At 63.7% G+C, this 226,535-nt stretch carries 210 protein-coding genes and 2 tRNA genes (1 of these 212 running past the window's edge); 106 read left to right on the top strand and 106 right to left on the bottom strand.

Annotated features, from left to right (window positions below):
* Positions 1-2,155 carry the 3' portion of a type VI secretion system ATPase TssH gene (gene tssH / locus GYK42_RS13290; protein ID WP_166447888.1) on the top strand. The gene continues 506 nt to the left of window position 1, outside the view, so 2,155 of the gene's 2,661 nt are visible here — the last part of the coding sequence; its start codon lies off the left edge, out of view; the stop codon is at positions 2,153-2,155.
* A 13-nt stretch (positions 2,156-2,168) separates the two neighbouring features.
* Here tssH and tssA read toward each other — a convergent pair whose 3' ends face one another.
* From tssA to GYK42_RS13255, 7 genes are read right to left on the bottom strand one after another with little or no spacing between them, the layout of a single operon-like run.
* Entirely contained in the window at positions 2,169-3,206 is a 1,038-nt protein-coding gene (gene tssA / locus GYK42_RS13285) for a type VI secretion system protein TssA (RefSeq protein ID WP_166447887.1), read from the bottom strand.
* Between the two features lie 48 nt (positions 3,207-3,254).
* Positions 3,255-4,064, bottom strand: coding sequence for an OmpA family protein (locus GYK42_RS13280; RefSeq protein ID WP_166447886.1), 810 nt, complete (start codon positions 4,062-4,064; stop codon positions 3,255-3,257).
* A gap of 2 nt (positions 4,065-4,066) precedes the next feature.
* Positions 4,067-5,050 carry a type VI secretion system-associated protein TagF gene (tagF, locus tag GYK42_RS13275; protein WP_166447885.1) on the bottom strand — a complete coding sequence of 328 codons (984 nt, stop codon included), beginning with the start codon at positions 5,048-5,050 and terminating at the stop codon, positions 4,067-4,069.
* Entirely contained in the window at positions 5,047-8,781 is a 3,735-nt protein-coding gene (gene tssM / locus GYK42_RS13270; protein WP_166447884.1) for a type VI secretion system membrane subunit TssM, read from the bottom strand. The genes tagF and tssM overlap by 4 nt, the downstream gene beginning before the upstream one ends.
* Before the next feature lie 53 nt (positions 8,782-8,834).
* A complete protein-coding gene (locus GYK42_RS13265) occupies positions 8,835-10,271 on the bottom strand; it encodes a hypothetical protein (protein ID WP_166447883.1) in 1,437 nt (478 codons plus the stop codon).
* Positions 10,272-10,302: 31 nt separating this feature from the next.
* Positions 10,303-10,572 (bottom strand): PAAR domain-containing protein, encoded by a 270-nt coding sequence (locus tag GYK42_RS13260; protein WP_058047875.1) that lies wholly within the window; start codon positions 10,570-10,572, stop codon positions 10,303-10,305.
* An 11-nt stretch (positions 10,573-10,583) separates the two neighbouring features.
* On the bottom strand, positions 10,584-11,426 hold the full coding sequence (locus GYK42_RS13255; protein WP_346768092.1) for a M15 family metallopeptidase: 843 nt from the start codon (positions 11,424-11,426) through the stop codon (positions 10,584-10,586).
* Between the two features lie 217 nt (positions 11,427-11,643).
* Between GYK42_RS13255 and GYK42_RS13250 the strand changes: the two genes are divergently transcribed.
* Genes GYK42_RS13250 through GYK42_RS13230 form a run of 5 tightly spaced genes read left to right on the top strand, consistent with a single transcriptional unit; the run spans position 11,644 to position 19,050 of the window.
* Positions 11,644-12,432 carry a hypothetical protein gene (locus GYK42_RS13250; RefSeq protein WP_166447882.1) on the top strand — a complete coding sequence of 263 codons (789 nt, stop codon included), beginning with the start codon at positions 11,644-11,646 and terminating at the stop codon, positions 12,430-12,432.
* Complete coding sequence (locus tag GYK42_RS13245) at positions 12,429-15,335, top strand: type VI secretion system Vgr family protein (protein ID WP_166447881.1); 2,907 nt, start codon at positions 12,429-12,431, stop codon at positions 15,333-15,335. Before GYK42_RS13250 ends, GYK42_RS13245 begins: the two co-directional genes overlap by 4 nt.
* Before the next feature lie 3 nt (positions 15,336-15,338).
* Complete coding sequence (locus GYK42_RS13240; protein WP_166447880.1) at positions 15,339-16,154, top strand: DUF4123 domain-containing protein; 816 nt, start codon at positions 15,339-15,341, stop codon at positions 16,152-16,154.
* A complete protein-coding gene (locus GYK42_RS13235) occupies positions 16,148-16,909 on the top strand; it encodes a DUF3304 domain-containing protein (protein WP_166447879.1) in 762 nt (253 codons plus the stop codon). The genes GYK42_RS13240 and GYK42_RS13235 overlap by 7 nt, the downstream gene beginning before the upstream one ends.
* Entirely contained in the window at positions 16,906-19,050 is a 2,145-nt protein-coding gene (locus GYK42_RS13230) for a T6SS phospholipase effector Tle1-like catalytic domain-containing protein (protein WP_166447878.1), read from the top strand. Before GYK42_RS13235 ends, GYK42_RS13230 begins: the two co-directional genes overlap by 4 nt.
* Here GYK42_RS13230 and GYK42_RS13225 read toward each other — a convergent pair.
* The 14 genes from GYK42_RS13225 to GYK42_RS13160 form a co-directional block, all read right to left on the bottom strand.
* Entirely contained in the window at positions 18,993-20,174 is a 1,182-nt protein-coding gene (locus tag GYK42_RS13225) for a hypothetical protein (protein WP_166447877.1), read from the bottom strand. The two genes, GYK42_RS13230 and GYK42_RS13225, sit on opposite strands and share 58 nt — an antisense overlap.
* A gap of 11 nt (positions 20,175-20,185) precedes the next feature.
* Positions 20,186-21,007, bottom strand: a complete 822-nt coding sequence (locus GYK42_RS13220) for a PoNe immunity protein domain-containing protein (RefSeq protein WP_166447876.1) — start codon at positions 21,005-21,007, stop codon at positions 20,186-20,188.
* A 2-nt stretch (positions 21,008-21,009) separates the two neighbouring features.
* On the bottom strand, positions 21,010-21,927 hold the full coding sequence (locus tag GYK42_RS29080) for a PoNe immunity protein domain-containing protein (RefSeq protein WP_205711388.1): 918 nt from the start codon (positions 21,925-21,927) through the stop codon (positions 21,010-21,012).
* A 2-nt stretch (positions 21,928-21,929) separates the two neighbouring features.
* The gene (locus GYK42_RS29075) at positions 21,930-23,054 is read right to left on the bottom strand and encodes a type VI immunity family protein (RefSeq protein WP_205711387.1); all 1,125 of its coding nucleotides are present in this window, start codon (positions 23,052-23,054) and stop codon (positions 21,930-21,932) included.
* Positions 23,051-23,410 (bottom strand): VRR-NUC domain-containing protein, encoded by a 360-nt coding sequence (locus tag GYK42_RS13205; protein ID WP_346768091.1) that lies wholly within the window; start codon positions 23,408-23,410, stop codon positions 23,051-23,053. Before GYK42_RS13205 ends, GYK42_RS29075 begins: the two co-directional genes overlap by 4 nt.
* A gap of 306 nt (positions 23,411-23,716) precedes the next feature.
* Positions 23,717-24,742, bottom strand: a complete 1,026-nt coding sequence (locus GYK42_RS13200) for a PoNe immunity protein domain-containing protein (protein ID WP_166447875.1) — start codon at positions 24,740-24,742, stop codon at positions 23,717-23,719.
* Between the two features lie 36 nt (positions 24,743-24,778).
* Positions 24,779-25,162 carry a hypothetical protein gene (locus tag GYK42_RS13195; RefSeq protein ID WP_166447874.1) on the bottom strand — a complete coding sequence of 128 codons (384 nt, stop codon included), beginning with the start codon at positions 25,160-25,162 and terminating at the stop codon, positions 24,779-24,781.
* A gap of 274 nt (positions 25,163-25,436) precedes the next feature.
* Positions 25,437-26,462, bottom strand: coding sequence for a PoNe immunity protein domain-containing protein (locus tag GYK42_RS13190; RefSeq protein ID WP_166447873.1), 1,026 nt, complete (start codon positions 26,460-26,462; stop codon positions 25,437-25,439).
* On the bottom strand, positions 26,459-27,535 hold the full coding sequence (locus GYK42_RS29070; protein ID WP_205711386.1) for a type VI immunity family protein: 1,077 nt from the start codon (positions 27,533-27,535) through the stop codon (positions 26,459-26,461). Before GYK42_RS29070 ends, GYK42_RS13190 begins: the two co-directional genes overlap by 4 nt.
* 233 nt (positions 27,536-27,768) lie before the next feature.
* Entirely contained in the window at positions 27,769-28,794 is a 1,026-nt protein-coding gene (locus GYK42_RS13180; protein ID WP_166447872.1) for a PoNe immunity protein domain-containing protein, read from the bottom strand.
* Between the two features lie 108 nt (positions 28,795-28,902).
* Positions 28,903-29,928 carry a PoNe immunity protein domain-containing protein gene (locus GYK42_RS13175; protein ID WP_166447871.1) on the bottom strand — a complete coding sequence of 342 codons (1,026 nt, stop codon included), beginning with the start codon at positions 29,926-29,928 and terminating at the stop codon, positions 28,903-28,905.
* A gap of 107 nt (positions 29,929-30,035) precedes the next feature.
* Complete coding sequence (locus tag GYK42_RS13170) at positions 30,036-31,061, bottom strand: PoNe immunity protein domain-containing protein (protein ID WP_166447870.1); 1,026 nt, start codon at positions 31,059-31,061, stop codon at positions 30,036-30,038.
* Positions 31,062-32,813 carry a hypothetical protein gene (locus GYK42_RS13165; RefSeq protein ID WP_166447869.1) on the bottom strand — a complete coding sequence of 584 codons (1,752 nt, stop codon included), beginning with the start codon at positions 32,811-32,813 and terminating at the stop codon, positions 31,062-31,064.
* Complete coding sequence (locus GYK42_RS13160) at positions 32,810-35,986, bottom strand: type VI secretion system Vgr family protein (RefSeq protein ID WP_166447868.1); 3,177 nt, start codon at positions 35,984-35,986, stop codon at positions 32,810-32,812. The genes GYK42_RS13165 and GYK42_RS13160 overlap by 4 nt, the downstream gene beginning before the upstream one ends.
* 222 nt (positions 35,987-36,208) lie before the next feature.
* On the opposite strand from GYK42_RS13160, the gene GYK42_RS13155 reads away from it, so the two are divergent.
* The gene (locus tag GYK42_RS13155) at positions 36,209-36,814 is read left to right on the top strand and encodes a hypothetical protein (RefSeq protein WP_166447867.1); all 606 of its coding nucleotides are present in this window, start codon (positions 36,209-36,211) and stop codon (positions 36,812-36,814) included.
* Positions 36,815-36,945: 131 nt separating this feature from the next.
* Complete coding sequence (locus GYK42_RS13150) at positions 36,946-37,623, top strand: DUF2325 domain-containing protein (protein ID WP_240943581.1); 678 nt, start codon at positions 36,946-36,948, stop codon at positions 37,621-37,623.
* A 7-nt stretch (positions 37,624-37,630) separates the two neighbouring features.
* Here the strand turns inward: GYK42_RS13150 and GYK42_RS13145 are convergent, their stop codons facing one another.
* The 3 genes from GYK42_RS13145 to GYK42_RS13135 form a co-directional block, all read right to left on the bottom strand.
* On the bottom strand, positions 37,631-39,391 hold the full coding sequence (locus GYK42_RS13145; RefSeq protein WP_166447866.1) for a chloride channel protein: 1,761 nt from the start codon (positions 39,389-39,391) through the stop codon (positions 37,631-37,633).
* Positions 39,384-39,812, bottom strand: a complete 429-nt coding sequence (locus GYK42_RS13140; protein ID WP_046683605.1) for a MarR family winged helix-turn-helix transcriptional regulator — start codon at positions 39,810-39,812, stop codon at positions 39,384-39,386. The genes GYK42_RS13145 and GYK42_RS13140 overlap by 8 nt, the downstream gene beginning before the upstream one ends.
* Before the next feature lie 85 nt (positions 39,813-39,897).
* A complete protein-coding gene (locus GYK42_RS13135; RefSeq protein WP_166447865.1) occupies positions 39,898-40,884 on the bottom strand; it encodes an alpha/beta fold hydrolase in 987 nt (328 codons plus the stop codon).
* 184 nt (positions 40,885-41,068) lie between these two features.
* Between GYK42_RS13135 and GYK42_RS13130 the strand changes: the two genes are divergently transcribed.
* The 5 genes from GYK42_RS13130 to GYK42_RS13110 all read left to right on the top strand — a co-directional run bounded on the left by GYK42_RS13130 (position 41,069) and on the right by GYK42_RS13110 (position 44,732).
* Positions 41,069-41,893, top strand: a complete 825-nt coding sequence (locus GYK42_RS13130) for a TlpA disulfide reductase family protein (protein WP_166447864.1) — start codon at positions 41,069-41,071, stop codon at positions 41,891-41,893.
* Between the two features lie 58 nt (positions 41,894-41,951).
* Entirely contained in the window at positions 41,952-42,227 is a 276-nt protein-coding gene (locus GYK42_RS13125; protein WP_166447863.1) for a metal/formaldehyde-sensitive transcriptional repressor, read from the top strand.
* Between the two features lie 10 nt (positions 42,228-42,237).
* On the top strand, positions 42,238-43,209 hold the full coding sequence (gene dmeF / locus GYK42_RS13120; RefSeq protein ID WP_166447862.1) for a CDF family Co(II)/Ni(II) efflux transporter DmeF: 972 nt from the start codon (positions 42,238-42,240) through the stop codon (positions 43,207-43,209).
* Between the two features lie 91 nt (positions 43,210-43,300).
* Entirely contained in the window at positions 43,301-43,642 is a 342-nt protein-coding gene (locus tag GYK42_RS13115) for a zinc ribbon domain-containing protein YjdM (protein ID WP_034756972.1), read from the top strand.
* Positions 43,643-43,706: 64 nt separating this feature from the next.
* Complete coding sequence (locus tag GYK42_RS13110; protein ID WP_166447861.1) at positions 43,707-44,732, top strand: RNA methyltransferase; 1,026 nt, start codon at positions 43,707-43,709, stop codon at positions 44,730-44,732.
* 67 nt (positions 44,733-44,799) lie between these two features.
* Here the strand turns inward: GYK42_RS13110 and GYK42_RS13105 are convergent, their stop codons facing one another.
* Positions 44,800-45,204: a hypothetical protein gene (locus GYK42_RS13105; protein ID WP_166447860.1), complete on the bottom strand. Its 405-nt coding sequence runs from the start codon at positions 45,202-45,204 to the stop codon at positions 44,800-44,802.
* A 220-nt stretch (positions 45,205-45,424) separates the two neighbouring features.
* On the opposite strand from GYK42_RS13105, the gene GYK42_RS13100 reads away from it, so the two are divergent.
* Entirely contained in the window at positions 45,425-46,102 is a 678-nt protein-coding gene (locus GYK42_RS13100; protein WP_166447859.1) for a phosphoribosylanthranilate isomerase, read from the top strand.
* On the opposite strand, the gene GYK42_RS13095 is transcribed toward GYK42_RS13100, so the two are convergent.
* The 7 genes from GYK42_RS13095 to GYK42_RS13065 form a co-directional block, all read right to left on the bottom strand.
* Positions 46,099-47,004 carry a LysR family transcriptional regulator gene (locus GYK42_RS13095; RefSeq protein ID WP_166447858.1) on the bottom strand — a complete coding sequence of 302 codons (906 nt, stop codon included), beginning with the start codon at positions 47,002-47,004 and terminating at the stop codon, positions 46,099-46,101. The genes GYK42_RS13100 and GYK42_RS13095 overlap by 4 nt on opposite strands.
* Positions 47,005-47,202: 198 nt before the next feature.
* Positions 47,203-47,718: a 4'-phosphopantetheinyl transferase family protein gene (locus tag GYK42_RS13090; protein ID WP_346768089.1), complete on the bottom strand. Its 516-nt coding sequence runs from the start codon at positions 47,716-47,718 to the stop codon at positions 47,203-47,205.
* 21 nt (positions 47,719-47,739) lie between these two features.
* A complete protein-coding gene (locus GYK42_RS13085) occupies positions 47,740-51,795 on the bottom strand; it encodes a Pls/PosA family non-ribosomal peptide synthetase (RefSeq protein WP_166447856.1) in 4,056 nt (1,351 codons plus the stop codon).
* A gap of 148 nt (positions 51,796-51,943) precedes the next feature.
* Positions 51,944-52,651: an anaerobic ribonucleoside-triphosphate reductase activating protein gene (locus GYK42_RS13080; RefSeq protein ID WP_166447855.1), complete on the bottom strand. Its 708-nt coding sequence runs from the start codon at positions 52,649-52,651 to the stop codon at positions 51,944-51,946.
* Positions 52,641-52,841: an anaerobic ribonucleoside-triphosphate reductase gene (gene nrdD, locus GYK42_RS29570; RefSeq protein WP_092712624.1), complete on the bottom strand. Its 201-nt coding sequence runs from the start codon at positions 52,839-52,841 to the stop codon at positions 52,641-52,643. Before nrdD ends, GYK42_RS13080 begins: the two co-directional genes overlap by 11 nt.
* A complete protein-coding gene (locus GYK42_RS13070) occupies positions 52,838-54,586 on the bottom strand; it encodes a ribonucleoside triphosphate reductase (RefSeq protein WP_166447854.1) in 1,749 nt (582 codons plus the stop codon). The genes nrdD and GYK42_RS13070 overlap by 4 nt, the downstream gene beginning before the upstream one ends.
* 123 nt (positions 54,587-54,709) lie before the next feature.
* Positions 54,710-55,120, bottom strand: coding sequence for a hypothetical protein (locus GYK42_RS13065; protein WP_166447853.1), 411 nt, complete (start codon positions 55,118-55,120; stop codon positions 54,710-54,712).
* Between the two features lie 162 nt (positions 55,121-55,282).
* Between GYK42_RS13065 and ubiU the strand changes: the two genes are divergently transcribed.
* The 3 genes from ubiU to ubiT are packed head-to-tail and all read left to right on the top strand — an operon-like array spanning position 55,283 to position 57,773.
* On the top strand, positions 55,283-56,320 hold the full coding sequence (gene ubiU, locus GYK42_RS13060) for a ubiquinone anaerobic biosynthesis protein UbiU (RefSeq protein ID WP_431190171.1): 1,038 nt from the start codon (positions 55,283-55,285) through the stop codon (positions 56,318-56,320).
* 9 nt (positions 56,321-56,329) lie between these two features.
* On the top strand, positions 56,330-57,226 hold the full coding sequence (gene ubiV, locus GYK42_RS13055; protein WP_166447852.1) for a ubiquinone anaerobic biosynthesis protein UbiV: 897 nt from the start codon (positions 56,330-56,332) through the stop codon (positions 57,224-57,226).
* Positions 57,227-57,245: 19 nt separating this feature from the next.
* Positions 57,246-57,773, top strand: coding sequence for a ubiquinone anaerobic biosynthesis accessory factor UbiT (gene ubiT / locus GYK42_RS13050; protein ID WP_240943580.1), 528 nt, complete (start codon positions 57,246-57,248; stop codon positions 57,771-57,773).
* Between the two features lie 38 nt (positions 57,774-57,811).
* Here ubiT and GYK42_RS13045 read toward each other — a convergent pair whose 3' ends face one another.
* Positions 57,812-58,075, bottom strand: coding sequence for a heavy-metal-associated domain-containing protein (locus GYK42_RS13045; protein ID WP_046683619.1), 264 nt, complete (start codon positions 58,073-58,075; stop codon positions 57,812-57,814).
* A 248-nt stretch (positions 58,076-58,323) separates the two neighbouring features.
* On the opposite strand from GYK42_RS13045, the gene GYK42_RS13040 reads away from it, so the two are divergent.
* The 9 genes from GYK42_RS13040 (at position 58,324) to GYK42_RS13000 (ending at position 69,956) form a co-directional block, all read left to right on the top strand.
* Entirely contained in the window at positions 58,324-59,193 is an 870-nt protein-coding gene (locus GYK42_RS13040) for a substrate-binding periplasmic protein (protein ID WP_166447851.1), read from the top strand.
* Between the two features lie 261 nt (positions 59,194-59,454).
* On the top strand, positions 59,455-61,137 hold the full coding sequence (aspT, locus tag GYK42_RS13035; RefSeq protein ID WP_166447850.1) for an aspartate-alanine antiporter: 1,683 nt from the start codon (positions 59,455-59,457) through the stop codon (positions 61,135-61,137).
* Between the two features lie 56 nt (positions 61,138-61,193).
* A complete protein-coding gene (gene aspT, locus GYK42_RS13030; RefSeq protein ID WP_166447849.1) occupies positions 61,194-62,882 on the top strand; it encodes an aspartate-alanine antiporter in 1,689 nt (562 codons plus the stop codon).
* A gap of 45 nt (positions 62,883-62,927) precedes the next feature.
* On the top strand, positions 62,928-64,538 hold the full coding sequence (locus GYK42_RS13025) for a bifunctional aspartate transaminase/aspartate 4-decarboxylase (protein ID WP_166447848.1): 1,611 nt from the start codon (positions 62,928-62,930) through the stop codon (positions 64,536-64,538).
* Between the two features lie 177 nt (positions 64,539-64,715).
* A complete protein-coding gene (locus tag GYK42_RS13020) occupies positions 64,716-66,125 on the top strand; it encodes a TolC family protein (RefSeq protein WP_240943579.1) in 1,410 nt (469 codons plus the stop codon).
* Between the two features lie 2 nt (positions 66,126-66,127).
* Positions 66,128-67,102 (top strand): HlyD family secretion protein, encoded by a 975-nt coding sequence (locus GYK42_RS13015; protein WP_166447847.1) that lies wholly within the window; start codon positions 66,128-66,130, stop codon positions 67,100-67,102.
* 6 nt (positions 67,103-67,108) lie between these two features.
* The gene (locus GYK42_RS13010) at positions 67,109-68,290 is read left to right on the top strand and encodes an ABC transporter permease (protein ID WP_166447846.1); all 1,182 of its coding nucleotides are present in this window, start codon (positions 67,109-67,111) and stop codon (positions 68,288-68,290) included.
* On the top strand, positions 68,287-69,435 hold the full coding sequence (locus GYK42_RS13005; protein WP_166447845.1) for an ABC transporter permease: 1,149 nt from the start codon (positions 68,287-68,289) through the stop codon (positions 69,433-69,435). The genes GYK42_RS13010 and GYK42_RS13005 overlap by 4 nt, the downstream gene beginning before the upstream one ends.
* Before the next feature lie 2 nt (positions 69,436-69,437).
* Positions 69,438-69,956 carry a hypothetical protein gene (locus GYK42_RS13000; RefSeq protein ID WP_166447844.1) on the top strand — a complete coding sequence of 173 codons (519 nt, stop codon included), beginning with the start codon at positions 69,438-69,440 and terminating at the stop codon, positions 69,954-69,956.
* A 12-nt stretch (positions 69,957-69,968) separates the two neighbouring features.
* On the opposite strand, the gene GYK42_RS12995 is transcribed toward GYK42_RS13000, so the two are convergent.
* Positions 69,969-70,832 (bottom strand): LysR family transcriptional regulator, encoded by an 864-nt coding sequence (locus GYK42_RS12995; protein ID WP_166447843.1) that lies wholly within the window; start codon positions 70,830-70,832, stop codon positions 69,969-69,971.
* 99 nt (positions 70,833-70,931) lie between these two features.
* On the opposite strand from GYK42_RS12995, the gene GYK42_RS12990 reads away from it, so the two are divergent.
* The 9 genes from GYK42_RS12990 to GYK42_RS12950 all read left to right on the top strand — a co-directional run bounded on the left by GYK42_RS12990 (position 70,932) and on the right by GYK42_RS12950 (position 80,268).
* A complete protein-coding gene (locus tag GYK42_RS12990; RefSeq protein WP_166447842.1) occupies positions 70,932-71,789 on the top strand; it encodes an alpha/beta fold hydrolase in 858 nt (285 codons plus the stop codon).
* Entirely contained in the window at positions 71,786-72,391 is a 606-nt protein-coding gene (locus GYK42_RS12985; protein ID WP_166447841.1) for a glutathione S-transferase, read from the top strand. The genes GYK42_RS12990 and GYK42_RS12985 overlap by 4 nt, the downstream gene beginning before the upstream one ends.
* Positions 72,392-72,465: 74 nt before the next feature.
* Positions 72,466-74,046: an AAA family ATPase gene (locus GYK42_RS12980; protein WP_166447840.1), complete on the top strand. Its 1,581-nt coding sequence runs from the start codon at positions 72,466-72,468 to the stop codon at positions 74,044-74,046.
* Positions 74,043-74,516 (top strand): hypothetical protein, encoded by a 474-nt coding sequence (locus GYK42_RS12975; RefSeq protein WP_166447839.1) that lies wholly within the window; start codon positions 74,043-74,045, stop codon positions 74,514-74,516. Before GYK42_RS12980 ends, GYK42_RS12975 begins: the two co-directional genes overlap by 4 nt.
* A 9-nt stretch (positions 74,517-74,525) precedes the next feature.
* Positions 74,526-75,497, top strand: a complete 972-nt coding sequence (locus tag GYK42_RS12970) for a hypothetical protein (RefSeq protein ID WP_166447838.1) — start codon at positions 74,526-74,528, stop codon at positions 75,495-75,497.
* On the top strand, positions 75,494-77,260 hold the full coding sequence (locus GYK42_RS12965; protein WP_166447837.1) for a vWA domain-containing protein: 1,767 nt from the start codon (positions 75,494-75,496) through the stop codon (positions 77,258-77,260). The genes GYK42_RS12970 and GYK42_RS12965 overlap by 4 nt, the downstream gene beginning before the upstream one ends.
* 1 nt (position 77,261) lies before the next feature.
* The gene (locus GYK42_RS12960) at positions 77,262-77,855 is read left to right on the top strand and encodes a hypothetical protein (RefSeq protein ID WP_166447836.1); all 594 of its coding nucleotides are present in this window, start codon (positions 77,262-77,264) and stop codon (positions 77,853-77,855) included.
* On the top strand, positions 77,852-79,231 hold the full coding sequence (locus tag GYK42_RS12955) for an AMP-binding protein (protein ID WP_166447835.1): 1,380 nt from the start codon (positions 77,852-77,854) through the stop codon (positions 79,229-79,231). Before GYK42_RS12960 ends, GYK42_RS12955 begins: the two co-directional genes overlap by 4 nt.
* Positions 79,228-80,268, top strand: coding sequence for an AAA family ATPase (locus GYK42_RS12950; RefSeq protein WP_166447834.1), 1,041 nt, complete (start codon positions 79,228-79,230; stop codon positions 80,266-80,268). Before GYK42_RS12955 ends, GYK42_RS12950 begins: the two co-directional genes overlap by 4 nt.
* Before the next feature lie 72 nt (positions 80,269-80,340).
* On the opposite strand, the gene GYK42_RS12945 is transcribed toward GYK42_RS12950, so the two are convergent.
* Positions 80,341-80,898: a TetR/AcrR family transcriptional regulator gene (locus tag GYK42_RS12945; protein ID WP_166447833.1), complete on the bottom strand. Its 558-nt coding sequence runs from the start codon at positions 80,896-80,898 to the stop codon at positions 80,341-80,343.
* Between the two features lie 164 nt (positions 80,899-81,062).
* Here GYK42_RS12945 and GYK42_RS12940 point away from each other — a divergent pair, with 164 nt between their 5' ends.
* A complete protein-coding gene (locus tag GYK42_RS12940) occupies positions 81,063-81,872 on the top strand; it encodes an SDR family NAD(P)-dependent oxidoreductase (protein WP_166447832.1) in 810 nt (269 codons plus the stop codon).
* Here GYK42_RS12940 and GYK42_RS12935 read toward each other — a convergent pair.
* The 11 genes from GYK42_RS12935 to GYK42_RS12885 all read right to left on the bottom strand — a co-directional run bounded on the left by GYK42_RS12935 (position 81,869) and on the right by GYK42_RS12885 (position 97,031).
* Positions 81,869-83,155 carry an O-acetylhomoserine aminocarboxypropyltransferase/cysteine synthase family protein gene (locus GYK42_RS12935; RefSeq protein ID WP_166447831.1) on the bottom strand — a complete coding sequence of 429 codons (1,287 nt, stop codon included), beginning with the start codon at positions 83,153-83,155 and terminating at the stop codon, positions 81,869-81,871. The genes GYK42_RS12940 and GYK42_RS12935 overlap by 4 nt on opposite strands.
* Positions 83,156-83,249: 94 nt before the next feature.
* On the bottom strand, positions 83,250-84,161 hold the full coding sequence (locus tag GYK42_RS12930) for a carbohydrate kinase family protein (RefSeq protein WP_166447830.1): 912 nt from the start codon (positions 84,159-84,161) through the stop codon (positions 83,250-83,252).
* Entirely contained in the window at positions 84,158-85,792 is a 1,635-nt protein-coding gene (locus tag GYK42_RS12925; RefSeq protein WP_166447829.1) for an alpha-amylase family glycosyl hydrolase, read from the bottom strand. Before GYK42_RS12925 ends, GYK42_RS12930 begins: the two co-directional genes overlap by 4 nt.
* A gap of 1 nt (position 85,793) precedes the next feature.
* The gene (gene malG, locus GYK42_RS12920; protein ID WP_070218276.1) at positions 85,794-86,684 is read right to left on the bottom strand and encodes a maltose ABC transporter permease MalG; all 891 of its coding nucleotides are present in this window, start codon (positions 86,682-86,684) and stop codon (positions 85,794-85,796) included.
* 9 nt (positions 86,685-86,693) lie between these two features.
* Positions 86,694-88,205 carry a maltose ABC transporter permease MalF gene (gene malF / locus GYK42_RS12915; RefSeq protein WP_166447828.1) on the bottom strand — a complete coding sequence of 504 codons (1,512 nt, stop codon included), beginning with the start codon at positions 88,203-88,205 and terminating at the stop codon, positions 86,694-86,696.
* A gap of 128 nt (positions 88,206-88,333) precedes the next feature.
* On the bottom strand, positions 88,334-89,554 hold the full coding sequence (gene malE, locus GYK42_RS12910) for a maltose/maltodextrin ABC transporter substrate-binding protein MalE (RefSeq protein ID WP_205711385.1): 1,221 nt from the start codon (positions 89,552-89,554) through the stop codon (positions 88,334-88,336).
* Positions 89,555-89,664: 110 nt separating this feature from the next.
* On the bottom strand, positions 89,665-90,750 hold the full coding sequence (locus tag GYK42_RS12905) for an ABC transporter ATP-binding protein (protein WP_166447827.1): 1,086 nt from the start codon (positions 90,748-90,750) through the stop codon (positions 89,665-89,667).
* Positions 90,751-90,834: 84 nt separating this feature from the next.
* Entirely contained in the window at positions 90,835-92,472 is a 1,638-nt protein-coding gene (locus GYK42_RS12900; RefSeq protein ID WP_166447826.1) for an alpha-amylase family glycosyl hydrolase, read from the bottom strand.
* A gap of 239 nt (positions 92,473-92,711) precedes the next feature.
* Positions 92,712-93,722, bottom strand: coding sequence for a substrate-binding domain-containing protein (locus GYK42_RS12895; RefSeq protein WP_058047929.1), 1,011 nt, complete (start codon positions 93,720-93,722; stop codon positions 92,712-92,714).
* Between the two features lie 294 nt (positions 93,723-94,016).
* On the bottom strand, positions 94,017-95,237 hold the full coding sequence (locus GYK42_RS12890; RefSeq protein ID WP_166447825.1) for a maltoporin: 1,221 nt from the start codon (positions 95,235-95,237) through the stop codon (positions 94,017-94,019).
* Between the two features lie 234 nt (positions 95,238-95,471).
* The gene (locus GYK42_RS12885) at positions 95,472-97,031 is read right to left on the bottom strand and encodes an MFS transporter (protein WP_166447824.1); all 1,560 of its coding nucleotides are present in this window, start codon (positions 97,029-97,031) and stop codon (positions 95,472-95,474) included.
* Between the two features lie 106 nt (positions 97,032-97,137).
* Here GYK42_RS12885 and GYK42_RS12880 point away from each other — a divergent pair, with 106 nt between their 5' ends.
* From GYK42_RS12880 to GYK42_RS12870, 3 genes are all read left to right on the top strand, one after another.
* Entirely contained in the window at positions 97,138-98,064 is a 927-nt protein-coding gene (locus GYK42_RS12880) for a LysR family transcriptional regulator (protein ID WP_166447823.1), read from the top strand.
* A 312-nt stretch (positions 98,065-98,376) separates the two neighbouring features.
* Positions 98,377-99,498, top strand: a complete 1,122-nt coding sequence (locus GYK42_RS12875) for a patatin-like phospholipase family protein (protein WP_240943578.1) — start codon at positions 98,377-98,379, stop codon at positions 99,496-99,498.
* 85 nt (positions 99,499-99,583) lie between these two features.
* Complete coding sequence (locus GYK42_RS12870) at positions 99,584-101,230, top strand: methyl-accepting chemotaxis protein (protein ID WP_166447822.1); 1,647 nt, start codon at positions 99,584-99,586, stop codon at positions 101,228-101,230.
* Between the two features lie 23 nt (positions 101,231-101,253).
* Here GYK42_RS12870 and GYK42_RS12865 read toward each other — a convergent pair whose 3' ends face one another.
* Both GYK42_RS12865 and GYK42_RS12860 read right to left on the bottom strand, forming a co-directional pair.
* Positions 101,254-101,691 (bottom strand): GFA family protein, encoded by a 438-nt coding sequence (locus tag GYK42_RS12865; RefSeq protein WP_166447821.1) that lies wholly within the window; start codon positions 101,689-101,691, stop codon positions 101,254-101,256.
* A 40-nt stretch (positions 101,692-101,731) separates the two neighbouring features.
* Positions 101,732-102,151, bottom strand: coding sequence for a hypothetical protein (locus GYK42_RS12860; RefSeq protein WP_166447820.1), 420 nt, complete (start codon positions 102,149-102,151; stop codon positions 101,732-101,734).
* Positions 102,152-102,361: 210 nt separating this feature from the next.
* On the opposite strand from GYK42_RS12860, the gene GYK42_RS12855 reads away from it, so the two are divergent.
* From GYK42_RS12855 to phaP, 7 genes are all read left to right on the top strand, one after another.
* Positions 102,362-102,820, top strand: coding sequence for an SRPBCC family protein (locus GYK42_RS12855; protein ID WP_346768093.1), 459 nt, complete (start codon positions 102,362-102,364; stop codon positions 102,818-102,820).
* A gap of 276 nt (positions 102,821-103,096) precedes the next feature.
* Complete coding sequence (locus GYK42_RS12850; protein ID WP_166447819.1) at positions 103,097-103,867, top strand: creatininase family protein; 771 nt, start codon at positions 103,097-103,099, stop codon at positions 103,865-103,867.
* A gap of 54 nt (positions 103,868-103,921) precedes the next feature.
* On the top strand, positions 103,922-105,193 hold the full coding sequence (locus tag GYK42_RS12845) for a YncE family protein (RefSeq protein ID WP_166447818.1): 1,272 nt from the start codon (positions 103,922-103,924) through the stop codon (positions 105,191-105,193).
* Between the two features lie 11 nt (positions 105,194-105,204).
* Positions 105,205-105,810, top strand: a complete 606-nt coding sequence (locus tag GYK42_RS12840) for a pyridoxamine 5'-phosphate oxidase family protein (RefSeq protein ID WP_166447817.1) — start codon at positions 105,205-105,207, stop codon at positions 105,808-105,810.
* 70 nt (positions 105,811-105,880) lie between these two features.
* On the top strand, positions 105,881-106,252 hold the full coding sequence (locus tag GYK42_RS12835; protein ID WP_205711384.1) for a VOC family protein: 372 nt from the start codon (positions 105,881-105,883) through the stop codon (positions 106,250-106,252).
* Between the two features lie 27 nt (positions 106,253-106,279).
* Positions 106,280-106,615, top strand: a complete 336-nt coding sequence (locus tag GYK42_RS12830; RefSeq protein ID WP_166447816.1) for a hypothetical protein — start codon at positions 106,280-106,282, stop codon at positions 106,613-106,615.
* Positions 106,616-106,892: 277 nt separating this feature from the next.
* Complete coding sequence (phaP, locus tag GYK42_RS12825) at positions 106,893-107,531, top strand: phasin family protein (protein WP_166447815.1); 639 nt, start codon at positions 106,893-106,895, stop codon at positions 107,529-107,531.
* 118 nt (positions 107,532-107,649) lie between these two features.
* Here phaP and GYK42_RS12820 read toward each other — a convergent pair whose 3' ends face one another.
* Both GYK42_RS12820 and GYK42_RS12815 read right to left on the bottom strand, forming a co-directional pair.
* The gene (locus GYK42_RS12820) at positions 107,650-108,642 is read right to left on the bottom strand and encodes an alpha/beta hydrolase (protein WP_166447814.1); all 993 of its coding nucleotides are present in this window, start codon (positions 108,640-108,642) and stop codon (positions 107,650-107,652) included.
* Positions 108,643-108,747: 105 nt separating this feature from the next.
* Positions 108,748-109,638, bottom strand: a complete 891-nt coding sequence (locus tag GYK42_RS12815; protein WP_166447813.1) for a LysR family transcriptional regulator ArgP — start codon at positions 109,636-109,638, stop codon at positions 108,748-108,750.
* A 202-nt stretch (positions 109,639-109,840) separates the two neighbouring features.
* Between GYK42_RS12815 and GYK42_RS12810 the strand changes: the two genes are divergently transcribed.
* The 6 genes from GYK42_RS12810 (at position 109,841) to GYK42_RS12785 (ending at position 113,314) form a co-directional block, all read left to right on the top strand.
* Complete coding sequence (locus GYK42_RS12810) at positions 109,841-110,446, top strand: LysE/ArgO family amino acid transporter (RefSeq protein ID WP_034785705.1); 606 nt, start codon at positions 109,841-109,843, stop codon at positions 110,444-110,446.
* A gap of 88 nt (positions 110,447-110,534) precedes the next feature.
* On the top strand, positions 110,535-110,984 hold the full coding sequence (trxC, locus tag GYK42_RS12805; protein ID WP_166447812.1) for a thioredoxin TrxC: 450 nt from the start codon (positions 110,535-110,537) through the stop codon (positions 110,982-110,984).
* 71 nt (positions 110,985-111,055) lie between these two features.
* Positions 111,056-111,565 carry a MarR family winged helix-turn-helix transcriptional regulator gene (locus GYK42_RS12800; RefSeq protein WP_205711394.1) on the top strand — a complete coding sequence of 170 codons (510 nt, stop codon included), beginning with the start codon at positions 111,056-111,058 and terminating at the stop codon, positions 111,563-111,565.
* A complete protein-coding gene (locus GYK42_RS12795; protein ID WP_166447810.1) occupies positions 111,562-112,308 on the top strand; it encodes a HEAT repeat domain-containing protein in 747 nt (248 codons plus the stop codon). Before GYK42_RS12800 ends, GYK42_RS12795 begins: the two co-directional genes overlap by 4 nt.
* A 17-nt stretch (positions 112,309-112,325) precedes the next feature.
* Entirely contained in the window at positions 112,326-112,661 is a 336-nt protein-coding gene (locus tag GYK42_RS12790) for a DUF6616 family protein (protein WP_166447809.1), read from the top strand.
* 62 nt (positions 112,662-112,723) lie between these two features.
* Entirely contained in the window at positions 112,724-113,314 is a 591-nt protein-coding gene (locus GYK42_RS12785) for a DUF1287 domain-containing protein (protein WP_205711383.1), read from the top strand.
* On the opposite strand, the gene GYK42_RS12780 is transcribed toward GYK42_RS12785, so the two are convergent.
* Positions 113,283-114,755, bottom strand: a complete 1,473-nt coding sequence (locus tag GYK42_RS12780; protein ID WP_166447807.1) for a PLP-dependent aminotransferase family protein — start codon at positions 114,753-114,755, stop codon at positions 113,283-113,285. The two genes, GYK42_RS12785 and GYK42_RS12780, sit on opposite strands and share 32 nt — an antisense overlap.
* 105 nt (positions 114,756-114,860) lie before the next feature.
* Between GYK42_RS12780 and GYK42_RS12775 the strand changes: the two genes are divergently transcribed.
* Both GYK42_RS12775 and GYK42_RS12770 read left to right on the top strand, forming a co-directional pair.
* Positions 114,861-115,301, top strand: coding sequence for a carboxymuconolactone decarboxylase family protein (locus GYK42_RS12775; RefSeq protein WP_166447806.1), 441 nt, complete (start codon positions 114,861-114,863; stop codon positions 115,299-115,301).
* Positions 115,302-115,381: 80 nt separating this feature from the next.
* Positions 115,382-115,678 carry a hypothetical protein gene (locus GYK42_RS12770; protein ID WP_166447805.1) on the top strand — a complete coding sequence of 99 codons (297 nt, stop codon included), beginning with the start codon at positions 115,382-115,384 and terminating at the stop codon, positions 115,676-115,678.
* 31 nt (positions 115,679-115,709) lie between these two features.
* Here GYK42_RS12770 and GYK42_RS12765 read toward each other — a convergent pair whose 3' ends face one another.
* Positions 115,710-116,885 (bottom strand): multidrug effflux MFS transporter, encoded by a 1,176-nt coding sequence (locus tag GYK42_RS12765; protein WP_166447804.1) that lies wholly within the window; start codon positions 116,883-116,885, stop codon positions 115,710-115,712.
* 188 nt (positions 116,886-117,073) lie between these two features.
* Here GYK42_RS12765 and epsC point away from each other — a divergent pair, with 188 nt between their 5' ends.
* Positions 117,074-118,012, top strand: a complete 939-nt coding sequence (gene epsC / locus GYK42_RS12760) for a serine O-acetyltransferase EpsC (RefSeq protein ID WP_092610475.1) — start codon at positions 117,074-117,076, stop codon at positions 118,010-118,012.
* A 106-nt stretch (positions 118,013-118,118) separates the two neighbouring features.
* Here epsC and GYK42_RS12755 read toward each other — a convergent pair whose 3' ends face one another.
* From GYK42_RS12755 to GYK42_RS12715, 9 genes are all read right to left on the bottom strand, one after another.
* On the bottom strand, positions 118,119-118,595 hold the full coding sequence (locus tag GYK42_RS12755) for an META domain-containing protein (RefSeq protein WP_166447803.1): 477 nt from the start codon (positions 118,593-118,595) through the stop codon (positions 118,119-118,121).
* Positions 118,596-118,687: 92 nt separating this feature from the next.
* On the bottom strand, positions 118,688-119,578 hold the full coding sequence (gene bla / locus GYK42_RS12750) for a subclass B3 metallo-beta-lactamase (RefSeq protein ID WP_240943577.1): 891 nt from the start codon (positions 119,576-119,578) through the stop codon (positions 118,688-118,690).
* A gap of 64 nt (positions 119,579-119,642) precedes the next feature.
* A complete protein-coding gene (locus GYK42_RS12745; RefSeq protein WP_166447801.1) occupies positions 119,643-120,401 on the bottom strand; it encodes a hypothetical protein in 759 nt (252 codons plus the stop codon).
* A gap of 73 nt (positions 120,402-120,474) precedes the next feature.
* Positions 120,475-121,209: an ABC transporter ATP-binding protein gene (locus GYK42_RS12740; protein WP_166447800.1), complete on the bottom strand. Its 735-nt coding sequence runs from the start codon at positions 121,207-121,209 to the stop codon at positions 120,475-120,477.
* A 15-nt stretch (positions 121,210-121,224) separates the two neighbouring features.
* Positions 121,225-122,049 (bottom strand): ABC transporter permease, encoded by an 825-nt coding sequence (locus tag GYK42_RS12735; RefSeq protein ID WP_166447799.1) that lies wholly within the window; start codon positions 122,047-122,049, stop codon positions 121,225-121,227.
* Between the two features lie 6 nt (positions 122,050-122,055).
* Positions 122,056-123,045, bottom strand: coding sequence for an aliphatic sulfonate ABC transporter substrate-binding protein (locus tag GYK42_RS12730; protein ID WP_166447798.1), 990 nt, complete (start codon positions 123,043-123,045; stop codon positions 122,056-122,058).
* 28 nt (positions 123,046-123,073) lie between these two features.
* Positions 123,074-124,468: an LLM class flavin-dependent oxidoreductase gene (locus GYK42_RS12725; protein ID WP_166447797.1), complete on the bottom strand. Its 1,395-nt coding sequence runs from the start codon at positions 124,466-124,468 to the stop codon at positions 123,074-123,076.
* A gap of 3 nt (positions 124,469-124,471) precedes the next feature.
* Positions 124,472-125,311: a MetQ/NlpA family ABC transporter substrate-binding protein gene (locus tag GYK42_RS12720; protein ID WP_166447796.1), complete on the bottom strand. Its 840-nt coding sequence runs from the start codon at positions 125,309-125,311 to the stop codon at positions 124,472-124,474.
* A 21-nt stretch (positions 125,312-125,332) separates the two neighbouring features.
* A complete protein-coding gene (locus GYK42_RS12715; RefSeq protein ID WP_166447795.1) occupies positions 125,333-126,547 on the bottom strand; it encodes an acyl-CoA dehydrogenase family protein in 1,215 nt (404 codons plus the stop codon).
* 254 nt (positions 126,548-126,801) lie between these two features.
* Here GYK42_RS12715 and ssuE point away from each other — a divergent pair, with 254 nt between their 5' ends.
* The 5 genes from ssuE to GYK42_RS12690 are packed head-to-tail and all read left to right on the top strand — an operon-like array spanning position 126,802 to position 131,263.
* Positions 126,802-127,422: an NADPH-dependent FMN reductase gene (ssuE, locus tag GYK42_RS12710; RefSeq protein ID WP_166447794.1), complete on the top strand. Its 621-nt coding sequence runs from the start codon at positions 126,802-126,804 to the stop codon at positions 127,420-127,422.
* Between the two features lie 24 nt (positions 127,423-127,446).
* Positions 127,447-128,439: a sulfonate ABC transporter substrate-binding protein gene (locus GYK42_RS12705; RefSeq protein WP_166447793.1), complete on the top strand. Its 993-nt coding sequence runs from the start codon at positions 127,447-127,449 to the stop codon at positions 128,437-128,439.
* 22 nt (positions 128,440-128,461) lie between these two features.
* Positions 128,462-129,622 carry an FMNH2-dependent alkanesulfonate monooxygenase gene (gene ssuD / locus GYK42_RS12700; RefSeq protein WP_166447792.1) on the top strand — a complete coding sequence of 387 codons (1,161 nt, stop codon included), beginning with the start codon at positions 128,462-128,464 and terminating at the stop codon, positions 129,620-129,622.
* 1 nt (position 129,623) lies between these two features.
* Positions 129,624-130,415, top strand: a complete 792-nt coding sequence (ssuC, locus tag GYK42_RS12695; RefSeq protein WP_166447791.1) for an aliphatic sulfonate ABC transporter permease SsuC — start codon at positions 129,624-129,626, stop codon at positions 130,413-130,415.
* 17 nt (positions 130,416-130,432) lie between these two features.
* Entirely contained in the window at positions 130,433-131,263 is an 831-nt protein-coding gene (locus GYK42_RS12690) for an ATP-binding cassette domain-containing protein (protein ID WP_166447790.1), read from the top strand.
* Here the strand turns inward: GYK42_RS12690 and GYK42_RS12685 are convergent.
* On the bottom strand, positions 131,220-131,930 hold the full coding sequence (locus GYK42_RS12685) for an HAD-IA family hydrolase (protein WP_166447789.1): 711 nt from the start codon (positions 131,928-131,930) through the stop codon (positions 131,220-131,222). The genes GYK42_RS12690 and GYK42_RS12685 overlap by 44 nt on opposite strands.
* Positions 131,931-131,985: 55 nt before the next feature.
* Positions 131,986-132,441 (bottom strand): META domain-containing protein, encoded by a 456-nt coding sequence (locus GYK42_RS12680; protein ID WP_166447788.1) that lies wholly within the window; start codon positions 132,439-132,441, stop codon positions 131,986-131,988.
* A 146-nt stretch (positions 132,442-132,587) separates the two neighbouring features.
* Between GYK42_RS12680 and GYK42_RS12675 the strand changes: the two genes are divergently transcribed.
* From GYK42_RS12675 to GYK42_RS12655, 5 genes are all read left to right on the top strand, one after another.
* Positions 132,588-133,523: a hypothetical protein gene (locus GYK42_RS12675; protein WP_166447787.1), complete on the top strand. Its 936-nt coding sequence runs from the start codon at positions 132,588-132,590 to the stop codon at positions 133,521-133,523.
* The gene (locus GYK42_RS12670) at positions 133,520-134,989 is read left to right on the top strand and encodes a PLP-dependent aminotransferase family protein (RefSeq protein WP_166447786.1); all 1,470 of its coding nucleotides are present in this window, start codon (positions 133,520-133,522) and stop codon (positions 134,987-134,989) included. Before GYK42_RS12675 ends, GYK42_RS12670 begins: the two co-directional genes overlap by 4 nt.
* A gap of 124 nt (positions 134,990-135,113) precedes the next feature.
* Positions 135,114-136,292, top strand: a complete 1,179-nt coding sequence (locus GYK42_RS12665) for a benzoate/H(+) symporter BenE family transporter (protein WP_166447918.1) — start codon at positions 135,114-135,116, stop codon at positions 136,290-136,292.
* An 83-nt stretch (positions 136,293-136,375) separates the two neighbouring features.
* The gene (locus GYK42_RS12660) at positions 136,376-137,107 is read left to right on the top strand and encodes a CPBP family intramembrane glutamic endopeptidase (RefSeq protein ID WP_166447785.1); all 732 of its coding nucleotides are present in this window, start codon (positions 136,376-136,378) and stop codon (positions 137,105-137,107) included.
* Between the two features lie 37 nt (positions 137,108-137,144).
* Positions 137,145-137,687: a gamma carbonic anhydrase family protein gene (locus tag GYK42_RS12655; RefSeq protein ID WP_166447784.1), complete on the top strand. Its 543-nt coding sequence runs from the start codon at positions 137,145-137,147 to the stop codon at positions 137,685-137,687.
* Here GYK42_RS12655 and GYK42_RS12650 read toward each other — a convergent pair.
* From GYK42_RS12650 to GYK42_RS12620, 7 genes are all read right to left on the bottom strand, one after another.
* Positions 137,660-138,601: an acyl-CoA desaturase gene (locus tag GYK42_RS12650; RefSeq protein WP_166447783.1), complete on the bottom strand. Its 942-nt coding sequence runs from the start codon at positions 138,599-138,601 to the stop codon at positions 137,660-137,662. The genes GYK42_RS12655 and GYK42_RS12650 overlap by 28 nt on opposite strands.
* The gene (locus GYK42_RS12645) at positions 138,601-138,918 is read right to left on the bottom strand and encodes a DUF3144 domain-containing protein (protein ID WP_166447782.1); all 318 of its coding nucleotides are present in this window, start codon (positions 138,916-138,918) and stop codon (positions 138,601-138,603) included. The genes GYK42_RS12650 and GYK42_RS12645 overlap by 1 nt, the downstream gene beginning before the upstream one ends.
* A 71-nt stretch (positions 138,919-138,989) precedes the next feature.
* Positions 138,990-139,490 carry a gluconokinase gene (locus GYK42_RS12640; protein ID WP_240943576.1) on the bottom strand — a complete coding sequence of 167 codons (501 nt, stop codon included), beginning with the start codon at positions 139,488-139,490 and terminating at the stop codon, positions 138,990-138,992.
* Between the two features lie 2 nt (positions 139,491-139,492).
* A complete protein-coding gene (locus GYK42_RS12635; RefSeq protein WP_166447781.1) occupies positions 139,493-139,996 on the bottom strand; it encodes an OmpA family protein in 504 nt (167 codons plus the stop codon).
* A 16-nt stretch (positions 139,997-140,012) separates the two neighbouring features.
* The gene (locus GYK42_RS12630; RefSeq protein ID WP_166447780.1) at positions 140,013-141,272 is read right to left on the bottom strand and encodes a diguanylate cyclase domain-containing protein; all 1,260 of its coding nucleotides are present in this window, start codon (positions 141,270-141,272) and stop codon (positions 140,013-140,015) included.
* An 8-nt stretch (positions 141,273-141,280) separates the two neighbouring features.
* The gene (locus GYK42_RS12625) at positions 141,281-141,859 is read right to left on the bottom strand and encodes a YfiR family protein (RefSeq protein WP_346768088.1); all 579 of its coding nucleotides are present in this window, start codon (positions 141,857-141,859) and stop codon (positions 141,281-141,283) included.
* A gap of 194 nt (positions 141,860-142,053) precedes the next feature.
* Positions 142,054-143,706 (bottom strand): Na+/H+ antiporter, encoded by a 1,653-nt coding sequence (locus GYK42_RS12620; protein WP_166447779.1) that lies wholly within the window; start codon positions 143,704-143,706, stop codon positions 142,054-142,056.
* A gap of 190 nt (positions 143,707-143,896) precedes the next feature.
* Here GYK42_RS12620 and GYK42_RS12615 point away from each other — a divergent pair, with 190 nt between their 5' ends.
* The 4 genes from GYK42_RS12615 to GYK42_RS12600 all read left to right on the top strand — a co-directional run bounded on the left by GYK42_RS12615 (position 143,897) and on the right by GYK42_RS12600 (position 148,780).
* Positions 143,897-145,195: a cytochrome c gene (locus GYK42_RS12615; protein WP_166447778.1), complete on the top strand. Its 1,299-nt coding sequence runs from the start codon at positions 143,897-143,899 to the stop codon at positions 145,193-145,195.
* 16 nt (positions 145,196-145,211) lie between these two features.
* Positions 145,212-145,679, top strand: a complete 468-nt coding sequence (locus GYK42_RS12610) for a (2Fe-2S)-binding protein (RefSeq protein WP_166447777.1) — start codon at positions 145,212-145,214, stop codon at positions 145,677-145,679.
* On the top strand, positions 145,672-147,990 hold the full coding sequence (locus GYK42_RS12605; RefSeq protein ID WP_166447776.1) for a molybdopterin cofactor-binding domain-containing protein: 2,319 nt from the start codon (positions 145,672-145,674) through the stop codon (positions 147,988-147,990). The genes GYK42_RS12610 and GYK42_RS12605 overlap by 8 nt, the downstream gene beginning before the upstream one ends.
* Before the next feature lie 130 nt (positions 147,991-148,120).
* On the top strand, positions 148,121-148,780 hold the full coding sequence (locus GYK42_RS12600) for a dienelactone hydrolase family protein (protein ID WP_166447775.1): 660 nt from the start codon (positions 148,121-148,123) through the stop codon (positions 148,778-148,780).
* Between the two features lie 20 nt (positions 148,781-148,800).
* Here GYK42_RS12600 and fghA read toward each other — a convergent pair whose 3' ends face one another.
* From fghA to GYK42_RS12570, 6 genes are all read right to left on the bottom strand, one after another.
* Positions 148,801-149,670, bottom strand: coding sequence for an S-formylglutathione hydrolase (fghA, locus tag GYK42_RS12595; RefSeq protein WP_277346592.1), 870 nt, complete (start codon positions 149,668-149,670; stop codon positions 148,801-148,803).
* A 56-nt stretch (positions 149,671-149,726) separates the two neighbouring features.
* Positions 149,727-150,590 (bottom strand): NAD-dependent protein deacetylase, encoded by an 864-nt coding sequence (locus GYK42_RS12590; RefSeq protein ID WP_166447774.1) that lies wholly within the window; start codon positions 150,588-150,590, stop codon positions 149,727-149,729.
* Positions 150,591-150,636: 46 nt separating this feature from the next.
* Positions 150,637-151,308, bottom strand: coding sequence for a signal peptidase I (gene lepB / locus GYK42_RS12585; protein WP_166447773.1), 672 nt, complete (start codon positions 151,306-151,308; stop codon positions 150,637-150,639).
* 193 nt (positions 151,309-151,501) lie between these two features.
* A complete protein-coding gene (locus GYK42_RS12580; RefSeq protein WP_166447772.1) occupies positions 151,502-151,747 on the bottom strand; it encodes a hypothetical protein in 246 nt (81 codons plus the stop codon).
* Positions 151,744-151,995 carry a hypothetical protein gene (locus GYK42_RS12575; RefSeq protein ID WP_166447771.1) on the bottom strand — a complete coding sequence of 84 codons (252 nt, stop codon included), beginning with the start codon at positions 151,993-151,995 and terminating at the stop codon, positions 151,744-151,746. Before GYK42_RS12575 ends, GYK42_RS12580 begins: the two co-directional genes overlap by 4 nt.
* A 131-nt stretch (positions 151,996-152,126) precedes the next feature.
* Complete coding sequence (locus GYK42_RS12570) at positions 152,127-152,666, bottom strand: GNAT family N-acetyltransferase (RefSeq protein WP_166447770.1); 540 nt, start codon at positions 152,664-152,666, stop codon at positions 152,127-152,129.
* Positions 152,667-152,749: 83 nt separating this feature from the next.
* Between GYK42_RS12570 and GYK42_RS12565 the strand changes: the two genes are divergently transcribed.
* Positions 152,750-153,142 carry a VOC family protein gene (locus GYK42_RS12565; protein ID WP_166447769.1) on the top strand — a complete coding sequence of 131 codons (393 nt, stop codon included), beginning with the start codon at positions 152,750-152,752 and terminating at the stop codon, positions 153,140-153,142.
* A gap of 1 nt (position 153,143) precedes the next feature.
* Here the strand turns inward: GYK42_RS12565 and GYK42_RS12560 are convergent, their stop codons facing one another.
* A complete protein-coding gene (locus GYK42_RS12560; protein WP_166447768.1) occupies positions 153,144-153,728 on the bottom strand; it encodes a DinB family protein in 585 nt (194 codons plus the stop codon).
* Positions 153,729-153,972: 244 nt separating this feature from the next.
* Here GYK42_RS12560 and GYK42_RS12555 point away from each other — a divergent pair, with 244 nt between their 5' ends.
* The gene (locus GYK42_RS12555) at positions 153,973-154,890 is read left to right on the top strand and encodes an HDOD domain-containing protein (protein WP_166447767.1); all 918 of its coding nucleotides are present in this window, start codon (positions 153,973-153,975) and stop codon (positions 154,888-154,890) included.
* 36 nt (positions 154,891-154,926) lie between these two features.
* On the opposite strand, the gene GYK42_RS12550 is transcribed toward GYK42_RS12555, so the two are convergent.
* The 8 genes from GYK42_RS12550 to GYK42_RS12515 all read right to left on the bottom strand — a co-directional run bounded on the left by GYK42_RS12550 (position 154,927) and on the right by GYK42_RS12515 (position 163,084).
* Positions 154,927-155,628 (bottom strand): ABC transporter ATP-binding protein, encoded by a 702-nt coding sequence (locus GYK42_RS12550; RefSeq protein WP_166447766.1) that lies wholly within the window; start codon positions 155,626-155,628, stop codon positions 154,927-154,929.
* Entirely contained in the window at positions 155,621-156,334 is a 714-nt protein-coding gene (locus tag GYK42_RS12545) for an ABC transporter ATP-binding protein (RefSeq protein ID WP_166447765.1), read from the bottom strand. The genes GYK42_RS12550 and GYK42_RS12545 overlap by 8 nt, the downstream gene beginning before the upstream one ends.
* Complete coding sequence (locus tag GYK42_RS12540; RefSeq protein ID WP_166447764.1) at positions 156,327-157,301, bottom strand: branched-chain amino acid ABC transporter permease; 975 nt, start codon at positions 157,299-157,301, stop codon at positions 156,327-156,329. The genes GYK42_RS12545 and GYK42_RS12540 overlap by 8 nt, the downstream gene beginning before the upstream one ends.
* Positions 157,298-158,170, bottom strand: coding sequence for a branched-chain amino acid ABC transporter permease (locus GYK42_RS12535; protein WP_035817692.1), 873 nt, complete (start codon positions 158,168-158,170; stop codon positions 157,298-157,300). Before GYK42_RS12535 ends, GYK42_RS12540 begins: the two co-directional genes overlap by 4 nt.
* 106 nt (positions 158,171-158,276) lie before the next feature.
* Entirely contained in the window at positions 158,277-159,443 is a 1,167-nt protein-coding gene (locus GYK42_RS12530; protein ID WP_058047972.1) for an ABC transporter substrate-binding protein, read from the bottom strand.
* Positions 159,444-159,503: 60 nt separating this feature from the next.
* Positions 159,504-161,042 carry a class I adenylate-forming enzyme family protein gene (locus GYK42_RS12525; RefSeq protein WP_166447763.1) on the bottom strand — a complete coding sequence of 513 codons (1,539 nt, stop codon included), beginning with the start codon at positions 161,040-161,042 and terminating at the stop codon, positions 159,504-159,506.
* Positions 161,043-161,053: 11 nt separating this feature from the next.
* Positions 161,054-162,208 carry an acyl-CoA dehydrogenase family protein gene (locus GYK42_RS12520; RefSeq protein ID WP_166447762.1) on the bottom strand — a complete coding sequence of 385 codons (1,155 nt, stop codon included), beginning with the start codon at positions 162,206-162,208 and terminating at the stop codon, positions 161,054-161,056.
* Positions 162,209-162,259: 51 nt separating this feature from the next.
* Entirely contained in the window at positions 162,260-163,084 is an 825-nt protein-coding gene (locus GYK42_RS12515) for an IclR family transcriptional regulator (RefSeq protein ID WP_166447761.1), read from the bottom strand.
* Positions 163,085-163,353: 269 nt separating this feature from the next.
* Between GYK42_RS12515 and GYK42_RS29280 the strand changes: the two genes are divergently transcribed.
* From GYK42_RS29280 to GYK42_RS12505, 3 genes are read left to right on the top strand one after another with little or no spacing between them, the layout of a single operon-like run.
* Positions 163,354-164,271: a TonB-dependent receptor plug domain-containing protein gene (locus GYK42_RS29280; protein ID WP_240943574.1), complete on the top strand. Its 918-nt coding sequence runs from the start codon at positions 163,354-163,356 to the stop codon at positions 164,269-164,271.
* A gap of 33 nt (positions 164,272-164,304) precedes the next feature.
* A complete protein-coding gene (locus tag GYK42_RS29275) occupies positions 164,305-165,333 on the top strand; it encodes a TonB-dependent receptor domain-containing protein (RefSeq protein ID WP_240943573.1) in 1,029 nt (342 codons plus the stop codon).
* A 30-nt stretch (positions 165,334-165,363) separates the two neighbouring features.
* A complete protein-coding gene (locus GYK42_RS12505; RefSeq protein ID WP_166447760.1) occupies positions 165,364-165,897 on the top strand; it encodes a molybdopterin-dependent oxidoreductase in 534 nt (177 codons plus the stop codon).
* A 46-nt stretch (positions 165,898-165,943) separates the two neighbouring features.
* Here GYK42_RS12505 and GYK42_RS12500 read toward each other — a convergent pair whose 3' ends face one another.
* The 3 genes from GYK42_RS12500 to GYK42_RS12490 are packed head-to-tail and all read right to left on the bottom strand — an operon-like array spanning position 165,944 to position 168,811.
* Positions 165,944-166,873, bottom strand: a complete 930-nt coding sequence (locus GYK42_RS12500; protein WP_346768087.1) for an alpha/beta hydrolase — start codon at positions 166,871-166,873, stop codon at positions 165,944-165,946.
* Positions 166,870-167,736, bottom strand: coding sequence for an alpha/beta fold hydrolase (locus tag GYK42_RS12495; RefSeq protein WP_166447758.1), 867 nt, complete (start codon positions 167,734-167,736; stop codon positions 166,870-166,872). The genes GYK42_RS12500 and GYK42_RS12495 overlap by 4 nt, the downstream gene beginning before the upstream one ends.
* Positions 167,737-167,749: 13 nt before the next feature.
* Positions 167,750-168,811: a sugar phosphate isomerase/epimerase family protein gene (locus tag GYK42_RS12490; protein ID WP_166447757.1), complete on the bottom strand. Its 1,062-nt coding sequence runs from the start codon at positions 168,809-168,811 to the stop codon at positions 167,750-167,752.
* Positions 168,812-168,951: 140 nt separating this feature from the next.
* Between GYK42_RS12490 and GYK42_RS12485 the strand changes: the two genes are divergently transcribed.
* Positions 168,952-169,587, top strand: a complete 636-nt coding sequence (locus GYK42_RS12485) for a TetR/AcrR family transcriptional regulator (RefSeq protein WP_166447756.1) — start codon at positions 168,952-168,954, stop codon at positions 169,585-169,587.
* Here GYK42_RS12485 and GYK42_RS12480 read toward each other — a convergent pair.
* Complete coding sequence (locus GYK42_RS12480) at positions 169,577-169,948, bottom strand: flagellar basal body protein (protein WP_035817718.1); 372 nt, start codon at positions 169,946-169,948, stop codon at positions 169,577-169,579. The two genes, GYK42_RS12485 and GYK42_RS12480, sit on opposite strands and share 11 nt — an antisense overlap.
* A gap of 213 nt (positions 169,949-170,161) precedes the next feature.
* Between GYK42_RS12480 and GYK42_RS12475 the strand changes: the two genes are divergently transcribed.
* The 5 genes from GYK42_RS12475 to GYK42_RS12455 all read left to right on the top strand — a co-directional run bounded on the left by GYK42_RS12475 (position 170,162) and on the right by GYK42_RS12455 (position 175,740).
* Entirely contained in the window at positions 170,162-171,304 is a 1,143-nt protein-coding gene (locus GYK42_RS12475) for a dienelactone hydrolase family protein (RefSeq protein WP_240943572.1), read from the top strand.
* Positions 171,305-171,415: 111 nt separating this feature from the next.
* Positions 171,416-172,897, top strand: a complete 1,482-nt coding sequence (locus tag GYK42_RS12470) for an NYN domain-containing protein (protein WP_166447755.1) — start codon at positions 171,416-171,418, stop codon at positions 172,895-172,897.
* A gap of 101 nt (positions 172,898-172,998) precedes the next feature.
* A complete protein-coding gene (gene trhA, locus GYK42_RS12465; protein WP_152252413.1) occupies positions 172,999-173,616 on the top strand; it encodes a PAQR family membrane homeostasis protein TrhA in 618 nt (205 codons plus the stop codon).
* Positions 173,617-173,696: 80 nt separating this feature from the next.
* Positions 173,697-174,578, top strand: coding sequence for a LysR family transcriptional regulator (locus GYK42_RS12460; protein WP_166447754.1), 882 nt, complete (start codon positions 173,697-173,699; stop codon positions 174,576-174,578).
* Positions 174,579-174,687: 109 nt separating this feature from the next.
* Entirely contained in the window at positions 174,688-175,740 is a 1,053-nt protein-coding gene (locus GYK42_RS12455; RefSeq protein WP_166447753.1) for an MORN repeat-containing protein, read from the top strand.
* 12 nt (positions 175,741-175,752) lie between these two features.
* Here the strand turns inward: GYK42_RS12455 and GYK42_RS12450 are convergent, their stop codons facing one another.
* Both GYK42_RS12450 and GYK42_RS12445 read right to left on the bottom strand, forming a co-directional pair.
* Positions 175,753-178,629 (bottom strand): bifunctional diguanylate cyclase/phosphodiesterase, encoded by a 2,877-nt coding sequence (locus tag GYK42_RS12450; RefSeq protein ID WP_166447752.1) that lies wholly within the window; start codon positions 178,627-178,629, stop codon positions 175,753-175,755.
* A 154-nt stretch (positions 178,630-178,783) separates the two neighbouring features.
* The gene (locus GYK42_RS12445) at positions 178,784-179,560 is read right to left on the bottom strand and encodes a transferase spermidine synthase (protein WP_166447751.1); all 777 of its coding nucleotides are present in this window, start codon (positions 179,558-179,560) and stop codon (positions 178,784-178,786) included.
* Between the two features lie 177 nt (positions 179,561-179,737).
* Between GYK42_RS12445 and GYK42_RS12440 the strand changes: the two genes are divergently transcribed.
* Complete coding sequence (locus GYK42_RS12440) at positions 179,738-180,013, top strand: hypothetical protein (protein WP_034757372.1); 276 nt, start codon at positions 179,738-179,740, stop codon at positions 180,011-180,013.
* 37 nt (positions 180,014-180,050) lie between these two features.
* Positions 180,051-181,202, top strand: a complete 1,152-nt coding sequence (locus GYK42_RS12435; protein WP_166447750.1) for a GGDEF domain-containing protein — start codon at positions 180,051-180,053, stop codon at positions 181,200-181,202.
* A gap of 6 nt (positions 181,203-181,208) precedes the next feature.
* On the opposite strand, the gene GYK42_RS12430 is transcribed toward GYK42_RS12435, so the two are convergent.
* Positions 181,209-181,553, bottom strand: a complete 345-nt coding sequence (locus GYK42_RS12430; RefSeq protein ID WP_166447749.1) for a hypothetical protein — start codon at positions 181,551-181,553, stop codon at positions 181,209-181,211.
* A 304-nt stretch (positions 181,554-181,857) separates the two neighbouring features.
* Between GYK42_RS12430 and GYK42_RS12425 the strand changes: the two genes are divergently transcribed.
* From GYK42_RS12425 to fdhD, 4 genes are all read left to right on the top strand, one after another.
* A complete protein-coding gene (locus GYK42_RS12425; RefSeq protein ID WP_034757382.1) occupies positions 181,858-182,940 on the top strand; it encodes a calcium:proton antiporter in 1,083 nt (360 codons plus the stop codon).
* A 163-nt stretch (positions 182,941-183,103) separates the two neighbouring features.
* Positions 183,104-184,561 carry a Ppx/GppA phosphatase family protein gene (locus tag GYK42_RS12420; RefSeq protein WP_046683711.1) on the top strand — a complete coding sequence of 486 codons (1,458 nt, stop codon included), beginning with the start codon at positions 183,104-183,106 and terminating at the stop codon, positions 184,559-184,561.
* Positions 184,562-184,662: 101 nt separating this feature from the next.
* On the top strand, positions 184,663-185,367 hold the full coding sequence (locus GYK42_RS12415; RefSeq protein ID WP_166447748.1) for a hypothetical protein: 705 nt from the start codon (positions 184,663-184,665) through the stop codon (positions 185,365-185,367).
* Between the two features lie 77 nt (positions 185,368-185,444).
* Positions 185,445-186,263 carry a formate dehydrogenase accessory sulfurtransferase FdhD gene (fdhD, locus tag GYK42_RS12410; protein WP_431190170.1) on the top strand — a complete coding sequence of 273 codons (819 nt, stop codon included), beginning with the start codon at positions 185,445-185,447 and terminating at the stop codon, positions 186,261-186,263.
* Here fdhD and GYK42_RS12405 read toward each other — a convergent pair.
* Entirely contained in the window at positions 186,253-188,562 is a 2,310-nt protein-coding gene (locus tag GYK42_RS12405; protein ID WP_166447746.1) for an FdhF/YdeP family oxidoreductase, read from the bottom strand. The genes fdhD and GYK42_RS12405 overlap by 11 nt on opposite strands.
* A gap of 144 nt (positions 188,563-188,706) precedes the next feature.
* On the opposite strand from GYK42_RS12405, the gene GYK42_RS12400 reads away from it, so the two are divergent.
* A complete protein-coding gene (locus tag GYK42_RS12400) occupies positions 188,707-189,468 on the top strand; it encodes a GNAT family N-acetyltransferase (RefSeq protein WP_046683713.1) in 762 nt (253 codons plus the stop codon).
* On the opposite strand, the gene GYK42_RS12395 is transcribed toward GYK42_RS12400, so the two are convergent.
* From GYK42_RS12395 to GYK42_RS12385, 3 genes are all read right to left on the bottom strand, one after another.
* Positions 189,401-194,863, bottom strand: coding sequence for a CHAT domain-containing protein (locus GYK42_RS12395; protein ID WP_166447745.1), 5,463 nt, complete (start codon positions 194,861-194,863; stop codon positions 189,401-189,403). The two genes, GYK42_RS12400 and GYK42_RS12395, sit on opposite strands and share 68 nt — an antisense overlap.
* Before the next feature lie 270 nt (positions 194,864-195,133).
* A complete protein-coding gene (locus GYK42_RS12390) occupies positions 195,134-195,421 on the bottom strand; it encodes a hypothetical protein (protein ID WP_034757399.1) in 288 nt (95 codons plus the stop codon).
* Between the two features lie 180 nt (positions 195,422-195,601).
* The gene (locus tag GYK42_RS12385; protein ID WP_166447744.1) at positions 195,602-196,294 is read right to left on the bottom strand and encodes an ABC transporter ATP-binding protein; all 693 of its coding nucleotides are present in this window, start codon (positions 196,292-196,294) and stop codon (positions 195,602-195,604) included.
* Positions 196,295-196,616: 322 nt separating this feature from the next.
* Here GYK42_RS12385 and egtD point away from each other — a divergent pair, with 322 nt between their 5' ends.
* Complete coding sequence (egtD, locus tag GYK42_RS12380) at positions 196,617-197,609, top strand: L-histidine N(alpha)-methyltransferase (RefSeq protein ID WP_240943571.1); 993 nt, start codon at positions 196,617-196,619, stop codon at positions 197,607-197,609.
* 7 nt (positions 197,610-197,616) lie between these two features.
* Positions 197,617-198,858: an ergothioneine biosynthesis protein EgtB gene (gene egtB, locus GYK42_RS12375; RefSeq protein ID WP_166447743.1), complete on the top strand. Its 1,242-nt coding sequence runs from the start codon at positions 197,617-197,619 to the stop codon at positions 198,856-198,858.
* Between the two features lie 5 nt (positions 198,859-198,863).
* On the opposite strand, the gene GYK42_RS12370 is transcribed toward egtB, so the two are convergent.
* The 5 genes from GYK42_RS12370 to GYK42_RS12350 all read right to left on the bottom strand — a co-directional run bounded on the left by GYK42_RS12370 (position 198,864) and on the right by GYK42_RS12350 (position 204,147).
* Positions 198,864-200,465: a methyl-accepting chemotaxis protein gene (locus GYK42_RS12370; RefSeq protein WP_166447742.1), complete on the bottom strand. Its 1,602-nt coding sequence runs from the start codon at positions 200,463-200,465 to the stop codon at positions 198,864-198,866.
* A 169-nt stretch (positions 200,466-200,634) separates the two neighbouring features.
* Positions 200,635-202,341 (bottom strand): 2-isopropylmalate synthase, encoded by a 1,707-nt coding sequence (leuA, locus tag GYK42_RS12365; RefSeq protein ID WP_166447741.1) that lies wholly within the window; start codon positions 202,339-202,341, stop codon positions 200,635-200,637.
* A 353-nt stretch (positions 202,342-202,694) separates the two neighbouring features.
* A complete protein-coding gene (locus GYK42_RS12360; RefSeq protein ID WP_205711379.1) occupies positions 202,695-202,964 on the bottom strand; it encodes a barstar family protein in 270 nt (89 codons plus the stop codon).
* A 14-nt stretch (positions 202,965-202,978) separates the two neighbouring features.
* Entirely contained in the window at positions 202,979-203,641 is a 663-nt protein-coding gene (locus GYK42_RS12355; protein WP_166447739.1) for a hypothetical protein, read from the bottom strand.
* An 83-nt stretch (positions 203,642-203,724) separates the two neighbouring features.
* Positions 203,725-204,147, bottom strand: a complete 423-nt coding sequence (locus GYK42_RS12350; protein WP_166447738.1) for a hypothetical protein — start codon at positions 204,145-204,147, stop codon at positions 203,725-203,727.
* A 181-nt stretch (positions 204,148-204,328) separates the two neighbouring features.
* Here GYK42_RS12350 and GYK42_RS12345 point away from each other — a divergent pair, with 181 nt between their 5' ends.
* From GYK42_RS12345 to GYK42_RS12320, 6 genes are all read left to right on the top strand, one after another.
* Positions 204,329-205,240: a patatin-like phospholipase family protein gene (locus GYK42_RS12345; protein ID WP_046683720.1), complete on the top strand. Its 912-nt coding sequence runs from the start codon at positions 204,329-204,331 to the stop codon at positions 205,238-205,240.
* Positions 205,241-205,299: 59 nt separating this feature from the next.
* The gene (locus GYK42_RS12340) at positions 205,300-205,707 is read left to right on the top strand and encodes a GlcG/HbpS family heme-binding protein (protein ID WP_046683721.1); all 408 of its coding nucleotides are present in this window, start codon (positions 205,300-205,302) and stop codon (positions 205,705-205,707) included.
* A gap of 295 nt (positions 205,708-206,002) precedes the next feature.
* Positions 206,003-207,181, top strand: coding sequence for a glutamine-hydrolyzing carbamoyl-phosphate synthase small subunit (carA, locus tag GYK42_RS12335; RefSeq protein ID WP_166447737.1), 1,179 nt, complete (start codon positions 206,003-206,005; stop codon positions 207,179-207,181).
* Positions 207,174-210,404: a carbamoyl-phosphate synthase large subunit gene (gene carB / locus GYK42_RS12330; RefSeq protein WP_034786033.1), complete on the top strand. Its 3,231-nt coding sequence runs from the start codon at positions 207,174-207,176 to the stop codon at positions 210,402-210,404. The genes carA and carB overlap by 8 nt, the downstream gene beginning before the upstream one ends.
* A gap of 163 nt (positions 210,405-210,567) precedes the next feature.
* Complete coding sequence (greA, locus tag GYK42_RS12325; protein ID WP_034757428.1) at positions 210,568-211,044, top strand: transcription elongation factor GreA; 477 nt, start codon at positions 210,568-210,570, stop codon at positions 211,042-211,044.
* Entirely contained in the window at positions 211,044-211,490 is a 447-nt protein-coding gene (locus GYK42_RS12320) for a DUF4149 domain-containing protein (RefSeq protein WP_205711378.1), read from the top strand. Before greA ends, GYK42_RS12320 begins: the two co-directional genes overlap by 1 nt.
* 180 nt (positions 211,491-211,670) lie before the next feature.
* Here GYK42_RS12320 and GYK42_RS12315 read toward each other — a convergent pair whose 3' ends face one another.
* Entirely contained in the window at positions 211,671-212,141 is a 471-nt protein-coding gene (locus GYK42_RS12315; protein WP_010397237.1) for a YhbY family RNA-binding protein, read from the bottom strand.
* A gap of 42 nt (positions 212,142-212,183) precedes the next feature.
* On the opposite strand from GYK42_RS12315, the gene GYK42_RS12310 reads away from it, so the two are divergent.
* From GYK42_RS12310 to GYK42_RS12285, 6 genes are all read left to right on the top strand, one after another.
* Positions 212,184-212,867 (top strand): RlmE family RNA methyltransferase, encoded by a 684-nt coding sequence (locus tag GYK42_RS12310; protein WP_058050784.1) that lies wholly within the window; start codon positions 212,184-212,186, stop codon positions 212,865-212,867.
* A gap of 202 nt (positions 212,868-213,069) precedes the next feature.
* Entirely contained in the window at positions 213,070-214,950 is a 1,881-nt protein-coding gene (ftsH, locus tag GYK42_RS12305) for an ATP-dependent zinc metalloprotease FtsH (RefSeq protein WP_035817778.1), read from the top strand.
* Positions 214,951-215,065: 115 nt separating this feature from the next.
* Positions 215,066-215,899, top strand: a complete 834-nt coding sequence (gene folP, locus GYK42_RS12300) for a dihydropteroate synthase (protein WP_166447736.1) — start codon at positions 215,066-215,068, stop codon at positions 215,897-215,899.
* 39 nt (positions 215,900-215,938) lie between these two features.
* Positions 215,939-217,276: a phosphoglucosamine mutase gene (gene glmM / locus GYK42_RS12295; RefSeq protein ID WP_046683725.1), complete on the top strand. Its 1,338-nt coding sequence runs from the start codon at positions 215,939-215,941 to the stop codon at positions 217,274-217,276.
* 92 nt (positions 217,277-217,368) lie between these two features.
* Positions 217,369-217,445: transfer RNA gene (locus tag GYK42_RS12290), tRNA-Pro, on the top strand.
* 94 nt (positions 217,446-217,539) lie between these two features.
* Positions 217,540-217,614, top strand: a tRNA-Arg gene (locus tag GYK42_RS12285).
* An 81-nt stretch (positions 217,615-217,695) separates the two neighbouring features.
* On the opposite strand, the gene GYK42_RS12280 is transcribed toward GYK42_RS12285, so the two are convergent.
* The 3 genes from GYK42_RS12280 to GYK42_RS12270 all read right to left on the bottom strand — a co-directional run bounded on the left by GYK42_RS12280 (position 217,696) and on the right by GYK42_RS12270 (position 219,452).
* On the bottom strand, positions 217,696-217,875 hold the full coding sequence (locus GYK42_RS12280) for a hypothetical protein (RefSeq protein ID WP_166447735.1): 180 nt from the start codon (positions 217,873-217,875) through the stop codon (positions 217,696-217,698).
* Between the two features lie 160 nt (positions 217,876-218,035).
* The gene (locus tag GYK42_RS29270) at positions 218,036-218,602 is read right to left on the bottom strand and encodes an FxDxF family PEP-CTERM protein (protein ID WP_240943570.1); all 567 of its coding nucleotides are present in this window, start codon (positions 218,600-218,602) and stop codon (positions 218,036-218,038) included.
* A 298-nt stretch (positions 218,603-218,900) separates the two neighbouring features.
* Positions 218,901-219,452, bottom strand: coding sequence for a GbsR/MarR family transcriptional regulator (locus GYK42_RS12270; RefSeq protein ID WP_170909696.1), 552 nt, complete (start codon positions 219,450-219,452; stop codon positions 218,901-218,903).
* A gap of 139 nt (positions 219,453-219,591) precedes the next feature.
* Here GYK42_RS12270 and cydD point away from each other — a divergent pair, with 139 nt between their 5' ends.
* The 5 genes from cydD (at position 219,592) to cydX (ending at position 225,958) form a co-directional block, all read left to right on the top strand.
* Entirely contained in the window at positions 219,592-221,280 is a 1,689-nt protein-coding gene (gene cydD, locus GYK42_RS12265; protein ID WP_166447734.1) for a thiol reductant ABC exporter subunit CydD, read from the top strand.
* Positions 221,277-222,959 carry an amino acid ABC transporter ATP-binding/permease protein gene (locus GYK42_RS12260; protein ID WP_166447733.1) on the top strand — a complete coding sequence of 561 codons (1,683 nt, stop codon included), beginning with the start codon at positions 221,277-221,279 and terminating at the stop codon, positions 222,957-222,959. Before cydD ends, GYK42_RS12260 begins: the two co-directional genes overlap by 4 nt.
* Positions 222,960-223,073: 114 nt before the next feature.
* Complete coding sequence (locus tag GYK42_RS12255; RefSeq protein ID WP_166447732.1) at positions 223,074-224,651, top strand: cytochrome ubiquinol oxidase subunit I; 1,578 nt, start codon at positions 223,074-223,076, stop codon at positions 224,649-224,651.
* A 13-nt stretch (positions 224,652-224,664) separates the two neighbouring features.
* Positions 224,665-225,819: a cytochrome d ubiquinol oxidase subunit II gene (gene cydB / locus GYK42_RS12250; RefSeq protein ID WP_166447731.1), complete on the top strand. Its 1,155-nt coding sequence runs from the start codon at positions 224,665-224,667 to the stop codon at positions 225,817-225,819.
* Positions 225,820-225,841: 22 nt separating this feature from the next.
* Positions 225,842-225,958, top strand: coding sequence for a cytochrome bd-I oxidase subunit CydX (gene cydX, locus GYK42_RS12245; RefSeq protein ID WP_034757467.1), 117 nt, complete (start codon positions 225,842-225,844; stop codon positions 225,956-225,958).
* A gap of 67 nt (positions 225,959-226,025) precedes the next feature.
* On the opposite strand, the gene GYK42_RS12240 is transcribed toward cydX, so the two are convergent.
* Positions 226,026-226,250, bottom strand: a complete 225-nt coding sequence (locus GYK42_RS12240) for a hypothetical protein (RefSeq protein ID WP_166447730.1) — start codon at positions 226,248-226,250, stop codon at positions 226,026-226,028.
* Between the last annotated feature and the right edge of the window lie 285 nt (positions 226,251-226,535).

Below are 226,535 nucleotides of genomic sequence, written 5' to 3'. Positions count from 1 at the left end.
GGAGAAAGCGAGCGATGCCGGCGGCGATCCCGTGGGGGAATTGGCCGGCGCGGCGGCAGCGTCGAAAACGCCGGCACTGGACCAGTTCACCGTCAACCTGACGGCGCGAGCGCGCGCCGGCAAGGTCGATCCCGTGATCGGGCGCGACATGGAAATCCGCCAGGCGATCGACATCCTGATGCGGCGGCGCCAGAACAATCCCATCCTGACGGGCGAGGCCGGCGTCGGCAAGACGGCCGTGGTCGAGGGCCTGGCGCTGCGCATCGTGCAGGGCGACGTGCCCGACATCCTGCAGGGCGTGGAGATCCACACCTTGGACATGGGGCTGCTGCAAGCCGGCGCCAGCGTCAAGGGCGAGTTCGAGAACCGCCTGAAAAACGTCATCGCTGAAGTGGGCAGGAGCGCGCACGCCATCATCCTCTTCATCGACGAGGCGCACACGATGATAGGCGCCGGCGGCAGCGCCGGCCAGAACGATGCGGCCAACCTGCTGAAACCGGCGCTGGCGCGCGGCGAGCTGCGCACCATCGCCGCCACCACCTGGGGCGAATACAAAAAATATTTTGAAAAGGATGCCGCGCTGGCGCGCCGCTTCCAGGTCGTCAAGATCGAGGAACCGAGCGAAGAGCTGGCGTGCGCCATGTTGCGCGGCATGGCGCCGCTGATGGAGCAGCATTTCAAGGTGCGCATCTTCGACGAGGCCATCACCGAGGCCGTGCGCCTGTCGCACCGCTACATCGCAGGCCGGCAGCTGCCGGACAAGGCCATCAGCGTGCTCGATACGGCCTGCGCCAGGGTGGCGCTGGGGCAGAGCGCCACGCCGGCCCTGCTCGACAGCGTGGCGCGCCGGCGCGAGCGCATCGATGCGGAAGCATCGGCCCTGGCGCGCGAGGAGAGCGGTGGCGCGCGCCATGGCGCGCGGCTGCAGCGGCTCGATGCCGAACGCGGCGCCGCCACGCAGGAACACGCTCAGCTGGCCGCGCGCTGGGACAGCGAAAAGGCGTTGTCGGAACAGATCCAGGCGATCCGCCGCCAGCTCGAGGATGGCACGCCGGCCGACGCGGGCCAGGGGCGCGAGCTGCTGGCGCTGCAGGCCGAATTGGCGTCGCTGCAGGGCGAGACGCCGCTGGTGCCGGTGCAGGTTGACGGCCACGTGGTGGCGGAAATCGTCGCCGGCTGGACCGGCATCCCGCTGGGCAAGATGGTCAAGGATGAACTCAAGACCGTGCTGCGGCTGAAGGATTTGCTGCAGGAGCGCGTGCTGGGCCAGCCCCACGCGATCGAGGCGGTGGCGCAGCGCGTGCGCACGGCGCGCGCCAACCTGGACGACCCCGACAAGCCGAAAGGCGTGTTCCTGTTCGTTGGCCCGTCCGGCATCGGCAAGACGGAAACGGCGCTGGCGCTGGCCGACGTCCTGTACGGCGGTGAACGCAAGCTCATTTCCATCAACATGAGCGAATACCAGGAAGCCCACAGCGTGTCGGGGCTGAAGGGTTCGCCGCCCGGTTATGTCGGCTATGGCGAAGGCGGCGTGCTGACCGAGGCGGTGCGCCGCAATCCGTACAGCGTGCTGCTGCTCGACGAGGTGGAAAAGGCGCATCCCGATGTCATGGAGCTGTTCTTCCAGGTCTTCGACAAGGGCGTGATGGACGATGCCGAGGGACGCGAGATCGATTTTAAAAATACCATCATCATCCTGACCTCGAACGTGGCGTCGGCAACCATGATGCAGGCATGCCTGAATATGCCGCCGGAGCAGCTGCCGACGCCGGAGCAGCTCGAGCTGGCCATCCGCCCGCAGCTGCTGAAGGTCTTCAAGCCCGCTTTCCTGGGGCGCCTGAAGGTGATTCCCTATTATCCGATCGGCGACGACGTGCTGGCCCGTATCATCGGCCTGAAGCTGGGCCGCATCGCCGCCCGCATCGCCGCCAATCACCAGGCCGAGTTTATCTACGACGAGGCGCTGGTCGAGGCGGTGCTGGCGCGCTGCACCGAAGTCGATTCGGGCGCGCGCAATGTCGACAATATCCTCAATGGCAGCCTGCTGCCGGAAATCGCCGAAGCCGTGCTGGCGCGCATGGCGGAAGGGCAGGGCATCAGCCGTATCAAGGCCAGCGCCGGCAAGCAGGGGCAGTTCCGGTATACGATCAAATAGGCGCCAAACCGGCTCAGTGGCCGCTGCCGGGCGCGATGCCCAGCAGCTCCTCGATGTGGGCCAGCGAGGCGCCATCCTTGACCACGCCGCGCAGCCATTCGTGCAGGTTCTGCTCGCCCGCGTTGGCGGCCTTGTCGGCGAAATACGAGACAGGGCTGTGCGGCTCCGTCTGGCGGAAGTACTGTGCCACCTGGCGCAGCTGCGCCAGCGCCTGGGCGCGGCTGTGCAGCTCGCCTGGCGCCGCCGGCGGCAGCGCCGGTGCGGCGGTCCCCGCCGCCTGGCTGCCTGCCGCCAGCGGCGCGGCCGCGACGCTGGCGGCAGGGCTGGCCGCGGCTGCGGCCGGCAAGGCCAGCTGCATCGTTTGCAGCGCTTCGCGCGCCATGGAAAAGCCCGGGCTGTCCTTGCCCAGGCGGGTCTCGGCGGCCTGTTCCAGCTCGGCCAGCGCGTCCAGGCAGAACTGGGCGTCGGCCGCAAAAGCGGCGCGGAACTGCGCCGACGTACCGCGCCGCGCCGCCTCCATGTCCACCAGCCTGGTGCCGTTGACGCCGTCCTGGTTGCTGGCGGCCCGCTTGCGCGCCGTCTCGAAGTCGATCGTCGACCAGCCGCCTGACTGCTTGTCCGTCAGCGCCATGGCGCGCACGAGCGATGGCGTGCGCGCCAGGATCCAGCTCAGGTTGCCGATGCGCTGTTCATGGTCGCCGCCATCGGGCTGCGGGTACAGGCCCAGGTCCCAGTACTGGCGGCACAGGCCGGCCAGCAGCCGATAGCCTTCGCCCAGTCCGCGCAAATGGTCTTGCCTGGCGCTGGCTTCGGCCAGCCAGGCGGCGAGCCGCAAGTCCTTGCTCTTTTCCCCCAGCAGGGCGGCGCAGCGCTGCAGCACGAAGGCCCAGTCGGCTTCCTTCAGGTCGGTGACCCACTCGCCCTGGTCGAGCGTGGGGTCGTCGAACTTGCGCGCCTGGCCGATGGCGTCGAAGTCGGTGGAGAAGGACAGGTCGACGCCGCATGGCTGTTCGGCGCTGATGGGAAGCAGGAGCTGGTCGGCTGAAATCATGTGTGTTCTCGGCAGTGGGACGGATGGTTTGCTTGGTACGGTGCGGTCTTACTGGACCATGCGAAATTCGATGCGGCGGTTGCGCGCGCGGCCGTCGGCGCTGTCATTGCTGGCGATGGGACGGTCCGGGCCCTGCCCGGAAGCGCTGAGCAGGTCGCCGTCGATGCCCTTGCCGGCCAGGTAGAGCTTGACCGCCTCGGCGCGCGCCTGGCTCAGGTTCTGGTTGCTGGCGCGCAGTCCCAGGTTGTCGGTGTGGCCGATGATGTCCACCTTGCGGCCCGCCAGCTTGTGCAGCGCCGCGCTCATTTCGTCGAGGATGGCGCGGCCCGACGGTGTCAGCGTCGTCTTGCCGCTCTCGAATTCGATGGTGCGGTTGGCCAGTGCGCCGTCGAGGATGTTCTGCTCGGAGGCGGACACGCGCAAGCCGTTGTTGACGGTGTACGTGGGATTGAGGCTGGTGGCGAAGTCGCTGGCGATCTTTTGCCGCTGCGCCTCGTTGGCCACTTCGCCGCGCACGCTGACCACGCTGCCTTCGATCTTCAGCTGGCCGCGGCGGATCTGCTTGAGGTCCGCCGTCAGCAGTTTTTGCACATAGACGTTCCAGTTTGCCGGCTGCGCGACCTGGCCGACGGCGATCTGGTCGACCACCTTGTCGGCGCCATACAGTTCGCGCAGGCGCACCAGCACCGCCGCCTTGGCCGCTTCGTCCGGTACCGTGCCGCTGGCCAGTACCTGGCCCGGCTGCGGCGTGGCGGCGGCCGGTACCGAGACAGCGGCTGCCGGCGCGGCGGCGTTTTGCGCATTGGCGCCGGCCAGCGCGCATGCGAGGCCGAGAAGGATGGCAAGGCGGATGTGCATGATCAGCTCCCGATGAAGGCCGCACGGAACGTGTCGTGCGCCGATTTGAGTGACAGGTTGGCCTGCGCGAGGTAGCTCGAGGCTTTCTTGATGGCGTAGTCGCTGTCGGCCTGTTCCTCGACCCAGGCCAGATCGTCGAAGGCGATATGATGCTCCAGCGCCGCCTGCGGTTCCATGATGGCGTGCAGGGTCTGCGCGGAGGCGCCGCAAAAACCCAGCACCAGCGCATGGCGGCCGCGGATGCGGGTGATGAACAGCGCCAGTTCGAAGTCGGCGCGCGCCAGGAACGGGGCAATCAGGTGCATCCAGAAGGCCGCCACCAGGTTGCGGTACAGCGGGTCGGCCGGCAGCGGCAGTTCCAGGCTTTTTTCCAGCCGGCTGGAGCTGCTGGCCATGACGGGCTGCAGCAGCATGCCCAGGGCCAGCAGCACCTGGCGCACGGAACCGCCAAAACCCGTGGGCGCCAGCAGGGCGTCGAGCGCGCCCACCGTCTGCAGGCCGAGGAAGTCGTCGAAGGCGGCCTCGTAGGCGCTGCCGCGCAAGTCCAGTTCGATGCTGGCGCCCGCGGCTGCCGCCGGCAGCGCGGCGCCGGCCGCCGCGCCGCACATCTCGGCGCTCATGGCATCGAGGCGGTTCCACAGGCGCGACAGCACCAGCGGACTGGTCGGCACGAAGCCGGACGGCTGCGCCACTTCCATGGCGCCCATCATCAGGAAGGGAAAGCGGCGCGACGAGGCATCGCTGCTGGCGGCGATATGCCCGGCGATGGCGCGGCCGCGGCGCGGGCCGATGAAGGCGAAATGCAGCGGCGGCAGCGCATCGTAGGTGAGCTTCCAGCGCGCATCGGCCGTCATCAGCTCCATGGCGTTGGCCAGCCAGTCGTCGAGCATCTTCAGCAGGGCCGGGTTGTCGCCGTGCTTGATGAAGTCGCCGCGGCTGGGAATCTTGCCGAAATAGCCGATCTGGGTAGCGGTAGGGCGGCTCATGGCGTGTTTCCGGCGATGGCGGCGGCCGTTTCCGGCGCGCCGATGGCGACCGATTCCGGCAGCTTCAGGCCACGGAAACCCTGGTTGCCGGCGGAGGCGGGCGCCGGTGCGGCAGCGGCCACGATCTTCAGGTTGGCCGTCACGGTGACGCCGCTGTTTTCCCAGCTCAGTTCAAATACGCCGCCCTCCTTGCGCGTGCGCCTGGCCGAGTCGATCATCTTCTTCAGGCCGAAATGCCCCGGTTCGTTCAGCAGCACCACGGTGCGCCCTTCCGGCGTGATGGCGCTGATGCGCGAGCCTGGCACACCCTGCGGGTTGGGCCAGACCATGTGCACCCAGGGCTGCGGCTGGCCGCGCCAGCGCAGCGCCTGGCCATCGATCTCGATCGTATATTCGGTGGCGCCGGGCGCGCTCAGCGCCTGCAGGTCGAAGCGCGTCTGCGCTTCGGCGGCGCCGGCCGCCGTGGCCACGCCGTTGGCGCTGAGCGGCGCGACCCAGCCGGGCAGGCTGGCCACCACCGGCGGCGCCAGGGTGATGCCCATCGCGGCCCAGGTCCTGGCGCTGATGGCGTCGCCGCGCCGCACGACCAGCGGGCCGATGGTGGTGTTGAAGAATTTGGCGATGGCGCCTTCCGGGCCGAATACCTGGCCGATGTCCGCATTGCTCGCCTCGATGCGCGAGTCGGGCGCGAACGGATATTTCGGCGCCAGGGTTTTCTGGAACGGTTCGAGTACCTGGGCCAGCCATACCTTGTTGATCTCCGTCTCGGTGGGCTTGACGATGACAGCGAAGGTCTGCATCAGCGGGCGCACCAGCAGAGGGCGGATGGCCTGCTTTTGCGGATCGCTCATGCCGGTCAGCATTTGCTCGTCCACGTATTTCAGCGCGTCGGCCAGTTCCGAACCGCTGCCATCGAGCGTCTGCTGCATCAGCTGCTTGGCGCCGGGGCCCGTGTCGCCCTGGTTCTTGATCAGGTTGAGGCGCACGCGCAGCTTCGACAGTGCCGCCAGGTAGCCGCGCATGGGCGACGCTTCCTTGTCGTGCGCCACCACCAGGCGCGCCACGCCGGAAAACTCGCGGCCGACAGGGCCCATCGGCATGGCGCCGCCGGTCTGGCCCGCCGCCGGGGCAGCGGGCTTCTGGCGCAGCACCGTTTCGCGGAACCAGTCCATCGCCCCGCGCTGGGCCCGCTGCAAGCCCTGGCCCAGCAGGGAAGGGTTGTCCCACGAGGTTTCCTGGTACACCGTCTCGATCAGCTTGTTGAGGGGTGAGGCTTGCGGATCGCCGAGGCGGTTCATCGCCTGCGCCGCGTTGTCGAAACCGTTCAATTCGCGGATGCTCACGCCCTGGATGAATTTCTGCCACTCTTTGGCGTAGTCGGTCTTGTACAGTTCCACCAGCGCCTTCTGGATCTGTTCCGGACTGCCTTCCAGGGTCAGGTCATCCTTCGACGCCGTCTTGAGCACCCAGTCGGCACTTTGCAGTTCGCGGTTGGCCGCTTCCTGGAACGCCTGCTGGATGTATTTTTCCCAGGCGTCGCGCGTGAAGGTGCCGGGGATGGCGTAGCTGCCCAGCACCAGTTCCTTGTCCTGCTCGCCAACGATGCGCGCCACCGTCATCGACGGGAAGCGCGTGGCGGCGCGCGCCTTCACATCCGCATACACGCGGTCGCGCGCCGGCATGCCGCGCACCACGCGGCGCAGGCTGTCGCGCGACTGGTCGGCCAGCGCCCGCTGGTTCTCGATCTGCGGCCAGGACGGGTCGTCGATCTGCGTCAGGTAGAACGAGATCAGGCGCTCGGCGCTGCGGATCATCTGTTCGCGCGGCATGTTGCCCCGGTTGGCGTCGAGCCAGCCGCGCCAGTAGCGGGTCAGTTGGTCGTTCAGGTGACCGGCCTCGGCGCGCGACTTGTCGCCCAGCATCAGGTAGGTTTTCAAGGCATTGTAGGCATCCTCCACGTTCGTCGGCGCGGCATCCTTGAACTGCTGTGGTGCCGTGCTGGCCGGGACGGCAGTGGCGCCAGGCACGGACGTCAGCGGCTGCAGGCGGTCGGCGCCCGCGTTCACTTCCGCGAGGAACGATTCCAGCGATTGCGCCACCGGTGCCAGCATGACCTCCTTGAGGCCGGAAAAATACTCTTCGCGCAGTTTGCGCTCCAGCAGGTCACCCTGGTACAGGCCCAGGCTGAGCGCCAGCGGCCGCTTGCTGCGGTACGATTCCAGCTGCTCGATGCGGTCCTGCAGGATTTCCAGGGCCTGGAAGCGCGACTGCAGGTCCAGGCGCTTGTCCTGCACCTTGATGGCCTGCTCCAGGTCGGCCTGGACATTGGCCGCCAGCTGGCGGTTGGCCAGGTAGGACCAGCTCCAGCCGCCCAGCGCCAGGCCGGCCAGCGCGATGGCGGTGAAAAACGTGGCATAGCGCAAGCGCGTCTTGCGTGGACTGGCGTATTGCGCCACCAGTTCCCTGTCGGCGAAGATCACCTTGCGAAACAGGTTCAGCAGGAAGTAGCCGTGCTGGTCCTGCACCTGGACAGTCTTGTGTTCCCGCTGCTGCGGCTTGAGGTCGAAGCGCTGCGCCACCCGTTCCGACGAGGCGGAGACGGAAGCGCCCTCCTGCAGTGCGCTGGTGAAATAGAAACCGCGGAAGACGGGCTTGAACTGGAACGGGTTTTCCTCGAACAGCGTGGCGATGAAGGCGCGCAGCGGCCCCTTCACGGAACTGAATTCCAGCGGGAAGGTGAAGACGCCGGGCGGCATGCGTTCGCGTCCCAGCAGCGACATGTTGGCCAGGCTGAGGTCCTTCAGGCCATCGTACAGTTCGTCGAAGCGCTGGTCGAACTGCTCCAGCACGTCCTGCTTGGAGCTGTTGACGCTGTAGGGCAGGGTGGCGCCCCAGACCTTGTCGCGTTCGCTGCGCTCGGCATCCTGGAAAAATTCGCTGAAGCCGGTGATCAGGTCGGCCTTGGTGAATACCACGTACACGGGCGCATGGACTTCCAGCTTCTCCGTCAGTTCCTGCACGCGCTGGCGCAGGTTCTTGGCCAGTTCGATGGCGAATTCGGGCTTGCTGCCGGTCAGCTCGGCAATGCTGACGGCGATGATGATGCCGTTGATCGGCGCGCGCTTGCGGTGTTTTTTCAGCAGGGCGAGGAAACCGAACCACTCGGCGCGGTCTTCATCGTTGATGGCGTAGCGCCCGGCCGTGTCGAGCAGGATGCCGTCGGTGGTGAAGAACCAGTCGCAGTTGCGGGTACCGCCCATGCCTTGCACGATCTTGCTGTCGACAAAAGGAAACTGCAGGCCCGAATTGGCGATCGCCGTGCTCTTGCCGGCGGCGGGATTGCCGATGATCATATACCAGGGCAGTTCGTACAGCGCCGCATCGCCCGACAGCTGGCCCAGCCGCGATGTCTTGATGGTATTGATCGCTTCCAGCATGCGCTTGCGGATGGCTTCCGTTTCCTCGCGCTGCACCAAGCCGGCCTTGGGCGCCGCGCCGGCCGCCTGCTGCTCGAGCATGCTGTTGAAGCTGGCGCCCTCGCGCCGGCGCCGGCGGCGGCGCAGCCACCACGCGATGGCGCCCAGCAGCGCCGCCGCGGCCAGCAAAGGCAACAGCCGGGTGGCCGGCCAGTCGAAAATGACGGCGCAGGCGAACAGCAGCAGGACGGCGGCTGCGATGCCGAGGATGAGCAGGCTGGTGCGTGAGGTCAAGGAGTGCCAGAATCGTTGCATCATAATTTTATAGTGTGCAAACCGTTAATGTGCGTGGAGGGGACGTCGCCGTATCAGGTGGAGCTGTGACTGCTTTCCGCAGGCGGACCAATGACGAGGGCGCCGCGCTGGAGTGGATCGAGGTTGCTGAGACATAAGACTTGCGCGACATCGTCGGCCGCAGCTTGCCGTGCCATTGCCAGTGCGGCCAGTGTCGTGACGGCGCCGCACTGGCCGCATGCGGCGCCGACGCCCAGCACCTGCTCGGCCAGGTCCAGCTGGGGCACGAGGGCGCCGGCGCATTGCATCAGTTCGAGCATGCGGGGCGCGCGCTGGTCGGTATCGGCGCTGACCAGCGCAATGCCGGCCGCCGCATCGTCGCCTGCCGCGGCCAGCGCCTGCCGGCCCAGGTCCGCCAGCAGGCTCTTGTCCGTTTCGCCGCGCTGGCTGGCGCCTTGCGGCAGTTCGCCCGTGGCGGCGCGGTGCAGCAGCACTGGCGCCGGCTCGTCCTGCGGCGCCGTTGCGCCAGGGGCGGCCAGCAGCAGGCCGGCCGCGCCTTCGCCGGGGATCTGCCCGTTCGCCTGAGCGGCGCTGAACAGCTGGCCCTGGCTTGCCAGTGCATGCACGCGCAGCTCGCCTATCCAGGAGTCGCAGGCCAGCACGATGGACAGGCAGGGCGGCTGCGGTGGCGCGTCTCCGGCAAGCGCATTCAACAGCGCAAATGGCGCCGGCTGCCCGGTGGCTGGCTCGGCGGCCGGCAGCAATTTCTGCACCGGCCAGCCTTGCTCGCGCGCCAGGTGGCGCAGCCAGGCGTCGCCGGCCTGGCGCTGGGCGGCACTCCACGAGGCCGGCATCAGCAGGTGCAGCCGCAGCATGGGCAGCGCGCCGGCCAGTGAGGCCGGTGCACCTGCCGACAGTGCATGCTGCAGGGCTTCGTCCAGCAGTTCGGCCAGCACCTGGGCGCCCAAGGCCAGCGCGCGCAGGTCTTCCGGATTGAAAGGGAACGGTTCGCTGGCCAGGCCGGCCTGCGGATGTTCGCGCAGCCAGGCGGTCAGCAATGGCTGCTGCGCCTCTTCGTCGATGCCGTCCACCCTGCCGCACAGCAGCGGATAGCCGTCTTCATCGAGGAGCTGCCCGTCGAGCGCGGGGCGGGCTTGCCGGGAGCGCATGGCGGCCAGCAACTGCGCCGGCGTGGCGCCGCCCGGCATGCGCACGGTTGCGGCCACTATATGCAGCGGCGCCGGCGTCGCGGGCGGGGCCGCCGCCTCGGCCTGGAGTGGGGCGGCAAGACCCGGCGCCGCGGCCAGCGCGGGTCCGGCCAGCAGTTTGGCCAGCAGCTTTTTACCCAGCCACAGCATCAACAGCAGGGCCAGCGGCAGCACCAGCATGGCGCCGGCCAGCTCGCCCGGCGCAGGCATGCGCGTGCTGTCGCGCCAATACGCGATGGCGCCCGTCCAGCATAGCGCAAAGACGGACACGGTCAGCAGGCAGCGCCGCAGCCAGGGGCGCATCAGCGGGCTACTCCGCATACGGGCAGGGCCGTCATGCCTGGTCGGTGGTGGCTTGCTGGCTGGCGATCAGCAGCGCGCCGCAGCTGGTCTTGTCGCCGTGGCGCGCCACGGGCTTGCCATCGACGATGAGGCTGGGGTCGCCGCTGACGATGGGGCAGACGCCATGGCCGGGCAGGGGACACGCTACCTTGTCGCCGACCCGGGCCATGCCGATGCCGCCGCTGTCGCTCACCGCCGATGCTTCCAGCACGGTGCCGCCATGCGATGTCTTGTCGCCTAATCTGATTACGGGACCGGCCATACGCGCTCCTCTCAGTGTTTTTTCATTACGCCGGGCAGGCGCAGCTCGGTATGCCCGAAATCCATCATTTTCCAGCGTCCGCCCCACGTCATGCCGACCGATTCGGCCACTTCGCCATACAACTGGTAGCCGCGCATGGCCCACGGGTCCTTCTCGGAAATGATCAGCTTGCCATTGCGCAGGAAGGCGCAGTCGGCCGCCAGGCCGTACTGGTGCCAGCTTTGAAAGGCGGCCGCGTTGCTGACGTTGGGCCCCATGCCCGCCAACATGGTTTGCCGCTCGGGGCTGCGGTAGCCTTCCAGCAGCGCCATCTCATAGCCATGTTTTTCCTTCATGATCTTGAACACCAGCAGCAGGCGCTGCGCGTATTCCACATTCAGCAAGGTCCAGTTGCGGCTGGCCGATACCAGCAGCGGGCGCTCCTGGCGCACTTCTTCCGTGGCAAACACCAGCGGCGGCAGGTCAACGGGGGGCACCAGCTGCTCGCCCTGCAGCAGGCTGGCCACCTGCGTATTCATTTCACGCGTCGATACATCGTAGGCGCCCAGCATGGATTTGCTGTCGGCCATCAGGGCCAGCAGGGTCGGCAGGCTGAGCGCGGCCACGCCCGCGAGACACAGCAGGTAATGACGGCGCAGCAGGTCGGCAGTGCGGGCCAGCAGCGTGGCGATGCGCTGTCCCAGGCTGGCCATGCCCGTCTGCCGGCGCCTGGTCACGCGCTGCAGGCAGGCGGCGAGGCGCTGCTCCGCGCCATCGACGGCGTGCAGCACGAAATCGCGCCCGGCCGGGAACAGGATCAGCCAGCTGATCAGGCATGCCAGGATGAAATACAGCGCTACCGCGAGTAGAAACACGCTAACCTCAATCAAAAATGTTTGGCTGCGGAACGGTGCTGTCCATCGGGCGGAAACAGGGAAGCGATGGATATTGCCTGGAAGTATATCTTACAAAACTGATAATTAAGGCGGGCGTTTTTCAATTGTGCGGGGGTGCGCACTGTTGATTTTATGGCACGCGTCATGATTTTGTTGAATAGCGTAAAGTCTTGCGAATATTACAGGAGCGCACATTTTGCGAACTCATGACGATAGCCCCCGGCTCCCGGCCCGGCCCAGCCTGCTGACGCAGGCGCAACAGGCTGAGGCCGACCGTAACCGCATCCTGACCACGCTCGAGGGTGGCAATACCGGCTCGTCCGCCAGGAGCCGGCGTGGCAGGCTGTCGCTGCGCGGGGGCATGGGTGCGGCGGCCGCGCTGCTGCTGTTGGTGGCCGCTGGCGTCTGGCTGGGGCAGCGCGGAGAACGGGCTGGAGACGACGATGGGCTGGCGGCGCCGGTTTCCCTGCCCATAGCCAGCGCCGTGGAAGCGCCGCCGGCCGCCGCCAGCATCCATGACGAGGCGCCGTCCGGCGCCGCCGTACCGCAGCAGAGCCTGAGCGACATGCTCGATGCCGGCGCGGCCGCCACTGTCGCCACTGCCGCTGCCAGTAGCGCGAGTGCCGCGCACCCCGGCGATGTGTTGAGCAAGGCGCTGGAAACGCCATCGCCACCGGCCGCTGCGGTGAAACAGACAGCCAGGGCGGCTCGCCCCGCAGCCAAAAAAACGCCGGCGAAAGTGCCTGCGGCAACGCCCGCCCGCCGCGCGGAAGACAGCGATATCGCTTTGCTGTCGGCCCTGCTGGCCCATGCGCAGGCCGCGCCGGCGCCGAAGAAAACCGCTGCGGGCTTGCGGGCCCAGTTGCGGCAATGCGCGGCGCTCAAGCGCGACGCCGCCGTGGCGTGCCAAGCGCGCGCCTGCCAGGGCCATGGCGACAACGCGCAATGCCAGGCCGGGCAAGCTGACGCGAAAGGCGGGAAATGAGTGCCGCAAGCGCTGATCAGGTCAACGCCTCCCTGGCTGGTTTCAGCAGCGTGACGCGGCTGTACGAGCTGTCGCTGGACGGCGGCGAGGGCGGGACGGCACAGTGGCTAGTGGAAGCGTTTGCCGCCGACGAGCAGTTGCAGGCTGTGGGCGTGCGCGACATCATCGTGTTGTCCACGGATGCCAACGTGGCGCTGGCGCCGCTGCTGGGCAAGCCGGCCGCGCTGCACGCCAGCCTGGCCGACGGCAGCCGTGCCGTCTTCAGCGGCTATATCAGCGAAGCGGCGATGCTGGGCAGCGATGGCGGACTGGCCCGTTTCCGGCTGCGCCTGACGCCGTGGCTATGGCTGTTGAGCCAGGTGCGCAACAGCCGCGTCTGGCAAGACAAGAGCGTGATCGAGATCGTTGACAGCGTGTTCCAGGCCTACGCGCCGCAAGCCGACTGGCGCTGGAGCGGCGACACGGGGCCGTTCATGGCCGAGGCGCAGCCGCGCAGCTATTGCTGCCAGTACCGCGAGTCGGACCTGGCCTTCGTCAGGCGCCTGCTGAGCGAAGAAGGCCTGGCCTGGCGTTTTGAGGAACACGATGGCGGACATTGCCTGGTACTGTTCGCCGACAGCAGCGCTTTGAGCGCGGTGCCGGAAGACGCCAGCAGCGCGCAAGGCGGCGGCATCCGATTTCATGGCGCGCGGGCCATGGAACAGGCCGACTCCATCCAGGCGCTCGGCCGGGCACGCGCCTTGTGCACGGCGGTAGCGACAGTGCTCAGCTACGACTACAAGGCCAAGAAAGCCGTCAGCGCCAGCGTGCCGACGCGGCTGGCGCCGGGCGGGAAAAACGCGCCCGCGCTGGAAGGCTATGATGCGCCTGGCCAGTATTTCTATGCCGATGCGGCCCAGGCCGAACGCTATGCCTTGCTGCAGATGCAGGCGATCGAAGCGCGCGGCGAACGCTGGCACGCCCGTTCGACCGTGCGCACCTTGCGTGCCGGCACCCGCTTTACCTTGACGCAGGGACCGTTGCAGCAGGACGGTGCCGAGGCGCCGGCGCTGGTCGTGCTGCGCGTGTGCAGCGTAGGCGTGAATAACTTGCCGGCACCCGCCAGGCAGGGCCTGGCTGAGCTGTTCGGCCCGATACCGGAACTGTTGCAGGAAACCTTGCAAGCGGCGTTCGCAGGCCTGGCCTCGCCGTCGATGGGCGTGGCGCCTCTCGCGCAGGTGATCGCGCAGGCCGTCGAGAGCGGCTATGCCAATCATCTTGACGCCATCGCGGCCGACACGCCATGGCGGCCGCTGCAAGATACGGACGATATACGCCACCACCCGAAGCCGACGGCCTGCGGCAGCCAGAGCGCCATCGTCGTCGGCGCCGACGGCGGCGCCAGCGCCAGCGGCGGCAGCGAAATCCATTGCGACAAGCTGGGCCGGGTGCGCATCCGTTTCCACTGGCAACTTGATGGCAGTGCCACCTGCTGGGTGCGCGTGGCGCAGCGTGCTGCCGGCGGCGGCATGGGCAGCCAGTTCCTGCCGCGCATCGGCCAGGAAGTGCTGGTGCAATTCCTGGAAAACGATATTGACCGGCCCATCATCGTCGGCGCCCTGTACAACGGGCAGGGCGAGGGCGGCGTTGCGCCCACGCCGGGCGGCGTCACGGACAAACCCGCGGACGCCGGTGTATTCGAACCGGCGCGCGACCATGCGCCATCGGCGCAGGGCAACGTGGCGGGCGGCAACAGCCCGCTCTGGCATGGCGCGGCCGGTGGCAGCGCCGGCCACCGCAACGGCGCCGCGCAATGGGGTATCCGCAGCAAGGAATTCGGTGCCGCCGGCTCCGGCTCTGGCTATAACCAGCTGCTGTTCGACGATACCGACCAGCAAGGGCGCATCGAACTCAAGAGCAGCCATGCGGCCAGCGCGCTCGGTCTTGGCCACCTGATCCATGCGGCCGACAATTACCGGGGCAGCCTGCGCGGGTTGGGCGCCGAACTGCGCACCGACGATTACGGCGCCGTGCGGGCCGGTGCCGGGCTCTTGATTTCCAGCTACCTCGTCAACCACGACGCGCAGGCGCGCGATCCGGCCGGCGACAATGCGCCGGGCATGGTCCTGCTCAAGCAGGCGGCCCAGCTGGGGGCAACCTTCAGCGCCGCCGCCGTCACGCACAAGACGGTCGCGTATGCCAGCCACCTGGGCCCGGCCAAGGCGAACACCAGCGTGCTGGACGAAAAGGCGGCGCCCCTGCAAGCGTTCCTCACCACCGCTTCCGGCATGCTGAGCCAGGACAGTACGGCTGCCGCGCGGCGCGACGCGGCGGGCAAGCCGACCAGTCCCGGCGACGACAAGCTGCCGCACAGCAGCGACGCCATCATTGCCATCGCCGCCCGCGCCGGCCTGGGCGTGCTGGCCAGCCAGGACATTCAGCTGGCGAATGGCGAAACGGCTGCCCTGATGAGCGGCCAAGACACCCAGTTCGTCGGCGGCGGCCAGCTGCGCGTGCACAGCGGCCAGGCCATTGGCGCGCTGGCCGGCGTCGTCAAGGCGGGCGAGAACAATACCGGCCTGCAGCTGATCGCCGCCAAACAGGCGATCGAGTTCGAGGCGCAGGCCGACGTGCTCAACGTGCAGGCGCGCGAGGAAGTCAATATCGTCAGCGCCGCCGCGCACATCGACTGGGCGGCGGCCAAAAGCATCCGCCTGTCGACGGCGGGCGGGGCGAACATCACGATCGAGGGCGGCAACATCACCGTGCAGTGCCCCGGCAAGATCACTATCCACGCCGGCAAGAAGAGTTTTATCGGTCCGGAAAGCATGGCGTATGCGATGCCCGGTTTGCCCAGCAGTATCTGCGTGGAGTGCCTGAAGAAGTCATTGATGGCCGGCTCCGCTTTTACCATGGCAGGATAGACGATGCTGATTGCACCTTATGCCGACGGCTGGCAGGCACATCTTGACACTCTGGCGCGCGAGGCCACGCAGGGGCAGGCGCGGCTGTATCTCTTGCTCGACGGCGCTTTCCTGCCGGAACTGCACCGCAAGCTGGCAGCACTGTCTCCTTCGCTGCTGTTCGAGGCGCTGCCCGGGTGCACGGACGCCACGCGCGATGTGTCGCCGCTGCTGCTGGCTTACTCCGCCCCTTTCTCTGCCCCCCCGGAGGCGCCGTGGCTGGCGCGCTGCAGCGGCTGGCCCATGCTGAGCGCCATCGCCACGCGCGAAAGCCAGGCGGAACTGGCTTCGCGGCTGGCCGCCTGGTGCATCATCGAAGCCGATGGACAACGCTTCAATTTCCGCTTTCCCGATACGCGCCGGCTGCCCGCCATCCATGCCGCGCTGACGCCGGAGCAGCAGGCCCAACTGGCGGGACCTGCCTTCAGCTGGTCGTACATCGCCCGCGACGGCCATTGGCGGCAATTGCCGGTGTTGCGGCAGGATAGCGCGCATGCCGAACGCCCGGTGGTGCTGAGCGAACAGCAGTTTGCCAGCCTGGTCACCGACAGCGAAGCAGATGAAATCCTCGCCATGCTGCATGAGCGTGGCCATGACCATCGGCAGGACCGCCATGGCGCCTATCTGCTGGTGGCGCAAGCGTTGGCCGCCATCGCGGGCGAGCCGCTCGACACCTATGACAAGGCCGACTGGTGCGAGCGCTGGCTGCGGCGTGGCGCATCGGCCGAAGCCGTGCCGCGCCCGCAAACCAGTATGCAAGAGCAGGGGGAAGCATGGTGACCGTTCGAACACCCGTCAGCATGGGCTTGCGCGCGTGGGCAGTGGGCGCGTTGTTGCTGCCCATGCTGAGCGCCTGTGCCGACAAGGACGTGCCGGTCAGCATACACGGCGTCAATTACAGCGGCGAGATCTTCAGTTACGTCGTCGTTGACCCAAAGAACGAGGCGAACAGGGGCGGCGGCGAGCTGATCGACCCGTACGCCGCGGGCGGCACCATGTGCTGCTATGACTTGCCCAGGCGCTGGCGTCCCGGCATCCAGGTGCGGGTCGACGCCACCCACTGGCTGCCCAGGAAGGCCGATGGCAGCTTGCCGGACGTGCAGCAGACGCAGTTAATCGAGGTTCCCGCGTATGCCGACGGCAAGCCGGGCGAACTGTGGGTGCTGCGCGGCACCGATGGGAAGCTGAGCCTCGTTACCAGCGATTACCAGCCCGACCACGCCAGCTGGCCGGGGAAAATCAAGGGGTGGCCGGTGCCGTCGCTCGAGTATCAGCGCAAACGATGGGATCTTTATATCGATGACGCGGCAGGTGATATTACGTTGTGGGAAAAGTTGCTGGAACAGATGCGGCTGGCGCCGCTTAAGCATGCCAGGGAAGTCTGGGAATCCGAACGCAAATCGGACCCGAAGGCGCTCGGCGAGTTTACGGGCCCCGGCGATGCGCGCTTTCATGCGTATTTGCGCGCGGACTATGCCCGTTTGCTGGCGGGGAGCCGAAGCAAATTGGAACAGTTAAAAAAGGAACGCCCATGAGTTTCAGATTGATTGAGCCCGTCCCGGCGGAGTTTTCCAAGGCTGCTGATTTCGCCACCTTTTTTTCTGACCTTGATGCGAGAAAAATACGCAAGACGGCGGAAGCTATCGAGAAGTCTGCCGCCAGCCCTCCCTGCGCAACCTGCAAGACCAACCTGTTTTTTGGTTTTTTCTTTGATGGCACAAAAAATAACTATATTCAGGCTGACGCCACGAAGAACCACTCGAATGTCGCCCGGTTATATGACTGTTTTCCCGGCCTGAGCACGCCGACAGTGCTGCCTGCTGTTACCGATTGGAAACACGAAAAGGAGGCGTATTCGCATTTCTTCAAGGTGTATATTCCTGGCGTGGCTTCGCCGTTCGAGCAGATCGGCGATAGCGGCAGCGGCTTGCAACTGACCCGGGGCGCCGCTGCCGGGTATGGCGGCGAGGGCCGTATTCTATGGGCGCTGCTGCAGGCAATTAATAATATACACCGCTATTTTCTGAAAAAGCCCCTGCTATCGCCCGACGAAACAAGGTCAATACTGAATAGAATCGTGCTCGACAGGGCACGGCGGCGGCTGATGCAGCCACGCCGCCGGTTTGAAGCGGAAATGCCGAATGACGAGCAAAATGAAAAGACGCGTCTTGAATTTGAAAAAATCCTCAAGCGCCTGCATGCGGCAATCGCCGTCCACATGCCCGACAAATACGGCAATGCCAGGCAAAAAGACCCGGCAACGGTAAAGAAAATCTTCATCTCCATTTTTGGTTTTTCGCGTGGCGCCACGCAGGCGCGGGCTTTTCTCAACTGGCTCATGTCGATGTGCACGCTCGATGCCCGTATGTGCAAGAAAGAGGGCGTAATGACACTCGGCGGTTTCGAGGTCGCATTCAACTTCCTCGGCTTGTTTGATACGGTGGCGTCCGTCGGACTGGGTAATACCTTGGGTAACAGCCTGATGGGCAAGATGTTCGATGGCCATGGCGGCTGGGCCGATACGGATGACAGCCTGCGTATTCCCCAGGGCGTGCCATGCTTGCATCTTGTCGCCGCGCATGAATTGCGGCGCAGCTTTCCGCTCGACTCGATCTCCGTCAAACAGGTGCTGCCGCCCAACTGCGATGAAGTGGTCGTCCCTGGCGTGCACTCCGATCTCGGCTGTGGCTATATGCCCGGCGAACAGGGCCGTGGGCTGGACAGCATGGGGGGCGACATGCTGTCGCGCATACCGCTGATCTATATGTACCGTGCGGCCAGGCTGGCAGGCGTGCCACTGAAGCTGGAATTTGCCAATGACGTTGCCAAGGAGCGCTTCAAGGTCGCGCCCGAGACGATCACGGCATTGAACGCTTATCTGGCCACCTGCAAGGTCAGGACGGGAACATTGACAGCCATCATGCGTGAACAGGGCAAGAATCATATTTTATGGCACAGGTCGCGGCGGGCCACCAGCAAAACACCGCTGGAATCGACGGCCAGCTTTGGCCGCGCTTCCAATTTCGACAAGAACGATTTGCACAGCGCCAACCAGGAGTTTGAGCAGGAAATCCAGGTGTTCGAAAAATGGATGGCAGAGAAAGGCAAGGGTTTCAAGCCGCAGGCACAGGAACCTGGTTTTGACAATGACCACGACAATGAATGGGAAGAGATCGCGACCTGGTGGAACAGCGCGCCGCCGCTTGGTGCGGAGACGCTCAATTTCTTTGATAATTACGTGCACGATTCGCGCGCGTGGTTCAAGCTGATTCCCGGTAACCCAGACAACGAAGGCGATCTGATCGAGAAGCTGAAAGCCATGAATGCGAAGCGGAAAAGGGTGCAACAGTACAATATTCGCGAAGCAAAAGACCACGAAGAGCGGCAAAAGATGATGGCGCGCACCTATGGCATGAAGTCGACTACCGGTCTGCAACAATTTACGCCGATAAAAGATGGCCTTGACGATGCAGAGCGCAAGGTGGCGGAGGAGTTCGAACGCACGGGCAAGATCCCGCGCATGAAGACGGAAGGGCGCGAACCGTTCGATTCAAGCTGGGCCAGCTATGGCCTTTCCGGCAAGGCCGGGTATTTGCGCTACCGCAAGGTGTACAGCGGCTACGACAGCGTGCTGATATCGAGCAATCGCCAGCCGACGGAAGAGGCCATTGCCTGATACGACCCGGTCCCCATCATTGCCTGCCTGCCTGCCGCCGCCCTGGCTTGCTTGTCGCACTCGCGCACCGTCGCTTTACATGCGGAAAATGCTTCCAGATAGGCCACGGCGGTCTGCCGCGCTGCGACCTGTTCCTCCACCCGCTGTGTGAGCTGCAACGGTGTCGTCGCGGGAAGTTTCTCCAGTTTCCTGGTGATGTCTTTTAGCAAATTTTTTTGACGCGCCAGTTCCGCTGCCAGCACGGCCTTGCGCGCGGCGGCGGGCAGGGCCGGATACAGCCGGCCATTGCCGGCATTCACACCGCCATCCTCCGTCATCGACAACGACGCGTGCGGGGCGCGGAATTCCAGCGCCAGCTGGCCATCGGCTTGCACGATGACCAGCAGTTCCTCGGTGGCAGTGCCGGCCGGCAGCGGCAAGGTGCGCGTTTCCGGCTTGCCGTCCGGCAGCCAGCGGTACTCGATGTTGACCCGTCCCGGCTTGTGCTGGGTGGCTGGCAGGTAGAAACAGCAATTGGCGGCGCTGCTCATATAAGGGTTCAGGGGATCGGTATCGACGGCGTTGGCCGGATTGCCGGCATCGCTGACGCCGACCTGGATGGGGCGGGCGCTGTAGTTCAAGGTGCTGACCGCTATCTTTGCCTCACCGGCCCCGGGCTGGTAGTCATGCTGGCCGCGCTCACCCCGTTCCGCATGGCCTGCCAGCAGCGGACGGCGCTGCATGGACTTGATGCCGATGGCAAAGATATGGCTCAGGTAGCCTGTATCCGAGCGGCCGTCGCGCGAGTAACTGTCACCGGGCGTGCGGTACAGGTAGCCGATGTCTGCGATCGCCAGGGCGCGCACCTTGCTGTCCTGAGGGAATAATGGTTCCGCCAGGTAGCGGTCCCTGGTGCCCATGACCTTGGCGGAGAGCACGTCGGCCCATGCCCGTTCGCCCGCGAAACGGGGAAAGACGTTGAATTCGCCATCGATGAAGGGTTCGATCTTCAGCACATCCTGTGTCATGCCCGTGACGGGATCGATGACGGAATAAATGCCCGGGAAAGGCGTGTCGGCGGCGAGCGACAGCGCGGGCGTGGCGAAGATGAGGCAGGCTGCGATCACGGCGGGTTTGCTGCGCATGCTGGCTCCAATCATATAGAGAGTGGCTGACGGTGGAATGCCACCAGCTCGGCGGGATAGAATGCGGCATCGCGATAGCAGCTGTCGTCGATATCGAGCAGGCAGGTGATGGCGGCCGCTTCCCATGACCAGTAGCCTGAAAATGAAGTGTCGCGCTCGTGGCTGCCATAGTAGGGTTCGCGGCGGCTGGCGTCATACCATTTGTCCAGGTAGTCCTGCATCAACGCCGGACGCGCCTGTTTTTCTGCCGCGAATATCTTGAGTGTCTTGAAATAGGGCAGGTGGCGCGTGCATGCTGGCCAGGCGGTCTCCCTGCCATCGACGGAAAATGCCAGCAAGCGTTCGACCAGCCCATCTTTTTCATGGTTGTTGAAGTCGATGACAGGCGCCAGGCGGGGCAGCAAACTGCCCCAACCGAGGAGAATGCCAAGGCAGAGCATCCGGTTGACCTGCTCGTAGCCGTCACCAGGCAGGGCGAAGTGAGGAAACCCCTTTTCCGCAGCGCCGGCCTGCACCTCAAAAGCTCTGTCATAGTTGGCATACTCTTCCCAGTATTCCAGTATCGTGGGATATAGCGCGCGCAGATCGGCTGTCGTATGGCCAGCGCTGTAAGCCAGGCTGAGCAGGTCGATGCCATCCCATGCCCGCTGGCGCGTAGCCGTCATGAAGTTTTCTGGCGCAATATCGCGAAGCACTTCCGCCGGCTGCGACAAGCCGGCGGCCACCATGCCGATGCCTTCTTCGATACCATGCTTGCTTTCAAGGTAGATTGCGTATGACAGCAACGGTTCCCTGCGCCTGGCTAAAAAAGTGTGTTCGTCCAGAGTCTGCATCGTTACTCCCGCAGACCCGTGTCGGAAGAGGAATGTCCCGCTTCGACACGCCCGTTATGTTTCGGCGGTTCCGCGGCCAGACTGGTATAGCGGCCTTCTTCCCATAATGTTCGCGCATAGTCGACCAGGTCTTTGGGATAGACCAGATGGTCGATCTGGCTGTCGTCCAGGTCGAGTATAAAGACGGTCGCCCCCGCTTCGAAGGCCCAGTAGCCGTAATACGCGGCATAGCCTTCCTCGTTGATATTGAGATGCTCATCGTACCAGCGTGGATGATTTTTCATGGCCGGATACCACTGTTTCAAATACTTCTGGAGCAGGGCTAAGGCAGAGTTGTCGTCTTCTTCATAGAATACTTGCAGCAGGGTGTTGTAGGGCTTGCTGATAATGCAGGTGTCCAGGTCTTGACTGTCCTCGACATATGCGCCTATCAATTGCTCGAACAGCCCATCGCGGCCACGGTGGCTGCGCAGTACGTGAATAATACGTCGCACCGAACGCTGATCGCGCAGCAGGATGGCGATGCTGAGCAGTTGTAGTGTGTCTTCATAGTCGGAAAGGGTGGAAAACTGCGGCGCACCTTCGTATTCATATGGCCCATCTTCTGAAAACTCGAGCGCCGCTTCCTGTTGATAGAGTTGATCGACTTCGTTCCATTCTTCAAATTTATCCACGATGCCTGCAATTCGCGACGCCAGTTCATCGATCGACTCGCCTGCCGTATAGTCGAGTATCCAGATCCAGAATGCTTCCAAATACAAAAAATGATGGACGGAAGATTTTCCCTGCATTGAGTCGGTTATTCTTTTATTTTCGAGTTCAACATCTATTATCGCGAGTTGGTTTTTTCTTGTCTTCGTGTATAGATCTTCGTAAAGGAATTGCTGGCGGCGGCGCTGGTCAAATGGCAGAAGTTCCATTGTTATTTTCCCTTAGATCTATTATTTCCCAATGGCTCCTCCGCTGGCGCGGCGCCATCCGAGCCACCGTCATCGCGGTGCTGACGCAACTCGGCACTGGGCCAGTCGCTGTCGGTGTCGAAGCGCCGTATCCAGCGCAGCGAGTCGGCGTCGTTGAAGCGTTCGTTGGGGTCGCCGTCCCACTGGCCAAAGCCCAGCAGCGCCATGTGGTCGTCGCGGATTGGCCTGAGCAGTTTGTTGAGCAGCGCCGGCAATTTAGGCACGCCCTCTTCTACCGGGTAGAGCGACGGTTCTTCGCCCAGTTCGATCCATAAACCTGCGCCGAGCTCGTCGATCCGGATTCGCGGATGCTGCAGGCGGAGTTTTATCTGGTCGCGGCTGAGATCCAATTTTTCGCGCCATGTATCCGATAGCAAAAAGCCCCAGGTTGGCGGGCGGATACCGACTGCCAGCGAACCACTCATGGAAAAAGGATAGTCAATGTCCAAGCCAAAAAATCGAGGTGCCAGAGAGCGTTCCCATACGGTGACTTCCGAGCGGGTGCCGAATGCAAGCGGATTGGCCATCACAAAGCCGCTGTAAACCTGATCAGGTTTCAGTTTTTCCATGGTTTCCAGAACAAACTGCCGCCACGCATTCTTGTTGTCTTTCCACCATGACCAGCGATAGTAGAATTGAATGGATGAGTAAACCTTGTTTGACGGTTCGGGATTGTCATTCATATAGTCCCGCATTTTCCAGAAATATCCAGCAGAGGCGGGAGAGGAAATATGATTTTTCTGATCGGTAAAATTGAAGGCGAAATAGTCTGTTTTTTTTGTTTTTCGAGCAAAGTCACGCAGATCGGGTAAGCGCTTGGACCCGTAAGGGTGGGGACGTTCCGAGTCGGGATGCGTGCCGATAAGATAGGGATTACCTGTCAGGCGCTCAAATTCCTCATGAATACCCACCATCAGCAGTGATGTATCAAGGTGATAGCTAGTGTTGTAGAGGAAATAGAAAGTAATGAAAGGAGACACACCTAGATCTTGATTTCCATCGTCACAGGACATGTTTGGCCATTCCTTGAGGTCAGCAACCATTCCCTCTACATCTTCGGCAGTAAAAAAACGTTCCGTTGTGCTCATCGTTTATTCCTCAATCCGGTTTCCTGTACGCGCTTTTTCTCTTTAGGTTCCTTCGCTGCGACGCCTATGCAATCTTCCGGTACACGCAGCAATGCGACCCGTTCCTGGCCGATTTTTTTCCTTGCGATTCCGCTCTTGGGCGTCATTAGCTCCACATAGTCTCTCATCTGATCTTTCTTCACCCAATCATTCGGAAACTTGGTTTCCACCGCCGCAAACACATTGTCGATTTCCCACGGCTTTTGCCGGTATTCCAGAATCACCAGATCGGGCGCCAGGCTGCCGCGCGGGCGGGGCCAGAATGGGAAGACTTCACTGAACCGCTGCGGGCGCGTGGGCGGCGTGCCCAGATACACCTTCTGGGTTGCGCGGCTCTAGTTCGGCTCGGCTTTTAAAGGGCTTTTCCAGTCGAGCATCAGGTCGATGGTCTCGAACATCTGCGACGCCGTTGTTTCTTCATGCGTTCAGGAAGCGCCACACCGTCAACCCATAGGCGGAATCCAGATTGCTCATGATCTCGCCTTGTTCAAATCGCCGGGTTTGCGGCGGAATGTCCAGCGCTTACCACTGTCCGGTCTGCATAGGTGCGCAAATCCAAAGGCTCGTACGGTGACGTAGCTCGACGCTGGGGCAGTCGCTGGCCGTGCGAGATGAAAAATTGGTTATTGTTCTTCACTCCAATGCCAGATGGTTTTACCGTATGCCGCATCATCAAAAACGGGCATGATTTGGCCTTGCGCGAAGTGGCTGCGGCTGTGTAATTTTGCCGGGGTTTCCCAGAAGCCAGTTTGAGGGCAGGGCTGGCTGCCCTCGACGCGCCCCTTGCACATTAGTGGTTCTGTGGCCAGACTGGTATATCGGTCATCTTTCCGCAGTTGGCGTGCATAATCGACCAAGTCCTTGGGATAGACCAGATGATCGATCTGGCTGTCGCCAAGGTCAAGTAAAAAAATTGTCGCACCTGCTTCAAATGCCCAGTAACCGTAATAGGGTGCGTAGCCTTCGTCCCGGATTCTCAGATGCCCGTTGTACCATCGTGGATGATTTTTCATAGTCGGATACCACTGTTTCAGGTATTGCTGAAGCAGGTCGAGCGCAGCTTTATCATCTTCCTCATAGAACACTTGCAATAGCGTGTCATAGGGCTTGCCGAGGATACAGGTGTCAAGTGCTTGCCCATCGTCCACATATCCGTCAATTAATTGCTCAAACAGGCCATCGCGGCCACAGTGGCTGCGTAGTAGGTGGCTGATGCGTTTGACGGACTGATGATCGCGCAGCAGGATGGTAATGCTGAGTAACTGCAGCGTGTCTTGGTAGTCGGAAAGAATGGAAAATTCTGGTGCTCCTTCATATTCGTACGGTCCAAACTCTGGAAGCTCAATTGCCATTTCCTGCTGATAGAGTTGATCAACCTCATTCCATTCTTCAAATTTATCGACGATGCCCCCTATGCGCAGCGCTAGCGAATCGATAGGCTCCCCGGCGGTATAGTCGAGCATCCAGAGCCAGAATGTTTCCAAATATAAAAGCTGGTGAGTCGTAGCATTTTGTTTCATTGTCTTAGCAATTTTTGCATTTTCAATTCCTCCTTCAATTAGCAAAAATTGATTTTTTCGTGTTTTTTTGTAAAGCTCTTCATACAGAAATTGTTGTCTGCGTCGCTGATGAAAAGGTAAATTTCCCATGGCTAGGTGCTTTTTTTCTAGGTAAAGATGGTCGGTTTATTTTTTCTTTTCTTTCTTGATGTTTTTTTGAGTACCGGAATTTTTCGTTTTACTTTTTTCTGCAAACCTACGAATGTCTTCTATGCGATCAATCGCAGTATGGTCGAAGATATCGCTTATGCCGTGAGTTTTCTTGTGTTTGTCATGTATCTTTATGTTGCAATGATCACATGATGCTAGCAACTCCAATGTCGCCTCAAGATGATCGACAACCCCAGGCGCTGCCGTTAATTTGAGCTTGCCGTTCGGGTGGCGAGCCGTCACCAATGGATTGGATAGCGCGGTGGTACCCAGCATCAAATACACCCAGCGGCCTTTTAAATTGCCGGGGGCTAGCATTGAGGGGCTATCGACACTGTTGCCTAGCCATTCTATGCCCATCTTTCAGGCGCGCATGCTGGTTGTACACGCTCTCGGTAAATTTGGCTTCGATGTAGTGATAGGTGGTCGTGTCGGTCTGCCAGATCGTATCGACGCCTGATAGTGTTACCTTGGCGAGATAATTCCTTGACCGGCGCGGTGCCGCCGTCACTGCTTTGGCAGTGCGAGTCGGCCACGTTGCAGCTGCGGGCAGGCCTCGCTGGCGTAGAATGGCTCCTCCGCTGACGCAGCTTTGCGTTGGGCCAGTCGCCGGCTGTGCGAGATGGAAAATTGGCTATTGTTCTTCAATCCGATGCCAGATGGTTTCACCGTATGCCGCATCATCAAAAACAGGCATCACTTGGCCTTGTTCAAAATGGCTACGGCTGTGTAATTTTGCCGGGGTTTCCCAGAAGCCAGTTTGGGGGCAGGGTTGGCCGCCCTCGACGCGTTCCTTGTGTATCAGTGGTTCTGTTTCCTGACTGGTGTAGCGGCCTTCTTCCCATAGTTTTCGCGCATAATCGACCAGGTCTTTGGGATAGACCAGATGGTCGATCTGGCTGTCGTCCAGGTCGAGTATAAAGACGGTCGCCCCCGCTTCGAAGGCCCAGTAGCCGTAATACGCGGCATAGCCTTCCTCGTTGATATTGAGATGCTCATCGTACCAGCGTGGATGATTTTTCATGGCCGGATACCACTGTTTCAAATACTTCTGGAACAGGGCTAAGGCAGAGTTGTCGTCTTCTTCATAGAATACTTGCAGCAGGGTGTTGTAGGGCTTGCTGATAATGCAGGTGTCCAGGTCTTGACTGTCCTCGACATATGCGCCTATCAATTGCTCGAACAGCCCATCGCGGCCACGGTGGCTGCGCAGTACGTGAATAATACGTCGCACTGAACGCTGATCGCGCAGCAGGATGGCGATGCTGAGCAGTTGTAGTGTGTCCTCATAGTCGGAAAGGGTGGAAAACTGCGGCGCACCCTCGTATTCATATGGCCCATCTTCTGGAAAATCGAGCGCCAATTCTTGTTGATAGAGTTGATCGACTTCATTCCACTCTTCAAATTTATCCACGATGCCTGCAATGCGCGGCGCCAGTGCAAGAATCGGCTCACCTGCCGTATAGTCGAGTATCCAGATCCATAACGCTTCCAGATACAAAAACTGGTAAATGACAGTTTGACTTTGTATTGATTCGGCCACTTTTTTGTTGTCAAGTTGACCTTTAATTAGTGAAAGTTGATTTTCTCGCGTTTTATGGTAAAGATCTTCGTAGAGAAATTTCTGCCGGCGCCGCACGTCGAACGGGGCGGTGATCATTGTTTTCCCGTCGTTTTTGCTGCTCGCTGGCGCAATTCGGCGCTGGGCCAGTCGCTGTCGGCGTCGAAGCGTCGCATCCAGCGTAACGAGTCGGTATCGTTGAAGCGTTCGTTTGGATCGCCGTCCCACTGGGCGCCGCTTAGCAGGCCCATATGATCATGACGTATTGGCTTGAGTAATTTGTTTAGTAATACCGGCAGCGCCGGGACACCATCTTCGACCGGATAAAGCGACGGTTCGTCGCCTAATTCAATCCACTGCCCCATGCCAAGTTCTTCTATTTTTATGTTCGGATGATTGAGGTTGAACTTAACTTGGTCACGGGTGATATCCAGTTTTTCGCGCCAGGTATCCGACAGCAGAAAGCCCCACGTGGGGGGGCGGATGCCTAGCGCCAGTTCACCGTGCATCCCGAGATAATCATCGATATCAAGCCCGTAGAAATGAGGTGTCAGAGCACGTTCCCAGACAGAGACTTCTGACCGGGAGCCATACGCCAACGGCGTCGCCATGGCAAAGCCGCTGTATACCTGCGCAGCATCAAGTATTCCAGCCGTTTGAAGGACAAATTGTCTCCAGGCGTCTTTATTTTCGAGCCACCATGACCAACGATAGTAAAACTGAATCGATGAATAGGTTCTGTTTGATGGCACCGCGTCGTCGTTCATATAGTTCCGAACTTTCCAAAAATATCCTGCCGTGGCAGGAGAGGAAATATGATTTTTCTGATCGGTAAAATTGAAGGCGAAATAGTCTTCTTTTTTTGTTTTTCGGGCAAATTCACGGAGATCTGGCAAACGTTTTGAGCCGTAAGGGTAAGGCCGTTCCGAATCGGGGTGCGTGCCAATAAGATAGGGGTTTCCCGTCAAGCGCTCAAATTGCTCATGTATATCCACCATTTGCAGTGATGTATCAAGATGATGCTTGCTGTCGTAGAGAAAATAAAAGCTGACAAAAGGGCTGACATTATGTGTGATCTGATCATTTCCATAAGATGAATTCGGCCACTCCCTGAGATCGGAGGCAAATCCTTTGATATCATCATTGTCAAGAAAACTGTCCGCTTCACTCATTTTTTCGCTTTCCACTGCGTCGTTTCTTCATGCGTTCAAGAAGCGCCACACCGTTAAGCCATAGGCGGCGTCCAGATTGCTCATGATCTCGCCCTGCTCAAATCGTCGGGTTTGCGGTGGAATGTCCAGCGCTTGCCATCGACCGGCCTGCGGGCAGGCCTCGCTGGCATAGGCGCACAATTCCAAAGCCTTGGCGCTGGGGCAGTCGCTGGCCGTGCGAGATGAAAAATTGGTTATTGTTCTTCACTCCAATGCCAGATGGTTTTACCGTATGCCGCATCATCAAAAACGGGCATGATTTGGCCTTGCGCGAAGTGGCTGTGGCTGTGTAATTTTGCCGGGGTTTCCCAGAAGCCAGTTTGGGGGCAGGGTTGGCCTCCCTCAACACGACCGGCCTTATTGATTAAGTCCGTATCCATGCTTGTGTAACGGTGTTCCGCGCGTAACTTGCAGCCATAATTGACCAAGTCCTTAGGGTAGACCAGATGATCGATAGCGCTGTCGTCCAGATCGAGAATAAAGACTGCAGCTCCGGCTTCAAATGCCCAATAGCCATAATAGCCGGCATAGCCCTCTTCGCTGATTCTAAGATGCTCGTCATACCAGCGTGGATGATCCTTCATTGCCGGATACCACTGTTGTAAATATTTTTTGAGCAAGCTGAGTGTGGCCGTCTCATCTTCTTCATAAAACACACGTAGCAAGGTGTCATAAGGGGCGCCAAGTACACAGGTATCGCGCTCGACGACGTTGTCGACATAAGCACTGATCAATTGCTCGAACAGGCCATCTTGACCGCGATGGCTACGTAGTACGTGAATGATACGTTGGACCGAACGCTGATCGCGCGCCAAAATGGCAATGCTCAGCAGTTGCAGCGTGTCTTCGTAGTCGGAAAGTGTCGAGAAATCGGGCGCCCCGGAATATTTATACGGACCATATTCAGGCAGCTTCAGCGCACACTCCTGTTGATACCTTTGATCCACTTCGTTCCACTCTTCAAATTTTTCCACGATATCGGCGATTCGAGGCACCAGTTGATCAAGGGCTATGCCTGCCGTGTAGTCAAGCATCCATATCCATAGTAATTCCAGATACAGGAAATGATGAACGGAGGAACTTTCACCTATCGAGTATGCATCCTTTCTGTTTTCTTCTCCTTCCCGGATCAAGGAAAGTTGATTTGTCTGTGTTTTTTTATAAAGTTCCTCATAAAGAAATTGTTGACGACGCCGTTCATGAAAGAGGCTATTTTTCATGGCGAAGTACCATTTTTCTTGTTTGGTGCAGATTTTTGCAAGATGTTGTCGGACATTGCGTTCAATGTAAATTCCTAACATTCTTGGCTGTATGAGATGAAATATTGGCTATTGTTGTTCACTCCAATGCCAGATGGTTTCACCGTATGCCGCATCATCAAAAACAGGCATGACTTGGCCTTGCTCAAAATGGCTACGGCTGTGTACCTTTGCTGAGGTTTCCCAGAAGCCAGTTTGGGGGCACGGATTTCCCCCTTCAACACGGCGGACATTGTGCTGCAGTTTCGTATATAAACTGGTGTAACGGTTTTCTTTACGTAATTTTCGCCCGTAGTCCACAAGGTCTTTTGGATAGACCAGGTGATTGATGTCGCTATCATCGAGATCGAGTAGATAGACTGTTGCGCCTGCTTCGAATGCCCAGTAACCATAATAACCGGAATAACCTTCCTCGTTGATATGCAAATGTTCATCATGCCAGCGTGGATGATCCTTCATGGCTGGGTACCATAATTTCAAATAACTTTTCAAAAGATTGAGCGTGGCACTTTCATCTTCTTCATAAAATACCTGCAGCAGCGTGTCATAGGGTTTTCCAAGAACGCAACTGTCTAGAGTTATTTCTTCTTCGACATATCCTCCAATTAATTGTTCGAATAAGCCATCTTGCCCACGGTGACTACGTAGTACATTAATGATGCGCATGACCGATTGCTGGTCTCGCAGTAAAATGGCAATGCTAATTAATTGAAGCGTATTTTCGTACTCAAAAAGATTGGAGAATTGCGGGGCACCGATATAGTCGTAAGGCCCAAATTCTGGAAAATCAAGTGCAGCATCCTGTTGAAATAATTGATATACATCGTTCCATTTTTCAAATGCATCAACAATGGCAGTCATGCGCGGAGCTAGTTCATGAATTGGGATGCCTGCGGTGTAGTCCAACATCCAGAGCCAAAATAGTTCGAGATGCAAGAACTGATAAATCGAATTTTTACTTTGCGTCGTACTTGCTACTTTTTCATTATCATGTCCTACTTTAATCAGGAGAAGTTGATTTTCCCGTGTTTTATTGTAAAGTTCCTCATAAAGAAATTGTTGCCGACGCCGTTCATGAAAGACGCTATTTTTCATGGCGAAGTACCATTTTTCTTGTTTGGTGTAGATTTCAGCATGACTTCTTTGGATTTCGGTTCACGGTAAGCAGCTAAAACGTTCGGTTGTGCGAGTTAGCCGGTTGATTATTGTTCTTTACTCCAATGCCAAATTGTTTTTCCGTATGCCGTATCATCAAAAACGGGCATCACCTGACCCTCCACGAAGTGACTGCGGCTGTTTAACTTTGCTGGTGTTTCCCAGAATCCGGTTTGCTGGCAGAGCTGGCCTCCTTCGATACGGCGGACACCCGTCGCATCCTCCCCATCGATACTCGTGTATCGATTTTCTTTACGTAACTTGCGCGCATAGTCAACGAGGTCTTTTGGATAGACCAAATGGTCTATGCCGCTGTCATCGAAGTCAAAAACAAAAACCATTGCAGCTGCTTCAAATGCCCAGTAACCATAATATGGCGCGTAGCCTTCATCGCTGATTCTGATGTGGCCGTTGTACCAGCGAGGATGGTCCTTCATCGCCGGGTACCATTGTTTCAAATAATTCTTGAGTAAATTTCGTACCGAATTTTCATCATCTTCATAAACTGTCTGCAGCAAGACATCGTACGGTTTGCCAAGTACGCAAGTGTCAATCGTGATCGAATCGTCCACATAGGCGCTAATCAGTTCCTCGAACAAACCATCCTGTCCACGGTGGCTGCTTAGTATGCGTATGATGCGATTTACCGAACGCTGGTCACGCAATAATATAGCGATACTTAGTAATTGCAGAGTATCTTCATAATCGGCAAGGTCGCCAAAATTTGGTGCTGCCCGATATTTATATGGGCCATATTCGGGATATTCCGATAATATTTCCTTCTGATGGATTTGATCGACTTCATTCCACTGCGCAAACTTGTCCACGATGTCAGACAGGCGTGGTGCGAGGTCCTCTATGGGCATGCCCGCAGTGTAATCCAGTAGCCAGATCCAGAAGTTTTCAAGATACAAAAAATTGTAAGCCAGACTGAGATCTGCCGCGGATTCAGCCGATTCCTTATTTTCCTGTTGGACTTTTATCAGTGCAAGCGAATTTTCCAGGGTTTTTTCATACAGTTCCTGGTAAATGAATTGCTGGCGGCGGCGATCATGCAACGGAATATTATGCATTTATTTCCCAGGCTTTCGTTTGGGGGACTTCGGTTTTTCCTGTTTATCTTTAGTTTTTTCTTGTCCCGCCGGTTTTTCGGAAGACAATTTTGTTGCTACTTCACGCAAATCTGCTACTCGATCAATTTCCAGATGGTCAAATTCATCAGTTATTCCATGCGTTTTTTTGTGTTTGTCATGTATTTTTATATTGTAATGGTCGTTTGATTTCATCAATTCCCATATTGCTTCCATGTGTTCGAAAATTCCTGGTGCGGCGTTTAATTTAAGTTTCCCTATGGGATGTGCTGCTGTAACAAATGGATTGGTCAGGGCGGCAGTTCCAAGCATCAGATATACCCAGCGGTTTTTGAAATTGCTGGACGTGACCATTGCAGGATTATTCGTGCTTTTGGTAATCCATTTTTTTCCCATCTGTGTTCCCTTTTTAGGCTCCCCAAGCAACGCCCATAAAGTTAATTGTCGGTCATTTAACGATGCCGGTGCACGCGGGATTTTCCCATTTGCCATATTCTTTTTCAGTCGCCCGTGCAGGCTGTACACGCTCTCGGTAAATTTGGCTTCGATGAAGTGATAGGTAGTCGTGTCGGTCTGCCAGATCGTATCGACGCCTGACAGCGTCACCTTGGCGAGATCTTCCGGCACCAGTTCGGTGGGCCGCTTGTGTTTGCTGTCGGGGCCGACAATGCGTGGATATTTGCTGCGCCATTGACCGTGGATGTTGCCATGCGGCCAGTCACCTGTTTTCTTGAGCACATGATCCATATGGTAGTAGTCTGCCATGTGCTCACCGACCAGTCCCCGCGGCCCAAATTTGATTTCTGACAGCAGTTCGCGAATCGGCCGCGACGTATTCTTGACCGGCGCGGTACCGCCGTCGCTGCTCTGGCGGTGCGAGTCGGCCACGGGTTTGTGTTCCTTTCCCTTGCCCGGCGAGTCCCGTTCTTTGGTTTTTGCTTTGGCATCCACGCCCTTGGTTTTTTTATCGGTGCTGATCGCGGGCGATTTGAACTGGGCGTTGGCGCTGTGCGGATGCGTGTTGCCTGGCTTGTGGTTGTGTCTGGCTGCCGTATTGGCGCCGGTGCCGGCGGCGACGGCGATTTTTTTTGCTGCCCATAACGCGTCTTCACCCAGCATGTCTTCGATCAAGTCCTGCAGCGCCTTGGCGCCTTGCGCAATGCCGGCTTTGAGCGGGCCGCGCACCGCTTCGACTTGCGGCTTCATGTCGCGCGCCAGATGCTGCAAGTCCGACGGCAGCCACCAATGGCTGGTCGACAGGTAGCTGAGCAATTGCACGCAGTTGTCCAGCGCGCTCATGGCCGTGCTGATTGCCAGTTGGGTGTTTTGCGCCCATTGGAAGGTTTTCAGGAATTTGATCGCGGCGCCCTTGCTCTTGCCCAGCATGGCTTCGATCATGACATTGCCGCCAGCGGCCGCCGCGCCAACCTCCTTGCGGTATTTGCGCAGCGGCTTGATGATGGTCTTGAACAGGCTGCCGACTTCCGGAATGCAGCCGAACGCCGCCAACGCCATGTCGACCCAGTCATCGCGGGTCGCGCGCGATACGCCTTTCCTGCCGACGCGGTAGATCATGCCCGAGACATCGCGCACGTCCATCACCTGGTCAACCACGGGGATCAGGGAAATGGCGCCGCCGACGATCATGGCGGCCTTGCCCTGGTCATCCTCGAAGTCGCCCAGGATCAGGTCCTTGAAAAACTCTACAATCTCATCGACAAAGTTCTGGCTCATGGTTGGGGGTCCGGTTTACTGGTTTTCCTGGCCGCTTCCAGCAATGCGGATGCCTGTTTCAGCTGCTGCCTCGCTTGCTGCAGACGAGGTTCCGCTACCAATGGCGGCGCCACCCAGTCGCGCTGGTCCTCGCCATATTCAATGTGATATGCGCCGGGAGGAATGTTTTCAAGACGGGCATGGCCCTTGTCGTTGAGTAATCCACTCAGTGACGTGCCATTGGCGAACGTGATTTTGTAGGGGGAGTTAATGACTGGTTCGAGATCGCCATAATGCAGGTTCAGTTCAACTGCCCGGCCCAGGTCGGCCGCATTCGGCAGCGCTGGCAAGGTGGGCTGGCTGCTTGCCGGCCCCGTCAATTCCTTCATGCTGGCCTTGAAATCGATCTTGCCCGGGCCATGCAGCATGATGTTGCCGCCTTCGAGGCGGATGTACGCGCCCTGGGCCGTCATCAGGATGTGCTGCTTGGCCGCCGCCGTGACGCTCTTGGCGGTGCTGCTGACGGTGATGGCCTTGTCCGCCGTCAGCCGTGTCGCATCGGACTGGCTTTGGCTGCTGACCTTGCCGCTGGCCGCATGCAGGCGGATGCCGGTTTCCTGGTTCGGCTTGTCCTTGCTGCTGGCCTTGCCGTAGGTGAACAGGCTGATGCCCTTGCCCAGCGCGTAGAAGCTGTTGCCCTGCGCGGCAAAGTTGAGATCGGCGCCCGCCGCTAGACTGCCATTGCCGCCGGCGACCAGCACGGCATTGGCCGGCGTGGTGGCGGCGATGCCTGACGGACTGGACAATTGCAGTTGCGGGTCGCTATACGCGCTGGCCTGGCCCTCGCCGCCCGCCGCCTGCTGGCCCTCGCTCTGACCTTGGGCTGCGGCGCGGCCAGCAGCCGTCGCACCCAGCACTTCGATGCTGTGCTGCATCTGGGCTAAGGCGGGGAGCTGGGCGGCCTGGGGCGGCGTCTCCGGCTGATCCGGCGTGGCGGCGGCAACTGGTGCGGCTGCGCCGGCAGCGTCCGGGCTGGGCATCTCGAGCGCGAAATGTTTCTGCGCCTGCTCAGCCAGCGAGGTCTGCAGTTGCAAGCTTTGCGTGATTTGCTCCAGCGCTTCCTGCGCATCCATCTGGCTGCCCGCGCCACCATTGCGGCCATGCGCCGACAGCAGCAGGCCCGCGCCTGCGCGCAGGGCGGCGCTGTGTTCCGTTTTCAGCTCGGCGCCAAAGCCGGCCGGCGCCAGCCGCTGGTTGTCGCTCTGGTGGCGCAGATGGCCCAGGTTCAGTTCGGCCGTGCCTTGATGCGGACCGGCGTGGCGCTGCAGGGCGACGCGGCCCTGGCCCGGGCTGTCGTCGAACACCAGCTGGCTGTAGGCGCCGCCGCCGCCCTGGCTCGTTTGCAATGCCTGCGTCTTGATGCCCGACAAGGCCGCCGGGTGGGCATGGGCGCCTGCCTGGCCGGGAAACCAGGCGGGTGCATTGCCCGTCGCCGCGCCCGTACCCTGGGTGACCTGGTTGTTTTGCGCATCTTCCTGGCCGCGGCCGTTGTACAGCGTGCCGATGACGACGGGGCGGTCGATATTGCCCTCCAGGAAGTCGACCAGCACTTCCTGGCCCACGCGTGGCAGGGCGTTGCTGCCCCAGTTGGCGCCGGCGACGGGCGCCAGCGGGGTTGCCACCCGCACCCACGTGCCGGCGCTGTCGTCGCCGGGCGCGCCCGTGTGGCCGTCGGCGGCCGGATGCGCGAGCCGGCTATGGCTTTGTGCACCCCGCTGCCAGTGAAATTGCACCTTGATGCGGTGGTCGCGGTCCGTATGCAGCTGGGCGCCGGCCGGGCCGACGACGATGGCGGTCTGCTGCCCCATGATCCTGGGTCGCGGATGCAGCAGCTGGCCGTGGTCGTTGGCATAGGTGCTGCGGTAGGGAACCTTGCTGCGGATGGCGTCGATGCGGTTGCGGTAGGGCGGGCGTTCGCTGATGGCGTCGCCGACGGCATGCAGGCTGCCGGCCGCTTCGTCGCCGATCAATGCTTCCAGCAAGCCCCGGCCGAAGCGCTGCAATAGTCCGCCACCGAGCTCCGCATCGAGATTGTTATGCATCAGGTGCACCGTGCGGGTGACGAGGAAGGTCGTTGCGTCGGCGTCGCCCGCCGCGTCCGTTTGCGCCTGGCCGCTCAGGGTAAACGTGGTGCCGGGCGCCAGGGTGCGCACGGTGCCGGCGCCAACAAACACTTCCTTGGCCGCCGCCAGCGCTTGCAGCTGGCGTTCGGCAAGGCGTTGGCCGTGTTCGCGCGACGGGTAGGCATAGGCGCCGGGGGCGTCGCGGCTGACCAGTGCCATCGTCCCGTCGCTGGCGCCGGCGGCGCTGATGGGGCGCTGGCCCAGCGTGCGGTAGTCCCAGCTGGACAGCTCGATGCCGTTGGTTTGCTGGCGCAGCTGCATGCGCCAGCGGTCCATCGTGTCTTGCGGCATGACGGCGCCTGGCTGGCTGTAGGCGACGCTGGACTGGACGTTGGGCTTGAAGCTGCCGTTGTGGTCGGCGATGACGAGGGTATGGCTGCCCAGGCTGGCGCTGCCCGCGTCGCCCGTGTGTTCGGCATAATAAAACAGGCCTTCCTCGCTCATCAGCCGTTCCGCAAAGGCCCAGTCGCTTTCCTGGTACTGGCTGCAGATGCTGCGTTTCGGATAGGCCGCGCGGTCGAGCAGGTCGAAGCGCCAGGCTGGCGCCAGCATGCCCTGGCCCTGGTAGCGGGCAAAGACGACTTCGAGGATGTCGGGTACCGCCAGGTCCTGGAAGACGCGGCTGTCGCGGCCGTGCGCCAGGAAGGCCGTCCATGGCTGCATGGTCAGGTTATAGCGGGCAAAGCCGCCGTTCGCCCCCGCCAGCTCGGCCGCGGTGACATGGCCATGGAAAGGGCGCCAGTTCTCGGCGCCGGCGGCCGTGCGCAATTCCAGCAGGATGGGCTGGCCGATCAGCGACTTGAGGGGAATGGCCGCATCGAGCGACAGGGCGGCGATGTGGAAGACATAGCCCAGTCCCAGGCCTTCCTCGCCGCGTACGCATTCAGCCAGCAGCTTGTCCGGGCCCAGCGGCGTGCTCAGCTTCAGCAGGCGCGTGGCCTGGCTGTAGCCGTTGGCGACGGGTGCTGCACCGGCTGACGACGAAGCGCTTGCTTGGACCAATTCGGACATGGATTGGAACTCCGTGTGGCGAGATGAGTGTGCTTGCAATTAATTCAATGATTTACTTATAAGATTACACCTTAGAAATAGTGATTTAACAAGCGCGATTCAATTGAATCGTGCGCCAGGGCCTGTCGTTCGGTGCCGTGTGGGCTGTTTTCTCCCCATCAGGTACAGTGCTGATCTTGCCAATTCCACCATTGAGAAAATTGTGCAACAACCGGAGCAAGAATGAATACGATGCAATGCGTGGCCGCTGCCGCGCTGTGTGCCAGCCTGTCGCCCGCCATGGCGGCATCCACCCCGGCCGCACCGCCGTTCCTTGACGTGCTCGTTTCTCAGTACGCCAGTTGCGTCAAGCCTGCCTATCATCAGGCCAACCTGCTGGTGCAGGACGGGACGGGGCGCTACCAGATCGACGTCAAGGGCGAGGCCTACACGGTCGAACTGCAGGAACGCATGGGCTTTTCGCTGCAGGCGGGCATAGGCGGTCCCGTGGCGGCCGTCGTCAAGCTCGACCGTCCACCCACGGGGCAGTTCGAGGAACAGGCGCGCTGGCGCGAGCGCTGGCTGCGCGACGTGGCCGAACGCAGCGGCGTGGCGCTGGACGAGCGGTCGCTTGCGGGCGGCGGGCGCCTGCTGGCCGTGAACAAGGGCGAGATCAAGGGTAACTATGTGGGGCAGTCCCTGCTGATCGATCCTGCACGGCAGTTGTTCATCGATATGGCGTGGCCGAACACGCTGGACATCTATCGTGGTCCCGACGGCCTGCGGCATGTGCGGCAGGTGCAAGACGACGTCTGGCAGCGCCTGCTGTCTTGCCCGCCGACTGCGTGACGCTGGCGGCCACCGCATACCCCTACTGCACGCACGCGCATAGACAAATAATAATGATTCTCATTTATAATGCGAGCAATGGGGTAGCGTGGGCTGGCGCCATGGCGCCACGGGCGGTGAAGGAGGGCATAATGGGCAGTGTGTATGGCAACGAGGACATGATCGCGCACGAGCATCGCGTGCTGATGGGCGAGTATGGCCGCGCGCAGGCGCGCTGCAGTGCGCAGCTGGCTGCGCAGGCGGCCCGCATCGCGCAGCTGGAGTCGGAATTGATGCGCGCGCGGGCGCAGGTCGTGATCCGCGATACCAGACTGGCGCTGGCGCGCGACGAACTGGCCGAACTGGCGGCCAGCGTGCCGGGCTTGCCGACGCGTGCCAGGCTGGCGCGCAAGGTCGAGTGGCTCAGCGGGCGCGTGCAGGACCTGATGCGCGAGCTGCTGCGCCTGCAGTGGTTGCCCGCGCCAGCCATGCAGGCCGACGTGCGCGAAAAAGCCGTGCTGTATGTGGGCAGCTATCTGGAGCAGAATGCGGGCCGGCAGGCCGCCGGCGCCAACGTGGCGCAGCTGGCCATCGAGCAGGCGGGCGGGCGCTTCCTGCACCATGCTGGCGGCGACGATGGCGCCGACGACGTGGCGGCGCTGGAGGCGGGCCTGGTGGCAGCCGACCTGGTGATTTGCCAGACGGGCTGCGTCAGCCATGACGCTTACTGGCGCGTGCATGACCACTGCAAGCGCACGGGCAAGCGGTGCGTGCTGGTGGACCAGCCGCAAGCCATGCATTTCGTGCGCAAGGAGGCGCTGCTCACCTGAACTCTTTTTATCGCTGGCGCTGCAGCGGCCAGAGGCGCCGCACCGTCTGCCGTTGCAGCTCTTCCCCATCGAGGTTCAGCGCCGGCTTGACCAGGTCGCTGCGACTGACGATGCCGATCAGGCGCAAGGTCCTGGCGTCGCTGACGACGGGCAGGCGTTCAAGTTCGTGCACGGCCAGGCGGGTCGCCAGGGCGCGGCACGTTTCATCGGCCAGGGCGACAACCGGCATGTTCACGCCAAACAGCTCGCCGGCCGTCAGGTCGCCGTTGCCGGGCAGGCGCTCCAGCAAGGTGGGACGGTCCAGCATGCCGACGAGCGCGCCGTCGCGCGTGACCGGGAAGGCGCGATGCCGCTGCGTCTCGCTGAAATGGCTGGCCAGCACGTCGGCAAGGCGCGCGCCGGCGTCGATGCTGAGCGGCGCTGGCGTCATCACTTCGGCGACGCTATGGCGTTCCATGGGGTCGATGCCGTACTCGCGGTAGATATGGTAGCCGCGGCGGGCGATCTTTTCCGTCAGGATGGAGCGGTGCATGGTGGTCACGGTGAAGGCATAGGCGACTGCCGACGCGGCCATTACGGGCAGCAGCGCATTGACGTCGTGCGTGAGTTCAAACGCGAAGGCCACGGCCATGATGGGTGCGCGCATCATTCCGCCCAGGGTGGCTGCCATGAAGACGAGCGGCCAGATGGCAGGCTCGCTGCCGGGCAGGTAGGGACCCAGCAGGGCGCCCAGGCCGGCGCCCAGCATCAGCAGCGGCGCCAGCACGCCGCCCGAGGTGCCCGAACCGAGGGCCAGCAGCCAGATCACTGCCTTGACGGCCAGCAGCGCGAGCAGCGCACCGGCCGCGATATGGTTGTGCAGCAGGTCGGCGATCACGTCATAGCCCACTCCCAGCGCGCGCGGCTGGAAATAGCCGCCGATGCCCACCGCCAGGCCGCCGATGGCCGGCCACCACATCCAGTGGCATGGCAACCGGTGAAACAGGTCTTCCACGCGGTACAGCGACGTCGACAACAGCCAGGCCAGCGCGCCGCACAGCAAGCCGGCGATCAGGCAGGACAGCAATGCCGATGGCGGCAGCGCCGCGCTATGCAGCGGGAACAGGGGGCCGCTGTCGATCAGCACGGGGCGCAGGAAGCCGGCGATGACGCAGGCAATCGCCACTGGCGCTAGGCTGCGCGGCCTCAATTCAAACAGCAGCAGTTCCACGGCCAGCAGCAGCGCCGCCACGGGCGTGCCAAATACCGCCGTCATGCCCGCCACGGCGCCTGCCACGAGCAGGGTCTTGCGCTCGGCCGCGCTCAGGTGAAAGTGCTGCGCCAGCAGCGAGCCGACGGCGCCGCCCGTCATGATGATCGGCCCTTCGGCGCCGAACGGACCGCCGCTGCCGATGGCGATGGCCGACGCCAGCGGCTTGAGCACGGCCCCCTTGGGCGACATCAGGCTTTTCTTGAACAGGATCGCCTCGATGGCTTCGGGAATGCCGTGCCCGCGTATCTGCTCCGTGCCGTAGCGGGCGATCAGTCCGATGACGAGGCCACCGAGCACGGGCACGACGATGACCCAGATGCCCAGCGCGTGGCCGGCCGGCGGCGTGAAGTCGGTCGAGAATTTTTGGAAGAAAAACAGGTTGCTAAAGAAGTGGATCGCGCGCAGCAGCACCCAGGCCGTCACGGTGCTCAGTGCGCCGACCACGACGGCGAGACCGGAGATGAGGATCAGCCGCGCCTGGCCATCGAAGTCGCGCCGCGTATCGTATTTATGCATGGCCGTCTCCCGCCAGCTTCGGGATGGTGAACACGCCTTCGAGGGACAGCAATTCCGTGCGGTGCAATTGCGCCAGCTTGGCCAGCATGGCTTCACCGTCGGCCAGCAGGTGGATTTCGACACGGCGCCGGTCGGCGCTGCTGTGGCGGCGCTCCACCAGACCCGATGCCTCGCAGCGCGTGACCAGCGCCACGACGCCGTGCGGCTTGGCCTGCAGCCGTTCAGCCAGTTCGCCCACCGTGGCCCAGTCTCGGCCCGGGTATCCCTTGATATGCAACAGCAGCAGGTATTGCAGCGGCGTGATGCCGTGCGCCTGGATCACGTCGTCGGAGAAGCGCTCGAAACGCCGCATCTGATAGCGAAATTCCGACAGGGTCGTAAAGTCATGTTTGCCAAGTGTGGCGGGAGGGGCAAGGGGCATCGCGGCGGCCTGGTGAGAGAAAGGCGTCAAATATATCACAACGTGATATAAATGGCCGGAAAGCATTTCCCTGGCCAGTTTATGTTCAGGCGGGGATGCCAATGCCCGCGCCGTATCCGACGCGCGCCGTTTCGCGCAGCAGGGTGGGTTGCGACAGGTACTGGATCATGTGGCCGGCGCTTGGCAGCAAGGTCAGTTCGCTGTTGCCCAGCTCATCGTGCAGGCGCGCGGAATGGTGGCTGGCGCTGACGATCGCATCCTCGCGTCCGGCCACGATGGACACGGGCATGCGCAGTTCCGGGTAGTGTTTGCGCAGCACCGCCGCGCTCGGTATCATCATGGCCGTTTCTTCAGCCTCGGCGCGCAACTGGCCTGGACGCAGCATCATCCACGGCGACAGGCGCTTGAAGCTGTCCGGCACTGCCGAGGGCGCGAACGCGCGTTTGACCGACAGGGGCCACATCAGGCGACCCAGCAGGGGCGACACGGTATGGCTGAGCACATCGCCGATGACGGGGATGGCCGGCGTTGCCGTCAGCACATCGAAGCGCACGCTGGGATAGTAGTAGCCGGACGCGAGCACCATGGCTTGCACCAGGTGCGGGTGCTGCAGGGCCATCGAGATCGCCACCAGGGTGCCCCATGAGTGCGCCAGCACGACGGCGCGGCTCACGCCCAGCTGCTCCAGCGCGGCGGCCAGCAGCGCGGCCTGGGCGGCCGGTGTCCACAGCGTGCCGCGCGGCCGGCTGCTGTAGCCGAAGCCGGGCCGGTCGAAGGCGATCACGCGGTGCGTGCGCGCCAGCTGGTCGAACAGGCCCGCATGGCGAAAATCCTCCGCGATCACGCCATTCCCATGCAACAGCACGATGACGGGACCTTCGCCCTGGCTCAGGTAGTGCAGGCGCGTGCCGTGCACGTCGAGAAAATGGCCTGCGGGCGGATGCGCGCGCTCCGCCTGCCGGCTGCGGTTGCGGACAAACAGCCACGCGGCGCCCAGGGCCAGCGCGCCCAGGGTCCAGCCCCTACGTGCCTGTGCCCGTGCCGGCGTGCCTTTCGCAACAACGGCGTTCATGTCTTTTTTCATGCTGTGCCCCTGTTAGTGAGTCAGGCATCCATGATGCCCATGGCAGGCCGCCGGCGCGATAGGCGTTCTGCGGTGCCTGGCGTAGGAAAAACGCTCGCTCGCCTTTGCCGCGAGGCGCTGCCCGGCGGGGCTTGAGGCACAATGGGCGCCTTGACTGTTGACGAAAGCGCCCATGCTGTCCCTGCAAATCGGTCCCCTGGTCCTGCCCACGGGCCTCGTCCTGTTGTTCGTTGCCCTGTGCGTCGCCTACGGCGCGGCGTGGTGGCTGCGCAGATCCCGCCAACTGCCGGACGCCGGCCCCCTCGTTTCCGACATGCTGATCGCCGGCCTGCTGGCGGCGCGGCTGGCCTTCGTCCTGCGCTGGCATGAACAGTACCTGGCCGCTCCCTGGTCCATCATCAATATCCGCGATGGCGGCTTCCTCGCGCCGGCCGGCATCGCCGCCGCGCTGGCCATCGCCGCATGGCGTTGCCGGGGTCCCGCCATGGCGGCCATGCGCCGTCCGCTGGCCGTCAGCGTGGCGTGCGGCGCGCTGGCCTGGGGTGCGTTGAGCGCAGGGCTCTCGCTGGCCTACGACAAGCCGGCGGCCTTGCCGGCCGTGGCGCTGCAGGCGGTCGATGGCGCGCCAACGACATTGGGCGCGCTGGCCGGCGGCAAGCCTATGGTGGTGAACCTGTGGGCCAGCTGGTGCCCGCCATGCCGGCGCGAGATGCCCGTGCTGGCCGCCGCGCAGCAGGCGCGCGCCGATATCGTTTTCGTGTATGCGAACCAGCGCGAGGATGCGGCTGCCGCCAGCGCTTTCCTGGACAGGAGCGGCGTCACCCTGCGCAATGTGGTGCTCGACAGCGGGGCGGCGCTGGGCAAGGCGGCCGGTTCCTCGGCCCTGCCCACCACTCTGTTTTATGACGCGCAAGGACGCCTGGTCGACACGCACCTGGGCGAATTGTCCGATGCCTCGCTGGCCAGCAAGCTGCAAAAGATCGCGCCGGCGCCTTGACGCGGCCGCAGCCGTTTCTGATAGTATACCCCCCTATAGTATTTATCGAGGTGAAATCATGGGACACACGGCGCACAACAAGACCAAGCTGCTCAATCGCGTGAAGCGTATCCGGGGGCAGGTGGAAGGCCTGGAGCGGGGCCTGGAAGAAGGGCGCGACTGCGGCGAGGTGCTGCAGCTGATCGCCGCCGTGCGCGGCGCCGTCAATGGCCTGATGGCCGAAGTCATCGAAGAACACTTGCGCGATCACGTGGCCAGTCCCGATATCTCCGGCGACGAGCGGGCCAGGGGCGCCGATGACATCGCGGGCATCCTGCGCACCTACCTCAAATAAGGAGAACGCCATGAAAACGCAATCCCTCGGCGAAGACCTCTCCGCCTGGCAGCACGAACACGTTTTTGACAGCAGCAATGGCAAGGCCGAACGCCGCGCGCGCATCGTCATGTGGATCACCCTCGCCACCATGGCGCTGGAAATCGTCGCCGGCTGGTGGTACAACTCGATGGCCCTGCTGGCCGATGGCTGGCATATGAGTTCGCACGCGCTGGCCATCGGCCTGGCCGCGTTTGCGTATGCTGCCGCGCGCCGCTATGCGCGCGACTCCCGCTTTGCCTTCGGCACGTGGAAGATCGAGGTACTGGCCGGCTACACGAGCGCCATCCTGCTGCTGGGCGTGGCCGTGCTGATGGTGGCCGCTTCCGTCGAACGCCTGTTCTCGCCGCAACCCATTCACTATCCGCAGGCCATGGCGGTGGCGGCTTTCGGCCTGGTGGTCAACCTCGTGTGCGCGCTGATCCTCGGCGGGCACCACGACCACGACCATCATCATGGTCACGGCCACCATGACCATCATGACCACCATGGCCACCATGGCCATGGCGAAGACCTGAACATGAAAGCCGCGTACATCCACGTGCTGGCCGATGCCGCCACGTCCGTGCTGGCCATCGTCGCGCTGGCCGGCGCGTGGGCTTACGGCTGGCAGTGGCTCGATCCCGTGATGGGCATCGCGGGCGCCGTGCTGGTGGCCCTGTGGGCGAAAAAGCTGATGCAGGAGACGGGCAAGGTCTTGCTGGACCGCGAGATGGACCACCCCGTGGTGGACGAAATCCGCGAGGCCGTGGAAGTGGAAAGCGCCGGCGACACGCCGCGCATCGTCGACCTGCACGTGTGGCGAGTCGGCAAGCAGCTGTACTCGTGCGCCTTGTCCGTCGTCAGCCGCGACCCCGCGCTGACAGGCGCCACGCTGCGCGCGCGCATCGGCATCCACGAGGAGATCGTCCACAGCACCATCGAGATTATTCGCCGTCCTTGACAATGATGGTGAAACAAGCCCGCTGATGCGGGGCGTAGGCAGTATAATGTCGGCTTTTACAGCACGCGCTGTTCACCAGACAGAGAATAAAATGAGCACATTACCACCATGCCCGCAATGCAAATCCGAATTCACGTACGAAGACGGCAGCCAGTTGATCTGCCCTGAATGCGCGCATGAATGGTCGGCCACGGCTGGCGAAGCGGTCGAAGAGGGCGCCAAGGTATACCGCGATTCGGCTGGCAACATCCTGCAGGATGGCGACACGGTCAGCGTCATCAAGGACTTGAAATTGAAGGGCGGCGGCGGTGTCGTCAAGATGGGCACCAAGGTCAAGAACATCCGCCTGGTCGACAGCGACCACGATATCGACTGCAAGATCGACGGCTTCGGTTCCATGAGTCTGAAGACGGAATTCGTCAAGAAGGTCTAAAGCTTTTACCCCTAACACGGCGCGCCGGTTTCATTCCTGCGCGCCGTTTTTTTATTCAGACGCCATGCAAATCGATACCATCCGCCAGCGCCTGCGCGCCCTGGGCGCCAAGCCCCTGCACGAACAGCGCGTGCTGCGCGACTGGATACAGGCGCAGCCGCACGACCAGGGCCGGCGCCGCGCCGAGGATTTTTTGCCGCTGCCCGTGCGCGATGCCTTGCCCGCGCTCGACCTGGAATTGCAGGGCATGCTGAAGCTGCTCAGCACCCATCCGGGGGCCGACGGTTCCGCGCGCCTGCTGGTGGGACTGCACGATGGCCAGACGGTGGAGAGCGTGCTGCTGCCGCGCGACGGCTTGTGCGTATCGAGCCAGGTCGGTTGCGCCGTTGGCTGCCAGTTCTGCATGACGGGCCGCGACGGCTTGATCCGGCAAGTGACCAGCGGAGAAATCGTCGCGCAAGTGGTGCTGGCGCGCACCCTGCGTCCCGTGAAAAAAGTCGTCTTCATGGGCATGGGCGAACCGGCGCATAACCTGAACAATGTGATGGAAGCGATCGAGCTGCTGGGCACCGAGGGCAATATCGGCCACAAGAACCTCGTGTTTTCCACGGTGGGCGACCCGCGCGCCTTCGAGCGCCTGCCGCAAGGTCGTGTCAAGCCGGCGCTGGCCCTCTCCTTGCACACGACCAAGCCGGAACTGCGCGCACAGCTGCTGCCGCGCGCGCCCAGGCTGTCCCCGCGCGAACTGGTGGACTTCGGCGAGTCGTATGCGCGCCTGACCGGCTACCCGGTGCAGTATCAATGGACCCTGATGGAAGGCGTCAACGACGGTGACGATGAGATGGATGGCATCGTGGCCCTCTTGCAGGGCAAGTACGCGGTGCTGAACATGATCCCGTATAACACCATCGCCGACTTGCCGTTCAAGCGCCCCAGCTGGGAAAAGGCGCGCGCGATTGCCGCCGCCCTGCACGAACGCGGCGTGCTGACCAAATTGCGCGATTCGGCCGGGCAGGACGTGGAGGGCGGCTGCGGGCAGTTAAGGGCGCGCGAAGCGAAAGGCAAGGTCATTCCCATCCGCGCGGCGTAGGTGCGGGGTAAGTCGGATTAGCGGGAACCGCGTAATCCGACATTGCGAGGCCAACAATGGTGTCGGATTACACCCCGCCCAGCAAATCGTTTTCATTCAATATCGCAAACGCGATCTCGGGGTGCGCGGCCAGGCAGCGGCGCACGGCGGCCGGGATGGCGGCGCGCGTCTTGCGGCACAGGCCGGGCCGCTCCAGCAGGCGGATCTGGAAGCCGCGCACGGTGCGCACTTCGCCGCTGCCCGGTGTAATCTGCAATTCCACGCCCAGGTTTTTCTGCAACAGCAACTGCAGCTTCTGCAACTGCGCATGGGTGGCGATACCCTCGATGTGCGCCAGCAGGCGCTTTTCTTCCGTCAGGTTCAGGCGCAGGATGGACAGGTCCGCCTGCGCATCGTCGAGCAGGCGCTCGCGCTCGCAGTCGCACAACTGCGGCGGACACTCCTTGCGGACTTCAAAGTCGACGATACGCATGTACGGCTTCCAATGGCAACCCCGGATGTCAAGTATCATCCGCCATCTGGCGCATGTCAATCAGCGCAGACTGGCGATCAGGCGGCATGAGCGGCCTTCCGTCGAGACGAAGTGGGCGGTCCCATGCTGGCACACAATCGTGCGCCGCCTTGACCGCGTGTCTTGGCGCGCGTGCCGCTCTGTGTTGTAATGTTGATCATCCCGACTGAGTACGCAGGCCATGAGAACCCGCATCAAGATTTGCTGCATCGCTTCCATCGACGAAGCGCAACTGGCCATTGCCGCCGGCGCCGATGCGCTGGGCCTGGTGGCGGCCATGCCGTCCGGCCCCGGCCCCATTCCCGACACGCGCATCGCGCAGATTGCCGCCTGGACGCCGCCACCAGTCGCCACCTTCCTGTTGACGTCCGAGACGACGGCGCAAGCCATCGCCGAACACGTGCGCGCCACGCAGCCTTCCACCGTGCAGATCGTCGGCCATATCGACCCGGGCGAGGTCGAGAAACTGGCGCGCTTGCTGCCGCACGTGCGGCGCGTGCAGGTGATCCACGTGGAAGGGCCCGAGGCTTTGGCGTTGATCCCCGCCTACGCGCCCCATGTCCACGCTTTCCTGCTCGATTCGGGCCGCCCGGGCGCGGCGGTACCGGAACTGGGCGGCACGGGCCGCACGCACGACTGGTCCGTCAGTGCCCGCTTCGTGCGCGCCAGCCCCCGTCCCGTTTTTCTGGCCGGCGGCCTTGATGCGAACAATGTGATGGAAGCGCTGCGCCAGGTGCGTCCCTACGGCATCGACCTGTGCTCGCGCGTGCGCACGGATGGCCAGCTCGACGTCATGAAGCTGGCCTTGCTGATGGCGGCCGTGCGCGACGTGGATGCGGCGCTGTATGCGGAGGGTTAAGCGGTCGGCAGTCTGGCCATCTCGCGCACGAATGCTTCCGTAAACGCGGCCACCATGTCGCTGGCCGCGCGCGGCGAGATCAGGCCCACGACGGAGTGCGACTCCTCGTCCGGCAGCGCGATAAAACGTACGCCGGGCGGCGCCACCAGGCGCATGCTGTCCGGGACGATGGCGATGCCCATGTTGGCCTCGATCAGGTTCAGCTGCGACGTCTTGCGCGACAGGGCGCGCGCCGCCTTCGGGAAGAAGCCCTGCGCCAGGCACAGGCCCGCCACCAGGTAGCTGAGGCCTCCCCGGTCCTTGTGCGGGATCGAGACGAAGGCTTCGTCGCGCAGGGCGGCTATCGTCGTGCGCTCCAGCGCGGCCAGCGGCGACATCGCCGACACGGCCACCACCAGCTTTTCCGCAAACAGTTCGCGCACGACGATGTTGGCATGCTTGCGCAAGGTGGGCAGGCGCACGAGGCCCAGGTCGGCGCGGCCTTCCTCGATATCGGCGGCCTGGTTTTCCGACGAACCCTTGGATATATCGAGCGAAATACCGGGGAACTGCGCCAGCAGCAGGTTCAGCACGGCGCCGATGGCGGGCGTCAGGGTAACGGAGCTTGAATGCAGCAGACGGATGATGCCTTGCGCGCCTTGTCCCACGTGGCGCGTCTGGCGCACGGTTTCCTCGATGTCGTCGAGGATGCGTTTGGCCCGTTCATAAAAGACCTGTCCTGCGGGTGTCAGCTCGATATGGCGTGCGTCGCGCGTGAGCAGCGGGGCTTGCACTTCGCCCTCGAGTTCTTTGATCTGCCGGCTCAGGGCCGACTGCGCGATGTACAGCTTTTCCGCCGCGCGCGAATAGCTGCCCGCATCGACGACTTCGACAAAGTAGCGGAACTGTCTGATGGAAATCAATCGTATGCCTTTTCGAGATCGGAGACTGCCTGATTTGATATTGGCCCGGCACTGCCGTTCGCGGTACAGTGGCCTCGTCTGCTGTCACTGCAAAGGAAAGGCCATGCTGGAATTGATCGGGGTGCTGGGACTGCTCGTCAGTATTATCGTAAAACTGATTTTCGTCCAGATTGGCGGTAGCGGTAGCGGCAAAGAAGATTAATATGCCAGGGTCGCGACGTAGGGGGCGGGCAGGGGCAAGGCATGCGAGCGGCAAACCTGTGCTGTCCCATCCCACTCCATCAATTGTAAACCCGCACACTTCAGCGCCGCCTCGCGCGCCGTCCACGCTTGCGCCAGCGCCAATGGGCGCTGCTCGGCGGGGCAGGCGGCCAGTGCTTCGGCCACCTGCGGCCCCAGATAATCGCGCGCCAGAATGAACCAGTCGGGGATGTCCTGTACCCGCATCACGTCGATGCCGACAGGGCCATGCAGGCCGATGGCGGCCAGCGAGATTCCCTCGTCATGGCTGAACGACAGGCCCGCAACGCCGCCGGGAAACAACAGGCGGGGAGGGGCGCCCGGCGTTGACTCCACCGAGATGGTCTCGATATCCAGCTTCAGCCACTGGGCCGCCGCCTCGCATACGGCCTGGCGAAGTTGCGCCCGTGCTTCCATGCGTGACGGCGGCGGCACAATGCCAATCACCAGTACGCCGTTCGTCGACCAGAACACCGTGGCATCCATCAGCTGCAATCAGCTACGCAGAGGCGCGGCAGGGCAGCCCGCCCAGTTGCTGCCGGCGGGGATGTGCTCACCCTTCATCACCAGGGTCAATGGCCCCAGGCGCGCATTGTCGCCCACCTTGGCGCTGTACAGCACGGAGCTGCGCGGGCCCATGTAGACGCGCTGGCCGATCTCCACGTGGTCGATCTTCATCACCCGGTCTTCGAACAGATGCGTCTGTGGACAGGTAAGGGCGTTCAATTCGCTGTAGTCGCCGATGTGCACGCAGTCGAATTCCGTGATGTCCGTCGTGTCCATGTAGACGCCGCGGCCGATTTTGCAGCCCATCAGACGGAAAGCCAGCGGCAGCCACGGCGTGCCGCGCAGGTAGCGCATGAAGTTGGGCACGGCGATGCCTTCGTACAGATTGGTCACGCCTTCCGAAATCCACACGAACGGCGTCCACATGGGCGCCGCGTGCTTGCGGTAGCGGCCCAGCAGCAGCCACTTGAACAGCACCACCACCAAAAAATTGCCGATGCCGTAGGCCAGGCCGGCAATGGCCAGGTCGCCCACCACTTCGCCCCAGCGCCCGGCGCCCGCGATCGGCATCACGTCCAGCACGAGGGTATAGCCGACGGCGATCACCACGGCGTGCGGCGCGACGATGCGGAACGCTTCGATCAGGCTGCGGCCCAGGCGGCGCAACATCGACGGCTTGAAGGTCAGGTGTTCGGCAAAGCCGCTGACCTGTTCGCGCGCGGGCAAATGCATGGGCGGAGAGCCGAGCCAGGTGTCGCCGCTGTGCATCTGTTCATTGCGCGGCGCATGCGTGTGCACGCCGATCAGCACGTGTTCGGGCAGTACGGTGCCGTCCGGGATATAGCTGCCGTTGCCGACAAAGCTGCGGTGCGAGATGACGGTGGGACGCATGGTCATCCAGCCGCCGTCGATCTGCTCGTCGCCCAGCATGACGGCGTCGGCGATGAAGGTGTCGTCGCCCAGGGTCAGCATGTCGGGCACGACGCCCAGGGCCGTGGAAATCTCGGCGCCCTTGCCGACCTTGGCGCCCAGCAGGCGGTACCAGTACGGCGCGTACACGGTGGCGTAAATGCCATGCAGGACGTTCAGGCTCGATTCCTGGATATGGCTGACCAGCCATTTGGCGCAATAGATATTGCTGTGCACGGGCGAGCTGCCCGGCTTCAAGCGCGGCAGCGCGCCCCAGCGGATGGCGGCCGACAGCAGGGCTGTCAGCACGATCAGCACGGCGCTGGCGGGGAAGGCCAGCAGGAAGTAGCGGGCCAGCTGGGTCGTCACGTCGCGTCCCTGCAGCCACGGCATCATTTCGCGTTCGTCGAACCAGTCGATCAGGACAAAAGTGGGGAAGACGGGCATGAAGAACAGTACGGCGATGAGGACCATGCCGAAGCAGAAGAACACGGTTTCGCCCGTCAGGCGCAGGCGCGAGACGGCGGGGCGCGGCGGCTGGCTGGCAGGGTCGAACGCGCCAACGTCGCGCGCGGGAGAGCCGGTGTACACGCGTCCGGCCGGTACCGCCGCGCCATCGGCCAGCGCGGACTGTCCTTCCAGGTGACCGAAGGCGCCCACCGTGGTATTGCCTTCCATGATCGCGTAAGAGCTGATGCAGGCGTCGTCGCCGATGCTGATCTGGCCCAGCAGCAAACGGCCCCGCTCGACCCTGGCGTTTTCAAAGTTGACGGCATTGCCCACGCTGACGTTGTCGCCGATGGACAGCAGGTCGGGCGCGCGCAGGGTCATCGAACCGATGACGACTTCCTTGCCCACATTCGCACCCAGCGCGCGCAGCCACCAGCTGTTGAGCGACGAGCCGCTGAGCAGGTAGGCGGGCGCCGATTCGACCAGGCGGTCGGCCAGCCACCAGCGGTAATACGTGACGCCCCACAGCGGATAACTGCCCGGCTTCAAACGTCCGGCGATCAGCCACTTGCCGGCAATCGCAATGGCAAATTCGGCCAGGGTCGCGAGTAAAAACACGCCGATGGAGGCAGCGATGGCGCGCGGCACGGTGTCGCCCGTGTCGCCCGTGAAGAAGTGGTAGGTGAAGAACGGCGCCATCCACTGCGCCATGCGCAGGGTGACGAGACCAGGCACGGCCGCCGCCTGCGCCGCGCCGCAGATCCAGCGCTTCAGTGCCGACGGCGGCGTCCATTCCGCTTCCGGCGTGGCCAGCGCGGGCGCTTCGTTCAGCACGGCGGCGATCTTGCCGATCTGCCGGTTCTGGTAAATGTCGCGCACCGTCATGTGGGCGTAGGCCGGATCGGCGCGCAGGGCGGACGCCAGGCGCGCGGCCAGGAAGGAATGGCCACCGAGATCGCTGAAGAAGTCCAGCTGGCGCAAGATCGCCTGGCCCGGGAACAGCTTGGCCAGCGCCGCGAACAGGGCCGCTTCGGCCGGCGTTTCCGGTACGTCCGATTCACCCGCTTCGCCAGGCGGCGGTGCGGACAGGGGCATGGCTTTCAAGGCCTTCCGGTCGATCTTGCCGGAAGTGAGGCGCGGCATCAGTGGCAGCAATTCAAAACGGCCCGGCACCATATATGGCGGCAAGTGCAGGTTCAATGCCGCGCGCAGGGTTTTCGCGGCCAGGGCGTCGGCCGGCGCATCGTCGCTGCCGACGATGTAGGCCACCAGCTGGTCGATGCCGTCATCCTTGCGCAGCAGGACGGCCACCGTGCCCACGCCCGTTTGCTGCGCCAGCACGGCTTCGATCTCGCCCAGCTCCACGCGGAAGCCGCGAATTTTCACCTGGTCGTCGGCGCGGCCCAGGCACAGCACCTGGCCGTCAGGATCGATGCGCGCCAGGTCGCCCGTGCGGTACAGGCGCGCGTCGTCGGGGCCCGTGCTCCAGGGATTGGGCAGGAATTTTTCCACCGTCAGGTCGGGCCGGCCCAGGTAGCCCTCGGCCAGTCCGGGGCCGATGATGCACAGCTCACCCGTCTCGCCGCGCGCCAGCAAAGTCAAGGGACGGTTTTCTCCCGGCTCGGCCACCTGCAGCACCAGCAAGCCGTAGTTGGGCAGCGGCGTGCCGATGGTCACAGGCTCGCCGGGGCGCAGGCGCGCCAGGCTGCACGAGACGGTCGCTTCCGTGGGGCCATAGGTATTGAACATGGCGCGGCCCGGGCGCGACCAGCGCTCGACGAGCGACTCCGGGCACATCTCGCCGCCCAGGTTGATCAGGCGCAGGCTCGGTACTTCCTCGGCGAACAGGGCCAGCAAGGTTGGTACGGCGTGCAGAACGGTGACCTTGTTGTCGGCCAGCGCGCGCGGCAAGGCTTCCGGGTCGCCCGAAATCTCCTTGGGTCCCAGCCACAGGGTGGCGCCTACCAGGTAGGCGATCCAGATTTCCTCGAACGACATGTCGAAGGCGACGGAAAAGCCCTGGTAGACGGTGTCGGACTGCGCCACTTCCAGCACGGCGTTTTCGCTGCGCAGGAAGTGGCAGATGCTGCGCTGGTTGATCAATATGCCCTTCGGCTTGCCCGTGGAGCCGGACGTGTAGATCACGTACGCCGGGTGTTCGGGCAACACGGCGCCGCGCGCAGGCAGCTGTTCGCCCGGCGTGGCGGGGGCCAGCAGGCTTTCCGCCGTCCATACGGGGCGGCCGATGCCTGCCTCGGCCAGGCGCGGCGCGAATTGGGCGCAGCTGACGACACCAAAGCCGTTCGCGTCATCGAGGCACACTTGCAGGCGCTCGACGGGCGTGTCTTCGTCGACGGGCAGCCAGGCGGCGCCCGCCTTGGCGATGGCAGCCTGCATCAGCAGCAAATGGGCGCCGCGCGGCAGCCACAGTCCCACGATGTCGCCGGGCTTGACGCCGGCCGCCACCAGGCGTGACGCGGCCAGGCCCGCCTGGGCATCGAGTTCCGCATAGGTGGTGCGGCGCGCGCCGTCGATCAGGGCGATTTGCTCGGGGCAGCGGCGGGCCGTCGCTTCCAGCAGGTCGGCCAGCACTTCCTCGCGCAGCAGATCCGGTCGCGGCGGGCCGTACAGAATGTCGGCGTGGGTGGATGGGAGGCCTGGACTGACTGCGGTGAAATCGTTCATGGATGACGCTTATCTGTAATGCGGAGTGAGGAATCAGATGGGCTGCGCGTGGTGCGCGGCACAGTTGATACATTACAGCACGCAAGACATTTCAGCGTTGCAGAACGGGGAATTTTGTGAAGCTTTCAGCAATTATGTGGCTGCAGGCTCAATTGCCATGATTACGGAATGTAAAACGGGGAAACATGGCGCCGATTTGCGCCAGAACAGGCGCCGATGGATAGCCGTGCAGGGGGCGGCCGGACAGCGCCGCATCCGCGCAGCCTTCGGCGCGGAACTGCTGCAGCACGTAATTGTCGACGCCTTTCGCGGCCAGGGTGGCGGCCAGGGCCAGCAGCTGTTCGTCCGGCAGCAGATCCGGGTGGGCGGTGGTGCGACACTCGTAGGCGACGCCGCTGGCGAGGATGGCGTCCAGGCAGGCGCGCGCGGGGTCGCCGCTGCCGGCCACGCGGGTCACATGACGATAGTCGGCAAACGGCGCCTTGATGTCGAAGCCCACCCAGTCGACCAGGGGCAGCACTTCCTGCAGGCGCTGCGGATAGATGCAGGCCGTGTGCAGGCCGATGCCGAACCCCAGTGTCTTGACGTCCTGCATGGCGCGCCCCAGCGCCGGATCCATGCAGGCCTCGCCGCCGCTGAAGACGACGGCGTCGACCAGGCCCGTTCTGCGGCGCAGCCAGGTCAAGACGTCCTGCCAGGGCATGGCGCCCTCGGGCGTGCGCGCCTGCAAGTGCGGATTGTGGCAATAGCCGCAACGCCAGGGGCAGCCCTGCACGAAGACCACGGCCGCCAGCTTGCCCGGGTAGTCGGTGGCGGAAAAGGGCGTCAGGCCGCCCACTTTCAGTTCAGCCGCCATGGCAGGCGGGCTGGCCCACGCGGGCGCTCGCTTCCGTAAAATACTGGCGCTCGTGGAATTCGCCCTGCTTGCCGATGTTGAACGAGGCGACGGGGCGGTGGTAGCCCATCACGCGCGTCCAGATTTCGCAGCGCTGGCGTTCCGTGTCGAGCAGGGTGATGGCGGGAGTGAAGTCGGGACGTGCGTTCATGGCGTTTCCTTGAGTGGGTGGGCGAGATCGGACTGCTTGCGGGCGATCAGTTCCGCGTCGCAGGTGGGACAGAATTCATGTTTGCCGGCCAGGTAGCCGTGGCGCGGACAGATGGAAAACGTGGGCGTGACGGTGATGTAGGGCAGCGAAAAGCGGCTCAGCGCGCGCTTCACCAGTTCGCGGCAGGCGTTGGCGTCCGACAGCGCTTCCGTCATGTACAGGTGCAGCACCGTGCCGCCCGTGTACTTGCGCTGCAGCGCATCCTGTAATTCCAGCGCCTCGAACGGGTCGTCCGTATGGCCGACGGGCAACTGCGACGAATTCGTGTAGTACGGATTGTCGGCGGTACCCGCCTGCAGGATGGCGGGATAGCGCTTGCGGTCTTCGCGGGCGAAGCGGTACGTCGTGCCTTCGGCCGGTGTCGCTTCCAGGTTGTACATGTGGCCCGTCTCTTCCTGGAATTGCACCATGCGTGCGCGCACGTGGTCGAGCAGGCGCACGGCCAGCGCATGGCCTTCCGGTGTCGTGATGTCGTAAGCGTCGCCGCTGAAATTGCGGATCATCTCGTTGATGCCGTTCACGCCCAGGGTGGAAAAGTGATTGCGCAAGGTGCCCAGGTAGCGCTTCGTGTACGGGAACAGGCCTTGCTGCATCAGTTCCTCGATGGTGCGGCGCTTGATTTCCAGGCTGGTCTTGCCCAGTTCCAGCAGGCGGTCCAGGTCGGCCATCAACGCTGGCTCGTCGTCGCGCCACAAGTGGCCCAGGCGCGCGCAGTTGATGGTGACTACGCCCAGGGAACCCGTCTGCTCGGCGGAACCGAACAGGCCATTGCCCCGTTTGAGCAGTTCGCGCAAGTCCAGCTGCAAGCGGCAGCACATGGAACGTATCATGTTCGGCTTGAGTTCCGAATTGATGAAATTCTGGAAGTAGGGCAGGCCGTAGCGGGCCGTCATCTCGAACAGGCGTTCCGCGTTGTCGCTATGCCAGTCGAAATCCTCGGTGATGTTGTAGGTGGGGATGGGGAAAGTGAAGACCCTGCCCTTGGCGTCGCCCGCCATCATGATCTCGATGTAGGCGCGGTTGATCATGTCCATTTCCGCCTGCAGCTCGCCATAGCTGAAGTCCATCTCCTGGCCGGCGATGACGGGAATTTGCTCGCGCAAGTCGTCCGGGCAGACCCAGTCGAAAGTGAGGTTGGTGAACGGCGTCTGCGTGCCCCAGCGCGATGGCACGTTGAGGTTGAAGATCAGTTCCTGCATGTACTGGCGCACGTCTTCGTAGCGCAGGCTGTCCTTGCGGATGTAGGGCGCCATGTAGGTGTCGAAGGAGCTGAACGCCTGCGCGCCGGCCCACTCGTTTTGCAGGGTGCCGAGGAAATTGACGATCTGGCCGATGGCGCTCGACATGTGTTTCGGCGGGCCCGATTCGATCTTGCCCGGCACGCCATTCAAGCCTTCGTGCAGCAGCGTGCGCAGCGACCAGCCGGCGCAATAGCCGGCCAGCATGTCGAGGTCGTGGATGTGCAGCGCCGCTTCGCGGTGCGCCGCGCCCACTTCCGGCGGATACACCTGGTCCAGCCAGTAGTTGGCGATGACCTTGCCCGACACATTGAGTATCAGGCCGCCCAGCGAGTAGCCCTGGTTGGCGTTGGCGTTGACACGCCAGTCGCGCCGGTCCAGGTATTCATTGATGGACGCGGCGACATCGACCTGGCCGCGTGTGGGGGAAACTGCATTCGTCGTCATGAAACCTCCAATAAACACAACATGCGGTGTTTTTATGGAGATTAATCACTAAATATGGTGGCGTCAAAGGGGGCGTGCAGTTGCGTGACGAATCCTTGATGCAGGTGAAAAAAGCGTCCCCGTTTACTTTTTCACGCGGCCCTGGCGCAGGAGGAAGCCGCTCAGGCCAAGGTAAGCGGCGCCGCAGACGGCGATGCTGATCACGGAGGAGGGCAGCACGTGCGCCCAGATTTCCCGCGCCGAGAAGGTGCTCCAGCTGGCCACGCGCGCGTCGAACGTCACGTAGTTCGCCAGCAGCCAGTAGGCGGCCAGCAGGCCTGTGCAGATGGCGGCCTGGCGCAGCACGGGCATGGCGCGGCGGGCGAAGACGGCTTGCAGGAACAGCAGCAGCACGCCGGCCCAGACGCCCAGCGCCTCGGGCGACAGCACGGAGAGCGCCTCGGCGTCGTAGCCTTGCGCGGGGGCGGCCCACTGCACTTGCAGCACGGTGAGGAACAGGGTGAGCAAAAAGATCAGCAGCGGTTTGCGGGGCATGGCGGGCAATCGAAGAGGGAGAAAAGTGGGGCATTTTACAGCCAGGTCAAGCAAGTTGAACGCGCGCCAGCCATGCATGCATTCCTTCACCTGCGTCAAGGACTGGGCGGTATGGGCGGGGCTATAGTCTGCACCCTGAGCCGATACAGGACTGTGAACATCATGATGCTTGAATCAACCACCGCCACCCGCGTGGCCGGACCGCTGGAACTGGTCTGCCCCGCCGGCAGCCTGCCTGCCTTGAAAGCAGCCATCGACAACGGCGCCGACACCGTCTACCTGGGCTTTCGCGACGCCACCAATGCGCGCAATTTCGCCGGCCTCAATTTCGACGAGAAGGCCATCGCCGAGGGCGTGCGCTACGCCCACCAATACGGACGCAAGGTACTGCTGGCGCTGAATACCTATCCGCAGCCGCACAACTGGGCCGTGTGGCGCAGCGCCATCGACCGCGCCGCGCAGGCCGGCATCGACGCCATGATCGTGGCCGACCCGGGCCTGATGGCCTACGCGGCCCAGCATCACCCGCAGCTGCGTTTGCACCTGTCCGTGCAGGGCTCGGCCACCAACTACGAAGCCATCAATTTTTACCATGAACACTTCGGCATCGCCCGCGCCGTGCTGCCGCGCGTGCTGTCGATGGCGCAGGTCGAGCAACTGATCGCCAAGACGGAAGTCGAGATCGAGGTCTTCGGCTTCGGCAGCCTGTGCGTGATGGTCGAAGGGCGCTGCGCACTGTCGTCGTATGCGACGGGCGAGGCGCCGAATACCCACGGCGTGTGCTCGCCGGCGAAATCCGTGCGCTGGCTGGAAACGCCGAACGGTCTCGAATCGCGCCTGAACGGCGTGCTGATCGACCGTTACGCGCCAGGCGAAAACGCCAGCTATCCCACCCTGTGCAAGGGACGTTTCGAAGTCAACGACGAAGAGTATTACGCCATCGAGGAGCCGGCCAGCCTGAACACGCTGGCGCTGCTGCCGCAGCTGATCGCCATGGGCGTGCGCGCCGTGAAGATCGAAGGACGCCAGCGCAGCCCCGCCTACGTGGCGCAGGTGACGCGCGTGTGGCGCGAAGCGATCGACGCCTGCCGCGAAGGCAATGCGCGCTACGCCGTCAAGCCGGCCTGGATGGCGTCCATGGACAAGCTGGCCGAAGGGCAGCAGCACACTTTGGGTGCCTATCACCGCTCCTGGAAATAAAGGATGAATATGTTGAAACTCTCTTTGGGTCCTCTGTTGTACTACTGGCCGCGCGCCACCGTCTTCGAGTTTTACCAGCAGATCGCCACCACCGCCGTCGATATCGTCTACCTGGGCGAAACCGTCTGCTCGCGCCGGCATGAAGTACGCCTGGCCGACTGGCTCGATATCGCCGACATGCTGGCCGCCGCCGGCAAGGAAGTGGTGCTGTCGACGCAGGCGCTGATCGAGGCGGGCGCCGAACTGGCGACCCTGCGCCGCATCACGGGCAATGGCCGCTACGGCGTCGAGGCCAACGACATGGGCGCCGTGCACTGCATGGAAAAGGGCACGCCCTTCGTCGCAGGTCCCCATCTGAACCTGTTCAATGGCCCCAGTTTGCAACTGCTGGCGCGCCTGGGCGCGCGGCGCTGGGTGATGCCGCTGGAAATGGGGCAGACGGCGCTGGCCGAGATGCAGCGCCAGAAACCGGATGGGCTGGAGACGGAAGTCTTCGCCTACGGCCGCATGCCGCTGGCGTTTTCCGCGCGCTGCTTCACGGCGCGCAACCGCAACCTGCCGAAGGACGATTGCGGCTACAGCTGCCTGGAAGAACCGGACGGCCTGCTGCTGCGCACGCGCGACGAAGTGCCGTTCCTTGTGCTCAACGGCACGCAGACGCAGTCGGCCCTCGTCTACAACCTGGTGCGCGAACTCGACGCCATGCGCGATATGGGCGTATCCGTGGCGCGCATCAGCCCGCAAGCCATGCATACGGAACAAGTCATCGCCATCTTCGACCGCGCCCGCCGCGGCCAGGTCAGCGGCATCGGCGCCCAGGCCCAGCTGGCCGCTTGCCAGCCGGCCGGCGCCTGCGACGGCTACTGGCACGGCCAGCCCGGCATGGAACAGCACGCCGCCCATTGAACGCATCGAAAGGAAGCACATGCAAGATCAACTGGAAAGATTGCCCGTCCCGGCCAAGCCTCCCATGAGCAAGCCGGGCGTATCGTACCGGCTGCCCGAACCGCTGGCCGAATTGCTGTCCAAGCTGCCGCCGTATCCTGCCTCGTGGCTGTTCGTGCAAGGCTTGAACCGCCTGCTGGCGCCGCAATTGCCCGACGACGTGCGGTGTAGCCTGGAAGGGCGCAGTCTTCGCTTGCGCCTGCTGGACGCGGGCATCGCCTTCGATTTCGAGTGGCAGGGAACGGTGTTCGTGGCCGAGCGCTATGTCGACGTGCCGGACCTGTGCATCGCCGCCAGCGTGCATGACTTGATGCTGCTGGCGCGGCGCCAGGAAGACCCGGACACCCTGTTCTTCAGCCGCCGTTTGAGCCTGGAAGGCGATACGGAACTGGGCTTGCTGTTCAAGAATACGCTCGACGCCATCGAGTTGCCGCCGTTCGACCTGCAGGCGCTGGGACCGCGCCGCGTGCTGGCGCATCTGCGCGACCGGGGCGCACGGGGAGGGTGAGCGGAGGAGAGTAGCGGAGCAGGGCGGGAGGCTGGCGTTCAATGGCGGCAGTGGCCGCAGGCGCCGCTGCACGAGGCCAGCTGTTCTTCATCCGTCGCTTCGCCCATGAAACCGGCGTCGTTGACGGCGGCCAGCAGGCGTTCCTGCGTGGCCAGCTTTTCGTCGAATTGCACCGTGGCGCCGTGGCGCGCCAGCGAGACGCAGACGGTGGCCACGCCCGTGACGGCTTCGAGCGCGCCCGTCAGCCTGTCGGCACAGCCTTCATGATCCATTCCGATAATATTCAAGCGTGCTGTCTGCATGGGTTCCTCTTGTTTTTCAGATAAAAAAACAGCGTAGGCGAGGGGCGCGCATGCCGTCCAGAGCAGCACGCAGGATTTATTTTCTATTTGCGGTTTTATTGATCTGGATTAATTCCGCCCCTGCTGTCCAGTCTGGAAGTGCTGTTGTTTTGTACACAGTTTCCATATTCGAGTCGACAAGCGTGCTCTGCTGCGTGATACTGTCATTCTGATAAGAACGCTGATGAAAGCGCTGGAAAGGAGGGCCCATGCAGCGCCGCCCCCTGCTCAAGCTTGCCGCCCTGTGGCCGTTGGGCGCTGCCGCCGCCGGCAAGTCGTCGCCGCTGCCGCTCGTGTATCCGCGCCACCAGGCGATTGATGATCCGCAGCAAGGCTATGTGACGGCCTTGCTGCAACAGGCGCTGGCCCGTTCGGGCCAGGTCTATGCCTTGCGCCGCTCCGCGCTGCGCATGGTGCAGACGCGCGCCATGCAGGAAATCGCCACGGCGTCAGGCAGCGTCGACGTCGTCTGGACCATGACGAGCCGCGCGCGCGAAACGCAATTGCTGCCGGTGCGCATCCCCATCGACCGCGGCCTGATCGGCTGGCGAGTGGCCCTGATCCACGCGCGCCAGCCGCAACTGCTGCGCGACGTGCGCAGCATCGCCGCGCTGGCGCGGCTGTCGGCGGGCCAGATGCGCGACTGGCCCGACTCCGTCATCTTGCAGGCGAATGGCTTGCGCCTCGATACTTCGAGCACCTACGAAGGCCTGTTCCAGCAACTGGCGGCGGGGCGCATCGACTACTTTCCCCGCTCCGTGATCGAGGCGCAAAGCGAGCTGGCCAGCCATGCGCAATTGCCGCTGGCGCTCGACACCCACTTGGTCATCCGCTATCCGGCCGCACTGTACTTTTTTGTTGGCAAGCACCGGCCGGAACTGGCGCGCCATATTGAAATCGGACTGGAAACCATGCTGGCCGATGGCAGTTTCGCGCAGCTGTTCCAGCGCCATTTTGGCCGCCTCGCGCAGGGCCTGAAGCTGCCCCATCGTTACGTGCTGGAGCTGGCCAATCCCGACTTGCCGGAAGAGACGCCTTTGGCGCGCAAGGCACTTTGGTACCGTCAAAAACATTACTAATAGTTTTATTGATCGGTGTCAAACAGCTGCTTCAATCGTGCGCACGATGTTTGATGAAACGCAAGGCGAGTTCAACAGAACACCTGTTGACACTTGTAAAATTTTCACCGAACATAATTCCACGTTGCAACATTTTGCAAGCATAAGCTGCCATGGCAATTGTCGTGCAGGACCCGTGCGCCCGTTCAAAAGCCAGCTGCCGTCAGCCGCCGAACGCTCTGTTCCCTTGTAACCATCCGTTATCTTTTCGAAGGTTTGCCCATGCTCGAGTCGATCACGTCGGTATTGCATCAGGTGCCGGAACTGGCCCTGTTCCTGGCGCTGGCCCTGGGCTATGCGGTAGGGCAAATACGCTTCGGTCCCATCCAGCTGGGCGGCGTGTGCGGCACCCTGATCGCCGCGCTGCTGATCGGCCAGCTGGGCGTCACCCTGGACGCCAGCGTCAAGAACGTCTTTTTCATGCTGTTCATCTTCGCCCTCGGCTATGCGGGCGGTCCCCAGTTCTTTGCCAACCTCAACGCCAAGGGCTTGCGCCTGGGATTGCTGTGCCTGATCGAAGTGGTGGCGGTGCTGGCGCTGGTGCTGCTGGCCACGCGTTTCCTGGGCTTGGACCAGGGCACGGCGGCCGGCATGATGGCCGGCGCGGCGACGGAATCGGCCGTCGTCGGCACGGCCACGGACGCCATTTCGAAGCTGGCGCTGCCGGCTGCCCGCATCGCCGAGCTGCAAGCCAACGTCGTCACCGCGTATTCCATCACGTATATCTTCGGCCTGATCGCTATCGTCATCGCCACCAGCCAGATTTTTCCGCTCCTGCTGCGCGTCAACCTGCGCGAGGAAGCCGATAAATTGTGGGAAAAGATGGGCGGCGCCCAGACCGATGGCGACGGTGCGCAGGCGACGCCGGACATGGTGGGGCGCGCCTACCGCATCAGCCGCGGCGCGGGGCGCCGTCTCGACGCCTTGCAGCATATTTTCGCGGGCCGCGCCAGCATCACGCGCGTGCGCCGGCACGGCAAGGTATTGACTCTGGAACCCGCACTGCGCCTGCGCAACAACGACGAAGTGCTGGTGATCGGCCACCGTCCCGCGCTGGTGGCGGCCGAAGCCATCCTGGGCGAGGAATTTGCCGACACGACGGGCTTGAACATGGCGGTCTCCGCCGTCGAGGTGGTGCTGCAGCAAGCTTCGCTGGTCGGCCAGCCCCTGCGCCAGTTGGCCTTGCCGTCCGGCGTGCACGTGGCGGCCGTCGTCCGTGGCGAGCACAGCATGCCGCCGCTGCCTGACCTTTCCTTGCAGCGCGACGACGTGCTGCGCCTGTACGGCACGACGGAAGGGCGCCAATTGAACACGGCGCTGGCCGCCATCGGCAAGCGCGTGCCCACGGGCGAGCGCAGCAATATCGTCTACGCCAGCATCGGCATCGTGCTCGGCGTGTACATCGGCGGCTTTTCAGCCAAGCTGAGCGGCATTCCGTTTTCGCTGGGCACGGGCGGCGGCGCCTTGCTGACAGGCCTCGTGTTCGGCTGGTACCAGGCGAGAAAACCGGGCATGCCCGGCATCCACCCCAGCGCGCTCGACATGATGAAAGATATCGGCCTGGCCACCTTCATTGCTTGCGTGGGCCTGGCGTCGGGACCGCAGGCGATCGACCTGATCCGCCAGTACGGCCTGTCGTTGCCGCTGATGGGCGTGTTGATCGCCGTCGTCCCCGCCTCGCTGTCCCTGCTGGTAGGCCACTTTTTCCTCAAGCTGGAAGCACCCGTGCTCCTGGGCGCCATTGCCGGCCAGCAGTGCAGCACGCCGGCCCTGTCCGCCGTGCAGAACGCGGCCGGCAATTCCACGCCCTTGCTCGGCTACACGATTACGTATGCCATCTCGAACGTGGTGCTGCCCCTCTTGGGGCCGCTGATCGTGGCCCTGGCCGGCTCCGTCCACGCCTGAGCAGCCTGCAAGAGCACAAGCAGTAAAGAATTCCTTCAACATGAAAGGCGGTCCGCATGGAATGGTTGCATGAGTTATTCAAGAAGTCGCCTGAAATTGCCTTGTTTCTCTCCCTGGCAGCGGGTTATTACATCGGCAAGATCAAGTTCGGCTCGTTTCAGCTGGGCGGGGTCGCCGGTTCACTGCTGGTGGCGGTACTCGTCAGCCAGGTGGGCGTCGCCATCGATCCTGGTGTCAAGTCGGTGCTGTTCGCGCTGTTCATTTACGCGGTTGGCTACGAAAGCGGGCCGCAATTTTTCAATTCGCTGGGGCGCCAGTCCGTGCGCGAAATCATCCTGGCTGTCGTGCTGGCCGTGACGGCGCTGCTGACGGTGGTCATCATGGCCAAGGTGTTCGGCCTGGACAAGGGCCTGGCGGCCGGCGTGGCGGCGGGCGGTTTGACGCAGTCGGCCATCATCGGCACGGCCGGCGACGCGATCACCAAGCTGGGCCTGGCGGCCGACGAAGTGGCGCGCCTGCAGGGCAACGTGGCCGTCGGCTATGCCGTGACGTATGTGTTCGGCTCGTTCGGCGCCATCATCGTCTGCGTCAACATCTTGCCAAAGCTCATGGGGCGCACCATCCGCGAAGACGCGATCAAGGCGGAAACGGCGCTGCAGGCGGGCGTGCAAGTGCTGGGACCTGGCCAGACGCCGGCCGCGCCTGACTTGATCGGCCGCATCTACGACGTGGGCCCCGGTGCCGGGCGTTCCGTGGAAGAGATCGAAAGCGCCAATCCGAACACGGCCATCACCATCGAGCGCGTGAAACGCAATGGCCAGATTATCGACGTCAGCCCGGATCTGGTGCTGGCGGCCGACGATATCGTGCTGCTGGTGGGCCGGCGCGAAGCCATGCTCAGCGTGTCTTCCCAGCTGGGCAAGGAATTGCTTGCCGTCGAAGGCATGGAACTGGTGATGCAGCGCCGCGACATGGTGCTGACCAACAAGGCTTACCACAACAAGACGGTGGGCGAAATCCGCAGCGCGACGGCGCCGGGCGTGCGTCACGGCATCTTTGTCGTGCAGCTGAGCCGCATGGGCAAGATCCTGCCCATGCAGGCGGAAACCGTCGTGCAGACGGGCGACGTGGTGACCATCTACGGCGCCGAGCAGGACGTCAAGCGCGTGGCGGCCGAAGTGGGCTATATGATCGTGCCGAGCGCCAAGACGGACTTCGTCTACATGGGCGCCGGCCTCGTCGTCGGTTTGCTCGTGGGCTTGCTGGTGGCGCGCATCGGCTCGATTCCGCTGACCCTGGGCAGCGGCGGCGGCGTTCTGCTGTCGGGCCTGGTATTCGGCTGGTTCCGCGCCAAGCGCCAGACGTTCGGCTACATGCCCAGCGGCGCCGTGCAAATCCTGAAAGACCTGGGCCTGGCCGGCTTCGTTGCCGTCGTCGGCCTCACGTCCGGCCTGCAAGCCGTGCAAACCGTGCGCGAACACGGCCTGACGCTGTTTGGCGTAGGCGTGGTGGTGACCATCCTGCCGATGATTTTGACCATGCTGATCGGCCGCTACATCTTGCGTTATGACAACGTGGCCGTGTTCGCGGGCGCCTTGTCCGGCTCGCGCAGCGCCAATCCCGCGTTCGGCGAAGTGCTGAACGCGGCGCAAAACTCGATTCCCACCGTACCGTTTGCCATCACGTATGCCTTGGCCAACGTTTTCCTGACCTTGCTGGGGCCGCTGATCGTGGCCTTCGTCTGAGTCTGCAAGAACCCTGCACATTGTCTGTCTAAAGGAGTAGCAAAAATGGATTTCAGTAACCCAAGCAAACTCGCCCTGTTGAGCCCCTTCGAATTGAAGGATGCGCTGATCCAGACGGCCAAGCAAAGCAACCGTTTGATGCTCAATGCGGGCCGCGGCAACCCGAATTTCCTTGCCACCACGCCGCGCCACGGCTTCTTCCAGTTCGGCCAGTTCGCCATGACGGAAGCGGAACGTTCCTATGTGTACATGGACGACGTGGGCGGTTTCCCCACGCGCGACGGCATCGAGGCGCGTTTTGAAATCTTCGTGCGCCAGCATGCTGATACACCGGGCGTGCATTTCATCGAGGCGGCCGTGTCGTATGTGCGCGACCAGCTGGGCTTGAGCGCAGGCGACTTCCTCTACGAGATGTGCGAAGCCATCCTCGGCTGTAACTATCCCGTGCCGGACCGCATGCTGCGCCTGTCCGAGAAAATCGTCGGCCAGTATATCCACCGTGAAATGGTGGGCGACCATCCCTTCGTCGGCAACTTCGACATGTACGCCGTCGAAGGCGGCACGGCCGCCATGACGTATCTGTTCGCCAGCCTGAAATCGAACCACATCATCCAGGAGGGTGACACGATCGCCCTGGGCATGCCGATCTTCACGCCGTACATCGAAATTCCACAGCTGAACGACTACAAGCTGAACACCGTGCACATCGATGCACCGCAATCGAACAACTGGCAATTCACCAAGAAGGAACTGGACAAGCTGCTGGACCCGAAAGTCAAGGCCTTCTTCCTCGTCAACCCCAGCAATCCACCGTCCGTCAAGATCGATGACGAGACCCTGGAATACATCGCCAAGATCATCAAGAAGCGCCCGGACCTGATCATTCTGACCGATGACGTGTACGGCACCTTTGCCGACAATTTCGTCTCGCTGTTCGCCATTTGCCCGTTCAACACCATCCTCGTGTATTCGTTCTCGAAATACTTCGGCGCGACGGGCTGGCGCATGGGCGTGGTGGCCACGCATGAAGACAATGTGCTCGACGCCAAGATTGCCAAGTTGCCGGAAACCATCAAGAAGCAGCTCGATGCCCGCTATCACTCGATCACGACGGAGCCGCGCGAGCTGAAATTCATCGACCGCCTGGTGGCGGACAGCCGCACGGTGGCGCTGAACCACACGGCCGGCCTGTCCACGCCCGTGCAGGCGCAGATGACCTTGTTCTCCCTGTTCTCGCTGATGGATGAAGAGCAAAAGTACAAGCAGTCGATGAAGCGCATCGTCCTGCGCCGCAAGGAAGCGCTGTACCGCGAACTGGGCTTGCCGATGGTGCACGACGCCAATTCCGTGCGCTATTACCATCTGCTGGACATGGAGTCCCTGGCCGCGCAAATGCATGGCGTGGAGTTTTCGCAGTGGCTGCTGAAAAAGCTGAAACCGAACGAAGCGCTGTTCCGCCTGGCCGAGGAAACGGGCGTCATCCTGTTGCCGGGCCGCGGCTTCGGCACCACGCACCCGTCCGGCCGCGTGTCGCTGGCCAACCTGAACGAATACGACTACGCCAACATCGGCCGCGCCATCCGCGACATGGCGTCCGAGTTCTTTGCCGTGTTTGAAAAGGAAAAAGAGAAGGGCAGCAAGAAAGCGAAGAAATAATTAGTTTGGTAAAGGCTTGACCGCAACGGGCGTCCCGCAAGAGGCGCCCGTTTTCATGTGCCAATCACGGTAACCAATAGTGCAGGCTGGAATGGACATCCATAGATATAATTGCTATTGTGAAAGTATAAACATGGCAACCCCGTGCTTTCCCCTCATTCATTGACTGGACGCTACATGGGCAGATTGCAAGGACACTTATCATTATTGCTGGCCAGCGCGCTGGGCGCGGCCATGCCCGCCGCTGCGGAACCGCTGACCTTTAACGAAGCGCTGCAACAAGCGGCCAAGGCTTCGGGCGCCGTGCAGGGCGCCGCGCTCGACGTGCGCGCAAAAACACTGAAGGCGGAAGCCTTGTCGAATATCGACGGCCCTTCCGTGGACTTGACGGCGTTTCGCGGCCGTTTGTCGACGGACTTGAATATCGATACGAGCGGCCTGTCTGGCATCGTGGGCGGCATCGAATCCGTGCTGCCGCCGATACCCGGCCTGCCTACGCCGCATATTCCCAATTCCCTGAACCGCGAAGTGGTGACGGATTTGACGTCGTTCGGCTTGCTGGGCATGTGGCCCATCTACACGGGCGGGCGCCTGGACGCCGTCAAGGGCCTCGCATCGAGCCTGGCCCTGGCCGCGCAAGCGGAGCGCACGGAAGCGGAAGAGCAGCTGGCCACCCTGGTGACGCAGCGCTATTTCCAGTTGCTGCTGGCGAAAAGAGTGGTGGCCGTGCGGGCCGAAGTGACGGCCGGCGTGACGCAGCACCAGCGCGACGCGGCCAGGCTGGAAAAGGGCGGCCTGATTTCGCGGGCGGAACGCCTGCGCGCCGACGTGGCCCTGGACAGCGCCCGCAGCGATGAAGCGCAGGCCCGCAGCGACGAGGAAATCGCCCAGGTGGCGCTCGACCGTTTGCTTGCCGTCAACACGCAAGTGCTGCCCAGCACGCCGCTGTTCGTCAACAGCTTGCCGGTCGGCACCTTGCAATCGTTCATCAGCACGGGCATGCGGGAAAACGCGAACTGGAAAAAGATCGACAGCAAGCGCGTGCAGGCCGAGCAAGCCTTGAAGCTGCATGGCAAGGAATACGCGCCCACCGTGTTTGCCATCGGTAACTACAATTTGAACCGAGGCAATGAAAAGCTCGTGCGCTCGAACTGGGCCATCGGCCTGGTCGTGTCCGTGCCGCTCGTGCACCGCATCAATACGGGCAAGATGATCGCCGCCGCCAAGCTGGACCAGGAGCGGGTGGAAGTGGTGGCGCGCCAGGCCGAACGCGACATTCCCACCTTGATCGAAAAGAACTGGCGCGCGCTGGAAAACGCCCGCATCCAGTATTTGTCAACGGCCTCGTCGGTGGAACTGGCGCGCGAAAATATCCGCTTGCAAACGGTGGCTTTCCAACAAGGGCAAGTGACGTCGCTGGAAGTGGTCGACGCGCGCCTGAACCTGGCCAAGGTCGAGACCCAGCGCGCGCAGACTGCCTATAACTATGTGATGGGGCTGGCGCAATTGCTGGAAGCGACGGGCGAAACGCAGCGCCTGGGCAGCCTGGCCGCCGCGGCCGATATCCAATTACCTGTGGACAAATAATAATGAGTACCTCCAAAAAACCATTGGCCATCGGCGCCGCCGTCATCGTGCTTGCCTTCGTCGGTTGGGGCTTGTACCAGGCCTTCCAGCCGCAGCGCCTGTCATTGCAGGGGCAGATGGATGCGCAGGAAGTCAATGTCTCGTCCAAAGTGCCGGGTCGGGTAGGCGAGCTGTACGTCAAGCTGGGCCAGACGGTGCCGAAAGGTGAGCTGCTGTTCCAGCTGACGAGTCCGGAAGTGGATGCGAAGATCGCCCAAGCCACGGCGGCCACGCAGGCGGCCGATGCCGTGGCGCAAAAGGCGCAAGCGGGTGCGCGTCCGGAAGAAGTCGCGGCAGCGAAAGCCAACTGGGAGCGGGCCCAGACGGGAGCGGCCATCGCCAAAACCACGTATACCCGCGTCAACAATATGTACGAGCAAGGCGTGATCGCCCAGCAGAAACGCGACGAGGCGCAAGCCCAATGGCGCGCCGCCGATCAGCTGGCGCAGGCTGCCCGCGCGCAATATGACATGGCGCAAAAGGGCGCCCGTCCGGAAGACAAGACGGCCGCCGCCGCCCAGGCGCGCCAGGTGGGCGCCGTGCTGACGGAAGCGCAGATCGCTTTGGCCGAAACGAAGATCGCCGCGCCCGTGGCCGGGCAGGTCAGCAAGATCCAGATACAGCCGGGCGAACTGGCGCCGCAAGGTTTTCCCGTAATCACCTTGGTGAACCTCGATGACGCCTGGGCCGTGCTGCAAGTGCGCGAAGATGAAATGGCCGCGTTTGCCATGGGCAGCACGCATACGGCCAATGTGCCGGCGCTGAAACAGCAGGTCAGCTTCAAGGTCAGTTCCGTGGCCGTGTTGCCGGACTTCGCCACGTGGCGCGCGGCACGTCCGGGCGGCACGGATTTGCGCACGTTTGAAATCCGCTTGCGTCCCGCCATCAAGGTCGAGGGTTTGCGCCCGGGCATGTCGGTCGTGTTTCCACCGCTCTGATACTAGATGAACGAAGCGGATAAAGAGCCGGTTTCAGCGCTGGCACGCGAGTGGCGGCGCTTGCGCGGCGACTTCTGGGATTTTGGCATGCTCAGCTGGATTCCGGTCGTGCTGTGCGGCATGTTGTGGCTGGTGTTTTCCGCCGGCATCGCGCGCGACTTGCCCATCGTCGTCATCGATAACGATAATTCCACCTTGTCGCGCCAGCTGACGCGCTGGCTCGATGCCTCGCCAGGCATCAAGGTGGCGGCGAAAGTGGCGTCCAGCGACGAAGCCTTGCATCGCTTGCGCGAGCGCACGGCGTTCGGCTATCTGCTGATTCCGAACGATTTCGAGCAGAAACTGCTGGGCGGCCGGCAAGCCACCGTGCAATGGCTGTACAACGCGCAATTTTCCTCGCACGCGGGTGCCTTGCTGCGCGACGTGCGCACGGTCAGCACGACCTTGTCGGCCGGCATCGAGATGACGGCGCGCGTGAAAAAAGGCATGTCGGGCGTGCAGGCGGCGGCCCAGTTCGAACCGATCCGCACGACCTTGAACAGTTTATACAACGAGAACATCAGCTATGAAGCGTTCCTGACCCTGGCCCTGATGCCGGCCATGTTGCAGATTTTCATCGTCGTCGCCGTCGTCACGAGCATAGGACGCGAGTTGCGCGACGGCACGGTTCCGCAATGGCTGGCTACGGCCAAGGGCAGCTGGCTGCGCGCCATCGGCGCCAAGCTGCTGTTTCCCTTCATCGCCTACTGCGCGCTGGCGCTGCTGTACTTGCTGTTCTTCAGCCTGGCGCGGGGCTGGGCCGTGGCGGGCAGCTTGCCGGCCTTGGTACTGAGCATGCTGCTGCTGGTGCTGGCCTACTGCGGCCTGGCCACCTTGCTGATCGGCGCCACCTTGTCCCTGCGCTTGGCCCTGTCGGGCGCGGCCTTCATCACGGCGCCAGCGTTCGCGTTTGCGGGCCAGGCCTTTCCCTTGATGGCCATGCCGGCGCCGGCCCGCGCCTGGGCGGAAGCCTTGCCGCTCACGCATTATCTGCAGCTGCAAACGAAATACTGGCTGGCCGGCGCGCCGTGGCGTTATGGCGTGCAGGAAATGCTGATCCTGGCCGCCTTTGCCATCGGCTGCGGCGCCGTTGGCGTGTTCCTGCTGGCGCGCCGCGCGAATGCGCCTGCCGCCTGGGGGCGCACATGATGTGGCAATCCTTCCTCTCCACCTGGCGCGCCATGCTGACGGACAAGGGCGCGCTGACCTTGCTGTTCATCGGCGGCATCATCTATTCCTTCTTTTACCCCTTGCCGTACTCGACGGAAATCGTCCAGCGCGTGCCCGTGGCCGTCGTCGACCAGGACCGCAGCGCCATGTCGCGCCAGCTGACGCGCTTTGCCATGGCCCATCCGTCGCTGCAAGTCGTGGCCGTCACGCCGGACCTGCCTGTCGCGCAGGACTTGCTGTGGCGCGACGAGGTCATGGGCGTGCTGATCATTCCCGACGGCTTGCAGACGGACGTGCTGGCCGGCCGCGCGGCCCACGCGCAGGTGGCGGGCAATGGCTTGTATTTGATGCTCAACAAGGTAGCCTTGAATGGCCTGGCGGAAGTGGTGGGCACGGTGTCGGCCGGTATTGAGATCAAGCGTTTGGGCGCGGGCACGCCATCGACCGTCCAGGCCAACCAGCAGCGCTCGCCCATTGCCTTCGATGCCGTGCCCCTGTTTAACGTCAAGGAAGGCTATGGCGCCTATGTCGTGCCGGGCGTGGCCACCTTGATCGTGCAGCAGACCTTGCTGATCGGCATGACCATGCTGTTCGGCACCTGGTACCAGCGCAAGAGTTTCCCCGTGGCGGGAAAGCGCACGGCGGGCGGCTATGCGGGCATGCTGCTGGCGTTTGCCTGCGTGGCTTTCCTCAACTGCTGCTATTTCTTCGGCTTCGTCTTCTGGTTCCAGGATTACCCCCGTGGCGGCAACTTCGGCGGCATGCTCTTGCTGCTGGTGCTGTTTTCGCTGGCGGAAGCGGCATTCGGCATGTTGCTGGGCATGCTGTTCCGCACGCGCGAACGGGGCACGCAGCTGATGATCGCCACCTCGATGCCCGTGCTGTTCCTGGCGGGGCTGACCTGGCCCGTGTCGTCCATGCCCGTCGTGCTGCAATGGCTGCGTTGGCTGCTGCCATCGACGGCCGGCATCCAAGGCTTTGTCGCGCTCAACCAGATGGGCGCCTCGCTGTATGAAATCCGCCATGAAGTGGCGGGCTTGCTGGCCTTGCTGGTGGCCTGCGTGGCGCTGGGCTGGTGGCGCTGGCGCGCCGAGGCGCCGGCGCCCATCATCAAACAAGGATGAGCATGAAACCAGGGAAAGCACTGGAGCCCCAACTGGCTGTGGCGGAAGAAAGGTATGCCACGATTTTGGCATCGATTCAGGCTTATGCGCAGTTCTGTGACGCACATGGCGACGACGACAACGCCGAATACGACAGACTCGCGACTCAATTACAGACACTCATCGGAAAAGATATCTCCCGCTTCAATTTGCGCGAGTGGTGGGAGGAGGAGGGCGCGGAAGTGCTGGCGTTCAGGATCGCCTTGCCCGACCCCGTGAAACTTGACGGCGTCGGCAGGCCGGACATCGCACACATCGTTGCCAGGATAGGTCGCTTCGAGCTGCCCGAAAAAGACGCAGGCGAACCCGGCTTCCATCAGACATTCAGCGCTTTTCTTGATGATTACTACCATGCCTGGTTGATACTGCACTGCAAGACCTATCACTACAAGAACATATTCGGTGCGCACAATGACAAGGATGGGAAGCGCTTCTGGTTGACAGATGACGAGAAGGTTGACTTGCTCTGGCCGCACCGTTAGCGACGGTATCCTTCATGCTTTCTGCAATGCCGCCAGCAGCAGCTGGCAAAAAGCGTCACGCACCGGGTCGGGCAGGTTGTCATTCGCCCGCAGCAGGCTGGCAACGCGGGGCAGCGGTGCCAGCCGTTCCAGTGCCGCGTGCCGGTGCACGCCCTGGCCCAAGTTGCGTGCATTGACCACCGCTATGCCCAGGCCGGCGGCAATCGCGGTCAGCATGCCCGCCACCGATGGGCATTCCAGGCCCACGCTCCAGGCCATGCCGGCCTGGCCCAGCTTTTCCTCGGCCAGCCTTCGGTAAAAGCAGTGCGGCCCGTAGGTGATCAGCTTGACGGTTTCTTCCGGCAAAGCCTGCTCTGCCGTGGCAGCGCACCAATGCAGCGTTTCTGTCCATAGCAGCGTGTCGCCCGGCGCCGCCATGCCGGCAAAATCCTGATGCAAAATCACATCGAGCAGGCCGTTGGCAAAGCGTTCGCGCAATACCTGGCTTTGCTCCACCACCAGCTGTACGTCCACCTTGGGGTGATGATGCGAGAACTGCGACAGCACCGCGCACACGTCCGCCAATGCAATCTGCTCCGTCACGCCGATGCGCAGCCGGCCGTGCATCGCCGATGGCGAAAAATGGGCGACGGCGTCATCGTGGGCGTCGAGTATGTTGAACGCATGCCGCAGCAGCACGGCTCCCTGGTCGGTCGTGCCAAACAGCCCGCCGCTGCGCGCCAGCAACTGGCAATCGAGCTGCTGCTCCAGCCGCTTGATTTTCCAGCTGACGGCCGACTGGCTCAGATGGAGCAGGCTGGCGGCCTGGCTCATGCTGCCGGTTTGTACCACTGCCCTGAACACACGCAGGGCGTCGACGGATAGACGTAAATTCATGGGCTATGACAAAAGTTGGATTGAAGGTTAAAAGAATGTCGCTGGCGTCATGTCCAGTCTAGCCTTAGCCTGCAGGTTCTGCAAACAAAAGGACATCTGATGACGAGTCAAGAACCGCTGTTGAATGGCCACGCCCTGATCCACGGCCAGCGTATCGCCACCGGCATCCATGGCGCAGGCACGCCGCTGGTGCTGGTGCATGGCACGCCGGCGCACAGCATTATCTGGCGCGAACTGGTGCCGCTGTTCGTCGATGCCGGTTTCCACGTGCACCTGTATGACTTGCTGGGCTTTGGACGATCCGAGCGGCCCGTCGAGGCCGATACCTCGGTAGCGGCGCAGGTGACCTTGCTGGCGGCCTTGCTCGACCACTGGCAATTGCCGACCACCCATGTGTTCGGCCACGATATCGGCGGCGCCATTGCGCTGCGCCTGGCGTTCGACCACGCGGCGCGCCTGCGCAGCTTGAGCATCGCCGACGCGCCCAGCTACGATTCCTGGCCATCACCCACCTGGAAGCATCTGCGCGATGACTTCGCCCGGTATGCTTTGACGCCGGCCAGCGAACATCGCGCCACGATGGCGCGCCAGCTGGGCATGGCCGTTTTTCACAAGGACAGGATGCAGGGCGAGCTTCTGCGGTGTTACCTGGAGCCGCTGTGCGGCGTGGTGGGGCAGCCCTCGTTTTACCAGCATCAGGTGGCGCACTATAACGCCTGCCATACGATGGACTTTGCCGAAAAACTGCCGCAGTTGACCTTGCCGGTACAGGTACTATGGGGCCGGCAGGACGAGTGGCAGCCGGTGGCTTATGGCTATCGCCTGCAGCGCGATATTCCCGGCGCCACCTTGCACCTGTTTGACGAGGCCGGGCACTTCCTGATGGAAGATGCGCCAGCGGCCGTCGCGGCACAAGTGATCGCGTTTATTCATCAGATGGAGAGGAAGAGACCATGATATTGATCGGAATGCTCGATTCGCCTTACGTCAGGCGCGTTGCCATTGGCATGAAAGTGCTGGGCCTGGAACATGAACACCGGCCCTTGTCGGTGTTTTCCGATTTCGACCAGGTACAAGCCATCAATCCTGCCGTCAAAGTGCCGACCCTGGTCACCGGCGATGGCCAGGTGCTGATGGACTCGACCCTGATCCTGGCATATCTGGAAGAACTGGCCGTGCATGCTCCCCGCATCAGGCCTGAGTCGGAGCCTGAACGCCTGCGCGCGCTGTGCCGGACCAGCTATGCTTTGGCGGCCTGCGACAAAGCCGTGCAGATCGTCTATGAACGGCGCTTGCGCCCGCAGGAAAAACAGCATCAGCCCTGGCTGGACCGCGTCCAGCTGCAGTTGCATGGGGCGTGGCGGCAGCTGGAAGCGTCATTGCGCGAAGAGGCGCCGGACTGCCTGAGTATTGCCGGCATCACCATTGCGGTGGCCTGGAGTTTCGCTCGGCAGATGGTGCCCGACGTGATGGCGGCCGGCGACTATCCGGCCGTAGCCGCGCTGACGGCGCAGGCCGAGCGGCAGCCGGTGTTTCTGGCTACGCCGATGGCGGGCTAGTCCGCTTTCATCCGAACCGGTGCTTGCAGGCGGCTTGTGCAATAATTTCATTTCCTTAACGGAAGAGTATTGCCATGCCGTCTTTTAATCTGTTCCAGCGCCTGTCCCAGGCCCCCACCAAACCCAAGTCCGCGCCCGTCGCGCGGCAGTTCGACGTGGCGGACCTGTACCAGGGCCCCATCGCGCTGGGAGCGGAAGGCGAGGCGCAAGCGCGGCCCTTCGATGAAAAGCTGCGCCAGGCCTACTTCTGGATCGTCAACCACGCCATCATCAGCCCCCATTACGATATTGAATACAACGATGGCCCGTCGCAGACGTATTCCGTGGGCGACAGCCGCCGCACCCTGAATCTGCCGTCGGCGCAAAGCTATTCGAGTTTTATCCTGCTGCCGCTGCTGACGTTCGCCACGCGCCGCAAATGCCTGTTCGTCGGCGGGCCGGGACGGGGCAAGACGGCCAGCGCCTTGCTGATGGGCGTGCTGGCCGGCTCCACCGTCAAGGAAGTCAAGCGCGCCATGCAGCATGGCCACCCGCAGATGACGGTGGCCGACTTGCTGGGCAACCCGCTGCCCGCCGACCTGGTGAACGCGCAAAGCATGGACGATATCCGCATCGCCTGGCGTGCCTGGCTGGGCATGCGCGTGAAAATCGTCGATGAATACAACCGCATCCCCACGCGCACGCAAAGCGCGCTGCTCACGGTCATGGGCGACAATTACGCGGAAGTGCTGAACCATATTTACGAATGTCCGGAAGCGGCCTGGTATCTGACGGCCAACGACGACCAGGGCGGCGGCACCTACCAGGTGATCGAGGCGCTGCGCGACCGGGTCGACGTGACGGTGCAGGCGCTCGCTTTCAACCCGCGCTTTTTAAATGAACTGCTGCTGCGCGTGGAAGAAAACCTGCGCCCCGAAGAGCTGGTGCCGCCCGATATCATCTTCACGGAAGGCGAAGTCGATCAGATCGGCGAAGCGATCCGCCAGGTGGGCATACCCGACGCCGTGCGGCGCCGCCTGGAATTCTTCGCCAGCCAGTTCGAGCTGTTCGAGACGGCCGGCGGCCAGTTCGAATACATGACCAAGGATACGGCCCGCCTGGCTGGCGCCGACCGGGGGCAGGCGCAGGCGGCCGACAATGGGCGCGACCGTTTGAAGGATCTGGGTTGCCAGACCCTGAACGGCATCTCCGTGCGCACCCTGATGGCGCTGATGATCTACGCCAAGGCCATGGCTTATTTCCGCGGCAATGGCGAGGTGGAGCTGGAAGACTTGCGCCAGGTGCTGCCGTTCGTCCTGCATAACAAGCTGCAGCCGGACCCGGACGCGCCATTTTTCGCGCTGCCGGAAAACGCTGCCTACCGCAGCGACAGATTGGGCTGGCTGCGCCGTTTGTTCGATTTGTCCAACGATGAATTCAACCGCCTGGACCTGGACCGCGACGATCCTGTCGGCGTGCTGTCCGCCGAATTCGACCTGGGCCTCGATGGCGTCAGCGAGCGCGAGACCCTGGCGCGTTTGAACCGCATCGAAAAGCTGATCGCCGAACGCACAAAGGGGAGAAAACTGTACGGTCCCCTATACGACGATCTGTTGAAACTCAAGTATCTGCACCAGCGCTATACCAACTACCGCAGCTGGCTGCGTTCGCAATGAGCGTCCTGCGTTGTCAAGGCTTTCTGGAAGCGCTGGCCCTGCTCAATAGCGAAGTGAGCGACCTGTGCGCGAGCTACGAGTTGCAGCGCCTGCCCGATGCGCCCGATCTCGCCACGGCGCTGGGCTTGCGCGTGGAAGACCATGCCTTGCACGTCATCGAACCCGCACGCGACTTGCCGGCGGCCCTGTGGCACCTCCATGCGGCGCCGTGCGGGCGTGCGCACCTGGAGCAGGTGTGCCAGCGCTGGTTTTTCTCGTCGCAGCACATGCAGGTGGCGCCCCCTGGGCGCTTCCGCGCGCAGCTGGTGGTCGCCTTCCTGGAATCGATCGACAACGCGCTCGGTGGGTTTTCCCTGCACGCCGTGACGATGACGCCGCCCGCCGGTTTCTGGTACGCGATCCACTGGGACGAGATCGCGTTCGAGCGCGATGGCGAACGCTATCTGCTGCATTTTTCGCACAGTGACTGACAGACACCGATGATTTCTCCTGCCTTTGCCTCGATACTCGCCAGCGGCCGCGCCCAGTTCAATGCGCGTGCGGCGGAAGCGCGCCGGCGTTTCCCCTCACTCGACATGGCCGCCTTCGGCGCCTTCTTGCACGATGGCGTCGATCCGCTGGTGCTGGCCGTGACCGCCACCGCGCCCGAGCGCGTGGGCGGCGCCACCCTGGCCGCCTACGACATGGCCCTGGAACTGGTGGGCCATGGCCTGGCCGGTCCGGCCGCGAAAAACCCGTTCCTCAATACCGTGTGGCGCGAACTGGCGCCGCAGTTTGCACCGCTGCTGGCGATGGCCCCCGTCGACGTGCTGGGCATGCTCAGCAACGCCGCCATCCACATCGACTCTGTGGCGGGCGCGCGGCCCGCGCAGTGGCAGGCCGGGATGGCTGCCGTGGCACCGCAAGTGGGCAGCGTTGCGCAGCTGCGCGCCGTAGGCCAGGTGCTGGCCTGGCGCGCAGGCGTCGCGCATTTCCGCCAGGGCGCGCTGGCCGCCGCCGACACCTTGCCGCCAGCGCTGGCGCTGGCCGCGTTTGACGAACCGGGCGCGCAATGGCCGCAGGTGCGGGCGCAGTTGCTGGACTATCCCTGGCGCGGCAATGCCGAGGGCAGAGAGTTCGGCAGCTTCAGCGGCCTCGGTGGCGATTTCGGCACGCCGCCGCAGGTGCGCGCGACAAACGACGGTTTTGTCGTGCGCAGCGCCGAGCGCCATTACCTGCTGGTGGCCGATGCCTATGGCGCCGTGCTGCACAGCGCCACGGCGCAGGAGTATGAGCAGGCCAATGCCGGCATGCCACCGTCCGTGCGCCTCGATGGGGCCACGGTCCATATCGGTGCGCGCAGCATCGCGCTCGATCTGCCGGCCGGCGACATCGCCATCGCCGCGAATGCGCATACGCTCGCCATCACGTCGCCTTGGACGCACGCGATCCGCCTGCTGCCGCTCGCATGAAGACGACCGCCGACACCGCGCTGATCGACGCCTGGCGCGCCGCCTGGCCCGGAGCCCTGGCCGTGTGGAGCAAGTTTACGCGCTTGCGCGACCCGAGCCTGTGCGCCAGTCGCGTCGAGGCCAGCAAGCAGGGCTTGTCCGGCAGCTTCGCCATGATCCGTTTGCTGGACCAGAGCGTCGTGGTGGATTTGCCGCTGGTGACGGAGCTGGGCCTGGACGACTACGCGCTGGAAGTGCTCGCCCATGAAATCGGCCACCACATCCTCGCGCCGGGCAGCGCGAGCGACCAGTTCCGCCTGCTGGCCCGCATGCGCCGCGCCTTGCCCACCCTGGAGCAGCACGCGCCCATGGTGGCCAACCTGTACACGGACCTGTTCATCAACGACCGCCTGCAGCGTCAGGCGAACCTGCGCATGGCCGACATCTACCGCAAGCTGCAGCAGGGGCGCACGGTGCAAGCTGACGCCAAAAGCGGCGGTGTATGGACCCTGTACATGCGCATCTATGAAAACCTGTGGCAGCTGGAAAAGGGAGAATTGGGAGGCGGCCAGGCCGATGAGCGCCTGGACACGGATGCCTGGCTGGGCGCGCGCCTGATCCGCGTATACGCGAACGACTGGATGCTGGCGGCTGGCCGCTTCGCCACCTTGCTGCTGCCTTACCTGGTGGAAGACACGGATGCCTTGAGTCCGAGCCGCTATCTGCTCGACACGCGCGATGCGGCCCGTGGCTGCCAGACCTATGGCGCGCAGCAGATCGAGGATGACGAGGCGGACGGCGCCATTCATCCCGTGCACGACAAACGCATCTCGGGCCTCGATGGCGAGGAGCCTGCAGCCGATGCGCCGGCCAGGCAGGGCGGCGGCCAGCTGCGCGAGCCGTTCGAGCTGGGCGACATTCTAAAGGCATCGGGCGTGAACCTGAGCGACCATGAAATCGCCATCCGCTACTACCGCGAACGGGCCTTGCCGCATCTGGTCGCGTTCCCCAGCCGCCCCGCGCCCGAGTCGCAGGAGCCGCAGATGGAAGGGCTGGAACCGTGGGAAATCGGCGACCCGCTGGAAGACATCGACTGGCTGCAATCGGTGATGCAGTCGCCGCGCCCCGTGCCGGGCGTGACCACCGTGCGCCGCGTGTATGGCCGCGAACCGGCGCGCGCCATCGACGCCGTGCCCGTTGACCTCGACATGTACGTGGACAGTTCCGGTTCCATGCCGAACCCGCAGTCGCATACTTCATTTTTGACCCTGGCTGGCGCAGTCATCGCGCTATCGGCCTTGCGTGCCGGCGCGAAAGTGCAGGTGACCCTGTGGAGCGGCAAGAACGAAGTGATGCAAACGCCGGGTTTCGTACGCGATGAAGACATGATCCTCGGCGTGCTGACGGAATTTTTCGGCGGCGGCACCTGCTTCCCCATCCACCGCCTGCGCCAGACGTATGCGGCCAGGCGCGAACGGCCCGCGCACATTTTGATGATTTCCGACGACGGCATCACCACCATGTTCGACCAGGATGAACTGGGCAACAGCGGCTGGGATATCTCGGCGAAAGCGCTGGCCCAGGGCGGCGCGGGCGGCACCATGGCCCTGAACCTGGAGCGCGACTGGGAGGGCGCGGCCAGCCACACGTGGCTGCAGAAAACCTATGACGATTTAAAGCGCGCGCGCCGCGAACAGGGCTGGGATATCCACGCCGTCGAGCGCTACGAGGACTTGCTGGACTTTGCGCGGGCGTTCAGCCGGCGCCACTATATACAACAATGACATGCATACTCACGGTCCCCACCTCGAAACTCTGACCCACCGCCTGGCCGACACGCCCGTCGAATTCCTCGCCGAGCCCCGCATTGCCGGCGTCGCCAATGCGCAGGCCGTGGCCGTGGCCGCGCTGGTCAACGACATTTTGCTGCTGCATGGCGCCCGCGCGCCGGCCGCGTCCCTGCAGGGATTTATCGGCGCGCAAGTGAAGGCGGACCGCAACCGGCTGGCGCTTGCCATGATCGTGTGCTGGCTGCTGGCCGACGACTGGTTTACTGACCAGCAGTTGCCGCAGCCGGCCTTGCTGCAGGTGCTGGGCGAGGCGGCGCGCGAACTGGCCGCCGCCACACCGGCCCACCAGTTCACGCAAGACCCCGAGCGGCGCGAGGAACTGGCGCGCATCGTGCTGGCGCGCCTCGGCTTTCGGCCCCGCGACGAAAGCGTGGCGCAGGCCACGGACAGATTGTCGGCCATCAGCGGCACGGAACGGCGCCGCCTGCTCGAAGCGAGCCGGTTAGCGGAACAGCGCGCGCGCGAAATCCGCGAAGCGCTGGCGAAAAAGGCAGCCGAGGAATCGGCCGACAAGTGGTCGCGCGAATGACGCTCGCTGGCAAACCTGACGTCAACCTGCCTGGCGGCGCCTGGGAGTCGGACCGCGACTACTGTCCCACCCTGGCGTCGGCGGGCGCGCGCATGCTGGAAAAACTGCGCAGCCATCCGGCGGCGCCCCGGTACCGCAACCGCAGTGGCAACAAGCTGCTGGCAGAGGAGGTCGAAGCGTTGCGCGCCTATGAGCAGGAAGTCATGGATGCGGTAGTCGCTTGGACCGCCGATACGCCGCCGCCCTGGCTGGCCGGTTTTCTCAGGACGGTCTACGCCACGGTGCCGCATTACCGCGCCTGCGGTTCGCCGCCAGCGCGCCTTGCGGACGTGGCGCCCATCAGCCGCGCCGAGCTGGCGCACGATATCGCCGCCTTCGTGCCCGACGATGCGGACCTGGAGCGCATGATCAATTTCCAGACCACGGGCACCACGGGCCACCCGCTGCTGATCGCCTCGCACCCGCTGGTGGCGGGGCGCTACCTGGCCTTCCACAAGCGCGCGCTGCGCCGCTTCGGCGTGACCCTGCGCCATGGCGCGGGCCAGGTGGGCGTGATGCTGCTGGGGCACCAGCGCCGCTGCTTCACTTATGTCTCCGTCACGCCGACGATGAACGAATCGGGTCTGGCGAAGATCAACCTGCATACGGACGACTGGCGCCACCCGGACGACCGCGCGCGCTATCTCGATGCCATGGCGCCCGAGCTGATCGCGGGCGACCCCATCTCGTTTGCCGAGTTGCTGACCCTGCCCATGGCGCACAAGCCGGCCGCGCTGATGTCCGTGTCGATGATGCTGTTGCCCGGCATGCGCGCGCGGCTGGAAGCGGCGTTCGGCTGCCCCGTGCTCGATATCTATTCGCTCAATGAAGTGGGACCTGTCGCCGTCTACGATGAACAGGCGGGCGGCCACGTGCTGCTGCAGCACCGCCTGTACGTGGAAATCCTCGATGCGGATGGCCGTCCCGTGCCCGATGGAGTCCGTGGCGAGATCACGGTGACGGGCGGTTTCAATTTCTGCCTGCCCCTGGTGCGCTACCGCACGGGGGATTACGCTTCGCTGGCGCATGGCCCGCACGGTCCCGTGCTGGTGGGGCTGGCGGGCCGCAGCCCCTTGCGCTACAGGACGGTCAACGGCGAATGGATCAACAATATCGACATCACGCACGCCCTGAAACCGCTGGCCATCGCCCTGTTCGGCGTGCACCAGCATGGCGACGGCGCCATCGCGCTGCGCCTGGCGCCGGGCGCCATGCCGCAGGCTGACAGGGCGCGCGCCTTGCTCGCGCCTTTTTTCGGCGCTATCACCGTCGAGACTTTGCTGGCGGAGGACAAGATCATTCAATACACCTCGGATTTGCAGGAAGCGGCAGCATGAACCTATATAAACGTGGCCTCGTGGTCGGCAAATTTTGCCCGCTGCACCAGGGCCATGAACTGTTGATCAACCGTGCGCAAAACGCTTGCGAAGAACTGCTGGTGGTCAGCTACACCAAGCCCGAATTTCCCGGTTACGAACCGGCGCGCAGGGACGGTTGGCTGCGCGCGCAATTCCCGCAGGCGCACATCGTCGTGCTGGACGATGCGCGCCTGGCCGCCCTGTGCGCCGCGCGCGGCGTGCCTGCGCTGACCTTGCCGCACAACGACGACGATGGCGAGCTGCATCGCCACTTCATGGGCTGGCTGTGCTGGACGGTGCTGGAGCGGCCCGTCGATGCCGTCTTCACCAGCGAAGACTATGGGCCCGGCTTTGCGCAGGTGCTGGAACGGCATTATGCGAGCGGGCCGGTGGCCCACGTGAGCGTGGACCAGGCGAGAACCGTGGTGCCCGTGTCCGGCACCGTGGCGCGGCAAGATCCACATGCGAACAGCGCCTTCCTGTCGCCCATCGTGCGCGCCGATTTTGTCACGCGCGTGTGCGTGCTCGGTGGCGAATCGAGCGGCAAGACGACCTTGGCGCAAGCGCTGGCGGCGCATTTCCAGACAGCCTGGGTGGCCGAGTATGGCCGCGAGCTGTGGGAAAACCAGGATGGCATATTGAATTATGACGACCTGCTCAAGATCGGCCGCGAGCAGCTGCGCCGCGAAGCGCAGTCGCTATTGGCCGCGCGGCGCTGGGTGTTTTGCGATACCTCGCCCATGACCACGTATTTCTACTGCATCGAGATGTTCGGCAAGGCCGAGCAGGAACTGGCGCAGCTGGCTGAACACGGATACGACCTGGTGCTGCTGTGCGCCCCCGACTTCCCGTTCATCCAGGACGGCACGCGCCGCGACGAGGATTTCCGCGCGCGCCAGCATGCGTGGTACCAGGTCGAACTGGCGCGCAGAGGGATCGCCTATGTCAATGTGTCAGGCACGGTCGCAGACAGGGTCGGGCAAGTCGCCCAGTTGCTCGCGCGTAGGTCGGACTAGCGGAGCGTAATCCGACATCAACACATACGTCAACAATGTTGTCGGATTACGCGGCTGCGCCGCTAATCCGACCTACGTCGTAAAAGCCGTGTTCACGGCTTTCAGGATCTCGTCCGAAAACGCTTCATCATCGACGGCGCGCGCCAGCGCCACGGCGCCCACCATGGCCGACAGCATGACGATGGCGTCCTGCCGCGCGTTGCGTTTTTTCCGCCACGGGAAATGCGTGGCCAGCTTGCCGATGATGGCTTTCAGGTGAAAAGTAAACGCGGGGCGTACGGCCGGCTGCTTGCGCGCGTCGCCGGCCAGCGCCGCCAGCAGACAGCCATCGCCGGGCGCATCGCGGTGGGCCGCGCTCACGTAATCGCGTACGTACTGGCGCATGGTTTCCGGGCTGATCGTCGCCGCATCGAGCGCCACGCGCGAATGTTCCGAGCCGTGCAGGGTGCTTTCCGCCATCAGCGCTTCCTTCGAAGCGAAGTGGTTGTAGAAGGGGCCGTGCGTGAGTCCTGTCGCCTGCATGATCTGTCCCACGCTGACGCCGTCGTAACCCTTTTCACGGAACAGCCGCGCCGCCTGCGTCAGGATGCGCTGGTGCTTTTCGGCGGTTTCTTCGGCGGGATAACGCATGGCAGGCTCCTGATCGCGATGTAAAAATAATGGTTGACATCATACATGATGTTGGTCATGCTTCAACACATTAAACATGATGACCGTCATATGTAATGTGTTGAAGCATGATGTCTGTCATGTTTGATGGCCTCAACCCACCCCATACTGAAGAAGGAATGATCATGAATGCAGTTACTACCCAAGGCACGGCCCTCATCACCGGCGCTTCGTCCGGCCTGGGCGCCGTGTATGCGGACCGCCTGGCCGCGCGCGGCTTCGATTTGATCCTTGTGGCGCGCCGGGTCGAGCGCCTGGGCGCCTTGGCCGCCTCGCTGGCGAAAAAATATGGCGTGGCCGTGCGCGCCATGGCGGCCGACCTGGCCGCACCGGCCGACCTGCAGCGCGTGGCCGAAGAACTGGCCGGCAACCCGGCCATCACCATGCTGGTCAACAATGCTGGCGTCTCGACCCTGGGCGCCGTGGTGGACTCGCCGCGCGAGGGCATCGCCGCGATGGACCAGGTCAACGTGGCGGCGCTGGCGCAACTGACGTATGCCGTGCTGCCGCAGTTCAAGCAGCGCAACAGCGGCACCATCATCAACATCGGCTCCGTGCTGTCCTTCCACATCCTGCCCGTCAGCACGATCTACAGCGCCACCAAGGGCTATGTGATGAATTTCACGCGCGGCTTGCAGCAGGAACTGGCCGGCACGGGCATCACGGTGCAGCTGGTACTGCCCGCATCGACGGCCACGGAAATCTGGGAATTGAGCGGCGTGCCGCTGGCACAGCTGGACCAGGCCACCATCATGCGCGCGGAAGACTGCGTCGATGCGGCGCTGGCGGGCCTGGACCAGGGCGAGCTGGTGACTTTGCCTTCGGTGGAAGACCAGGCCTTGTGGGAGCGTTTTGACGCGGCCCGCCTGGCCCTGTTCGCGGGCGCGATGCGCGGCCAGCCGGCATCGCGCTATGGGGTCAAAGCCAGCGTTTAAGCGGCATTCAAGGCCTGCTCCAGGTCTTCGCGCAAGTCGTCGATATGCTCGATGCCGACGGACAGGCGCAGCATGTCTTCGGACACGCCCGCCTTGGCCAGTTCTTCGGGATTGAGCTGGCGGTGCGTGGTGGACGCCGGGTGCGTAGCCAGCGACTTGGCGTCGCCGATGTTGACCAGGCGCGTGAACAGCTGCAGGGCGTCGAGCACGCGGGCGCCTGCCGCGCGCGGGTCTTCACCAGCGGACAGCTTCAGGCCGAAGGACAAGATGCCCGAGGCGCGGCCGTGCATGTATTTTTTCACCAGCGCGTGGTCCGGGTGGTCTTCCAGGCCCGCGTAATTGACCCACGCGACTTTCGGATGCTGTTTCAGGTGCTTGGCCAGGGCCAGCGTGTTGTCGCAGATGCGGTCCATGCGCAGGGCCAAGGTCTCGATGCCCTGGATCAGCTGGAACGCGCTCAAGGGCGAAATCGCCGCGCCCATGTTGCGCAGCGGGACGACGCGCGCGCGGCCGATAAAGGCGGCGGGGCCGAACGCTTCCGTGTAGACGACGCCGTGATACGACACGTCCGGCTCGTTCAGGCGCTTGAAGCGCTCCTTGTGATCAAACCACGGGAATTTCCCGCTGTCGACGATGGCGCCGCCCACGGTGGTACCGTGGCCGCCCAGGTATTTGGTCAGCGAATGGACGACGATGTCGGCGCCATGCTCGATGGGGCGGAACAGATAGGGGCTCGGCACCGTGTTATCGACGATCAGCGGGATGCCATGCGCATGCGCGATCTCGGCCAGCTTGGCCACATCCGTGACATTGCCCAGCGGGTTGCCGATCGATTCGCAGAAGATGGCCTTGGTGCGCGCATCGATCAGCGCGGCGAAGGTCTCGGGCTGGCGCGCATCGGCAAAGCGCACTTCGATGCCGATCTGCGGCAGGGTGTGGGCAAACAGGTTGTAGGTGCCGCCATACAGCTGGCTGGCGGAGATGAAATTGTCGCCCGCTTCGGCAATCGTCTGGATCGCATAGGTAATGGCCGCCATGCCCGATGCCACGGCCAGCGCGGCCACGCCGCCTTCCAGCGCCGCGACGCGCTTTTCCAGCACGTCCTGCGTGGGGTTCATGATGCGCGTGTAGATATTGCCTGCCACCTTGAGGTCGAACAGGTCGGCGCCATGCTGGGCATTGTCGAAGGCATAGGCCACCGTCTGGTAGATGGGGACGGCGGCCGCCTTGGTGGTCGGGTCGGGGGTGTAGCCGGCGTGCACGGCCAGGGTTTCGATTCTCATGTGGTCTCCGGTGTCGATGGTATGCGGTGGTGAAATCCGCAGCCATTGTGCCATGCGACCATTAGCGCGTTGCTACGCTTGATAGAATATTAAGTCATAAGCTAGTGCGGTCTTGATATAAGTCATGCAGCTCTGCCAGCCCGATAAACCGTTCATGTGTGCCATGCTGGGCACAGGCAAACGCGCCGCCGATGGCGCCGCGGCGCATGGCGGTGTCCAGGTCAGCGTCATTCAGCCAGGCGTGCAGGAAGGCGGCCACGAACGAGTCGCCCGCGCCATTCGTGTCCACCACGGGCAGCGTCAATCCCGCCGTCGGATAGTGGCGCACCGAGGCACTGTCCCGTTCCAGCAGGTAGGCACCGTGCGCGCCCGCCATGGCGATGACGGCTTGCGCGCGGCCTTCCGAAATAATCGTACGCATGACGTCGTCCCGACGCTCGCCGAGTGCCGCGGTGCTGAGAAACACCAGGTCGGCGCGCAGCGCAAACACCTTGTGGTGCGGGTTGACGCCATCCCAGTCGTGCAGATCGGTCGACACCGTCGTGCCGCAGGTCAGTGCATCGTCAAACAGCGCGGCCACCCAGCCCATGATGGAAAAGTGCGCGTGGCGCGCCGGTCCCAGGTAGGGAAGATAAAAAGCGGCCGGCATGCGCACGTCTTCCGGATGGCGGCCGTCGTACAGCGACAGCCGGCGTCCTTGCGGATCGACGAGGTTGACGCTGCGCCGCGTGCCAGATGGCTCGACGATGTGCGAGAAATCGAGTCTGGCATCTTTATAGCGCTGCAGGATGGCCGCGCCTTGCGCATCGTCGCCGATGAAGTCGATGAACTTGCAGCGCAAGCCCAGCGCGTGGCAGCCGAGCGCCACGCCATTGCCCGTGTGCGCCACGTAGTCGCGGATGGGCGGCACGTGGACGGAGTCGGCGACGGGCAGTTGCAGGTCGGGGACGCGCACGATCGTGTCGATGCCGGCGCCGCCGACCACTAAAATGTCATAGCTGCTCATGGTGCTGCCTTTTCTAACAGGACGGTGCCGGCCGCGTTCACCGCGACGGCGCTGTTTTTAACGATGTAGGTTTGATTGGTGTAAGCGTCGCGCAGGCTGGCGCCGTCGGCGAACACGCCGTGCACTTTCAGTTCGATGACGCCTTGCGCCTCGGGCACGGCGATGATGGCGTCGCCATCCAGCACGCGGGCGAACGCATACGGTTTTTCATCGATCAGACGATGCTCTCCGCGCGCCAGGACAGGGTGGCGCAGCCGGAACTGTCCCAGCTTGCGCGCATGCGCCAGGGTGGGCCCATCGAGCGAAGACCAGTTCATGTCGGAGCGGGTCGCCTGCTGTTCGTCGCCGATGGGCGCCGCGCCAGGCTGGCGCGCGCTTTCATCGCCGTAGAACAGCTGCACGCCGCCTGGCGCCAGCAGCAGGGCGGACAAGCCATGTTTCAGCCGGTCGCGCGGGAACAAACTGGTGTCGTGCGACGAGATATACGACAGGATGTCGTAGCGGGGGCCCGGGCTCTTATTCAGCAAGCCCGCGTACTGGCGGTACACGCCGTCGATGCTTTTCCAGTCGCCGCTTGCGCGATTCTGGAAATCGAAATTGATCATCGAGTCGAAGCCCGCGTCATGCCAGCTGCTGCGCTCGGGGCCATGGCCCCACGCTTCGCCCGTCATCCAGAACGGCGCATCGTCGATTTTTTGCTGCGGGTGGCGCGCCTTCCAGTCTTTCAGTGCGTCGGTGGCCGCGGCGCGCAGGGCCAGCCAGCTGGCCGGCTCAACGTGCTTGACGGTGTCGGCCCTGAAACCGTCGACGCCGAATTCGCGCACCCAGTCGGCCAGCCAATGCACCAGGTAGCCGCGCACGGTGGTGTCGGGCAGGGACACGGCGCGCGTGTCGCTTTTACGTTGCAGGATGGGCGGCAAGCCCACGGCCTTGCCGCTTTCCGTGCGGAAGTCGGGCAGGTAGGCCAGCTGCATGGTGAAATCATCCTTGCCGCCGTCCGGGTAGCCGGGCAAGCCAGCGCGCACCCAGTCCGGCCCCCACCATTGCTTGAATTCGAAGTTGTTGTAGTCGATGAAGCTGTGATAGTCGCGCAAGCTCGCCTTTTCATGGCCTGGCCACAGCACGGGCACCTTGTACTGCGCCAGGGTGCGCAGGTCCGCATAGCCGGGGTGGTTCAGCACCACATCGAACAGCACGCGGATGCCTTGCGCGTGGGCCGTGTCCATCATTTCGCGCAGCTCGTCGCGCGTGCCCATGTTGGCGTCCATCGTCGTGTAGTCGAGCGCCCAGTAGCCGTGGTAGGCGTAATGCTGGAATTGCTGCTTGCCGCCCACCACCCAGCCGTGTATCTGCTCGTACGGCGCCGTGATCCACAGGGCGTTGACGCCCAGTTCCTTGAAATAGCCGGCTTTCAGCCGCTGCGTGATGCCGGCGAGGTCGCCGCCGTGGAAGCTGCCGACATCGCCGCCTTGCGGGTCGGCGGCGCGGCCATAACTGTGGTCGTTGCCGGGATTGCCGTTGGCGAAACGGTCCGTCACGGCGAAGTAGACGATGGGATTATCCGCGAAGCTGCCCGCCTGCGCCGGCAGGCTGACGAGCAAAGCGGCGAGGGCGGTCAGCACGGTCTTCATGTCAGCCTTTCACGCCGCCGGCGGTCAAGCCGGAGATCATCCATTTTTGCGCCAGCAGGAACACGGCCGTGATGGGCAGGCCGGACAAGATGGCTGCCGCGGCGAAGTCGCCCCACAGGTATTTTTGCTCGTACAGGAACAGCTTCGAGCCGACGGCCAGGGTCAGGTTGTTCTGTTCATGCAGCAGCACGGAAGCGATCGGGTACTCGATGATGGCGCCGATGAACGACAACAGGAAGACCACCATCAGGATGGGCACCGTCATCGGCAGCAGCACGTAGACGAAGGCTTGCCATTGCGTGGCGCCGTCGACCTTGGCCGCTTCCTCGATCTCCACGGGGATGGTTTGGTAGTAGCCCTTGATGGTCCAGATGTGCAGGGCGATGCCGCCCGTGTAGGCCAGCACCAGGCTGCCGTGGTGGTCGATGCCCAGCCATGGCACGTAGCTGCCGAGCACGTCGAAGATGGCGTAGATGGCCACCAGGGCCAGCACGGCGGGGAACATTTGCAGCAGCATCAGCGCGGACAGCGTCTGCGACTTGAAGCGGAACTGCATGCGCGCGAATGCATAGGCGCAAGTGGTCGACAGCAGCACGGTGACGGTGGCGCTCATGCTGGCCACCTTGATGGAATTCCATAGCCACAGCAGCACGGGGAAGTCCGGCTCGACGAGTGCGCCGTTGGGCGCCTGGTAGGACATGCCCAGCGCCAATCGCCAGTGCTCGAAGCTGATCTCGGGCGGGATCAGACTGCCCGAGGCGAAATTGCCGGGCCGCAGGGAGATCGACAAGATCATCAGGAAGGGAAACATCACCAGCGCGATCAGCGCGATCACGGCGACGTGGGCCGCCAGGATGCGCCAGCGGTTGGAACGATCGACAACGATAGCCATGGCTGTCCTTTATGCTTTGTTCATGCGCGTCAGGCGCATGTTGACCAGCGAAATCGCGGCCACGAGGAAGAAGATCAGGGTCGAGATGGCGGCGGCCAGGCCAAAGTTCTGGCCGGAATCCTCGAACGCGATGCGGTAGGTGTAGGACACGAGCAAGTCCGTCGTGCCGGCCGGCAAGGTAGTGTCGAGGAAATCGGGACGCCCGCCCGTCAACAAGCTGATCAGCACGAAATTGTTGAAGTTGAAACCGAGGCTGGCCACCATCAGCGGCGTGAGCGGCTTGATGATCAGGGGCAGGGTGATCTTGAAGAAATTCGTCAGCGGTCCCGCGCCGGCCAGGGCCGAGGCTTCGTACAGGTCCGACGGAATTGCCTTGATCAAGCCCATGCACACCACCATCATGTAAGGGTAGCCGAGCCAAGTATTGACGATCAAAATCATGGCCTTGGCCAGCGTGGTGTCCGAGAACCAGGCGGGCTTGATGCCGAACAGGGCGTCGAGCACGAGGTTGATCTCGCCAAAGTTATTGTTGAACAGACCCTTGAAGACGAGGATGGAAATAAAGCCCGGCACGGCGTACGGCAGGAACAGCAGGGTGCGGTACAGGCCGCGGAAGCGCAGCGCATCCCAGTTCAGGAGCACGGCCAGCACCATGCCCAGACCCGTCGTGGTGGCCACGCTGATCAGGGCGAAAACGATGGTCCAGACAAAAATGCGCAGGAAGGGGCCGCGGAACGCTTCGTCGGAGAAAATCTTGACGAAGTTGGCAAAACCCACGTTCACTTTGAAACCTGGTTCCAGTTTGGTGCCGTCCGGCATTTCATAGAAGCCCGTCTTGAAGTTCGGCGTGACCAGTTCGCCCGTGGCGATTTTCTTCAGGGTCTTGTCCGGCAGTTGCTTGTAGACGTGTGCGACAGGGCCGAATTCGCGCAAGCCCACCATGCGCAGTTCGATCTTGTTCGGCAGCACGAGGGTGAGCAGCTTCAAATCCTTTTGCAGGGCGATGATGTCCTTGATGCCCAGCGGTGCTGTCAGCACGGGCGCCTGCACGGGATCGATTGGCGCCACCTCCACGTTCAGGGGCACGGCGCGCTTGAGGGCCAGTGGCTGCGTCAGCAGCACTTCGCCCGTGTCCGGGCTTTCCAGGCGCAAGCGGTATTCCTTGTTGTCGGCATGCACGGTCATGGCATAGCCGGCGCTTTCCACCCGCTGCGTTTCGTCGAGCAAATATTGCGTGGCCCGCTCGTAGGTGAGCAGGTTGCGCGAACTGAAATTGGTAAAGCCGATCGACACCGTGTACACCATCGGCAGCAGCACGAAGACGATCACCGCCGTGATGCCGGGAAACAGGTAACGGTAGGCATAGGCGCGCGGCGACGTGAAGACAAACGTCGTCAGGGTCAGCAAGCCGAGGAAAACGGCGGCCAGCATGGTCTGGCCGGAAATGTACAACATGAAGAGCAGATACAGACCCAGCGCCATGCTGATGGTCAATACCGTAGGGCCGATAAACTTGCGCACGATGGATACCTGTAATGATACGTAGGTCGGATTAGGCCCAAAGGGCCGTAATCCGACAACATTGTTGGCGTGCATGTCGGATTACGCGCAAGCGCCTCGGCGGCCCCGCTAATCCGACCTACCTAATTTTAATTGGCGGTCGTAATCCGCTTCGCCGCCGCATCCAGGCCATCCTTGGTTGTCTGGCGGCCTTGCGTGATGTTTTCCAGCGCCGATTGCATCGACGACCAGAAGCGGCCCATTTCCGGGTTGTTCGGCATCGGGCGGCCCGCTTGCGCGCTTTCCATCGTCGCCTGGATGTTCGGATTGGCCTTCAGTTCCGCGAACAGCACCTTGTTGGCTGGCGTGCCCAGCGGGACGTCGGCGTTGATGGTTTTCAGGCCATTGATCTGCAGCATCTGGTTTTCCAGGAATTCCGTGGCCAGGTCCTTGTTCGGGCTGGCCTTGGAAATCATCGCGCCCAGCACGCCCACGAATGGCGTGGCCGTCTTGCCGGCAACGGTAGGGATCGTTGCCACGCCGAAGTTGATTTTCGACTTGCGCGCATTGTCCCACGACCATGGGCCGTTGATCATCATGGCGATCTTGCCCTGGTTGAAGCCCGCTTCCATTTCCGCGTAGCCGGCGCCCTTCGGCATGGCGCCGCTGTTGATCAGGGTCATCAGCGCATTCACGCCCGCTTGCGAACCGGCATTGTTCACGCCGGTTTTCGCTGCATCGTAGCGGCCGTCGGACTTGACTTCAAACGGGAAGCCGCCGCCCGCGCCCAGCAATGGCCACGTGAAATAGGTGTTCGTGTAATCCCACAGGATGGCCTTTTTACCCTGGGCGGACAATTTCTTGTCCAGCGCGGCGATTTCCTCGAAGGTTTTTGGCGGCGTCGGCACCAGGTCCTTGTTGTAGACGAGGGCGACGGCTTCGATGGAGATCGGGTAGCCCCAGGTCTTGCCGCTTACCGTGAAGGCGTTCCAGGCCAGCGGCAGGATGGCGGCGCGCGCTTCCTTGCTTGGCGTCAATGGTTGCAGCAAGCCGGCGTCGATCCAGGTGCCGATGCGGTCATGCGGCCAGATCCAGATGTCCGGGCCCTTGCCGGCGGCCGCCGCTTGCTGGAATTTGTTCGGCGCATCTTCCGGATGCTCGACGACGACCTTGATGCCCGTCTTCTTGGTGAACTCTTCGCCGACCTTGGCCAGACCCTTGTAGCCTTTGTCGCCATTGATCCAGATCAGCAGGGTGCCTGCTTCGGCCGCGTTCGCGATGCTGACGGCGGCCAGGTTGCCGATGCCGGCCAGAGCGGCGGCGATCAGGGTAGTTTTGATGAAGCTGCGTTTCGGGTGCGTGAAGGACATGTCAATCTCCAGTATCTTTTTTTATGCTAAGTTTATGTTGAGTATCAAGGCTAGAACGATACAACCAGGCCAGGCGGCGCCTGTAGCGCCTGGCCCCTTAAAGCCGGGTGTCAGGTACGGGTCTGGCCATGCTCGTCGAACACGTGGACGCGGGCGGGCGCCACCTGCAGCGCCACGGATTGGCCAATGGCCCAGTCCGTTTCCGCATCGGCGCGCACCACCAGCGGCTCGTCGCCGCCCGGCACGTGCACATACAGATAGCTGATGTCGCCCAGTTTTTCCACCGCCTGCACGGTGGCCGTGATGGCGGCCGTGGCGCCGGGCGCGCACGCTTGCACGTGTTCCGGGCGCGCGCCGACGGTCACGGGAGTGCCGCTGGCCAATGACTGCGTCAGCACGGCTTGCAGCATGCCGCCCGCGTTGGTGGCGATGGTCGCCACGCCGTCCGTGTAGCTGTGGATCTTGCCCTTGAGGAAATTCATGCGGGGCGAACCGAGGAAGCCGGCCACGAACAGGTTGGCGGGATGGTGGTACAGCTCCAGTGGCGCGCCTACTTGCTCGATGCGGCCCGCGTTGAGGACGACGATGCGGTCGGCCAGGGTCATCGCTTCGACTTGGTCATGCGTGACGTAAATCATGGTCGAGCGCAATTCGCGGTGCAAATTCGCCAGTTCGATGCGCATCTGCACGCGCAGCGATGCGTCCAGGTTGGACAGCGGTTCGTCGAACAGGAAGACGTCGGGCTTGCGCACGATGGCGCGGCCGATGGCCACGCGCTGGCGCTGGCCGCCGGACAAGTCCTTCGGTTTGCGTTCCAGCAAAGGCTCGATGCGCAGGATCTGCGCGGCGCGCTGCACGGCGTCGGCGATCTGCACCTTGCTCATGCCGGCCAATTTGAGGCCGAAGGCCATGTTCTGCGCCACGCTCATGTGCGGATACAGGGCGTAGCTCTGGAATACCATGGCGATGCCGCGTTTGGCGGGCGGCACGTCGTTCATGCGGGTCTTGCCGATGAACAAGTCGCCGCCGCTGATTTCCTCCAGGCCGCATATGCTGCGCAGCAAGGTGGATTTGCCGCAACCCGACGGGCCCACGAACACCATGAATTCGCCGTCGGCGATCTCCAGGTCGATGCCGTGCAGGGTTTGCACGTCGCCATATGCCTTTTTCAGCCCTGCTAATTTCAGTCCTGCCATGTCGTCCTCACTGTGTCAATTCGTCCCCGCTGATGCGCGGGGCTCGTTATTGTAATTGGCGGCATGGCCGCCAAAGCCTGCGATTTATGCCAGGGTGCCGAACCAGCCGCCATGCGGGGGCAGGGTGATCTGCTGGCCATCTTTGCTGCCTGGCAAGCCGTGACCGGCCAGCTCGGCCGCCGGCGCCGCGTCGGGCCAGGCGAAACTGACCGCTTGCGTGCCCAGGTTGAAGGCGGCCAGCACGGACGGGTGTCCCGGCAGATCGCGGCGCAGGGCCAGCACGGGTTCCGGCGCATCGAAGAAACTGATGTCGCCGCGCAGCAATTGCGGCAGGGTGCGGCGCCAGGCGAGGATGTTCTGGGCAAAGCGCAGCGCCGAGCCGCTATCGTGCTCCTCCACGTCGACGGCGCGCTCCAGGTGCTCGGGCGGCACGGGCAGCCAAGGCGTGGTAGTGCTGAAGCCGCCATGCGGTGCTTCCGCCACCCACGGCATCGGCGTGCGGCAGCCGTCGCGGCCCTTGAACTGGGGCCAGAACGGGATGCCGTACGGGTCTTGCAGCGCCTCGAAAGGAATGTCCGCTTCCGTCAGGGCCAGCTCGTCGCCCTGGTACAGGCACGGCGTGCCTTTCAGCGCGGCCTGCACGGCCAGCACCACCTTGGCCAGCGACGGTGACGGGTTCTCGCCACCCCAGCGCGTCATGACGCGCACGCTGTCGTGGTTGCCCACGGACCAGGAAGCCCAGCCGTCGGCCACTTGCGCTTCGAACTCTTCCACTTGCTTGCGGATATGCGCGGCGGAAAACTCCGCCGTCAGCAAGTTGAAACTGTAGGCCATGTGCAGCTTGTCGGCGCCCGTGTAGGCCGCCATGGTGGCCAGCGCATTGTCGTCGCCCACTTCGCCGATGGAAACGGCCTGGTATCCATCGAGCACGGCGCGCACGCGCTGCAGGTAGGCGATGTTTTCCGGCTGCGTCTTGTCGTACACGTGCGCTTGCATGCCGTACGGGTTGATGGCCGACACGCTGCTCGCGTCGCGCTGCGCGGCTGGCGGATTGTCGCGCAGCAGTTGGTCGTGATACGGGAAGTTGCAGGAATCGAAGCGGAAGCCGTCGACACCGCGCTCGAGCCAGAAACGCAGGTTGTCCAGCTGCGCCTGCTGCACGGCAGGATTATGGAAGTTCAGGTCGGGCTGGCTGACGAGGAAATCATGCAGGTAATACTGGCCGCGGCGCGGCTCCCATTGCCACGCGGAACCGCCGAACACGGACAGCCAGTTGTTCGGCGCCGTGCCATCCGGTTTCTGGTCGGCCCATACATACCAGTCGGCCTTGGGATTGTCGCGGCTGGAGCGGCTTTCCACGAACCACGGATGGTTGTCGGACGAGTGCGACAGCACCTGGTCGATCATCACTTTCAAGCCCAGTTCATGGGCGCGGGCCACGAGGCGGTCGAAGTCGGCCAAAGTACCAAACATGGGATCGACGTCGCAGAAATCGGCCACGTCATAGCCGAAGTCTTTCATCGGCGACGTAAAGAAGGGCGAGATCCACACGATGTCGGCGCCCAGGGCGGCGATGTAATCGAGCTTGGAGGTAATGCCGGGCAAGTCGCCGATGCCGTCGCCATTGCTGTCGAGGAAGCTGCGTGGATAGACTTGGTAGATGACGGCGCTGCGCCACCAGTCGGCGGGCAGGTGGGCGAGATTGTTCTGGATGGTCGGCATGAATGATTTCTTAAAAGTTGCCTGTAGCCTTGGCTATCAGGGCGGCGCTGCTGGTTGGTAGGCGAACGTCTTATTTTAAAATTCAAAGCGCTTTGATTATGAATTGAGTATAGTTCAAAGCGCTTTGAAAAGTAAAGCGATACACGCGCCAGACATACGATTTTTTTATGAGGGTGATTCAGGATAACAAGATGGCGCCGCTGGCCAGGCGGCCGGCGGCGCAGGGAGGCGGAAAATGCCTAGTTCGGCACGGGTCCCGCCGACTCGCCCGGCAACAGTTCGCATGGCCACAATTCCTGCAAATCGGTGACGGGCGTGCCATCCATCTGGGCCAGCAGCATGTTGATCATTTTCGCGCCGGCGCCGCGCGGGTCGGGCTGGACGACGGTGGTGACGTTGTGGCCGGCCAGGGAATCTTCCATTACGCCCCAGACGATCAGCGACATCTCGCGGCCGATGCTGATGCCCGCGTCGAGCAGGGCGCGCACGGCGCCCACACCCGACATGTGATTGTCGACGATGACGGCGGTAGGGCGGGGCGAGCGGGCCAGCAGGCGCTGCATGGCCTGGTAGCCGGCGCGGCGGTCGTGGGCATTGTCGACCAGGTTGTCCGGGTCGACGGCCAGGCCGCCCGCCTGCATGGCGTGCTGGAAACTCTCGACGCGCTGGCGCACAAAGTTCAGGTCCGGCGTGGCGCTGATCAGGCCGATGCGCTGGTGGCCCAGCTGCGCCAGGCGCTCGACGGCCAGGCGCATGCCGGCCTCGTTGTCGTAGTCGAACCACGCATGCGGCTGGTTCAGCTGCGTGCGGCCGTGCGCGACAAACGGCATGCCCTGCTGCGCCAGGTAGGCGATGCGCTCGTCGAACGGTTTCGTGCGCCCGACGATCAGGCCATCGATGCGGCGCCCCTTGACCATGCGTTCGTAGGTGTGGAATTCGTTGGTGGCCGACGCGGGCGCGATCATCATGTCCATCTGCTGCGCTTCCAGCGCTTCCGACATGCCGCCCACGATGTCGATGAACATCGGGTCGGCCAGGTCGTTCGGCATCAGCGGGTAGATGATGCCGACGATATTCGTGCGTCCGACGGCCAGGCTGCGCGCCATGGGATTGGGACGGTAGCCGGCCGCTTGCGCTGCTGCCAGCACACGTTCGCGCGTGCGTTCGCTCACTTCCGGATAGCCATTCAAGGCGCGGCTGACGGTGGTTTCGGATATTCCTAGCGTTTTGGCGAGATTTTTGAGGTTCATGGATGCTGCGTCTGGGTGGGTCGGGAGCGATGCGGTGCGATGCAGGGTAGTTTATCTGATAAATGCCGGAATGATCAGGGGGATGACAAGCGGCGGCAGCGCCCAAAAAAATACGCGGGCAAACCCAGGGGCGCCCGCGCTAAAAGAGGATACTGCTGAATCACTACATTGAAGCTGCCGGCCATCGCGTGCAGCGGCGAAATGGTGGGTCCGGTTACTGCCTGCCCCTGGATGAGCGGGCGGTGTTGCTGCCAGTGGCTGGCGCCTTGCGGCGTCAGCCAATGTTGGATGCTCTTACCACCACGACTCGACCTGGAAACCGACCGAGCTGCCATTGGTCTTGCCACCGAACACGCCCGTCGACGACAGCGCCGATTCCGCGGCGGCGGCCGACTGGGCTGCCTTGTTCCATTTGGCGTAGGTGTAGAAGGCGCGCAGCACGGGGCGCGACCAGAAGCTGTTGCCGGCCGACAGTTGCGGCGCGAAGGTCAGCTTGGTCAGATTGCGGCTCTCGCCTCCTTCCGGCTTGACGATGTCGTGGCCGAGTTCCACGGCCAGGCTGTAGTTGTCCGTGAAGTGGTAGACGGGACGCGCGCCGATCGACGTCCATTTGCTGCTCACGCCTGCCGTTTCCTTGTCTTCGTAGACGAAGGTGCCCATGCCCGACCAGGCGCCTTTAGGCTGGATCATGATCTGTTCCGTCAGGCGCACGACCTTGTCATCCTTGCTGGCGCCCAGGCTGAAGCCGCCCGTGTTGGCAGCGCTGCCTTTGCCGTACTGCAGTGCCACCTTGTTGAAGCCGCCCAGCAGATTGCCTTGGGTATGCATGATGGTCAGCAAGTGGCCGCTGGCGATGGGAGCCGCGCCTTGCGCGTTGCGTTTCTGGTTGAATTGCAGGCCCAGGGTCAGTTCGCCATCGGGGTTGACCTTGATGCCGGAGAAGCGCAGGTCGTGGGACAGGCCCATGCGCTTGCTGTCGCCGTCGTCGGCCGTGCGCACGATGGCGTAGGCCAGCTTGGCGGCGCCCAGGTCGATGTTTTCCAGGCCGGCGCCCGGGCCGCTGTTATTCCAGAAGTAGTAATCGGTGATGTGCACGTCCTGGCGGTCGTAGTAGCGCTTGCCGACCCAGGCGCGCGCTTCGGCGAAGGCGCCGGAACCAATCTTGTCGGCCACCACGTTCATTTCACGCCACGACGGGTCCGATTGTTCCCAGTCCTGGTTCTGGTTGACGGAGAACGCTACCAAGGTGTTGATGCGGAAAGTGGTGCCGTTGGCTGCCTTGAAGGCTTCGCCGCCGAATTTCAGCTCGCCGTAGGTTTCGCACTCATTGCCCAGGCGATACTTGGACGAGGCGCCGGCCAGGCCGAAACACGCTTCCTTGCCGCCTTCGCTGCTGGTGCCGAAGCCCGAGCGGATGTAACCGCCGAAGTCGATCGGCAGGGCGGCCTGGGCGGCCGAAGCGCTCAAGGCCAGGGCCACGGCGGCAGGCAAAGTTTTCAAGAAATGTTTGTTCATTGCGTCTCCAGTGTTTTTATAGGTGTGGGATCGGTGCGCATAACTTCGCACAACCAAAGCGCTTTAGTTATGTTTCAAAGCGCTTTGAGTATAGTTCAAAGCGCTTTGATCAGTAAACTAGTTTTGTTCTTTGAATTCTTCTTAAACTTTTGAGGTGTTGCGGAGAAACATCAGGGCGGGCGGCGGCGCGTGGGCGCCGCCGTGTACGGCAGGAGGAACGGTGATGGTCGTGACTTATTGCTGCGCCTTGCAGGCGGGCAGGGCGGCCGTGTCCGTTGCTGCACCAGTTGGATGACGCAAAAAGGCCAGGATCAGCAGGGCCGAGGCCGTCGTAATGCCGGCCAGCACATACAACAAGTGGCGGAAAGCGGCGCCATACGCTTGCGCCAGTCCGGCGGCGCCGGCCTGCGGCAATATTTCACCGGCATGGCGCAGCTCGCCCAGTGCCAGGAAGGGCGCCGCCAGCGCCGCCTGCTCCGGCACGAGGCCGGGCACCTTGCCCAAGGCCGCCATCGTGAGCGTGCCCAGCAGCGCGCTGACGATGGCCAGCGCCAGGCCTTCGCCCGCCACGCGCGTTGTATTGAAGATACCGGCCGCCATGCCTGCCCGTTCCACGGGCACGACGCTGATGGCCAGGCCATCCATCAAGCCCCAGGGCAGGCTGATGCCGCAGCCGATCAGCAGCAGCGGCCCGATCAAGGTGGCGGGCGGCTGGCCCGGCGCGCAGGTCGATAACCATAACAAGCCGCCGGCCGCCAGCAGCAGGCCGCTGGCGCAAATGTGCGCGGCGGCGATGCGCTGTGCCGCCAGGCCTGCCAGCACCGGCAGCACCAGCATGGGCGCCGACAGGGCGATCATCATGCGTCCCGCTTCCAGCGCGCTATAGCCTTCGATGCCGATGAGCCGGGCCGGCAGCAATACCAGCAGCACGACAAAGGAAAACGCGGGTGCGGCTGCCAGCAATTGCACGCCGGCAAAGGCGGGCAGGCGGAACAGGGTCAAGTCCAGCATGGGCCGCACCGCGCGCCGCTCCACGCGGATGAAAACGGCCAGCAGCAAGGCCGCGCCACCGAGCAGTCCCAGGCTGGCGGCGCTGCCCCAGCCACTGTCGGGCGCCTGCAGCAAGCCATAGGTAAACAAGGACAGGGCACTTGTAAACGTCAGGGCTCCGGGCCAGTCGACGCCTTGCGCCTGCGGGTCGCGCGATTCGCGCATGGCGCGCGCGGCGGCCAGCAGGGCGGCCACACCGGCCACGGCTGTGGCCGCAAAAATGGCGCGCCAGCCCGTGTGCGTGATCAAGGTGCCAGCGAGGAAGGGACCGAAGGCCAGGCCAGTGCCGAAGGCCGTGCCGATCAGGCTGAAGGCGCGCGCGCGGGCGGGACCGTCGAATTCCTGCGCCAGGGCCGCCAGTCCGCTCGACAGGGCCATGGCGCAACCGATGCCCTGGACGGCGCGCAGCACGTCGAGCCATACAATGCCGGGAGCTGCCGCCAGTGCCAGCGCGGCGGCGGAAAACACGCCCAAGCCCAGCAGGAACACGCGCTTGCGGCCATAGCGGTCGGCCAGCGCGCCGGCCACCATCAGGCAGCCGCCAAAACTGAGCATGAAGGCGTTCGTGATCCACGCCAGCGCCAGCGGCGTGCCGTGCAGGTCGGCGGCGATGGCGGGAATGGCGATGGCCGGCCCCGTAAAACTGAGCGGCATGCATAGCGCGGCCAGGCAGACGGAGGCCAGCACGAAGGCGCGCCGGGCGGCCGCTGGTTCCGGGGCTTGCGCGGGAAGAGTCGTATCCATGGGAATGATTCCAGAAAGAGGGAATCCGATGATAATATGGACGCAATCAATGAAAAAGTGGCTGAAAATCCACTCATAACGGACAAATATTCTCCAATGAGGTCGCATGGATAATCTGAACGGCATTGCCGCCTTCGTGCGTGCGGCGGAAACTTCCAGCTATGTGGCGGCCGGCCGGCTGCTCGGCGTGTCGGCCTCGGCCGTGGGCAAGAGCGTGGCGCGGCTGGAAGAAAAGCTGGGCGTGCGCCTGCTCAACCGCAGCACGCGGCGCATCAGCCTGAGCAACGAGGGCGCGCTGTTTTACGAGCGCTGCCAGCGCATCCTGGCCGACCTGGGCGATGCCGAGGCGGAACTGTCGCACCTGGCCGAGGCGCCGCGCGGCAAGCTGCGCGTGAGCCTGCCCGTGATCGGCTACCGCATCATCCTGCCCCTGTTGGCGGAATTCACGCGGCTGTATCCGGAGATCGAGCTCGACCTCGATTTCAACGACCGCCTCGTCGACGTGGTGGCCGAAGGCGTGGACGTGGCCGTGCGCAGCGGCACCTTGACGGATTCGCGGCTGATGGCGCGCGAACTGGGGCCGTTTGCCTTTGCCATCGTCGGCTCGCCCGCGTATTTCGCCCGCCACGGCGTGCCGGCCACGCCGCGCGAGCTGGAAGGGCACGCCTGCGTGCGCTATAAATTCCCCACCACGGGCAAGTTGCAGGAATGGGCGCTGCAGCGCGCCGAGGGCGACAGCGGCGGAGAGTTGCGCTTGCCGACCGCCCTGACCTGCAACAATATCGAAGCCTTGATCGGTGCCGCCACGCAGGGCGTGGGCCTTGCCTACCTGCCAGACTTTATCGTGCGCGACGCCCTCGCGCGCGGCGAACTGCAAGCCGTGCTGGCCGGCTATTTGCTGCATTCGAGCAAGTTCTGGGTACTGTGGCCGTCAAGCCGCCACCTGTCGCCGAAAATTCGCGTCTTTGTTGACCATTTGTGTACCCACCTGCATTTCTCCTCGTCCCCTCCGGACCCCGCGCCACACCCTTGATGCCTCTGGCCGCCGCGCCGGCGGCTGTTTGGGGAATATTCCTACCCCAAAGCGATTAATCCTAATGCCGCCGAATTTATATTTGCTGCGCTGCATCACGCCATGCCGCACGGCATCAACTTATGGCCTTGCTGAATATCTGTCATTCGTTATGGAAATTGCCATAAGGAATTTATTTATGTTAATTTCATATCTGTTTCTGCAACATTGCATCCGTGGTTGCTTGCAGGAACATGTGCAGGAATAGGCGCCATAAGCGTGTAGTAACCAACAATTAAGGGATGGTAACCCCGTTCCGTTCAGGGAGTGTGCATGAAGACAGTCACGACGACACCACCGAATCCGGCGCCAGCCGCGCCAGCGAAACCTGCCCGCAAAACGGGGCTGCTGCTGGGTGGCGGCGCACCAAATTCCACCTTGATCGCCGGCGCCCTGGCCGCTTTTCTCGACGAGGGCATCGAGTTCGACGTCATTTCCGCCTCGGGCGCCGGCGTGTTGATGGGCTTGCTTTACACGACGCCGCACGAAGCCACGCCGCGCCAGGCCTTGCAAAGCTGGGCCGACACGGGCGTGGCCGACAGCATCTACAAGATGATCCCAATCAATTACAAGGTGTTCCAGAAGCCGGGCATGCACGCGAGCACTTTCCGCGACGCCTTCCAGCCGCCGGCCAACAATCCTTTTTTCCAGGCATTCCAGCAAACGTTTGCGGGTGTACCCACTGCCTGGTCGGACTGGGGCAAGCTGATGGTGTCGTCGCTGTCGCCATCGGACCTGTCGGCGAAAAGCCTGGGGCTGTGCGCGCACTTGCCCTTCCTGGAAAAAGCCGTGGATTTTTCCGGCGTGGCGCGCATGCGTCCCGATTTCTACATCAATGCCTATAACCTCAGCGAGCACCGCATGCAAATCTGGGGCAAGCATGAGATCGAACCGATCCACGTGCGCGCGGCCCTGTCGTTTCCCTTCCTGTATGCACCGACGACCATCGCGGGCGACGACTACATCGAAGGCGCTGCGCTCGACACCCTCAATTTCGACCCGTTTATCGAAGGCAAGGGCGAGCACCATGACGCCGACACCCTGGTCATCCTCGACATCCTCGGCGACGAGCGCTTGCTGCGCAAGCCGCGCAACCTGTACGACGCCTGGGTGCGCTCCATCATCACGCCGCTGGTGAAGATTTCCAAGAGCGAACTGCGCCTGTTTGAGCTCGAGCACAACACGGACAGAAGCACGGGCCAGCCCAAGCGGCGCTTGCTCAAGCTCGACCTGATGGGCGGCATTCCCGAGCAGCACTGGCCCGACACCCTGGACTGGTCCAGCTCGAACATGCAACTGCTGTTCGACGTGGGCCACAAGGCGGGCCTGGCGTTTTGCCGCCAGCATGGCGACTTGCTGCGCCGCGCGCCCTACGCTTCCCCGCTGGCGGCTTAGCCGCCTGCAACCGATCCCGGCCACCCGATCGGCAGCTACTTATCCTGCCTGGCCTTGCCAGGCCACCTTTTTACTGTGACACACCATGAATATCACCAAGCAATTAATTCTGACCCTCACCATCGCCTTGCTGGCCCTGCTATTGCTGGGCGCCGGCGGCGCCATCCAGCTGCAGCGCGCCCAGGAGCGTTTCGACACCGTGCAAAACCGCATCATTCCCAGCATCCAGGGCTTGAATGCGGCCAAAGGTTTCCTGGCCGATTCCCGCCTGGCCGGCTACCGCCTGTCCGTGTTCTCGAACCTGGCCGACAAGACGGCGCTGGACAAGGCCGTGGCCGACGCCAACACGAATTTCGACAAGGTCATCGCCACCTACCGCGCCGAGCGCCTGTACGACGCGACGGACAGCAAGATGCTCGACGCCGACCAGGCCGCCATGGAAGCCTACCGCCGCGCGCTCGCGCCATTCTTTGCCGCCGCCTACGCGGGCGACATGGACGGCGTGCGCGCCACCTTGCTGGCCGGCACGCCGCTGGCCATCACGGCCGCCGCCGCGAAAAAAAGCATGGATGACCATATCGCTTACAACAACAAGCTGGTCGATGACGTGAAGGCGGAAAGCCTGGCCGCCTACGATACGGCGTTCAACACCATGCTGGCCGTGCTCGGCGTGGCCGTGCTGTTGACGGGCGCGCTGGCCTGGCATATCTACCGCACCATCAGCGGCGGCCTGGGCAATATCGAACATACCCTGGAGCGCGTCAGCGCTTCGCTCGACCTGTCCGCCGCCATGCCCGTCGAGCGCATGGATGAAGTGGGCCGCACGGCCACCGCCTTCAATAAATTCCTGGAGCGCATCGTCGGCGTGATTGCCACCGTGCGCGCCTCGGCCGATACGGTCAGCGTGGCGGCCGCGCAGATTTCCGCCGGCAACGCGGACTTGTCCGTGCGCACGGAACAGCAGGCGTCATCGCTGGAAGAAACGGCGTCCAGCCTGGAAGAACTGACCTCGGCCGTGCGCCAGAATACGGACAATGCGCGCCAGGCGAATTCCTTGGCCGTGTCCGCCTCGGACGTGGCCCGCAAGGGCGGCGCCGTGGTGGCGCAAGTGGTGGGCACGATGGGCTCGATCAATGAATCGGCGAAGAAGATCGCCGACATTATCGGCGTGATCGACGGCATTGCCTTCCAAACCAATATTCTGGCGCTGAATGCGGCAGTGGAAGCGGCCCGCGCGGGCGAGCAGGGCCGTGGCTTCGCCGTGGTGGCCACCGAGGTGCGCAACCTGGCGCAACGCTCGGCGGCGGCCGCCAAAGAAATCAAGGGCTTGATCGAGGATTCCGTCGATAAAGTCAACACGGGCAGCGCACTGGTCGACCAGGCGGGCGCGACGATGGAGGAAATTGTCGCCAGCATCCGCCGCGTAACGGACATCATGGGCGACATCGCCAACGCCAGCCACGAGCAAAGCGCCGGCATCGAGCAGGTCAACCAGGCCATTTCGCAAATGGACCAGGTCACCCAGCAAAACGCGGCCCTGGTGGAAGAGGCGGCCGCAGCAGCATCCTCGCTGCAAGACCGCGCCATCGAGCTGGTCGACGTGGTGGCAGTGTTTCGCCTGAGCGGCGATGCGCAAGGAAAAGCGTTGAAAGTGGCGGGCGGCTTGCCGGCCCCGGCAACAGCCGCCGCCAGCCGGCGCCTGGCGCTGCCGGGCCGCAGTGCTCGCGGTTAAATCTTTTGACCGCTCCGGTTCATTTAATGGGCGGTATTAGGAAAAAAGCGTAGGTATCCAGCGATGTCAGGTCCGCCTCCAGCAAGTTTATCTTTTGGATGGAGTCGGCCTTCGTTTACTGCTACCTCTTCAAAGTCAAACGGACTGATTCCTTCCAGGCAGGCCACATTGATCCCGAATTGATCGGGTTTTGACCGGCGTTGGTGATGTGTGTATATCCCGCATTTTGAGCAGAAATAGTGCTTCGCTTGCATGGTGTGAAACTGATAGAGGGTGAGCAATTCCTCTCCGGAAGTGATCTCTATATCCTGAAGCGCCGCAGAAACCGCTATCGCACCGCGCATGCGGCAATAGGAGCAGTTGCAGCGCCGTGCCGTCTTGAGCCCGTCGCTAAGTCGAACTTGAAATCTTACAGATCCACAATGGCATGACCCGCGTAACTTCCCATCAGTGCTTTTCATTTTATTCCTTTCAATGACGGCTTCTGGCCGAACACGGCCTTCAATCAAAGACAATCCGCTGCCCCACCTCGAATTGATTCTCATGGCAATAAAACAGGATAAGCGGTGTGTCCTTCGAATAGATCATCGCGTCGTCACGTGACGGCACAAAAATATCCGACCAGTTCTCGATCAGGAACACGCTGCTGGATATGAAGCATTCGTCTTCGCCAAACACAACCACGACCTGCTGAATTCCCGGTACGCGGGCACGTAACCAGCTGCTTGCGATGGCTACGTCGTCTCCGAAGGCGAGCCGCTCGATTGAGTCAACGGTGTCAACGTTCAGGCCCAAGTGCGTCTTCGAGTCATGAAGACCCACCAAATCATAGGCACGGCGAGCATCCTCGGCATCAAGCCAGGCGATATCGGCCGAGTGATGTTTCAGCTCCTCAACCCGCCAATGTGTTTCGTTCATCATCTCTCAACATCCAAGGTGTCCTGGGGCAGCGTTTCTAGGGAAGCATCGTGCTCAGGTGTGACTACATGCCTGGTCACTTGCCTTGTCAAGCGCGCCTGCTCAATGGCATAGCGCTTGAGCCTGGCTATAAACAAGGCGCTCCTCATGGCCCGGCTAGCACAGCCGGAATGCAATTATATTGATAATAGTAGGGAGAACCCACTGATGTAAATCGAAGAAAGCATCCACATTGCAGTCCCGCCCACGGTCATCGATCAAATTTGTAGCGAGGTCGACCGATGGCATCAGTGGGATCCGGACACAAAGCAAGCCCGGCTCAATGGGCCATTTGCGGTGGGAACACAGGGCAGGATAGTTCCCGGCAAGGGGATGGGCATTCCGATGCTCGTCACGGAGCGCTCCGCGGGCCGCTCGTTCACCGTCGAAGGCTACATCCCTTTGTTCCGCATCCATTTCGAGCACACGGTAGTTGCCGCAGATGGCGGATCGGAAGTCGTTCACCGCGTGTGGTTTACTGGAGCGCTTGTCTTTTTGTTCGGGCCAGGCGTTGCCAAGCAAGTCCGGGATGGGCTTCCCAGGACGATGCGCTCGCTCAAGGCCTATGCCGAGAAGCGCAACGAAACGCTCCATGATGGCGAGGCGGGCAGGGCTAACGCGACGACAGCCTGATGGATAGTTTCTCCTCGTCAATTCCTTGCAAACTGCCGCGTCAAATTAACGTGCCGTTCCCCTTATGATGGAATACAATTCTTGCGTGGCAGCCAGCTTGCCTGGCAATGCCGGGCACGACGTCACGCTTTGACCTTGGAAAGATGTTTGCTTATGACTCTGCAGTTCCCCCTGCCGAATGTACCTCTTGCGCCTTGCGCGCCATCCAGTCGGTCCCAGCCACTCGGTTCCCTGTTTGCACTGACCCTGTTCTGCCTGATTCCAGCGGCGTCCGCCATGGCGGCTGCGCCCGCCAGCAGCAGCGTCATGCTGGAAGAACTGACGAGCACGGAGTTGCGCAGCCGTATCGACCACGGCGCCACGACCGTGCTCGTGCCGATAGGCGGCGTCGAGCAGAGCGGGCCGTATATCGCGCTGGGCAAGCACAATGTGCGCGCTGGGCTGCTGGCGCGGCAGATTGCGCAAAAGCTGGGCAATGCGATCGTCGCGCCCGTCGTTTCCTATGTGCCGGAAGGCGCGATTGCTCCGCCGGCCGGCCACATGCGCTTCGCCGGCACGATTTCGATACCGCCCGCCGCCTTCGAAGCCGTGCTGGAAGGGGCGGCCGCCAGCCTGCGCCAGCATGGTTTTCGCGACATCATCTTCCTTGGCGACCATGGCGGCTATCAAAAGAACGAGCAGAACGTTGCCAGCAAGCTGAACCGCGCCTGGGGCAAGGCTGCCACAGCCAAGGATGCGCGCGCTTACGCCTTGCTCGACTACTATGACATCACGCAGACGGCGTATATTGCCGAACTGCAAAAGCGTGGCCACAGCAGCGCCGAGATCGGGCTGCACGCGGGTTTGGCGGACGCGGCGCTGATGCTGGCGACGGACCCATCGCTGGTACGCAGCGAGGCCATGGCGCGCGGGCCGAAGCCTGGCGTGGCGGACGGCGTGCGCGGCGACGCGACGCGCGCCACGGCGGAGCTGGGCCAGATTGGTATCAAGTTGCAGGTGGACACCTCGGTGGCCGCCATCAAGCAGCTGCTGCAACGTACCAAATAATTCCGCTGGAAGTGCTGAACTTCCGGCTTTTGCAACGAAATGACGCGAAATCACATGAAAAAATCTCAACGACGCACCATCGTCACCTTGTCCGCCCTGGCTGCCGCACTGGCAGGCCTGGGCGTGGCCAGCCAGGTCATCGGCGCCAGCACGTCGGCGGCGGCCAGCCCCGCGCCGGCCGCCGCCTATTCTCCGCTGCCGGGCATGCCGCCGCTGGTGGACCCGAAAAACGTGTACGGCAGCATCGCCAACAGCAATATGAGCCCCGTCGTCAAGGATCACTTGCGCCGCGTCTACGTGCCCAATCTGCGTTCGAACGACGTCTACGTGATCGACCAGGAAAGCCTGAAAGTGGTCGACAAGTTCAAGGTCGGCAGCGGCCCGCAGCACGTCGTGCCGTCGTGGGACTTGCGCACCCTGTGGGTGGCGAACAATGCCGAGCGCACGGACAAGGGCAGTTTGACGCCAATCGACCCGTTGACGGGCAAGCCAGGCAAGGAAGTACCCGTCGATGACCCCTATAACATGTATTACACGCCGGACGGCAAGTCGGCCATCGTCGTGGCCGAAGCGCGTCACCGCCTCGATTTCCGCGATCCGAAGACCATGGCCGTGCAGTATTCGATCGACACGCCCCAGTGCGGCGGCATCAACCATGCCGATTTCTCGAATGACGGCCGCTACGCCATGTTCACCTGCGAATTCGATGGCACCATCGCCAAGATCGACCTCGTGGGCCGCAAGGTCGACGGCTACCTGAAATTGCAGATGCCGGCCAAGCGCTTTGCCGAGTCCGGCCCCGTGGGCGGCCCGGCCAATGAGATCTGCAGTGTCAAGAAGGGCATGCCGCAAGACATACGCATCTCGCCGGACGGCAAGAAATTCTTTATCGCCGACATGGACGCCGACGGCGTGCACATCGTCGATGGCGCCACCCTGAAGGAAATCGGCTTCATCCAGACGGGCGTGGGCGCGCACGGCCTGTACCCTAGCCGTGACGGCAAGAAATTGTACGTGGCCAACCGCGGCACGCACCGCATCCACGGCAAGCCGAAGGGCAAGGGCAGCGTCAGCGTGATCGATTTCGCCACGGAAAAAGTCGTGTCGAACTGGCCGATACCCGGCGGCGGCAGCCCCGACATGGGCAATGTGTCCGCCGATGGCAAGTACCTGTGGCTGTCCGGCCGCTTCGACGACGTGGTCTACCGCATCGACACGGCCAGCGGCGACGTTGCCAAGGTTAAAGTTGGCCAGGAGCCGCACGGCCTGACCGTCTGGCCGCAACCGGGCCGTTATTCGCTCGGTCATACGGGCAACCTGCGTTAAGCCGGAGGCCCATGGACATCACGACGCTGGAGCAACTGCGCGCGCATTATTCGCTCGCGCAGGGACGCGCGTTGAGCAAGCAGCTTGACCATCTGGACCCGCATTGCATCGCCTTCATCGGACTGTCGCCATTCGCCGTGCTGGCCACGGGCGGGGCTGGCGGCCAGCTCGACGCGTCGCCGCGCGGTGGCGCGCCCGGTTTCGTGCAGGTGCTCGATGCCCATACCTTGCTGCTGCCCGATGCCAAGGGTAATAATCGTCTCGACAGTTTCAGCAATATTGTCGAGACTGGGAGGGCGGGACTGCTGTTCATGATCCCCGGCGTCGATGAAACCCTGCGCGTGAATGGCGAGGCCAGCCTCAGCGACGCTCCTGCGCTGCTGGCGCACTTCGCCGGCGAACGCAACCCGCCGCGCCTGGTTATGCGCTTGCGCGTGGCAGAAGCTTACTTGCATTGCGCCAAGGCTTTCATGCGTTCGCGCCTGTGGGATAGCACGCGGCAGGTCGAGCGCAGTGTTTTACCGACGATGGGCCAGATGATCCAGGACCAGACGGGTGTCCATGGGCCGCTTGAAACGCAGGAGCAGATGGCCGCCCGTTACGCGCCGGATATATAGTTGATATTGCCTAAAATGCAATGTTGGCGCATACTGTATTTCCTATTCCACTACCTCCAGAGAGCGCACCATGATTCTTGATCACATCGGTTTGAATGTCAGCGATGCACAGGCCAGCAAGGCCTTCTTTTCGGCTGCCCTGGCGCCCTTGGGCGTATCGGTGGTGATGGAAGAGCAGGGCTGGGTTGGCATGGGCAAGGATGGCAAGCCTGATTTCTGGTTCGGCGCGGGCGACAAGCCGCATGCCGGCATGCATCTGGCCTTCGCGGCGGATAACCGTGCCCAGGTGGACGCTTTTTACAAGGCCGCGCTGGAAGCGGGTGGCAAGGACAACGGCGCGCCAGGCATCCGCGCCCTGTATCACCCGAATTATTATGGCGCTTTCGTGCTGGGGCCGGATGGCCACAATGTCGAAGCCGTCTGTCACCGTCCCGAGTCTTGACGTCGGGCATTACCTGAAGAGAGCAGCATGAAGCACAGCGCCACCCTGTTTGCCGACGACGCCGGCCGCTATGCCTACGTCAAAGCAGGTTTTTCCTGGCCGGCTCTGTTCCTGGGCTCGTTCTGGGCCGTCGCCAAGCGCCGCTGGTGGCTGTTGCTGCTCATGTTGGCGATGGATGCGTGCCTGTGGTTTGGCAGCCATCTCGCCACCGAAATGCGTGTCGGCCCGATGATGATGCTGATGGCCGGCGCGGAACTCAGCTACCTGCTGGCGCGTGGCTGGTATGGCAACCGCTGGCTGGAAGCCTCGCTGCGCAGCCATGGTTACAAGCCCGTCGTGCCAGGCACGGGCGCCGTTGGCTGAGCCTGCCTGGCACAAATTCCCCCCTCTGTTACTGACGTTTGCCAAGGGCAGGCTGTCCAGTACAAACTTTCTGCGCTGCCTGGCGCACCTTTGATCCAGATCATCCCTCACCTGCAGTGCTCACGTAGCCTTGGGACTCGCGTTGCAAAGCATCTTCCCACCAACTGGATATGTTTTTCGCGTTTCGTGGCGTAGCCCGGCTGTCTGCCTCACCGTTCGACAGCAGGTGGTGTCGCCATCTGTTTATGTCCACCCAACCGCTTTAATGAGGAACTCCATGTATCCATATTCCCGTAGTGTTACCCCCGCCGCCAAAAACCACCTGGAAGCGCAACTGGCTTTCTTCAATGGCCTGTCGAAGTCGCTGTTTCAGTCGATGCAGCACTTCAGTGACCTGAACATGCAGCTGGCGCAAGGCTTGCTGGAAGAAAGCACGGTCACCAGTCAGAACCTGCTGACGGTCGAGCGCGCTGAAGATGCGTTCCAGGTGGCTGCCGCATCGGGCCAGCCTGCCGCCGAGCAGTTGCGCAAGTACCAGCAACAGGTGTCGCGCCTGGCAGCCGATACGCAGGTCGAACTGGCCAATGTGGCAGAGCGTCATGTGAATGAAACAAGCCGTACCGCCAAGGCCCTGGCCGAAGAAGTGGCCCGCACCGCTTCGGAAGAAACGGAGAAAAACGTGCGCAAGCAGCAGGAAGCGATGCAGCGCATGGCCGAACCGTTCCAGGCTTATCAGCAAAACGGCGCCAACCGCGACCAGCAGCGTGGCACGCAAAGCCGTGACGGCCAAAGCCTGCAAAGCGCCGGCCATCAGGGCAGCCAGCAGTCGTCCGGCAGCGAAGGTTCGGGCAGCGGCAGCGCACAGCAAGCGGGTTCCGCGCAAGGCAAGAGCAGCAGCACCAGCCGTAAAGAGTAAGCACGAGGCTGCTTGCAGCTCGGTCGCATCGCGAGGGCCGAGCCTTGCCATGCGGCTAGCTATGTGGCCAGCCGGCACGCGGCATCGTGCGTATTGATCCGGGCAGAGCGCCCGCCCTTCACGGGGCGGGCGTTTTGTCGTATGCGTGCGGCTCAGGCGCCGGCGCGGCCGCGCCAGACGGGCGGGTTGGCAAGACCATGGTTGTTGGTGAGGTTGTCTCGGGCAAGATCGCGGTCCCGCTGTTCGTATCGATGAAGGCGCTGACGGCGTCCAGGGTGGGCGCCAGCCTGCGCAAGGGAGCGGCCAGCGTGGCGACGAGGGTGGCGTGGCCCACGTGGTCGAAATAGGTTTCCGTCACGGGCCGGTGCAGCGCGCGCAAGGCGCTGGCCAGGCCGCCCGTGTTGCGTTGCGGATCGACCAGCTTGTCCTTGCCGGGCTTTGGGGCGATGAGCAGGGCGGGCGGGGCGTCGGCCGTCACGTGATGGATGGGCTGCGAAGCGGCGGGCGTGTCCGGGTAAAAGAACACGGGCCGGGTGATGATGTTTTCGATCGGCAGGAAATCATAGGGGCCGGCCAGGCCTATCCAGCCCCGCAAGTCTTGCGGACGCATGCCGTGGCGCGCCAGCAGGCTGGCGTCGAGCGCCAGCATGGCCGCGTTGTAGGCGCCGGCGCTATGGCCCATGACGAACAGACGCGCCGGATCGCCCCCATGGCGGCTCGACTCCATTGCGGCCCAGGCCACTGCACGGGCCGCATCCTGCAAGATTTCGGGGTAGTGCACGTCGGGATACAGCCGGTAATCGGCGATCACGGCCAGATAGCCGCGCGCGGCGAGCGCATGGCCGACGAAGGCATAATCGGCGCGCTCGCCCGTCGTCCAGTTGCCGCCATAAAAGAACACCACCACGGGCACGGGTCCCGTGCGGATTTTTGGGGCGTACACATCGAGCTTCTGCCGTGGCAGGGGGCCGTAGGCCAGGCCACGCGTCACTTGCGAGGCGCTGCCGGACGACAGGGCATTGATGGCCGTCAAGGGCGAGCAGGCGGCCAGGCCGGCAGCGAGCGGGATGGCCGCCAGCAAACCGAGCAGGGTGGTACGCAGGATCGTCATGCTGGCTCCCGATGGTGAATGATGATGCTTGCAGTGTAGGCCAGGCTGGGCAGGGCGCACACGGGGAAGTTGCTCTCTAGCATAGATAAATGTTGCATGCGTCAATCAATCCTGTAGCAGCCATTTGCGCGCCGTGGCGATGACGGCGTCCGACAGGGTGCGCGTGAGGGGCGTCTGGATATCCCAGGCATGCCAGGTCAGTGGCACGTCGAGCGCTTGCCCGGCCGCCACGTCGACTAGCCTGCCGGCGGCCAGCGCCGTTTCCGCCTGCAGCAAAGGCACCATGCCATAAGCATAGCCCGCTTCGATGAAGCGTACGAAGTCGCGCGCCGAACCGAGCACATGGTGCGGATAGCGGCCCGTGTAGCCGAGGCGGTGCTGCAGATAGCGCTCGTGCAGCGCATCCTTGCTGCCAAACGTGATGGCGGGCGCCTGGCTGACGGCTTCCACCGTAAAGCCATGGGGAAACCACTGCTGCGCGAACGCGGGCGAGGCCACGCACAGGTAGCGCATGCCGCCCAGCGGCGTGGCCGTGGTGCCGGCCACCAGGTCGTTGGCGCTGGTGACGCAGGCAAACACGCGCCCTTCGCGCAGCTGGCTCAGGGTGTGGTCCTGGTCGTCGAGGCGGATATCGAGCAGGCAGGACGGCGGCAACAGCAGCGGCCCCAGCGCTTCCGGAATCCAGGTGGCGGCGCTGTCGGCGTTGACGGCGATGGCCAGCGCCGGCAATTGCGTGGTGGGGCCGGGCTGGGCGTCGAGCGCCGCTTCGAGCAGCTTGACTTGCCGGTAGTGGGCGATCAGCCGCTGGCCCGCTTCCGTGGGCAGGGGCGGGTGGCTGCGGATGATCAGCAAGGTGCCTTCCAGGTTTTCCAGCGTGCGGATGCGCTGCGACACGGCCGGCTGGCTGATTGCCAGCGCCTGCGCCGCCTTTTCAAAGCTGCCCAGGCCGATCACGGCGTCGAGGGCGGCCAATCCACGGTAATCGACGACGCGCATAAGTTTCTCTTATATATGGTTAGAATCATTCATTATACTTATATTTACTTTTTCTTTACACTGTTGAAATAGGGTAACAACTCCACTCTGCCGCGCGGTCCTCCCGGTTCCGCACCACCCTCCACCTACCTCTGATGACTTTGCCTTTGCCGGCAGAGCGTGGGCGGCCGTGCGCGTGATGGAAAGCAATAAAGGAATCGATATGGACAGCGCAATCTTCTTGAAAGGCATGGGGCTCGGCGCGAGCCTGATCGTGGCCATCGGCACGCAAAACGCCTTCTTGCTGAAACAAGGCTTGAAGCGCCATTACGTGCTCACCTGCATCCTGGTCTGCCTCGTGTGCGACGCGATTTTGATCACGGCCGGCGTGGCCGGCATGGGCACGTTCATTGCCGACAATCCTAATTTCCTGCTGTGGGCCAAGGCTGGCGGCGCCACCTTCCTGATCGCCTACGGCTTGCGCGCGGCCAAGTCGGCCTGGCGCCCAACGGCCCTGACGGTGTCGGCCGCCAAGTCGCCCGAAGGCTACTGGGCCGTGATCGGCGCTGCGCTGGCGTTCAGCCTGTTGAACCCGCACGCCTTCCTGGACACGGTCATCCTGCTCGGCTCCATCGGCGGCCAGCATGAAGGCGTGGGACGCTTCTACTTTGCCGGCGGCGCCATCATGGCTTCAGCCCTGTGGTTCTTCCTGCTGGGCTTTGGCGCCCGCTACCTGGCGCCCGTGTTTGCCAAGCCCATGGCATGGCGCGTGCTCGACGGCATCATTGCCCTCGTCATGTGGGCCATCGCCGCCTCGCTGTTCCTGTAAGCGGGACAAGCGCCGCAGCCTGTCTGCGGCGCGCGGCAATTCCCCGTAGAATAGCCGTCAACTTGATGCTACGCTTTCCAGGAATGCCATGACCACCACGCCAGACTCCCTGCACATCGTGTGCCCCCATTGCGACGCCGTCAACCGCTTGCCGGCTGCGCGGCTCGCGGAACAGCCCACTTGCGGCAAGTGCCGGAAGGATTTATTCACGGGCCAGCCCGTGGACCTGGCCAGCGCCCGTTTCCTCAAGCATATCGAACGCAGCGACATTCCCGTGCTGGTCGACTTCTGGGCGCCGTGGTGCGGCCCGTGCCGCAGCATGGCGCCATTCTATGTGCAAGCCGCCAAGACCCTGGAACCGGCGTTTCGCGTCGTCAAGGTGAACACGGAAGCGTCGCCGGACCTGGGCAGCCGTTTCAATATCCGCAGCATTCCCACCCTGGCCCTGTTTCGCAAGGGCGTGGAAGTGGCGCGCCAGCCGGGCGCCATCGATGCGAATGCCATCGTCGCGTGGGCACGAGACAAGGCCCGATTTTAAACATCCAGAGAAAACCGTCGAGGTTTTCCATTTGACATTTAATATGGCGCCATATTATATTGCGCCTTATGATGAAACTCGAACAGAAATACACGGCCTTGCTCGCTGACGTGCAGCACCGTGCGCTCGGCGCGGATACTGCGGCCTCCATCGGGCGCCTGCGCCTGTGCTTTGAAGTGCTGGGCCTGGCGTCCGCCATCGATGGTGATTGCGCCGCGCGCCTGGGCCGACATGGTTTGTCCGAAGGCAAGTTTGTGCTGCTGTCCCTGTTGCGTGACGTGCCCGACGGACTCTCGCCGCACGAACTGGCCGAGCGGGCAGGGGTGACGCGCGGCACCATCACGGGCTTGCTCGACGGCCTGGAGCGCGACGGTTTCCTGGCGCGCCATCCTGACCAGCTTGATCGGCGCAAGCTGATGGTACGCCTGAGCGCCAAGGGAGAAGCCGCCGCCGCGACCCTGGTCGATGAGCACGCGCAATGGATCGCCAGCCTGTTTGCCGATTTCACGCCGGCAGAAATGCAGATGTTGAGCACGCTGCTGGAGAAAGCCTGGCGCAAGACGGACCGGGGTGCGCCATGAGCCGCGGCATCGCCGACATCGCACCCGCGCGCCTGCTCCTGCTGAACAACGGGAGCGTGGCCAGCGCCACCCTGACGGAAGGGCTGGCCATCGATTTCGCCCAGCTGCTGGCTGCGGCCGTGCCCGGTATTACTACGTCCGGGCTGGAGCGGATGTGCGCGCAGGCGGCAGGCGGCATCACCAAGCGCATGGCGCTGGCGGCGCAATTGCTGCTGGACGCCAACGCAGACCTGGCTTTGCTGCAAGCCCACCCATCCGACACGGTACGGGGCTGGGCCTGCTTTGCCATCGCCGCCCAGGTTGGCTTGAGCTTGCCGCAACAGCTGGCCGCCATGCGGCCGCTGGCCGACGATAACCACTTTGGCGTGCGCGAATGGGCCTGGCTGGCGCTGCGTCCCCATCTGGCGGCGAATCTTGACGAGGCCATCAGCTTGCTGGCGCAGTGGACGGCGGACCCGTCGGAGCGAGTGCGCCGCTTTGCCTGCGAAGCGCTGCGCCCGCGCGGCGTGTGGTGCGCGCATATTGCCCGCTTAAAAGAACAGCCGCAGCTGGCCTTGCCCGTGCTGCAGCCCTTGCGCGCCGACCCGGCCGTCTACGTGCAGGATTCCGTGGCCAACTGGCTCAACGATGCGGCCAAGAGTCAGCCGGACTGGGTGCGCAGCCTGTGCGCGCAATGGCTGCTGGAAAGCCCTGCGGCCACGACCAAGCGCATCTGCCAGCGCGCGCTGCGTTCGCTTTCTTGATTTTTTGGAGGACAAACATGCATTATCTGCTGGAACTGTATAGCCCGAAACCGGCCTGGCTGGCCCTCGATGGCGCCGCGCGCCAGGCGTATTTCGACATGGTGGGCGCCGGCATGGCGGCTTTGTCCGGCAGGGGCGCCGAAGCGCTGGCCATGGGCGCCATCGATGGCGGCAAGCTGCACGCGGCTGCCCGGCAATTCTATGCCGTCTGGCGCTTCCCGGACGAGGCGGCACTGGACGCCTTGCTGGCCGGCATCGCCGCCACAGGCTGGCATGATTATTTCGACACCGTCAATGCGGCTGGCACGGCCGTGGATTTCCCTGGCCACCTGGCGCAACTGACCGCGGTCTAAGCGTACGGCGTTTTCCTTGCCGCTGCGGTAAAGTTGGCATTTCCACCCGATCACCGATGTTGATGCCAACCAAACTGCTCTCCACCCTGTTGCTTGCCCTGGCGCCCATGCTGGCCTCGGCAGTCCCTGCCACCCCGCAAGCCCTCGTCGCCGCCGCCCGCAGGCAGGTGGGCGTGACGGTGCAGTACGATCCGCGCTATGAGCGGCTCGCCTATCCGGGCGGCGACGTGCCTATCGAGCGGGGCGTGTGCACGGACGTGATCGTGCGCGCTTATCGCCAGCTGGGGCAGGATTTGCAGGTGCTCGTGCACGAAGACATGCGCAAGGCGTGGCAGGTGTACCAGCAGCAGGGACGCTGGCAGATGAAGGGGCCTGACCGCAATATCGACCACCGCCGCGTGCCGAACCTGGGCACCTACTTTACCCGCCACGGCACCAGCCTGCCGCCAAGCAAGGAGGCGAACGCTTACCGCGCGGGCGACATCGTCACGTGGCGCCTGCCCGGTAACCTCACGCACATCGGTATCGTCAGCGACAAGCAGTCGTGGAGCGGCACGCCGCTCATCATCCACAACATCGGCGAGGGCGCGCGCGAGGAAAATATTCTGTTCAGCTATCCGATTACGGGACACTATCGCTGGCAGCCGCGCTGACGGATACGGGCGCTATTTCCTGCAGGATTGCCAGCACCTTGGCCAGCGCCGTGTCGATATCGAGCTTGTCGATGGCGCCATAGCCGAGGAACAGGCCCTCATGGCGGGCGGGGCCGTGGTAAAAGCTGGCCAGCGCATACAGGCTGATGTCGGCCAGGCGCGCGCGGCGCTGCAATTCGGCGATATCGAGCGGCGCCTGCGCCAGGGCCGCCACGTGGAAGCCGGCGCTGGCAGGCACCAGACGGAACCATGGCGCCAGCGGGCCGTTGAACCAGTGCAGCAGCCGCTCGCGCCTCCCCGCATAGATGTCGTGGCAGCGGCGGATGTGGCGCAGCAAATGGCCGTCGCCAATGAACTTGGCCAGCGCATGCTGGCCCAGGCTGGCCGTATGGCAATCGCTCAGGTATTTTACCGTCTGCACGGCGGCCACGATGGCTTGCGGCAGCACCACATAGCCGAGCCGCAGTTCCGGCAGCATGATCTTGGAAAAGCTGCCCACGTGCGCGACGATGCCATAGCGGTCCATGCTTTGCAGCGCATCCTCGGGCCGGCCCTCGTAGCGGAACGCGCTGTCGTAATCGTCTTCGATGATGATGGCGCCCAGTTGTTGCGCCCGCTCCAGCAAGGCGTGACGGCGCGCCATGCTCATCGGCATGCCGAGCGGGAATTGATGCGCGGGCGTGACATAGATCAGCCGCGTGCCGTCCGGGATTTGCCCGACGATCAGGCCATTCTCGTCCACTTCGATGCCCACCACGCGCGCGCCCTGGCTGGCGAACACGGCGCGCGCCACCGGGTAGCCGGGTTCTTCCACGGCAACCGTGTCGCCCGGTTCCAGCAGGGTTTGCGCCAGCAGGTGCAAGGCTTGCTGCGCGCCGCTGGTGACGAGCACCTGTTCCTCGGTGCAATGGATGCCGCGGCTGAAGGCGGCATGGCCGGCAATCGCCGCGCGCAAGGCGGGCAAGCCTTCCACAGGGCCATAGCGGCCGCGCGCCTGGCCACCCTGGCGCAGCGCGTGCAGCATGCAGGCGCGCCATTCATCCTGCGGGAAGTGCGCGGGCGTGGCGCGTCCGCCGATGAAGGCGTAGCGCGCCGGCGTTTCCTGGCTGGCGCGGCGCAGGGGCGTGGGCGTCGCTTCCCAGCGGGCGATGCGCTGCGCGCTGGCCAGCGGCGTGCTGGCGTGGCGCCGCTGCGGCGAGGCGTGCGGCGTCTGCACGAAGCTGCCCACGCCCACCTTGCCGACCAGCAGCTTTTCATAACCGAGCTTGTCATACACGTCGGACACCGTCTTGCGCGACAGGCCCAGCTGGCTGGCCAGCAGGCGCGAGGGTGGCAATTGCTGGCCGTCCGTCAGCCGGCCCGAACGGATGGCTTCGCTGAGCTGGCGGTACAGCTGGCCGCCCAGGTCGCGCGTGCCGTCGATCAGGATATGTAATTCCATGGTGTGTCTGCTGGTGGTCTGCTGTTTTTCGGGGGGATTGGCCTGCCGCACGCTCTACTTGCGCTTCTACAATGATGTATCTCTACTTTATCAAGGAATGCCATCATGACACAGCAACGACTCGACTTTGTGCAAGCTTCGCCCGATGCCATCAAGGCCATGTATGCGCTGGAAGCGGCGATCGCCAAGCTGGGCGTGGAACACTCGCTGCTCGAGCTGATCCGCCTGCGCGCCTCGCAAATCAATGGCTGCGCCTTTTGCGTGGACATGCACACGAGCGACGCGCGCAAGGCGGGTGAAACGGAACGCCGCCTGTATGCCGTGTCCGTCTGGCGCGAAACACCGTTCTTCACGCCACGCGAGCGGGCCGTGCTGGCCTGGACGGAAGCGCTGACCCTGCTGCCGCAGAACCATGCGTCCGACGCAGACTACGCGGTGCTGGCGGAACAATTGACGCCGGCGGAAATGGTCAACGTCACCCTGGCCATCGGCTCCATCAATACCTGGAACCGCCTGGCCGTGGGCTTTCGCAAGATGCCTGAATAAATCCTGTGTTCGTTCGCGAACAGACGGCTGGCTGCCCCCTGCGTAGGCTGAACGGATGATTGATCAGCCAGGGAGCAGCCATGCAAGTACCTATCGGGGAAGGCGCCGGCAAGACGCCGGAGCAGCACGAAGAAGCGCGCCGCGAATTCATAGCCGAACTGTGGCGGCGCTTCGAAGCCTTGCAGGAATGGGCCGTCAGCCACTGGCCCGACCAGCAGCACCCGCTCAGTTCCGCGGACTTCGTCGAGGCGCGCAAGGAGATTCTCAGCTTGCGTTCGCCGGCCGGTTCCCTGAGCCAGCCGGCTACGCGCGATGCGGCTGAGCCGGAGCAGGGCGGGGCGCAGTATGTTGACGTCACCCCTGCACCGTGGCCGTAGGTCGGATTACGCGCTTGCGCGCTAATCCGACCTACGCGTTGCTCTTCCCTTGAGCAAACACCCAGCAAACCAAACTCACCAGCAACCCCGCCATCACGCCATACGCCAGGTTCAAGGCGCTGTCGAACAGCAGCGGCGCCACCAGGCCCGAGACGAGGGCGAACAGCAGCATCTGGATGAACGATTGCATCGACGACGCCAGTCCGCTGTTGTTGGGGAAGTGGTTCAGAGCCATCAGGGTCATCGGCGGCATGGCGATCGACAGGGCGAACGAGTAGAAGAACAGCGGCAGCACGGCCCACGGCACTTCGGCGGCAAAGACATAGTTGTAGCCGATGTTGGCGGCGGCCGCCACCAGCATCAGGATAAAGCCGGCCCAGATCATCTGGCGCTGGCTGTAGCGGTGGGCGATTTTCGCCGACAGGGCCGAACCGAACACCATACCGCTGATCAGGGGAATGAACAGCCAGGCAAACGCCGTTTCCGGCAGGTGCAGGATATTGATGATGAAGTAGGCGGCCGAACCGATGTACAGGGCGAAGCCGCCAAAGGCGGCGCCGATGGCCGTCGACAGCAGCAGGAATTGGCGGTGGCACAGCACTTTCCAGTAATTGACGGCGATGTCGCCCAGGTGGAAGGCGTGGCGCTGTTCCTTCGGCAAGCTTTCCGGCAGCGCGCGCCAGACGACGACGAACATCAGCACGCCGAACGCCGTGAGGAACCAGAATATCGCCCGCCAGCCCAGGCCCACCTGCAGCCAGCCGCCCAGCACAGGCGCGATGGCCGGCGCCAGCGCGAACACCATCATGATGTGCGAGAGAATTTTTTGCGCGGCGGCGCCCGAATAGCGGTCTTGCACGATGGCGCGGCCGATGACGGAACCGGCGCCCGCCGACAGTCCCTGCAGCACGCGCCAGGCCAGCAGCCAGCCCAGCGACGGCGCCAGCGCGGCGCCCACGGAGGCGATCACATACAGCACCAGCGAGACGAGAATCACGGGACGGCGGCCGAACGAGTCGGACAGGGTGCCGTAAAACAGCATCATGAAGGCGAACGTGAACAGGAAAAAGCTCAGGGTTTGCTGCACCAGCAGGGGGCTGGCATTGAAATCTTGCACGATGGCGGGGAACGACGGCAGATAGGTGTCAATTGCAAGCGGTCCGACCATCGCCAGGCCCGCCAAAATCCATGTTAATAATTTAGTCATGTTGAAGAGTGTTTTTGTTAGTCCGTCATTTTACGCTAGTGGCAACAATCGGGTTTGATCGCAGGCCGCCAGGCGATCTATATGCGTTTTTCGCATATTGAATCTTGAAATTCTTCGTTTGAATCGCCATGGCTGGCCGCTAAGCTTGGGCGACCCGGCTTGTTTGCCATTTTTGGAAGTGATACGCCATGCACAGCATTTATCCAGCGGCGCCCGCCGACGACACGGCCCAGTGGAACCTGGGGCCCGTGATCCAGGCCTTGCGCAGCTCGCGCGAAGACAAGCACAAGATCCGCCATAACGGCAGGGTGCGCGAACTGCCGTCGCGCGAAGCGCTCACCACCATCGTCAACGGCCTGTCGGCGGCCCTGTTCCCCACGCATTACGGACGGCCCAACCTGACGGATGAAAGCATCGATTACTTTGTCGGCGACACCCTCAACACCACCTTGAACCGCCTCAGCGAACAGGTGCGGCGCGGCTTGCTGTTCTCGGTTCCGGCCGGTGACGAAGGCGATGCCGCCAGCGACGATGCGGCCCTGGCGCAGCAGGCGCGCGACATCACGCGCGCCTTCGCCGCCAGCCTGCCCGATATCCGCGCCTTGCTGGTGTCGGACGTGCAGGCCGCCTACGCGGGCGACCCCGCCGCCACCTCCGTGGCCGAGATCATGCTTTGCTATCCGGGCACCATCGCCATCCTGTACCACCGCCTGGCGCACCGCCTGCATGCGCTCGGTGCACCGTTCCTTGCGCGCCTGATCGCCGACATCGCGCATACCCTGACGGGCATCGACATCCACCCGGGCGCGCACATCGGCGCATCGTTCTTCATCGACCATGGCACGGGCGTCGTGATCGGCGAGACGGCCATCATCGGCCAGCGGGTGCGCCTGTACCAGGCCGTGACATTGGGCGCCAAGCGCTTTCCCGCGGACGCAAGCGGCGCGCTGATCAAGGGCACGCCGCGCCACCCCATCGTCGAAGACGACGTGGTGATCTACGCGGGCGCGACCGTGCTGGGGCGCATCACCATCGGCGCGGGATCGACTATCGGGGGGAATGTGTGGCTGACGCAGAGCGTGCCGCCGGAGAGTAATGTATCTCAAGCGCAGATGCGTAACGATTAGGTGCGGCGGAAGGGGCGTAATCCAGAGTTAGGGCTGGGGTCAGACCCGGCGGGGGAATGCGCCCAATGGGACGCATTCCGATCGCGAAGCGACTGACCCCACAGTTTTACTTCACCGTCAGGACTTCATACCGCGCCACTGGCACGCCATCCTTCAGCAGCAGCAATTCCTGGTCGGCATAGCGGTAGCCATTGACTTCGCCCAGGGTGGTCAGCAGCAGGCGCTCGAGGTCCATGTCCTGCGGCTGGCACATCATCATGGTGCCGGCCAGCTGTCCAAAGTTCAAGGTGCTGACGCCATCGCTGGTGTAGCCGCCCATCATCTGGTTGCAGCCGCTGTTGCCGCTGGCGCGGCCTTCGGCCAGCTGCAGGGTCACTTCGCGTTGCTCGGGCGCCTTGCGCACCACTTGCTTGCCCTTCAATTCCTTCAGCTTCCACTGCGTGCCCGTCAGCTTCGGCGCCGGCTTGGCGGCTGAGGTGGCGCCAGGCGCGGCGGCGGCATCGCTGCGCACGGGCGTTTGCGCGCAGCCGGCCGCGATGGCGACGATGGCGGCGAGGGGAATCAGTCTGGCGAGTGTGAACATGGTATTTCCTGGTTAACGTGATAAGTAATAGCCGTCAGCGTAGCAGATCGGCGCCACGCCAGCGTGCACGGTTGACAAGCTCGCTGGCAAGTTCACTGCTGTTTTTCCTGTTCCAGGCGGGACTCGAGCACGGTGCGCGCCGCCGCCACGTAGGCGCGGCAAGCCTGCGGGTCGACAAATGCCTCGCTGCCGGCAGTGGCGCTCGCTTCCAGCCTTTCCCACAACTGCGATGCTTCCGGGTGGGCCGAGATCAGCACGTCGCACGGCAGATTTTCCAGCGTCTCGAAGCTGTGACGCAAGTCCGCCACCGCGTTCGGATATTCGCTGCTGGCGCTGAACTTGAAGCCGGGACGCGAAACGGCGTTGAGGCTGTCCGCGTAGACCATGTTCAGGCAGCGGGGGCCGTCGCACGATTGCCATGTCCAGCTCAGGCCTCCGGGCGTGTGGCCCGGCGTGGCGTGCGCCGTCAGGTTGACGGGACCGACATTGAACTGGCCGCCGTCGCGCGCCAGGCGCATGTCCTTGACGGGCGGGTACTTGGGCAGCGCGTGGTATTGCGGATCGTCCGGGCCCACTTCGCCCGACGCCAGGTCCAGCGCGGCCGACGGGCTGGCCGCCACCAGCGCATCGCTGCGCCGCTGCAGTTCGGCCAGGCCGCCCGCATGGTCGATATGGCCGTGCGAATTGAGGATCAGTTTCACATCCTCGATGCGAAAGCCCAGGGTGGCGATATTGGCGATGATCTTGGGCGCCGACTCCGGCAAGCCGCCGTCGATCAGCACGTGGCCCTGCGGCGACGTCACCAGCACGGAGCTGAGACCTTTCACGCCCACATAATAGGTATTGCCGAAGATGCGGAACGGCGCCTGGTCCGCGTTCCAGATGGCGCAGACATCGCAGCCCGGCGTCTGTGCCTGGGCGACGGGGCTGGCCAGCAGAAGCGCCAGTGCCAGCGTCGGCGCGCGTGTAAATGTGAGGGACATTGCGATCCTTATCCGTGTTGCCAAGGTCGCGTATGCTGACATGGAACGGGGCCGGACGCAAACGTCACAACGATGCGGGCGGCGCATCGCCAGTGTCCTTGTACACCAGTTCGATCAGGGTATCGTCCGCATAGCGGGTATCGCCCACGGGGGCCAGGAAGGACGTGCCGCCATTTTTCACCTGCAGCGCGACGCGGCGCTCCCCATCGAGCAGGGTGGCGCTGGCGATGGCCGGATCGCTGTGCGTGCCCATCTTGAGCGCGTCGGCGGAACACCAGTCGGTGGTGCGCAGCTTGGTGGCGACCAGGGTGCGTATCAAAAATGGAGTCTCTTTCTTGGCGATGGCGACCGTCACCTGGCATTGCAGGCGCAAGTCGCCCAGGCGGCGCATGCCGGGCGGCACACCGTCGCTGCGGACGCTGGCCTGCCAGCGGAACTGGCCTTGCTTCCTGTTGGTGACCAGGTCTGCATCTTCGCTGTCGGCTTGCGCGCTGCGGGGCAGCACAAAGCTGCCATTGGCCGACAGGGGCACGGGGATCGTGGTGTCGTTACCGGCGATGCGCAAGGTCACGTCCTGCATGGCGTCCGCCGGAGCGTCGGGTCCGGGAATCAGCTGGAAGCGCACTTCGCGCGCCTTGGGTGCCAGTGCATGGTAGTCGTCAAAGGCATCGAGGCCGGCGGCCATCACGCGGTAGGATTTCAATTCCGGATTGCGGATGCTGTTGACGTGGACGGCCTGGCCGGTGTCGGCCTGCGCGTCGGCGTGCGCCGCGCTGTGGTCGAGGGCCAGGATGGCGAGGACGGTAAGTAGGGAAAGGTGCACGTAGCCGCCTGTTTGTTTTTAACATGGCAAGCTAACATGAATGGCAAGGCTTGTCACTGGCGCTGAGCCAGTCTCAGATCGCGTGTGCGGCGTGCAGTTCGCCGAGGATGGTTTCTTTTAATTGGGCTTGCGCCGCCGGCGTGCGCAGGCGCGGCCGGGACGCGGCCACGTCGTAATGGGCGCGCGGCGGTCCGGCGCGCGTATCGAGCATGACGATGCGGTCGCTCAGGTACAGCGCTTCGTCGATATCGTGCGTGACCAGCAGCACGCTCAAACCATGGCGCGCGGCGACGGCGGCCAGCAAGTCCTGCAGCTTCATGCGCGTAAAAGCGTCGACGGCGGAAAACGGTTCGTCCAGCAGCAGGATGCGTGGCTGGCCGAACAGGCCGCGGGCAATCGCCGCGCGCTGCGCCTGGCCGCCCGACAGCTGCTTGGGCAGGCTGTGCGCATGGCCTTGCAAGCCCACTTCCTCCAGCAATTGCGCGACCCTGGGATCGTCTGCGCCACCGGCACCGAGGCCGAAGGCGATGTTTTGCGCCACCGTCAGCCAGGGAAACAAACGCGGTTCCTGGAAGATCAGGCCGATGTCGGCGTGCACGCCCGTCAGCAGCTGGCCGCCCAGGCGCAATGTGCCGCGAAAGTCCGTATCGAGCCCCGCCACGATGGACAGCAGGCTGCTCTTGCCGCAGCCGCTGGCGCCGATCAGGCTGACGATCTCGCCCTGGTGCAGTTGCAGCTGCAGGTTGTGCAGCACGCGCCGCGCGCCATAGGATTTGTCATGGATGGCAATGTCAAGCAGGGCAGTCATGCGTGGGGGCTTTCGTCAGGGAGTGGCATAGCTGTCGCGCCAGGCGAGCAAACGGGTTTCCAGGCGCTGCATCAGGCTGTCGCTGGCCTTGCCCAGCACGGCCAGCAGCACGATGGCGGCCAGCACGATGTCGGCGCGGCTCGTTTCGCGCCCGTCGCTGAGCAGATAGCCGAGGCCCTGGCTGGCGGCGATCAGTTCTGCCGCCACCATGAACATCCAGGCCAGGCTCAAACCGTTGCGCAAGCCCGTGAAGATGGCCGGCAGCGCGGCCGGCAGCAGCACGCGCCGCGCCAGCGCGGGGCGGCTCAAACGGTACATGCGGGCCGCGTCGATCAGCTTGCGGTCCACGTCGCGGATGCCCGACGCCACGCCCATGTAGACGGGGAAGAAGGCGCCGATGCCGATCAGGACCAGCTTGGGCGCTTCATCGATGCCCAGCCACAGCAACAGCAAAGGCACCCAGGCCAGCGAGGGAATCGCGCGCAAGGCCTGGAACGTGGGGTCGAGCAGCGCCTCCACCGTGCGGTTCAAGCCCACGGCCGCGCCGAGCACGATGGCCAGCAGCGCGCCGCCCGCAAAGCCGATGGCCACGCGTGCGGTACTGGCCAATACGTGGCCGGCCAGGCCCTGGCGCGCCAGGTCGGCGATGGTGGCGGCGATGTCGCTGGGCGCGGGCAGCAGGTTGGCGGGGATGGCGCCCGCGCGCACGCCCAGTTCCGCCGCCAGCAGCGCCAGGGTGGGCAGCAGCAGGCCAAGCGCCGCGCGCGGCAAGGGAGGAAGCTTGCGCCGGACGCCGGTCTCGTTGGCCTGTGCCGGTGCGGCGAGCGTGTCTCTGGCCATGAGCGCTTACGCTTTGCCGATGAAGGGGGCGGCGAAGCGCGTGTCGACCAGGTCCGCGATGGCGCGGTTCAAGTCGGCGCCCGGCTTGACCAGCGCTTCATCGACGAGGATGGGCGCGGCCACCAGCAGGGCCTTCACATGTTCGCTCGACGGCTGCGGATTGCTGAAGTCACTGCGCAGCTTCACCTGCAGCAGCGCCACCGGCAGGCTGACCTTCGCTTCCTCCGACAGGATCTTTGCCGCCTCGGCCGGATAGGCGCGTATCCAGGCGCGCGCCCGTTCGTAGGCCTGTATCACCTTGCCTACTTCGGCGGGGCGGCTGGCGAGGAATTCCTCGCGCACGTTCAGGAAACCGTAGGTGTTGAACGCCACGTTGCGGTAGATCAGACGCGACCCCGCTTCCAGTTCGCTGGCGGCCATGTGCGGATCGAGGCCGGCCCAGGCATCGACCTTGCCCTGCTCCAGTGCCGCGCGGCCGTCGGCATGCTGCAGGCTGACGTGTTCGATATCGCCGCGTTTCAGGCTCGCCGTCTTCAATGCGCGCAGCAGAAACAGATACGGGTCGGTGCCCTTGGTGGCGGCCACCTTCTTGCCTTTCAAGTCGGCGAGGCTGCGGATGGGGCTATCCTTGCGCACCACCAGCGCCGTCCACTCGGGACGCGAAAAAATATACGGCGCGCGGATAGGGTTGCCGTTGGCGCGCGCCAGCAGGGCGGCCAGGCCGGCGCTCGAGCCGATGTCGATGCTGTTGGCGTTCAGGTATTCGAGCGCGCGGTTGCTGCCCGCGCTGAGCACCCACTTGATGCTGGTGCCGTCCGGCTTGAACGCTTCTTCCAGCCAGCCGAAGCGGCGCAGCACCAGGCTGGTGGGCGAATAATAGGCGTAGTCGAGGCGCAGCTCCTTCAGCGGCGCTTGCGCGGCGGCGCGGGTGAGGCCGGGCAAGGCGGCGAGGGTGGCGCCGCTGGCGGCCAGTTGCAAGAGGGTTCTGCGTTTCATGGTGTCCTTGAATGGGGAATCGGATGGGTCAAGCCGCTGCCAGGGCGGCGTCGTCTGCGGGTGCGATGCTGACCTGGCGTCCCGCATGACCGGCAGGCAGGCGCGGGCCCTGGCCGAAGACCTTGTGGCGCAAGCTGCCTTCTTCATATTGCGTGCGGTAGCGGCCGCGCCGTTGCAGTTCCGGCACGATGTGGGCCACCACGTCGGCCATGCTGTCGTGCGCGACGGCGAAGGCGAGATTGAAACCGTCGATGCCCGTTTCATCGAGCCAGCTTTCCAGCTGGTCGGCCACCTGGCGCGCATCGCCGACGATGACGGGGCCGCGCCCGCCCAGGCCGATGTATTCGGCCGCTTCGCGCACCGTCCACTTGCGGTCCGGGTCGGCCTGGCTGAACGAAGCCAGCGCCGAGCGGCCTGCCGGGGAGTCGATGTAGTCGATGGTGGCGTCGAGCGGGTAGCGGCTGAAATCGACGCCCGTCCAGCCGGACAGCAGCACGAGTGCCGCCTCGATATTCACGTGGCGCAGGTAGTCGGCGTGTTTTGCGCGCGCTTCTTCCTCGGTGGCGCCCGTGATGACGAGCGCCTGTGCATAGATCAGCAGCGCGTCGCCATCGCGCCCGCTTTGCCGCACGGCCGCGCGCAAGTCGTCCGCATAACGCTTGACCACCGTCTTGCTGGGGCCACTGACAAAGGTCGCTTCCGCGTGGCGCGCCGCAAAGCGCGTGCCGCGCGGCGAGGTGCCCGCCTGGTACAGCAAGGGCGTGCGTTGCGGCGACGGCTCGCACAAATGGATGCCGGGCACCTGGTAGTGGCGCCCGGCATGGTTGATCGGATGTACCTTGGCGGGATCGGCGTAGATGCCGCGCGCCTTGTCGTTGACGACGGCGTCGTCGTCCCAGCTCTTTTCCCACAGCTTGTAGACGACGTCCAGGTATTCGTCGGCCAGGTCGTAGCGCTCGTCGTGGCCCAGTTGCTGGCTCAAGCCCAGGTTGCGCGCCGCGCTATCGAGATAGCCTGTGACGATATTCCAGCCGATGCGCCCGCCCGTCAGGTGGTCGAGCGTGGAAATGCGCCGCGCGAACGTGTACGGATGTTCGTAGGTGAGGGCGCAGGTGACGCCGAAACCCAGGTGCGTGGTCGCCTGCGCCATGATGGGCACGAGGGCCAGCGGATCGTTCAGCGGCACTTGCACGCCGTGTTCCAGGGCCGCGTCGAGGCTGCCCCGGTACACGTCGTACACGCCCAGCACGTCGGCCAGGAACACCGCGTCGAACAGGCCCGCTTCCAGCAGCCGTGCCAGCTCCGTCCAGTGTTCGGGGTTGGTATAGCGGTGGCTGCGATCGCGCGCATGCGTCCACAATCCCGGTGACTGGTGGCCGACGGTATTCATCTGGAAGGCGTTGAAGCGTATCGTCTTTGCCATGACTTATTTGGTCACCGAGTTGGCCGCCGTCTGCAACGCTTGCTGGTAATCGGGTTTCGAATAGCCGGCAAAGTGCTTGTTCGTGATGTCGAGGAATTCGCGCGAGCGGTAGGCGGCCGCCAGGTCCTTGGCGAACTGCTTGTCCTTGTCCGCCGTGCGGATGGCCACCAGGTTGATGTAGTTGTGCGAGATTTTCTCGGCCACCAGCGCCTCCGTCAGCTTCAGCCCCGACGCCAGGGCGTAATTGCCGTTGATAAAGGAGTAATCGGTGTCGCCCAGCGAGCGTGGCAGCTGCGCCGCTTCCAGCGGCAGCAGCTTGATTTTCTTCGTGTTGACGGCGATATCCTTTTCCGACGCGCGCACGGGGTCGAAGCTGGCGCGCAGCTTGATCCAGCCCAGCTGGTCGAGCAGCACCAGCGCGCGCGCCTGGTTGGTCGGATCGTTCGGCAAGCCCACCGTCGTGCCTTCCTTCACGTCGTCCAAGGTCTTGTGCTTCTTGCTGTAGATGGCAATCGGCGCCGTGGGGATCGTGATCAGATCCGTCAGGGCCAGCTTGTGTTCCAGCGCGAATTTCTTCAGGTAGACGATGTGCTGGAAGACGTTGGCGTCCAGCGAACCCTCGGCCAGCGCGAAGTTCGGCTGGATGTAGTCGTTGAATTCCACCAGCTTGACCTTGTAGCCCTGCTTTTCCAGGATAGGCTTGATGCCCAGCTTGATCTGGTCCGCGTACGGCCCGGCGCTGGTGCCGATGGTGATGTCTTTCGGATCCTTGGCGTGGGCCAGGCTGGCGCTCAAGGCCAGGGCCAGGGCGGAGAGGACGATGGTGCGGCGGGCGATGGTCATGTTAGCTCCTAGGTGGGTGAATTACGAATACGCGGTCGGCTCGGGCACAGTGCCGTTCAAGGCAAAGCGTCCCAGGTCGCGCAGCTTGTAGTCGATGGGGTCGTGCAGGGTGTGCACGCGCACGTTGCGCCAGTAGCGGTCGTAGCCGTATTGGGCCGAGGTGGAACGGGCGCCCGTCAGTTCGAACATCTGGCTGCTGATCTCCAGTCCCGCCTTGTGCGCCAGGCACTTGGCTTCGGCCACGGCCACGGCCAGCAAGCCCCGTTCGCGCGCCGTCACCAGCGCGCCCTTGCGGAACACCTTTTCCAGTTCCTGCGCCGCGCTGTCGGCCAGCACTTGCGCGGGACGCAGCAAGAGCCACAGCTGGCCATAGCGGTGCTGCACCAATGGGTCGTCCGTTGCCTTGTCCACGCCCGAGGCAAACCAGGCTTTCGCCTGTTCGCCCGTGTAGCGGCGAGCCGCCTCGAACGCGCCTTCGGCGATGCCCAGATAGAGGTTGCTCATGATCAGTTGCGCGATCTGCGAGCGCACGGTCGCTTGCGGCGTGGCGGCTTGCGCGGGCGCCTGCAGCACCAGGTCCCGCGGCAGGGCCACGGCCTGGAAATGCACATTGCCGCTGTCCGTCTGGCGCTGGCCGAAGGCGTCCCAGTCCGCCTGCACGGTCACGCCGTCCTGGCGCGTGGGCAGGGCGGCGATCAGCGCCGTCTGCGTGGGCGCGTGCCAGGCGGAGACGGTCAGCCAGTCGGAACCAACGGAGCCGGAAGAAAAGCTCTTGATGCCGTCGAGGATATAGCCGTCATCGCTGTCGGTGGCCGTGACCCGTTTGTCGAGCGGGTTCAAGGCATTGCCCCAGAACAGGCGCTCGTCGACGGTCAAGGTGAGCAGGCGGCGTTGCTGCTGCGCGCTGCCATACAGCTGAAGGCCGGCCAGCTGCAAATGGTGGAAGCCGAAGACGTGCGCCAGCGCGCTGTCGGCGCGCGCCAGAATACGGATCACCTGGTAGACGAGGGGCCACGACGCGCCCTGGCCGCCGAATTCCACGGGAATCGACAGGGTCAGCAAACCCGACTCGCGCAGCCATTCGCGTTCCTGCGCCGCATGGCCGCCGGCCTGGTCGCGGGCATTGGCCGTTTCAGCCAGGCGCGCGGCCAGCTTTGTTGCGATGCGGATGGCGTCCTGCAGGGGTTCCGCTGCAAATGCGTCGGGGCGGGCGGCATGGAGAAAAGCGCTGGACATGAGTGACATTCAAGAAAGACGATGACGCCGATATTGCACCGCCAGGCGTGCGCCGTACACGAAGAAAACCGCGCATGGATATGCGAAAAAAGCCATGCGGAGACCGGCGCCTTCGCTTGCGGGGCGTCAGGCCCGGATAGTCAAAAAACGCATATCGAAGCGCGAAAGCATTCGTTTTACTGGGCTTCTGATGGCGATAGGCTGCAAGCATCCGAGCAACGCCACTTTCGACAACCTACAGGGACGGGCATCACATGAGCATCTTGTTATTGGGCGGTAGCCCGCAACTCCCATCGAGTTCCAGCCGCCTGCTGCTGCATATCGGCGAACAGCTGGCGCTGCAGGGCCACAGCTATGCCCAGCTGCATGTGCGCGACTTGCCGGCGCGCGCCTTGCTGCTGGCCGACTACGACGACGCGGCGATTGCCCGCGCCGTGCGCGCCGTGGCCGATGCGGACGCCATCGTGATCGCCACGCCCATCTACAAGGCGTCCTATACAGGGCTGCTGAAAGCCTTCCTCGACCTGTTGCCGCAAGATGGCCTGGCGGGCAAGCTGGTGCTGCCGCTGGCCACGGGCGGCGGCCATGCCCACACCCTGGCGCTCGATTACGCGCTGCGTCCCGTGCTGCATGCGCTGGGCGCCAAGCAAGTCTTCACCAGCATTTATGCCAATGCGCAGCAACTGGCGTGGCATGAAGAAGGGGGCCTGAGCCTGGATGCGCCGATTGCCGACCGCGTGCAGGCAGGCATCGAGGAACTCTCCACCGGCCTGTTCGTGCTGCAGGGACAGCGTCCGTCCGCGCCAGCCGATATTCCGATCCCCGTGCGTTCGCTGCAAGACCAGCCGTACGCGTCCCACTATCAAGCCGCCTGATTATTCACCGACCAAGGAACTTCCATGACACACCGCCACGCACAACGACTCTCGCGCCGTACCACTTTGGGCTTGCTGTTTGCCGCCGCCGCCGGCGTGATGGCGGCCGGCATGCCGGCCACGGCGCAGGCGCAGGCCAAGGCAGAGGTGCGTATCGGTTATCAGAAATACGGCACCCTGACCTTGTTGAAGGGGCGCGGGACTCTGGAAAAGCGCCTGGCCGAGCAGGGCGTGGGCGTGAAATGGACGGAATTCCCGGCCGGCCCCGTGCTGCTGGAAGGCTTGAACGTGGGCAGCATCGATTTCGGCACCGTGGGCGAGGCGCCGCCGATCTTTGCCCAGGCGGCCGGCGCCAACCTGGTCTACGTCGGCAATGAGCCGGCGTCGCCGGCCAGTGAAGCCATCGTCGTGCCCAAGGGTTCCGGCTTGCGCACCCTGGCCGACTTGAAGGGCAAGAAAATCGCCCTGAACAAGGGCTCGAACGTGCATTACCTGTTGTTGAAGGCGCTGGAAAAGGCCGGTGTCGCGTATGCCGACATCCAGCCCGTCTTCCTGCCGCCGGCCGATGCGCGCGCCGCTTTTGAACGGGGCAGCGTGGATGCGTGGGCCATCTGGGATCCGTTCCTGGCGGCTGCCGAAAAGCAGCTGGGCGCGCGCGTGCTGGCCGATGGCAAGGGCCTGGTGGCGAACTACCAGTTCTACCTGGCCTCGCGCAGCTATGCGGAAAAAAATCCCGAGATCCTGCGCATCGTGCTCGATGAAGTGGCCAAGGTCGACGACTGGGGCCGCAACAACCCGGACGAAGTGGCGACGATCCTGTCGACACAGACTGGGCTGGGCAAGGATGTCGTGGCGCTGGCCGCCTCGCGCTATGCGTACGGCGTCAAACCCGTGTCGGTCGACGTCATCGCTTCGCAGCAAAGAGTGGCCGATGCGTTTTCCAGCCTGAAGCTGATCCCGAAACCGATCGTCGTCAAGGATGCGCTGCTGCCCGTCAAGCAAGTCGCCACCAAATAAACAAAGAGAGATAGAGAACACCATGTCATTGAATGTCTTCTGGTTTATCCCTACCCACGGCGACAGCCGCTACCTGGGCACGTCGCAGGGCGCGCGTCCCGTCGATGCCGATTATTTGCGCCAGGTGGCCGTGGCTGCCGACACGCTCGGCTACGACGGCGTGCTGCTGCCGACGGGCCGCTCATGCGAAGATGCATGGGTGGTGGCTTCGTCCTTGATCAGCGTGACGCAAAAGCTCAAGTTCCTCGTCGCCATCCGCCCCGGCCTGTCCACGCCCGGCCTGGCCGTGCGCATGGCGTCCACGTTCGACCGCCTGTCGAATGGCCGCCTGTTGATCAATGTCGTCACGGGCGGCGACCAGGGCGAGCTGGAAGCGGACGGCCTGTTTGCCGACCACGCCAAGCGCTACGAGATTTCCGATGAATTCATCAAGGTGTGGCGTGCCACGCTGGCGGGCGAGGGCGGGGCGGCCGGCTACGATTTCGAGGGCAAGCATATCCAGGTGAAGGGCGCGAAAACCCTGTATCCACCCGTGCAGAAACCGTATCCACCGCTGTATTTCGGCGGCTCGTCGGAACCGGCGCATGAACTGGCGGCCGAGCAGATGGACGTGTACCTGACGTGGGGCGAGCCGCCCGCCGCCGTCGCCGAGAAAATCGCCGATATCCGCGCGCGCGCTGCAAAACGGGGACGCACAGTCCGGTTTGGCATTCGATTGCACGTGATCGTGCGCGAAACGAACGAGGCGGCCTGGCGCGCGGCCGATGAACTGATCAGCCACCTCGATGACGACATCATCGCCAAGGCGCAGGCGGCCTTCGGCAAGATGGATTCCGTGGGCCAGCAGCGCATGGCGGCCCTGCATGGCGGGCGGCGCGACAAGCTCGAAGTGTCGCCCAACCTGTGGGCCGGCGTGGGCCTGGTGCGCGGCGGCGCGGGCACGGCCCTCGTCGGCGACGGGCCGACGGTGGTGGCGCGCATGCAGGAATACGCGGACCTGGGCATCGATACCTTCATTTTCTCGGGCTATCCGCACCTGGAGGAGTCGTACCGCTTCGCCGAACTGGTGTTCCCGCTGCTGGGCAAGGGCAAGGCCGTGGGTGAGCAGTCACTGACGGGACCCTTCGGCGAAGTCATGGCCAGCAATATCGTGCCGGCCGCGGCGCAGAAAAAGGCGGCCTGAGATGGCGGCGGCCATCGTCAAGCGCCTGCCCGGTACGCCGTGGAGCAAGGTGCTGGCGCCATGGGCCTTGCCCGTGGCGCTGCTGCTGGCCTGGCAACTGGCGTCGCAAGCCGGCTGGCTGTCTAGCCGCATCCTGCCCGAGCCGTGGGCCGTGGCAAAGGCCTTCTGGCACCTGGCCGTATCGGGCGAACTGTGGCTGCACCTGAAAACAAGCTTGTGGCGCGCGACGGTCGGTTTTGCCGTCGGTGCGGGACTGGGCCTGCTGCTGGGCTTATTGACGGGCAGCTTTCGCCATGCGGAAACCCTGCTCGACACGACACTGCAAATGGTGCGCAACATCCCGGCGCTGGCCCTGATCCCGCTGGTGATCCTGTGGTTCGGTATCGACGAGACGGCGAAGCTGTTTCTGCTGGCCGTCGGCGTGTTCTTTCCCGTCTACCTGAACACCTTCCACGGCATCCGCTCGGCCGACCAGGGCTTGATCGAAATGGCGAAAAGCTATGGTCTCTCGGGCTGGCCCTTGTACCGCGACGTGATCCTGCCGGCCGCCATGCCCTCGATTCTGGTAGGCGTGCGCTTCTCGCTGGGCCTCGTGTGGGTGCTGCTGATCGTCGCCGAAACCATTTCGGCGCAGGCCGGCATCGGCTACATGACGATGAATGCCCGCGAATTCCTGCAAACGGACGTGGTGCTGGTGGGAATTTTGCTGTACGCCTTGCTGGGCAAGCTGGCCGATCTGTTCTCGCGCCGTCTCGAGCGCCACTGCCTGCGCTGGAATCCCGCTTACCGATAATGAGGAAAGAAAATACCATGCTGCTCGCCCCCATCCAGATCGAAACGGACTTTTTGTCGCACTTCGTGCAATACGACCCGGCCGGTGCGCCACCGCAGGCCAGGGTGGCGCCGCAAGCTCCTTTGGCGCGCCGCGGCGTGCCATTGGCACTGACGCAATTGAGCAAGGCCTATGGCGAACGTCCGGTGTTGAAAAACGTCGACCTGCAGCTGGAAGCGGGAGAATTCGTCGCCATCGTGGGACGCAGCGGCTGCGGCAAGAGCACCTTGCTGCGCTCGATCGCGGGACTGGAAAGCGTCGATGACGGCAAGGTTGCCATCGGCAGCGGCGCGGGCGCGCCCGATATCCGCATCATGTTCCAGGAATCGCGTTTGCTGCCATGGAAGACTGTGCTCGACAACGTGGCCCTGGGGCTACCCCGTTCCGTCGGCGCGGCGGCCGCCTCGCTGTGGACGGTGGGCCTGGCCGAACGGGCAAACGACTGGCCGTCGGCCCTGTCGGGCGGGCAGAAGCAGCGCGTGGCGCTGGCGCGCGCGCTCGTGCACGAGCCGCAACTGCTGCTGCTCGACGAGCCATTGGGGGCGCTCGACGCCCTGACGCGCATCGAGATGCAGCAGTTGATCGAGTCGCTATGGCTGGCGCGCGGTTTCACGGCCGTGCTGGTGACGCATGACGTGGCCGAAGCCGTGGCCCTGGCCGACAGGGTGCTGCTGATCGAGGATGGCCAGATCACCATGGACGTGCAGGTGGACTTGCCGCGCCCGCGCCAGCGCGGCCATGCGGCCTTCGCCGCGCTGGAGCAGACTATCTTGTCGCGCGTGCTGCAGCCGTCTCGGCCAGGACAATAAAGCCGTCGCTATCGACGGTTGCCACGATGGCTTCATAATTGTCGATGGCCGGGTGGCGCGTCGCCAGCGGGTGCGCATGCGTGGCCGTGACGACGATGACCTTCGCGCCCGCCGCTTCTCCCGCCTCTATGCCGACGGATGCATCCTCGAACACGAGGCAATCCGCAGGCGCCACGCCCAGTTTTTGCGCCGCCAGCAGGTAGCAATCGGGCTTTGGTTTACCCGCCTTGACGTCTTCCGCCGTCACCATGATGGCGGGTATCGGCATGCCCGCCGCCTTCAAGCGGGCCAAGGCCAGCGCCCTCGGCGCCGAGGTGACGATGGCCCATTGCGCGGGCGGCAGCGATTCCAAAAAGCGCAGCGCGCCCGTGATTTCAATAATCCCATCCACATCGATGATTTCAGCATCCGTGATGCCTTGCGACTCGCGTTGCGCGTCGACGCCGGGCAAGCGCAGTTTTGCGATGGTGTCGACCGAGCGCGCGCCGTGGATGGTGGGCAAAAAGGCCGTCACGTCGAGGCCCTGGCGCTGCGCCCACGTGCCCCAGATGCGTTCGGCGGCGGCGATGGAATTGATGACGGTGCCGTCCATGTCAAAAAGAAAAGCTCGGTAGCGGCCGGCGACCGATGGCGGGGGAACTGCGGACGGCGAGGGCAGGGCAGACATGGCTTCCTTCCAAATGATGGTTTGGAAGCCATTGTAACGGCAGCCGGTTTTTATTTCACAGGTAGACCGATTCAAAGCGAGCCACGGGTGCGCCATCCTTGAGCAGCACCAGGAATTGGCCATCGAAGCGGTAGCCCGTCACGCTGTTCAAATTGGCCAGTACCGCGCTTTCCAGCTGCATCAGGGGTGGCGGGCAGGCCATGCGGGTGCTGGCCAGCTGCGTGAAGCGCAGGGCCGTGCCGGCCAGCGTGTAGCCGCCCATGACCTGGTTGCAGCCCGTGAAACCATGGACCTTGCCCTCATCGGTGAGGGTGATGCGCACTTCGTGTTCCTGCTCCGGCGCCATCGTCACGGGCGCGCCATCGAGCTGCGTCAGCTTCCAGTAGGTATTCGTCAGGCTGTAGCTGGGCGTCAGGGCGGCGTCGGGGCTGGCGCTGCCGGAGGTGGTTGTGCAACCACCGGCCATGGCGATGGCGGCGGCAAGGGGCAGGTATTTCAGGCGATGCAGCATGGAAGTCTCCTGTGAAGATGGAATGCCTGCACACTAGCAGGTTTTGCAGGTTCGTCATCGCACCGCAGGCGATTGTTTCCATTTTGCCAGCCCTGGCATTACACTCATGCTTTCTGCTGTTTTCACTTAGAACGGGAGCCGGGCCGATGTTGCAAGCGCAAGCGCTGGATAACCGACTGGTCGCCACCACTGCCGACGATGTGCTGGTCGACCGCATCGTGCCCGGCGCGCCGCTGGTGATCGCCTTTGGCTTCGTCTCGTGGACCACGCGCCCCGCCTTTGATTTTTACGGCCGCCTGCGCAAGCTGGAGCAGGCCAGCGGGCAGCCGCTGAACAAAATCCTCGTGCGCGACTCGGGCAATGCCTGGTACCACCGCCGCATCGCGGGCCTGGGCAACCACGTCGACGAGACGGCGCAAGCCTTGCGCGATCTCGTGCGCCGCATCGCGCCCAGCCAGGTCACCACCCTCGGCCAGTCCATGGGCGCGTATGCGGCCGTGATGTTTGGCTTGCTGCTGGAGGTTGAGCGGATCGTCGCCTTCGGGCCGCTGTCTTTCCTCGATGTGCAGCAGGCGCACCTGTACCACGAACTGCGCTGGCTATCCGTGATGGAATCGCTGGCGCAAGACCCGCCGCCTTCGGGCTACCCGGACCTGGCGGCCCTGTGCCGCGCCAGGGCGACGGACAAGACGCAGATCCACCTGGCCTTTGGCACGCGGCCGGACGTGGCCAATGCGGGCGCCAGCGCCAGCGAATCGGTCAATCTCGACGCCATGCACGCGCAGCGCCTGGCCGCCTTTGGCCGCTGCACCCTGCATCCGTTCCCCCATTCGGGTCATGCGGTGGTGCAGCACCTGATCGACACCAAGCGCATCAACGGCTTGCTGGCCAAGTGCATACTCGGTCTTGCGCTGGAAGAGGAAGCCATGCCGGACATCAGCCGCGAGTGGCAGGACTGGGTGGCGGAAAACCTGCGTCTGGGCTGCGCCGGTGAACAGCTGGTGGCCGTGCTGCAGCAGCACGGCTATTCGCTGGCCAGCAGCATGGCCACCGTGGATGCGGCCCGCGCCAAGGCCACATGACGCCGCAGTTCGAACTCGACACCCTGAAATTCCGCATCGCCGCGCCCGAACTGGCGGCGCTCGACCTGCGCGTACGCGTGCAGCGCGCGCTGCGCCAGCTGATACTCGATGGCGTGCTGGCGCCCGGCGTGCGCCTGCCGGCCACGCGCGCGCTGGCGCAATCGCTGGGCGTGTCGCGCGATACGGTGGAAATGGCGTATGCGCAGCTGCGCCTGGACGGGTATCTCCAACGGCAGGCGGGATCGGGCAGTTTCGTCTCGCCGACGATAGGCGCGAGCCTGCTGGGCAAGCCTGCGACGGCCTTGCCGCCCTTGTCCGCGCAGCCGGTGGCGCTGAGCGCGCGCGGCGCGCAGATACTCGCCAGCGGCGGCGTGGCCGACCAGCAAAGCGTGAAGGCGTTTGCCACGGGCTTGCCGGAAACGCGGTCCTTTCCGCTCGACGTGTGGGAGCGCTTGCGGCGCCAGGCCGCCAGCGAACACCATGTGCTGCTGCACGGCGACCCGCAAGGGGTCGAGCCGCTGCGCCAGGCCATCGCCGACTATGTGAATTTGGAGCGGGGCGCGCGGGCCACGGCCGGCCAGGTGCTGGTGCTGAGCAGCACGCGCCAGGCCCTGTACCTGTGCGCGCAGGTGCTGGCCGACGCGCATGGCCCCATCCTGATGGAAGACCCCGGCTATTTCGGCGCCCGTAAAGCGTTCGAGATGGCGCAATTGCAGGTGGTGCCCGTGCCTGTCGATGCCGATGGCTTGTCCATCGAACACCTGCGCGCGGACCGCAGCGGGGCCAACACGATTTACGTCACACCGTCGCATCAATACCCGACGGGCGCCACCCTGGCGCTCGAGCGCCGCCTGGCCCTGACCGCCTGGGCCGCCGAGCGCCAGGGCTGGATCATCGAAGACGATTACGACAGCCAGTTCCACTATGCGGGCTTGCCGACGGCTTGCGTGCAGGGGCTCGACACGCGGCAGCGCACGATTTACCTGGGCACCTTCGCCAAGTCGCTGTATCCCGGTCTGCGCATCGGCTACATGGTGCTGCCGCCCGCGCTGGTGAAACCGATGACCCATGCGCGCAGCATCCTCGATGGCCACACGCCGCAGCTGGACCAGCTGACACTGGCCCGTTTCATCGCCGACGGCCATTTCGCGGCCCATGTGCGCGCCATGCGCAAGGTCTACGCCGTGCGCCGCGATGCGATGGCGCAGGCCGTGCAGCGGCACCTGCCGCACGTCGTCACGGCGCAGCTGCCGCCGGGCGGCTTGCAGATGCCATGTCTGCTGCACGAGGGCAGGGACGAGCTGGACACGATACGCCTGGCGGCGCAGGCGGGCATCGTGCTGCCAGGCCTGAGCCGGCTGTACGCGACGCCGCCGGCGCGCGGCGGCTGGCTGCTGGGCTTTGCGGCGCTCACGCCGCATGAGATCGACAGCGGTATCGTCCGGCTGGCCCGCGCGCTGGGGTGATGCAGTCAAAGTGGTCTGCTGTATGTGCTTGAATTGGCCTGCTTGAGCAGTCCATGTGGCCATTAATATGCTCCCTTTCAATGGCAGAGGCATATACATGACAACCACCACAACAACCGCCGCCATGGCCGACCGGGCGCGCTGGCGCGACCTGGCGTCCCCCGCCATGGCGGCCTTCATCTCCGTCCTCGTCAACTATGGCGGCACCTTCGTGCTGGTGTTCCAGGCGGCCCAGTTGGCCCAGCTGAGCGCCGCGCAGACGGCGTCCTGGGTCTGGTCGCTGAGCATCGGCGTGGGCGTGACGGGCATCTGGCTCAGCTATCGCTACCGCGCTCCCATCATCACGGCCTGGTCCACGCCCGGCGTGGCCTTCCTGGCCACCGTCATGCCGCACACGCCGTATGCCGAGGTGATCGGCGCCTATATCGTGTCCGCCATCGCCTTCATTTTGCTGGGCATGTCCGGCGCCTTCGAGCGCCTGGTGCGGCTGATACCGGGCGGTATCGCGGCGGGATTGCTGGCCGGCATCCTGCTGCAGTTTGGCGTCAACGCGTTTGGCGGCGCCAGCGCCGATCCCGTGCTGGTCGTCGTATTGCTGCTGTCGTACGCCGTGCTGCGCCGTTTCACGGCACGCTTCGCCGTGGTGGGCATCATGCTGATCGGCCTGGCCCTGCTGCTGGCGCAGGGGCGCATCGATGCGCAAGGCATCGAACTGGCCCTGGCCGCGCCCGTGTTCGAGATGCCGCGCTTTTCCGTGGCGTCCCTGCTGGGCGTGGCGCTGCCCCTGTTCCTGATTACGCTGACGGGGCAGTACATGCCCGGCATGCTGGTGCTGCGCAATGACGGCTACAACGTCAGCGCCAATCCCATCTTGAAGGTGACGGGCCTCGGTTCGCTGCTCATGGCGCCATTCGGCGCGCACGCCTTCAACGTGGCCGCCATCACGGCCGCCATCTGCACGGGCAAGGATGCGCATGCGGATCCGTCGAAGCGCTATGTCGCGGGCCTGGCTTGCGGCGTGCTGTACATCCTCGTGGGCGTCTTTGGCGTGACCCTGGCCAGCCTGTTCATGGTCTTGCCGCGCAGCTTCATCACGGCGCTGGCGGGCCTAGCCCTGTTGGGCGCCATCGGCAACAGCCTGGCGCAGGCGATGGCGGACGTGCGCATGCGCGAAACGGCCTTGATCACCTTCCTGGCGACGGCTGCGAACCTGACCCTGCTGGGCGTGGGCGGCGCCCTGTGGGGGCTGGCGGCGGGACTGGCGGCGCATGGGCTGATGCATTGGGGGCGCAAGGCGGCTTGACAACGGCATAGCCATTTTGCCAGCCGCCGCATACAATTGCTGCGCCCGTGCCCGTTGGCACTGTACTTTTCCCGATGTGAGCGATGGCCGACCTGACTTCCCTGGCGCAGTATCTGCTGGCGATCACGCCTGCCTTCCTCGTCTGCGCCGCCTTGCTGCTGGCGGTGCCACGCACTGTGCCGCTGCTGCGCGTGCTCGTGCATATCGTGTTTTTCGTGCTGGCGCGCGACGCGATGACGGCGCACGGCTACTGGCAAGTGGCGGCAGGCGGCTTGCGCTTCACGGCGCCGCCGCTGGTCTTGCTGGCGCTGGGCGCCATGTCGCTGGGGCTGGTGGCAAGCACGTGCTGGCTGGAAAGCGAAGCGCGCCGCCAGATCCATTGGCTGGGCATGCGCCCGGCCCTGTCCGTGCTGCTGGGCGTGGCGGGCGCGTGCGTGATCGTTGCGCTGGCGGCGGGCTTGAAAGCGCTGTTCGGCTTGCCGTCCCTGACGCCCGTCGCGCCATCCCTGCTGCCCTTGCTGCTGGGCTTTGCGCTGGCGGCCAACTGTTATGAGGAATTGCTGTTTCGCGGCTTGCTGCAGCAGCAATTGCGCGCCTGGCTGCCCGCCTGGCGCGCGGCGCTCGTGTCGGGCCTGCTGTTTGGCCTGTGCCACGCTTTTCTCGCCACCACCGTCACGCAGGTGGGCGTGCCCATCGTCGTGTTTACCGTGATCGAGGGCGTGGTGGCGGGGCTGGTATATTGCCGGGCCGGCTTGCTGGGCGCGTCCCTGGCCCATGGCCTGGCCATTTTCGCGCTGGCCGCCGGCTGGGTGTGAATCCTGTTGTTTCAATTTAATGAAGAGTGAGAAAACGATGCCTGTCAGTTCCTACCTGAATACCCGCCCCGTGCTGGGCGAGCGCGTCTACCTGCATGACACGGCGCAAGTGATTGGCGACGTGCGGATCGGCGACGACTGCTCGATCTGGTGCAACAGCGTGCTGCGCGGCGACGTCAACCGCATCGTCATCGGCGAAGGCAGCAATATCCAGGACTTTTCCATGGGCCACGTGTCGCACAAGAACGCGGCCAAGCCCGACGGTTCACCGTTGACCATTGGCAAGTACGTGACCATCGGCCACTCCGTGATCTTGCACGGCTGCACGATCGGCGACGAGTGCCTGATCGGCATGGGCAGCATCGTCATGGATGACGTGGTGGTGGAAAAGCACGTGATGCTGGGCGCGGGCAGTTTGGTGTCGCCGGGCAAGGTACTGGAAAGCGGCCACCTGTACGTGGGCCGCCCGGCCGCCAAGGTGCGCGCGCTCACTGAAGCGGAGATCGCCTACCTGCGCTATTCGGCCGAGCACTACGTGCGCGTGAAGAACAATTACCTGGCAGGCCAGGACGACGCTTGATCGTTGGCGCCGCCGAGCCGGCGCAGTTCCGGCCGCGGCGCCAGGTCTTGCGGCAGGCGCAGGCCGGACACGAGACCCAGGCGCCGCAACAGCAGCAGCATCCACCAGCCCGGGTCCCATTCGCCCGGCAGCAGGCCCAGCCGCGCTGAGCCCGGATAGGCGTGATGGTTGTTGTGCCAGCATTCGCCCATGGTCAGCAGCGACGTCAGGCGGATATTCCTGCCCTGCACGGCGGCGCCATCCACATGGAAATGCATTTGCCCATGGTTGTGGGCGAAGTAGCCGATCAGCCAATGGCCGAGCACGCCGGCGCTGACCCGCGCGCACACGCCCCAGCAGACCAGGCCCCAGCCGCCCCAGGCGAAAAACAGCATGGCCCACGGCAATTGCTGCAGCATCCAGCTTCTTTCCAGAAAACGGTAAAAGCCGTCGTGCGCGATGCGCGGCTCGATGGCGATGTGCGGCGGATGGTCGAGGTCCAGGCGGCAGAACAATTGCCACCAGGCATCACGCCAGAAGCCTGCGCCATGGCGCAGGTAAGGATGACAATCGGGAAGGCGCTGCGCATAGTCGCGCAACTCGTGCTGGCGCAGCAGGCCCAGCGGGCCGCTGAGGCCCACCAGCACGCCCAGGTACACCAGCGCGTATTCCAGCCATCGCGGGCATTGAAAGCTGTCGTGGACCAGTTTGCGGTGGCTGCCCAGCGAGTGGCCGAACAGCAGGACGATGGCTGTGCCGGCCGCAAACAGCAGCAGGCCGGTCCAACTGAAGAAGAGCAGGGCGCCCGTCGCGGCGCCGGCCAGCATGGCCGCCAGCCATAGCGATGGTAAAGGAGCAAAGCGCACCGTGCCTTCCAGCACGCTGTCGGCGTGGGTGGCGCGGGCGCGGTGGCTGTCCAGGCTGGCCGCCGTCATCAACCCTTGGGGGCCGACGACGGTTGCGTGTACTTGTCGAAGTTGGTGATGTAGTCGTTGAAGTTGTCGGTCAGCATGCGCTTGTACTGTTCCGTGAAGAAGGCCACGGCGCCTTCCTTTTCTTCCTGCATCCTGGCTACGTCGTTGCTCTTGCTGGCGACGAGGAAGGCGTTGAAGCGGGCGGCCGCGTACAGCAGCGAGGTGGCCACTTCATTGCCGCCGCTGTGCATGCATTGTTCATTGGCCAGGGCGATGACCTGGTCGGCGCGTTCCCAGAATTCCGGGCCCGGTGCTGGTTTTGTCGTTGGTGTGCTCATAAAAATCCCTCATGAAAGTGCGCGCCAGTCTACACAGGGGGCCGCGGGCTGTCCAGCCGCGCGGCCGCCGGTCAGGGCGCTTGCAGGATCTGTTCGACCAGCACGGCCAGCGGCTGGCGGATGTCGAGCACGATGCCGGCTTCGTCCGCCTGCAGGGGCTGCAGGGTGGCCAGCTGGCTGTCGAGCAGGCTGGACGGCATGAAATGGCCGGGGCGCTGCAAGCGGTTTTCCAGCACGGCGCGCGGGCCGTCCAGGTGGGCAAAGCGCAGGGCCGGGTCGCCCTCGCGCAGCACGTCGCGGTAGGCGCGCTTCAGGGCCGAGCAGGAGACGACGAGGCCGCTGTCCTGCGCGCGGGCCGTGGCGATGCGCTTGCGCAGGGCGTCCAGCCAGCCGGCCCGGTCGGCATCGTCGAGGGGAGTGCCGGCCGCCATCTTGGCCACGTTTTCCGGGGAGTGCACGTCGTCGCCCTCCACGTAGGGCACGTGCAAGGCGTCGGCCAGCAGGCTGCCGACTGCGCTCTTGCCGCAGCCGGACACGCCCATCACGACCCAGCGCACGGCGGGCACGCCCATGTTCAAGGCGCCGAAACGATGATGGTGACGCGGCGGTTTTCCGCCTTGCCCGCCTTGGTGGCGTTCGATGCCACGGGTTTGCTCATGCCCAGGCCCTTGACGACGATGTTATCGCGTGCAATGCCCGTTGCGCTCATCGCATCGGCCACCATATTGGCGCGCGCCAGCGACAGCTTGTTGTTGTACGCTTCCGTGCCTTCGTTATCCGTATGGCCCTCCACGCGCATGTGGGTAATGCCCACTTTCAGCAGGGCGGCGCTGATCTTCTGGATGGCGCTGCGGCTTGGCGGCGTCAGTTTGGCGGCGTCGAATTCGAACAGCAGCTTGTCCGTGAAGCTCAGCTCCCAGCCTTCGTCCGTCTGGCGGAAGCCCTGGTCTTTCAGGGTGGCGATCTGTTCCGCATTGAACGGCGATTTCACTTCAGGCGTGCTCTGGCAGGCGGCCAGCAGGCCCATGAAGAACAAGCCGAGGAAGCCGAGACGTAATTGCTTGTAGATAAACTGCATGGTGTTGCTCCTTGGTTCAGGGGTGAGTATGGGGTTGCGGCAGACGCGCTACCTGGCGCGTGCCGCGCTGCGCCTGCTTGGCGCGGTACATGGCTTCGTCCGCCGCGCCGACCAGCGAGATGGCGTCGATGGCGTGATCGGGGAAGACGGCCACGCCGATGGTCAGCGAACTGACGATGCTGTTGCCGGTGGGCAGTTCAATGGCTTGCGCCATGGCGGCGATGATGTTGTCGGCGATGTGCATGGCGTCGCTGCTGTTGCGCAGCGGCTTGAGCACGATGGCGAATTCGTCGCCGCCCAGGCGCGCCACCAGGTCGCCTTCGCGCAATTGCTGCTTGATGCGCGCGGCGATCGTCACCAGCACCCGGTCTCCCGAGGCATGGCCGAAGGTGTCGTTGATGTACTTGAAACGGTCGCTGTCGAGGAACAGCACGGCCACCTTGCCATTGCCGACCCGCGCTTCGAGGATGGCGCGTTCCAGCTCCGCTTCCATGAAGGCGCGGTTCGACAGGCCCGTCAGGCTGTCGTGGTTGGCGCGGTGCGACAGCGAGGCGTGTTCCTTTTGCAGATGGCTTTGCCACGCTTCCAGTTCATCGAGCAGGGCGTTGAAGTCGTCATTGATCTGGTTCAGCTCGGCAATATTGGCGGGCGGCACGCGCAGTTCGAACGAGCGGTCGCGCCGCACGCGGTGGGCCGTTTCTGCCAGGTGGCGCAGGGGCGACGTGATCTCCGTTTCCATGCTGCGCGACAGGCGCACGGCGACGACCAGGCTCAGCACCAGGCAGGCGAGCAGGCAGGTCAGGCCGCTGAGCAGGAAGGGCAGCAGGCTGCGGCTGTGCGGCACCAGTTTGATGCTGCCGATGGCCTGATCATTGCGCGTGATGGGAAAGGTCAGCGAATCGGGCAGCATCCAGCCCGTCAGCGCGCGTTCGATGTAGTAGCGCGTGCCGTGTTCGCCCCGTTCCCAGCGGGCCAGCACCTGGCCGGCCGTGTCGCTCACCTGCGCCTGGTCGATATCTTCATTGACGCCGATCAGGGCCAGCGCTTCCTTGGCGGCGATGGAGTCGCCAAAGACGACGGCCCCTTCCACCGTGTAGCTCATCGAACGGGCCACGAGGCGCAGGTTCTGGTCCGAATACACGCGCAGGGCCAGCAGCGCCACGGCCGTCAGGGTCAGGCCGGCCGCCAGCACGGCGATCAGCGACACGCTCAGGTGCGCGCGCCGCAGCACGCTGTCGAGCGTGCGACGGGGCTGGCGGGCAGGCTTGTTGCTCATGCGGGCACTCATGGCGGCGGTCCCTTGCGACGTGCAATTTGCAAGGCGTTCGGATGTACGCGCAGGCCGCTGCGGGCGATGGCGTCGAGGTTGACGTCAAAACCGATCTGCGCCTCGGCAAGGCGCAGGCAGAACATGGTGCCCACCGGGCAGGACGTGCCCGGCTCTGCGACCGACAAAATCGGCTTGCCGATGATCTGCGCCAGCAGATGTTCGCGTTCGCCCTCGGGCAGGCTGCCCATGTAGACGACGTCGCATTCGCTGGGCGTGCTGGCCGCCGTCGGGATTTTCACGCGGATGCGCTGGCCCAGGTTCGAGGCGGGCGTGTCGACGATGGCCGCGCCATAGCGGGGCGCACCGAGCATGCAGACGCGCACTTCCTGGCGCGCCACGGGCCAGCGCACATAACTGATGATGCCAAACAGAACCTGGGCCACCTCGGCCGGACGCCTGGCGTCGGCCGTCGCGCCCGTTTGCGCCCACGCCGCGCACGGCGCCAGGGCGCCGCAGACGAGCAGCGACGCCAACAGCACGGCGAGCAGAACGGGCGGCGCGGGGCGCTGCCGGTGGCGAGGGGAGGAGGGCACGGCGTCGGTGTCTTTATGCAGGTCTGGTGGCTATTCAACTAGTTACTCAGCAACACAGACTCTACGGAAGTCTCTGTTGAAAGTAAATCACGGCATGACGCCATAAACCTTGCATTATAAACACGAATATAAAAACTTGCATTCTTTACCATGAGAATTACTTGCCAACACTGTCATCACGCGTCAAAGTGTTGCTATTCTTCCAGTGTCGCTTCCAGCAAGTCGATTTCGCGCAGCAGGCGCAAATGGATGGTGTCGTCCAGTTCACCCGAGATGCGGCGGCGGAACAACTCATCGCGCTCGGCATTGAGCGCTTCCAGGCGTAGCGCCCGTTCGGCCTTGGCCAGTTCCTGCAGCCGCACCGCCTCGTCGTTGCTGCTTTCGCCGTACGCGAGGCGGCGGCGGTAGGCTTCGATCAGGCGGTTGGCCGCTTCCGTGACGACTTGCTGCTTGTCATTCTTGTCGATGCCTTCGCACACTTTTTCCAGCCGTGCGATGGCCGCTTCGGCGGCAGCGGCGCGGGCGTTGCGCTCTTCCGTCGAGCGGCGCGCGGGCGGCGCGAACACGAGGCCCTTGGTCAGCAGGGGCAGGGTGACGCTGGCCAGCAGCAGCGACAGCAAAATCACGCCCATGGCCAGAAAGATGACGAGGTCGCGCGCGGGGAAGCGCGTGCCGTCAGGCAAGAACAAGGGCAGCGTCAAAATGCCGGCCAGCGTCAGCGCGCCGCGCACGCCCGCGAACGACGCCACCAGCAGCAGGCGCAGGCTGGGGCGCGCCAGCAGCGCCGCGTCCTTCGGTTCCCCCGCCACCTTCTTGTGGTGCTTGAACAGGGTCAGTTTCATGGAAATGAAGACCCAGAGGAAGCGCATGAAGGTCAGCCCCACCGTGATGGCGACGACGAACAGGGGCAGTTTCCAGGCGCTGCCGGCGCCGATTTCGGCCGATGCGGCCGGCAAACCGGCAACGGTGGTGGGCAGCTGCGCGCCCAGCATGACGAAGATCACGCCATTCAAGACCAGTTGCACGGTATCCCACACGGCCTTGCGCTGGGTGCGCGTGGCGGCCAGCGGGCGGCCGATCAGGTCGGCATAATGCATGGACACGCCCGCCGTGGCGGCGGCCAGGATGCCGGAGCCGTGGATCTGCTCGGCACCCAGGTAGGCGGCGAACGGGATCAGGATGCTGATGAGGATTTGCAGGCCCGGCTCTTCGCCAACCTTGCTCACCAGCCATTTATTCGCCAGGCCCACACCCCACGAAATGGCCAGGCCGATGACGATGCCGCCACCCGCTTCCTGCAGGAAACTCAGCGAAGCAGCGCCGATGGAAAAGCCGCCCGTCATCATGGCGCCCACGGCAAACGTGAAGCAGACGAGGCCCGACGCGTCGTTGAGCAGGGATTCGCCTTCGAGGATGTGCATCAGGCGCGGCGGGATCGGATTGCCGGCGGCGATCGCCGACACGGCCACGGGGTCCGTCGGCGACAGGATGGCGCCCAGCGCGAAGGCGACGGCCAGCGGCACGCTGGGAATCAGCCAGTCGATGAAAAAGCCCATGCCCAGCACGGTAAACAGCACGAGGCCGATGGCCAGCATCAGGATCGAGCGTGCGTCGGAAAAGAAGGCGCCCTTGGGAATGCGCCAGCCATCGAGAAACAGCAGCGGCGGGATGAAGAGCAGGAAGAAAATGTCGGGATCGAGCGGCACTTGCACGCCAAACACGGCCAATCCGGTGCCGCCGGCGATCTGGATCAGCGGCAACGGCAGTTTGACCCAGCGCGAGCGGGCGAGAAAGCCGCACAGGACGACGGTCAATACGAGGATGAGGATGATGGTAACGGTATGCATGAAGGAGCGGCGGCGTGCTGAAACGCTGATTATAAGGTGCGGCCCGCCTGCGGGCACGGCCTGCGTGTCATTGCGTACATACAACAAGTCACAATCGCGGTAAGATTCTCCCATTCATTGTCACAATCTGCCCTGCTGTTGCCGTCCGTGCGCGGCAGGCGCGTGCCTGGCCTTTTACCGGACTCCTGTTTTGCTCAAGAAAATCTTCACCGGCCTGCTGCTGTCGCTGGCATTGCTCATCGTGGCGGCCCTGGCCGCGTATCTGTATTACTGGCGCCCCGCGCTGGCGCCCATCGATCCGCCTGCCGCCACGGCATTTTCCCCGCAAGTGGTGGAGCGTGGGCGCATCCTGGCCGGCATGGGCAATTGCGCCGCCTGCCACACGGCCCAGGGCGGCGCCGAGTACGCGGGCGGCCACGGCCTGGCCACGCCGTTCGGCACGATCTATGCGACGAACATCACGCCGGACAGGCAAACGGGCATCGGCCGCTGGTCGCTGGCCGCCTTCCAGCGCGCTATGCGCGAAGGCGTGGGCCGCGACGGCGCCCATTTGTATCCTGTCTTTCCGTACACCCATTTCAACCTCGTCTCGGATACGGATTTGACGGCCTTGTACGCGTATTTCATGACGCGCCCGCCCGTGTATGCGGTGGCGCCCGCCAACAGCGTGCCTTTCCCCCTGAACTTGCGGCCCTTGCAGGCAGGCTGGAAGCTGCTGTTTTTCAAGCCGGCCGGCTTTCAGCTGAATCCCGCGCAAGGCCTGGACTGGAACCGGGGCCGCTACCTTGCCGAAGGCCTGGCCCATTGCGCCGCCTGCCACACGCCGCGCAATGCGCTGGGCGCCGAGCTGGCCGGTTCGTCCTATCTGGGCGCGGCCATCGACCACTGGTATGCGCCGGCCTTGACCAGCGCCAACACGGCGCCCTTGCCGTGGACGCAGGACGAGCTGTACGCCTTTTTGCGCACGGGGGCGACGGCCTTGCACGGCGTGGCGGCCGGACCCATGTCGGCCGTCGTGCACGAAGGCATGGGCGCTTCGCCCGATAGCGATATCCGCGCGCTGGCAACGTATTTTGCCGGCGTGGCCGGGGCGGAGCAGCGCCAGGTGGATACCGATACCGTGGTAAAGGCCGGCATCGCCCGCTCGCAGCGCGTCAGCCTGGTCGACAATGACCGTGGCGCCAGCCTGTACGTGGCCGCCTGCGCGTCGTGCCATTCGAACAGCGATGGCAAGCCTGCGGCCCTGCGGCCGGAACTGAGCCTGAACAGCGCCGTCAGCGCGCCCGATCCCGCCAACCTGATCCAGGTGATATTGCACGGCTTGAGCAAGGACGAGGCCATGTCCGGCGTGCTGATGCCCGGCTTTGCCGCCTCGCTGACGGACAACGACGTGGCCCAGCTGGTCGCCTATCTGCGCCGCAGCCGCAGCCACCAGCCGGCCTGGACGAATCTGGAAGCGGCCGTGGCACGCGCACGCACCGGCAAGTAATTACTGAAAGTTTTTTATGTACAACATTACCGTGAATGGCCAGCCCTTCGGCACCGAGACCGACGCCGGGACGCCCCTGCTGTGGGTGCTGCGCGACGAAGTTAAATTAAAAGGCACGAAATTTGGCTGCGGCATCGGCATGTGCGGCGCCTGCACCGTGCACGTGGATGGCCGCGCCATGCGCTCGTGTATCACGCCGATTGCCACCGTGGCCGGCTGCGCCATCACCACCATCGAAGGCCTGTCGCCGGATGGCACACACCCTTTGCAGCGGGCGTGGCTTGCCACGCAGGCGCCCCAGTGCGGCTATTGCCAGTCGGGCCAGATCATGCAGGCGGCCACCCTGCTGAAAGACTATCCGCAGCCGACGGATGCGAATATCGATGCCGTCATGAGCGGCAACCTGTGCCGCTGCATGGCGTATGTGCGCATCCGCAAGGCGATCAAGCTGGCGGCCGGCATGCAGGAGGCGTCCGGTGTTTAAGTTGCCGAAAGAAAATTCAGGGATACGTGCTCCTTCGCCGGGCCGGCGCGGTTTCCTGATCGCCGCCGCCGGCACGGGGTTTACCCTCGCCTTTTTGCGCGCCGACAGCTCCCTGGCCGCAGGCAAGGCGGCGCCCGTGCCGCCAAAGCAAAGCGCCGCAGCCGTGTTCGACCCCAGCATCTGGTTCCAGATAAGCCGCGACGGCATCGTTACCGTCAACATCGCCAAGGCGGAAATGGGCCAGCACATCGGCACGGCCCTGGCGCGCATCGTGGCCGAGGAGCTGGAAGCGGACTGGAGCAAGGTACGCCTGCATTACGTGGACACGGACCCGAAATGGGGCTTGATGGTGACGGGCGGCAGCTGGTCCGTGTGGCAGAATTTCGACCCGCTCAGCCGTGCCGGCGCGGCCGGGCGCCTGGCGCTGGTCGAGGAGGGCGCGCGCCTGTTGCGCGTGCCCGTGTCCGCCTGCCACGCCAGGCTGGGCGTCGTGCATGGCCGGGGGCGGTCGATCAGCTATGGCGACATCGTGCGCCGTGGCAAGCTGGCGCGCCAGTACACGCCCGAGCAACTGAAAGCCATCGTGCTGAAAACGCCGCAGCAGCGCAGCCTGGTCGGCCAGAACGTGCAGGCGCTCGACATCCCCGCGAAAATCAATGGCACGGCCCTGTACGGCATCGATGCGGAAGTCGAGGGCATGCTGTTTGCACGCCCGAAGATCCCGCCCACGCGCTACGGCGCGAAAGTGGTCTCCATCGACGATACGGCGGCCAAGAAGGTACAGGGCTACCTGCGTTCGTTCGCCTTGCAAGACCCCAGCGGCACGGTGCCCGGCTGGGTCATTGTGGTGGCCGAAACGTATGCGGCCGCCATGCGCGCGGCCGAGCTGGTGCAAGTGAAATGGCGGGCCGGCGCGGCCGCCCACGTGGCGGAACAGGACATTGTCAACTACGCCACCAAGCAGCTGGCCGATGCCAGCCTGGGCGCCCGCGTCGTCGATGATGACGGCGTGGAGCAAGCGTTCAACGATGCCAGCCTGCAGCTGGAACGCCACTACACGACCAGCACCGTGCTACATTTCCAGCTGGAACCCGTCAATGCCCTGGCGCAGGAAGTTGACGGCGTCTGGCACATTCATGCGGGCAACCAATGGCAATCGTTGATCCTGCCCGTGCTGGCGCAAGCGTTGAAGGTGCCCGAGAGCCGTGTCATGCTGCACACCTATCTGCTCGGCGGCGGCTTCGGACGGCGCCTGAATGGCGATTATTGCGTGCCGGCCGCGCTGGCGGCGCAAGCCGTGGGCCGCCCCGTCAAGATGATTTGCACGCGGTCCGACGACGCCCGTTTCGATTCGCCCCGTTCGCCCTCCGTGCAGCATGTGCGCATGGCGTTCGATGCGGATGGCAAGGTCTCGGCGATGGTACATGAAGCCAGCGCGGGCTGGCCCACGCAAGCCATGATCCCTGCCTTCCTGGCCAAGGATAAGCAGGGCCATCCGTATGACCCGTTCGCCATCGCTGGCGCCGACCACTGGTATACGGTGGGCGCGCAGCGCGTGCGGGCCGTGTCGAACGACCTGGCCAACAGCAGTTTCCGCCCCGGCTGGCTGCGCTCCGTGGGCCCCGGCTGGACGAATTGGGCGGTGGAAAGTTTCATGGACGAGGCGGCGCAGGCGGCCAAGGTCGATCCGCTGGCTTTCCGTTTGTCGCTGTTGCAGGCGACGGGGCGCAATGCGGGCAGTGCGCCGAACGCCGTCGGCGGTGCCGCGCGCCTGGCCCACGTGCTGCGGCGCGTGGCGGAAAAAGCAGGCTGGGGCACTGCAATGCCGCCCGACACGGGACTTGGCATCGCCGCCACGTTCGGCCAGGAACGCGACATGCCCACCTGGACGGCGTGTGTTGCCAGGGTGAAAGTAGACCGCAGCACTTGCATGGTGAAAGTCGAAAAGCTGTTCATGGTGATCGACGCGGGCAGCATCGTCGACCCCGATGGCGCGCTGGCGCAGGCGGAAGGAGGCGCCCTGTGGGGCGTGAGCATGGCCTTGCATGAAGGCACTGCCTTCCTGAACGGCGAAGTGAAGGATACGAACCTGAATACCTACACGCCCCTGCGCATGGCTGACGTGCCCGAGCTTGACATCGAATTCGTGGCCAGCACGGCAACGTCGACGGGCATGGGCGAGCCGCCCACGACCGCCGTGGCGCCGGCAATCGGCAACGCCATCTTCGCCGCCGTGGCTTCTCGCGTGCGGCATTTGCCGATCCGCCCCGAAGCCGTGCTGAAGGGACTGGACCGGCACGGCGCCGTCTGATGCGGGCGCGTGGCGAATTTGACGTGCGCCGCGCGTGAACGGGCGCAGGCTGCTACACTGAGGCTAGCCGCCTTGGGCATGCAGGCTGTGCCCGGCCCGGCAAGATCCCAGCTCGATAGCGGAGGCAGCCATGCAAGAACAATTTGTCAGCATCACGGCCGATGAACTTCAAATGGACGGCGTGCTTGAAATGCCCGAGCGGCCCGTGGGCATCGTCCTGTTTGCCCACGGCGCGGGCGCCGATAGCGACTATCTGGGCGCCTCCAGCCACGCCACCTCCCAGGATTTTTTGCGAGCGGGCATCGCCACCCTGCGCTTCGACCAGGCCGGTGTCGAGCCCGGCGGCGGCAGCAATGGCCACGCGTATTTCGTGCGCAGCGATATCGTGCTGCTGGCGCGCCAGCTGGAAAAAGCCCTGGGCTGGCTGCAAGTGGACCCGTCCACGCGGCGCTTGCCCTGCGGCCTGTATGGCTATGGCACCAGCGCGGCCGTCGTGATGCAGCTGGCGGCCTGGCGCAGTGCGGAAATCGCCGCGCTCGCCGTTTGCGATGGCCAGGTGGAAATGGCGGGCAAGGCGGCCCTGGAAAACGTGCGCGTGCCGTCTCTGCTGATCGTGGGCGGACGCGACCCCGACGTGGCTGGCCTGAACCGCATGGCGTTTGCCACCTTGCGCTGCGACAAGCAACTGGAACAGATCGCCACGCCTGGCGGCCCCGACACCCGTCACCAGGCGGCCCTGCTGGCAACGGACTGGTACACGCGCCATTTCAACGGGCATACCAGCACGTAGCAGTAGAGTAGATCAATAGATCAGGCAAGGGCGCGCAGATTCCTTGCGTGGAAGCGCACATGTTCTTCCATGAAGCTGGCGATGAAGTAATAGCCGTGGTCATAGCCGGCATGGCGGCGCAGCCTTAATGGCTGGCCGGCGTCGCGGCACGCCGCTTCGAAGATGTCGGGGTGCAGTTGCTCGGGCAAGAATTTGTCGGCCAGGCCCTGGTCGATCAAGATGCCTTCGGGGAAGAGTGGCGGCTGGCCCTGCAGGCCGCGCATCAGCGCGCTGGCGTCGTACTGCTGCCAGCCGGCTGTATCGCCGCCCAGGTAGCCCGTGAATGCTTTTTTGCCCCACGGACATTGGCTCGGCGCGGCGATGGGGGCGAAGGCGGACACGGAGCGGAACAGGTCAGGATTGCGCAAGGCCAGCACCAGCGCGCCATGGCCGCCCATCGAGTGGCCGAAAATCCCCGTGCGTTGCGCATCGATCGCCAGTTCCTGCTCCAGCAGGGCGCGCAGTTCCAGCAGGTAGCTGTACATCCGATAATGGCTGCTCCATGGCGCTTCGGTGGCGTCCACGTAAAAGCCGGCGCCCGCGCCGAAATCCCAGGAGTCGCTTTCGCCCGCGATGTTCGCGCCGCGGGGACTGGTGTCGGGCGCGATCAGGATCAAGCCTTCCTCGGCCGCCACGCGCTGCGCGCCGCCCTTGATCATGAATGTTTCTTCCGTGCAGGTCAGGCCCGCCAGGTAAAACAGGGCGGGGCGCCTGGTGGTGACCGTGGCGCCTGGCGCCGTGTCGGGAATGAAGGCCGAGAAACGCATGGGCAAGCCGATGGCTTGCGCATCGTGGCGATAAAAGCGTTGTACGCCGCCAAAACAGGCGTGTTCACTCAACAGTTCCAGCATGAATTCTCCTCGTTAATGCCACAGTATAGCCAGAGCGGCGCAGGGCCGGCACGGGATCAGCCCAGCATGGCCGCTAATGCAGGCAAGATGTCTTGTGCCGGAGCATTAGTCTTGAATGCCAGCAAATGGTCGGCGCGCGTCTTGCCCATGTTGATGGCGGCCACGGGCTTGCCCGTTTCAGCCGCCATGCGGCACAGGCGAAAGCTCGAATACACCATGACGGACGAGCCCACCACCAGCAGGGCGCTGGCCGTGTGCATCTTGCGTTCGGCCTCGGCCGCGCAGGCGGCAGGCACGCCATCGCCGAAAAACACCACGTCGGGCTGCAGGGTGCCGCCGCAGCGGGGACACACGGGCACGTGGAAAGTGGCCAGCTGCGACGGCTCCAGCAAGGCGTCGCCGTCGGGCGCCGGCGTGGCCGTGGCGCCCAGCAGTTGCGGATTGTCGCGTTCGAGCTGCTCCTGGATCAGGCGGCGCGTGTGGCGGGTACGGCAATCGAGGCAGACGACGCCATGTATGCTGCCGTGCAACTCCGTGACGGCGGCACTGCCTGCCTGCTGATGCAGGCCATCCACGTTTTGCGTGACCAGGCCGCCTATTCTCTGGCGTTGGGCCAGTTGGGCGATGGCCAGGTGGCCAGGATTGGGCGTGGCGCGCGCCAGGGTCGGCCAGCCCACCATGCTGCGCGCCCAGTAGCGGCGGCGCACGGCTTCCTGGCGGCGAAAATCGGGGCCTTGCACGGGGGCATTGCCGTGCCGCACGCCTTCCGTGTCGCGGTATGCGGGTATGCCGGACGCCGTGCTGATGCCGGCGCCCGTCAGCAGCAGCACGTCGGGATGACGCTGCAGGAACTGCGCCAGTTGCTCGAGAGCGTCGTTGTCACTGGCTGGCTGCTGGCTGGCGAAGGAAAAATTTTGCATGATGCGCCATGCTAACCGAAAAGCACGGCGCCGTTGCAAGGGCTGTTTATTCGAGTTTCATGCCGAAACGCTGCAGCCGCGGCTGCCAATGCTCCTGGATATTGGCCGAGACGAGGATGCGTTCGGCCTTGCCGATCAGCAGTGCGCGGGGCACGAAGCCGAAATAGCGCGAGTCGGCGCTGTTGTCGCGGTTGTCTCCCAGCATGAGGAAATGGTCGGCCGGCACCGTCACGGGGGCAAAGCTGCGCGCCGCGCCTGCGATTTGCGGCAAGACCTGGATGCTGTGCTGTTCCGTCTGGTTGCGTTCGCTGATGCGCTGCGCCGTCAGCTGACCTACATGGGCGATGGTTTCAGGCGCCGTGTCGAGCGCCGTGTATTGGGCGGGCTGGCCATTGATGACCAGCTGTTCATTGCGCATTTCCACCGTGTCGCCGGGCAGGGCGATGATGCGCTTGATCAATCGCGTGCCGTCTTTGGGCGAGGAAAAGGTGACGATGTCGCCGCGGGCCGGTTCGCCCAGGCGCTGCAGCACGATATCGGTGAGCGGCACTTTCAGGTTGAAGGCGAGGCGGTTGACGAAGACCACGTCGCCCTCGAGCAGGTTGGGACGCATGGACGCCGACGGGATGGGATTCCAGTCCGCCACGGCCGTGCGGAACACGCCGAACAGCAGCAGAAACATCAAAAAACCTTTGTTGGTGCGCATCCATGTGCTCATGTCGGCTCTTTCGCTGGGCTGTGCCCGTGATGGTGATGGGAAACGCCAAGGCTGCTGGCGACCTGTTCACGATGCACGGCGAGGCTGAAGCCAGTCTTAAATGAGGCAGTTCGAGGCTGATTCGGCGACCAATGCGCAGGCAAATGGCAGGTATGGCGCACCGCTGTTGCGTGCACGCATCACCATCCCGGTTTCAAGGGTGCCGGCACGGTGTCTGCGTGTCGTCGCCGCCATTGTGCAGGCGCTTGCCGTGCATGTCATCCCACAGCTCGCCGAGCGCCACCAGCAAGCCGCCGCCCACGAAGGGGATGGCCACCAGCCATGGAATGCTGTCGAGCCAGGGTCCCAGCACGATGGCCGAGGCCACGGCGATGACGATGGCGCTGTACCAGAAGCGGCGCGGATGCCGGAGAGTCAGCAGGTAGTGCAGATTGTTCATAAATCCTCCTTGGTCAGCATGCGGAACAGCCGGGCGGCCAGGATGCTGCTGACGGCGATGACGATGCAGCCGTCCAGGAAAAACAGCACCTTGCCGACCAGATGCATGCCCTGCACGAGATAGGTGGGCAGTTCCCGCGCTTCCGCCCACTGTGTCATGCGCGCCAGCACAATGGCGGCGGCAAAGATGACGACGGCCAAGGCCAGCACCACCAGCACGTGTTCGAACAGGCGTAGCCGCAGTTTCATGTTGGACTTGGCAAGGTTGGGAAGATTCCCGCACCTTGACGTTATCAGTCCAATATCGCGCTGCTTTGCGTTGTCACAAAGTCGCCCCTGATAGGATAAAAGTCGCGTTGCTGACGGAAAAATGCGCTATCTCAGGCCAAGGCTTGTGTGTTGCGCCGTTCAAAATACAGCAGATCCGACCAGGCATTCTGGAAAAACATGGCTTGTTCCGATTTGCCATATTGATGAAAGCCGTTGCGCTGCATGACGGCGACCGAGCCCAGGTTTTGCGGCCGCGCCGTCGCTTCCAGGCGCCACAGTTCCAGCGCGCCGAACGCTTCTTCCAGCAGCAGGGCCACCACGCGCGTGGCGTAGCCGCGTCCGCCGAACCGTTCGCCGATGCGGTAACCGAGCGCTGCCTTGTTGAAATAGGGGCGAGTGACGCCCGTCAGGTTGACCCTGCCGATGATTTGCCCGTCCAGCTTGGCCAGGTACTGGTAGGCGCGGTCTTGCTCGCGTTCGCGCTGCGCCTGCTCGATGGCGGCGGCGATGGCTTCGTGGTGATAGTAGGACGGCGCGCGGGCCGTGACCCAGTTTTCAAAATACGCGCGGTTTTCCAGTTCGAAGGCCAGCAAAGCGGGGAGGTCGGCGCTGGAGGGGGGAAGCAGCTGGAGGCGGTCGAGGTCTGGCATGGGAGCGTGTCGGAAAGCGATGCGCCATTATAATCAGCTGGCGCATTTCTTCGCACACCCGCTTGCATTCATGAAGGAGCAGCATGCTGTCCCATATCTGCCTCGGTACCAACGACTTTCCCCGTGCCTACGCCTTCTACACGGCCTTGCTGGGCGAACTCGACCTGATCGAAAAATTTCATGACCGGGCCAAGCCCTGGGCCGGCTGGATGGCGCAGCAGGCGCCGCGGCCCCTGTTCGTGCTGACGGCGCCGCATGACGGCTTGCCCGCTACGCCCGGCAATGGGCAGATGACGGCCTTGCTGGCGGCCAGCCGCGCGCAGGTGGACCGCTGCCACCAGGTCGTGCTGGCGCTGGGCGCCGTATGCGAAGGGCCGCCCGGTTTGCGCCCCCATTACCACGCTCATTATTATGGCGCCTACTTCCGCGACCTGGACGGCAACAAGCTGTGCGTCTGCTGCCACGCCGAGGCATAGTTCAGCGTTGGCCCCAGATATCGTCTTCCGTCCAGCCCAGCTCCGCAAAATCCTGCGCCCGCAGGTCCGCTTCGCCGGCGCAAAAGAATTCATCGAGTTGCGGCGGCGCGATGCGCGTGCCGGCCAGCATGGCGTGCACTTGCCCCCGGTGGTGGATCTGGTGCTGGAACAGGTGCGCCAGCATGCGCTGGCGCGTGTCGACTTGCGGCGTGTCGCGCAATATCGTCACGGGCCGCGCCAGGTCCGCATCGCACAGGCTGCGGCAATGGGCGATCAGGCGCAGGTCCGACGCGTGCTGGGCCGCGTGCAGGGTTGCGCAATCCGTGAACGGTTCATCCTGTTCAAAGAAGACATAGCAATCGGCATGGGGCGCTTCGCCGCGCAGCTCGCGCTCGAGCGCGTCTAGATAAAACCAGTCGCATGTGAGGATGTGGTTCAGGGTGGACTGGATGGTGGGGAAAAAACTGACGCGCGTGGCCTGGAATTCGGCCTGCGTCAGTTGCCCGCAAGCTTTCAGCAGGCGGTGGTTGGCCCATGCGTTGTTGTACGCCTGGCTGGTGATGTAGTGTGCAAGTGGATTGTTCATGATGGGTCGCTTGTCGAGCATGGCAGGGGGCATGTCGTGCCACTGTAGCATGTTGCGGCAGGTGGACAAAGCGGCCACGTCCGCCCCACCGGCGCTGCCATCATCAAGTAAAATCGCGGGGCGGATTTCGCGATAGTGATGCAGATAGGGCTGGAAGAACAAAATGGGTTGGATAGGAAAATTACTGAACGGCGGCGACGAAAAAAACAAGCCTGCGCCTCGCGCTGCTGCGGCAGCGTCCGAGATGGCACGGCAGCCGGCCACCATCACCGAAATCGACGCCATCTACTACCGCTGGCTGGCGGCGGCCGGTTCGGCGCAGGCGACAAAGCAGGCCGAACAGCAGATTCTGGATGAATTGACGCGCCTGGCCCGTGAGCCGATCGCTGGCGCCGCGCTCGTGCCGCGCATTCCGGCCATCATTCCGCAGTTGATGCGGACCTTGCAAAATGAAAACATGAGCGCGGCCGAATTGTCGCGCCAGCTGGCCCAGGACGTGCTGCTGGTGGCCGAAGTCTACCGCGAAGCGAACCGGCCCCGCTACCATTCGCGCTACAACGCCAGCCCGTCGATCAACAACATGGAAGGCGCCATCATGCTGCTCGGGCAAAACGGCATGCGCATGCTGCTGGCCCGCGTCGCCTTCCGCCCCATCGTCAGCATGCAAAGCGGCGGACTGACCATACGCACGGCGCCGCTGATCTGGCGCCAGTCCGAGAAATGCGCGCTGGCGGCCAACTTGGTCGCGCCGGCCATGCAGGCCAACGCCTTCGACGCGTATCTGGCGGGACTGATGGCCAATGTCGGCCTGGTGGTGGCGTTCCGCCTGATCGACCAGATGCATGCGCCCGATGCCTTCCCGCAATCGGACGCCTTCATTGCCCAGGTGTTCGCGCAAGCGCGCATCCTGTCGGTGCGGATCGCCGAATTATGGGAGTTTCCCGAGTCCGTGACCCGCGCGATCGGGCATGCGGGGCAGACTGATGCCGATCCGCAGGCGCAAGCGCTGGCGCAGGGCGAGCGCTTGAGCAAGCTGCGCATGCTGGTCGATACGGGCCGCTTTCCCGCCGACGATCCTTTCGTCATGGCCGGACTGGGCAAGAGCGAGCTGCTGGTGTTCGACAAGCTGGCCGACGAGGACGACGAGGACGACGAGGCGTGATGCCAACCGCGTGCAGCGGATTCCGGCTGATATCGCTCAGCGCGCAAAATACAGTTCGTGCAGGTGCTCGAGGTCGACGTCAAGCGCCGCCTGCGACAGCGCTACTTTACCGCTTTGCATCAGGTAGACGTGATCGGCCACGCCCACGGCCCGCGCCGTGTTCTGTTCCACGAGGATGATGGTGCGCTTGCCATCGTTCAGGCGCGCGAGGATCTCGAACAGTTCGTTGACCACCAGCGGGGCCAGGCCCAGCGACGGTTCGTCGATGATCAGCAGCGACGGGTCCGACATCAAGCCCCGCGCCATCGCCAGCATCTGCGCCTCGCCGCCGGAGAGTGACCCGGCCAGCTGCTTGCGGCGTTCGTGCAGGCGCGGGAACATGGCGTAGGCTTCGGCCAGGCGCGCCGGCATGTGGCTGCGGTGCTCCTTCGGAAACGCGCCCATGATCAGGTTTTCTTCCACGCTCATGTCGCGGAACGTCATGCGTCCTTCCGGAATCATCGTCACGCGCGCATCGCTCATCTTCCACGTCGGCGTGCCGTTGATGGCCACGCCGTCGAGCGCGATGCTGCCCGCGCCGACCGGCAGCAGTCCCATGATGGCGCGCAGCAGGGTGGTCTTGCCGGCGCCGTTCGGGCCGATGATGGTGGTCAGCTTGCCCTTCTGGATAGCCAGCGACACATCCCACAGCACATTGATGGCGCCATAGCCGGCGCGCAGGTTTTCAACTTTAAGCATGGGCTGCCCCTGTATAGCTTTCGATGACGGCCGGATCGCGGAAGACGGCGTCGGGCGTGCCGTCGGCGATCAGCTGGCCAAAATTGAGCACGGCCACGCGCTGGCACAGATTGCTGATGGTTTCGATGTCGTGCTCGATCATGACGATGCCCACGCCAAAGGCCGCGTGCAAGTCCTTCAGCATGCCCATGAAGCGGCGCTTGCCATTCGTTTCCAGGCCCGCCAGCACTTCGTCGAGCAGCAGCAGTTTGGGGTTGGTGGCCAGCGCCTTGGCCACTTCCAGCGCTTTCAATTCCGTCAGCGCCAGTTCGCTGGCCGCGTCGCGCCCGGCCTTGTCGGCCAGGCTCGTGAATTCGAGGATTTCATCGATCTTGCGCTGGTCCACCTTGCCGGTGCCGAAGCGCTGCGCCACGATCAGGTTTTCGCGCACCGTCAATTCATGCATCGGTTGCGGAATCTGAAAGGTGCGGCCCAGCCCCAGGCGAGCGCGCTGGTACATGGGCGTGGCCATGATGTCGCGCCCCTCGAAGCGGATGGCGCCGCTGGTGGGGCGCACGAGGCCGGAAATGGCATTGAACAGGGTGGTCTTGCCGGCGCCGTTCGCGCCCACGAGGCCGATCACGTCGTGGCTGCCCACGTTCAAGGTGACGGAATCGACGGCCGTCAGGCCGCCGAAGCGCACGGAGACATTATCGAGTTCAAGCATGTTGTTTCTCCTTCGCTTTGAACGCGTTTTTCAGCCATTTCTGCAGCAGCGGCAGCAAGCCGTTCGGACTGAAGACAATCATCGCCACCAGCAGCACGCCCAGCACCAGCTGATGGCCCGTGGGGATCAGCGACTTGAAGATCAGCTGGTCGACCAGGTAGACCACCACGGCGCCCAGCACGGGACCGAGTATCGTGCGGTAGCCGCCGAAGATGGCCGCCACGATCGGCAACGTCACCCACAGGCTGTTGAAGGCGTAGTCCGGTTCCAGGAAGTTGATGTAATGGGCGTTGAAGGCGCCGAACAGGCCGGCCATGAAGGCCGACACGAGCAGCATCGCGCCTTTGAGCAAGGTGCTGTTGACGCCGACGACGCGCGTGGCGTCTTCGCTGTCGTGCATGGCGCGCGAGGCGATGCCGTAGTGGCTGGCGCGGATGCGGCTGTAGGCAAAGGCGCAGCACACCACCAGGGTCAGCACGACCAGGTAGGCGCCCGTCTTGCTGGCCAGATCGAAGCCGAAGACGGTGGGCAAGGTGGGAATATTGTTGATGCCGCCGGCGCCGCCCGTCACCGAACTCCATTCCGTGGCCAGGATGCGGAAAATGTGGGCATAGGCGAGGATGGCCAGCGCAAAATACGGCCCGCGCAGGCGCAGCACGGGCAGCATGATGACGGCGGCGATGGCCGCGCCCGCGCCGCCCAGCAGCATGGCGGCAAACACGGGCAGGCCCAGTTTCACGGTGGCCAGCGCGGAGACATACGCGCCCACGCCGAAGAACGCCGCATGGCCGAAGCTGACCATGCCGCCCAAATTCCCCAGCAGGGCCCAGGACATGGCCACGCCGCCGATGATCAGGGCCGCCACCACCATGCTCATCACATACTGGTTGGCGCCCAGGGCCAGCGGCACGGCGACGTAGGCGGCCAGCAGCAGGCCCGCCGTGGAGATCAGTGTCGAGCGCTTCATCCGCGCCTCCGTTGTGCACCGAACAAGCCGTTCGGCATGATGAACAGCACCAGCAGGAACAGCACCATGCCGGACAATTCCTGCAGCGCGGAGCTGGCCAGGGTGACGGTCAAGGCTTCGGCCACGCCCAGCAGCACGGCGGCCAGCAGCACGCCGGGGATCGAGCCGATGCCGGCCAATACCGTGATGATGAAGGCTTTCACCGTCAGCGCGCCGCCATAGGCGGGCTGGATCACGCCATAACTGAACAGGGCGACACCGGCGAAGGCGGCCAGGATGCCGGCGACCAGAAAGGACACCAGTTCCGTGCGGCCCGGATCGATGCCCATCAGCTTGGCCGCGTCGCGGTTGCTTGAGACGGCGCGCACGGCGCGGCCATACCAGCTGGTCGACAGCCAGCGCCACAGGGCCGCCATCAGCACCAGGCTGACGCCAAAGAAAATCACTTCGCTGCGCATGCTGAAAAACGGGCCGATTTCAAAACCTTCCTGCAGCCAGCTCGACGACGTCGAGCGGATGTCCGCCTTCCATACGAGCAGAATGAAATTGGTGAGGATCACGCCGATGCCGTAGGTGAGGATCAGCGAATTGATTTCACGGTCTTTCTTGATGCGGCTGACGATCAGGTACACGCCCACGGACGTCAGGCTGACGATCACCAGCGCGATGGGAATGGCGAACATGGGCCCCAGGCCCAGGCCCGACTCCACGCTGTAGGCGATGTAGGCGGCCAGCAGCACCAGTTCGCCGTGCGCCAGGTTGATCACTTTCATGGTGCCGAAGACCAGCGCCAGCCCCAGTGCGATCAGGGCGTAGGAGCCGCCCTGCAGCAAGCCCGAATACAGGGCTTGCAAGATTAATTCTGTCATGTCGTCATCCCGTCAGGCAGTCCTGGCGCAGTAGCTACACTGCGCAGGACTGCCGTTCATCGGTGCGCGCCCGGCAGGCGCGCGCGTGTGCAGCGGGAGGCTGCTGTTACCAGGGCAGGGCGGGATAGGCCAGCTTGCCCGTCGCGTGTTCCTTCGGCCAGACGATGACCACTTTCTTGTCCTGGTGCTGCGCCATGCGGTGCACGAAGTTCTGGTTGTCGCCGTTGGCGGCGAACTGCACGCGGCCGATCAGCGTTTCGCGGTCCGTCTTGCGCATTTCCTCGGCCACGCCGCCTTTCTTGAGCGTGCCCTTGTCGGCCGCGCGCGCGATCGCTTCGAACAGCAGCATCGATTGCACATAGCCAAACTGGCCCAGGTAGTCCGGTTCCTTTTTGTACAGCTGCTTGTAGGCGTCGCTGAAGGCCTTGCCGTCGGCTGTCTTGAATTCCGTCGGGAAGGGCAGTAGTGCCGTACCGAACACGTTCGGCATCAGGTCGGGGAAGTCGGCCGCCATCTTCGGTGTGGCGAGCGACCACACGCCCACCATGGCCTTGATCTTCGGTTTCAGCACGCGCGCGGCGCGGATGATGCCCACGTAATCGTTTTCGTAGCCGACCATGGCCACGACTTCCGATTTATCCTGCAGCTTGATCTTGTTGATGATGGGCTTGAAGTCGGTAATGGCCGGGTCGAACGAGTGCGTTGTCACCTTCACGCCCTTGGCGGCCAGGGCTTTTTCCACGTCTTTCGCCAGGCCCGTGGTGGCGTCCTTGGTCGAATACACGATGGAGACGGACTTGGCCCCCACGTCCTGCAGCAGTCCCAGCATGGCTTTTTCGTAGCCGGCCGTGTTATTGATGCGGAAAAAATTCTTGCGCCCGCTGCTCACCAGGCTGTCGTCCACGCCGCCCGAGGTGATGTAGACGAGGCCCAGTTTATTCGCCGTGTCCGAGGCGGGCGAGATATTGTTCGAGCCATAGCCGCCCGTGATGGCCACCACGCCCTGGCTGGCCAGCTTTTCCACGGCGGCGATGGCCTTGGCGGGCGCCGATTCGTCGTCGACGGTGATGATCTTGATCGTGTGCTTGCCGTTGGTCTTGTTGAATACCTCGGCCGCGACCATGATCCCTTCCTGCATGCCGGCGCCGACGCGCGCCAGGTTGCCCGTCAGCGGGATTTCCGCGCCGACCAGGAATTCGTCGGCGCTGGCTTGCGTCATCCAGGCGCTGGCAACCAGCGCTGCCATGGCGATGCGTGTGTAGGTGCGTTTCATCGTGTCTCCTCCGGTGATGTGGCTTGGTTTTATTGTCGTGTCTGGTACTGCATGGTCAACTTATCGTGCATTCTGCGCCATTTGCCGCAGCTGCCCCTTTAAAATCTTGCCCGTGGCGGCCGCCGGCAGCGCTTCCATGACGATGATGGCGGACGGGCACTTGTACGGCGACAGCGTCTGCGCCAGCCAGGCCTGCAATTCTGCCACGCTGGCGGGCTGGCGCGGGTCCAGTTCCACGTAGGCGATGACGTCCTCGTTGCCATCGTCCAGGGTGCGTCCCACCACAGCCGACTGCACCACGGAAGCGTGGGCGTTGAGCGCCGCTTCCACTTCCAGCGGATACACATTGAAGCCGGAGCGGATGATCAGTTCCTTGGTGCGGCCCACGATGAACAGCGCGCCGTCAGGGTCCTGGCGTGCCATGTCGCCTGTGTTGAGCCAGCCGCCATCGCGCATGGTGGCCGCCGTCATGGCCGGCTCGCGGTAATAGCCGGCCATGATGTTCGGCCCGCGTATCCATAATTCTCCTGGCTCGCCCGGCGCCACGTCCAGGCCGGCCACGTCCACCACGCGCACTTCCACGCCCGGGATCGGCGTGCCGACGGAATCGTCGAGGCGCGGCGCTTCCAGGCGCGTCTGGCTGATGGTGGGCGCGCTTTCCGTCATGCCATACCCGTTGTGCAAGGCCGTCCCCAGCAGCTTTTCCACCTCGTGCTTGAGCGACGGCGCCAGCGGCGAGCCCCCCGCGTACGCAAAGCGCAGCCGCGTCGGCAGGGGAGTCTCCGCGCCGCCCAGGGTTTGCAGCAGCTTGGCGTACATGGCGGGCACGCCCTGCACGATGGTCAACTCATCGTCTTTCAATGCGGCCAGCAGGCCATCGACGGAAAAGCGCGGCACCAGATACAAAGCGGCGCCCGCATACAGGGTGCCCAGAGCCACCGAGGCCAGGCCGTACACGTGCGAAATCGGCAGCACGCCGTAGGCGCGGTCGGTGCGCGTCAATCCCCGCAAGGTGCTGGAGACGGCGGCGATGAACAGCAGGTTGCGGTGCGTGAGCATCACGCCTTTTGACTGGCCCGTGGTGCCCGTCGTGTAGATCAGCGCGGCCACCTGTTCGTTGCCGGGAACCGTGTCTTCCGCGATGGCAGCGGCGTTCAATTCGCCCGCCAGCAGCTCGCCCACGCCATCGACGGTGACGGGGCTGGCGCCGCGACGCGCCGCATGCGCGGCCGCTTCCGGCGAGGCGCCGGCCAGGAACAGCACGCGCCGTGCGCTGGAATGCGCGGCGATGGTGTCGATCTCGCGCGCCGACAGCCGTGCATTGACGTTGACGATCCACGCATCGATGCTGGCGGCCGCGAAAATCAGCGCCACCTGCAGCGCGCCGTTTTCGCCCACCACCATCAGGCGGTCGCCGGCGCGCACACCGAGCTGGCGCAGCAACTGCGCTGCGTCTTCTACACTCTGCTGCAGCTGCGCATAGGTCCAGTGGCGGCCCCCTTCGTGCAGCGCCGGCGCATCGGGCGCGCGCGCGGCCCAGTAGGCGGGGATGGCCGACAGGCGCGCCGGCAGGCCGGCCAGCAGGGAAGGGATGTCCATCGCGGCCTCCTTCACTTTTGCGCTGCCTTGATCATGTTGCGGGCGATGACGATCTGCTGGATCTGCGTCGTACCCTCATAAATGCGGAACAGGCGCACGTCGCGGTAGAAGCGTTCGGCCGCGTATTCGCTGATGTATCCCGCGCCGCCGTGGATCTGCACGGAGCGGTCGGCCACGCGGCCGCACATTTCGGAAGCGAACAGCTTGCAGCACGATGCTTCCGTCGAAATATCTTCCTTGTTGTCGCGCCGGCGCGCCGCGTCGAGCACCATGCTGCGCGCCGCATAGATTTCCGCCTTGCTGTCGGCCAGCATGGCCTGGATCAGCTGGAATTCCGCGATGGGCTGGCCGAACTGCTGGCGCTCCATGGCGTAGGCGAGGGCGTCGGCCAGCATGCGTTCGGCCGCGCCCACGCAGACGGCGGCGATGTGCAGGCGTCCCTTGTCGAGCACCTTCATGGCTGTCTTGAAGCCCACGCCTTCCTTGCCGCCGATGACGTTGGCGGCCGGGACACGGCAATTTTCAAAGATGACGTCGCAGGTATGCGCGCCCTGCTGGCCCATCTTCCTGTCAATCTTGCCGAGTGAAAGGCCCGGCGTATCCTTTTCCACGATGAAGGCGGAAATGGCCGAGGCGCCGCGCTTGACGGGGTCCGTGCGCGCCATGACGGTAAAGATGCTTGCTTCGGGCGCGTTGGTGATATAGCGCTTGCTGCCGTTGAGGATATAGAAGTCGCCGTCGCGCACGGCCGTCGTGCGCAGCGAGGCCGCATCCGACCCCGATCCCGCTTCCGTCAGGGCGAAGGAGCCGATGATCTCTCCGGCCGCCAGCTTGGGCAGATAATATTGTTTTTGCGCTTCCGTGCCGTCGATCACGATGCCTTGCGAGCCGATGCCGTTGTTCGTGCCGATCAGCGAGCGGAAGGCGGGCGAGGTGCGGGCGATTTCAAAGGCGACCCGCACTTCCTCTTCCATGCTCAGTTCCAGGCCGCCGTAGGCTTCGGGAATGGACAGGCCGAACAGGCCCAGCTCGCGCATCTGCGCCACGATGGCGGGCGGGATCGTATCCGTTTCGGCCACCAGCGCCTCGTTCGGCACCAGCACTTCGCGCACGAAACGGGCGATGCTGTCGAGCAGGATGTTCAGGGTTTCTTCGTCGCGTATCATCGATTTCCTCGGCGCTTTGATTTGAGCTATCGTTGAGAGGGGGCGCGCAGTCTAACCGCGGCCCAGGTTTTTTTCCACTGTCTTGACGAGGGCCACCAGGCGCGGTCCCAGGTCCGTTTCGAGTTTTTCACGCGAAAGCAAAAAGGCGGGGCCGCCGCAATTGAAGGCCATCACCTGTTCGCCGTCGGCGCCCAGCATGGGCACGCCCACGGCATGCACGTCGTTCTGCCACTCGCCGGCCGAGATGCAAAAACCCCGGTCCTGGTAATCCTTGAAGCCTTGTTCGATGCCGGCCTTGATGCGCGGCCAGCGTTCCGTCTCGTGCACCCTGGCGTGGTCCATCAGGTAGTCGCGTTCGGCCTGCGGCAGGATGCACAGCAGGGCCTTGCCCATGGCCGTCGTCATCAGGGGAATGCGCGAGCCGACGTCGAGGCGCAAAGTGACGTTGGCGCTGCTGCGGCAGGTTTCCACGTAGACCATGCTGAGGCGGTCGCGCGTGCCCAGCGATACGGATGCCTGCGCATGTTCGGCCAGTTCCTCCATCAGCGGGCGCGCCATCTTGCGCACGTCGAGGTTCGACAGCATGCGGTAACCGAGGGCCAGCACGCCGGCGCCCAGCTGGTACTTGCCCAGGCTGTCCGAATAATTGAGGTAGCCGAGTTTGGTGAGGGTGTAGGTAAGGCGAGAGATGGTCGGCTTCGGGATGCCCGTGCGCTTGGCCATGTCCGCGTTCGACAGATAGACTTCGCCGGGTCGGAAGCAACGGAGCACTTCCAGCCCGCGCGCCAGCGCGTTGACGAACTGGCGGTCTTTGCCTTCCTCGTCGTCGCTGAAGACGATCAGTTCCGGATCTGCTGCGGTCTGAATATTTGTCATATTTGCATTCATTTTCAGGCTCCCTGGAAATCAGTTTGCCTAGCCAAATTGTGCGTGTCAACCGTTTTGTGAAACATTCGTTCGCACAGCGAAATGCTGCGGTGCATGAAAAATACCTGGAAAATTGACCTGCGCAGCGGTTTTCGGCCTTGCTGCTTGAGCATCGCTATATACGTCTGTATATTGCGCTGTTGCGTGATGGCCGTCGCAGAAGCGGCCGATTTTTTGCATGTCGCTATATAGAGCAATATATAACGGAAGAGAACAAGATGACGATGGTGAAACAGGTAATGGCGGGCGCCGTGATGCTGGCGCTGGCGCAGCAGGCCGCCGGCATGGAAGACGTCGATGCGGCGGCGCCGTTCGTGCTGGGCACGGTGACGGTGGTCGGCCAGCGCGAGCAGGCTGGCGCAATGGAACAGCAAGTGGGGACGCAAGTGAGCCGCGCCCAGATGCGCCGCTTCAACCGCGACAACGTGGGCGACGCCTTGAATCTGCTGTCCGGCGTGTCCCTGTCGACGAATGCGCGCAACGAAAAAACCGTCGCCATCCGCGGCTTCGATGCGCGCCAGGTGCCGCTGTATATCGACGGCATTCCCGTCTACGTGCCGTATGACGGCTATGTCGATTTCAACCGCTTCACGACTGGCGACCTGGCCGCCATCCAGGTGGCGAAAGGCTACAGTTCCGTGGCGTATGGCGCCAATACCCTGGGCGGCGCCATCAACCTGGTGTCGCGCAAGCCGACAGCTTTGACGGAAGGTGACGCGTCCGTGGGCTTCGGCTCGGGCAGCGAGCGCCAGGTGTCGGCCAACGTGGGCACGAACCAGGGCCTGTGGTATCTGCAGGCGGGCGTGTCCTACATCGACAGCGATGGTTTTCCCCTGTCGTCCGACTTCCGCCCCACGGCCACGGAAGACGGCGGCATGCGTAACAACTCATATCGCAAGGATCACAAGCTGTCGTTCAAGGTGGGTTACACGCCTGTGGTTGGTGATGAGTATGCCCTCAGCTACTACAAGCAGCATGGCGAAAAGGGCCAGCCGCCATCGACGAATCCCGTGGGCGCGCGCTACTGGCAATGGCCGTACTGGAACAAGGAAAGCGTGTATTTTGTTTCGCAGACGCGCCTGGGCGAGGCCGAGCGTTTGAAACTGCGCCTGTACCACGACAGCTACGACAATTAAATCGTCTCGTACACGAACGGCAGCTACACGGTCTTGAAGACCAGCGGCCAGGGCAGCGTCAGCGGCGGGCGCAGCATCTACAACGACCGCACCAACGGCGGCGCCGTGGAACTCGAATCGTTCCGCCTGGCCGCGCACAGCCTGCGTTTTGTGGCCAGCTACAAGGCCGACGAGCACCAGGAACGCGATGGCAATGGCGTGCGCACCAGCTGGTACAAGGATGCCCTGTGGACCCTGGGTGCGGAAGACAGCATCGCCCTGAGCGGAGCGACGCAGCTGTCGCTGGGCGTATCGCGCAATGCCCTGCGCCCGGACACGGTTGACAGCGCCGGCAACGCCTATACCTTGCCGGGCAATCAGTCGGCCACCGACCTGCAGGCTGGCCTGTTCCACAAGATGGCGCCAGAGTCGCGCGTGTACGCCACCGTGGCGCGCAAGTCGCGCCTGCCGACCCTGAAGGACCGCTACTCGCAGCGCCTGGGCACATATATTGAAAACCCGAACCTGCGCGCCGAGGAGGCGCTCAATTATGAGGTGGGATATCAAGGAAACGCGCAGGGCACCAGCCTGGAAGCGGCGCTGTTCTACAGCGACGTGAAGGACAAGATCCAGAGCGTGGCGAATGTCTCTGGCGTGCGCGCGCAGACGCGCAACGCGGGCAGGGCGCACATCAGCGGCGTGGAGCTGGGCTTGCGCGGACGCGCCGGCGCCTGGCTCGATTTCGGCGGCAACTACACGTACACGGACATGAAAAATGTCAGCGACCGCGCCATCCGTTTGACGGATGTGCCGCGCCACAAGCTGACGGCGCACGCCGTGCTGCATGCGGCGCGCCAGGTCGACGTGGTGGCCATCGCGGAAGCGAACAGCGGACGCTGGGTCTCGAACACGCTGGAACTTGGCGGCTTTGCGACGCTGAACCTGAAGGCCGTGTACCGGCCCTTGCCGGCCTTGACCCTGGAAGCGGGCGTGAGCAACCTGGCTGACCGCAACTACGCGCTGGCCGACGGTTTTCCCGGCGCGGGCCGCACGTGGCTGGCCAATGCGCAGTATCAGTTCTGATTTTTTGATCGTTCCATGAAAGGACACAGCATGTTGAAGAAAATATTCCTTGGTTTGGCTTCGGCCGGGCTGCTGGCGGCGCCCGCGTGGGCCGACCCGGCACCGGCGCGCGAGCATATGAGCCACGCGCTCACCGTGACGGGCAAGGTGGCAACGCCATTGACCCTGAAGGTGGCGGACTTGCGTCAGCTGCCGCCGGCCAATGGCGGCGAGCTTGCCGTCACGCGCCACAATGGCGACAAGGCCGAGACCATCACCAGTTATCGTGGCGTGCGCCTGCGCGACATCCTCGACAAGGCGGCGCTCGATGCGCCCGGCCACAACGACGTCAAGAAGCTCGCCATCATCGCCACGGCCACCGATGGTTATGCCGTGGTGTTTTCCTGGGGCGAGCTGTATAACTCGCCGGCTGGCGAAGGCGTGATCGTCTACTACGAAAAAAACGGCAAGGCGCTCGACGAGAACGATGGCGAGATCGGCCTGATCTCGGCCAAGGATATCCGCACGGGGCCGCGCCATTTGAAGTGGCTGAACGCCATCGAGGTGCGCAAGCTGGTGGAGTAAAAAAAACGAACCGCCGCCGTGGAGCCATCCCCGGCGGCGGTTCTTCTTACATGGCTAGTGCTTTCCTCATCGCCCGTCCCGCCACGTCGAACAATCCCCGCGCCGCTGGCGTCAAGCCCGCCATGTGCATGGACGCGTGGATCATGCCTTCCAGTTGCACGCAATCGGCGGCCACACCGCCGTCGCGCAGCCGCCGCGCATACGCCACGCCTTCGTCATGCAGCGGGTCGTATTCGCACACGAGCACCGTTGCCGGCGGCAAGTCCTTGAATGAAGCGGCCCGCAATGGCGCCGCGTACGGATGCGCGCCGTCGGCCGGTTCGTTCAGGTAGGCCGACCAGCAAAAGCGCATGGCTTCACGGGTCAATGAAAAGCCTTCCGCATGGCGCTGGTAGGACGGCGTGTCGAAGGCGAAATCGAGGGCCGGATACAGCAGCAGCTGGTGCGCCAGCGCGGGGCCGGCCTGGTCGCGCGCCATCAGGGCGGCGGCGGCCGCCAAGTTGCCGCCCGCGCTGTCGCCGCCCACGGCCAGCCGACGCGCGTCGATGCCCAGCGCCGCCGCATGCTCGGCGACCCAGCACAGCGCCCGGTAAAAGTCGTCGAGCGGCACGGGGAACTTGTGCTCGGGCGCCAGCCGGTAGTCCACGGAAAAGACCACGCAGCCGGTGGCGTTGGCCAGCGCGCGGCACGGATTGTCGTACAGGTCCAGCGAACATAGACACCATCCGCCTCCGTGCGCAAAGACGATGGCGGGCATGGGCTGGCCCGTCTGCGCGCCGGCCGGCACATGGGCGCGCACGGCCAGCGCATGCTCGCCGGGCAGCACGTAATCCTTGATGGCCGCGACGTCTTCCAGTGGCCCGTGCAGCTGGCGCAAGCCTGTTTCCGTGGCCGCGCGCAAGTGTGCCAGCGAGGCGGGCGGCGGCGCATCCTTTGTTTCCTCCAGCCAGGCGGCGATCAGCGGATCGAGGCTCACGCGTTGTTTCCTGACTTTTCTCCGGCCAGGAACGGCAGCAGATGGGCGATGAACGCTTCCGGCTGTTCTTCCATGATGAAGTGGCCGCATTCGGCGACGATGGCGCCTTGCAAATTGTCCGCCTTGCCCTGCATGGTCAGCAGGGGCGCGTCGTTGGTCGCGTGGTCGGCGCCGATGGCCAGCACAGGCATGGCCAGGCTGTTTTTCGCCCGCTCGAGGTTTTGCCGGATGGTTTCGGGGATGGCGCGGTAGTAGGCGAAACCGGCGCGCAGGGCGCCCGGCGTGGCGTACGCGTCCGCATACACGTCGACGGCCACCTTGTCGCGGCGGTACGACCAGCGGTCGAAGATGAAGCGGATGTATTCGCGCTCCTTGCCTGCCGTGAGCATTTCCGGCAAATCGAGCACCTGGTTGAACATGAAGTGCCACAGGAAGATATTGTCCGACGGCGCGACAAAAATCGGCGGCGCCGGCGCCAGGCCGGGAATGACGGCTTCCGTCAGCGCCAGTTTCGTCACTGCCTGCGGAAAATCGCTGGCCAGCGCATAGCCGACCCACATGCCGATGTCGTGGCCGACGACATCGTACTGCGCATGGCCCAGGGCCAGCATGGCGCGGTGCAGGGTAGTCGCCACGGCGCCCGTGTCGTAGCCGCCGGCCGGGCGGTCGGAGTGGCCGCTGCCGGGCGGGTCGATGGCGATGGCCTGGTAGCCGTTGGCCGCCAGTGCCGCCATCACGTGGCGCCACGCATACCAGGTTTGCGGCCAGCCGGGGATCAGCAGCACGGGTTTGCCTGCGCCGGCGATGACGCAATGCAGGCGCTGGCCATCGATGCGCACGTAATCATGTGTAAATTCGTTCATGGTGTTTCCCTGATTAGTTGTGCTGGATGCCCAGCAATTGATGGATCTGTTGCGCGCTGACGGGGGCGCCGGCGAAGTCGTCGAAGATTTTGTCCGTGACGGGAATGATGTGGGCATTGATGAAAGCCACGCCTTCGCGCGCACCCGTTTCCTGGTCCTTCAGGCAGCATTCCCATTCCAGGGTGGCCCAGCCCGCGTAGTCGTTTTGCGCCATCTTCGAGAAGATCGCCTTGAAATCGACCTGGCCGTCGCCCAGCGAACGGAAACGCCCGGTGCGGTTTTCCCACGACTGGTAGCCGCCGTAGATGCCTTGCCGCCCCGTCGGATTGAACTCCGCATCCTTCACATGGAACATGCGGATGTGGTCCTTGTAGATGTCGATGAATTCCAGGTAGTTCAACTGCTGCAGCACGAAGTGGCTGGGGTCGAACAGCATCTTGCAGCGCGGGTGGCGGCCCACGCGCTCATAAAACATCTCGAAGCTGATGCCGTCATGCAGGTCTTCGCTCGGGTGGATTTCGTAGCACAGGTTGACGCCCTGTTCCTCGCACACGTCAAGGATGGGCAGCCAGCGGCGCGCCAGTTCGTCGAAGGCCGTCTCGATCAGGCCGGGCGGGCGCTGCGGGAACGGGAACAGGTAGGGCCAGGCGAACGAGCCGGAAAACGTGCCCATGTCGGTGAGGCCCAGGCGTTTCGAGGCCATGGCCGCCAGCTTGACTTGCTCGATGGCCCACGCCGTGCGCGCTTCTGGCTGGCCGTGCAGGTGTGCCGGCGCGAAGCTGTCGCACAGCGCGTCGTAGGCCGGGTGCACGGCCACCAGCTGGCCGAGGATGTGCGTCGTCAGTTCGCTGATGACGAGGCCATGGCCCGCCAGCATGGCGACCAGGTCGTCGCAGTATTGCTGGCTGTGCGCGGCCTGCGCCACGTCGAACAGGCGCGCATCCCAGGCAGGAATCTGCAGGGCCTTGAAGCCCATGCCGGCCGCCCACTCGGCGATGGCGGGCAGGGTGTTGAAGGGCGCCGTGTCGGCGGCGAATTGGGCCAGGTGCAGGCTCGGTCCTTGGATGGTTTTCATATCGGCTCCTATTGTTTGTCGATCGACAAAGAATAGGCGAAATTTTCTGTTCGGTCAAGGCGGTCATGCAAAATAATTGGCGAACGCGCCGTCGACGCCAGGCGTTATACTGGCCGCCAGTTTGCAAGCAGAGGATGAAAATGGCAGGAAGACCGAGGGAATTTGACCGCGCGCTGGCGCTGGCAAAAGCGCGCGACGCATTCTGGACGCGCGGCTACGAGGGCGTATCGATGGCCGACCTGGTGGCGGCGCTGGGCATCGCCTCGGCGCGCATCTATGCGGCGTTCGGCTCGAAGGAGCAGCTGTTCCGCGAAGCCGTGGAATTGTATGAAACGGGCGAAGGCGCGTTTGCCGTGCATGCGCTGGCGGCCAGCCTGAATGTGCGCGACGCCGTGGCGCGCATGCTGGAAGAAGCCGTGCTGCTGTACACGCGCAGCGGCCAGCCGCAAGGCTGCATGGTGGTCACGGCCGCCACGAACACGAGCGCGGAAAACGCGGGCATCGCCGACTGGCTGGCGCAGCACCGCCGCGCACGCACGCAAGCCGTCATCGAGCGCCTGCGCGCGGCGCAGCTGGCGGGAGAATTAAAAGGGGAGGCGGACGTGCAGGCGCTGGGCGATTACTATGCGGCCTTGCTGCATGGCCTGTCGGTGCAGGCGCGCGACGGCATTCCGGCCGAACGGCTGCTGGCGCTGATCACGCCGGCGATGGCGCCTTTGGTGCTGGAAATGAAAAACCAGACTATCTTGCCGATAGTCGCTGCGGTCAGGTCTTGACGTCAATCAGGCTGCCCAGGGCCTGGTCGGCTGCCTTGACGACATTCGCCGACAGGTTGAAACCGGCCTTGTAGACGAGGTTATCCGTCAGTTCGGACGCCAGGCCCACGCCGTTCGGACGGCTTTCCGCCGCCTTGGCCGCATTCGCATTGGCCCCGCTGACGCTTTCGCTGGCGGCCAGCTTGCGCCCTTCGACGGAGAGGGTGACGCCCGTGCCGGCCGGGCTGCTTTCCTGGAACTGGGCTTGCTGCGGCTGGAAGCCCGGCGTATTCGCATTGGCGATATTGTTGGCGGCCACATCCAGCGCGCGCTGGTTGGCGGTCAGCCCCGAGGTACCGGTGGTGAGGGCGGATATGGACATGGCAACTCCTTCAGTAGGCGCCCAGTTTACTCCCGTCAGCGAAAAAAGTGTGGTGGTGCAAGGCAACATTTTTTCCGCAAGTGGTTGCCGCAAAAAATATGTGCGTCACGTAATTTTTTTATATTGTCCTGTGGCATTTCACTGTCTAGACTGGCAGGGAAGTCATCCACGGAGTCCGCCATTTTTCACCTGCTTCGCCCTATTTCCCTGGGTTTGCTGCTCAGTCTGCCTTGCCTGCCCCTGAAAGCCCAGCTTGCCCACTCGCCGCTGCCGCTCGATGCGCGCCTGAACGAGCAAGTCATCATGGTGCCGGCCGGCGACGGCTTGCGCGAGGCGCTGGAAACGACGGTGTTCCGCCCCGCCGGCCCCGGCCCGTTCCCCTTGTTGCTGATGAATCATGGCAAGCAGGCCGGCCCGGCCCGGCTGCAGCAGCGCGAGCGCTTTATCTATATGGCCACCGAATTCGTGCGCCGCGGCTATGCGGTGATGCTGCCCATGCGCGCCGGCTTTGCCCGTTCCACGGGCGCCTACCGCGATTTCGGCTGCGACATGCTGGGCAACGCCCAGGGCCAGGCGCGCGACATGCTGGCCGCGCTCGCGTATGCGCGCCGCCAGAGCTGGGTCGACCCGCAGCGCATCGTCGTCGCAGGGCAGTCGTATGGCGGCCTCGCGGCGCTGGCGCTGGCCACCCGGGTGGTGCCCGGCGTACGGGGCGTGCTCAATTTTTCCGGCGGCTTACGCGTCGACATGCCCGGCTGCGACTGGCAAGGGGCGCTGGCCAAGACCTTCGCCACCCTGGGCGCCTACAATCACATTCCCAGCCTGTGGCTGTATGGCGCCAACGATTCCTATTTCGGGCCGGCCCTGGCGCAGCGCCTGTTTCGCTCGTTTACGGGCTCCGGCGGCCAGGCGCAACTGGTCGCCTATGGCCCTTTCAAGCGCGACGCCCACCTGACCCTGGGCAGCCGCGATGGAGTGGCCGTGTGGCTGCCCGCCACCGAACGCTTCCTGCAAAAAATCGGCATGCCGGTGCGCCAGGTCTACCGCGTGGCCGATGCGCCGTCGCCGCCCGCCACGCATTTCGCGCCGCAGGACGATATCGCCGCCGTGCCTTACCTGGAAGAGCAGGGCCGCGCGGCCTATCGCGTCTTCCTGGAGAAAACCGCGCCGCGCGCCTTTGCCTTGTCGGCCAGCGGCGCCTGGGGCTGGGCCGAGGAGGGCGAAAGCCCCGATGTGCGCGCACTCGCTTCGTGCCAGCGCAGCAGCAGCCTGCCATGCCAGCTGTATTCGGTCGATGAAAGCGTTGTCTGGCCCGTCGCCGGCGCCAGCGCGAGCGCCGCCGGCGGCGCGCAATAGGCCCCCGCGCACGATAGTTGTCGCCGAAACGGGGGATGGGCGAATATACTAGGCGAAAAGGGAGGCGTTGCGCTTCCCGTCCGCCCTTATCATCAGCGAGAATTCACCCTTATGGCGTCATCCCCAGAAAACCTCAGCATGGCCGTGTTTTGCGACTTCGAGAACGTCGCGCTCGGCGTGCGAGATGCAAATTACGAAAAATTCGATATCAAGCCCATCCTCGAACGCTTGCTGCTCAAAGGCAGTATTGTTGTCAAGAAGGCATATTGCGACTGGGACCGTTATAAAAGTTTCAAGGGCACCATGCATGAGGCGAACTTCGAACTGATCGAAATTCCCCATGTGCGCCAGTCCGGCAAGAATTCGGCCGACATCCGCCTCGTGGTCGATGCGCTGGACCTGTGCTACACCAAGGCCCACGTCAACACCTTCGTCATCATCAGCGGCGATTCCGACTTTTCGCCCCTCGTGTCGAAACTGCGCGAAAACGCCAAGCAGGTGATCGGCGTGGGCGTCAAGCAGTCGACCTCCGACCTGCTGGTGGCCAACTGCGACGAATTCATTTTCTACGATGACCTCGTGCGCGAGAGCCGCCGCACGGCCGCCAAGCGCGACGCGCGCGAAACTCCGGCGGCCAAGCGTTCGCCCGACGAAGAAGTGCGCCGCAAGGAAAAATACGAGTCGCGCAAGACGGAAGCGATCGAGATGGCCGTTGCCACCTTCGACGCGCTGGTCTCGGAACGCGGCGACAGCGGCAAGATCTGGGCCTCGATGCTGAAAGAAGCGATCAAGCGCCGCAAGCCGGACTTCAGCGAGTCGTACTATGGTTTCCGCACCTTCGGCAATCTGCTGGAAGAAGCGCAGACGCGCGGCTTGCTGGAATTTGGCCGCGATGAAAAATCGGGCGCCTATGTGTATCGCAGCAGCGGCCTGGTGCCTGTCGCCGCGCCCGTGAACGGGGAAGTCGCCAGCGAAGCCATCGTCACCGGCGAGTCCGGCGTGGCGGCGGAAGAGGGCAATCAGCGCGAAGGCGGCAGCCGCCGCGATTCGCGCCGCAATGGCCGTGGCGGCCGCAAGCAGAACGAACAGCGCCGCGGCGAGTCCGCGCCACAGGCCTTCGTGCCTGTGGCCGACGCCGAAGCCGTCGTCGTCGAGCAGTATGCGCCGGCGCCGCAACCGGAAGTACAGCACGAGGTAGCCGAGGTTGTGGAAATAATGGCCGAAGAAGGCAACGCCAAGCGCGGTTCGCGCCGCAACGGCCGCGGCGGCCGCAAGAATGGCGATGGCGCCCGCGAAGCGCGCGCCGAAGTGGTCGAAGTCGAGGTGGCGCCGGTGGTGGAAGCCATGCCTGAGCCGGTAGTTGAAGCGATCGTGGAAGCCGTCGCCGAAGCCAAGCCGAAGGCCAAGCCGCGCACGCCGGCCCGCAAGGCGGCAGCGGCGAAGAAGCCGGCCAAGAAGGCGGTCGACGTCGTAGCCGAAGTGATTGAGGCTGCGCCGGTGGAAACCGCGCCTGTAGCGGAAGACAAGCCAGCCAAGGCGCCGCGCAAGACACCGGCGCGCCGTCCCGCGCGCAAGAAGGCGGAAGAGGCTTGATTGACGCCCCCAACGCAAGGGCTGGGGTCGGACGGGGACGCCGAGTCCCGACGGGTCTGACCCCGGATACCTGCTGTGTCTTGGCAAAGCGGTATTAAGCTATGTACCACGGCGAACGCTTCAACAGTATTTCCCATACGGTGGGCGCCGCGCTGGCGGCCATCGGCGGCGTCATCCTGATCGTCGTGGCGGCCCGCACGGGCGACGCCTGGAAAATCGTCAGCTGCAGCGTGTATGCGGCCATGCTGCTGACCTTGTACCTGACTTCCACCCTGTACCACAGCGTGCGCGGCAAGGCCAAGGCCGTGCTGCAGCGGCTCGACCACTGCGCCATTTACCTGCTCATTGCGGGAACTTACACGCCATTCATGCTGGTGACCCTGCGCGGGCCGTGGGGCTGGTCGCTGTTCGGCGTCGTCTGGGGCCTGGCCCTGTTTGGCATCGTGCAGGAATATGTGTACGCGAAAGGCGCGCGCATCCTGTCGCTGGTGATTTACGTGGCCATGGGCTGGCTGATCGTCATCGGCATCAAGCCGCTGCTGGCGGCGCTCGAGTGGAACGGTTTCCTGTGGCTGGTGGCGGGCGGCCTGTGCTACACGGGCGGCATCGCTTTCTATGCCACCGACCACAAGCTGCGCCATGGCCACGGCATCTGGCACCTGTTCGTGCTGGCCGGCAGTAGCTGCCATTTTGTCGCCATTTTGTTCTACGTTGCCTGACGTTGTTGCTTGCCCTCACTGTTGCCATGGTTCCATTATAATGGCGCGATATGTGAAGCGCAGGCAATAATAAGGCAACAATGGATATCAATTCGGACGACCTGAAAATCTTCGTCACCGTCATCGACAGCGGCACCCTGAGCGCGGCCGCCGTGCACCTGGGACAAACCACGTCCGGCGTCAGCCGGGCCCTGTCGCGGCTGGAAGACAAGCTGGCCACCTCGCTGCTGACGCGCACGACGCGGCGCATGGAGCTGACGGAAGAAGGGCAGCTGTTCCTGGACAAGGCGCGCGCCATTCTCGCCTCGATGGAAGACGTGGAAGAGTCGATCCGCATCCGCCGCCAGAAGCCGGCCGGGCGCCTGTCCGTCGATGCCGCCTCGCCCTTCATGCTCCATAGCGTGGTGCCGCACGTGGCGGAATTTCGCGCCATGTATCCGGACATCCGCCTGGAATTGACCAGCAACGACCAGATCGCCGACCTGCTCGAGCATCGCACCGATATCGCCATCCGCATCGGCGCCCTGGTCGACTCGACCCTGCATGCGCGCGCCTTGACTTCCAGCCCGCTGCACGTGCTGGCCACGCCCGCCTACCTGGCGCGCCACGGTGAACCGGCCACGCCGGAAGCGCTGTCCGGCCACGCGCTGCTGGGCTTTGCCCAGTACGACCTGGGCAACAACTGGCCCCTGCGCCATGACGCCGGCAACAGCCTGCAGATCGTGCCCGCGCTGGCGGCCTCCAGCGGCGAAACCCTGCGCCAGCTGGCCCTGCACGACCAGGGCATCGTCTGCCTGTCCGACTTCATGACGAAGGGCGACATCGCCGCCGGCCGCCTGGTGAAAGTGCTGCAGCCGTTCTATACGGGCTACCGCCAGCAGATCCACGCCGTCTACTACCGCAACACGCAGCTGGCGCAGCGCATCAGCTGTTTCCTGGAATTCCTGCAAAAAAAGCTGTAAGGCTGGACACGAAGGAGCATGGAATGCAGTGCGCCGCGTGAGAATGCGCGTATTTTCCATTAACTCGGGCATGTTAGTCTGTGGCAATCAAAAATATTGCAAGGATGATATGAAAAAACCGCTTTCCCTGATCGTCTTGCTGTGCGCGTCCAGCGCCGGTGCCGCTGACCTCATCTATGCGGGCAAGGCGGACTGCCGCGTTGCCGGGCACGCACGGGTGGCCGGGCATGTGGCGTACTGGAATGGCGCCTGCAAGGATGGCTATGCGAGCGGGCCTGGTGCTTTGCAGTGGAGCAAGGACGGCAAGGCAACGGAACGTTATGAGGGCGCGCTGAGCAAAGGCGTGCCGGAGGGCGCGGGCATTGCGCAGTGGGCCGACGGCAGCCTGCATGAAGGGAACTACCAGGATGGCCTGCTGCACGGTCCCGGCGTGGTGATCTTTAAAGACGGGGATAAGCTGGAAGCCAACTTCGAACAGGGCAAGCCCGTCGGCAACGTCAAGGCCGTCTATGACGGCGGCGATCATTATGAGGGCGGCTGGCGCCATGGCCCGGAAGGCAGTGGCACCATGACATTCGCGCTGGGCGGTGCTTATCGGGGCCCCTGGCACGAGGGCAAGCCGGTCGGCGACGGCGAGATACTGTATCCCAACGGGCAGGTGCTGAAGGCCCGCTTCAATGGCAGCTTCCAGTTGACGGCGCAGGCGGAAAAGCCTGAGGCGCCCACGCTGTACAGCCTCAAGGCGCAGGACGCGCCGATCGGCTCGAACATCCGTCCGGTCATGGGCTCGCGGTATGTGGTGCCGCCGGAAAAGTCCTATGCCGAGATGACGCCGGAGCAGCAATCGTTTGTCAAACGGTACTACAAGGTATTACAGGATGGCGACGTGCCACCCTATCCGGAGAAAGGCATGCTGGAGATCTCGCGTGCCATGGGCCGTCTGATTTCGTACAAGGAGGCCACGGGCAAATTGCGCGCCAATGTCAGCGTGGATGAACATGGCGTGGCGCAGAATGTGACCCTGCTGAAAAGTCCGGACAGCGAGTCGGGCAAGCTGGCGGCGTCCATGCTGATGCTGCTCAAATATACGCCGGGCCGTTGTGCGGGCCAGCCGTGCGCGATGATGGTGCCGTTCAGCTTCCTGCTGCGTTTTTCGAACTAGCGCGGCGGCCCGTCACTGCGTCGCGCAGAACTCGCCGCGCAGCAGTATTTCCACCTCCTCCGCCGGCAGCGGATGGCTGAAGTAATAGCCCTGCGCCTCGTCGCAGCCATGGCGGCGCAGGTAATCGAGCTGCTCCGCCGTTTCCACGCCTTCGGCCACCACGCGCAGCTTCAGATTGTGCGCCAGGGCGATGATGGAGACGACGATGGCCGCGTCGTCCGCGTCGCGCGCCACGTCGCCGACGAAGCTGCGGTCGATCTTCAGTACGTCGATGGGGAAGGTGCGCAGGTAGGCGAAGCTGGAATAGCCGGTGCCGAAGTCGTCGATCGACAGCTGCACCCCCAGCGCCTTCATGTCGTGCAGCTGGCTGACGGCCAGCGCCACGTCGTGCATGAACAGGCTTTCCGTCAATTCCAGTTCCAGGCAAGCGGGCGGCAAGCCCGTTTCCCGCAGCACGTCGGCGATCGTGGCGACCAGGTTCGGCTCGTTGAACTGGCGCGCCGACAGGTTGACGGCCAGGCGCAAGGTGTCCAGGCCCGCCGCATGCCAGCGTTTTACCTGTGCGCACGCTTCGCGCATGACCCAGGCGCCGATCGGCACGATCAGGCCCGTATCCTCCGCCAGCGCGATGAAGCGCTGCGGCGCCACCATGCCCAGTTCCGGATGCTGCCAGCGCAGCAGCGCTTCCACGCCGACGATGCGCCCGCTGGCCAGGTCCACCTGCGGCTGGTAATGCAGCACGAACTGCTCGCGCTCGAGCGCGTTGCGCAGCGCCGTTTCGATGCGCAGGCGCTCCAGGGTGGCCTGGTTCATGGCCGTCGTGTAGAACTTGATGTTGTTGCGGCCCTGTTTCTTGGCGCAGTACATGGCGATGTCGGCCTGCTCGATCAGGTTCTGCGTCTCGCCATTCAGGGTCACGTCGCCGGGGGCGTCGTAGCGCGACATGTCGTAGATCGCCACGCCGATGCTGCAGGTGACGAAGAATTCCTTGCCGTCCAATAGTACCGGCTGGGCCACGGCATCCATCACGCGCTGCACGATGGCGCCGCTGAGCACTTCGTCCACCTGTTCGCACAGGATGGCGACGAATTCATCGCCCGACAGGCGCGCCACCGTATCGCTTTCGCGCAGGCTGGCCTGCAAGCGCGTGGCGATGGTTTTCAGCAGCAGGTCGCCAGCCTTGTGGCCGAGGCTGTCGTTGACGAACTTGAAACGGTCTAGGTCGATCAGCAGTACCCACAATGCGCGGTTCTTGCGGCGCGACAGGGCCATCGCTTGCGCCAGGCGGTCGCGCAGCAGGGCGCGGTTGGGTAAACCCGTCAGCACGTCGTGGTGGGCGATGTGCTGGATCTGCTGCTCGGCCAGCTTGCGTTCCGTGATTTCGGAACCCGTGCCCCGGTAGCCGCGGAATTCGCCGAGCTCGTTGAACAGCGGTTCGCCATTGATGCTGAACCAGCGCAGCTGGCCGTCGCGGTCGTGCATCGCATATTCGAGGTTGGAAAAGGGCAGGTGCGCTTCCAGGTTGGCGATATGCTGCCTGCCCCAGCGCGAATTGCGCATTTCCGCATTGTTGTCCCAGCGCGTCATGCCGATGAAGCGTTCCAGCGGCATGTTTGACTTGTCCGTGAAACCGCTGGTGATGTGGGTGAAGCAGAAGTTGGCGTCCTGTTCCCAGTACCAGTCCGACGACAGGGCCAGCAGGCGGCGGAAGCGCTTTTCGCTTTCCTGCAGGGCGCGCTCCGTGCGCTGGCGTGCCCGCACGTCGGCGCTGAGCAGCTCGTTGCTGCGCTTGAGGTCGGCCGTGCGCTGCTCCACCAGCAGCTGCACGCGGCGCGAGCGTTGCGTCAGCGACTGCACGAATGCGGCCGTCAGCAAGCTGAACAGCAGGCCAGTGATCAGGGTAAACAATGAGCCCAGATGGTCGGCCAGAAAGGGACGCGGATGGGCGACCACGCGCACATGCCATGGCCGGCCGGCGGAAGCAAAGGCCCGGTCATAATGGTTGTGGTAGGCAAAGTGCAGCCAGCGCGGCAAGGACTCCCAGGCGCCGCCTGGCTCGCTGGCAGGCGCCTGGCCATGCCGGAAGATCATCTGGCGCGGGTCGGCGCCGGCGTCCGCGTAGACGCTCAGTTCAAGCTGCGAATCGCCCAGCAGGTCGGCGCCGGCGAGGATTTTCTGCACCAGTTCCCCGGCGCGCACGATGACCGCCGTATCGCCGATCAGCGCCGCGCGCCGCTGCTGCACCGTCTGCACGGGCACGCCGTGGCGGTACACGGGACGCACGATGACGAATCCCTGCTGCGGTCCCTGCGCCAGGGCCAGCAGGCCGGTGGCGGTGGTCTGGCCGCTGACGATCGCCTGTTCCAGCGCGCGCGCCAGTACGCCATTCGGGCTGACGTTCAGGCCGAAGGCGGGGCCGTTGCCCTGCAGGGGTTCGAGGTAGTCCACCACCAGGTAGCTGGTGCGCGTCGTGGCGGGCACGATGACGCCGTCGTGCATTTCCGTCATGGCGTAGTCGGGCACGATGCGCCGCAGTTCGGCCTCGAATGCGGCGCGCTGCGCATGCGGCACGATGCGGTGGAAATTGAAGGCCTGGATGAACGGATGGCGCTGCAGCAGCGGCGTGGTGAAGTCGTGGAACTGTTCGCGCGTGACGGGCACGACGGCGGCAAACAGCTGGTTCGTCGTGGTCAGCACCTCGACCGCATCGTCGAGTCCCTGCTCGATGGCGGCCACCCTGGCGCCCGCGCGCTGCTGCAGGCTCAGGCTCAACTTGTCGTATTCGAGCTGGCTGATGGCGGCAAACAGCACCGCCGTCACGCTGACGCCGCAGGCAAAGGTCAGCGCGGCCGCAGCGGAAATCGACAATGGCAGGCGGCCACGCAGCATGGTTTTTCCTATCTCACTTCATGGACACTTGGGTTCCGCGGCGCCTGCCGGCCCCACGCAGGCCGTAGTTTGTCATAAACCACATCCATCATGCGGATTTTGCACCAAAACACTGCTAATAAGCAACAATATCTATGGCCGGGGAAGATGACTTTCAGTTGCTGCCCGCGCCCGAATGGCGGCGCAAACGCCACAACTGCCATGCCGGCAGCCAGCGGTTCAGGAACGCCAGACCGGCCATCCGGCGCCAGCGCACCAGGCGCACCACGCGCACGGCGCGGCCGCCGGCGCCTTGCTCTTGTTCCGGCTTGGCGGCAAAGACGATGCGGTTGTTGCCGGCGATGCCGTCGAAGTGGCAGACGGCGCCGCGGAAGGTGAGCATCAGGCGCGCCAGCATGGCGGGGTAGTGCTCGTCATAACTGAACAGGTTGGCCACCAGCACGCCGCCGGGCAGCAGGGCGCGCAGGCAGTCCGCATAGAAGCGCGCGCTGCCGAGGGCGGGCGGCAATCCCGTTTCATCGTAGCCGTCGAGCAGCAGCACGTCGGCGCAGCCCGGATGCTGGCGGATATAGCTGACGGCGTCCGTCTCGATGATGCGCAGGCGCGCGTCGTCGGGCGGCAGCATGAATTGCTCGCGCAGGGCGATCACGTCGGCGCGCAATTCCAGCACCGTGATGCGCGCGTCGGGCAGGTGGCGGTGGCAGAATTTCAGCAGCGAACCACCGCCCAGTCCCACCATCAGGATGTGCCGCGGGCGCGGCACGAACAGGGTAAAGCACATCATGGCGCGCGCGTAGCGCAGCAGCAGGTGATCGGGGCGCGACAGCAGCATTTCGCTCTGGATCATGCCGGGCTGGAATTCCAGGCGGCGCCGGTCGCCACAGGTATGCACCTGCGGGGCAAGTAGGGTGGTGCTTCTGTTTTCCGGCATGGGACGACTTCGCTGAGTGGACTGGGGAGATGCTTTGTTGCATTCAGAGAAATCTGATAAGCTCCCGTGAGCATACCCGATTAATCCGCGCCGAGCATGCGTATATGTAGATGCGATATGTCGATGTATATGGCGCGCGGCGGCACGGCCGCGCAGTCGGGCACCATGGAGACAAGCATGTTTTTGGATCACCCCATCATTACGGCGACGAACAGTTTTACGGAGCCTGACCGCATCGAGCGGCTGACGCGCGTGTACGGCTACGCGGCGGCGCTGGCCGACCAGGCCGCCAATGTCGGATTCATTGAGAAAGTGGCGCAAATCCACGACCACAAGGGCACCCTCATCGTGTTCTGGCACGAGGCGCCCAGCGAAGTGGAAAAGCAGTATTTCGTGCAGGCGTGGGCCAGCAAGATCGGCGACGGCAGCACCAATGTCGAACACGAAATCTGACCTGGCGCGCCGCGCCTGCGCATCGATAGCCTAGCCCATGGATATCAAGACCCTGGTACTGGCCCTGGCGCTCGGCAACTTGAGCCTGTGCGCGGCCCTGTTCTTCTTCGAGTACGAACGCAAGAAGTCGCTCAGCATGTCCACCTGGGCGATTGCCAAGCAATGCCAGGCCGTGGCCTGGTGCCTGCTGTATTTCCGCGGCGTGCTGCCCGATTTCCTCTCTATCCTGCTCGGCAACAGCCTGCTGTTTGCCGGCATGGCGCTTGATGCGGGCGCGCTGTGGCAGGCGGCCGGGCGCAGCGGCTGGCGCCGCACCGTGCTGCCGGCGCTGGGCCTGTCGGTGGCCCTGTTTGCCGCCTGCTATCTGCTCGACGTGGCGCCGCTGCTGCGCAGCGCCGGCGGCTCGCTGATCGTGGCCGGCTTCTTCCTCTCCGGCGTGGCCGCGCTGTGCCTGAAATGGCGCGAGGCGAGCATGCTGCGCCGCTTCCTCGTCGTCAGCATGGGGCTGCTGTCCTTGTTGATCGCCGCGCGCGGCGTGCTGGCCGCCGCCGTCCCCGGTTTTGACGCGGAGCTGATGCAGCTGGCCGGCTTCGGCGCCCTGTACCTGATGATGCTGACCAACGCCTTCGGCTATCTGCTGCTGTCGCGTGAAAAACTGGGCGGCGAGCTGGCGCGCCTGGAAGTGCTCGACTCTGCCACGGGCGTGCCGAACCGGCGCGGCTTTTACCAGGCGCTGGCGCCATGGATGGCGCTGGCGCGCCGTCCCGGCTTGCCGACGGCGCTGGTGGTGCTCAATATCGATCACTTCAAAAGAGTCAACGACAGCTATGGCCATCCTGTGGGCGATGCGGTGCTGAAAACCATCGTCGACACGTGCCGCCAGCAACTGCGCGACAGCGACCTGATGGGCCGCCTGGGCGGCGCCGAATTCGCCATCCAGCTGCCGCGCACGACACTGGCCGATGCGCTGATGGTGGCCGAACGCATCCGCGCCGCCGTCGAAGCGCTGTCCGTCAAGACAGAACGGGCCGTGCTGCAGCTGACGGCCAGCCTGGGCGTGACCACCATCCGCGCCGAGGACAGCACGGTCAGCCTGTTCAAGCGGGCCGACGAGGCGCTGCAATCGGCCAAGCAGGCGGGCCGCAATCGTGTCGTCGAGGCGCAAGCTGCGAGCACCCTCGATATTTAAATCGGATTACTTCTTGTGCGACCCCAGCCAGCTGGGTTCCTTGCCGCATTCCTTGGGCAGGAACAGGGCGTCGAGGCCCGGATCGCAGCGCCGGTCGGGCGCCTTCATCGGTTCGACGGTGAGCCATTCGCTCTTGGGCAGGATCTTTTCTTCGCGTGGCGCCACGGGCGGCGCGGGCGGCAGGCTGTCTTGCCAGCGTGATTCCGGCTCTGCCGCAGGCGCGGCCGCGGTGGCCCAGTTCGCGTCAACTTGCGCCGCGTCCGCTGGCGGCGTGTCCGCGTGTGCGGCGGCGGACAGCAAACTGCCCGCAAAGAAGAACGTGCGCATGGCCGTGCTGTTTATGGAAATCATGGTCTGTCCTTGGTCGGTGCCGGGAAGGCGGACCTTGCATTATGACGGCGGCAGCAAGCAAAAAGACAAGGAAATTGCAACGGCATGTTACCAAAGGGACTATAGTTACAGGTAGCAAGCAGGTGCGCTGCGGCAAGGTGATTGAAAGGTGATCCAGGCGCGGGGCGCCGGCACCGGAACATGTGCATTCCCTAACTTTCATTTAAGCTAGGCAAGTTATGCTGTGGCATGCACGCCAGGCTGCCCTGGTTATCCTTTGCTGTCCGCACCGCAGTTCCCCTTTTTTACTCTTGCCAGGCCCATAATGAAAATGCTTAAATCCCTGCCTGTATGGCCGCTTGCCGCCCCGATTGCCGGCTGGCTGTTCCTGTTCGGTTCCACCTTCAATGTCGGCGGCGCCTACCAGATCCTGCTGGTCGCTGGCCTGATCGGCAGCGTGCTGGCCGCCGTGTACCACGCGGAAGTGGTGGCGCACCGCATCGGCGAACCGTACGGCACCCTGGTGCTGGCGCTGGCCGTGACCCTGATCGAGGTGGCGCTGATCGTCTCGCTGATGCTGGCCGGCGGACCGGAAACGACGGGCCTGGCGCGCGACACCGTGTTTGCCGCCATCATGATCATCCTGAACGGCATCGTCGGCATCTGTTTGCTGCTGGGTGCGGGGCGCCACCGCGAGCAGACCTTCGGCCTGCTGGGCGTGAGCGCTTCGCTGGCCACCCTGGCGGCCATCGCCGTTCTGACCCTGGTGCTGCCGAACTACACGTCGAGCGCCGCCGGCCCCTTCTACAATTCCAGCCAGCTGATCTTCATCGCCGTGATCTCGCTGGTCCTGTACGGCACCTTCGTGCTGGTGCAGACGGTGCGCCACCGCGATTACTTCCTGCCCAAGGAAGCCGTCGGCGATGAAGAGGTGCATGCGGCGCCGCCCACGCCAACAGTCGCGTGGGTCAGCGCCGGCGCGCTGCTGGTGTGCCTGGGCGCCGTGGTGCTGCTGGCCAAGTCGCTGGCGCCCGCGCTGGAGACGGCGATTGCCGCCATGGGTGCGCCGAAAACCCTGGTCGGCATCGTCATCGCCGCCATCGTGCTGCTGCCAGAAGGCCTGGCCGCCGTGCGCGCCGCGCGCGCGAACCGTTTGCAAACGAGCTTGAACCTGGCGCTCGGTTCCGCGCTGGCCAGCATCGGCCTGACGATACCGGCCGTCGTGGTGGTATCCCTGGCCACGGGCCTGACGATCACCCTGGGTCTCGATATCAAGTCGACGGTGCTGTTGCTGCTGTCGCTGATGGTGGCCACCCTGTCGCTGGGCACGGGCCGCACCACGGTCATGCAGGGCACGGTGCACCTGGTGATTTTCGCTGTCTATTTATTCACCACCATCGTGCCTTAAGCTGCCGCACGGCTGCCGTTTTGTCACAATCCTGTCACGCCGCTGTCATACGATGGGGGTAGTGTGGTAGGATTTTTAAATCGTTTAAATGATTTATATAGTTTAGCAACTGAGTTTGCCAACTTTTTCAGTTGGCACAGCAATGACAAGACAAGAGGCCAGTATGTATGCAGCGGTGGACCTGGGGTCCAACAGTTTTCGTTTACACGTCGGCAAGCATGATGGCGACACGATCCGCGTGGTCAAGAGCGTGCGCGACCCGATACGCCTGGCCGCCGGCCTGGACGCCAATGGCGACCTGACCGAGGCGGCCATGCAGGGCGCGCTGGCCTGCCTGCAGCGCTTTCGCGCCATCCTCGCCGGCTTCGAACTCGATGCCGTGCGCGTCGTGGCCACGTCGGCCATGCGCGTGGCGCGCAACGGCGCCGTCTTCCTGCCGCTGGCCGAGCAAGCCATCGGCCATCCGATCGAGATCATTTCGGGCGAGGAAGAGGGGCGCTTGATCTACATGGGCGTGGCCAATGCCCTGGCCATACCCGGCGAACGCCGGCTGGTGATGGATATCGGCGGCGGCTCGACCGAACTGATACTGGGGCGCGGCAACGATATCGAGAGGGTCGAGTCGTTCAGCCTGGGCACCGTCAAGCAAAGCCTGTCGTTCTTCATCGGCGGACGCATCGACGCGCCGTCGTTCGAGGCGGCCATCCTGTCGGCGCGCAGCCATTTCGAGGATGCCGCGCCGCCGTACCGCCCGCAGCACTGGAAGACGGCCTATGGCTCTTCCGGCACCATCCGCACCATCGCCGACATCATCGCCCGCAACAAGCTCGGTGACGGCTTGCTCACGAGCGCCAGCCTCGACGCGCTGGCGCGCCGCTTCATCGAACTCGGCCACACCAGCCGCATCGACATGCCCGGCTTGCGCCCCGACCGCGCCAGCACCATCGTCGGCGGCCTGGCCATCTTGATCGGCCTGTTTCGCGAACTGGCGATTCCCGCCATGACGCCGATAGAGGCGGGTTTGCGCATGGGCGTGATGTGGGATCTGTACCTGCGTTCGACCAAGCGTGACCGCCGCGAGCAGTCGGTGCAGGGCTGCATGGAGAAATTCCATATCGACCAGCAGCGCGCCGGCCGTGTGGCCGAGCAGGCGCTGGCCATGTATGCGCAGCTCAAGCCCACGTCTGACGCCCTGGTGAAATGCCTGCGCTGGAGCAGCCTGCTGCACGAAGTAGGCCTGGCCGTGTCGCAGACGGGTTACCACAAGCACGCCTCCTACATCGTGGAAAACGCGGACTTGCCCGGTTTTACGACGCGCGAACAGAAGACCATGAGCCGGCTGATCCTGGCGCAGAAGGGCAATTTGCGCAAGATCGGCGAAGTGCTGTCCGACCCCGATTTCGCCAAGGCCGTGCTGGCCCTGCGCCTGTCGATCCTGCTCATGCATGCGCGCATCGAAGCCGATTTCAGCGAACTGCGCCTGCGCATGAAGAACCGCATCGAGCTCGATATCAAGCGCGGCTGGGTGGCTCACCATCCCACCGTGTCGTTCTGGATCGAAAAGGAGCAGGAATTCTGGGACGAGGTGGGGGTCGATTTCACCATCCGCGCCAGCGCGTAATGGGTCATTGGATCATGCCATGCGCATGACTTGATGTGCAGCAAGCAATATTTTTAAAAACAGTATATATTGTTTATATTATTTACTAGATTGGAAAATCCATGAGCAAAACCGTCCCAGTGAAAAAGGCCGACAGCGCGCCCGTATCGATGTTCCCCACCAGCGCCTCGATCAACGCGGCCAAGGCCGCGCCGGCCGCGAAGCCGGCCGCGAAGCCTGCAGTGAAGCCTGCCGCGAAGCCCGCAGCCAAGCCGGTGGCAAAAGCCGCCGTCAAGCCAGTGGCCGTCAAACCGGCCGCAGCCAAGCCTGTCGCCGCCAAGTCGGCAGCAGCGAAACCCGTCGCCGCCAAGCCTGTCGCTGCCAAGGCGCCAGCGGCCAAGCCGGCGGCCAAGGCCGTCGTCGCCAAGCCGGTCGCCAAAGCCGCTGCCAAGCCAGCGGCCAAGGTTGCAGCCAAGGTTGCAGCCAAGCCCGCCGCCAAGCCGGCAGCGAAAGCCGCCGTCAAACCGGTCGCCAAGGCCGTCGCCAAGCCGGCGCCAGCGAAAAAAGCGCCGGTCGCCAAGGTCGTCGTCGTGAAGGAAAAAGCCCGCAAGCCGAAACTCGTGCGCGACAGCTTCACCATGCCGGAAGCGGAATACGAAGTCCTGGGCCAGGTGAAAAAAGCCTGCCTGAAGGCCGGTTTCGAGATCAAGAAAAGCGAATTGCTGCGCATCGGCGTGGCGCTGATCAGCCAGATCGACCTGGCCACCCTGCAAAACGTGCTGGCCGGCTTGCCGCAGCTGAAAACGGGCCGTCCGAAGAAGGATTGATGGTGCGGGCAGGGGCCGCCCCCTGCCTGGCTATTCTGGTTTACCATGGGGCCTGTGATAGTTCCCCCATGGTTGCCATGTCAGAAGATACAGAGATCGAACGCGCCGGCTTCGTCGAGCGCGCCATCGTCCGCCACCAGGCGGGCGTTGCTACCCCCGCCATCGACCACGTCGCCGAGGAAATCCCCGTCGCGCTGGTCTTCAATGGCATTTCCCACGTCGTCATGATGGCCACCCCGCGCGATCTGGAAGCGTTCGCGTATGGCTTCGCGCTGACGGAAGGCGTGGTCGCTTCCGCCGATGCCATCTTCGATTGCGAAGTGTTCCTGCGCGCCGACTCCGCCGAAGTGGCGTTGAGCATCGCCCAGGAGGATTTCGTGCGCCTGAAGGACCGGCGCCGCCAGCTGACGGGCCGCACGGGCTGCGGCGTGTGCGGCATCGACAGCATCGACATGCTCGACTTGCAGCCGGCGCCGTTGCCGCCACCCCTGATACATGTCGACTTGCCCACCGCGCTGGCGCGAGCCTCCGCCGGCTTGCGCGAGCATCAGGCGCTGATGCGGGAAACGGGCGGCGTGCACGCGGCCGCGTGGTGCACGCCCGATGGCGATATCGTGCAGGTGTTCGAGGATGTGGGCCGCCATAACGGCCTCGACAAACTGATTGGCCATCTCGCGCTGCACGATATCGACATGCGGCGTGGCTTCGTCTTCCTGTCCAGCCGCGGCAGCTACGAGCTGGCGCGCAAGGCGGCGCGCATGCAGATCCCCTTGCTGGCGACGATTTCCGCCCCCAGTTCGCTGGCCATTTCCATCGCCACGCAGGCGGGTATGAAGCTGGCGGGTTTCTGCCGCCAGGATGCCTACGTCGATTACACGCCAGCCATCACGCTTTAACTTCACTGCGTTGCAGCAGCACGGGCACGGATTTCGATGTGGGCGTGCCGGCGCCGTCGGCCGTGCTGGTCAGCGGCACCAGCGGGTTCGTCTCCGGGTAGTACGCGCCCAGGCAGCCTCGCGGGATGTCGTAGGCGACGAGACGGAAACCGTCGGCGCGGCGCGCCACGCCATCGTCCCAGGCGCCGATCAAGTCCACCAGCTCGCCATCGGCAAAGCCCAGCATGGCGATATCTTCCGCATTGGCGAAGACGACCTTGCGCGTGCCGTACACGCCCCGGTAGCGGTCATCCATGCCGTAGATGGTGGTGTTGTACTGGTCGTGCGAGCGCGTGCTCATCAAGACCATCAGGCGCTCGCCGTGGCGCTTTTTTGCGCGGTGCAGCGGCGTATCGAGGTCCAGCGGGGCGATGAGGAAGCTTGCCTTGCCGCTGGCTGTCTTCCACACGCGTTCGCGCGAAGCCACCGTCAAATGAAAGCCGCCCGGCTGCGCCACCCTGGCGTTGTAGTCGTAAAAATCGTCAAACACCTTTTCGATGTCGTCGCGGATGCGCGCGTAGTCGGCCGCATACGCGCGCCAGTCGACCAGGGTGCTCCCCACCGTCGCTTCGGCCATGCCGGCCACGATGGCCACTTCCGAGCGCAGCTGCGGCGAAGCGGGCGCATTGCGGCCGTACGAGATATGTACCATGCTCATCGAATCTTCCACCGTCACGCCCTGCGCCACGCCGTGCTGCAAGTCGATCTCCGTGCGCCCCAGGGTGGGCAGCAGCAGGGCTTCCTTGCCGATGACCAAGTGGCTGCGATTGAGCTTGGTGGCCACCTGCACCGTCAGCGTGCACTGGCGCAGCGCGGCAAAGGTCAGCGGCGTATCGGGCGTGGCTGCCGCGAAATTGCCGCCCAGCGCAATGAATACCTTGACGTCGCCGCGCCGCATGGCTTCGATGGTGGCCACCACGTCGTGGCCATGTGCGCGCGGCGGCGCAAATCCATACACCTGGCCCAAGCGGTCGAGGAAGGCAGTTGTCGGCTTTTCCTCGATGCCCACCGTGCGGTCGCCCTGCACGTTGGAGTGGCCGCGCACGGGGCATAGCCCGGCGCCCGGCTTGCCGATCTGCCCGCGCAGCATCATCAAATTCGACAGCATGCGGATGGCCGCCACGCTGTGCTTGTGCTGCGTCAGGCCCATGCCCCAGGTGGCGATGATGCGCTGGCCTTTGACGAAGATGTCCGTCAATGCCTCGATCTGCGCGCGCGCCACGCCCGATTCCGCCACGAGCAGTTGCCAATTCTCTGCGCGCAGGTCGTCGCGGAAGGCGTCGAAGCCGCTGCAGTGTTCAACGATGAAGGCGTGGTCGATGACGGCGGGCGCGCCGGCCGCCTGCGCCGCATCGTCATGCTCGACGACACGCTTGGCGACGGCCTTGATCATGGCGAAGTCGCCGCCCAGGGTGGGCTGGACGAACAGGCCGGCCAGGCGCGTGCTGCCCAGGGTCGCCATTTCCAGCGCGCTTTGCGGATCCATGAAGCGCTGCAAGCCCCGTTCGCGCAGGGGATTGATGGAAACGATGCTGCCGCCGCGGCGCGCGCAGTCGCGCAGTTCGCCCAGCATGCGCGGGTGGTTGGTGGCGGGATTCTGGCCGAAGATGAGGATGGTGTCGGCCAGTTCGAAGTCGGCCAGCGTCACCGTTCCCTTGCCGATGCCCACCGTGGCCGGCAAGCCGCGGCTGGTCGCCTCGTGGCACATGTTGGAGCAGTCGGGGAAGTTATTGGTGCCGTACAGGCGCGCCATCAGCTGGTACAGAAACGCGGCTTCGTTGCTGGCGCGCCCCGACGTGTAGAAAGCGGCCTGGTTCGGATCGGGCAGGGCGCGCAGGTGGCGGCCCACGAGGGCGTAGGCCTCATCCCATGAAATCGGCACATAGCGGTCGCTGGCGGCGTCGTACGTCATCGGTTCCGTCAGGCGCCCGTGCTGTTCGAGCGCGTAGTCCGATTGTTCCAGCAGCTGCGTGACGGTATGGCCGGCGAACAGCTCCCGGCTGGCGCGGCGGCTGGTCGCTTCGGCGGCGACGGCCTTGGCGCCGTTTTCGCAAAAGGCGAACGTGGAAGCGTGGTTGCGGTCTGGCCAGGCGCAGCCGGGGCAATCGAAACCGTCCGGCTGGTTTTGCGCCAGCAGCGCCTTCAGATTCTCGGGTGCGACCCGCTCCTGGCGCAGGCTGATGGCCACGTGTTTCAAGGCGTCCCAGCCGGCGGCCGGCTTGGTGTAGGGCGTGATGTGCGGTGCGTCCTGGTCTTTCATGGGCTCTTTCGGCTGGGCGAGTGTGGTAATTATGCACGATCCCCGAATGACATTGACTTGCGTCATGGAAATGACATTCGGCTGTCATTTTCCTGACATATTAGGCAAGTACGCTGGAGTCGTCTTGATCACAGGGATGAAACCATGCAAAACATAATCGCATCAAACGAAGCCAAGGCCCGCCCGGTCCAACTGGTGCTGAGCCAGGCCACGACAGCGGCGGAATTGCGTGAAGTGCAGCGTTTGCGTTACAAGGTGTTTATCGAGACCATGGGTCTGACGTCGCTGGCCAACGCCGATGGCCTCGACAGCGATGAATTCGATGCGCACTGCGATCACCTGATCGTGCGAGACGCCGACACCCTGAAAGTGGTGGGCACCTACCGCGTGCTGAGCGCGGCCAAGGCGGCCAAGATCGGCCGGCTGTATTCGGAAAACGAGTTCGACCTGAGCCGCCTGAAGAACCTGCGCGGACGCATGGTCGAAGCGGGCCGCGCCTGTATCCACCCGAAATACCGGGGCGGCAGCGTGATCATGCTGCTGTGGTCGGGCCTGGCCGAGTACATGCGCCGCGAGCGCTGCGACTACCTGGTCGGCTGCGCCAGCATCAGCCTGGCCGATGGCGGCCATAACGCCGTCGCCGTGTACCAGGCGCTGGCCGAAAAGCACATGGCCCCGAGCGAATACCGCGTCACGCCGCACCTGCCTTTTCCCATCCATCAGGTGGAAGCGGCGCACAAGCCGCAAGTGCCGCCGCTGATCAAGGGTTATCTGCGTTCGGGCGCCTGGATTTGCGGCGAACCGGCGTGGGATCCTGATTTCGAAAGCGCCGACATGTTCATGATGATGCCGCTGGCGAATCTGGACGAGCGCTATGCGCGCCATTATGGCGTGGTGCCTGGCTGATAGCGGGAAGTGACGCCTGCAGCTGGCTGGCCAGCGCCTGCACGGCGCTGCGCAAGCCGGTGTCCGGGCTGTCGGATGGCAGCAGTTCGAGCAGGAAGCGCAGCGGCGCCGTGATCGTTTCGGGTTCGCCGATGCTGCCGTGGCGCCGCACGGCGTCGTGATACAGGGCCAGGAAAGCGGCGCGCGCGGACGTGTCGAAGGGCTGGCCGTCCGGCACCTGCCACAGGGCCGCCAGCAGTGCGGCGCGCACGGGGGCGCCGGCGTCAATGGCGCGGCGTTCGTCCGCATGGCGCTGGCGCGCATAGGCGATGGCGTCGTGCAGCAAGTCGCCCAGCTGCGGATCGAGCGCGCGCCACGCGCCGCCGTCGCCATGGGCTTTCAACAGCAGGGCGCCCGCCAGCACCTGGAAAATCAGGTCACAGTCGGCCACGCCGCTGCGCCGCCGCGCTTCTTCCAGCGCGGCCAGGCAGGCATCCGTCATGGCGCGCAGGGCCTGCGCGCCGGAGCTTCCTTCGCGGCAGGCCAGGCGCGCCTGCAAGGCCCAGTAGCGTCCCAGCAGGGCCAGGCGCTGGGCCGTAGGCGCCAGCGCCACCAGCAGGTCGATATGCTGTTTTCCATCCTGCAGCAACTGCCGGCCTTGCGTCATATCGGGCACGGCCGGCACCTCGATGCCGGCGCCCGCATCGAGGCCGCACAGGGCCGCGCCCTGGCGTATTTCCAGTTCCGCCCAGTGCGCCAGCGCGCGCAAGCCCACCTTGCCATCGGCCGCGCTGTGGGCCGCCCGGTAGTGTTCGATGGCGCGCAAGGTGTTTTCCAGTCCCCCCAGGCCGGCGCGCGTGGCGGCCATGTTTTCGCGGATGTCGGCGCAGCCGAAAAAGCGGGCGCGCACGGCTTCCTCGATGCTGGCCAGCTTTTCCTCGATGGCCGCGCGGCGTGCAGGATCGGCGCCCGCCAGGCGCGCGTGCAGGGTTTCCAGGTCGGCCAGCAAATGGCCGTGGTAATGGTAGTCGGGCGCTTGCCAGGGCCTGCTCTGGGTGTTCGGAAAGCGGTAGCGGTCGTCGCCATACGCCTGGTAGGCGCCCCAGGTGTTCGAGGCCGGGAACTGCAGGTAGGCCGCCTCGCGCGCCAGGCGCACGGCGTCGCCGAAGTATTCGCCGCTCAGCATGGCGTGATAGAAGCTGTGCGCGAAGATGCTGGCCGCCTGGTCGTCGATGCGCCAGCCTGCCGCGATCACGGCTTGCGAACCCATTTCAATGAAGGCCGTGGCCAGGCTGGCGGCCAGTTTCGACCATGGCGCGATGGCGTCCGGGCGCATGTCGCCCAGGTGGCAGCAATTGATGAAGACGAATTGCGGCACGCGCTTCAATTTACCCACCTGCGCGGCCGTCAGCCGCGTCTTCGGTCCCAGCACCAGGCCCGTATGGGCGATGCCGGGACCGGCCACTTCGCCATGGCCGGCCAGGTGGATGGCGAAATAGCGTTCGTCGAACAGGTGCACCAGCACGCGCTGGGCCTGCGGGCGCAGCAGCTCGCGCACCTGGTAGCCGTACGCGCCGAACATGCGCGCCACGTCCTGCGCCTCGGCCTGCGCGGCGGGCAGCTCGGGCAGGCCGGAATCGGTGTCGCCGATCACCAGCACGCTGTTGCTGGGCGGGCTGACGGCTGGCGGCTGCTCGCGCAGGCTGGCCAGCTGGCGCACCATGCCGATGCGCGTCGACAGGGGGCTTTCTTCGCTGCCCGCCTCGTCGCGCATCAGCTCCCACGGATAGATGGCGGCGCTCTGGTCGACGGCCAGGATCAGGCCGCGCATCTCGGGGATGGCCGCCTTCAGGCCATTGGGCAGCATCAGTTCGTACAGGGCGCGTGACAGGCCCGGCTGGTCGGTGGTGTTGTCGGTGGCGTCCATGATCAGGCCATCGACGGCTTGCCGCTGGTTCGGCTCTTCGTCGACGCTGTTGTGCGCGCGGTCCGTCAGCACGGTGAAGCGCAGGGCGCCGGAGAGGTCGGCGGCGACGATCTGCACGCGGCGCCAGCCATTGTCGCCGCTCAGGCTGGGCAGGATGCGCCGGTAGCCGCCGGGACTGTGGCGGATGCGCCGCTCGAACGTGAAGCTGCCCTGGTAGCGTGCTTCGGCCATGATTTGCTCGATGGCCACGGCGGCGGCGATGGCGCGCGCCTCGGACTGTTCGTAGATGGCGATGTGGCCGATGCGGCACGCCATGCCCGCGTCTTCCAGACGCCGGTTGGCGCTGCGCGCGCCGTCGATCAGGGCCCGCGCGCACAGGGCGATGCTCAAGCCGCCGTAGCCGGAACCGGACAGCAGGCTGGCCACGCGCAAGCCGTGTTCGCCCATCGGCGGCGCGGCCACGTGGCCGGCGGCGCGCACCTGCAGGCAGACGCACGCGTATTCGAGCAGGCCGCCGGCAAAGGCGCGCGCCAGTTCGCCCGGTGTCAGCTCGCCCAGCGCGCCCAGGCCGATGACGATGGCGCCGCCGGGCCGGCGCGCCGCATCGGGCTGCAGCACCACGAGGGCGGAGTCGGGACGTTGCGGAAAGCGCCCCAGCGCGTGGATTTCCTGCAGCTTGCCCGCCAGCAGGCGGTCGAGAAAACTCATGCTGCCGCGCAGCGATTCGGACGCGTAGCAGCCGCTCATGACGGGCGCGTCGGCCGAGGCCATGCTGCCGTGGATGACGGAGAGGCTTAATTGCGACGCGCGGCTTTCCGGCGCGCTGGCGGGGCCGGCGGCGCCGATGGCCGCGTCGAGCAATTCCTGCGGCTGCGGGTACAGCGGCGTGGCATCGGGTACATACGGATGGAAGCGGGGCGCTGCGCCGCCGGGCGCGTGCGGCGGGTGGCGGGGCAGGGCGGCGCCCTGGCCGTTGTCGAGCAGTTGCGCGATGGCCAGGTAATGTTCTTTTTGCAACAACAGGTCGCCATGCGCCACCGGCAGGTAGCAGGCGGTCACGCCGTCCGGCACCGCGCCTTGCCAGGCCGTGCGGCCATCGCCGTCCGGCGACCAGGCCGTTTCGATGCCGCCGTCGCGCAGGCGCAGCGCCACGGGCGTGGCGGCGCAGCCGGCCAGGTAGCTGCAAAGGCGGGCGTCGAGCGGGGCCGCTTCCAGCAAGGCCACGGTGGCGCGCGCCGCAGCCAGCGCCTGGGCCTCGGGCACCTGCCAGCCGCCGGGCAGGCCCGCTTGCGCGTCGCCGGCGGCCAGCTGCGCCCAGGCCTCGGGGTCGAAATAATCGATGCCGCCCGCCTGCGGCCACGGCAGCATGTCCAGCACCCCGGGAAAGGCGCGCACGAAGCCGAGGAACTGGCGTCGCGTGTGCTTCCAGCTGATCCAACACGCCAGCATTTGCACCAGCCGGTCGCGTCCCAGCAGCACTTGCACCATCGCCTGCGTGCCGCGGTTGGCCGTGCCCACCTGCAGCAATCGGCTGCCGGGCAGGGCGCCGAAGCGCTGCCAGCGGTCCTTCAGGGCCAGGCGCGCCACCAGCCCGCCCATGCCGTGGGCGACGATGCGCAGCGGCTGTCCGCGTTGTTCCGCGTCGCGCATGGCGTCGTCGAGCACGGGCAGGAAGGCGCGGCACGACTCCTGCAGCGACAATCGCCAGTCATAGGTAAAGGGACGCACTTCCTGGCTTTGCGCGAGAAAGCGGGCAAACGGTTCATAGCACGATTCGATCCAGCCGGCGCTGACGATGTGCGGCTGGCCCACGGCCAGGCGTTCGATGCGCCCTTCGACGAGGTTGACGGGGTCGAACCAGATGCGGTTGCTGCCCACTTGCAGGTGGCTGCCCATGATGTCGGGCAGCAGCAGCACGATGGGCGCGTGCGCGCGCCGTTTCGGCACTTCGCCGCCGCGCGCCAGGGGGCCGTGCTCGATGCCGGGCAGCGGCTGGTAGGCTGCCTCGTCGCCGGTGAGCGCCTGCACGGCGGCCTGGCTCGAGGGCGCGCGCTCGAAGTAGTTCAGGTGGTGCGTGTGCGGCCCGCGCAGCAGCAGTTGCCGCACCGGCGTGCTGCGCGTGGCGCCGCCGGCCATCGAGGCGCAATTGACCACCAGGTCGTTCTGTCCACCGTACAGCTGGTCATCGAGGCAGTCGCCCAGCCAGCCCAGCAGGCCATCGCCGCTGCACGCGCCGGCCAGCACGTGCAGCGGGCTGGCCACGCGCACGTCGGGCGCGTTGAGCATGGCCACCAGCGGTGAGTCGGGCATCATCGCTTCCAGGCCCGGCAGGATGCGCGCGTCGCAGCGCTGCTGCACCACGGCCAGCAAGAAAGCCATGGCGCCGTCGGGAACGCCGCCATGCAGCAGCAGGTTGAACATCACGCTGGCCCAGCGGTCGAGCCGGCCCGACATCAGGGTGGTGCCGCGCGCCGGGCAAGCCACGCGCACGAAGCGGGCGATGCGGATGGCGCGCGTCTTCAGCTCCACGCTCAATTCGCGCAGGCGCGCCGCGTCCGCGTCATGGCCGCCGCGCCCGCCCAGCTGCGCCTGGGCCGTGAAGTGTTCGATATCGTGGCTGTTGAACGCTTCCCCGCCCACCGTGTTTTCGCTCAACCGCTCCAGGCCGTCGCCAGCCAGGTCGACGGCGCCGCGGCTGTCGATGCGCTGCGCGCGCGCCAGCAATTCGCCCACCAGGCCGCCGCGCGAATGGCCCAGGAGGTGCAGCACGGCGCCGTGCGGCAGCTGGCGCACGAGGGCCAGCGCATTCTCGATGGGGCTGTCGCTGAGGCTGCGGTGCTCATAGCCGTAGATGCGGTTGCCGTACCGCGCCGCCAGTTGCGGCGCCAGGCCGTTGCGCCACAGGCCGCCAAAGCTGCGCTGGGTCGACGAGGCCGTGCCGTGCAACAGCAGCAGCACCGGTTCCGGCCCGGCGGGCAGGCTGGCGACGGCCGTCATGCTGCCCGCCTCGATGCCGCAGCGGTACAAGCCCAGGCGCTGCTCCAGCTGGCGGTCCTGGAAGGCGCCCGCCGCCGCCAGCGCCGTCATGGCGGCGGCGCCGCAGCGGTACACGCGCACGGCCCGCAGCATCCAGGCGCCCAGACCGTCGCGGCTGGCGCCGGGCGGCTGGCGCGCCGCCTGCGGACGCAGGGCCAGTCCCACTTCGATGCTGGCGGGCGCGCCGTCGCGCGCCAGCGTGGCCGGCCCCAGGTAGCGTGGCAGGTCCAGGCTGCCAGCCAGCAGCGAACTGCCGTCGCACAGCAGCAGTTGCACCACGTCGGCCGGGCCGATATCGAGCACGGTACGGCAGCTGCCGATGCCGCGCGCACTGGACAGCACGTGGGTCTCGGCATGCCAGCCGGGCGCGGCGGGACAGTCGCCGGCGCTGGCGAGGGGATCGCGCGTGAGCGTCAGGCGCAGCACGGGCGGCGCAAGGGGATCGCTGGACATGCGGTTGGGATCGCTGGTTAAAAGCTGACCTTGATGCCTGCGCGGACTATGCGTGTTGTGTCAGATCAAGTATGCGTGGAAATGCAGGGGAGAAGCTGGAGGGGGCGTGCCGGAGCGGGAGGGCAGAGAAACGGTCAGCATGGTTTGGGCTGGGTCTCTTCGCTATCGTGCTCGGATGTTGTGCGGTGAGCGAACTACGCGAATTTCATGGCAAAAGTTCATTGCGCCGGGAACCTGGGTGCCTGGCATGGCATTACAACAGCGGGTGGTTCAATGGACTGGCGTGGCGGACAGTTCCTTTAGTTCGCGGATGGTGATGTCCGATTTTTCATGCATGCGCAATAAAATCGTTGCACCGACCGATAGTTTGCCGTGCCGAATCTTGCTGATGATGGGAGGCTGAACTTCCAGGACACGGCACAGCTCCGCATCATTTTTCAAGTTCAGCTTCTCGATCAAGGTATCGAGCAGCTTGTTGGGCACAAAACTCGATGGTTCGAGCGCACGCGCCCGGTTCATCGCTTCAATCATTTCCAGCTTCTTTTGCCGAACGTTCATTTACTCCTCCTTCAGGTTATGCAAGGGACGAGACCACTTTATATGGTCCCGGCTATAGTTCGTCATCGCAGTACGGCTGTCCGGGTGACGTAGTACAACATTCGCGTTACAACATTGATAACCAGGCAAGTGTTTAAATAATACTACGATAACAAAACTTGTGACAGATGGTCAGTTAAATTAACTGATTGTTTGATTAATTTGGTTGACGATTGTTGTATTTTGTAAGCCGCTTTTCGTCAATATCATGGTCCGGTCCGCCATTTCGGCGGCGGCCAGCGAATGCGTGACCATGATCGCGCAACTGCCGTTGGCCTTGATTTCGGCGCGCAGCAATTGCAGGATGCCGTGCGCCGTGTCCGGGTCGAGGTTGCCGGTGGGCTCGTCGGCCAGCACCAGCGCCGGCTTGTGCACGAGGGCGCGGGCGATGGCCACGCGCTGCATTTCGCCGCCCGACAATTGCTGCGGAAAGTCGCCGCCGCGTCCGCCCAGGCCGACCGCCTCGAGCATGCTGGCGGCACGCTCCTGGGGCAGTCCGTTGAGCAGCAGCGGCAGGGCTACGTTTTGCAGCAGGGTCAGGTGCGGCAAGACGTGGAAGGCCTGGAAAATAAAGCCCATGCGGGCGCGACGCAGCCGGGTCGCGGCGGCGTCATCGAGGCTGGACATGGCAATGCCGTCCACCAGGATAGGGTGCGCTTCGGCACCCGCATCGGGCGTATCGAGGCCGGCGATCAGGTTCAGCAAGGTCGACTTGCCCACGCCCGAGTCACCCATGATGGCGATGAATTCCCCGGCCTTGAAGCGGCAGGAAATGTTGGCCAGCACGGGACGGGCATGGGCATAGGACTTCGACAGATGGCGCAATTCGAGCATGGTGATCTTGATTAATAACGGCTATCGTAAAGGGAGGCACGCGGGGGAGAGGGGGGCCTGGGAACTGCAAAGGGGCGCGGATTGTTTGGCCGGCAATGTGTAGTATACGACAGGCTTATGCTTTTTGCTTGGCAATACCAATTTTGTGCGCACGCTGCCGGTTTGACCTTAAGTTACCTGCCGCACGGCTGGCTTGCGCGGATTCCGTTATGATGGAAAAAAGTCATCGGCAAGGCGCCCGCGAACCGCTACGGCAGGGGCGGCGCGCCCGGTGGCCACCCGTGCAAGCCCTTCGTGAACCTAACATTGACGACGCCAGCCCATGACCATGCCACTTGCGCAACAGCAGTCCAATTTGTACCCCACCAACAACGCAGGAGCGGCCAGCGCCACTCCTGCCACGATAGCCGAGATCAGCAGCGGCCTGCTGGCGCGCGATGCCTGGACGTCGCCCAAATACCTGTACGACGCGCTGGGCTCGAAACTGTTCGAAGCCATCTGCGCCTTGCCCGAGTACTATCCGACGCGCACGGAAGCGGCCATCTTCGCCCGCCACGGCGCCGAGATCGCCCACGCCGTGGGGCCGGGCAGCACCCTGATCGACCTGGGCGCGGGCAATTGCGCCAAGGCCGCCAGCCTGTTCCCGCTGCTGCATCCGGCCCAGTACGTGGCCGTGGATATTTCCTATGATTTCCTCAGCGAATCGCTGAGCCGGCTGCGGCAGCGCTTTCCGCACATCGAGATGACGGGCCTGGGCCTGGATTTTTCCAGCCGCCTGGACTTGCCCGACAGCGTGCGCGACGCGCGGCGATTGTTCTTCTACCCGGGCTCGTCGATCGGCAATTTTGCGCCTGAGCAAGCGACCGCCTTTTTGCGCCGTCTGCGGGCGAACGCGGACGGCGATGGCGGCCTGCTGATCGGCGTCGACCTGATCAAGGATGACGCCATCCTCGACGCGGCCTATGACGATGCGCTGGGCGTGACGGCCGCCTTCAACCTGAACATGCTGCGCCACGTGAACGGCTTGATCGGCGCCGACTTCGACGTGCGCGCCTGGCAGCACCATGGCTTTTTCAACGCCGAAGAGCGCCGCGTCGAAATGCACCTGGAAGCGCGCAGCGAGCAGTTTGTTCATTGGAAAGGCGGCCAGCGGCGTTTCGCGAAAGGCGAGCGCATCCATACAGAAGACAGCTACAAATACACGCGCGCCACCTTCGTCGGCTTGCTGGAGCAGGCGGGGTTTTCCACTGTGCAAGTCTGGACGGACCCGCAGCAGTGGTTTGCCGTCATCTACGCGCGGGTTATCAGGGATTAAGAAACAGATGCTGATCGATCACTATAACAAGGTGCGCCAGCATTCGCTGCTGCTGGCCGAACCGCTGTCCGACGAGGATTGCGGCGCCCAGTCGATGCCGGACGCCAGTCCCGTGAAATGGCATCTGGCGCATACCACCTGGTTTTTCGAAACGTTTATCCTGGAAAGCATGGAAGCGGCGTTCGCGCCATTCCACCCGGCCTTCCGCGTGCTGTTCAACTCGTATTACAACGGCGTGGGCGAGAAGCACCCGCGCGCCCAGCGCGGCTTGCTGACGCGCCCCGGCATGGCGCAGGTGCGCGCTTACCGGGCCAACGTCGATGCACGCATCGCGCGCCTGCTGGCGGGCGAACTGGCGCGCGACGAGCGCGAGCGGCTGACCATGCTGCTGGCGCTGGGCCTCGAACACGAGCAGCAGCACCAGGAGTTGCTGTTGACGGACGTCAAGCACCTGCTGGCGCAGAGCGCCCTGTTTCCCGCTTACCTCGATAACGTGGACGGCGCGTCGCAGCCAGCGCGGCAAGCGGCGCAGCCCACGGCCTGGCTCGCCTTCGACGGCGGCCTGGCGCAGATCGGCCATGCGGGCGACGGCTTTTGTTTCGACAATGAATTGCCGCGCCACCCGCAATACGTGGCGCCGTTCGAACTGGCCAGCGCGCTGGTGACGAATGGCGAATTTCTCGCCTTCATCGAGGCGGGCGGCTACCGCACGGCGCATTTGTGGCTGGCCGAAGGCTGGGACTGGGTACGCACGCAGCAGCTCGAGTGTCCGCTGTACTGGCAGCGCGATGACGCCGGACACTGGCAGGAATTCACCTTGTTCGGCTTGCGCCCGCTCGACCTGCAGGCGCCGGCCACGCATCTGTCCCTGTTCGAGGCGGACGCCTATGCGCACTGGGCCGGCGCGCGGCTGCCGACGGAAGCGGAGTGGGAGCTGGCGGCGCAAGGCGTCGCGCTGCAAGTGGGTCAGCTGCATCCGGCCGCGGGCGCGCCAGGAGCGGGCTTGCGGCAAATGTTCGGCCACTGCTGGCAGTGGACGAGCAGCAGCTATGCGCCGTATCCCGGCTACCGCACGGCGCCGGGGGCGCTCGGTGAATACAACGGCAAGTTCATGCTGAACCAGTATGTGCTGCGCGGCTCGTCGTGCGCCACGCCGGCCGGCCATGCGCGCGCCAGCTACCGCAATTTCTTCCCGGCCGGCGCGCGCTGGCAATTTTCCGGCATCCGCCTGGCGCGCCAGGTGGAATAAGCAACTTAGTGCAAGCGCTGGAGGGAAGGGGCAGGGCGGGCCGGCGCCGTGGTGCCAGCGTTCTGTTCCAGCTTGAACTGGCTGACGAGCGTTTCCAGTTCACCCGCCTGTTCATGCATGGCGGCAGCCGCCGCAGCCGCTTCCTCGACGAGGGCCGCGTTTTGCTGCGTCGTCTGGTCCATCTGCATGATGGCGGCATTGATCTGCTCGATGCCTTCGCTCTGCTCGTGGTTGGCGACGCTGATTTCACCGACGATGGCGCTGACCCGTCCCACGCTGGCCACCACCTCATCCATCGTGGCGCCCGCCTGGCTGACCAGCTGGGCGCCCTGGCCCACGCGGCTGACGGAGTCGGCGATCAGTTCCTTGATTTCCCTGGCCGCCTGGCTTGACCTTTGCGCCAGATTACGCACTTCCGAGGCCACGACCGCAAAGCCGCGCCCCTGTTCGCCGGCACGCGCCGCCTCGACGGCCGCGTTCAGGGCCAGGATATTCGTCTGGAAGGCGATGCCGTCGATGACGGCGATGATGTCGACGATCTTGCGCGACGATGCATTGATGGCGTCCATGGTGCCGACCACTTCCGCCATGGCCGAGCCGCCGCGCTGCGCGATTTCCGATGCCGAGCGGGCCAGGCTGTCGGCCTGGCGGGCATTGTCGCTGTTGCTGCGCACGGTGCCCGTCAGTTCGATCATCGACGAGGCCGTCTCTTCCAGCGCGCTGGCTTGCGCTTCCGTGCGGGCCGACAGGTCGGCATTGCCGCTGGCGATCTGGCTCGACGCCACGGCAATCGTGCCCGTGCCGCCGCGCACTTGCCCCACCAGGGTGGCCAGGTTGGTATTCATGTCGCGCAATGCCTGCAGCAGCTGGCCCGCTTCATCCTTGCCGTCGGCCGCGATTTTGCTGCTCAAGTCGCCTGCGGCCACGGCTTGCGCCACGCGCAGGGCGTACGCGATCGGCGTGGTGATCGAGCGCGTGACCCGCCAGGCAAAGAACACGCCCAGCAGCAGGGCGGCCGTGCCCAGGCTGGCCATCAGCACATTGGCCGCGGAAATATTCTGCTGGATTTGCTGGCCGCCATGCACGACGACGCCGCGCTGGATGTCGTTCAGGTGGTTCACCGTCTTTTGCAATTGATTCAGGGCGGGCAGGGTATCGTCGCGCACGTGCTTGGCCGCTTCCGCGCGCTGTCCCGCCACCAGCAGCTTGTCGGCCTGGCTGAACGAGACGACATAGGCCTTGCGCTGCTGCTTCAGCGTGGCAAGCAGTTCCTTGCCTTCAGGCAGCACGATCAGGCGGTCGAGGATGGCCAGCGCATCGGTGATGGTGGCCTTGTTGGCGTCGATTTCGCCGTGGATGGCGTTGGCGCGGGCCGGATCTTCATGGATGAACAGTTCCAGTACCAGTGCCGCGTTCGAACGTGTGGTGCTGCGGATGGTGGCGATGGCGTCGGCCTTGGCCCAGTCTTTCTCGATGATGGCTTCGCTGAGCGCGCCGATCTTGTCCAGCCGGAAAAGGCCCGTGCCCACCAGTACTGCCATCAGCAGCAGCACCACGCCAAAACCGGCGCCCAGGCGCACGCCTATCTTCATGTCCGTCAATTTCATACTGATTCCCTCGGTAGCTAATATCCTGTCCCCGGTGGTCTTGTTATGAAATGATTATACGGCCGTTAATACCTGATTTGCACTACTAATTGCCCAATAGAAATGAAAAAGCGGCACGGCGATCAAGCCGTACCGCTTTTTCTCCCTATGCGGGATGTGCGAGCCGTGTTCAGGCGGCGCTGGCAGCCACGTCGGCCGCTGTTGTTTTTTCGGCGTCCGTCTGCTTGATGCGGCGGTTCACGGCCGACAAGACGGCCTTGAACGAGGCGGTGACGATATTGCTGTCGATGGCGGCGCCGAACAGGGTCGGGCCGTTGTCGAGGCGCAATTCCACATAGCAAGCCGCTTGCGCGTTGGCGCCGGAGCCGATCGAGTGCTCATGGTAATCCATCAGCTTGATGTCGAGACCGAGCGCATTGACGAAAGCATCGATGGGACCGTTGCCGCCGCCTTGCAGGGCCAATGGCGTCTGGCGGTGCGACAGGCTGATGTCGATTTGCACGGATTCGTCGCTGCTCGTGTCTTCCACCATGCGGTGCGAAGCGTAGGCGTACGGCGCCGTCTGCTCCAGATATTCCTGCTGGAAGATTTCATGGATATCCTGCGCGGCGATTTCGCGGCCCGTGGCGTCGGCCACGGCTTGTACGGCACGCGAGAATTCGATCTGCAGGCGGCGCGGCAAGACCAGGCCGTATTCCTGTTCCAGCAAGTAGGCCATGCCGCCCTTGCCGGACTGGCTGTTGACGCGGATCACGGCGTCGTAGCTGCGGCCCAGGTCGGCCGGGTCGATCGGCAAGTATGGCACTTCCCAGATGCTGTCGGGCTGCTGCTTGGCGAAACCTTTCTTGATCGCATCCTGGTGCGAGCCGGAGAATGCCGTAAATACCAGGTCGCCCGCATAAGGGTGGCGCGGGTGGACGGGCAACTGGTTGCACTCTTCGACGCATTTGCGCACGCTGTCGATGTCGGAGAAATCCAGGCCCGGATGCACGCCTTGTGTATATAAATTCATCGCCAGGGTCACCAGGTCGACGTTGCCGGTGCGCTCGCCATTGCCGAACAAGCAGCCTTCCACGCGGTCGGCGCCCGCCATGACGGCCAGCTCGGCCGAGGCGACGGCCGTGCCGCGGTCGTTATGCGGGTGCACGCTGATGATGATGGAGTCGCGGCGCGCCAGCTTGCGCGACATCCATTCGATCTGGTCCGCATACACGTTGGGCGTGCTGCATTCCACGGTCGATGGCAGGTTGATGATCATCTTGTTGGCCGGCGTCGGCTTCCAGATGGCGCTGACGGCGTCGCAGATATGCTTGGAAAAATCGAGTTCCGTCGTCGAGAACGATTCGGGCGTGTATTCAAAGCCCCATTCCGTTTGCGGATGCTGGGCCACCAGCTGTTTGACGAGGGCGGTGCCGGTGGTGGCGATATTCGTGATTTCTTCGCGCGACATGCCGAACACGACCTTGCGGAACACGGGCGCCACGGAGTTGTACAGGTGGACGATGGCGCGCTTGGCGCCGACAACGGATTCCACGGTGCGGCGGATCAGCTCTTCGCGCGACTGTGTCAACACGATGATGGTGACGTCGTCCGGGATGCGGCCTTCATCGACGAGCTTGCGCACGAAATCGAAATCCGTCTGCGATGCCGAAGGGAAACCCACTTCGATTTCCTTCAGGCCGATGGCGATCAGCATCTCGAAGAACCGCAGCTTCTTTTCCGCGCTCATCGGCTCGATCAAGGACTGGTTGCCGTCGCGCAAATCGGTACTCATCCAGATGGGCGGTTTGCTGATGATCTGGTTCGGCCATTGACGGTCGGTCAATTTGACGGGAGGGAAGGCGCGGTATTTGGAAGCTGGGTTTTGCAACATCATGATCGGGTACTCCTGAAGATAGGGGGGAAATCAATGGTTGTGGCGCAAGCTTGCCGGGCGGCCACGCAACACTAGGCCAGGCAAGCGATCGGTAGCGGTGGCAGTGCGGCCGCGATGCCGGCAGGGGCGGTCGCAGCGGGGATTACGTGTACGTATGGGGATGGTGTAAACATCATCAAACCTTCCAGGGTTTTTGAAACACGCCGGCGTGTGGCCAGGCGAAGCAATGCGGCAAACTTATGCGCGTGCTAGTAGTAGTCGCGATAGCGACAGCAGGGAAGGGGAGGAATGTTTGAAGGAGGACATGCACTCAATGTAAGGGATGTCGGGCGGGGCTGTCAAGCGTTTCCGTTTTACATGTAGTGCACGTGCGCTGCCTCGTTCGGCATTTCCTGTGTCATGCGCGCCAGGATGCGCTGCAGGGTGGCCGCTTCGTGGGGCAGGCGTGCCGCGAAGGCTGGCCAGCCGCGCAGCTCGATCTGTTGCGGCATGTCCACCAGGCCCGTGACGGCATCCCAGAACGCATCCCAGTTCATGCCGTAGAAGGATGGAAAGTCCAGCGCGGCGGCCATGGCCGCGTGCAGCTGGCGCGAGGAGTTGATCTCGCTCAAGTCGATTGTCACGAGGGCTGGCCGATTCACAGTATGCCCTTGAGCAAGTTCTGCAGGTTTTGCCGCATGCCATCTGCCACCTTTTCGTAGCGTTCCAGGATGGCGTTCGCATCCTTGAATGGGGCTGGATCCAGGTACAGGCGCGGCAGGTCGGCCACGGCCACGCCGCGTGGGCCGCCGCGCAGGATTTCGTCCGCATGCTTACTGATCGAGTTGACGGCCGCCTGGATGCGCGGCGTGGACTGTGCCGCCAGGCAGGCGGCCAGCGCGGCGTCGAGTTCGGCGCGCGCGGGCGCTTGCGCCATCACGGGCGCGGCGATCTGTTCCAGGGGCGACATGTTCACGGCCGGCTTGCGGCAGGCATACAGGGCGTCGAGCGCCATCAGCCGGTGTGCGCCGCCCCGTTGCAACCAGTCCAGGATGCGGGGCCACGGCGTGCCCAGCAGGGCCGCCGCCACGCCCCATTGTCCCGCCACGGGCGAGCCGACATTGGACTCTAACCAGGCGATGGCGTCCGGATTACCCGTGTAGGCCAGCAGGATGGCGTTCGACGAGCGCAGCGCGGGCGCCTGTGTGGCCAGAATGGCGGTCAGCCAGGCGAGGGCGCCGTCGGGCCGATGGTTTGACAGCTGTTGCGCAAACGGTTCGCTCAGGGCCCGGCTGTCGGAAAGTTGATATTTGTCGGACATGTACACAGATTCGTTGAGTGAGAGGAGCCTGGGGCAATCCCCAGGGGGAGGGGGTCTGCGCTTGGCCTGTGGACTGGACGCCGCTACGGCGCCGATTTTTGGCAGCGTGCGGAAAATTGCATGGTGGCGCTGTTTTCAAAGGGGGAATTGAACTCGCCCTTTACTTGTGCCAAGTCGCTGGTAAAGCGCATGGTCAGCGGGCCGCTGGACGGCCCCGCGTCGTACGTGCACGACAGGCTGTCGCCGCTTTGCCGGCAATCGTAGAAATTACTCGCTTTGCCGCGCCCGTCAATCAGGTAAGTGCCTTGCGCCCCGTGCCGGTCGGGGGCGTCGAAGCTGAGCTCGACCGTGTGCTCTTGCTCCTCATTGGGAATTTGCAGCTTGCCCGTGCAGGTAAAACCCTCCATTTTCTCCGCGATGGGGCTGGCGCTGGCGCCGGCAGCACCGAGCAGGGCGGCAAGGAACAAGCATGGGTGCGCAATGCGGCGGAACAGGTCTGTTTTCATGAGTCGCCCAAAGGAGGTGAGGGAGGGGGGCCAGGCGCCAGTCTAGCAGCCGGCGTGGCGCGCACGGTTCGAAATATTGTCACTATATACATTTAAGACCGCCTTCAGTGCGGGCGGCTCCGCTTGCGCTACAATCGGCTCTCCTTATTTGCCACTGCCGCGCGCGGTTCCCTTCACCACCATGTTCCCTAAACGCCTGACCCTGCTTGCCCTGGCCGCCTTTGCGCTGGCCGGCTGCGATACCACCGCCCCGAAACCTATACAAGTATTGACGCCGCCCGAGCCCATCGTCGTCACGCCGCGCAAGATCAAGATCGGCCTGGCCCTGGGCGGCGGCGCGGCGCGCGGTTTCGCGCATATCGGCGTGATCAAGGCGCTCGAATCGCAGGGCATCCAGGCTGACATCGTCACCGGCACCAGCGCCGGCAGCGTGGTGGGCGCCATGTATGCGGCGGGGAACTCCGGCTTCGCCCTGCAAAAGATGGCCTTCGACATGGACGAGGCGGCCATTTCCGACTGGGCCTTGCCCCTGTTCGGCAAGTCGTCCGGCGTGCTGAAAGGCGAAGCGCTGCAAAGCTATGTCAACAAGGCCGTCGGCGGCGTGCCGCTGGAAAAACTCAAGATTCCATTCGGCGTGGTGGCGACCGATTTGAAAAATGGCCAGCCGATCCTGTTCCAGCGTGGTAACACCGGCATGGCCGTGCGCGCCTCGTCGGCCGTTCCCGGCGTGTTCCAGCCCGTGACGATTGCCGGCCACACCTACGTCGATGGCGGCCTCGTCGCTCCCGTGCCCGTGCGCTTTGCGCGCGACATGGGCGCCGATTTCATCATTGCCGTGAATATTTCGTCGCAAACAGATACGCAGAAAGCCATCAGCTCGATGGAAGTATTGATGCAGACGTTCGCCATCATGGGCCAGCGCATCAATCAATTTGAATTGAAAGATGCGGACGTGGTGATCCAGCCCAGCCTGGGCACCATGAAGGGCAACGATTTCAACAGCCGCAACCAGGCGATCCTGGCGGGCGAGCAGGCGACCTTTGCCGTGATGGCACAGCTCAAGCAAAAGCTGAAAGCCAAGCGCGAGCAGTAAGGGCTGGTTGTCTTGCGCATTTCGTATACAATTTTGTTTCAACATAACAAGGATGCACCATGCAATCGAAACCGATTTTGACACTGGACGACGTAAAGAAAATCGCTGCTGCCGCCGAAGCGGAAGCGGTCAAGAATAACTGGGCGGTCACAATCGCCATCGTCGACGACGGCGGCCACCTGGTATGGCTGCAGCGCATGGATGGCGTGGCGCCGATTTCGTCCCACATCGCTCCATCGAAAGCGAAGACGGCCGCACTGGGCCGCCGCGAATCGCGCATCTATGAAGAGATGATCAATGGCGGCCGCGTGTCCTTCCTGAGCGCGCCGGAAATCGACGGCTTGCTCGAAGGCGGCGTACCCATCGTGTTCGAAGGCCACTACGTGGGCGCCGTCGGCGTCTCGGGCGTGAAATCGGCGGAAGATGCGCAAATCGCCAAAGCGGGCATTGCTGCTCTGACGGCGTAAGTAGTAACCGATATTGCTTTGCAAGCCGCTCCGCGCAAGCCGGGCGGCTTTTTTCATGGGGCGCAGGATTTATGCTGCTGCGCAAAAAAATGCCGGGCCTTCTGTATTTTCTTCCTTGTGGAAAAGCTTCCTTTTGGTTATAATTCAAAGGTTTAGCCAATCACACATATACCGTAGCGACTACCCATCCCCTCATTCAAAATGACCGTTGAAACACCCTGAGTGCATCTGGCTCGGGTATCTAGGCGGTCGGTCTGACGTGGCGCAGCTACGGTAACTTTATCAGGAGTTGCCCTTGCCGCCATTTTTTTCTGGCCCTGCCGTTCCAGCCATATTAGCGCTTGCTGATGGAACGATCTTTAAAGGTTTTTCGATCGGTGCCGCCGGTCATACCACGGGCGAGGTTGTTTTCAACACCTCGATGACCGGGTATCAGGAAATCCTTACCGACCCAAGCTATTGCCGCCAGATGGTCACCCTGACCTATCCGCATATCGGCAATACGGGCGTCAATCCGGAAGACGTCGAATCTTCCAAGGTCCACGCCTCTGGCCTCATCATCCGCGATCTGCCATTGCTGGCATCCAATTTCCGTTCCACCCTCTCCCTGTCCGATTACCTCAAAGCTGAAAATATCGTTGCCATCGCCGGCATCGATACACGCAAGCTCACGCGTATCCTGCGTGAAAAAGGTGCGCAGGGCGGCGCCATCCTCGTCGGTACGCAAGGCAACGAGCCATCCTCCGCGCAAGCGCTGGAACTTGCCCGCTCCTTCCCCGGCCTGGCCGGCATGGACCTGGCCAAGGTGGTATCAAGCAAGGCCGCCTACGAGTACCGCGAAACGGAATGGACCTTGGGTGTAGGCTATGGCCAGCTGGCCGACGCCGACGCGAAATACCACGTGGTCGCTTTCGACTACGGCGTCAAGCGCAACATCCTGCGCATGCTGACGGCGCGCGGCTGCAAGGTCACCGTGCTGCCCGCGCAAGCGACAGCTGCCGATGCACTGGCGCTGAACCCGGACGGCATCTTCCTGTCGAACGGCCCCGGCGATCCGGAACCGTGCGACTACGCCATCGCGGCCACCAAGGAATTGATCGAGAAGGGCATCCCGACCTTCGGCATCTGCCTCGGCCACCAGATCATGGCGATCGCTTCCGGCGCGAAAACCTTGAAGATGAAGTTCGGCCACCACGGCGCCAACCATCCGGTGCAAGACCTGGAAACGAAACAAGTCTTGATTACCTCGCAAAACCACGGTTTCGCAGTTGACGCGGCAACCTTGCCCGCGAATTGCCGCGTGACCCATGAATCGCTGTTCGACGGTTCCCTGCAGGGCTTTGCCCGCACGGACAAGCCGGCCTTCTGCTTCCAGGGCCACCCTGAAGCGTCGCCGGGCCCGATGGATGTTGCTTACCTGTTTGACCGCTTCATCAACTTGATGGCTGCGGAGGAGAAAAAGAAAAATGCCTAAACGTTTAGATATTAAAAGTATTCTGATTATTGGCGCTGGCCCGATCGTGATCGGCCAGGCCTGCGAATTCGATTATTCCGGCGCGCAAGCGTGCAAGGCCCTGCGCGAAGAGGGCTACAAAGTCATCCTGGTCAACAGCAACCCTGCGACCATCATGACGGACCCGGAAATGGCCGACGTCACCTACATCGAACCGATCACCTGGTCGGTCGTCGAGCGCATCATCGCCAAGGAGCGTCCTGACGCGATCCTGCCGACGATGGGCGGCCAGACGGCGCTGAACTGCGCGCTGGACCTGTTCAACAATGGCGTGCTGGCGAAATACAACGTCGAACTGATCGGCGCGTCGCCGGAAGCCATCGACAAGGCCGAAGACCGTTCCAAGTTCAAGGACGCGATGACCAAGATCGGCCTCGGTTCGGCCCGTTCCGGCGTGGCGCACTCGATGGAAGAATCGTGGGCCGTGCAGCGCACCCTGGGCTTCCCGACCATCATCCGTCCATCGTTCACCATGGGCGGTTCCGGCGGCGGCATCGCCTACAACGAAGAAGAATTCGAAACCATCTGCAAGCGCGGCCTGGAAGCATCGCCGACGAAAGAGCTGCTGATCGAAGAATCGTTGCTGGGCTGGAAAGAGTACGAGATGGAAGTGGTGCGCGACAAGGCGGACAACTGCATCATCATCTGCTCGATCGAAAACCTCGACCCGATGGGCGTGCACACGGGCGACTCGATCACGGTCGCGCCTGCGCAAACCCTGACGGACAAGGAATACCAGATCATGCGCAATGCCAGTCTGGCAGTGCTGCGCGAGATCGGCGTCGACACGGGTGGCTCGAACGTGCAATTCTCGATCAATCCGGTCGATGGCCGCATGATCGTCATCGAGATGAACCCGCGCGTTTCGCGTTCGTCGGCCCTGGCATCGAAAGCGACGGGTTTTCCGATCGCCAAGATCGCCGCCAAGCTGGCCGTCGGTTTCACCCTGGACGAGCTGCGCAATGAAATCACGGGCGGCGCCACTCCGGCATCGTTCGAACCGTCGATCGATTACGTCGTCACGAAGATCCCCCGTTTCACGTTCGAGAAATTCCCGACCGCCGACCACCACCTGACGACGCAGATGAAATCCGTCGGCGAAGTGATGGCCATCGGCCGTACCTTCCAGGAATCGTTCCAGAAAGCCTTGCGCGGCCTGGAAGTGGGCGTGGACGGCATGAACGAAAAGACCAAGGACCGCGAAAAGATCGAAGAAGAACTGGGCGAGCCTGGTCCTGAGCGCATCTGGTACGTGGGCGACGCATTTGCCCAGGGTTTCACCCTGGAAGAAGTGCATCAGTTGACCAAGATCGACCCATGGTTCCTGATCCAGATCAAGGAAATCGTCGACCTGGAACTGTGGCTCGATACGCAGAAGCTGGAAAACCTGGACAAGAACACCCTGTACAAGTTGAAACAGAAGGGCTTCTCGGACCGCCGCCTGGGCTTTTTGCTGCAGACGACCGACACGGCCGTGCGCCAGCAGCGCCATGCGCTGAACATCCGTCCCGTCTACAAGCGCGTCGATACGTGCGCGGCCGAGTTTTCGACCGACACGGCGTACATGTATTCCACGTACGACGAAGAGTGCGAATCGAATCCGACCGACAAGAAAAAGATCATGGTGCTGGGCGGTGGCCCGAACCGTATCGGCCAGGGTATCGAATTTGACTATTGCTGCGTCCACGCTGCCCTCGCCATGCGCGAAGACGGCTACGAAACCATCATGGTCAATTGCAACCCAGAAACGGTTTCGACCGACTATGACACTTCCGACCGCCTGTATTTTGAATCGCTGACCCTGGAAGACGTGCTGGAAATCGTCGCCATCGAAAAACCGGTGGGCGTGATCGTGCAGTACGGCGGCCAGACGCCTTTGAAGCTGGCGCTGGACCTGGAAGCGAATGGCGTGCCTATCATCGGCACTTCGCCCGACATGATCGACGCGGCCGAAGACCGCGAGCGTTTCCAGCAAATGCTGCACAAGCTGGAACTGCGCCAGCCGCCTAACCGCACGGCGCGCACGGAAGCCGACGCCCTGGCGCTGGCGCAGGAAATCGGCTACCCGCTGGTCGTGCGTCCATCGTACGTGCTGGGCGGCCGCGCCATGGAAATCGTCCATGAGCAACGCGACCTCGAGCGCTACATGCGCGAAGCCGTCAAGGTCTCGCACGATTCGCCGGTGCTGCTGGACCGCTTCCTGAACGACGCCATCGAGTGCGACGTCGATTGCATCTCCGACGGCGAAACGACGTTCATCGGCGGCGTGATGGAACACATCGAACAGGCTGGCGTCCATTCGGGCGACTCGGCTTGCTCCTTGCCGCCATATTCGCTGGCGCCGGAAACCATCGAAGAACTGAAACGCCAGACGGCGCTGATGGCCAAGGGCCTGAACGTGGTCGGCCTGATGAACGTGCAGTTCGCGATCCAGAAGCAAGAGATCGATGGCGAAATGAAAGACGTCGTCTTCGTGCTGGAAGTGAACCCGCGCGCGTCGCGCACCGTGCCTTTCGTCTCGAAAGCCACCGGGTTGCAACTGGCGAAGATCGCCGCGCGCTGCATGGTCGGCCAGTCGCTGGCATCGCAAGGCATCACGCAGGAAGTCGTGCCGCCATACTTCAGCGTCAAGGAAGCCGTGTTCCCGTTCGTCAAGTTCCCTGGCGTGGACACCATCCTGGGACCTGAAATGAAATCGACGGGCGAAGTCATGGGCGTGGGCCTGACGTTCGGCGAAGCGTTTGTGAAATCGCAACTGGGCGCCGGCGTGAACCTGCCAAAATCGGGCAAGGTCTTCATCAGCGTGAAAGCGTCGGACAAGCCGCGCGCCGTGCAAGTGGCGCGTGACTTGGTCGAGTCCGGTTTCACCGTGGTCGCCACCAAGGGTACCGCCGCCGTGATCGCTGCTGCCGGCATCGCCGTCACGCCGGTGAACAAGGTGATCGAAGGCCGTCCGCACGTGGTCGACATGATCAAGAACCATGAAATCGTGCTGGTGATCAACACCGTGGAAGAAAAGCGCAGCGCCATCGTCGATTCGCGGGCTATCCGCACGTCGGCCCTGGCGTCGCGCGTGACGACCTACACCACCATCGCCGGCGCGGAAGCGGCCGTCGAAGGCATCCGTCACCTCGATGAGCTGCGTGTGTACGATTTGCAAGGCCTGCACAAGACCTTGAACTAAGTGCGTTTGCAGTGACCGCCGTTAGGCGGTACACTGCATGCTTATCAACCACAGAGTTCCGTGCAGAGCAGCGCGCGGCCTCTGTGGTTTTCACTTGGTAAGTCCGTTAACCGTGGCAAAACACGGACAACGGCGCCGATAACTAGCAGATAGTAGAGATAACATGACCTCAGTCCCATTGACCAAATACGGCGCAGAACTCTTGAAAGAAGAGCTGCATCATTTGAAGACCAAGGAACGCCGCATCGTCATCGATGCGATCGCCGAAGCGCGTTCGCACGGAGATTTGTCGGAAAACGCCGAGTACGATGCCGCCAAGGAACGCCAGGCGTTCGTCGAAGGCCGCATCGCCGAACTCGAAGGCAAGCTGGGCGCAGCGCAAATCATCGACCCGACCGCGCTCGACGCGGAAGGCCGCGTGGTGTTTGCCTCGACCGTGAACCTGGAAGACCTGGAATCGGGCCAGAAAGTCACGTACCAGATCGTCGGCCTCGATGAAGCCGACCTGAAAATGAACAAGGTTTCCGTGACGTCCCCGATCGCCCGCGCGCTGATCGGCAAGTATGCCGGCGACGTGGTGGAAGTGCAGGCGCCGTCCGGCCCGCGCGAATACGAAATCCTGGAAGTGCTGTACATCTGATGCTCGCCCGCGTGCGCATCCTCGTCGCCACCCTGTGGGCCGGCAGCTTGTGGACCATCGGCTTCATCGTGGCGCCGACCCTGTTCGGTACCCTGAGCGACAGAGTGCTGGCGGGCAATATCGCCGGCAGCATGTTCCGCGCCGAGGCCTGGCTGTCGATCGCCTGTGCCTTGATACTGCTGGCCTTGCTGCAGTGGGCGCCCGGCGCGCTGGAACTCAAGCGCCGCCGCCTGCTGGGTGCGCTGGTGTTGTCGATGCTGGTGTGTGCGCTGCTCAGCCATTTCGGCATCTCGCCGCTGATGGCCGAACTCAAGGCGCAAGCGGGTTCATCCGGCATCATGGACGAGGCCATGCGCAGCCGCTTCGGCATGCTGCATGGCGTGTCGACCGTGATCTTTGCCGTGCAGAGCTTGCTGGCGGGCGTATTGATCTGGAAGCAGCAGTAATCGTCTGTGGTGTTGTCGGATTACGCGCTGCGCGCTAATCCGACCTGCCGATCAATGCCGTAGGTCGAATTAGCGGCGCCCTGGCGCCGCGTAATCCGACAAGCAATAAAAAAGCGGAGCAGGGAAGATCCCGTGCTCCGCTTCTTGTTTCAACAGCCTTGCGGCTGCTGAACGACAGACTTACTTGCTGCCCAGTGCGCTTTTCTTGGCGCTTTTCTGACGTGGCTTGGCACGCTTGATGGAACCGCCTTCGGTAACGCGCTCATTGCCCTTGATCATGACTTTCGTCACGCTCGGGCGCTTGGTGCCGCTGGCGCTGGCCTTGACGATGGTCACTTCGCGCATGCCTTTGCCGGCGCTGACCTTCTCCTTAACCACTTCTTTTTTCGGACGGTAGATTACCAGCAGTTTGCCAATATGTTGTACCGGGGCGGCGCCGAGATTGCCGCAAATCGTATCGTACATTCCGACGCGGGCTTCGCGGTCGTCGCCGAACACGCGGACTTTAATCAGACCGTGCGAATCCAGGCCAAGGTCGATCTCTTTGAGGACAGCAGGTGTCAAGCCCGCTTCGCCAATGATGACGATAGGCTTCAGCGCGTGTGCTTCGGCGCGCAGTGCGCTGCGCTCTACGGGTGTAAGTTTTAGCATAATAATATTTAGTAATTCCCTTAAAAGCAGTATTCTACGCGAATGGCAAAGAAGAAATTAAACAAAAACTGGTTGCACGACCACATAAATGATCCTTATGTGAAGTTGGCGCAAAAAGAGGGCTACCGCGCCCGGGCAGCATACAAGCTCAAAGAAATCGATGAAGACGAGAAACTGATCAAGCCTGGCCAGGTGATTGTCGACCTTGGTTGCACTCCTGGCAGCTGGGCCCAGTACACGCGGCGCAAGCTGGCCGGCAAGGACGGCGGCGGGGTCAATGGTACCCTGATTGGCCTGGACATGCTGGAAATGGAGCCTATCGCCGATTTCCACTTCATCCAGGGCGACTTCCGCGAAGCGCGCGTGCTGCGCCAGCTGGAAGTGGTGTTGCAGGGCCGTAAGGTGGACCTGGTCCTGTCGGACATGGCGCCCAACCTGTCGGGCATCGCCACGGCGGACGCCGCGCGCATGGAGCATCTGATCGACCTGGCCATCGAATTTTCGCAATTGCATTTGAAACCATCGGGCGTCCTGCTGGTGAAATGTTTCAAAGACATGGGTTTCAGCCAGATCGTGGAGAAATTCCGCGCCGAATTCAAGGTCGTGGTGCAGAAAAAGCCGAAGGCCAGCCGCGATAAATCGTCGGAAATCTTCCTGATGGGCCGTGGAATCAAGAATCCGCTGAAAAATGCCGTGGAAGAAGATGATTCCACCCTTGATATTTAAGAGGGAATCCGCACATGGGAACGAGAAGTGCAGTAGCGTCTGATGGCATAAAAGCCTAAATTGTTTATACTGCATTTTTTTGCGTGAACGCGATTTTTTCGCGCGCACGGATCGGCGGGCTTTGGCACGGCCCGCTTATTGCGAGTAAAATCGTGTTTCTAGCTATAGGTAAAGAGATGCGCACTGCATCCAAGGAGTCTTCGTGAATAACATGTTTTCCAAATCTGCCATCTGGGTAGTCGTATTGCTGCTGTTGTTCATGCTGTTCAAGCAATTCGACAGTCATGGCGCCACAGGCGGCAGCAAGGCCATCGCTTATTCCGATTTGCTGGATGAAGTCAAAGCCAAGCGCGTCAAGGATGTCGTGATCGAGGGTTCGTCGATCACCGCCAAGCTGATGGACGACACCAAGGTGCGTACCACCGCCACCAGCCTCGACAAGGGCCTGATCGGCGACTTGCGCGACAATGGCGTGCATTTCGATGTGCGTCCACCCGAGGAAGCGTCTTTCCTGCAAACTATTTTTGTTTCCTGGTTCCCCATGCTGCTGTTGATCGGCGTCTGGGTATTCTTCATGCGTCAGATGCAAGGCGGCGGCAAGGGCGGGGCATTCTCGTTCGGCAAGTCGAAGGCGCGCATGATGGATGAAGCCAGCAACACCGTCACCTTCGCCGATGTCGCCGGTTGCGACGAAGCGAAAGAAGAAGTCAACGAAGTGGTCGACTTCCTCAAGGATCCGAGCAAATTCCAGAAACTGGGCGGCCGCATTCCCCGCGGCGTGCTGATGGTCGGTCCTCCGGGCACGGGTAAAACCTTGCTGGCGCGCGCCATCGCCGGCGAAGCCAAGGTGCCGTTCTTCTCGATTTCCGGTTCCGACTTCGTGGAAATGTTCGTCGGCGTGGGCGCCAGTCGTGTCCGCGACATGTTTGAAAACGCGAAAAAGCATTCGCCATGCATCATCTTCATCGATGAGATCGATGCTGTCGGCCGTCACCGCGGCGCCGGCATGGGCGGCGGCAATGACGAGCGCGAACAGACCTTGAACCAGTTGCTGGTCGAGATGGACGGTTTTGAAGCGAACTCCGGCGTGATCGTCGTGGCCGCCACCAACCGTGCCGACGTGCTCGATAAAGCCTTGCTGCGTCCGGGTCGTTTCGACCGCCAGGTTTCCGTCGGCTTGCCCGATATCCGCGGCCGTGAGCAGATCTTGAACGTGCACATGCGTAAAGTACCTATCGGTACCGACGTGAAAGCCGATATCCTGGCCCGCGGCACCCCTGGTTTCTCGGGCGCGGACCTGGCCAACCTGGTCAACGAGGCAGCCCTGTTCGCGGCCCGCCGCAGCAAGCGCCTGGTGGAAATGGCGGACTTCGAAGACGCGAAAGACAAGATCTATATGGGTCCTGAGCGTAAATCGATGATCATCCGCGAGGAAGAGCGTCGCAATACGGCTTACCATGAGTCCGGTCACGCCGTCGTCGCCAAGCTGCTGCCGAAGGCCGATCCCGTGCATAAAGTGACGATCATGCCACGCGGCTGGGCCTTGGGCCTGACGTGGCAGCTGCCGGAGCACGATAACTTGTCCGCCTACAAGGACAAGATGCTGGAAGAAATTTCCATCCTGTTCGGCGGCCGTATCGCCGAAGAGATTTTCGTGGGACAAATGTCCACCGGCGCGTCGAACGACTTCTCGCGCGCCACCAAGCTGGCCCGTTCCATGGTGACCCGCTTCGGCATGTCCGACAGCATGGGCGTGATGGTCTACGAAGACAGCGAAAACGAAGGTTTCTTCGGTGGCGCCACCAAGACGATCTCGGAAGCGACCCAGCAAAAGGTCGATGCTGAAATCCGCAACATTCTCGACAAGCAATATGCTTTGGCGCGTACTTTGCTGGAAGGCAACCGCGACAAGGTCGAAATGATGACCAAAGCCTTGCTGGAATGGGAAACCATCGATGCAGAGCAAATCAATGACATCATGGCCGGCCTGGAGCCGCGTCCGCCGAAAGTCATCCCGCCACGCCGCAATGCGGGCGACAGCGGCACGGGCGGCATCTCGCCGAACGTGACGGCACCAGCCTGATAGCGGCTGCCCTGACGGGCGGCGCGCAAGGGTATGGCAAGAACGAGGGTAAGGAGCAATCCTTGCCCTTTTTCGTTGCCGCAGCAGTTTTTTCCTGACGACTACAAAGATTCACATGCGACACTATTTGCAATTCGGCCGTTTCGGCTTCAACCTGCAGGGCACGCAGGCGCTGGTGATGGGCATCCTGAACATCACGCCCGACTCGTTTTCCGATGCGGGCCAGTATCAACACCTGGAATTTGCTATTTCGCGCGCCGAGCAGATGATTGTTGACGGCGTCGACATCATCGACATCGGCGGCGAATCGAGCCGCCCCGGCGCGCCGCCGCTGCCGCTGCAAGACGAGCTTGCGCGCGTCATGCCGGTGCTGTACGCCTTGCGCGACTGCGGCAAGCCTCTGTCCATCGACACGTACAAGCCTGAAGTGATGCGCGAAGCCATCCTGGCGGGCGCCGACATGATCAACGACATCAACGGTTTCCGCGCGCCGGGCGCTATCGACGCCGTGCAGGACAGCGATTGCGCGCTGTGCATCATGCACATGCAAAGCGTGCCGCAAACCATGCAGGACCAGCCGCAGTACGAAGACGTGGTGCGCGAAGTCATCGACTTCCTGCGCGAGCGCATCGACACCATGACGGCGGCCGGCATCGCCCGCGAACGCCTGTGCGTCGATCCCGGTTTTGGCTTTGGCAAGACGGTGGAACAGAACTACGCCTTGCTGCGCGCCACGCGCCAGCTGCGCAGCGAACTGGACCTGCCTGTGCTGGCCGGCTTGTCGCGCAAGTCGATGATAGGCGCCGTCACGGGGCGTCCCGTCGAGCAGCGCCTGGCCGGCAGTGTTGCCGGTGCGCTTGCTGCTGTAGCGCAAGGTGCGGAAATTATCCGTGTGCATGATGTCGCTGAAACCGTCGATGCACTGAAGGTCTGGCGCATGGCGCACTGACCCTGTAAGATTCATTATAAACAACAAAAAGAGAAAACTATGACGCGTAAATATTTTGGCACCGATGGCATCCGCGGCCTGGTGGGCACGGCACCGATCACCCCCGATTTCGTCATGCGCCTCGGTTATGCGGCCGGCAAGGTGCTGGCCAAGTCGCAAGGCGGCAAGGCACATCCGACTGTACTGATCGGCAAGGACACGCGCATTTCCGGCTACATGCTGGAAGCGGCGCTGGAAGCGGGCCTGTCGGCCGCTGGCGTGGACGTGATGCTGGCCGGCCCTATGCCGACGCCGGCGATCGCCTACCTGACGCGGGCGCTGCGCCTGTCGGCCGGCGTCGTCATTTCCGCCTCGCACAATCCGTATCACGACAATGGCATCAAGTTCTTTTCCGGCCAGGGCACCAAGCTGCCCGACAGCGTGGAACTGGAAATCGAAGCGGCGCTCGATGAGCCCATGTCTTGCGTGGCGTCGGACAAGCTGGGCCGGGCCAAGCGCCTGGACGATGCCCAAGGCCGCTACATCGAATTTTGCAAGAGCACCTTCCCGAACGAGCTGGACTTGCGCGGCCTGAAGATCGTCGTCGATTGCGCGCATGGCGCCGCCTACCATATCGCCCCGCACGTGTTCCATGAGCTGGGCGCGGAAGTCATTGCCATCGGCAACAAGCCTGACGGCTTCAATATCAATGCGGGTTTCGGCGCCACGGCAACCAAGGCCATGGCCGAGGCTGTCGTCGAGCACGGCGCGGACCTCGGTATCGCGCTCGATGGCGACGCCGACCGCCTGATCATGTGCGACGCCACGGGGCGCTTGTACAACGGCGATGAGTTGTTGTACGTGATGGTCAAGGATCGCCTGGCAACAGGCCCCGTGGCCGGTGCCGTCGGCACCCTGATGACCAACATGGCGCTGGAAGTGCTGTTCAAGCAGCAGGGTATCGGCTTTGCGCGCGCAAAGGTGGGCGACCGCTACGTGCTGGAAGTCATGAAGGAAAAGGGCTGGATACTGGGCGGCGAAGGTTCGGGCCATTTGCTGTGCCTGGACCGGCACACGACGGGCGACGGCATCGTCTCCGCGCTGCAGGTGTTGTCCGCGCTCAAGCGCAGCGGTCAGAGCCTGCAGCAATGCCTGGCCGAACTGGTGCTGTTCCCGCAAACCCTGATCAACCTGCGTGTGGCGCCCGGTTTCGACTGGCAAAAAAATGCCGCCATGGTGGCCGAGAAAGAACTGGTCGAGGCCGAGCTGGGCGATACGGGCCGCGTGCTGATCCGCGCTTCGGGTACGGAACCGCTGATCCGCGTGATGGTGGAAGCGAAAGATAAAGAGAAGGCCGAGAGCATGGCGCGCCGCATAGCCGATAAAGTCGGCGCTTAAGGGGCGGCGACAGGGCAGGGCAGATAGTTATTTCCATCTAATTCGTCTATGGCAATTGACGAAATTGTGTGGGGACGTTATTATCTTGTCTTCGGAGTGTGGCGCAGCCCGGTAGCGCACCTGGTTTGGGACCAGGGGGTCCAAGGTTCGAATCCTTGTACTCCGACCAAAGTCATAAGCGGGCTGTCAGAGATGACAGCCCGTTTTCTATTCCGCGCAGGCATTTCATTGCCGGCGCGCATGGATTAAAATGCTGCACCTTTCCGCCCATCGTTCAACGGATAGGACAACGGTCTTCTAAACCGTGAATGGGGGTTCGATTCCCTCTGGGCGGACCAGCTCATGCTGGTCATGCATGCGACAGCCTGTCGCATTGCCATCACTCTTCATTTCTCTCTATTGTTCGCCTGCAGGCCGTGTCACGGCTGCGCAAACAGCGCCACGCTCAGTAAATACAACAGCGGCGCTGCGCACAGCAGCGCAGACAATACCGAACCGATTTTCTTGCTGGCCAGCCGGGCCAGGCGCAGCCTTTCCCGTACGGGCAGGTGCTGGCGGATCACGCTGCGCGCGCGTGGTTGAAACGGTAGTTCATGCATGAGTACTCCCTCGTCGTTCAGCAGTGGATGCCGTCGAGCATAGCGAGGGGAGTCTAAAGATGGTGTAAAAAGCGGCTCTTGCGCCGCAAGCGCGGTGTAAACAGGCTGCTAGAGTTGAGGGCGGCAGCGGACGCTGGTGCGCCGCCGCCGCAGATGACGCTTACTTTCCCTGGCGGCGGCGTGCCAGGAAGCCCAGCAGGCCCAGACCGGCGAGCAGCATGGCGTAGGTTTCAGGTTCCGGCACGGCGGAAATGAAGGCCCGGTAATTGCTCAGGTCCTTGGGCAGGCCCGCCACCGTGAAGGTGGTGCCGGCAGCCACGGGAGCGGCCCAGTGGAATACCAGTTCGCCCTGGCCGAAGTGGATGGCCAGGAAGTCATAGGCGGCCGCGCTCGTATAGGAGTTGACGCCGCCGCTCAAGCCTGCCGTGGTGCCGGCAGTGCAGCCCGAGGTGGCGTTGTCGCAATACGAGACGGCGGCGCCCAGGCTGGTGCCGAACACGCCGTTGATATAACCCTGGATGTCCGGGGGGCTCTGTGGCACGAGATTATCGTCATAATATTTCACCTGCAGTGCCGGCGATGGCGAATAGGTGACGGTGCTGCCGGCAATGACGAAACCGCTGGCCGGCCCGACATCGACCCAGGTGGCGGCTTGCGCCGCACTTGCCAGTACGGCCATTGCGGCCAGCATGGATGCCTTGATGGCAATGCTCTTTACGCTTTTCATGAAAATCCCCTTGTGCTTGAGACAGTCGCTTCATCGTGTTGGGACGCGTCCCTGCATGCCGGGGAAGTCATCCCATTGCCCGTTTTTAGTTATTTCCTGCGCGTAGCAAGTACGCAAATGAAAGCTTACTCTTGATATAAATTAATACAATTTTAATAATTCTATTGGTTTGGTTGACAACATCGCATACGGCTATGCATGGCTGTGCTAGCGATAGCCAACATGACGTCAAGAAACGGCGTGACAAGGCGCGCCAGCTTGTGCAGGCGGCGTCTCGGCTTCGGGGGGAGGGGGGACTTCAGTCGCTGTTGTTGCTGACGCCAAACAGGCGATCCTTGGCATTGAGCAGTTTTTGTACCTTGGCGCCCATTTTCATCAGTTGCGCCATCGATTCGGGCGACAGGCGCTGCAAATCGTCGAACCAGGTGTTGGCCAGGTCGACCAGTTCATACATTTCGCGCATGCGCTCCTGCGCATATTGATCGACGGGTTCCGTGGCCGGTGCCAGCAGCGATTCGCGCAGCACCGTCAGGGTAGGCGCCACTTCACGGCGGCGACGTTCGGCGGCCACGACGCGGAAGATTTGCCATACGTCACCCAGCGAGGAGAAATACTCGCGCCGGTCGCCGGGGATGCGCGACTGGCGTATCAAGCCCCAGCCCTGCAATTCCTTCAAGCCGATGCTCACGTTCGAGCGCGAAAAACTCAGGTGCTCCGCGATTTCATCCGCGTGCAAAGGGTGCTCCGCGACAAATAACAAGGCGTAGACTTGTCCCACCGTTCGGTTAAAGCCCCAGCGGCTGCCCATCTCGCCGAAATGGCTGACGAAGGTCAGGATCAGCGGCGTCATTTGGATATGTTGAGTTTTCATAATTATCTGAATTTTTTCACGCCATACTGATGGGGTCAATTGATATATGTCATGTTTCGCAGTATTATACAAAATATCGAATTTACAGAAAATTCTGAAAACTCAAGAAGTATAGAAGATGCCGACCACACCCTTGTCCTTGCCCCGCTTTATTCTTCCCCGCGCCGCCAGCCTGGCGCAAGGGGGCGCCGCCTTGTTGTGGCTGCCGCAAGCGGCCTTGCTGGCCTGGGCCGTGCAAGCCATGCTCGACGGCGCCGGCTGGCGCGCCGTCCTGTTGCCGGCCGCTGGCGTGTTGTTGCTGGGCGTGCTGCGCGCCGGTTGCGAAGCATGGGGCGCGCGGCGCATGTATGCGGCGGCGCGCGCGCACCTGTCCACCTTGCGCGCGCAGGTGGCGCAAGCGCTGGCGCGCCGTTCGCCGCTGGACCGCCAGCGCGCCCAGTCGGGCCAGGCGGCCAGCGTCATCGCCGAGCAGGCCGAAGCCATCGTGCCGTACCTGGTGCGCTACAAGCCCGCGCGCTGGAAAGTCATGCTCGTGCCGCTCGTGATCCTCGCCGTGGTGGCGCCGCTGTCGTGGATCGCGGCCTTGATCCTGCTCATCGCCGCGCCCCTGATTCCCGTCTTCATGGCCCTCGTCGGCATGGGCGCGCAGGCGGCCAGCCGCGCGCAGATGGTGGAAATGGGCGGCATGAATGCCTTTCTGCTGGACCGCCTGCGCGGCCTGGCTACCTTGCGCGCGCTCGACGCCGTCGACGCCACGGCCGAACGGCTCGATGCCTCCTCGCAATCCGTGCGTCGGCGCACGATGGTGGTGTTGCGCATCGCCTTTTTGTCGTCCGCCGTGCTGGAACTGTTTTCCGCGCTGGGTGTAGCCATGGTGGCCGCCTTCATCGGTTTTTCCTTACTGGGCAGCATCAATTTCGGTACCTGGGGCAGGGAGCTGAGCCTGGGGCAGGGCATGTTCATCCTGCTGCTGGCGCCTGCGTTCTTCGAGCCCCTGCGCGAACTGGCCGCCGTCTGGCACGACAAGGCTGCCGGCGAAGCGGGCCTGGCCGGTTTGCACGACCTGGCGGCCTATGGCGTGCCGCTACCTGGCTTTGGCGTGGAAGTGGCGGCCGTCTCCGCCGCCGCCATGGCTGTGGCTGCGGCGCCCGCCGTGGAACTCCAGCAATTGCGCTTTGCTCATCCTTGCGAAGCGCCTGTGTTCGACGGCTTCGACCTGAAGGTGAGCGCGGGCGAGCACGTGGCCCTGCTCGGTGCCAGCGGCGCCGGCAAGACCACCTTGCTTTCCCTGCTGGCCGGCTTGCTGCCCGCCAGCGGCGGAGACATCCGCATCGGCGGCGTGCGCTTGAACGAACGCACCGTCAATACCTTGCGCCAGCGCATGGCCTGGATGGGCCAGCGTCCGCACGTGTTTGCCGCGTCCGTCAGCCAGAACGTGACCCTGGGCCGCGTGGGTGCGAACACCGCGCAAGTGACGCAGGCGCTGCACCTGGCCGACCTGGCCAAGGTGGCGCAGGCCCAGCCGGCCGTCATGCTCAGCGATGGCGGCCAAGGCTTGTCCGGCGGCGAAGCCGTGCGCCTGGCTCTGGCCCGCGTGGCCCTGCATCCGCATGCGGATTTGCTGCTGGTCGATGAACCGACGGCCCACCTGGACAGCGAAACGGCGGCGCGCGTGACGGACGCCCTGCTGGCATTGGCGAAAGGCAAGACGATGATCGTCGCCACGCACGACCCCGTGCTGGCCGGCCGCCTGCAGCGCACCGTGCAGGTCGCTGCACCGACGCAGGCAGAGGAGTTGCGCGCATGAGAACTTCACTCATATCGAACCCCGTCCTGCGCCAATTGCTGCTGGCCCAGCCCGGCAAGCTGATCGGCGGCGCCATGCTGGCGGCCCTGACAGCGGTGGCCGGCATGGCCTTGCTGGGCTTGTCCGGCTGGTTTATCACGGCCACGTCGATTGCCGGCTTGCATGCTTCGACGGCCATCGTGTTCGACGTGTTCGGTCCGTCGGCCGGCATCCGCCTGCTGGCCATCGGCCGCACGGGTTCGCGCTATGCGGAGCGGCTCGTCACGCACGACGCCACGTTCGCCGCGCTGGCCAGCATCCGCGTGCGGCTGTTCCGCGGCTGGTCGCGCCCGGGAGCGGCCAGCCGCTTGTTGCGCCAGCCCGCCAAGCTGCTGTTCCGCCTGACGTCCGATATCGACGCGCTTGAATCGCTGTACTTGCGCCTGCTCGTGCCTGCCTTCACGGCCCTGTGCGCGGCCTTGCTGGCCAGCGTGGCGCTGGGCGTGATGCAGTGGCAGCTGGGCCTGGGCCTGGCCGCATGGCTGCTGGCCGCCGGTGGCGGCATCGGCTGGATCGTGGCGCGCCGCGCCCGCCGTCCCGCCATCGTGCGCTCGCGCGCCATCGAAAAACTGCGTTCCGGCACCATCGATCTGGTGGCAGGCCAGACAGATCTCGTGATGGCGGGCCGCATCGACGCCCAATGTGCGGCGCTGGGGCAGATCGACCGCTCGCTGGCGCAAGCCGATTTTGCTTTGCTGCGTCTGGAAACGGCGGCCGGCGCCGCGTATGGCGTGGCCGGCAGTGCGACCCTGGCTGGCGTGTTGCTGGCCGTGGCCGCGCTGGTGCAACAGCAAACGATGAGTTTGCCGCTGGCGGCCCTGGCCTTGCTGATCGCCCTGACGGCCGTGGAACCGTTTGCGGGACTGCGCCGCGGCGCGCTGGAAGCGGGGCGCATGCTGCTGGCCGTACGGCGTCTGGCGCCGCGCCTGGATTGCGAAGATGTATGCGCGCCGCCTTTTGATGCCGCACCAGGCTTGCGCCTGGAGCACGTCAGCGCCGCGCACGCGGGCAGCCATGCCGCCATCTTGCATGATATTTCTCTGCACATCGCGGCCGGCGAGCGCGTCGCGTTGATCGGCCCCAGCGGCGCGGGCAAGTCCACGCTGCTGGCCATCGCCGCGCGCGAACTGGCGCCACTGTCGGGCACGGTGAGCGCGTCGCGCGCCTGCCTGTTTACGCAGAAGACGGAATTGTTCCAGGACAGCTTGCGCGACAACCTGCGCCTGGCCGCCCCGTCCGCCAGCGATGCGCAACTGTGGGCGGCGCTGCAGTCGGCCGGCCTGGACGAGGAAGTGCGTGCGTTTGCGAGCGGCCTGGACACCATGCTGGGCGAGGGCGGCCTGGGCTTGTCGGGCGGCCAGGCGCGGCGCCTGGCGCTGGCGCGGCTGTTCCTGCATGAATCGACCTTGTGGCTGCTGGACGAAGCGACGGAAGCGCTGAATGCGCAGACGGCGACCGACGTCCTGCAGCGCCTGCGCGCGCGCAGCGAAGGGCGCAGCTTGCTGATCGCAACCCACTTGCGGCGCGAAGCGGCGCTGGCGGACCGGCTGCTCAGCCTGCGCGATGGTCGCATCGTGGGTGACGCGCGCCGTGGCACACCAGCCTTCGAGACTGCCCTGGCGGGCTTGCGCGGAGACTAAAACGGAACGGAGACACAGGCGGTCCGTACGCCAGCGTGAGGGCGGCGGAACCAATCGAATCGCATCAGATAGATACCAAGTTTACACACAGTAGGGAAACACCAAGGAAATCATATGGACTTCGATATTGTCGTTTTATCCAGACTGCAGTTCGCGCTGACAGCTCTATACCACTTTATATTCGTTCCCCTGACGATCGGCCTGTCAGTGATCCTCGCCATCATGGAGACGGTTTACGTGATGACGAACCGCCCCATCTGGCGCGACATGACCAAGTTCTGGGGTGTCTTGTTCGGCATCAACTTCGCCATGGGCGTGGCGACGGGCATCGTCATGGAATTCCAGTTCGGCATGAACTGGAGCTATTACAGCCATTATGTGGGCGACATTTTCGGCGCGCCGCTGGCCATCGAGGGCTTGATGGCCTTCTTCCTGGAAGCGACCTTCGTCGGCCTGTTCTTCTTCGGCTGGGACAAGCTGTCGAAGCGGGGCCACCTGGTCACGACCTGGCTGGTGGCCATCGGTTCGAACTTCTCGGCCCTGTGGATTTTGATCGCCAACGGCTGGATGCAAAATCCCGTCGGCGCGGCCTTCAATCCGCAAACGATGCGCATGGAAGTGACGGATTTCGGCGCCGTGCTGACGAACCCCGTGGCGCAGGCGAAATTCGTGCACACGGTGTCGGCCGGCTATACGGCCGCGGCCGTGTTCGTGCTGGGTATTTCCGCCTGGTATCTGCTGAAGGGCCGCCACGTGCAACTGGCCAAGCGTTCGATGACGGTGGCCGCCTCGTTCGGCCTGGCCGCCTCGCTGTCGGTGGTGGTGCTCGGTGACGAAAGCGGCTACCTGTCGTCCGAACATCAAAAGATGAAGCTGGCCGCCATCGAAGCCATGTGGACGACGGAGCCGGCCCCGGCCGCCTTCACGGCCTTCGGCTTCCCCGACGCGAAAGCGCGCGAGACGCACTACGCCGTGCACATCCCGATGGTGATGGGCTTGATCGGCACGCGTTCGCTGTCGACGGAAATCCCCGGCATCGAGCAACTGGTCGACCGTGGCGAACTGCTGATCAAGGATGGCATCAAGGCGTATGACGCGCTGCAAACCATCCGCAGCGTGGCGCCGGGCAGTCCCGTGCCGCAAGACGCGAAGGACATGTTCGAATCGAAAGGCCAGTCCATGGGCTATGCCTTGCTGCTGAAGCGCTATGTCGACGACCCGCGCCAGGCCACGCCCGAGCAGATCCGCAAGGCAGCGCTCGATACCGTGCCGCCCGTGGGGCCATTGTTCTGGTCCTTCCGCGTGATGGTGGGCCTGGGCATGTTCTTTATCTTGCTGACTGGCACCTTCTTCATCTTGTCGACGCGCCGTACGCTGGACAAGCACCGCTGGCTGCTGAAACTGGCCGTGTTCGCCATCCCGCTGCCGTGGGTGGCCATTGAAGCGGGCTGGATCGTGGCCGAAGTAGGTCGCCAGCCGTGGGTGATCGAAGGCGTGCTGCCAACTGCCGTGGCCGTCTCGAACCTGGGCGCTTCGACCCTCTTGATTACCATCGCCGGCTTTGCCGCCATCTACACCGTGCTGTTGATTATCGAAATGAAGCTCATGCTCAAGGCCATCCGCAAGGGGCCGGAAGAGAAGGCGCCGGCCCCCGTGCCAGCGGCCGCAGCCATTCATACTCAACGCGCCTGAGGAGGAGCAGACCATGATTTTGCATGAAATGATTTCGTATGAAACCCTGCGCCTGATCTGGTGGCTGCTGATCGGCATCTTGCTGGTGGGCTTTGCCATCACGGACGGCTTCGACCTGGGCACGGGCATCCTGCTGCCGTTCGCCGGCAAGACTGACCTCGAGCGCCGCGTCATCATCAACAGCATCGGTCCCGTGTGGGAAGGCAACCAGGTGTGGCTGATCCTCGGCGGCGGCGCCATCTTTGCCGCCTGGCCGCAGCTGTACGCCGTCTCGTTCTCGGGCTTTTATCTGGCCATGTTCGTCATCCTCGTGGCGCTGATCGTGCGTCCCGTGGCGTTCAAGTTCCGCAGCAAGCGCGAAGATCCCCGCTGGCGCGCCCGCTGGGATGCTGCCCTGTTCGTGGGCGGCTTCGTGCCTGCCCTGATCTGCGGCGTGGCGATCGGCAACGTGCTGCAAGGCGTGCCGTTCCGTTTTTCGGCGGACATGCACATCTTCTATGACGGCAGCTTCTTTGCGCTGCTCAACCCGTTCGCGCTGCTGTGCGGCCTCGTCTCGGTGGCCATGCTGGTGATGCACGGCGCCACCTGGCTGCAAGTGAAGACGGATGGCCTTGTCGCTGAACGTTCGCGCCGCTACGGCAGCGTGGCGGCGCTCGCCACCGTCGTGCTGTATGCACTGGCCGGCGTGTCCCTGTGGCTGTGGGTCGATGGCTACCGCGTCACCAGCGCCGTCATCGTCGACGGTCCGTCGAACCCGATGCTGAAAATGGCGCAAGTGCACGTAGGGGCCTGGTTCCTCAACTTTGCCGCCCATCCGTGGACCTGGATCGCCCCTGCGCTGGGCTTGCTGGGCCCCTTGCTGGCGTTCGCCTTGCTGCGCGCGCGCCGCGAAGTGCCCGCCTTGCTGGCCAGCGCGGCCAGCATCGCCGGCATCATCCTCAGCGTGGGCGCGGCCATGTTCCCGTTCATCCTGCCATCGTCGATCGATCCGCGCGCCAGCCTGACGGTGTGGGATTCCTCGTCCAGCCACATGACCCTGTTCATCATGCTGGTCGTCACGGCCATCTTTATTCCCCTCATCGTGGCCTACACGACGTGGGTATATAAAGTGTTGTGGGGTAAGGTTGACGGCAAAGCCATCGAAGACGACAGCGGTCACGCCTACTAAGAATTTACGAAAGGAATTAACTATGTGGTATTTCGCCTGGATACTGGGTCTTCCGCTGGCGGCGACCTTCGCCGTGCTCAATGCGATGTGGTATGAAATCGCCGATGGCGACACGACGCCCGAGCAGTACCGCGACTAGTTCAACTGGCCGCAGTACGGACTGAACAGCCCCGCCCGGCGCAATGCCCGGCGGGGCTTTTTGCTTACTAAAGCAAAATAAATTCGCCGCGGATGCGCAGTTTCATGCCGCGCGGGGCGTCGGCACCCGCCGCCACGGCCCAGGCGGTAATCCAGCGTGCACAGCGTTCGCGCGCCGCCGCATCGGCCAGCGCCTCGTTCAGCCGCCGCAGGCGCGCATCGGCACGGTCGATGCGCTGGGCCAGATACAGGCGCTGGTCCATGAGATCCGTCTTTTTGCTGTAATGCCGCATGGCTTTCCCTTTCCGCGTGGTAACAAACCAGGTGATGGCATAGCCATCTACGCACGGGAGCGCCATTTGGATGCGGTGCAGGCATAAAAAAACCGCCATGGCGGGGGCTGGCGACGGTGGTGTCGCCGACTTACGACCTACCGGCAGGTGGCTTGCTTGGCGGTTTGGGTGTTGCAATGGCGATCGGGTCGCTGGCCGGAAAGCTTTCCTTCAGCGCTTCATCGAGGATTTCCTCGGCGTGGCTTTCGCTGGCTGGGGTGGGTGAATCGCGCTCCGGTGGCGGGG

This window comes from Janthinobacterium lividum, assembly GCF_011601275.1.
Taxonomy (GTDB): domain Bacteria; phylum Pseudomonadota; class Gammaproteobacteria; order Burkholderiales; family Burkholderiaceae_D; genus Janthinobacterium; species Janthinobacterium lividum_E.
The sequence above is the reverse complement of the archived record's forward strand: the minus strand, read 5'-3'. Positions and strand labels throughout refer to the sequence as shown.

Coding starts and splice junctions, on each gene's coding strand:
- GYK42_RS12875 (WP_240943578.1), top strand. CDS start 98,377: ATGAAGACAGTCACGACGACACCACCGAATCCGGCGCCAGCCGCGCCA.
- ubiU (WP_431190171.1), top strand. CDS start 55,283: ATGATGCTTGAATCAACCACCGCCACCCGCGTGGCCGGACCGCTGGAA.
- GYK42_RS12960 (WP_166447836.1), top strand. CDS start 77,262: ATGCATACTCACGGTCCCCACCTCGAAACTCTGACCCACCGCCTGGCC.
- GYK42_RS12905 (WP_166447827.1), bottom strand. CDS start 90,750: ATGGCAGGACTGAAATTAGCAGGGCTGAAAAAGGCATATGGCGACGTG.
- GYK42_RS12575 (WP_166447771.1), bottom strand. CDS start 151,995: ATGAAACTGCGGCTACGCCTGTTCGAACACGTGCTGGTGGTGCTGGCC.
- GYK42_RS12765 (WP_166447804.1), bottom strand. CDS start 116,885: ATGACTAAATTATTAACATGGATTTTGGCGGGCCTGGCGATGGTCGGA.
- GYK42_RS12985 (WP_166447841.1), top strand. CDS start 71,786: ATGATATTGATCGGAATGCTCGATTCGCCTTACGTCAGGCGCGTTGCC.
- GYK42_RS12450 (WP_166447752.1), bottom strand. CDS start 178,629: ATGCTGCGTGGCCGCCTGCCATTGTCGATTTCCGCTGCGGCCGCGCTG.
- GYK42_RS13170 (WP_166447870.1), bottom strand. CDS start 31,061: ATGCATAATATTCCGTTGCATGATCGCCGCCGCCAGCAATTCATTTAC.
- GYK42_RS13190 (WP_166447873.1), bottom strand. CDS start 26,462: ATGATCACCGCCCCGTTCGACGTGCGGCGCCGGCAGAAATTTCTCTAC.
- GYK42_RS12770 (WP_166447805.1), top strand. CDS start 115,382: ATGCAAGTACCTATCGGGGAAGGCGCCGGCAAGACGCCGGAGCAGCAC.
- nrdD (WP_092712624.1), bottom strand. CDS start 52,841: ATGAACGCACGTCCCGACTTCACTCCCGCCATCACCCTGCTCGACACG.
- malE (WP_205711385.1), bottom strand. CDS start 89,554: ATGTCCTTCACGCACCCGAAACGCAGCTTCATCAAAACTACCCTGATC.
- GYK42_RS12730 (WP_166447798.1), bottom strand. CDS start 123,045: ATGAAACGCAGAACCCTCTTGCAACTGGCCGCCAGCGGCGCCACCCTC.
- GYK42_RS12685 (WP_166447789.1), bottom strand. CDS start 131,930: ATGTCTGCCCTGCCCTCGCCGTCCGCAGTTCCCCCGCCATCGGTCGCC.
- GYK42_RS12320 (WP_205711378.1), top strand. CDS start 211,044: ATGCTCGCCCGCGTGCGCATCCTCGTCGCCACCCTGTGGGCCGGCAGC.
- GYK42_RS12995 (WP_166447843.1), bottom strand. CDS start 70,832: ATGAATTTACGTCTATCCGTCGACGCCCTGCGTGTGTTCAGGGCAGTG.
- GYK42_RS12415 (WP_166447748.1), top strand. CDS start 184,663: ATGAGCAAAACCGTCCCAGTGAAAAAGGCCGACAGCGCGCCCGTATCG.
- GYK42_RS13045 (WP_046683619.1), bottom strand. CDS start 58,075: ATGCAGACAGCACGCTTGAATATTATCGGAATGGATCATGAAGGCTGT.
- GYK42_RS12900 (WP_166447826.1), bottom strand. CDS start 92,472: ATGCCGACCATCCAGAACAATCTCGCCCACCTGCCCGCCGACTGGTGG.
- GYK42_RS13225 (WP_166447877.1), bottom strand. CDS start 20,174: ATGCGCAGCAAACCCGCCGTGATCGCAGCCTGCCTCATCTTCGCCACG.
- fdhD (WP_431190170.1), top strand. CDS start 185,445: ATGTCAGAAGATACAGAGATCGAACGCGCCGGCTTCGTCGAGCGCGCC.
- GYK42_RS12755 (WP_166447803.1), bottom strand. CDS start 118,595: ATGTTCACACTCGCCAGACTGATTCCCCTCGCCGCCATCGTCGCCATC.
- GYK42_RS12860 (WP_166447820.1), bottom strand. CDS start 102,151: ATGATGAACGAAACACATTGGCGGGTTGAGGAGCTGAAACATCACTCG.
- GYK42_RS12540 (WP_166447764.1), bottom strand. CDS start 157,301: ATGAAGCGCTCGACACTGATCTCCACGGCGGGCCTGCTGCTGGCCGCC.
- GYK42_RS29080 (WP_205711388.1), bottom strand. CDS start 21,927: ATGGAACTTCTGCCATTTGACCAGCGCCGCCGCCAGCAATTCCTTTAC.
- GYK42_RS12935 (WP_166447831.1), bottom strand. CDS start 83,155: ATGAGAATCGAAACCCTGGCCGTGCACGCCGGCTACACCCCCGACCCG.
- GYK42_RS12425 (WP_034757382.1), top strand. CDS start 181,858: ATGAAAATGCTTAAATCCCTGCCTGTATGGCCGCTTGCCGCCCCGATT.
- GYK42_RS13100 (WP_166447859.1), top strand. CDS start 45,425: ATGAGAACCCGCATCAAGATTTGCTGCATCGCTTCCATCGACGAAGCG.
- GYK42_RS12505 (WP_166447760.1), top strand. CDS start 165,364: ATGTTGAAGAAAATATTCCTTGGTTTGGCTTCGGCCGGGCTGCTGGCG.
- GYK42_RS12385 (WP_166447744.1), bottom strand. CDS start 196,294: ATGCTCGAATTGCGCCATCTGTCGAAGTCCTATGCCCATGCCCGTCCC.
- GYK42_RS12780 (WP_166447807.1), bottom strand. CDS start 114,755: ATGGAATTACATATCCTGATCGACGGCACGCGCGACCTGGGCGGCCAG.
- glmM (WP_046683725.1), top strand. CDS start 215,939: ATGACGCGTAAATATTTTGGCACCGATGGCATCCGCGGCCTGGTGGGC.
- GYK42_RS13150 (WP_240943581.1), top strand. CDS start 36,946: ATGGGCAGTGTGTATGGCAACGAGGACATGATCGCGCACGAGCATCGC.
- GYK42_RS12545 (WP_166447765.1), bottom strand. CDS start 156,334: ATGCTTGAACTCGATAATGTCTCCGTGCGCTTCGGCGGCCTGACGGCC.
- GYK42_RS12515 (WP_166447761.1), bottom strand. CDS start 163,084: ATGACAAATATTCAGACCGCAGCAGATCCGGAACTGATCGTCTTCAGC.
- GYK42_RS12525 (WP_166447763.1), bottom strand. CDS start 161,042: ATGGACATCCCTTCCCTGCTGGCCGGCCTGCCGGCGCGCCTGTCGGCC.
- GYK42_RS12370 (WP_166447742.1), bottom strand. CDS start 200,465: ATGAAATTGACGGACATGAAGATAGGCGTGCGCCTGGGCGCCGGTTTT.
- GYK42_RS12735 (WP_166447799.1), bottom strand. CDS start 122,049: ATGGCCAGAGACACGCTCGCCGCACCGGCACAGGCCAACGAGACCGGC.
- GYK42_RS12680 (WP_166447788.1), bottom strand. CDS start 132,441: ATGCTGCATCGCCTGAAATACCTGCCCCTTGCCGCCGCCATCGCCATG.
- GYK42_RS29280 (WP_240943574.1), top strand. CDS start 163,354: ATGACGATGGTGAAACAGGTAATGGCGGGCGCCGTGATGCTGGCGCTG.
- GYK42_RS12940 (WP_166447832.1), top strand. CDS start 81,063: ATGAATGCAGTTACTACCCAAGGCACGGCCCTCATCACCGGCGCTTCG.
- GYK42_RS13010 (WP_166447846.1), top strand. CDS start 67,109: ATGAACGAAGCGGATAAAGAGCCGGTTTCAGCGCTGGCACGCGAGTGG.
- GYK42_RS12795 (WP_166447810.1), top strand. CDS start 111,562: ATGAGCCGCGGCATCGCCGACATCGCACCCGCGCGCCTGCTCCTGCTG.
- GYK42_RS12815 (WP_166447813.1), bottom strand. CDS start 109,638: ATGCGCGTCGTCGATTACCGTGGATTGGCCGCCCTCGACGCCGTGATC.
- trxC (WP_166447812.1), top strand. CDS start 110,535: ATGACCACCACGCCAGACTCCCTGCACATCGTGTGCCCCCATTGCGAC.
- GYK42_RS13005 (WP_166447845.1), top strand. CDS start 68,287: ATGATGTGGCAATCCTTCCTCTCCACCTGGCGCGCCATGCTGACGGAC.
- GYK42_RS12445 (WP_166447751.1), bottom strand. CDS start 179,560: ATGCCGGAAAACAGAAGCACCACCCTACTTGCCCCGCAGGTGCATACC.
- GYK42_RS12690 (WP_166447790.1), top strand. CDS start 130,433: ATGCTGCTCGCCCCCATCCAGATCGAAACGGACTTTTTGTCGCACTTC.
- GYK42_RS12620 (WP_166447779.1), bottom strand. CDS start 143,706: ATGCATACCGTTACCATCATCCTCATCCTCGTATTGACCGTCGTCCTG.
- GYK42_RS12955 (WP_166447835.1), top strand. CDS start 77,852: ATGACGCTCGCTGGCAAACCTGACGTCAACCTGCCTGGCGGCGCCTGG.
- GYK42_RS13070 (WP_166447854.1), bottom strand. CDS start 54,586: ATGACGACGAATGCAGTTTCCCCCACACGCGGCCAGGTCGATGTCGCC.
- GYK42_RS12965 (WP_166447837.1), top strand. CDS start 75,494: ATGAAGACGACCGCCGACACCGCGCTGATCGACGCCTGGCGCGCCGCC.
- ubiT (WP_240943580.1), top strand. CDS start 57,246: ATGCAAGATCAACTGGAAAGATTGCCCGTCCCGGCCAAGCCTCCCATG.
- GYK42_RS12530 (WP_058047972.1), bottom strand. CDS start 159,443: ATGAAACGCACCTACACACGCATCGCCATGGCAGCGCTGGTTGCCAGC.
- cydD (WP_166447734.1), top strand. CDS start 219,592: ATGCCGACCACACCCTTGTCCTTGCCCCGCTTTATTCTTCCCCGCGCC.
- GYK42_RS12490 (WP_166447757.1), bottom strand. CDS start 168,811: ATGAAAACCATCCAAGGACCGAGCCTGCACCTGGCCCAATTCGCCGCC.
- GYK42_RS12240 (WP_166447730.1), bottom strand. CDS start 226,250: ATGCGGCATTACAGCAAAAAGACGGATCTCATGGACCAGCGCCTGTAT.
- egtD (WP_240943571.1), top strand. CDS start 196,617: ATGACCATGCCACTTGCGCAACAGCAGTCCAATTTGTACCCCACCAAC.
- GYK42_RS12470 (WP_166447755.1), top strand. CDS start 171,416: ATGGCGTCATCCCCAGAAAACCTCAGCATGGCCGTGTTTTGCGACTTC.
- GYK42_RS13180 (WP_166447872.1), bottom strand. CDS start 28,794: ATGAAAAATAGCCTCTTTCATGAACGGCGTCGTCAACAATTTCTTTAT.
- GYK42_RS12945 (WP_166447833.1), bottom strand. CDS start 80,898: ATGCGTTATCCCGCCGAAGAAACCGCCGAAAAGCACCAGCGCATCCTG.
- GYK42_RS13200 (WP_166447875.1), bottom strand. CDS start 24,742: ATGGGAAATTTACCTTTTCATCAGCGACGCAGACAACAATTTCTGTAT.
- GYK42_RS13265 (WP_166447883.1), bottom strand. CDS start 10,271: ATGCGCCCCTGGCTGCGGCGCTGCCTGCTGACCGTGTCCGTCTTTGCG.
- GYK42_RS12885 (WP_166447824.1), bottom strand. CDS start 97,031: ATGGATACGACTCTTCCCGCGCAAGCCCCGGAACCAGCGGCCGCCCGG.
- GYK42_RS12260 (WP_166447733.1), top strand. CDS start 221,277: ATGAGAACTTCACTCATATCGAACCCCGTCCTGCGCCAATTGCTGCTG.
- GYK42_RS12435 (WP_166447750.1), top strand. CDS start 180,051: ATGGATATCAAGACCCTGGTACTGGCCCTGGCGCTCGGCAACTTGAGC.
- GYK42_RS12535 (WP_035817692.1), bottom strand. CDS start 158,170: ATGACAGAATTAATCTTGCAAGCCCTGTATTCGGGCTTGCTGCAGGGC.
- GYK42_RS12895 (WP_058047929.1), bottom strand. CDS start 93,722: ATGAACCTCAAAAATCTCGCCAAAACGCTAGGAATATCCGAAACCACC.
- GYK42_RS13140 (WP_046683605.1), bottom strand. CDS start 39,812: ATGCCCCTTGCCCCTCCCGCCACACTTGGCAAACATGACTTTACGACC.
- GYK42_RS13240 (WP_166447880.1), top strand. CDS start 15,339: ATGCTGATTGCACCTTATGCCGACGGCTGGCAGGCACATCTTGACACT.
- GYK42_RS13130 (WP_166447864.1), top strand. CDS start 41,069: ATGCTGTCCCTGCAAATCGGTCCCCTGGTCCTGCCCACGGGCCTCGTC.
- GYK42_RS12650 (WP_166447783.1), bottom strand. CDS start 138,601: ATGACGGCGGCCAGCCTGGACAGCCACCGCGCCCGCGCCACCCACGCC.
- GYK42_RS12645 (WP_166447782.1), bottom strand. CDS start 138,918: ATGAGCACACCAACGACAAAACCAGCACCGGGCCCGGAATTCTGGGAA.
- GYK42_RS12930 (WP_166447830.1), bottom strand. CDS start 84,161: ATGAGCAGCTATGACATTTTAGTGGTCGGCGGCGCCGGCATCGACACG.
- epsC (WP_092610475.1), top strand. CDS start 117,074: ATGCACAGCATTTATCCAGCGGCGCCCGCCGACGACACGGCCCAGTGG.
- malG (WP_070218276.1), bottom strand. CDS start 86,684: ATGGCTATCGTTGTCGATCGTTCCAACCGCTGGCGCATCCTGGCGGCC.
- GYK42_RS12270 (WP_170909696.1), bottom strand. CDS start 219,452: ATGACGCCGCTGATCCTGACCTTCGTCAGCCATTTCGGCGAGATGGGC.
- lepB (WP_166447773.1), bottom strand. CDS start 151,308: ATGAGCACATGGATGCGCACCAACAAAGGTTTTTTGATGTTTCTGCTG.
- GYK42_RS12310 (WP_058050784.1), top strand. CDS start 212,184: ATGGCAAAGAAGAAATTAAACAAAAACTGGTTGCACGACCACATAAAT.
- GYK42_RS12460 (WP_166447754.1), top strand. CDS start 173,697: ATGGATATCAATTCGGACGACCTGAAAATCTTCGTCACCGTCATCGAC.
- GYK42_RS13110 (WP_166447861.1), top strand. CDS start 43,707: ATGCAAATCGATACCATCCGCCAGCGCCTGCGCGCCCTGGGCGCCAAG.
- GYK42_RS13125 (WP_166447863.1), top strand. CDS start 41,952: ATGGGACACACGGCGCACAACAAGACCAAGCTGCTCAATCGCGTGAAG.
- GYK42_RS12610 (WP_166447777.1), top strand. CDS start 145,212: ATGTACAACATTACCGTGAATGGCCAGCCCTTCGGCACCGAGACCGAC.
- GYK42_RS12665 (WP_166447918.1), top strand. CDS start 135,114: ATGGCCGACCGGGCGCGCTGGCGCGACCTGGCGTCCCCCGCCATGGCG.
- GYK42_RS12655 (WP_166447784.1), top strand. CDS start 137,145: ATGCCTGTCAGTTCCTACCTGAATACCCGCCCCGTGCTGGGCGAGCGC.
- GYK42_RS12830 (WP_166447816.1), top strand. CDS start 106,280: ATGAAGCACAGCGCCACCCTGTTTGCCGACGACGCCGGCCGCTATGCC.
- GYK42_RS12950 (WP_166447834.1), top strand. CDS start 79,228: ATGAACCTATATAAACGTGGCCTCGTGGTCGGCAAATTTTGCCCGCTG.
- GYK42_RS12350 (WP_166447738.1), bottom strand. CDS start 204,147: ATGAAAACAGACCTGTTCCGCCGCATTGCGCACCCATGCTTGTTCCTT.
- GYK42_RS12975 (WP_166447839.1), top strand. CDS start 74,043: ATGAGCGTCCTGCGTTGTCAAGGCTTTCTGGAAGCGCTGGCCCTGCTC.
- GYK42_RS12355 (WP_166447739.1), bottom strand. CDS start 203,641: ATGTCCGACAAATATCAACTTTCCGACAGCCGGGCCCTGAGCGAACCG.
- GYK42_RS13145 (WP_166447866.1), bottom strand. CDS start 39,391: ATGCATAAATACGATACGCGGCGCGACTTCGATGGCCAGGCGCGGCTG.
- GYK42_RS12255 (WP_166447732.1), top strand. CDS start 223,074: ATGGACTTCGATATTGTCGTTTTATCCAGACTGCAGTTCGCGCTGACA.
- GYK42_RS12395 (WP_166447745.1), bottom strand. CDS start 194,863: ATGTCCAGCGATCCCCTTGCGCCGCCCGTGCTGCGCCTGACGCTCACG.
- aspT (WP_166447850.1), top strand. CDS start 59,455: ATGCTCGAGTCGATCACGTCGGTATTGCATCAGGTGCCGGAACTGGCC.
- dmeF (WP_166447862.1), top strand. CDS start 42,238: ATGAAAACGCAATCCCTCGGCGAAGACCTCTCCGCCTGGCAGCACGAA.
- GYK42_RS13165 (WP_166447869.1), bottom strand. CDS start 32,813: ATGAGCCAGAACTTTGTCGATGAGATTGTAGAGTTTTTCAAGGACCTG.
- GYK42_RS12630 (WP_166447780.1), bottom strand. CDS start 141,272: ATGAGCAACAAGCCTGCCCGCCAGCCCCGTCGCACGCTCGACAGCGTG.
- phaP (WP_166447815.1), top strand. CDS start 106,893: ATGTATCCATATTCCCGTAGTGTTACCCCCGCCGCCAAAAACCACCTG.
- GYK42_RS13155 (WP_166447867.1), top strand. CDS start 36,209: ATGAATACGATGCAATGCGTGGCCGCTGCCGCGCTGTGTGCCAGCCTG.
- GYK42_RS13015 (WP_166447847.1), top strand. CDS start 66,128: ATGAGTACCTCCAAAAAACCATTGGCCATCGGCGCCGCCGTCATCGTG.
- GYK42_RS12835 (WP_205711384.1), top strand. CDS start 105,881: ATGATTCTTGATCACATCGGTTTGAATGTCAGCGATGCACAGGCCAGC.
- GYK42_RS12715 (WP_166447795.1), bottom strand. CDS start 126,547: ATGTCCAGCGCTTTTCTCCATGCCGCCCGCCCCGACGCATTTGCAGCG.
- GYK42_RS12925 (WP_166447829.1), bottom strand. CDS start 85,792: ATGAAGACCGTGCTGACCGCCCTCGCCGCTTTGCTCGTCAGCCTGCCG.
- GYK42_RS12850 (WP_166447819.1), top strand. CDS start 103,097: ATGGCGGCTGCGCCCGCCAGCAGCAGCGTCATGCTGGAAGAACTGACG.
- GYK42_RS12455 (WP_166447753.1), top strand. CDS start 174,688: ATGAAAAAACCGCTTTCCCTGATCGTCTTGCTGTGCGCGTCCAGCGCC.
- aspT (WP_166447849.1), top strand. CDS start 61,194: ATGGAATGGTTGCATGAGTTATTCAAGAAGTCGCCTGAAATTGCCTTG.
- GYK42_RS12720 (WP_166447796.1), bottom strand. CDS start 125,311: ATGACCATCGCCCGCCGCACCATCGTCCTCTCCGCCCTGGCCCTGGCC.
- GYK42_RS12390 (WP_034757399.1), bottom strand. CDS start 195,421: ATGAACGTTCGGCAAAAGAAGCTGGAAATGATTGAAGCGATGAACCGG.
- GYK42_RS13000 (WP_166447844.1), top strand. CDS start 69,438: ATGAAACCAGGGAAAGCACTGGAGCCCCAACTGGCTGTGGCGGAAGAA.
- cydB (WP_166447731.1), top strand. CDS start 224,665: ATGATTTTGCATGAAATGATTTCGTATGAAACCCTGCGCCTGATCTGG.
- GYK42_RS12810 (WP_034785705.1), top strand. CDS start 109,841: ATGGACAGCGCAATCTTCTTGAAAGGCATGGGGCTCGGCGCGAGCCTG.
- GYK42_RS13260 (WP_058047875.1), bottom strand. CDS start 10,572: ATGGCCGGTCCCGTAATCAGATTAGGCGACAAGACATCGCATGGCGGC.
- egtB (WP_166447743.1), top strand. CDS start 197,617: ATGCTGATCGATCACTATAACAAGGTGCGCCAGCATTCGCTGCTGCTG.
- GYK42_RS12635 (WP_166447781.1), bottom strand. CDS start 139,996: ATGCAGTTTATCTACAAGCAATTACGTCTCGGCTTCCTCGGCTTGTTC.
- GYK42_RS13065 (WP_166447853.1), bottom strand. CDS start 55,120: ATGCCCCGCAAACCGCTGCTGATCTTTTTGCTCACCCTGTTCCTCACC.
- GYK42_RS12705 (WP_166447793.1), top strand. CDS start 127,447: ATGACACACCGCCACGCACAACGACTCTCGCGCCGTACCACTTTGGGC.
- GYK42_RS12485 (WP_166447756.1), top strand. CDS start 168,952: ATGGCAGGAAGACCGAGGGAATTTGACCGCGCGCTGGCGCTGGCAAAA.
- GYK42_RS12420 (WP_046683711.1), top strand. CDS start 183,104: ATGTATGCAGCGGTGGACCTGGGGTCCAACAGTTTTCGTTTACACGTC.
- GYK42_RS12400 (WP_046683713.1), top strand. CDS start 188,707: ATGCAAAACATAATCGCATCAAACGAAGCCAAGGCCCGCCCGGTCCAA.
- carB (WP_034786033.1), top strand. CDS start 207,174: ATGCCTAAACGTTTAGATATTAAAAGTATTCTGATTATTGGCGCTGGC.
- leuA (WP_166447741.1), bottom strand. CDS start 202,341: ATGATGTTGCAAAACCCAGCTTCCAAATACCGCGCCTTCCCTCCCGTC.
- GYK42_RS12565 (WP_166447769.1), top strand. CDS start 152,750: ATGCTGTCCCATATCTGCCTCGGTACCAACGACTTTCCCCGTGCCTAC.
- GYK42_RS13105 (WP_166447860.1), bottom strand. CDS start 45,204: ATGCGTATCGTCGACTTTGAAGTCCGCAAGGAGTGTCCGCCGCAGTTG.
- GYK42_RS12345 (WP_046683720.1), top strand. CDS start 204,329: ATGTTCCCTAAACGCCTGACCCTGCTTGCCCTGGCCGCCTTTGCGCTG.
- GYK42_RS13160 (WP_166447868.1), bottom strand. CDS start 35,986: ATGTCCGAATTGGTCCAAGCAAGCGCTTCGTCGTCAGCCGGTGCAGCA.
- GYK42_RS13245 (WP_166447881.1), top strand. CDS start 12,429: ATGAGTGCCGCAAGCGCTGATCAGGTCAACGCCTCCCTGGCTGGTTTC.
- GYK42_RS13220 (WP_166447876.1), bottom strand. CDS start 21,007: ATGCAGACTCTGGACGAACACACTTTTTTAGCCAGGCGCAGGGAACCG.
- GYK42_RS13115 (WP_034756972.1), top strand. CDS start 43,301: ATGAGCACATTACCACCATGCCCGCAATGCAAATCCGAATTCACGTAC.
- GYK42_RS12880 (WP_166447823.1), top strand. CDS start 97,138: ATGGATAATCTGAACGGCATTGCCGCCTTCGTGCGTGCGGCGGAAACT.
- GYK42_RS13040 (WP_166447851.1), top strand. CDS start 58,324: ATGCAGCGCCGCCCCCTGCTCAAGCTTGCCGCCCTGTGGCCGTTGGGC.
- GYK42_RS29270 (WP_240943570.1), bottom strand. CDS start 218,602: ATGAAAAGCGTAAAGAGCATTGCCATCAAGGCATCCATGCTGGCCGCA.
- GYK42_RS13085 (WP_166447856.1), bottom strand. CDS start 51,795: ATGAACGATTTCACCGCAGTCAGTCCAGGCCTCCCATCCACCCACGCC.
- GYK42_RS12675 (WP_166447787.1), top strand. CDS start 132,588: ATGTTGCAAGCGCAAGCGCTGGATAACCGACTGGTCGCCACCACTGCC.
- GYK42_RS12570 (WP_166447770.1), bottom strand. CDS start 152,666: ATGCCAGACCTCGACCGCCTCCAGCTGCTTCCCCCCTCCAGCGCCGAC.
- tagF (WP_166447885.1), bottom strand. CDS start 5,050: ATGAGCCGCCCTACCGCTACCCAGATCGGCTATTTCGGCAAGATTCCC.
- GYK42_RS12670 (WP_166447786.1), top strand. CDS start 133,520: ATGACGCCGCAGTTCGAACTCGACACCCTGAAATTCCGCATCGCCGCG.
- ssuE (WP_166447794.1), top strand. CDS start 126,802: ATGAGCATCTTGTTATTGGGCGGTAGCCCGCAACTCCCATCGAGTTCC.
- cydX (WP_034757467.1), top strand. CDS start 225,842: ATGTGGTATTTCGCCTGGATACTGGGTCTTCCGCTGGCGGCGACCTTC.
- GYK42_RS13280 (WP_166447886.1), bottom strand. CDS start 4,064: ATGCACATCCGCCTTGCCATCCTTCTCGGCCTCGCATGCGCGCTGGCC.
- GYK42_RS13175 (WP_166447871.1), bottom strand. CDS start 29,928: ATGAAAAATAGCGTCTTTCATGAACGGCGTCGGCAACAATTTCTTTAT.
- GYK42_RS12845 (WP_166447818.1), top strand. CDS start 103,922: ATGAAAAAATCTCAACGACGCACCATCGTCACCTTGTCCGCCCTGGCT.
- GYK42_RS12785 (WP_205711383.1), top strand. CDS start 112,724: ATGCCAACCAAACTGCTCTCCACCCTGTTGCTTGCCCTGGCGCCCATG.
- ubiV (WP_166447852.1), top strand. CDS start 56,330: ATGTTGAAACTCTCTTTGGGTCCTCTGTTGTACTACTGGCCGCGCGCC.
- GYK42_RS29070 (WP_205711386.1), bottom strand. CDS start 27,535: ATGAGTGAAGCGGACAGTTTTCTTGACAATGATGATATCAAAGGATTT.
- GYK42_RS12590 (WP_166447774.1), bottom strand. CDS start 150,590: ATGCAAAATTTTTCCTTCGCCAGCCAGCAGCCAGCCAGTGACAACGAC.
- GYK42_RS12550 (WP_166447766.1), bottom strand. CDS start 155,628: ATGCTTAAAGTTGAAAACCTGCGCGCCGGCTATGGCGCCATCAATGTG.
- tssA (WP_166447887.1), bottom strand. CDS start 3,206: ATGATTTCAGCCGACCAGCTCCTGCTTCCCATCAGCGCCGAACAGCCA.
- GYK42_RS12790 (WP_166447809.1), top strand. CDS start 112,326: ATGCATTATCTGCTGGAACTGTATAGCCCGAAACCGGCCTGGCTGGCC.
- GYK42_RS12280 (WP_166447735.1), bottom strand. CDS start 217,875: ATGCATGAACTACCGTTTCAACCACGCGCGCGCAGCGTGATCCGCCAG.
- GYK42_RS12740 (WP_166447800.1), bottom strand. CDS start 121,209: ATGACTGCCCTGCTTGACATTGCCATCCATGACAAATCCTATGGCGCG.
- GYK42_RS12440 (WP_034757372.1), top strand. CDS start 179,738: ATGTTTTTGGATCACCCCATCATTACGGCGACGAACAGTTTTACGGAG.
- GYK42_RS12600 (WP_166447775.1), top strand. CDS start 148,121: ATGCAAGAACAATTTGTCAGCATCACGGCCGATGAACTTCAAATGGAC.
- GYK42_RS13135 (WP_166447865.1), bottom strand. CDS start 40,884: ATGAACGCCGTTGTTGCGAAAGGCACGCCGGCACGGGCACAGGCACGT.
- ssuD (WP_166447792.1), top strand. CDS start 128,462: ATGTCATTGAATGTCTTCTGGTTTATCCCTACCCACGGCGACAGCCGC.
- GYK42_RS12640 (WP_240943576.1), bottom strand. CDS start 139,490: ATGGGCGTGCCCGCCGTGCGCTGGGTCGTGATGGGCGTGTCCGGCTGC.
- GYK42_RS12840 (WP_166447817.1), top strand. CDS start 105,205: ATGGACATCACGACGCTGGAGCAACTGCGCGCGCATTATTCGCTCGCG.
- GYK42_RS12890 (WP_166447825.1), bottom strand. CDS start 95,237: ATGAACAAACATTTCTTGAAAACTTTGCCTGCCGCCGTGGCCCTGGCC.
- GYK42_RS12315 (WP_010397237.1), bottom strand. CDS start 212,141: ATGCTAAAACTTACACCCGTAGAGCGCAGCGCACTGCGCGCCGAAGCA.
- GYK42_RS12560 (WP_166447768.1), bottom strand. CDS start 153,728: ATGAACAATCCACTTGCACACTACATCACCAGCCAGGCGTACAACAAC.
- GYK42_RS12725 (WP_166447797.1), bottom strand. CDS start 124,468: ATGGCAAAGACGATACGCTTCAACGCCTTCCAGATGAATACCGTCGGC.
- fghA (WP_277346592.1), bottom strand. CDS start 149,670: ATGCTGGAACTGTTGAGTGAACACGCCTGTTTTGGCGGCGTACAACGC.
- GYK42_RS12870 (WP_166447822.1), top strand. CDS start 99,584: ATGAATATCACCAAGCAATTAATTCTGACCCTCACCATCGCCTTGCTG.
- GYK42_RS12800 (WP_205711394.1), top strand. CDS start 111,056: ATGAAACTCGAACAGAAATACACGGCCTTGCTCGCTGACGTGCAGCAC.
- GYK42_RS29075 (WP_205711387.1), bottom strand. CDS start 23,054: ATGAGCACAACGGAACGTTTTTTTACTGCCGAAGATGTAGAGGGAATG.
- GYK42_RS12480 (WP_035817718.1), bottom strand. CDS start 169,948: ATGTCCATATCCGCCCTCACCACCGGTACCTCGGGGCTGACCGCCAAC.
- GYK42_RS13080 (WP_166447855.1), bottom strand. CDS start 52,651: ATGGCGGCTGAACTGAAAGTGGGCGGCCTGACGCCCTTTTCCGCCACC.
- GYK42_RS12495 (WP_166447758.1), bottom strand. CDS start 167,736: ATGAACGAATTTACACATGATTACGTGCGCATCGATGGCCAGCGCCTG.
- GYK42_RS12520 (WP_166447762.1), bottom strand. CDS start 162,208: ATGATACGCGACGAAGAAACCCTGAACATCCTGCTCGACAGCATCGCC.
- GYK42_RS12775 (WP_166447806.1), top strand. CDS start 114,861: ATGACACAGCAACGACTCGACTTTGTGCAAGCTTCGCCCGATGCCATC.
- GYK42_RS12970 (WP_166447838.1), top strand. CDS start 74,526: ATGATTTCTCCTGCCTTTGCCTCGATACTCGCCAGCGGCCGCGCCCAG.
- GYK42_RS13230 (WP_166447878.1), top strand. CDS start 16,906: ATGAGTTTCAGATTGATTGAGCCCGTCCCGGCGGAGTTTTCCAAGGCT.
- GYK42_RS12580 (WP_166447772.1), bottom strand. CDS start 151,747: ATGAACAATCTGCACTACCTGCTGACTCTCCGGCATCCGCGCCGCTTC.
- GYK42_RS12980 (WP_166447840.1), top strand. CDS start 72,466: ATGCCGTCTTTTAATCTGTTCCAGCGCCTGTCCCAGGCCCCCACCAAA.
- GYK42_RS13025 (WP_166447848.1), top strand. CDS start 62,928: ATGGATTTCAGTAACCCAAGCAAACTCGCCCTGTTGAGCCCCTTCGAA.
- GYK42_RS12660 (WP_166447785.1), top strand. CDS start 136,376: ATGGCCGACCTGACTTCCCTGGCGCAGTATCTGCTGGCGATCACGCCT.
- GYK42_RS12405 (WP_166447746.1), bottom strand. CDS start 188,562: ATGAAAGACCAGGACGCACCGCACATCACGCCCTACACCAAGCCGGCC.
- GYK42_RS12820 (WP_166447814.1), bottom strand. CDS start 108,642: ATGACGATCCTGCGTACCACCCTGCTCGGTTTGCTGGCGGCCATCCCG.
- greA (WP_034757428.1), top strand. CDS start 210,568: ATGACCTCAGTCCCATTGACCAAATACGGCGCAGAACTCTTGAAAGAA.
- GYK42_RS12865 (WP_166447821.1), bottom strand. CDS start 101,691: ATGAAAAGCACTGATGGGAAGTTACGCGGGTCATGCCATTGTGGATCT.
- GYK42_RS13195 (WP_166447874.1), bottom strand. CDS start 25,162: ATGGGCATAGAATGGCTAGGCAACAGTGTCGATAGCCCCTCAATGCTA.
- ssuC (WP_166447791.1), top strand. CDS start 129,624: ATGGCGGCGGCCATCGTCAAGCGCCTGCCCGGTACGCCGTGGAGCAAG.
- tssM (WP_166447884.1), bottom strand. CDS start 8,781: ATGCAACGATTCTGGCACTCCTTGACCTCACGCACCAGCCTGCTCATC.
- GYK42_RS13235 (WP_166447879.1), top strand. CDS start 16,148: ATGGTGACCGTTCGAACACCCGTCAGCATGGGCTTGCGCGCGTGGGCA.
- trhA (WP_152252413.1), top strand. CDS start 172,999: ATGTACCACGGCGAACGCTTCAACAGTATTTCCCATACGGTGGGCGCC.
- GYK42_RS12340 (WP_046683721.1), top strand. CDS start 205,300: ATGCAATCGAAACCGATTTTGACACTGGACGACGTAAAGAAAATCGCT.
- bla (WP_240943577.1), bottom strand. CDS start 119,578: ATGTCCCTCACATTTACACGCGCGCCGACGCTGGCACTGGCGCTTCTG.
- folP (WP_166447736.1), top strand. CDS start 215,066: ATGCGACACTATTTGCAATTCGGCCGTTTCGGCTTCAACCTGCAGGGC.
- GYK42_RS13020 (WP_240943579.1), top strand. CDS start 64,716: ATGGGCAGATTGCAAGGACACTTATCATTATTGCTGGCCAGCGCGCTG.
- GYK42_RS12430 (WP_166447749.1), bottom strand. CDS start 181,553: ATGATTTCCATAAACAGCACGGCCATGCGCACGTTCTTCTTTGCGGGC.
- GYK42_RS12555 (WP_166447767.1), top strand. CDS start 153,973: ATGGCACGGCAGCCGGCCACCATCACCGAAATCGACGCCATCTACTAC.
- GYK42_RS12990 (WP_166447842.1), top strand. CDS start 70,932: ATGACGAGTCAAGAACCGCTGTTGAATGGCCACGCCCTGATCCACGGC.